226 protein-coding genes, 7 tRNA genes, 2 other RNA genes, 1 pseudogene and 1 riboswitch (1 of these 237 cut by a window edge) are annotated in these 230686 nt (G+C 53.5%); of the genes and pseudogenes, 140 read left to right on the top strand and 96 right to left on the bottom strand.

Features of this window, described 5'->3' with window-relative positions; all coding sequences use genetic code 11:
- Positions 1-343: the 3' portion of a pyroglutamyl-peptidase I gene (gene pcp / locus EDF78_RS05100; RefSeq protein ID WP_119826608.1), read on the top strand. The gene continues 308 nt to the left of window position 1, outside the view; the window shows 343 of its 651 coding nt (coding positions 309-651); the start codon falls outside the window, past its left edge; it ends in the stop codon at positions 341-343.
- Positions 343-1137, top strand: a complete 795-nt coding sequence (nei, locus tag EDF78_RS05095; RefSeq protein ID WP_133822683.1) for an endonuclease VIII — start codon at positions 343-345, stop codon at positions 1135-1137. Before pcp ends, nei begins: the two co-directional genes overlap by 1 nt.
- Before the next feature lie 49 nt (positions 1138-1186).
- On the opposite strand, the gene EDF78_RS05090 is transcribed toward nei, so the two are convergent.
- Both EDF78_RS05090 and EDF78_RS05085 read right to left on the bottom strand, forming a co-directional pair.
- Positions 1187-4045 carry an autotransporter outer membrane beta-barrel domain-containing protein gene (locus tag EDF78_RS05090; RefSeq protein ID WP_243839418.1) on the bottom strand — a complete coding sequence of 953 codons (2859 nt, stop codon included), beginning with the start codon at positions 4043-4045 and terminating at the stop codon, positions 1187-1189.
- A 586-nt stretch (positions 4046-4631) separates the two neighbouring features.
- Positions 4632-5915 (bottom strand): citrate synthase, encoded by a 1284-nt coding sequence (locus tag EDF78_RS05085; RefSeq protein WP_095921201.1) that lies wholly within the window; start codon positions 5913-5915, stop codon positions 4632-4634.
- Between the two features lie 875 nt (positions 5916-6790).
- Between EDF78_RS05085 and sdhC the strand changes: the two genes are divergently transcribed.
- The 26 genes from sdhC (at position 6791) to pnuC (ending at position 29285) form a co-directional block, all read left to right on the top strand.
- Positions 6791-7180: a succinate dehydrogenase cytochrome b556 subunit gene (gene sdhC / locus EDF78_RS05080; protein ID WP_015698116.1), complete on the top strand. Its 390-nt coding sequence runs from the start codon at positions 6791-6793 to the stop codon at positions 7178-7180.
- The gene (gene sdhD / locus EDF78_RS05075) at positions 7174-7521 is read left to right on the top strand and encodes a succinate dehydrogenase membrane anchor subunit (protein WP_095921202.1); all 348 of its coding nucleotides are present in this window, start codon (positions 7174-7176) and stop codon (positions 7519-7521) included. Before sdhC ends, sdhD begins: the two co-directional genes overlap by 7 nt.
- A 3-nt stretch (positions 7522-7524) precedes the next feature.
- The gene (sdhA, locus tag EDF78_RS05070; protein WP_131692630.1) at positions 7525-9291 is read left to right on the top strand and encodes a succinate dehydrogenase flavoprotein subunit; all 1767 of its coding nucleotides are present in this window, start codon (positions 7525-7527) and stop codon (positions 9289-9291) included.
- Positions 9292-9310: 19 nt separating this feature from the next.
- Positions 9311-10027, top strand: a complete 717-nt coding sequence (locus EDF78_RS05065; protein WP_013576440.1) for a succinate dehydrogenase iron-sulfur subunit — start codon at positions 9311-9313, stop codon at positions 10025-10027.
- 401 nt (positions 10028-10428) lie between these two features.
- The gene (gene sucA, locus EDF78_RS05060) at positions 10429-13236 is read left to right on the top strand and encodes a 2-oxoglutarate dehydrogenase E1 component (protein ID WP_095921204.1); all 2808 of its coding nucleotides are present in this window, start codon (positions 10429-10431) and stop codon (positions 13234-13236) included.
- Positions 13237-13281: 45 nt separating this feature from the next.
- Entirely contained in the window at positions 13282-14511 is a 1230-nt protein-coding gene (odhB, locus tag EDF78_RS05055) for a 2-oxoglutarate dehydrogenase complex dihydrolipoyllysine-residue succinyltransferase (protein WP_095921205.1), read from the top strand.
- A gap of 102 nt (positions 14512-14613) precedes the next feature.
- Positions 14614-15780 carry an ADP-forming succinate--CoA ligase subunit beta gene (sucC, locus tag EDF78_RS05050; protein WP_095921206.1) on the top strand — a complete coding sequence of 389 codons (1167 nt, stop codon included), beginning with the start codon at positions 14614-14616 and terminating at the stop codon, positions 15778-15780.
- Positions 15780-16652, top strand: a complete 873-nt coding sequence (gene sucD, locus EDF78_RS05045; RefSeq protein WP_095921207.1) for a succinate--CoA ligase subunit alpha — start codon at positions 15780-15782, stop codon at positions 16650-16652. Before sucC ends, sucD begins: the two co-directional genes overlap by 1 nt.
- Positions 16653-17374: 722 nt before the next feature.
- Positions 17375-18943, top strand: coding sequence for a cytochrome ubiquinol oxidase subunit I (gene cydA / locus EDF78_RS05040; RefSeq protein ID WP_119826602.1), 1569 nt, complete (start codon positions 17375-17377; stop codon positions 18941-18943).
- A gap of 14 nt (positions 18944-18957) precedes the next feature.
- Positions 18958-20097: a cytochrome d ubiquinol oxidase subunit II gene (gene cydB / locus EDF78_RS05035; RefSeq protein ID WP_095921209.1), complete on the top strand. Its 1140-nt coding sequence runs from the start codon at positions 18958-18960 to the stop codon at positions 20095-20097.
- A gap of 10 nt (positions 20098-20107) precedes the next feature.
- Positions 20108-20221 (top strand): cytochrome bd-I oxidase subunit CydX, encoded by a 114-nt coding sequence (gene cydX, locus EDF78_RS05030; protein WP_013576433.1) that lies wholly within the window; start codon positions 20108-20110, stop codon positions 20219-20221.
- Between the two features lie 2 nt (positions 20222-20223).
- Complete coding sequence (ybgE, locus tag EDF78_RS05025; protein ID WP_095921210.1) at positions 20224-20517, top strand: cyd operon protein YbgE; 294 nt, start codon at positions 20224-20226, stop codon at positions 20515-20517.
- A gap of 138 nt (positions 20518-20655) precedes the next feature.
- Positions 20656-21060, top strand: coding sequence for a tol-pal system-associated acyl-CoA thioesterase (gene ybgC, locus EDF78_RS05020; protein WP_095921211.1), 405 nt, complete (start codon positions 20656-20658; stop codon positions 21058-21060).
- Positions 21057-21746 (top strand): Tol-Pal system protein TolQ, encoded by a 690-nt coding sequence (tolQ, locus tag EDF78_RS05015; protein ID WP_013576430.1) that lies wholly within the window; start codon positions 21057-21059, stop codon positions 21744-21746. The genes ybgC and tolQ overlap by 4 nt, the downstream gene beginning before the upstream one ends.
- Before the next feature lie 11 nt (positions 21747-21757).
- Entirely contained in the window at positions 21758-22189 is a 432-nt protein-coding gene (gene tolR / locus EDF78_RS05010; protein WP_013576429.1) for a colicin uptake protein TolR, read from the top strand.
- A 114-nt stretch (positions 22190-22303) separates the two neighbouring features.
- The gene (tolA, locus tag EDF78_RS05005; protein ID WP_133822681.1) at positions 22304-23539 is read left to right on the top strand and encodes a cell envelope integrity protein TolA; all 1236 of its coding nucleotides are present in this window, start codon (positions 22304-22306) and stop codon (positions 23537-23539) included.
- Between the two features lie 129 nt (positions 23540-23668).
- Entirely contained in the window at positions 23669-24961 is a 1293-nt protein-coding gene (gene tolB / locus EDF78_RS05000) for a Tol-Pal system beta propeller repeat protein TolB (RefSeq protein WP_095921213.1), read from the top strand.
- Positions 24962-25009: 48 nt separating this feature from the next.
- Complete coding sequence (gene pal, locus EDF78_RS04995; RefSeq protein WP_095921214.1) at positions 25010-25519, top strand: peptidoglycan-associated lipoprotein Pal; 510 nt, start codon at positions 25010-25012, stop codon at positions 25517-25519.
- Positions 25520-25528: 9 nt separating this feature from the next.
- A complete protein-coding gene (cpoB, locus tag EDF78_RS04990; RefSeq protein WP_095921215.1) occupies positions 25529-26323 on the top strand; it encodes a cell division protein CpoB in 795 nt (264 codons plus the stop codon).
- Positions 26324-26520: 197 nt separating this feature from the next.
- A tRNA-Lys gene (locus EDF78_RS04985) sits at positions 26521-26596 on the top strand.
- Between the two features lie 72 nt (positions 26597-26668).
- Positions 26669-26744: transfer RNA gene (locus EDF78_RS04980), tRNA-Lys, on the top strand.
- A gap of 14 nt (positions 26745-26758) precedes the next feature.
- Positions 26759-26878: non-coding RNA, RtT sRNA (locus tag EDF78_RS04975), on the top strand.
- A 58-nt stretch (positions 26879-26936) separates the two neighbouring features.
- Positions 26937-27012: transfer RNA gene (locus tag EDF78_RS04970), tRNA-Lys, on the top strand.
- A gap of 14 nt (positions 27013-27026) precedes the next feature.
- A non-coding RNA gene (locus EDF78_RS04965) (RtT sRNA) lies at positions 27027-27146 on the top strand.
- A 294-nt stretch (positions 27147-27440) separates the two neighbouring features.
- Entirely contained in the window at positions 27441-28505 is a 1065-nt protein-coding gene (gene nadA, locus EDF78_RS04960) for a quinolinate synthase NadA (protein ID WP_131692626.1), read from the top strand.
- A gap of 57 nt (positions 28506-28562) precedes the next feature.
- Entirely contained in the window at positions 28563-29285 is a 723-nt protein-coding gene (gene pnuC / locus EDF78_RS04955; protein WP_133822779.1) for a nicotinamide riboside transporter PnuC, read from the top strand.
- 63 nt (positions 29286-29348) lie between these two features.
- Here the strand turns inward: pnuC and zitB are convergent, their stop codons facing one another.
- Both zitB and EDF78_RS04945 read right to left on the bottom strand, forming a co-directional pair.
- The gene (zitB, locus tag EDF78_RS04950; RefSeq protein WP_119826592.1) at positions 29349-30302 is read right to left on the bottom strand and encodes a CDF family zinc transporter ZitB; all 954 of its coding nucleotides are present in this window, start codon (positions 30300-30302) and stop codon (positions 29349-29351) included.
- 125 nt (positions 30303-30427) lie between these two features.
- Positions 30428-30757: a protein YbgS gene (locus tag EDF78_RS04945; protein ID WP_095921219.1), complete on the bottom strand. Its 330-nt coding sequence runs from the start codon at positions 30755-30757 to the stop codon at positions 30428-30430.
- Positions 30758-30958: 201 nt separating this feature from the next.
- Between EDF78_RS04945 and aroG the strand changes: the two genes are divergently transcribed.
- Positions 30959-32011, top strand: a complete 1053-nt coding sequence (gene aroG / locus EDF78_RS04940) for a 3-deoxy-7-phosphoheptulonate synthase AroG (RefSeq protein ID WP_133822680.1) — start codon at positions 30959-30961, stop codon at positions 32009-32011.
- 76 nt (positions 32012-32087) lie between these two features.
- On the opposite strand, the gene EDF78_RS04935 is transcribed toward aroG, so the two are convergent.
- From EDF78_RS04935 to modE, 10 genes are all read right to left on the bottom strand, one after another.
- Positions 32088-32561: a GNAT family N-acetyltransferase gene (locus tag EDF78_RS04935; protein ID WP_119826590.1), complete on the bottom strand. Its 474-nt coding sequence runs from the start codon at positions 32559-32561 to the stop codon at positions 32088-32090.
- 91 nt (positions 32562-32652) lie between these two features.
- Complete coding sequence (gpmA, locus tag EDF78_RS04930) at positions 32653-33405, bottom strand: 2,3-diphosphoglycerate-dependent phosphoglycerate mutase (protein ID WP_095921222.1); 753 nt, start codon at positions 33403-33405, stop codon at positions 32653-32655.
- Positions 33406-33610: 205 nt separating this feature from the next.
- On the bottom strand, positions 33611-33943 hold the full coding sequence (locus tag EDF78_RS04925) for a PsiF family protein (protein ID WP_095921223.1): 333 nt from the start codon (positions 33941-33943) through the stop codon (positions 33611-33613).
- 164 nt (positions 33944-34107) lie between these two features.
- Positions 34108-35154, bottom strand: a complete 1047-nt coding sequence (gene galM, locus EDF78_RS04920; protein ID WP_119826588.1) for a galactose-1-epimerase — start codon at positions 35152-35154, stop codon at positions 34108-34110.
- Positions 35148-36296 (bottom strand): galactokinase, encoded by a 1149-nt coding sequence (galK, locus tag EDF78_RS04915; RefSeq protein WP_133822679.1) that lies wholly within the window; start codon positions 36294-36296, stop codon positions 35148-35150. The genes galM and galK overlap by 7 nt, the downstream gene beginning before the upstream one ends.
- Positions 36296-37345 (bottom strand): galactose-1-phosphate uridylyltransferase, encoded by a 1050-nt coding sequence (gene galT / locus EDF78_RS04910; protein WP_095921226.1) that lies wholly within the window; start codon positions 37343-37345, stop codon positions 36296-36298. The genes galK and galT overlap by 1 nt, the downstream gene beginning before the upstream one ends.
- A gap of 19 nt (positions 37346-37364) precedes the next feature.
- Complete coding sequence (gene galE / locus EDF78_RS04905) at positions 37365-38381, bottom strand: UDP-glucose 4-epimerase GalE (protein ID WP_133822678.1); 1017 nt, start codon at positions 38379-38381, stop codon at positions 37365-37367.
- A 248-nt stretch (positions 38382-38629) separates the two neighbouring features.
- Positions 38630-38767 carry a hypothetical protein gene (locus EDF78_RS25555; RefSeq protein WP_166654441.1) on the bottom strand — a complete coding sequence of 46 codons (138 nt, stop codon included), beginning with the start codon at positions 38765-38767 and terminating at the stop codon, positions 38630-38632.
- Positions 38768-38824: 57 nt separating this feature from the next.
- Entirely contained in the window at positions 38825-40294 is a 1470-nt protein-coding gene (gene modF / locus EDF78_RS04900; protein ID WP_133822677.1) for a molybdate ABC transporter ATP-binding protein ModF, read from the bottom strand.
- 123 nt (positions 40295-40417) lie between these two features.
- Positions 40418-41200 (bottom strand): molybdenum-dependent transcriptional regulator, encoded by a 783-nt coding sequence (modE, locus tag EDF78_RS04895; protein ID WP_133822676.1) that lies wholly within the window; start codon positions 41198-41200, stop codon positions 40418-40420.
- Between the two features lie 189 nt (positions 41201-41389).
- On the opposite strand from modE, the gene EDF78_RS04890 reads away from it, so the two are divergent.
- The 4 genes from EDF78_RS04890 to modC all read left to right on the top strand — a co-directional run bounded on the left by EDF78_RS04890 (position 41390) and on the right by modC (position 44439).
- Positions 41390-41545, top strand: a complete 156-nt coding sequence (locus EDF78_RS04890) for an AcrZ family multidrug efflux pump-associated protein (protein WP_015698087.1) — start codon at positions 41390-41392, stop codon at positions 41543-41545.
- Between the two features lie 189 nt (positions 41546-41734).
- Positions 41735-42508: a molybdate ABC transporter substrate-binding protein gene (gene modA, locus EDF78_RS04885; RefSeq protein WP_119826584.1), complete on the top strand. Its 774-nt coding sequence runs from the start codon at positions 41735-41737 to the stop codon at positions 42506-42508.
- A 178-nt stretch (positions 42509-42686) separates the two neighbouring features.
- Positions 42687-43376, top strand: coding sequence for a molybdate ABC transporter permease subunit (gene modB / locus EDF78_RS04880; protein ID WP_095921231.1), 690 nt, complete (start codon positions 42687-42689; stop codon positions 43374-43376).
- A gap of 1 nt (position 43377) precedes the next feature.
- Positions 43378-44439 (top strand): molybdenum ABC transporter ATP-binding protein ModC, encoded by a 1062-nt coding sequence (gene modC / locus EDF78_RS04875; protein WP_133822675.1) that lies wholly within the window; start codon positions 43378-43380, stop codon positions 44437-44439.
- On the opposite strand, the gene EDF78_RS04870 is transcribed toward modC, so the two are convergent.
- Complete coding sequence (locus EDF78_RS04870; protein WP_095921233.1) at positions 44436-44699, bottom strand: helix-turn-helix transcriptional regulator; 264 nt, start codon at positions 44697-44699, stop codon at positions 44436-44438. The genes modC and EDF78_RS04870 overlap by 4 nt on opposite strands.
- 137 nt (positions 44700-44836) lie before the next feature.
- On the opposite strand from EDF78_RS04870, the gene EDF78_RS04865 reads away from it, so the two are divergent.
- On the top strand, positions 44837-45121 hold the full coding sequence (locus EDF78_RS04865; RefSeq protein WP_095921234.1) for a helix-turn-helix transcriptional regulator: 285 nt from the start codon (positions 44837-44839) through the stop codon (positions 45119-45121).
- A gap of 59 nt (positions 45122-45180) precedes the next feature.
- Here EDF78_RS04865 and EDF78_RS04860 read toward each other — a convergent pair whose 3' ends face one another.
- A complete protein-coding gene (locus EDF78_RS04860; RefSeq protein ID WP_095921235.1) occupies positions 45181-46002 on the bottom strand; it encodes a pyridoxal phosphatase in 822 nt (273 codons plus the stop codon).
- A 181-nt stretch (positions 46003-46183) separates the two neighbouring features.
- Between EDF78_RS04860 and pgl the strand changes: the two genes are divergently transcribed.
- Both pgl and EDF78_RS04850 read left to right on the top strand, forming a co-directional pair.
- Complete coding sequence (gene pgl, locus EDF78_RS04855; RefSeq protein ID WP_131692618.1) at positions 46184-47182, top strand: 6-phosphogluconolactonase; 999 nt, start codon at positions 46184-46186, stop codon at positions 47180-47182.
- Between the two features lie 254 nt (positions 47183-47436).
- A complete protein-coding gene (locus tag EDF78_RS04850; RefSeq protein ID WP_133822674.1) occupies positions 47437-48948 on the top strand; it encodes a methyl-accepting chemotaxis protein in 1512 nt (503 codons plus the stop codon).
- A 68-nt stretch (positions 48949-49016) separates the two neighbouring features.
- On the opposite strand, the gene EDF78_RS04845 is transcribed toward EDF78_RS04850, so the two are convergent.
- The 4 genes from EDF78_RS04845 to EDF78_RS04830 form a co-directional block, all read right to left on the bottom strand.
- On the bottom strand, positions 49017-50297 hold the full coding sequence (locus EDF78_RS04845; RefSeq protein WP_119826573.1) for a putative acyl-CoA thioester hydrolase: 1281 nt from the start codon (positions 50295-50297) through the stop codon (positions 49017-49019).
- A 123-nt stretch (positions 50298-50420) separates the two neighbouring features.
- A complete protein-coding gene (locus tag EDF78_RS04840; protein ID WP_095921239.1) occupies positions 50421-50903 on the bottom strand; it encodes a kinase inhibitor in 483 nt (160 codons plus the stop codon).
- Positions 50904-50940: 37 nt separating this feature from the next.
- Positions 50941-51636, bottom strand: coding sequence for a type 1 glutamine amidotransferase domain-containing protein (locus tag EDF78_RS04835; protein WP_119826571.1), 696 nt, complete (start codon positions 51634-51636; stop codon positions 50941-50943).
- Positions 51637-51675: 39 nt separating this feature from the next.
- Positions 51676-52713, bottom strand: a complete 1038-nt coding sequence (locus EDF78_RS04830; protein WP_095921241.1) for an NADP-dependent oxidoreductase — start codon at positions 52711-52713, stop codon at positions 51676-51678.
- Positions 52714-52984: 271 nt separating this feature from the next.
- On the opposite strand from EDF78_RS04830, the gene aphA reads away from it, so the two are divergent.
- Positions 52985-53698 carry an acid phosphatase AphA gene (aphA, locus tag EDF78_RS04825; protein WP_133822673.1) on the top strand — a complete coding sequence of 238 codons (714 nt, stop codon included), beginning with the start codon at positions 52985-52987 and terminating at the stop codon, positions 53696-53698.
- A gap of 100 nt (positions 53699-53798) precedes the next feature.
- Here aphA and EDF78_RS04820 read toward each other — a convergent pair whose 3' ends face one another.
- Both EDF78_RS04820 and EDF78_RS04815 read right to left on the bottom strand, forming a co-directional pair.
- Entirely contained in the window at positions 53799-54578 is a 780-nt protein-coding gene (locus EDF78_RS04820; protein WP_119826569.1) for an ABC transporter substrate-binding protein, read from the bottom strand.
- A gap of 39 nt (positions 54579-54617) precedes the next feature.
- Positions 54618-55772 (bottom strand): methionine aminotransferase, encoded by a 1155-nt coding sequence (locus EDF78_RS04815; protein WP_095921243.1) that lies wholly within the window; start codon positions 55770-55772, stop codon positions 54618-54620.
- A 144-nt stretch (positions 55773-55916) separates the two neighbouring features.
- Between EDF78_RS04815 and EDF78_RS04810 the strand changes: the two genes are divergently transcribed.
- The gene (locus tag EDF78_RS04810) at positions 55917-56879 is read left to right on the top strand and encodes a LysR substrate-binding domain-containing protein (RefSeq protein WP_095921244.1); all 963 of its coding nucleotides are present in this window, start codon (positions 55917-55919) and stop codon (positions 56877-56879) included.
- On the opposite strand, the gene bioA is transcribed toward EDF78_RS04810, so the two are convergent.
- Positions 56880-58157: an adenosylmethionine--8-amino-7-oxononanoate transaminase gene (bioA, locus tag EDF78_RS04805; RefSeq protein ID WP_133822672.1), complete on the bottom strand. Its 1278-nt coding sequence runs from the start codon at positions 58155-58157 to the stop codon at positions 56880-56882.
- A 129-nt stretch (positions 58158-58286) separates the two neighbouring features.
- Between bioA and bioB the strand changes: the two genes are divergently transcribed.
- The 4 genes from bioB to bioD all read left to right on the top strand — a co-directional run bounded on the left by bioB (position 58287) and on the right by bioD (position 62047).
- Positions 58287-59324 carry a biotin synthase BioB gene (gene bioB, locus EDF78_RS04800; protein ID WP_013576387.1) on the top strand — a complete coding sequence of 346 codons (1038 nt, stop codon included), beginning with the start codon at positions 58287-58289 and terminating at the stop codon, positions 59322-59324.
- Positions 59325-59327: 3 nt separating this feature from the next.
- Entirely contained in the window at positions 59328-60479 is a 1152-nt protein-coding gene (gene bioF, locus EDF78_RS04795) for an 8-amino-7-oxononanoate synthase (protein ID WP_133822671.1), read from the top strand.
- Positions 60463-61254 (top strand): malonyl-ACP O-methyltransferase BioC, encoded by a 792-nt coding sequence (gene bioC, locus EDF78_RS04790; protein WP_095921247.1) that lies wholly within the window; start codon positions 60463-60465, stop codon positions 61252-61254. Before bioF ends, bioC begins: the two co-directional genes overlap by 17 nt.
- A gap of 112 nt (positions 61255-61366) precedes the next feature.
- Positions 61367-62047, top strand: coding sequence for a dethiobiotin synthase (gene bioD, locus EDF78_RS04785; protein WP_133822670.1), 681 nt, complete (start codon positions 61367-61369; stop codon positions 62045-62047).
- Positions 62048-62051: 4 nt separating this feature from the next.
- Here the strand turns inward: bioD and EDF78_RS04780 are convergent, their stop codons facing one another.
- Positions 62052-62762, bottom strand: a complete 711-nt coding sequence (locus tag EDF78_RS04780; protein WP_095921249.1) for an ATP-binding cassette domain-containing protein — start codon at positions 62760-62762, stop codon at positions 62052-62054.
- A gap of 990 nt (positions 62763-63752) precedes the next feature.
- Here EDF78_RS04780 and uvrB point away from each other — a divergent pair.
- The 3 genes from uvrB (at position 63753) to EDF78_RS04765 (ending at position 66749) form a co-directional block, all read left to right on the top strand.
- Positions 63753-65759 carry an excinuclease ABC subunit UvrB gene (gene uvrB / locus EDF78_RS04775; RefSeq protein WP_095921250.1) on the top strand — a complete coding sequence of 669 codons (2007 nt, stop codon included), beginning with the start codon at positions 63753-63755 and terminating at the stop codon, positions 65757-65759.
- A 66-nt stretch (positions 65760-65825) separates the two neighbouring features.
- The gene (locus EDF78_RS04770; RefSeq protein ID WP_095921251.1) at positions 65826-66194 is read left to right on the top strand and encodes a VF530 family protein; all 369 of its coding nucleotides are present in this window, start codon (positions 65826-65828) and stop codon (positions 66192-66194) included.
- 30 nt (positions 66195-66224) lie between these two features.
- Positions 66225-66749 carry an isochorismatase family protein gene (locus EDF78_RS04765; protein WP_095921252.1) on the top strand — a complete coding sequence of 175 codons (525 nt, stop codon included), beginning with the start codon at positions 66225-66227 and terminating at the stop codon, positions 66747-66749.
- 65 nt (positions 66750-66814) lie between these two features.
- Here EDF78_RS04765 and yvcK read toward each other — a convergent pair whose 3' ends face one another.
- Positions 66815-67723 carry a uridine diphosphate-N-acetylglucosamine-binding protein YvcK gene (gene yvcK / locus EDF78_RS04760; protein WP_095921253.1) on the bottom strand — a complete coding sequence of 303 codons (909 nt, stop codon included), beginning with the start codon at positions 67721-67723 and terminating at the stop codon, positions 66815-66817.
- 256 nt (positions 67724-67979) lie between these two features.
- Positions 67980-68136, top strand: a riboswitch (molybdenum cofactor riboswitch).
- Between yvcK and moaA the strand changes: the two genes are divergently transcribed.
- The 6 genes from moaA (at position 68126) to EDF78_RS04730 (ending at position 71687) form a co-directional block, all read left to right on the top strand.
- Positions 68126-69112 carry a GTP 3',8-cyclase MoaA gene (gene moaA, locus EDF78_RS04755; RefSeq protein ID WP_133822669.1) on the top strand — a complete coding sequence of 329 codons (987 nt, stop codon included), beginning with the start codon at positions 68126-68128 and terminating at the stop codon, positions 69110-69112. Its footprint overlaps the riboswitch before it by 11 nt.
- Positions 69113-69143: 31 nt before the next feature.
- Positions 69144-69656, top strand: coding sequence for a molybdenum cofactor biosynthesis protein B (gene moaB / locus EDF78_RS04750; RefSeq protein WP_095921255.1), 513 nt, complete (start codon positions 69144-69146; stop codon positions 69654-69656).
- Between the two features lie 2 nt (positions 69657-69658).
- On the top strand, positions 69659-70162 hold the full coding sequence (moaC, locus tag EDF78_RS04745) for a cyclic pyranopterin monophosphate synthase MoaC (RefSeq protein ID WP_095921256.1): 504 nt from the start codon (positions 69659-69661) through the stop codon (positions 70160-70162).
- Positions 70159-70404 carry a molybdopterin synthase sulfur carrier subunit gene (gene moaD / locus EDF78_RS04740; RefSeq protein WP_095921257.1) on the top strand — a complete coding sequence of 82 codons (246 nt, stop codon included), beginning with the start codon at positions 70159-70161 and terminating at the stop codon, positions 70402-70404. The genes moaC and moaD overlap by 4 nt, the downstream gene beginning before the upstream one ends.
- Before the next feature lies 1 nt (position 70405).
- A complete protein-coding gene (gene moaE, locus EDF78_RS04735) occupies positions 70406-70858 on the top strand; it encodes a molybdopterin synthase catalytic subunit MoaE (protein WP_095921258.1) in 453 nt (150 codons plus the stop codon).
- A gap of 118 nt (positions 70859-70976) precedes the next feature.
- Positions 70977-71687, top strand: a complete 711-nt coding sequence (locus EDF78_RS04730; protein ID WP_013576373.1) for a Bax inhibitor-1/YccA family protein — start codon at positions 70977-70979, stop codon at positions 71685-71687.
- A gap of 700 nt (positions 71688-72387) precedes the next feature.
- Here EDF78_RS04730 and mdtG (EDF78_RS04725) read toward each other — a convergent pair.
- Positions 72388-73593 (bottom strand): multidrug efflux MFS transporter MdtG, encoded by a 1206-nt coding sequence (gene mdtG / locus EDF78_RS04725; RefSeq protein ID WP_133822668.1) that lies wholly within the window; start codon positions 73591-73593, stop codon positions 72388-72390.
- Positions 73594-73970: 377 nt separating this feature from the next.
- On the opposite strand from mdtG (EDF78_RS04725), the gene rhlE reads away from it, so the two are divergent.
- Positions 73971-75380, top strand: a complete 1410-nt coding sequence (gene rhlE / locus EDF78_RS04720; protein ID WP_095921260.1) for an ATP-dependent RNA helicase RhlE — start codon at positions 73971-73973, stop codon at positions 75378-75380.
- A 71-nt stretch (positions 75381-75451) separates the two neighbouring features.
- On the opposite strand, the gene EDF78_RS04715 is transcribed toward rhlE, so the two are convergent.
- Positions 75452-76099: a metalloregulator ArsR/SmtB family transcription factor gene (locus EDF78_RS04715; RefSeq protein WP_095921261.1), complete on the bottom strand. Its 648-nt coding sequence runs from the start codon at positions 76097-76099 to the stop codon at positions 75452-75454.
- 120 nt (positions 76100-76219) lie between these two features.
- Here EDF78_RS04715 and EDF78_RS04710 point away from each other — a divergent pair, with 120 nt between their 5' ends.
- The 3 genes from EDF78_RS04710 to pbpG all read left to right on the top strand — a co-directional run bounded on the left by EDF78_RS04710 (position 76220) and on the right by pbpG (position 79841).
- Positions 76220-77665, top strand: coding sequence for an MFS transporter (locus EDF78_RS04710; protein WP_131692608.1), 1446 nt, complete (start codon positions 76220-76222; stop codon positions 77663-77665).
- A gap of 58 nt (positions 77666-77723) precedes the next feature.
- Positions 77724-78653 (top strand): tRNA dihydrouridine(16) synthase DusC, encoded by a 930-nt coding sequence (gene dusC, locus EDF78_RS04705; protein ID WP_133822667.1) that lies wholly within the window; start codon positions 77724-77726, stop codon positions 78651-78653.
- A 249-nt stretch (positions 78654-78902) separates the two neighbouring features.
- Positions 78903-79841, top strand: a complete 939-nt coding sequence (pbpG, locus tag EDF78_RS04700; protein ID WP_162928669.1) for a D-alanyl-D-alanine endopeptidase — start codon at positions 78903-78905, stop codon at positions 79839-79841.
- Between the two features lie 382 nt (positions 79842-80223).
- Here pbpG and EDF78_RS04695 read toward each other — a convergent pair whose 3' ends face one another.
- On the bottom strand, positions 80224-80853 hold the full coding sequence (locus EDF78_RS04695; protein WP_095921268.1) for an aspartate/glutamate racemase family protein: 630 nt from the start codon (positions 80851-80853) through the stop codon (positions 80224-80226).
- A gap of 265 nt (positions 80854-81118) precedes the next feature.
- On the opposite strand from EDF78_RS04695, the gene EDF78_RS04690 reads away from it, so the two are divergent.
- The 5 genes from EDF78_RS04690 to EDF78_RS04670 all read left to right on the top strand — a co-directional run bounded on the left by EDF78_RS04690 (position 81119) and on the right by EDF78_RS04670 (position 86537).
- On the top strand, positions 81119-81838 hold the full coding sequence (locus EDF78_RS04690; protein WP_133822666.1) for a gluconate 2-dehydrogenase subunit 3 family protein: 720 nt from the start codon (positions 81119-81121) through the stop codon (positions 81836-81838).
- A 54-nt stretch (positions 81839-81892) separates the two neighbouring features.
- Positions 81893-83665 (top strand): GMC family oxidoreductase, encoded by a 1773-nt coding sequence (locus tag EDF78_RS04685; protein ID WP_133822665.1) that lies wholly within the window; start codon positions 81893-81895, stop codon positions 83663-83665.
- Between the two features lie 2 nt (positions 83666-83667).
- Entirely contained in the window at positions 83668-84969 is a 1302-nt protein-coding gene (locus EDF78_RS04680; protein ID WP_119826546.1) for a c-type cytochrome, read from the top strand.
- A 224-nt stretch (positions 84970-85193) separates the two neighbouring features.
- Positions 85194-85769 carry a hypothetical protein gene (locus EDF78_RS04675; RefSeq protein WP_119826544.1) on the top strand — a complete coding sequence of 192 codons (576 nt, stop codon included), beginning with the start codon at positions 85194-85196 and terminating at the stop codon, positions 85767-85769.
- Between the two features lie 177 nt (positions 85770-85946).
- Positions 85947-86537 carry a Yip1 family protein gene (locus EDF78_RS04670; protein WP_133822664.1) on the top strand — a complete coding sequence of 197 codons (591 nt, stop codon included), beginning with the start codon at positions 85947-85949 and terminating at the stop codon, positions 86535-86537.
- Between the two features lie 96 nt (positions 86538-86633).
- Here the strand turns inward: EDF78_RS04670 and dld are convergent, their stop codons facing one another.
- On the bottom strand, positions 86634-88325 hold the full coding sequence (gene dld / locus EDF78_RS04665; RefSeq protein WP_119826540.1) for a D-lactate dehydrogenase: 1692 nt from the start codon (positions 88323-88325) through the stop codon (positions 86634-86636).
- Positions 88326-88531: 206 nt separating this feature from the next.
- Here dld and phnC point away from each other — a divergent pair, with 206 nt between their 5' ends.
- The 4 genes from phnC to phnE (EDF78_RS04645) all read left to right on the top strand — a co-directional run bounded on the left by phnC (position 88532) and on the right by phnE (EDF78_RS04645) (position 92322).
- Positions 88532-89368 carry a phosphonate ABC transporter ATP-binding protein gene (gene phnC, locus EDF78_RS04660; protein WP_095921275.1) on the top strand — a complete coding sequence of 279 codons (837 nt, stop codon included), beginning with the start codon at positions 88532-88534 and terminating at the stop codon, positions 89366-89368.
- Positions 89369-89437: 69 nt separating this feature from the next.
- On the top strand, positions 89438-90370 hold the full coding sequence (gene phnD / locus EDF78_RS04655; RefSeq protein ID WP_095921276.1) for a phosphonate ABC transporter substrate-binding protein: 933 nt from the start codon (positions 89438-89440) through the stop codon (positions 90368-90370).
- 165 nt (positions 90371-90535) lie between these two features.
- On the top strand, positions 90536-91399 hold the full coding sequence (phnE, locus tag EDF78_RS04650) for a phosphonate ABC transporter, permease protein PhnE (RefSeq protein WP_119827428.1): 864 nt from the start codon (positions 90536-90538) through the stop codon (positions 91397-91399).
- On the top strand, positions 91399-92322 hold the full coding sequence (gene phnE, locus EDF78_RS04645; protein ID WP_119826537.1) for a phosphonate ABC transporter, permease protein PhnE: 924 nt from the start codon (positions 91399-91401) through the stop codon (positions 92320-92322). Before phnE (EDF78_RS04650) ends, phnE (EDF78_RS04645) begins: the two co-directional genes overlap by 1 nt.
- 64 nt (positions 92323-92386) lie before the next feature.
- Here the strand turns inward: phnE (EDF78_RS04645) and EDF78_RS04640 are convergent, their stop codons facing one another.
- From EDF78_RS04640 to rutA, 15 genes are all read right to left on the bottom strand, one after another.
- Entirely contained in the window at positions 92387-93508 is a 1122-nt protein-coding gene (locus tag EDF78_RS04640) for a cupin domain-containing protein (RefSeq protein ID WP_095921278.1), read from the bottom strand.
- 150 nt (positions 93509-93658) lie between these two features.
- Positions 93659-94504, bottom strand: a complete 846-nt coding sequence (locus EDF78_RS04635; RefSeq protein ID WP_133822663.1) for a VOC family protein — start codon at positions 94502-94504, stop codon at positions 93659-93661.
- Positions 94497-95606, bottom strand: coding sequence for an alkylhydroperoxidase domain protein (locus EDF78_RS04630; RefSeq protein WP_133822662.1), 1110 nt, complete (start codon positions 95604-95606; stop codon positions 94497-94499). Before EDF78_RS04630 ends, EDF78_RS04635 begins: the two co-directional genes overlap by 8 nt.
- Positions 95603-96664 carry a putative FMN-dependent luciferase-like monooxygenase gene (locus EDF78_RS04625; protein WP_133822661.1) on the bottom strand — a complete coding sequence of 354 codons (1062 nt, stop codon included), beginning with the start codon at positions 96662-96664 and terminating at the stop codon, positions 95603-95605. The genes EDF78_RS04630 and EDF78_RS04625 overlap by 4 nt, the downstream gene beginning before the upstream one ends.
- A gap of 27 nt (positions 96665-96691) precedes the next feature.
- Positions 96692-98293 carry an ABC transporter ATP-binding protein gene (locus EDF78_RS04620; protein WP_095921282.1) on the bottom strand — a complete coding sequence of 534 codons (1602 nt, stop codon included), beginning with the start codon at positions 98291-98293 and terminating at the stop codon, positions 96692-96694.
- Positions 98290-99153 (bottom strand): ABC transporter permease, encoded by an 864-nt coding sequence (locus tag EDF78_RS04615; RefSeq protein ID WP_131692595.1) that lies wholly within the window; start codon positions 99151-99153, stop codon positions 98290-98292. Before EDF78_RS04615 ends, EDF78_RS04620 begins: the two co-directional genes overlap by 4 nt.
- Complete coding sequence (locus tag EDF78_RS04610) at positions 99150-100109, bottom strand: ABC transporter permease (protein WP_095921284.1); 960 nt, start codon at positions 100107-100109, stop codon at positions 99150-99152. Before EDF78_RS04610 ends, EDF78_RS04615 begins: the two co-directional genes overlap by 4 nt.
- A 16-nt stretch (positions 100110-100125) precedes the next feature.
- Positions 100126-101766: a TIGR04028 family ABC transporter substrate-binding protein gene (locus tag EDF78_RS04605; protein WP_133822660.1), complete on the bottom strand. Its 1641-nt coding sequence runs from the start codon at positions 101764-101766 to the stop codon at positions 100126-100128.
- Positions 101767-102019: 253 nt separating this feature from the next.
- Positions 102020-103366 carry a pyrimidine utilization transport protein G gene (gene rutG / locus EDF78_RS04600; RefSeq protein ID WP_133822659.1) on the bottom strand — a complete coding sequence of 449 codons (1347 nt, stop codon included), beginning with the start codon at positions 103364-103366 and terminating at the stop codon, positions 102020-102022.
- Between the two features lie 31 nt (positions 103367-103397).
- The gene (rutF, locus tag EDF78_RS04595; RefSeq protein ID WP_133822778.1) at positions 103398-103913 is read right to left on the bottom strand and encodes an NADH-dependent FMN reductase RutF; all 516 of its coding nucleotides are present in this window, start codon (positions 103911-103913) and stop codon (positions 103398-103400) included.
- 70 nt (positions 103914-103983) lie between these two features.
- On the bottom strand, positions 103984-104574 hold the full coding sequence (locus tag EDF78_RS04590) for a malonic semialdehyde reductase (protein WP_095921287.1): 591 nt from the start codon (positions 104572-104574) through the stop codon (positions 103984-103986).
- Positions 104559-105398: a pyrimidine utilization protein D gene (rutD, locus tag EDF78_RS04585; RefSeq protein WP_133822658.1), complete on the bottom strand. Its 840-nt coding sequence runs from the start codon at positions 105396-105398 to the stop codon at positions 104559-104561. The genes EDF78_RS04590 and rutD overlap by 16 nt, the downstream gene beginning before the upstream one ends.
- Before the next feature lie 41 nt (positions 105399-105439).
- Positions 105440-105826: a pyrimidine utilization protein C gene (gene rutC, locus EDF78_RS04580; RefSeq protein ID WP_133822657.1), complete on the bottom strand. Its 387-nt coding sequence runs from the start codon at positions 105824-105826 to the stop codon at positions 105440-105442.
- Positions 105827-105852: 26 nt separating this feature from the next.
- Complete coding sequence (rutB, locus tag EDF78_RS04575) at positions 105853-106605, bottom strand: pyrimidine utilization protein B (RefSeq protein ID WP_181955514.1); 753 nt, start codon at positions 106603-106605, stop codon at positions 105853-105855.
- Complete coding sequence (rutA, locus tag EDF78_RS04570; protein WP_119826523.1) at positions 106602-107693, bottom strand: pyrimidine utilization protein A; 1092 nt, start codon at positions 107691-107693, stop codon at positions 106602-106604. The genes rutB and rutA overlap by 4 nt, the downstream gene beginning before the upstream one ends.
- A gap of 324 nt (positions 107694-108017) precedes the next feature.
- On the opposite strand from rutA, the gene rutR reads away from it, so the two are divergent.
- Together rutR and EDF78_RS04560 are read left to right on the top strand one after the other, a co-directional pair.
- Positions 108018-108707 (top strand): HTH-type transcriptional regulator RutR, encoded by a 690-nt coding sequence (gene rutR / locus EDF78_RS04565; RefSeq protein WP_095921290.1) that lies wholly within the window; start codon positions 108018-108020, stop codon positions 108705-108707.
- Between the two features lie 9 nt (positions 108708-108716).
- Positions 108717-109706, top strand: a complete 990-nt coding sequence (locus EDF78_RS04560; RefSeq protein ID WP_133822656.1) for a metal-dependent hydrolase — start codon at positions 108717-108719, stop codon at positions 109704-109706.
- Between the two features lie 57 nt (positions 109707-109763).
- On the opposite strand, the gene cycA is transcribed toward EDF78_RS04560, so the two are convergent.
- On the bottom strand, positions 109764-111164 hold the full coding sequence (cycA, locus tag EDF78_RS04555; RefSeq protein WP_133822655.1) for a D-serine/D-alanine/glycine transporter: 1401 nt from the start codon (positions 111162-111164) through the stop codon (positions 109764-109766).
- Positions 111165-111536: 372 nt separating this feature from the next.
- Between cycA and EDF78_RS04550 the strand changes: the two genes are divergently transcribed.
- A tRNA-Lys gene (locus tag EDF78_RS04550) sits at positions 111537-111612 on the top strand.
- Between the two features lie 265 nt (positions 111613-111877).
- Here the strand turns inward: EDF78_RS04550 and EDF78_RS04545 are convergent.
- Positions 111878-112126 (bottom strand): hypothetical protein, encoded by a 249-nt coding sequence (locus EDF78_RS04545; RefSeq protein ID WP_095921293.1) that lies wholly within the window; start codon positions 112124-112126, stop codon positions 111878-111880.
- Positions 112127-112353: 227 nt separating this feature from the next.
- Here EDF78_RS04545 and EDF78_RS04540 point away from each other — a divergent pair, with 227 nt between their 5' ends.
- Positions 112354-112770 (top strand): hypothetical protein, encoded by a 417-nt coding sequence (locus EDF78_RS04540; RefSeq protein WP_133822654.1) that lies wholly within the window; start codon positions 112354-112356, stop codon positions 112768-112770.
- Positions 112771-112830: 60 nt separating this feature from the next.
- Here EDF78_RS04540 and EDF78_RS04535 read toward each other — a convergent pair whose 3' ends face one another.
- Complete coding sequence (locus EDF78_RS04535; RefSeq protein WP_119826519.1) at positions 112831-114597, bottom strand: EAL domain-containing protein; 1767 nt, start codon at positions 114595-114597, stop codon at positions 112831-112833.
- Positions 114598-114790: 193 nt separating this feature from the next.
- On the opposite strand from EDF78_RS04535, the gene leuA reads away from it, so the two are divergent.
- Complete coding sequence (leuA, locus tag EDF78_RS04530) at positions 114791-116461, top strand: 2-isopropylmalate synthase (RefSeq protein ID WP_095921296.1); 1671 nt, start codon at positions 114791-114793, stop codon at positions 116459-116461.
- On the opposite strand, the gene EDF78_RS04525 is transcribed toward leuA, so the two are convergent.
- The 3 genes from EDF78_RS04525 to EDF78_RS04520 all read right to left on the bottom strand — a co-directional run bounded on the left by EDF78_RS04525 (position 116448) and on the right by EDF78_RS04520 (position 117712).
- The gene (locus EDF78_RS04525) at positions 116448-117206 is read right to left on the bottom strand and encodes a helix-turn-helix transcriptional regulator (protein ID WP_095921297.1); all 759 of its coding nucleotides are present in this window, start codon (positions 117204-117206) and stop codon (positions 116448-116450) included. The genes leuA and EDF78_RS04525 overlap by 14 nt on opposite strands.
- A gap of 3 nt (positions 117207-117209) precedes the next feature.
- Positions 117210-117383: a hypothetical protein gene (locus tag EDF78_RS25550; protein WP_162928667.1), complete on the bottom strand. Its 174-nt coding sequence runs from the start codon at positions 117381-117383 to the stop codon at positions 117210-117212.
- Between the two features lie 104 nt (positions 117384-117487).
- The gene (locus EDF78_RS04520; RefSeq protein WP_015697982.1) at positions 117488-117712 is read right to left on the bottom strand and encodes a DUF2594 family protein; all 225 of its coding nucleotides are present in this window, start codon (positions 117710-117712) and stop codon (positions 117488-117490) included.
- Between the two features lie 727 nt (positions 117713-118439).
- Here EDF78_RS04520 and uvrY point away from each other — a divergent pair.
- From uvrY to wzz(fepE), 7 genes are all read left to right on the top strand, one after another.
- Positions 118440-119096 carry a UvrY/SirA/GacA family response regulator transcription factor gene (uvrY, locus tag EDF78_RS04515; RefSeq protein WP_013576296.1) on the top strand — a complete coding sequence of 219 codons (657 nt, stop codon included), beginning with the start codon at positions 118440-118442 and terminating at the stop codon, positions 119094-119096.
- A complete protein-coding gene (gene uvrC / locus EDF78_RS04510) occupies positions 119089-120924 on the top strand; it encodes an excinuclease ABC subunit UvrC (protein ID WP_269812095.1) in 1836 nt (611 codons plus the stop codon). The genes uvrY and uvrC overlap by 8 nt, the downstream gene beginning before the upstream one ends.
- A gap of 56 nt (positions 120925-120980) precedes the next feature.
- A complete protein-coding gene (gene pgsA, locus EDF78_RS04505; protein WP_095921300.1) occupies positions 120981-121529 on the top strand; it encodes a CDP-diacylglycerol--glycerol-3-phosphate 3-phosphatidyltransferase in 549 nt (182 codons plus the stop codon).
- A 148-nt stretch (positions 121530-121677) separates the two neighbouring features.
- A tRNA-Gly gene (locus tag EDF78_RS04500) sits at positions 121678-121753 on the top strand.
- Positions 121754-121811: 58 nt separating this feature from the next.
- Positions 121812-121885, top strand: a tRNA-Cys gene (locus tag EDF78_RS04495).
- A gap of 11 nt (positions 121886-121896) precedes the next feature.
- A tRNA-Leu gene (locus EDF78_RS04490) sits at positions 121897-121982 on the top strand.
- Positions 121983-122424: 442 nt separating this feature from the next.
- Positions 122425-123543, top strand: coding sequence for an LPS O-antigen length regulator Wzz(fepE) (gene wzz(fepE) / locus EDF78_RS04485; RefSeq protein ID WP_119826516.1), 1119 nt, complete (start codon positions 122425-122427; stop codon positions 123541-123543).
- A 150-nt stretch (positions 123544-123693) separates the two neighbouring features.
- On the opposite strand, the gene EDF78_RS04480 is transcribed toward wzz(fepE), so the two are convergent.
- On the bottom strand, positions 123694-123960 hold the full coding sequence (locus EDF78_RS04480; RefSeq protein ID WP_015697978.1) for a hypothetical protein: 267 nt from the start codon (positions 123958-123960) through the stop codon (positions 123694-123696).
- A gap of 225 nt (positions 123961-124185) precedes the next feature.
- On the opposite strand from EDF78_RS04480, the pseudogene EDF78_RS04475 reads away from it, so the two are divergent.
- Together EDF78_RS04475 and deoR are read left to right on the top strand one after the other, a co-directional pair.
- Positions 124186-124845: pseudogene (locus EDF78_RS04475) on the top strand (metallophosphoesterase).
- A gap of 84 nt (positions 124846-124929) precedes the next feature.
- Positions 124930-125694: a DNA-binding transcriptional repressor DeoR gene (gene deoR / locus EDF78_RS04470; RefSeq protein ID WP_119826511.1), complete on the top strand. Its 765-nt coding sequence runs from the start codon at positions 124930-124932 to the stop codon at positions 125692-125694.
- Positions 125695-125699: 5 nt separating this feature from the next.
- Here the strand turns inward: deoR and EDF78_RS04465 are convergent, their stop codons facing one another.
- Positions 125700-126176: a GyrI-like domain-containing protein gene (locus EDF78_RS04465; RefSeq protein ID WP_095921303.1), complete on the bottom strand. Its 477-nt coding sequence runs from the start codon at positions 126174-126176 to the stop codon at positions 125700-125702.
- Positions 126177-126354: 178 nt separating this feature from the next.
- On the opposite strand from EDF78_RS04465, the gene EDF78_RS04460 reads away from it, so the two are divergent.
- From EDF78_RS04460 to EDF78_RS04450, 3 genes are all read left to right on the top strand, one after another.
- On the top strand, positions 126355-126873 hold the full coding sequence (locus tag EDF78_RS04460; protein ID WP_095921304.1) for a YlaC family protein: 519 nt from the start codon (positions 126355-126357) through the stop codon (positions 126871-126873).
- Positions 126874-126989: 116 nt separating this feature from the next.
- Complete coding sequence (locus tag EDF78_RS04455; protein ID WP_119826509.1) at positions 126990-127265, top strand: hypothetical protein; 276 nt, start codon at positions 126990-126992, stop codon at positions 127263-127265.
- Between the two features lie 51 nt (positions 127266-127316).
- On the top strand, positions 127317-127577 hold the full coding sequence (locus EDF78_RS04450) for a hypothetical protein (RefSeq protein ID WP_095925092.1): 261 nt from the start codon (positions 127317-127319) through the stop codon (positions 127575-127577).
- A gap of 61 nt (positions 127578-127638) precedes the next feature.
- On the opposite strand, the gene EDF78_RS04445 is transcribed toward EDF78_RS04450, so the two are convergent.
- Positions 127639-127851 carry a YccJ family protein gene (locus tag EDF78_RS04445; RefSeq protein ID WP_095921306.1) on the bottom strand — a complete coding sequence of 71 codons (213 nt, stop codon included), beginning with the start codon at positions 127849-127851 and terminating at the stop codon, positions 127639-127641.
- Positions 127852-128029: 178 nt separating this feature from the next.
- On the opposite strand from EDF78_RS04445, the gene EDF78_RS25930 reads away from it, so the two are divergent.
- From EDF78_RS25930 to EDF78_RS04435, 3 genes are all read left to right on the top strand, one after another.
- Entirely contained in the window at positions 128030-128161 is a 132-nt protein-coding gene (locus tag EDF78_RS25930; RefSeq protein ID WP_013576285.1) for a hypothetical protein, read from the top strand.
- A 251-nt stretch (positions 128162-128412) separates the two neighbouring features.
- Positions 128413-128751 (top strand): DUF2502 domain-containing protein, encoded by a 339-nt coding sequence (locus EDF78_RS04440; protein WP_095921307.1) that lies wholly within the window; start codon positions 128413-128415, stop codon positions 128749-128751.
- Positions 128752-129153: 402 nt separating this feature from the next.
- The gene (locus EDF78_RS04435; protein WP_095921308.1) at positions 129154-129414 is read left to right on the top strand and encodes a hypothetical protein; all 261 of its coding nucleotides are present in this window, start codon (positions 129154-129156) and stop codon (positions 129412-129414) included.
- Positions 129415-129476: 62 nt separating this feature from the next.
- On the opposite strand, the gene EDF78_RS04430 is transcribed toward EDF78_RS04435, so the two are convergent.
- Both EDF78_RS04430 and EDF78_RS04425 read right to left on the bottom strand, forming a co-directional pair.
- A complete protein-coding gene (locus EDF78_RS04430; RefSeq protein ID WP_095921309.1) occupies positions 129477-129923 on the bottom strand; it encodes a universal stress protein in 447 nt (148 codons plus the stop codon).
- A gap of 24 nt (positions 129924-129947) precedes the next feature.
- A complete protein-coding gene (locus EDF78_RS04425) occupies positions 129948-130727 on the bottom strand; it encodes an IclR family transcriptional regulator (protein WP_131692585.1) in 780 nt (259 codons plus the stop codon).
- Between the two features lie 245 nt (positions 130728-130972).
- Between EDF78_RS04425 and EDF78_RS04420 the strand changes: the two genes are divergently transcribed.
- Both EDF78_RS04420 and EDF78_RS04415 read left to right on the top strand, forming a co-directional pair.
- Positions 130973-132574: an MFS transporter gene (locus EDF78_RS04420; RefSeq protein ID WP_133822653.1), complete on the top strand. Its 1602-nt coding sequence runs from the start codon at positions 130973-130975 to the stop codon at positions 132572-132574.
- A gap of 58 nt (positions 132575-132632) precedes the next feature.
- Positions 132633-133667, top strand: a complete 1035-nt coding sequence (locus tag EDF78_RS04415; protein WP_133822652.1) for an HlyD family secretion protein — start codon at positions 132633-132635, stop codon at positions 133665-133667.
- Between the two features lie 72 nt (positions 133668-133739).
- On the opposite strand, the gene mdoC is transcribed toward EDF78_RS04415, so the two are convergent.
- Positions 133740-134924: a glucans biosynthesis protein MdoC gene (mdoC, locus tag EDF78_RS04410; RefSeq protein WP_095921313.1), complete on the bottom strand. Its 1185-nt coding sequence runs from the start codon at positions 134922-134924 to the stop codon at positions 133740-133742.
- A gap of 332 nt (positions 134925-135256) precedes the next feature.
- On the opposite strand from mdoC, the gene EDF78_RS04405 reads away from it, so the two are divergent.
- From EDF78_RS04405 to EDF78_RS04395, 3 genes are all read left to right on the top strand, one after another.
- A complete protein-coding gene (locus EDF78_RS04405; protein WP_119827424.1) occupies positions 135257-136792 on the top strand; it encodes a glucan biosynthesis protein G in 1536 nt (511 codons plus the stop codon).
- Complete coding sequence (gene mdoH / locus EDF78_RS04400) at positions 136785-139367, top strand: glucans biosynthesis glucosyltransferase MdoH (RefSeq protein WP_133822651.1); 2583 nt, start codon at positions 136785-136787, stop codon at positions 139365-139367. The genes EDF78_RS04405 and mdoH overlap by 8 nt, the downstream gene beginning before the upstream one ends.
- Positions 139368-139572: 205 nt before the next feature.
- A complete protein-coding gene (locus tag EDF78_RS04395; RefSeq protein ID WP_095921315.1) occupies positions 139573-139818 on the top strand; it encodes a YceK/YidQ family lipoprotein in 246 nt (81 codons plus the stop codon).
- A gap of 6 nt (positions 139819-139824) precedes the next feature.
- On the opposite strand, the gene EDF78_RS04390 is transcribed toward EDF78_RS04395, so the two are convergent.
- On the bottom strand, positions 139825-140232 hold the full coding sequence (locus tag EDF78_RS04390; RefSeq protein ID WP_095921316.1) for a MysB family protein: 408 nt from the start codon (positions 140230-140232) through the stop codon (positions 139825-139827).
- 212 nt (positions 140233-140444) lie between these two features.
- Between EDF78_RS04390 and EDF78_RS04385 the strand changes: the two genes are divergently transcribed.
- Entirely contained in the window at positions 140445-140843 is a 399-nt protein-coding gene (locus EDF78_RS04385) for a VOC family protein (RefSeq protein WP_133822650.1), read from the top strand.
- Between the two features lie 130 nt (positions 140844-140973).
- Positions 140974-141330 carry a hypothetical protein gene (locus tag EDF78_RS04380; protein WP_133822649.1) on the top strand — a complete coding sequence of 119 codons (357 nt, stop codon included), beginning with the start codon at positions 140974-140976 and terminating at the stop codon, positions 141328-141330.
- Positions 141331-141357: 27 nt separating this feature from the next.
- Here the strand turns inward: EDF78_RS04380 and mdtG (EDF78_RS04375) are convergent, their stop codons facing one another.
- The 4 genes from mdtG (EDF78_RS04375) to EDF78_RS04360 form a co-directional block, all read right to left on the bottom strand.
- Positions 141358-142596 carry a multidrug efflux MFS transporter MdtG gene (gene mdtG / locus EDF78_RS04375; RefSeq protein WP_095921319.1) on the bottom strand — a complete coding sequence of 413 codons (1239 nt, stop codon included), beginning with the start codon at positions 142594-142596 and terminating at the stop codon, positions 141358-141360.
- A 293-nt stretch (positions 142597-142889) separates the two neighbouring features.
- Positions 142890-143324 carry a DoxX family protein gene (locus EDF78_RS04370; protein WP_095921320.1) on the bottom strand — a complete coding sequence of 145 codons (435 nt, stop codon included), beginning with the start codon at positions 143322-143324 and terminating at the stop codon, positions 142890-142892.
- A 212-nt stretch (positions 143325-143536) separates the two neighbouring features.
- Positions 143537-144472, bottom strand: a complete 936-nt coding sequence (locus EDF78_RS04365; RefSeq protein ID WP_133822648.1) for a Kdo(2)-lipid IV(A) acyltransferase — start codon at positions 144470-144472, stop codon at positions 143537-143539.
- A gap of 333 nt (positions 144473-144805) precedes the next feature.
- Positions 144806-145903 (bottom strand): NADH:flavin oxidoreductase/NADH oxidase, encoded by a 1098-nt coding sequence (locus EDF78_RS04360; RefSeq protein ID WP_095921322.1) that lies wholly within the window; start codon positions 145901-145903, stop codon positions 144806-144808.
- Between the two features lie 230 nt (positions 145904-146133).
- On the opposite strand from EDF78_RS04360, the gene EDF78_RS04355 reads away from it, so the two are divergent.
- The gene (locus EDF78_RS04355; protein WP_095921323.1) at positions 146134-147189 is read left to right on the top strand and encodes a rhodanese-related sulfurtransferase; all 1056 of its coding nucleotides are present in this window, start codon (positions 146134-146136) and stop codon (positions 147187-147189) included.
- 69 nt (positions 147190-147258) lie between these two features.
- On the opposite strand, the gene EDF78_RS04350 is transcribed toward EDF78_RS04355, so the two are convergent.
- Positions 147259-147834: a YceI family protein gene (locus EDF78_RS04350; RefSeq protein WP_131692684.1), complete on the bottom strand. Its 576-nt coding sequence runs from the start codon at positions 147832-147834 to the stop codon at positions 147259-147261.
- Positions 147835-147887: 53 nt separating this feature from the next.
- The gene (locus tag EDF78_RS04345; RefSeq protein WP_095921325.1) at positions 147888-148433 is read right to left on the bottom strand and encodes a cytochrome b; all 546 of its coding nucleotides are present in this window, start codon (positions 148431-148433) and stop codon (positions 147888-147890) included.
- Positions 148434-148965: 532 nt separating this feature from the next.
- Here EDF78_RS04345 and EDF78_RS04340 point away from each other — a divergent pair.
- The 3 genes from EDF78_RS04340 to EDF78_RS04330 are packed head-to-tail and all read left to right on the top strand — an operon-like array spanning position 148966 to position 154276.
- The gene (locus tag EDF78_RS04340) at positions 148966-150108 is read left to right on the top strand and encodes an efflux RND transporter periplasmic adaptor subunit (RefSeq protein ID WP_133822647.1); all 1143 of its coding nucleotides are present in this window, start codon (positions 148966-148968) and stop codon (positions 150106-150108) included.
- A 9-nt stretch (positions 150109-150117) separates the two neighbouring features.
- Positions 150118-153213, top strand: a complete 3096-nt coding sequence (locus EDF78_RS04335) for a multidrug efflux RND transporter permease subunit (protein WP_133822646.1) — start codon at positions 150118-150120, stop codon at positions 153211-153213.
- Between the two features lie 25 nt (positions 153214-153238).
- Complete coding sequence (locus EDF78_RS04330; protein WP_095921328.1) at positions 153239-154276, top strand: AI-2E family transporter; 1038 nt, start codon at positions 153239-153241, stop codon at positions 154274-154276.
- On the opposite strand, the gene EDF78_RS04325 is transcribed toward EDF78_RS04330, so the two are convergent.
- The 6 genes from EDF78_RS04325 to pyrC form a co-directional block, all read right to left on the bottom strand.
- Positions 154273-154737 (bottom strand): MarR family transcriptional regulator, encoded by a 465-nt coding sequence (locus EDF78_RS04325; RefSeq protein WP_119826489.1) that lies wholly within the window; start codon positions 154735-154737, stop codon positions 154273-154275. The genes EDF78_RS04330 and EDF78_RS04325 overlap by 4 nt on opposite strands.
- A 117-nt stretch (positions 154738-154854) precedes the next feature.
- The gene (locus EDF78_RS04320) at positions 154855-155523 is read right to left on the bottom strand and encodes a LuxR C-terminal-related transcriptional regulator (protein WP_095921330.1); all 669 of its coding nucleotides are present in this window, start codon (positions 155521-155523) and stop codon (positions 154855-154857) included.
- A gap of 202 nt (positions 155524-155725) precedes the next feature.
- Positions 155726-156841 carry an N-methyl-L-tryptophan oxidase gene (gene solA, locus EDF78_RS04315; protein WP_133822645.1) on the bottom strand — a complete coding sequence of 372 codons (1116 nt, stop codon included), beginning with the start codon at positions 156839-156841 and terminating at the stop codon, positions 155726-155728.
- Between the two features lie 144 nt (positions 156842-156985).
- The gene (gene bssS / locus EDF78_RS04310; protein ID WP_013576258.1) at positions 156986-157240 is read right to left on the bottom strand and encodes a biofilm formation regulator BssS; all 255 of its coding nucleotides are present in this window, start codon (positions 157238-157240) and stop codon (positions 156986-156988) included.
- Positions 157241-157587: 347 nt separating this feature from the next.
- On the bottom strand, positions 157588-157842 hold the full coding sequence (dinI, locus tag EDF78_RS04305) for a DNA damage-inducible protein I (protein WP_013576257.1): 255 nt from the start codon (positions 157840-157842) through the stop codon (positions 157588-157590).
- An 82-nt stretch (positions 157843-157924) separates the two neighbouring features.
- Positions 157925-158974 carry a dihydroorotase gene (gene pyrC, locus EDF78_RS04300; RefSeq protein ID WP_095921332.1) on the bottom strand — a complete coding sequence of 350 codons (1050 nt, stop codon included), beginning with the start codon at positions 158972-158974 and terminating at the stop codon, positions 157925-157927.
- Between the two features lie 223 nt (positions 158975-159197).
- Here pyrC and EDF78_RS04295 point away from each other — a divergent pair, with 223 nt between their 5' ends.
- A complete protein-coding gene (locus EDF78_RS04295) occupies positions 159198-159485 on the top strand; it encodes a putative quinol monooxygenase (protein WP_095921333.1) in 288 nt (95 codons plus the stop codon).
- 73 nt (positions 159486-159558) lie between these two features.
- Here the strand turns inward: EDF78_RS04295 and rne are convergent, their stop codons facing one another.
- Positions 159559-162858 (bottom strand): ribonuclease E, encoded by a 3300-nt coding sequence (gene rne / locus EDF78_RS04290; protein ID WP_133822644.1) that lies wholly within the window; start codon positions 162856-162858, stop codon positions 159559-159561.
- A 600-nt stretch (positions 162859-163458) separates the two neighbouring features.
- Here rne and rluC point away from each other — a divergent pair.
- Positions 163459-164421, top strand: a complete 963-nt coding sequence (gene rluC, locus EDF78_RS04280) for a 23S rRNA pseudouridine(955/2504/2580) synthase RluC (protein ID WP_131692575.1) — start codon at positions 163459-163461, stop codon at positions 164419-164421.
- A 54-nt stretch (positions 164422-164475) separates the two neighbouring features.
- Here rluC and EDF78_RS04275 read toward each other — a convergent pair whose 3' ends face one another.
- Positions 164476-165078, bottom strand: a complete 603-nt coding sequence (locus tag EDF78_RS04275; protein WP_133822643.1) for a nucleoside triphosphate pyrophosphatase — start codon at positions 165076-165078, stop codon at positions 164476-164478.
- Positions 165079-165220: 142 nt separating this feature from the next.
- Between EDF78_RS04275 and yceD the strand changes: the two genes are divergently transcribed.
- The 22 genes from yceD (at position 165221) to EDF78_RS04165 (ending at position 184203) form a co-directional block, all read left to right on the top strand.
- Entirely contained in the window at positions 165221-165745 is a 525-nt protein-coding gene (gene yceD / locus EDF78_RS04270; protein ID WP_013576250.1) for a 23S rRNA accumulation protein YceD, read from the top strand.
- Between the two features lie 12 nt (positions 165746-165757).
- Positions 165758-165925: a 50S ribosomal protein L32 gene (gene rpmF / locus EDF78_RS04265; RefSeq protein ID WP_013576249.1), complete on the top strand. Its 168-nt coding sequence runs from the start codon at positions 165758-165760 to the stop codon at positions 165923-165925.
- Between the two features lie 48 nt (positions 165926-165973).
- A complete protein-coding gene (plsX, locus tag EDF78_RS04260; RefSeq protein ID WP_095921337.1) occupies positions 165974-167008 on the top strand; it encodes a phosphate acyltransferase PlsX in 1035 nt (344 codons plus the stop codon).
- Between the two features lie 6 nt (positions 167009-167014).
- Positions 167015-167968, top strand: coding sequence for a beta-ketoacyl-ACP synthase III (locus tag EDF78_RS04255; protein WP_095921338.1), 954 nt, complete (start codon positions 167015-167017; stop codon positions 167966-167968).
- 18 nt (positions 167969-167986) lie between these two features.
- The gene (gene fabD / locus EDF78_RS04250) at positions 167987-168916 is read left to right on the top strand and encodes an ACP S-malonyltransferase (RefSeq protein WP_133822642.1); all 930 of its coding nucleotides are present in this window, start codon (positions 167987-167989) and stop codon (positions 168914-168916) included.
- A 13-nt stretch (positions 168917-168929) separates the two neighbouring features.
- Positions 168930-169664, top strand: a complete 735-nt coding sequence (gene fabG / locus EDF78_RS04245) for a 3-oxoacyl-ACP reductase FabG (RefSeq protein WP_095921340.1) — start codon at positions 168930-168932, stop codon at positions 169662-169664.
- 153 nt (positions 169665-169817) lie between these two features.
- A complete protein-coding gene (acpP, locus tag EDF78_RS04240) occupies positions 169818-170054 on the top strand; it encodes an acyl carrier protein (protein WP_015690190.1) in 237 nt (78 codons plus the stop codon).
- Between the two features lie 101 nt (positions 170055-170155).
- Positions 170156-171397, top strand: coding sequence for a beta-ketoacyl-ACP synthase II (gene fabF, locus EDF78_RS04235; RefSeq protein ID WP_119826478.1), 1242 nt, complete (start codon positions 170156-170158; stop codon positions 171395-171397).
- A 150-nt stretch (positions 171398-171547) separates the two neighbouring features.
- Complete coding sequence (gene pabC, locus EDF78_RS04230) at positions 171548-172345, top strand: aminodeoxychorismate lyase (protein WP_133822641.1); 798 nt, start codon at positions 171548-171550, stop codon at positions 172343-172345.
- 14 nt (positions 172346-172359) lie between these two features.
- Positions 172360-173385: an endolytic transglycosylase MltG gene (gene mltG, locus EDF78_RS04225; protein WP_133822640.1), complete on the top strand. Its 1026-nt coding sequence runs from the start codon at positions 172360-172362 to the stop codon at positions 173383-173385.
- Complete coding sequence (gene tmk, locus EDF78_RS04220) at positions 173375-174016, top strand: dTMP kinase (RefSeq protein ID WP_095921344.1); 642 nt, start codon at positions 173375-173377, stop codon at positions 174014-174016. The genes mltG and tmk overlap by 11 nt, the downstream gene beginning before the upstream one ends.
- On the top strand, positions 174013-175032 hold the full coding sequence (gene holB / locus EDF78_RS04215; protein WP_095921345.1) for a DNA polymerase III subunit delta': 1020 nt from the start codon (positions 174013-174015) through the stop codon (positions 175030-175032). The genes tmk and holB overlap by 4 nt, the downstream gene beginning before the upstream one ends.
- Positions 175033-175072: 40 nt before the next feature.
- Positions 175073-175867: a metal-dependent hydrolase gene (locus EDF78_RS04210; RefSeq protein WP_131692568.1), complete on the top strand. Its 795-nt coding sequence runs from the start codon at positions 175073-175075 to the stop codon at positions 175865-175867.
- Between the two features lie 338 nt (positions 175868-176205).
- On the top strand, positions 176206-177639 hold the full coding sequence (ptsG, locus tag EDF78_RS04205; RefSeq protein WP_095921346.1) for a PTS glucose transporter subunit IIBC: 1434 nt from the start codon (positions 176206-176208) through the stop codon (positions 177637-177639).
- A 187-nt stretch (positions 177640-177826) separates the two neighbouring features.
- Entirely contained in the window at positions 177827-178180 is a 354-nt protein-coding gene (hinT, locus tag EDF78_RS04200; RefSeq protein WP_095921347.1) for a purine nucleoside phosphoramidase, read from the top strand.
- Between the two features lie 8 nt (positions 178181-178188).
- Positions 178189-178557, top strand: a complete 369-nt coding sequence (locus EDF78_RS04195; RefSeq protein WP_095921348.1) for a YcfL family protein — start codon at positions 178189-178191, stop codon at positions 178555-178557.
- A 21-nt stretch (positions 178558-178578) separates the two neighbouring features.
- Entirely contained in the window at positions 178579-179181 is a 603-nt protein-coding gene (lpoB, locus tag EDF78_RS04190) for a penicillin-binding protein activator LpoB (protein WP_095921349.1), read from the top strand.
- A gap of 19 nt (positions 179182-179200) precedes the next feature.
- On the top strand, positions 179201-180007 hold the full coding sequence (locus EDF78_RS04185; protein WP_208294463.1) for a phosphotransferase: 807 nt from the start codon (positions 179201-179203) through the stop codon (positions 180005-180007).
- A 47-nt stretch (positions 180008-180054) separates the two neighbouring features.
- Positions 180055-181083 (top strand): beta-N-acetylhexosaminidase, encoded by a 1029-nt coding sequence (gene nagZ, locus EDF78_RS04180; protein WP_133822777.1) that lies wholly within the window; start codon positions 180055-180057, stop codon positions 181081-181083.
- Positions 181084-181135: 52 nt separating this feature from the next.
- On the top strand, positions 181136-181678 hold the full coding sequence (ycfP, locus tag EDF78_RS04175) for an alpha/beta hydrolase YcfP (RefSeq protein WP_119826468.1): 543 nt from the start codon (positions 181136-181138) through the stop codon (positions 181676-181678).
- 323 nt (positions 181679-182001) lie between these two features.
- Positions 182002-183306 carry an NAD(P)/FAD-dependent oxidoreductase gene (locus tag EDF78_RS04170; RefSeq protein WP_095921352.1) on the top strand — a complete coding sequence of 435 codons (1305 nt, stop codon included), beginning with the start codon at positions 182002-182004 and terminating at the stop codon, positions 183304-183306.
- A gap of 360 nt (positions 183307-183666) precedes the next feature.
- Positions 183667-184203, top strand: coding sequence for a glycine zipper 2TM domain-containing protein (locus tag EDF78_RS04165; protein WP_095921353.1), 537 nt, complete (start codon positions 183667-183669; stop codon positions 184201-184203).
- Positions 184204-184245: 42 nt separating this feature from the next.
- Here EDF78_RS04165 and EDF78_RS04160 read toward each other — a convergent pair whose 3' ends face one another.
- Positions 184246-185217: an XdhC family protein gene (locus EDF78_RS04160; RefSeq protein ID WP_133822638.1), complete on the bottom strand. Its 972-nt coding sequence runs from the start codon at positions 185215-185217 to the stop codon at positions 184246-184248.
- 382 nt (positions 185218-185599) lie between these two features.
- Here EDF78_RS04160 and EDF78_RS04155 point away from each other — a divergent pair, with 382 nt between their 5' ends.
- The 3 genes from EDF78_RS04155 to EDF78_RS04145 are packed head-to-tail and all read left to right on the top strand — an operon-like array spanning position 185600 to position 190175.
- Positions 185600-188389: a molybdopterin cofactor-binding domain-containing protein gene (locus EDF78_RS04155; protein WP_133822637.1), complete on the top strand. Its 2790-nt coding sequence runs from the start codon at positions 185600-185602 to the stop codon at positions 188387-188389.
- Positions 188386-188934, top strand: a complete 549-nt coding sequence (locus EDF78_RS04150; protein WP_133822636.1) for a (2Fe-2S)-binding protein — start codon at positions 188386-188388, stop codon at positions 188932-188934. The genes EDF78_RS04155 and EDF78_RS04150 overlap by 4 nt, the downstream gene beginning before the upstream one ends.
- Positions 188934-190175, top strand: coding sequence for a cytochrome c (locus tag EDF78_RS04145; protein WP_119826459.1), 1242 nt, complete (start codon positions 188934-188936; stop codon positions 190173-190175). The genes EDF78_RS04150 and EDF78_RS04145 overlap by 1 nt, the downstream gene beginning before the upstream one ends.
- Positions 190176-190254: 79 nt before the next feature.
- Here the strand turns inward: EDF78_RS04145 and mfd are convergent, their stop codons facing one another.
- The gene (gene mfd / locus EDF78_RS04140) at positions 190255-193698 is read right to left on the bottom strand and encodes a transcription-repair coupling factor (RefSeq protein WP_133822635.1); all 3444 of its coding nucleotides are present in this window, start codon (positions 193696-193698) and stop codon (positions 190255-190257) included.
- A 238-nt stretch (positions 193699-193936) separates the two neighbouring features.
- Here mfd and lolC point away from each other — a divergent pair, with 238 nt between their 5' ends.
- From lolC to EDF78_RS04110, 6 genes are all read left to right on the top strand, one after another.
- Complete coding sequence (gene lolC, locus EDF78_RS04135) at positions 193937-195139, top strand: lipoprotein-releasing ABC transporter permease subunit LolC (RefSeq protein WP_119826455.1); 1203 nt, start codon at positions 193937-193939, stop codon at positions 195137-195139.
- Positions 195132-195836, top strand: a complete 705-nt coding sequence (lolD, locus tag EDF78_RS04130; RefSeq protein WP_112291103.1) for a lipoprotein-releasing ABC transporter ATP-binding protein LolD — start codon at positions 195132-195134, stop codon at positions 195834-195836. The genes lolC and lolD overlap by 8 nt, the downstream gene beginning before the upstream one ends.
- A complete protein-coding gene (gene lolE / locus EDF78_RS04125) occupies positions 195836-197086 on the top strand; it encodes a lipoprotein-releasing ABC transporter permease subunit LolE (RefSeq protein WP_037037364.1) in 1251 nt (416 codons plus the stop codon). The genes lolD and lolE overlap by 1 nt, the downstream gene beginning before the upstream one ends.
- A 50-nt stretch (positions 197087-197136) precedes the next feature.
- Positions 197137-197967 (top strand): Sir2 family NAD+-dependent deacetylase, encoded by an 831-nt coding sequence (gene cobB / locus EDF78_RS04120; protein WP_119826453.1) that lies wholly within the window; start codon positions 197137-197139, stop codon positions 197965-197967.
- A 154-nt stretch (positions 197968-198121) separates the two neighbouring features.
- Positions 198122-199351: a peptidase T gene (gene pepT, locus EDF78_RS04115; protein WP_133822634.1), complete on the top strand. Its 1230-nt coding sequence runs from the start codon at positions 198122-198124 to the stop codon at positions 199349-199351.
- A 208-nt stretch (positions 199352-199559) separates the two neighbouring features.
- On the top strand, positions 199560-200186 hold the full coding sequence (locus EDF78_RS04110) for a hypothetical protein (protein ID WP_133822633.1): 627 nt from the start codon (positions 199560-199562) through the stop codon (positions 200184-200186).
- A gap of 267 nt (positions 200187-200453) precedes the next feature.
- On the opposite strand, the gene EDF78_RS04105 is transcribed toward EDF78_RS04110, so the two are convergent.
- The 8 genes from EDF78_RS04105 to rluE form a co-directional block, all read right to left on the bottom strand.
- Positions 200454-201575 carry a cupin domain-containing protein gene (locus EDF78_RS04105; RefSeq protein ID WP_133822632.1) on the bottom strand — a complete coding sequence of 374 codons (1122 nt, stop codon included), beginning with the start codon at positions 201573-201575 and terminating at the stop codon, positions 200454-200456.
- Between the two features lie 159 nt (positions 201576-201734).
- Positions 201735-203192, bottom strand: coding sequence for a two-component system sensor histidine kinase PhoQ (gene phoQ, locus EDF78_RS04100; RefSeq protein ID WP_095921365.1), 1458 nt, complete (start codon positions 203190-203192; stop codon positions 201735-201737).
- 26 nt (positions 203193-203218) lie between these two features.
- Entirely contained in the window at positions 203219-203893 is a 675-nt protein-coding gene (phoP, locus tag EDF78_RS04095; RefSeq protein WP_095921366.1) for a two-component system response regulator PhoP, read from the bottom strand.
- Positions 203894-204100: 207 nt separating this feature from the next.
- Positions 204101-205471, bottom strand: coding sequence for an adenylosuccinate lyase (gene purB / locus EDF78_RS04090; protein WP_095921367.1), 1371 nt, complete (start codon positions 205469-205471; stop codon positions 204101-204103).
- A 23-nt stretch (positions 205472-205494) separates the two neighbouring features.
- Positions 205495-206121, bottom strand: a complete 627-nt coding sequence (hflD, locus tag EDF78_RS04085; RefSeq protein WP_095921368.1) for a high frequency lysogenization protein HflD — start codon at positions 206119-206121, stop codon at positions 205495-205497.
- Positions 206122-206311: 190 nt separating this feature from the next.
- Positions 206312-207421, bottom strand: coding sequence for a tRNA 2-thiouridine(34) synthase MnmA (gene mnmA / locus EDF78_RS04080; RefSeq protein ID WP_133822631.1), 1110 nt, complete (start codon positions 207419-207421; stop codon positions 206312-206314).
- A gap of 245 nt (positions 207422-207666) precedes the next feature.
- Positions 207667-208113: an NUDIX hydrolase gene (locus tag EDF78_RS04075; protein WP_095921369.1), complete on the bottom strand. Its 447-nt coding sequence runs from the start codon at positions 208111-208113 to the stop codon at positions 207667-207669.
- Positions 208106-208732, bottom strand: a complete 627-nt coding sequence (rluE, locus tag EDF78_RS04070; RefSeq protein ID WP_133822630.1) for a 23S rRNA pseudouridine(2457) synthase RluE — start codon at positions 208730-208732, stop codon at positions 208106-208108. The genes EDF78_RS04075 and rluE overlap by 8 nt, the downstream gene beginning before the upstream one ends.
- Before the next feature lie 132 nt (positions 208733-208864).
- Between rluE and icd the strand changes: the two genes are divergently transcribed.
- Positions 208865-210118, top strand: a complete 1254-nt coding sequence (icd, locus tag EDF78_RS04065) for an NADP-dependent isocitrate dehydrogenase (RefSeq protein WP_056778851.1) — start codon at positions 208865-208867, stop codon at positions 210116-210118.
- Positions 210119-210177: 59 nt separating this feature from the next.
- On the opposite strand, the gene EDF78_RS04060 is transcribed toward icd, so the two are convergent.
- Both EDF78_RS04060 and EDF78_RS04055 read right to left on the bottom strand, forming a co-directional pair.
- Positions 210178-210504: a DUF2623 family protein gene (locus tag EDF78_RS04060; protein ID WP_133822629.1), complete on the bottom strand. Its 327-nt coding sequence runs from the start codon at positions 210502-210504 to the stop codon at positions 210178-210180.
- 13 nt (positions 210505-210517) lie between these two features.
- Positions 210518-210790, bottom strand: coding sequence for a hypothetical protein (locus EDF78_RS04055; RefSeq protein WP_133822628.1), 273 nt, complete (start codon positions 210788-210790; stop codon positions 210518-210520).
- A 12-nt stretch (positions 210791-210802) separates the two neighbouring features.
- Here EDF78_RS04055 and EDF78_RS04050 point away from each other — a divergent pair, with 12 nt between their 5' ends.
- Positions 210803-212383 (top strand): sensor domain-containing diguanylate cyclase, encoded by a 1581-nt coding sequence (locus tag EDF78_RS04050; RefSeq protein WP_119826447.1) that lies wholly within the window; start codon positions 210803-210805, stop codon positions 212381-212383.
- A gap of 44 nt (positions 212384-212427) precedes the next feature.
- Here EDF78_RS04050 and EDF78_RS04045 read toward each other — a convergent pair whose 3' ends face one another.
- On the bottom strand, positions 212428-212622 hold the full coding sequence (locus tag EDF78_RS04045; protein WP_162928692.1) for a hypothetical protein: 195 nt from the start codon (positions 212620-212622) through the stop codon (positions 212428-212430).
- Between the two features lie 336 nt (positions 212623-212958).
- Here EDF78_RS04045 and EDF78_RS04040 point away from each other — a divergent pair, with 336 nt between their 5' ends.
- Complete coding sequence (locus tag EDF78_RS04040; RefSeq protein ID WP_013576208.1) at positions 212959-213246, top strand: hypothetical protein; 288 nt, start codon at positions 212959-212961, stop codon at positions 213244-213246.
- A gap of 68 nt (positions 213247-213314) precedes the next feature.
- Here EDF78_RS04040 and EDF78_RS04035 read toward each other — a convergent pair whose 3' ends face one another.
- The 3 genes from EDF78_RS04035 to EDF78_RS04025 form a co-directional block, all read right to left on the bottom strand.
- Complete coding sequence (locus EDF78_RS04035) at positions 213315-213530, bottom strand: hypothetical protein (protein WP_095921374.1); 216 nt, start codon at positions 213528-213530, stop codon at positions 213315-213317.
- Between the two features lie 146 nt (positions 213531-213676).
- The gene (locus tag EDF78_RS04030) at positions 213677-215317 is read right to left on the bottom strand and encodes an ABC transporter substrate-binding protein (protein ID WP_133822627.1); all 1641 of its coding nucleotides are present in this window, start codon (positions 215315-215317) and stop codon (positions 213677-213679) included.
- A 127-nt stretch (positions 215318-215444) separates the two neighbouring features.
- Positions 215445-215636 carry a YebW family protein gene (locus EDF78_RS04025; RefSeq protein ID WP_095921376.1) on the bottom strand — a complete coding sequence of 64 codons (192 nt, stop codon included), beginning with the start codon at positions 215634-215636 and terminating at the stop codon, positions 215445-215447.
- 201 nt (positions 215637-215837) lie between these two features.
- On the opposite strand from EDF78_RS04025, the gene EDF78_RS04020 reads away from it, so the two are divergent.
- Positions 215838-216083 (top strand): DUF2766 family protein, encoded by a 246-nt coding sequence (locus tag EDF78_RS04020; RefSeq protein ID WP_015697897.1) that lies wholly within the window; start codon positions 215838-215840, stop codon positions 216081-216083.
- Positions 216084-216144: 61 nt separating this feature from the next.
- Here the strand turns inward: EDF78_RS04020 and EDF78_RS04015 are convergent, their stop codons facing one another.
- Entirely contained in the window at positions 216145-216381 is a 237-nt protein-coding gene (locus EDF78_RS04015; RefSeq protein ID WP_131694517.1) for a YobH family protein, read from the bottom strand.
- Positions 216382-216565: 184 nt separating this feature from the next.
- Positions 216566-219259 carry an autotransporter outer membrane beta-barrel domain-containing protein gene (locus EDF78_RS04010; protein ID WP_133822626.1) on the bottom strand — a complete coding sequence of 898 codons (2694 nt, stop codon included), beginning with the start codon at positions 219257-219259 and terminating at the stop codon, positions 216566-216568.
- Positions 219260-219928: 669 nt separating this feature from the next.
- Between EDF78_RS04010 and EDF78_RS25925 the strand changes: the two genes are divergently transcribed.
- The 4 genes from EDF78_RS25925 (at position 219929) to EDF78_RS03990 (ending at position 221387) form a co-directional block, all read left to right on the top strand.
- Entirely contained in the window at positions 219929-220171 is a 243-nt protein-coding gene (locus EDF78_RS25925) for a PhoP/PhoQ regulator MgrB (protein WP_229920948.1), read from the top strand.
- Positions 220172-220302: 131 nt separating this feature from the next.
- Positions 220303-220575 (top strand): YebO family protein, encoded by a 273-nt coding sequence (locus EDF78_RS04000; RefSeq protein ID WP_095921380.1) that lies wholly within the window; start codon positions 220303-220305, stop codon positions 220573-220575.
- 137 nt (positions 220576-220712) lie between these two features.
- Positions 220713-221015 carry a phage protein NinX family protein gene (locus EDF78_RS03995; protein WP_095921381.1) on the top strand — a complete coding sequence of 101 codons (303 nt, stop codon included), beginning with the start codon at positions 220713-220715 and terminating at the stop codon, positions 221013-221015.
- 135 nt (positions 221016-221150) lie between these two features.
- Positions 221151-221387, top strand: a complete 237-nt coding sequence (locus EDF78_RS03990) for a DUF4060 family protein (RefSeq protein ID WP_013576199.1) — start codon at positions 221151-221153, stop codon at positions 221385-221387.
- Positions 221388-221446: 59 nt separating this feature from the next.
- Here EDF78_RS03990 and EDF78_RS03985 read toward each other — a convergent pair whose 3' ends face one another.
- Positions 221447-221731: a hypothetical protein gene (locus EDF78_RS03985; protein ID WP_095925098.1), complete on the bottom strand. Its 285-nt coding sequence runs from the start codon at positions 221729-221731 to the stop codon at positions 221447-221449.
- Between the two features lie 190 nt (positions 221732-221921).
- Between EDF78_RS03985 and EDF78_RS03980 the strand changes: the two genes are divergently transcribed.
- From EDF78_RS03980 to cspE, 3 genes are all read left to right on the top strand, one after another.
- Positions 221922-222911 (top strand): MBL fold metallo-hydrolase, encoded by a 990-nt coding sequence (locus EDF78_RS03980; RefSeq protein WP_133822625.1) that lies wholly within the window; start codon positions 221922-221924, stop codon positions 222909-222911.
- A gap of 1101 nt (positions 222912-224012) precedes the next feature.
- Positions 224013-224129 (top strand): DUF2627 domain-containing protein, encoded by a 117-nt coding sequence (locus EDF78_RS03975; protein ID WP_071823629.1) that lies wholly within the window; start codon positions 224013-224015, stop codon positions 224127-224129.
- 41 nt (positions 224130-224170) lie between these two features.
- On the top strand, positions 224171-224380 hold the full coding sequence (gene cspE, locus EDF78_RS03970; protein WP_002221949.1) for a transcription antiterminator/RNA stability regulator CspE: 210 nt from the start codon (positions 224171-224173) through the stop codon (positions 224378-224380).
- 59 nt (positions 224381-224439) lie between these two features.
- On the opposite strand, the gene pgeF is transcribed toward cspE, so the two are convergent.
- Positions 224440-225141: a peptidoglycan editing factor PgeF gene (gene pgeF, locus EDF78_RS03965; RefSeq protein ID WP_133822624.1), complete on the bottom strand. Its 702-nt coding sequence runs from the start codon at positions 225139-225141 to the stop codon at positions 224440-224442.
- A gap of 148 nt (positions 225142-225289) precedes the next feature.
- On the opposite strand from pgeF, the gene rlmA reads away from it, so the two are divergent.
- Positions 225290-226111, top strand: a complete 822-nt coding sequence (gene rlmA / locus EDF78_RS03960) for a 23S rRNA (guanine(745)-N(1))-methyltransferase (protein WP_119826441.1) — start codon at positions 225290-225292, stop codon at positions 226109-226111.
- Here the strand turns inward: rlmA and mntP are convergent.
- The 5 genes from mntP to manX all read right to left on the bottom strand — a co-directional run bounded on the left by mntP (position 226103) and on the right by manX (position 230156).
- Positions 226103-226675, bottom strand: coding sequence for a manganese efflux pump MntP (mntP, locus tag EDF78_RS03955; protein ID WP_119826439.1), 573 nt, complete (start codon positions 226673-226675; stop codon positions 226103-226105). The two genes, rlmA and mntP, sit on opposite strands and share 9 nt — an antisense overlap.
- Positions 226676-226887: 212 nt before the next feature.
- Positions 226888-227346, bottom strand: coding sequence for a DUF986 family protein (locus EDF78_RS03950; protein ID WP_119826437.1), 459 nt, complete (start codon positions 227344-227346; stop codon positions 226888-226890).
- A 105-nt stretch (positions 227347-227451) separates the two neighbouring features.
- Entirely contained in the window at positions 227452-228294 is an 843-nt protein-coding gene (locus tag EDF78_RS03945; RefSeq protein ID WP_095921387.1) for a PTS mannose transporter subunit IID, read from the bottom strand.
- Positions 228295-228305: 11 nt separating this feature from the next.
- Positions 228306-229103 carry a PTS mannose/fructose/sorbose transporter subunit IIC gene (locus EDF78_RS03940; RefSeq protein ID WP_095921388.1) on the bottom strand — a complete coding sequence of 266 codons (798 nt, stop codon included), beginning with the start codon at positions 229101-229103 and terminating at the stop codon, positions 228306-228308.
- 90 nt (positions 229104-229193) lie between these two features.
- Positions 229194-230156, bottom strand: a complete 963-nt coding sequence (gene manX / locus EDF78_RS03935) for a PTS mannose transporter subunit IIAB (RefSeq protein ID WP_095921389.1) — start codon at positions 230154-230156, stop codon at positions 229194-229196.
- Between the last annotated feature and the right edge of the window lie 530 nt (positions 230157-230686).

Genomic DNA, 230686 nt, shown 5'->3' with positions numbered 1-230686 from the left:
CATTGTCGCAGACGGTCCGGCGGCGTATTTTTCCACCCTGCCGCTCAAGACCATCGTCAGCGGATTGCGCGAGTCGGGTATTCCGGCTTCCGTGTCGCAGACCGCAGGCACCTACGTCTGTAATCATGTGATGTACGGCCTGATGCACCGTCTGGCGCAACCGGCCTGCAACGTGGTGAAGGGCGGTTTTATCCATATTCCTTATCTGCCGGAACAGGCTGCGCAACATCCCGGCGCGCCAAGTATGTCAGTACACACTGTCCTCAACGCCCTTGAGCTGACTATCGCCATCGCGCTGCACACGGAACAAGATTTGAAAATTGCAGAGGGTGCGACTCACTGATGCCAGAAGGTCCTGAAATCCGGCGCGCGGCTGATTTGCTGTCAGAAGCGGTGGTGAATAAGCCCCTGACGGAAGCCTGGTTTGCGTTTCCGTCGCTGCAACCCTATCAGTCTGCGTTGCGCGGAACCACCATCACCGCCATTGAAACACGCGGAAAAGCCCTGCTGACGCACTTCTCCAATGGCCTGACGTTGTACAGCCACAATCAGCTTTACGGTGTCTGGCGGGTACTGAATGCCGGTGAAGTGGCGAAAGAAACCAAACGGTCGCTGCGGGTGAAACTGCAAACCACCGACGCGGCGATCCTGCTTTACAGCGCGTCGGAGATTGGTATTTACGATACGGTGGATATCGAAAGGCATCCGTTCCTGCAACGCATCGGGCCGGATGTGCTGGATGAGCGTCTGACGGTCGCGCAGGTTCGTGAGCGGTTACTCTCGCCAAAATTCCGCAACCGTCAGTTAGGCGGAATGCTGCTGGATCAGGCGTTTCTGGCGGGTCTGGGTAATTATCTGCGGGCGGAAATTCTCTGGCTGGCGAAGCTGCTGCCGGAACATAAACCCAAAGAACTGAATGAAATGGAACTGGATTCGCTGGCGGATGCCTGTTTGTCGGTTGCGCGGTTATCCTATGCCACACGCGGCACGATGGATGAAAATGTGCATCACGGTGCGCTGTTTCGTTTTAAGGTGTTTGGCCGGACGGGCCTGCCGTGTGAACGTTGCGGTGATCCGATCATGAAAACCAGTGTGTCATCGCGACCGTTTTTCTGGTGCCCGGTGTGTCAGGTGTAGCGGATGAAAAGAAAAGGGCACCGAGTGCCCTTAAGAAAGGAGAGCAGGGTCAGAAATTGACTTTCACACCCAGATTGCTGCTGTAGCCTTCCATATCCGAATCGAAACCTTTCTGGTAGCGGATGTCGGTGTAAATCGTGGTGTTTTCACCAAGTTTACCCGCCAGACCTGCGCCACTCTGCCACCAGCTGTCGCTGAATTCGGCTTTCAGACGTCTGTCGGCGATTTGCACATCCGGTTCATTGCCGATCGTGGTGACGGCATCCAGCGTCAGGTAGGGCGTCCAGGTCGGATTATCCAGGAATAAACGCACACCGCCGCGCGCCTGCGCATTGCTGGTGGAGACGCCGGAAACATGGCTGATGCCATCGCTGAAATCGTCCAGATTCAGATACTGATAGATCACCTGCGCCTGCGGTTCAATTTTCAGATTTTCATGCAAGGTAAAAGGCTTGCCCGCTTCGACCGATAAAGCGATGCCATATCCGTCCTGATCCGCATCATGCGTGCTGTCATAGCTGTTTTTATACCAGCTGCCCATGCCCACCGCGTCAATGTAGCCGCCATCCTGCGCTTTCAGCGTGTAGTAACCGCCGAAGCTGTAGATGTCACTGTCTATACTGCCGGTTTGTACGGAATACAGCGGGTTGTTGCTGCGAAGGCTGTCTTGCGCGTCGGTATTCTGGCGTCCGAGTGTCACGAGAATACCGGCGCTGCGTTCGGTGTTTTCTGCGTCTTTATCCCACATCAGATCCATACCCAACTTCGCGAACCAGGTATCGGTGTCATAGCTGAAACGGCCTGCGTCATTTTCGGTGTGCGTGCCGACAATCCGGCCCCATGCGCCGTCTTTATGCAGCACATCGCCACCGGTACGCTGGTGATAAGTGCCGATGGCATCGAAGCCGTACTGCATGTTCAGCACCGGTGCGGCGATATACCCCGGCACTTCCTCGCGCCATGGCAGGTTGTCATCGGCTGGCGTCGGGGTTGGGTTCACATCCGGGTTGTCATCCGGAACATCGTCAGGGATATCGTCAGGGATATCGTCCGGAACATCGTCAGGGACATCGTCAGGATTATCGTCGGGATTGTCATCCGGTGTCGGGTCAGGGATAGGATCAGGATCGGGGATCGGTGTGGTGCAATCATAATTCGTGCAGGTGCTCAGGTACCAGTTTTCGCCCTCACCGGTGGTGATATCACCTTTACGCAGACCATAGTTGAAGGCGTTGGCTGAAACAGAATTACCCAGCGCGAAGGCATCCGTTCCCTGAATGTTGGTGCCTGCTACGGTGATCACTTCGATACCGTTGCCCAGCGTATAGTTACCGCTCCCGCCGGTGCTGGTGACATACAGGGTATTCTTTCCCGTCACGTCGCCCGTGACATGGATTTGGTCTGTCGGCGAGTTACTGTCATCCAGATAAGTATTGATGCGATAAACGCCGTCGCCGGTCATATCGCCGTTCACGGTGAGCTCAGAGTAATCATTACCGCTGTGAGTGAAGAGGGTAGTGCCGCCGGAGTTCATCTGCGAAATCGTAGAATCACCGGTCAGCGTCCACTGGCTGGTATCATCAATATTGACACTCTGGGTACTGCCCGTCACCCCTTCCCATTCCGAACCGCTGTTAAGATACACATCCACAACACTGCCGGTATCGGCAATGATTTCGCCTTCCATACGGGAACCACTGGCAGATAAATTCACCTGACTTTGCGTGGTGATGCCGGTGCTGGTACTGGTATAACTCCTGGCTTTCAGCAGCACGCCGTTTCCGCTTTGCACGGTTGATCCGTTATTCACATTTATCTGAGTATTTGCCCCCTCGGCGAGTATTCCCTCACTGGCCGCACTGCTGACAACGCTGTTATCCAGCGTCACGACGGCCTGATGGTCTGCATTAAAACCCTGCGCATAAATGCCATTTGCTAATGCACCGGTGGTCGATAACTCGCTGTTGCTGATGGTCATCTGGCTGTTGGCATAGGAACGGATAGCGGACGCACCTTCGCCGGTTGAATTCCCCTTAACCGCGTTGGCTTCAAGGGTAGAATCATTCATCGCAACCAGCAGATTACTGTTTCTTCCGCTGGTTGTAATCTCAGCACCATCAAGATCCATAATCCCTGTACGGGCAGCGACCACCGCGGCTGAACTGACGCCTGTTGTGATGATGTGCATATCTTTGCCGGTCAAGGTCACCGGTTGCGCATTGGGTGTATCTGATAATTCGCCAGAATCGACGTATAACGCATAGGAACTGTCGCCTGTTGTCGTGACGGTGACATGGTCTAACCCGGTATCTCCACGTGCATTTATTGCTTCGGAATTTGCGCCGTGTGTCGTCAGTTGCAGGTTACTTGCTGTTAACGTTGCGCTGGACGCCGCAATGTTAAATCCGCTGGTATTATTGCCATTTGCCTCATAAATGCCGCCGTCTAACCTGACCTTACTGTAGGCATTTGCATCGACGATGGAACTGTTGGTGCCTGTTAATTGAACGTTGCCATCAATGATGGTGACGTCAGCAATGACGGTATTTTTTCCCCCTAAGGCATAAATAGCACTTTGACTTTCGGGAGATCCCGCAGATTGCTGATTAATAGTGAGTCCGTTAATATAAGCAGATGCTTCTTCAACAGAGACTGCTCTTTTTCCGTCAACTAATAATTCAATATTTACATTGCTGATATTCGCACGAGCACCTGCGCGAATATCAATCCCTACCGCCTGAGTCGCGTCACTACTTATTCGAATATCATCACCGAGCAAGGTGGAATTGTTATCTGAAACATAAATAACGCTGCTGCCATTTTTCCCTGAACTAATATCTGCGTTATAAATTTCGGCGGAGCCGCCACTTTTTATGTTAAATGTCTTACTGGTATTTGTTGTGCTCACGTCAGCATAGTTAAGTATCAGCTTGCCCTGAGTAATAATATTGAAGGCATAGGCTTCGTTGCCGGTTGTAGATATGACTGTTTCATCAGTTAGGCCTTCTATTAAGAGTTCAGTTCCCTGACCAGTTATGGTGTATGCATGATCTCCCGCTTCGGAAGTCGAGTACTGAAAGTCACTGAAGGTTGACTGGCCACTTGAAAAAGTGATTGTTGCAAATGTTGCCGGGGCGGGCAATAAAAGACTTAATATAGCCGTAGATAATAATGTTTTTTTAAACGAATGCGAGCCGTTCCGATTTTCTTCCATGTCAGAATGTCCTGTGTTGAATAATGGCGTGTTTGTATTACCTGTTCCAGTTAATCGTTGTTTTTATCTAACGAGTTAATATGGAATCATAATAATGACTCATCGTTTTAATTACATGACAAATTTCTGGGGAGGATATATCACGAAATGTAAAGCGTCAATTAATGGCGTTAATATTTAGGATTATTAAGATGTCTAAATATACGATTAAGAATTCGCGGAGATAGTAAATAAAAAAAGGCCGATGAGTTATTCATCGGCCTTATATATTGCGGAGGACTTATTTTTTCAGCTGAGAATGGAAATCGCGTTTGTCGTAGCCGGTATACAGCTGACGAGGACGGGCGATTTTGATGCCTTCCTGATGCATTTCGCTCCAGTGTGCAATCCAGCCTACGGTACGGGCCATCGCGAAGATCACGGTGAACATGGAGGACGGAATGCCCATCGCTTTCAGGATGATGCCGGAGTAGAAATCGACGTTCGGGTACAGTTTCTTCTCGATGAAGTACGGGTCGTTGAGCGCAATGTGCTCAAGTTCCATCGCCACTTCCAGCAGGTTGTCTTTCAGATCCAGCTCTTTCAGCACTTCATGACAGGTTTCACGCATCACGGTGGCGCGCGGGTCATAGTTTTTATAAACACGGTGACCGAAGCCCATCAGGCGGAAGGAATCGTTTTTGTCTTTCGCGCGTTTCACGAATGCAGGGATGTGATCCACGCTGCTGATTTCTTCCAGCATTTTCAGCGCCGCTTCGTTGGCACCGCCGTGAGCCGGTCCCCACAGGGACGCAATGCCCGCAGCGATACAGGCGAACGGGTTCGCGCCGGAAGAACCGGCGGTACGCACGGTGGATGTTGACGCGTTTTGCTCGTGGTCAGCGTGCAGGATCAGGATACGATCCATGGCGCGTTCCAGAATCGGGTTCACTTTATATTCTTCACACGGCGTGGAGAACATCATGTGCAGGAAGTTACCGGCATAAGACAGGTCGTTGCGCGGATACACAAACGGCTGGCCGATAGAATATTTGTAACACATGGCGGCCACGGTCGGCATTTTGGACAGCAGACGGTAAGCGGCGATTTCACGGTGACGTTCATTTTCGACGTCGATGGAGTCGTGATAAAACGCGGCCAGTGCGCCGGTTACGCCACACAACACCGCCATCGGATGAGAGTCGCGACGGAAGCCGTGGAACAGACGGGTAATTTGCTCATGCACCATGGTATGGCGGGTGACATTGGTCTTGAATTCGTCAAACTGTTTCTGCGTCGGCACTTCGCCGTTCAGCAGCAGATAGCTCACTTCAAGGAACGTGGATTCTTGTGCCAGCTGGTCAATCGGGAAACCACGGTGCAACAGAATGCCTTCTTCACCGTCGATATAGGTGATTTTGGATTCGCAGGATGCAGTAGAGGTGAAACCGGGGTCATAGGTGAAAAGACCTTTAGAACCGAGGGTGCGGATATCCACTTCATCCTGGCCCAGCGTGCCGGACAGCACGTTTAGTTCAATCGGGTCGTGACCTTGTAGGGTAAGTGTCGCTTTCTTATCAGCCATTTACAGTCTCCTTAGCGCCTTATTTTTAAAAATCAGTAACAACAGAAATGCCTGGAAGCGACGCCTTGTAAGGTCATTATTATTGTCAGCCTTAGCTCTGCGATCGAATGGGAAGGGAACGTAGAGCTGAGTCGAAGTGCAGTCTCAGACTGCTCTGTGACAAACAAGCGGCGTTTCATCGTTGTTAACGATTCGGTAAATCATTACTGTTCTGTCGCTCAGTACCTGTGAAGAGTATGAGGATTTACACAATCACCACTTTTGCATAACTTGGGCCATCAGGGAAGACCCCGTATGTTGATTGTGTGATCCACTGATTCTTCAGAAACTTTCACCATTTTGGTGCGAGAGGGCATAGCCGGTATGTGCTCAGAATCACAGTCCTATAGGGATAGCTCATTTGTAATGGAAATGTTGATCAAATGTCAAACTCGATAATTTATTTTGTGTCTTTTATGGAAAGTGAGAGCTAACTCACTGTTTCGGAGAAATGTGAATAAAGCATTTGTAGGGCAATTGTAATAAGAATGTGATCAACCTATACTCCTACAAGGTCTCCGGGCAATCCGAAGTAGGAGCACCCAGCATCATTTTCTTCGCCCTTTACGTTACGGCTACGAAAATACGTTTATCGCGCCTTTTAAGCACACTGGATGTCGTCCTTTGAGCGCGAAAACTGATGAGCTTTTAGCTCAGCTTTCCAAAGTTATTGGTGTTGTGGGAAGACGGCAAGCAACCGAATCCCTATGAGCTGACATAGGTCAGTGATTAGGGTGAGCGCGCGCAGCCAACGCACCCACAGCGACAAGAACGAAGGAAAGGGTGCTGTCTGACATACTGCTCCGGGCCGGAGGAAGTAAAATAATAAGAGCTGTGTGGGCAAAACCGTGAAAAAACAAAGACCTGTCAATCTGGATCTGCAAACGATCCGGTTTCCTGTTACTGCGATAGCGTCCATCTTACACCGAGTCTCTGGCGTAATTACCTTCGTCGCCGTCGGTATCCTCCTCTGGCTGTTAGGCCTGTCTCTCTCTTCTCCTGAAGGGTTTGCACATGCTGCCGCCATCATGAATAGCTTCTTCGTCAAATTCATCTTTTGGGGAATACTCACTGCGCTGGCCTATCACGTTTGCGGTGGCATCCGCCATCTGCTGATGGATTTTGGCTATATCGAAGAGAGTTTGGCTGCCGGTACCCGTTCTGCCCAGGTGGCAATCGGTCTGACCGTCGTGCTGTCAATTCTGGCTGGAGTCCTCGTATGGTAAGCAACGTTTCTGCGTTAGGGCGCAATGGTGTGCACGACTGGCTGTTACTGCGTGCTTCCGCCATCATCCTCACCCTGTACATCCTCTATATTCTGGGCTTCGTGGTTCTGGCTCAGGAACTGACATTTGATGTCTGGCATGGCTTCTTCTCTTCCTCCATCACCAAAGTATTCACACTGCTGGCGCTGCTGTCGATTCTGATCCATGCGTGGATCGGCATGTGGCAGGTGTTAACGGACTATGTGAAACCGGTAGCTGTCCGGCTTGTGCTGCAACTGGCCATTGTCGTGACATTAGTGGTTTACCTACTTTACGGAACAATTGTTGTTTGGGGAGCGTAGTAAATGAATCTGCCAGTCAGAGAGTTTGATGCTGTCGTTATCGGTGCAGGTGGCGCCGGTATGCGTGCCGCATTACAAATTTCACAAATGGGGCTGTCTTGTGCCCTGATTTCTAAAGTCTTCCCGACCCGCTCCCATACGGTGTCAGCGCAGGGTGGTATCACCGTCGCGCTGGGTAACACCCATGAGGATGACTGGGAATGGCATATGTACGATACCGTAAAAGGTTCCGACTATATCGGTGACCAGGACGCCATTGAATATATGTGTAAAACCGGGCCGGAAGCGATTCTGGAACTCGAACACATGGGGCTGCCTTTCTCCCGTCTTGAAGACGGTCGTATCTATCAGCGTCCGTTTGGTGGCCAGTCGAAAAACTTCGGCGGCGAGCAGGCGGCACGAACTGCCGCAGCGGCTGACCGTACCGGTCACGCGTTACTGCACACGCTGTATCAGCAGAACCTGAAAAACGGCACCACGATTTTCTCCGAATGGTATTCACTGGATTTAGTGAAAAACCAGGACGGCGCGATCGTCGGTTGTACCGCTATCTGTATCGAAACCGGTGAAGTGGTGTACTTCAAAGCCAAAGCGACTGTGCTGGCGACCGGCGGTGCAGGGCGTATTTATCAGTCCACCACCAACGCCCACATTAATACCGGTGACGGTGTCGGCATGGCGCTGCGTGCAGGCGTGCCGGTGCAGGACATGGAAATGTGGCAGTTCCACCCGACCGGTATCGCCGGTGCAGGGGTACTGGTGACAGAAGGCTGCCGTGGTGAAGGCGGTTATCTGCTGAATAAAGACGGCGAACGTTTCATGGAACGTTATGCGCCGAATGCCAAAGACCTGGCGGGTCGTGACGTGGTGGCGCGTTCCATCATGATCGAAATCCGTGAAGGCCGTGGCTGCGAAGGTCCGTGGGGCCCGCACGCCAAACTCAAACTTGATCATCTGGGTAAAGACGTTCTGGAATCCCGCCTGCCGGGCATCCTTGAACTGTCGCGTACCTTCGCACACGTCGATCCGGTCAAAGAGCCAATCCCTGTTATCCCAACCTGCCACTACATGATGGGCGGTATTCCGACCAAAGTGACCGGTCAGGCGCTGCGTGTTAACGCACAGGGTCAGGATGAAGTGATCCCGGGTCTGTTCGCGGTCGGCGAAATCGCCTGCGTATCCGTTCATGGCGCTAACCGCCTTGGCGGTAACTCGCTGCTGGATCTGGTGGTGTTTGGCCGTGCAGCGGGTATGCATCTGCAGGAATCCATTACCGAGCAGGGCGAAAGCCGTGAAGCGTCTCAGGATGACATCGACGTGTCTCTGGAACGTCTGAACCGCTGGAACAACACCCGTTCAGGTGAAGATCCGGTGGCTATCCGTAAAGACCTGCAATCGTGCATGCAGAACAACTTCTCGGTCTTCCGTGAAGGTGATGCGATGGCGAAAGGTCTGGAAGAACTGAAAGTGATCCGCGAGCGTCTGAAATCTGCCCGTCTGGACGATACGTCATCAGAATTCAATACCCAGCGCGTTGAGTGTCTGGAGCTGGATAACCTGATGGAAACCGCGTTCTCTACCGCCGTCTCCGCAAACTACCGCACTGAAAGCCGTGGCGCACACAGCCGCTTCGACTTCCCTGAGCGTGATGATGCGAACTGGCTGTGCCACACGCTGTATCAGCCGGAAACAGAAAGCATGACCCGCCGTGAGGTGAACATGCAGCCTAAGCTTCGCGCGGCGTTCCCGCCGAAAGCGCGTACTTACTAGGGCGGAGCGGAGACAGATTATGAAAATTGAATTTTCGATTTATCGCTACAACCCGGACGTCGATGACGTGCCGTACATGAAAGATTATGTGCTGGAAGCCAAAGAAGGGCGCGACATGATGTTGCTCGACGCGCTGATTTTGCTGAAAGAACAGGATCCGACGCTGGCGTTCCGCCGCTCCTGCCGTGAAGGCGTTTGCGGGTCCGATGGCGTCAACATGAACGGTAAAAACGGTCTGGCCTGTATCACGCCAGTGTCGACACTGCGTAACGGCAGCAAGAAAATTGTTATCCGTCCGTTGCCCGGGTTACCGGTTGTCCGCGACCTTGTTGTGGACATGGGACAATTCTATAAGCAGTATGAGAAGATTAAGCCTTACCTGTTGAATGATGGGAAAAATCCTCCGGCGCGTGAACATTTACAGATGCCGGATGACCGTGAAAAGCTGGACGGATTGTACGAATGTATTCTCTGCGCCTGCTGCTCAACATCCTGTCCTTCGTTCTGGTGGAATCCGGACAAATTTGTCGGTCCGGCAGGCCTTCTGGCCGCTTACCGCTTCCTGATCGACAGCCGCGATACCGAAACACAATCGCGTCTTGACGATCTGAACGATGCTTTCAGCGTATTCCGCTGCCACAGCATCATGAACTGTGTGAGTGTATGTCCGAAGGGACTGAACCCGACCAAGGCTATCGGCCATATCAAATCGATGCTGCTACAACGCGGTGCCTGATTGATAAGCCACGCACAGCGGGAACTCAGGTTCCCGCTGTTATTTCGTTACCACCGGTTTTGCGCTTTCTTTAGTTACAAATGTGGTAACTGAGGCAGTGATAGCAAATAATTAAATTTTTAATAACAAAGTAGCAACAAGTGCAACAAAGTTGCGCCTGACTGGAGTAAGATAGCCGGGTCAAAATCAGGGAGATAAACACACCCCGGAAAGGCAGCAGAAACACGCAGGGTAACTTCAAAAATCAGTCACGCATCTGGCGGATTTCTGAAGGTTCCTTGAAGAGCCAACCGCTCAACCAACGAACTGTTTTAGTATGGAAAACCGTTTTACCGCGGTGTATCACGGTCAATATTATTAACCACGGCGAAAACTAAAGCTTCAAAGCTTAAGGGATCACGATGCAGAACGGCGCAATGAAGGCCTGGCTGGATTCCTCCTATCTGGCGGGTGCAAACCAGTCTTACATAGAGCAACTCTATGAAGACTACTTAACCGATCCTGGTTCCGTTGACGATAGCTGGCGTTCGATTTTTAAACAGCTACCAACAGTGGGTGTGAAACCAGAGCAACTCCATTCTCAAACACGAGACTACTTCCGCCGTCTGGCGAAAGACGCGTCACGTTATAATTCCTCCATCAGCGATCCGGAAACGGATGCCAAGCAAGTTAAGGTGTTGCAGTTAATCAACGCCTTCCGCTTCCGTGGTCATCAGAACGCGAACCTTGATCCCCTCGGCCTGTGGAAACTGGACGATGTGCCTGATCTGGATCCGGCGTTCCATCATCTGACCGAAGCTGATTTCCAGGAAACCTTCAATGTCGGTTCATTTGCCATTGGCAAGGAAACCATGCAGCTCGGCGAGCTGTATAAAGCCCTGAAGCAAACCTATTGCGGTTCCATTGGTGCGGAATACATGCACATCACCAACACCGAAGAGAAACGCTGGATCCAACAGCGTATCGAATCCGTGGCCGGTCGTGCGAACTTCACCAATGATGAGAAGAAAACGTTCCTGAAAGAACTGACCGCAGCCGAAGGTCTGGAGCGTTATCTGGGCGCGAAATTCCCGGGCGCCAAACGCTTCTCGCTGGAAGGTGGCGATGCGCTGGTGCCGATGCTGAAAGACATGATCCGTCATGCCGGCAAAAACGGTACGCGCGAAGTGGTGCTGGGTATGGCGCACCGTGGCCGTCTGAACGTGCTGATCAACGTGCTGGGCAAAAAGCCTCAGGATCTGTTCGACGAATTCTCCGGCAAGCATAAAGAACATCTCGGAACCGGTGACGTGAAATACCACATGGGCTATTCGTCTGATGTGGAAACCGAAGGCGGGATGGTTCACCTGGCGCTGGCGTTTAACCCGTCGCACCTGGAAATCGTCAGCCCGGTGGTGATCGGTTCTGTGCGTGCCCGTCGTGATCGTCTGGACGAAGCGCGCAGCAACATGGTTCTGCCTATCACCATTCACGGTGATGCGGCGATTACCGGTCAGGGTGTGGTGCAGGAAACCCTGAACATGTCGCTGGCACGCGGTTATGAAGTGGGCGGTACCGTGCGTATCGTCATCAATAACCAGGTAGGTTTTACTACCTCGAATCCGAAAGATGCGCGTTCCACCGATTACTGTACCGATATTGCGAAAATGGTGCAGGCACCGATTTTCCACGTCAATGCCGATGACCCTGAAGCGGTGGCTTTCGTGACCCGCCTGGCATTGGATTTCCGTAACACCTTTAAACGTGACGTCATGATCGATCTGGTTTGCTATCGTCGCCACGGCCATAACGAGGCCGACGAACCAAGCGCAACCCAGCCACTGATGTATACCAAGATCAAGAAACACCCGACGCCACGCAAAATCTACGCTGATGTCCTGACTGAGCAGAACGTTGCCAGCCTCGAAGATGCCACGGAAATGGTCAACCTGTACCGCGATGCGCTGGATGCCGGTGAATGCGTGGTGGAAGAGTGGCGTCAGAATGACATGCACACTTTCACCTGGTCACCGTATCTGAATCATGAGTGGGACGAGCCTTACCCGAACAAGGTCGAGCTGAAACGTCTGCAGGAACTGGCGCGTCGCGTCAGCCATGTGCCGGATGCGATCGAAATGCAGTCACGCGTTGCCAAGATTTATGGCGACCGTAACGAGATGGCCGAAGGGAACAAGAAATTCGACTGGGGCGGCGCAGAAAATCTGGCGTACGCCACGCTGGTAGACGAAGGGATTCCGATCCGTCTGTCCGGTGAAGATACCGGTCGCGGCACCTTCTTCCACCGCCATGCCGTGATCCACAACCAGAAAAACGGTTCCGTGTACGTGCCGCTGGCCAATATTCATAACAGTCAGGGCGAATTCAACGTCTGGGATTCCGTGCTTTCCGAAGAAGCGGTGCTGGCCTTTGAATACGGTTATGCCACGGCTGAACCGCGCACCCTGACCATCTGGGAAGCGCAGTTCGGTGACTTCGCCAACGGTGCGCAGGTGGTGATCGACCAGTTCATCAGTTCCGGCGAACAGAAATGGGGCCGCATGTGTGGTCTGGTGATGTTGCTGCCGCACGGCTACGAAGGGCAGGGGCCGGAGCACTCCTCCGCGCGTCTGGAACGTTATCTGCAACTTTGCGCTGAGCAAAACATGCAGGTGTGTATCCCGTCTACTCCGGCGCAGGTTTATCACATGATCCGTCGTCAGGCACTGCGCGGTATGCGCCGTCCGCTGATCGTGATGTCACCGAAGTCACTGTTGCGTCATCCTCTGGCGGTTTCTACGCTGGAAGAACTGGCCGACGGCAGCTTCCTGCCCGCGATTGGTGAAGTTGACGAGCTGGATCCGAAACAGGTTAAGCGCGTGGTGATGTGCTCCGGTAAGGTTTACTACGACCTGCTGGAACAACGTCGCAAAAACGAGCAAACCGATGTGGCGATTGTCCGCATCGAGCAGCTGTACCCGTTCCCGCACAAAGCGATTCAGGAAGTGCTTGAGAAATTCTCACACGTTCATGATTTCGTCTGGTGTCAGGAAGAGCCGCTGAACCAGGGCGCGTGGTATTGCAGCCAGCACAATTTCCGTGAAGTGATTCCTTTCGGGGCTTCTTTACGTTACGCAGGACGTCCGGCCTCTGCTTCCCCGGCAGTGGGTTACATGTCCGTTCACCAGAAGCAACAGCAAGATCTGGTTAACGATGCGCTGAACGTTAAATAACGCGTTGGCGTGAGTTAACACTATGGAACATAAGAAGGATTTATAATGAGTAGCGTAGATATTCTGGTCCCTGACCTTCCTGAATCCGTTGCGGATGCGACGGTTGCCACCTGGCACAAAAAACCGGGCGACAGTGTTGAGCGTGACGATGTACTGGTAGAAATTGAAACCGATAAAGTGGTTCTGGAAGTCCCGGCAAGTGAAGCCGGTATTCTGGACAGCATTATCGAAGACGAAGGTGCGACGGTCATTTCCCGTCAGATCCTGGCGCGTATCCGTCCGGGTAACAGCACCGGTAAGCCAAGCACTGAGAAAAGCTCCGATAAAGAAGCGACTCCTGCGGCACGCCACACAGCAGCACTGGAAGAAGAGAGCAATGACGCCCTCAGCCCGGCTATCCGCCGTCTGATTGCTGAACATTCTCTCGATGCCAGCGCGATCAAAGGCAGCGGTGTCGGCGGTCGTCTGACCCGTGAAGATATCGAACAGCACCTGGCGAAAGCCAAAGACGCGAAACCGGCCGCCGCGCCAGCCGCCGCTCCGGCCGCGACCAGCGCTGCACCGGCTCTGGGTTCACGCAGTGAAAAACGCGTACCGATGACCCGTCTGCGTAAACGTGTTGCTGAGCGTCTGCTTGAAGCGAAAAACAGCACTGCGATGCTGACCACCTTCAACGAAATCAACATGAAGCCCATCATGGATCTGCGTAAGCAGTACGGTGATGGTTTCGAAAAACGTCACGGCGTGCGTCTGGGCTTCATGTCTTTCTATCTGAAAGCCGTGGTTGAAGCGCTGAAACGCTACCCGGAAGTGAATGCTTCTATCGATGGCGATGATGTGGTTTACCACAACTACTTTGATGTCAGCATCGCGGTGTCTACGCCACGCGGTCTGGTGACCCCGGTTCTGCGTGATGTGGATACGCTGGGCATGGCGGATATCGAGAAGCAAATCAAAGAGCTGGCGATCAAAGGCCGTGACGGCAAACTGAAAGTGGAAGAACTGACCGGCGGTAACTTTACCGTGACCAACGGCGGCGTCTTCGGCTCCCTGATGTCCACCCCGATCATCAACCCACCACAGAGTGCGATCCTGGGCATGCATGCCATTAAAGATCGCCCGATGGCGGTGAATGGCCAGGTTGTGATCCTGCCAATGATGTATCTGGCGCTCTCTTACGATCACCGTCTGGTGGATGGCCGCGAGTCCGTCGGCTTCCTGGTGACCATTAAAGAGATGCTGGAAGATCCGGCTCGTCTGCTGCTGGACGTTTAGTCCCGGCACAGCGAAAGATGAGAGATCGAAAAATCTGCGGCACAGTTCTCGCTGTGCCCTGACAAGCCTTCCTACTTACCGAATAAGAATGGATAGAACATCATGAATTTACACGAGTATCAGGCGAAACAGCTTTTCCTGCGCTACGGCCTGCCAGCACCAACAGGCTTCGCCTGTTCCACCCCGCGTGAAGCGGAAGAGGCTGCATCGAAAATCGGTGCCGGTCCGTGGGTGGTGAAATGTCAGGTTCATGCCGGTGGCCGCGGTAAAGCGGGTGGCGTGAAAGTGGTGAAAAGCAAAGAAGAGATCCGCGCTTTTGCTGAGCACTGGCTGGGCAAACGTCTGGTGACTTACCAGACAGACGCCGGTGGCCAGCCGGTTAACCAGATCCTGGTTGAATCCGCGACTGACATTGATAAAGAACTGTATCTCGGCGCGGTCGTTGATCGCAGCTCCCGCCGCGTGGTGTTCATGGCATCTACAGAAGGCGGCGTGGAAATTGAGAAAGTGGCAGAAGAAACGCCACACCTGATCCACAAAGTGGCACTGGATCCGCTGGCAGGCCCGCAGCCGTATCAGGGTCGCGAACTGGCTTTCAAACTGGGTCTGACCGGTAAGCAGGTTCAGCAGTTCACTAAGATCTTCATGGGTCTGGCGAACATCTTCCTTGAGCGCGATCTGGCGCTGATCGAAATCAACCCGCTGGTAGTGACTACCGCTGGTGACCTGATCTGCCTCGACGGCAAACTGGGTGCGGACGGCAACGCCTTGTTCCGTCAGCCAGAATTGCGTGAAATGCGCGATTACAGCCAGGAAGATGCCCGTGAGTCTCAGGCAGCGCAGTGGGAACTGAACTACGTTGCCCTCGACGGTAACATCGGTTGCATGGTGAACGGTGCCGGTCTGGCAATGGGTACCATGGACATCGTGAAACTGCACGGTGGCGAACCGGCTAACTTCCTGGATGTTGGCGGTGGCGCAACCAAAGAACGTGTGACCGAAGCCTTCAAAATCATCCTGTCTGATGAAAAAGTGAAAGCCGTCTTCGTCAACATCTTCGGCGGTATCGTACGTTGCGATCTGATCGCCGACGGTATCATCGGTGCGGTGGAAGAAGTGGGCGTCAGCGTGCCGGTTGTGGTGCGTCTTGAAGGTAACAATGCTGAGCTGGGTGCCAAAAAACTGGCAGACAGCGGTTTGAACATCATTGCAGCGACCAGCCTGACGAATGCGGCTCAACAAGTTGTCGCGGCAGTGGAGGGGAAATAATGTCGATTTTAATCAACAAGAACACCAAAGTTATCTGCCAGGGTTTCACCGGTAGCCAGGGGACTTTCCACTCCGAACAAGCCATTGCTTACGGTACCAAAATGGTCGGCGGCGTCACGCCGGGCAAAGGCGGCACTGAACATCTGGGTCTGCCAGTGTTCAATACCGTACGTGAAGCGGTTGAAACCACCGGCGCTACCGCGTCTGTGATTTATGTTCCGGCTCCGTTCTGTAAAGATTCCATTCTGGAAGCGCTGGATGCAGGCATCAAACTGATCATCTGTATCACTGAAGGCATCCCGACGCTGGATATGCTGGTGGTTAAAGTGAAACTGGATCAAAGCGATGCGGTGATGATCGGGCCAAACTGTCCGGGCGTGATCACCCCGGGCGAATGCAAAATCGGCATCATGCCGGGTCACATTCATCTGCCGGGCAAAGTGGGTATCGTTTCCCGTTCCGGTACGCTGACCTATGAAGCCGTTAAGCAGACCACCGACTACGGCTACGGCCAGTCTACCTGCGTCGGTATCGGCGGCGACCCGATCCCGGGCTCTAACTTCATCGATATCCTGAAACTGTTCCAGGAAGATCCACAGACTGAAGTGATCGTGATGATCGGTGAAATCGGCGGTAACGCGGAAGAAGAAGCGGCGGCCTACATCAAAGCCCATGTGACCAAACCGGTTGTGGGTTATATCGCGGGTGTGACTGCGCCAAAAGGCAAACGTATGGGCCACGCAGGCGCCATCATTGCCGGTGGTAAAGGTACCGCTGACGATAAATTCGCTGCGCTGGAAGCGGCGGGTGTGAAAACCGTTCGCAGCCTGGCCGATATCGGCGAAGCCGTGAAATCATTGCTTCCGCAATAAGTTTTACCCTCCCGCACCGGCGAAATTCGGTGCGGGTGAAGACTGTTTATAAAAGAAAAAGATTCGACATGTTGGCCACCTTCGGGTGGCCTTTTTTATTTTAAGCTAAATATTTAACATTCGCTGAATTGAGCTATATTTATTAACACAGCACGATAGGTTCATTGGAAATAAAAGGTTAATAATTGGGTTTTAGAAGGTAGCAAATTGGATATTAGTGACAACTATAAAAACACAATTAATTAACAATAAGGCCACCATTAAAGCTCAGTGAAACCAACGGTTAACATCCTGAAATATTTTTTCAGAAATTGATGTGGATATTATAGAAATAAACAAGGAGATAGGCTTAAATTGCGGCAGATCAATTACAGGCTTTTTTGCTGTTTTGGTCTTAAATTGACCTGTACACGGAAATCCGCTTTGGGTCACTAAAAAACCTATTTAATGTGTGGGATTACTGGCGTAACATATTGGTCCTGTAACATCCGTTTTTTGTATGTTTACTTTTCCCCGTGATTTTGCCCGTTCATCAGCCTGTTACAGGCCCGCTGCTCGCGCTTTTTCCGGGCTCAGAATGTCTGGTCGACGGCTTTACGCAAACTGAACGCTGACATTTCTGTTCTACACACATTTGAATACTGGTAGTCATGAGGCGTTCCGGCAACCGGTTCGTCAAAGATCGCAATTTGGGGTCTTCCTCCGAGGAGCAAGGGGTCAAGATGTTTGATATCGTTGAACTGTCGCGTTTACAGTTTGCTTTAACAGCCATGTACCATTTCCTATTTGTCCCATTAACGCTGGGTATGGCGTTTTTACTGGCAATTATGGAAACGGTTTATGTGCTTTCCGGCAAACAAATCTATAAAGATATGACCAAATTCTGGGGCAAACTCTTCGCAATTAACTTTGCGCTGGGTGTTGCTACCGGTTTAACCATGGAATTCCAGTTCGGGACTAACTGGTCATATTTCTCACATTACGTGGGAGACATCTTCGGTGCGCCGCTGGCGATCGAAGGTTTGATGGCGTTCTTCCTGGAATCCACGTTAGTCGGTCTGTTCTTCTTTGGCTGGGACCGCCTGTCTAAAGTTCAGCACATGACGGTGACCTGGTTTGTGGCCCTTGGCTCAAACCTGTCAGCATTGTGGATCCTGGTGGCGAACGGCTGGATGCAAAACCCGATTGCATCGACCTTCAACTACGAAACCATGCGTATGGAAATGGTCAGCTTCTCCGAGCTGGTTCTGAACCCGGTTGCGCAGGTTAAATTCGTTCACACCGTAGCGTCCGGTTATGTGACTGGCGCGATGTTCATTCTGGCTATCAGCTCTTACTACCTGCTCAAAGGTCGTGACGTTGGCTTTGCCAAGCGTTCATTTGCTATCGCAGCAAGCTTTGGTCTGGCTGCGGTGCTCTCCGTTATCGTTCTGGGTGATGAATCCGGTTACGAAATGGGTGACGTGCAGAAAACCAAACTGGCTGCCATCGAAGCCGAGTGGGATACCCAACCGGCGCCTGCCAGCTTCACGCTGTTCGGCATGCCAAATCAGGACAAAATGGAAAATGAATACTCGATTCAAATTCCTTACCTGCTGGGTCTGATTGCGACCCGTTCTGTGGATACGCCGGTGACCGGTCTGAAAGACCTGATGGCGCAACACGAAGTCCGTATCCGTAACGGTATGAAAGCCTACACCCTGCTGGAAGAACTGCGTTCGGGCAACACTGACCCGAAAGTCCGCAGTGATTTCGAAAACAGCAAACAGGATCTGGGCTACGGTATGTTGCTTAAACGCTATACCGACAACCCGGCGGGTGCGACTGACGCACAGATTCAGAAAGCCACCAAAGATTCTATCCCGCGCGTTCTGCCGCTGTACTTCGCCTTCCGTATCATGGTGGCCTGCGGCATCCTGATGTTCGTTCTGATCGCGTTGTCCTTCTACACCGTGCTGCGCGGCAAGATTGGTCAGAAACGCTGGCTGCACCGTGCGGTATTCATCGGCCTGCCATTGCCGTGGATTGCTGTCGAAGCGGGCTGGTTCGTGGCCGAATATGGTCGTCAGCCCTGGGCGATTGGTGAAGTGTTACCGACTGCGGTTGCGCACTCTTCACTGACAGTGGGTGATGTACTGTCGTCGATGATCCTCATCTGCGGCCTGTATACCCTGTTCCTGGTCGCTGAAATGTTCCTGATGTTCAAATATGCGCGCCTGGGGCCAAGCAGCCTGAAAACGGGTCGTTATCATTATGAACAAACTTCAGCGCCACTTGAGCAAGCTCGGTAATAGGGAGTCCACTTATGTTTGATTATGAAGTTTTACGGTTCATCTGGTGGGTGCTGATTGGCGTGCTGTTTATCGGCTTCGCGGTCACCGATGGATTTGATATGGGCGTGGGCATTCTGGTGCGCATTATCGGGAAAACCGATACTGACCGCCGTGTGATGATCAACGCCATCGCCCCGCACTGGGACGGTAACCAGGTCTGGCTGATCACCGCCGGTGGCGCCTTGTTCGCTGCCTGGCCGATGGTTTACGCGGCGGCATTCTCTGGCTTCTATGCCGCGATGGTGCTGGTGCTGTGCGCCTTGTTCTTCCGTCCGTTGGGCTTTGACTACCGTTCTAAACTGGAAAGCGCGCGCTGGCGTGGCATGTGGGACTGGGGCATTTTCATCGGTAGCTTCGTACCGGCTCTGGTCTTCGGTGTGGCCTTCGGTAACCTGCTGCTGGGTGTACCGTTCCATATCGACGGTGACCTGCGTCTGTTCTACACCGGCAACCTGTTTGGCCTGCTGAACCCGTACGGCATTCTGGCCGGTCTGGTCAGCCTGACCATGCTGATTACTCAGGGCGCGACCTATCTGCAAATGCGTACTGTGGGTGAACTGCACCTGCGTACCCGCACCGCGTCGCAGATTTCTGCGCTGGTGATGATGGTGTGCTTCCTGCTGGCAGGTATCTGGTTAGTGAAAGGGATTGATGGTTTCACCGTGACCTCCGTGATGGATCACGCTGGCCCGTCTAACCCGCTGCGCAAAACGGTGTCTCATGAAGCCGGTGCATGGCTGGCTAACTACAATAAGATGCCGGGTCTGTGGGCAATCCCTGCACTGGGCGTGATCCTGCCGCTGCTGACCATTCTGTTCTCACGCATGAATAAAGCGGCACTGGCGTTTATCAGTAACTCACTGACTATCGCCTGTGTGATCCTGACGGCTGGTATCACAATGTTCCCGTTCGTGATGCCTTCCATCACTGAACCGAATGCCAGCCTCACCATGTGGGATGCGACATCCACACTGCTGACGCTGAGAGTGATGACCGTTGTAGCCTGCATCTTTGTGCCAATCATCCTGATTTACACCTCATGGGCGTATTACAAGATGTTCGGGCGCCTCGATAAACACTACATCGAGAACAACAAGCATTCGTTGTATTAAGGAGAACACCATGTGGTATTTTGCCTGGATCCTCGGCACCTTACTGGCTTGCTCATTCGGTATCATTACCGCGCTGGCGTTTGAACACAGCGAAGCCAATAAAGCGGCGAAAGAAGAGAAGTAATAATGAGTGTGATCGCGGATAAACTTTACGCCATCACAGACAAGGGCCCCTTGCGGGCCCTTTCCCTTGTGATGTCACTGGTCATGGCGGGCTGCGTGTTCTGGAAACCGGGCATGTTTGCTTCATCGACCAGTCAGCTGGAAGTCTGGCATGGGATCATTCTGATTTGGGCCGTCTGCAGCGGCGTGATCCACGGTCTCGGATTTCGCCCACAGCGCACAATCTGGAAGGCATTCTTTTCACCTTTGCTTGCAATGATTGCGCTGGCTGCGGGTCTTCTGTACTTTTTTAGCTGAATAAAGACACAGATTTACAGTAATTTTCTTATGGGCCGCTGCGGCCCATAATTATTTTCATTCCAGCAATGCTACCCATTCCCAACCCCAATTCTCTTGCGTATAGTAGTGCCGTCAAATTGCATTACGGGATGTACAGTGAGTAATTCGTTGTTCCGATGGCCGGTTCGTGTCTACTACGAAGACACAGACGCGGGAGGCGTGGTCTACCATGCCCGATACGTCGCCTTTTTTGAAAGGGCTCGCACAGAGATGTTGCGCCAACGCAATTTTCACCAGCAGCAGTTGCTGGGAGAACATGTCGCTTTTGCTGTCCGCCGCATGACGGTCGAATACTTTGCACCAGCTCGCTTAGATGACCTGCTGGATGTTCAGAGTGAGATTACGTCCATTCGCGGAGCTTCTCTTACTTTTGCACAACGAATTCTTGATTCGCATGGAAACCTTCTGAGTTCTGCAGAAGTGTTGATCGCATGCATTGATCCACACCAAATGAAGCCCCGAGCGCTTCCTAAGTCTATTGTCGCGGAGTTTAAGCAGTGACTGACATGAACATTCTTGATTTATTTTTGAAGGCCAGCATCCTGGTCAAGCTGATTATGCTTGTCCTGGTGTGCTTCTCTATCGCGTCCTGGGCGATCATCATTCAACGCACGAAGGTGCTGAATGCCGCCACCCGCGAGGCAGAAGCGTTCGAAGATAAATTCTGGTCCGGTATTGAGCTTTCCCGTCTGTATCAGGAAAGCCAGGGCCGCCGCGAAACCCTGAGCGGGGCAGAGCAAATTTTCCATTCCGGTTTTAAAGAGTTTGCCCGTCTTCATCGTGCTAACAGCCATGCGCCTGAAGCCGTGATTGAAGGGTCTTCGCGTGCGATGCGTATCTCTTTTAACCGTGAACTCGAATCACTGGAAACACACATTCCGTTCCTTGGCACTGTCGGCTCTATCAGCCCGTATATCGGTCTGTTCGGGACAGTCTGGGGGATCATGCACGCCTTTATCGGTTTAGGTTCTGTGAAACAGGCAACGCTGCAAATGGTTGCTCCGGGTATCGCAGAAGCACTGATCGCCACCGCGATCGGTCTGTTTGCCGCAATCCCTGCTGTTATGGCGTACAACCGCCTGAATCAGCGTGTGAACAAGCTTGAGCAAAACTACGATAACTTCATGGAAGAATTCACGGCTATCCTGCACCGTCAGGCTTTCTCTCGCGAAACCAGCAGTAACTAAAGGGGGAGAGTATGGCTCGTTCACGAGGTCGTCGTAACCGTCGCGAAGGTAAGTCTGAGATCAACATCGTTCCGCTGCTGGACGTATTGCTGGTTCTGTTACTGATTTTTATGGCAACAGCACCCATTATTACCCAGAGTGTGGAAGTCGATCTGCCTGACGCAACGGATTCTAAAACGGTATCCAGCGATGATAACCCGCCAGTGATTGTTGAAGTGTCTGGCGTCGGTCAATACACCATTGTGGTGGATCATCAGCGTATGGAACAGCTGCCTGAACAGCAGGTTATCGCAGAAGCGACCAGCCGTATTCAGGCCAATCCGAAGACGGTATTCCTGATCGGCGGCGCGAAAGATGTGCCTTATGATGAAATCATTAAGGCGCTGAACATGCTGCATCAGGCTGGCGTGAAGTCGGTCGGATTGATGACACAACCTATCTGAGGATAGGTAATTTGTAACACTTATTTGAAACCCGGCATTTTCTGGCTTGCTAAAAGAGTACTACAGGGCTGCAGGAAACCGGGTTTTTAGTAATCCTGTCTTGGGAAATCTATTTTGGTAAAGGCAACTGCAACTGAACAAAACGATAAGCTCAAACGCGCCGTTATTGTTTCGGTCGTTCTGCATATCATCATTATAGCCCTGTTGATTTGGGGATCGCTGGACGAAGATACCAGCATGAGTGGCGGCGGTGGCGGTAGCGATATCTCTGCCGTAATGGTTGATCCCAGTGCGGTGGTCGATCAGTACAACCGTCAGCAACAGCAACAGGCTGATTCCCAACGTGCTGCCGCAGCGCGTCAGAAAAAATCAGAGCAACAGGCTGAAGAGTTGCAACAGAAACAGGCCGCAGAACAGCAGCGCCTGAAAGAACTTGAGAAAGAGCGTCTGCAAGCGCAGGAAGATGCGAAGCAGCAGGCTCAGGAACAGGCCCAGCAGCAGAAACAAGCTGAACAGGCTGCCGAACAGGCGAAAGAACAGCAGAAACAGGCCGAAGCTGCCGCGGCGCAGGCCAGGGCGGAAGCGGCAAAAGCAGCGGCCCAGGCCAAGGCGGATGCGGCAAAAGAAGCTGCAAAAGCGCAGGCTGATGCACAGAAAAAAGCCGCTGCGGATGCTAAAAAACAAGCCGAGGCTGAAGCGGCTGCCGCTGCGGCCGCAGCGAAGAAACAAGCAGAAGCTGACGCTAAGAAAGAAGCGGCAGCAGAAGCTAAAAAGCAGGCTGCTGCTGACGCGAAGGCTCAGGCCGCCGCTGACGCGAAGGCCCAGGCTGATGCCGATGCGAAAGCCGCCGCTGATGCGAAAGCTGCCGCTGCTGCTGAGAAGAAAGCCGAAGCTGCTGCTGCCGCGAAGAAAGCCGCTGCCGATAAAAAGGCTGCCGCCGCTGCGGCTGCCAAGGAAGCGGCGGATGCGAACAATTTATTTGATGGCCTGGCCGACTCCAAAAATGCGCCGAAAGGCTCAACAGGTGGAGGCGCTTCTGCTCCGTCAGGGAAGGGGACTCAGAAAAAGGCGGGCGCATCCGGTGCTGATATTGCGAACTATGGTAGCCAGATTCAGGCTGCCATCGAGAGCAGATTCTATGACGCGTCATCTTATGCAGGTAAAACCTGTTCGTTGCGCATTAAAATGAACCCTGACGGCTCATTAATCAGTGCGTCGGCTGAAGGTGGGGATTCTGCACTTTGTCAGGCTGCGCTTGCCGCCGCCCGACAGGCGAAGTTCCCGAAACCGCCTTCTGAAGCAGTCTATGAAGTGTTTAAAAATGCTCCGATAGATTTCAAACCTCAATAAAAGATGAAAATGATAACTTTTCAGATTTTTACGATGGTTTGCAGGGTGTAATTCTAGTTTTGTGTGCGTTGGTTTGTTAAAATTCTGCTAAATTATCGCGGGCAGATACGTCCAGATAAGGGAGATACAATGAAGCAGGCATTTCGAGTAGCGTTCGGCCTTTTGATGATGTGGGCATCTGTAGTACATGCAGAAGTTCGCATTGAAATTACCCAAGGGGTAGACACAGCTCGCCCGATTGGCGTTGTGCCATTCAAATGGGCTGGCCCGGGTACACCACCTGAAGATGTAGGTGGTATCGTTGCTGCTGACTTACGTAACAGCGGTAAATTCAATCCTATTGATGCATCCCGTATGCCTCAGCAGCCAACCTCAGCCGCAGAAGTCACTCCTGCAGCCTGGACCGCGCTGGGTATCGATGCCGTTGTGATCGGCCAGGTTCAGCCTGCCGCCGATGGCAGTTATGTGGTCTCTTACCAACTGGTAGACACCTCTGGCGCGCCGGGCACCGTACTGGCACAAAACCAGTATAAAGTGACCAAACAATGGTTGCGTTATTCCGCCCATACCGCCAGTGACGAAGTCTTCGAAAAACTGACCGGTATTAAAGGCGCATTCCGCACCCGTATCGCGTATATCGTGCAGACCAACGGCGGCAAATTCCCGTATGAACTGCGCGTAGCGGATTACGACGGTTATAACCAGTTCGTGGTTCACCGTTCCCCTGAGCCGCTGATGTCTCCAGCCTGGTCTCCGGATGGCAGCAAACTGGCTTACGTCACCTTTGAAAGCGGTCGTTCAGCATTGGTTGTGCAGACGCTGGCAAACGGCGCAATCAAACAGATTGCCTCTTTCCCGCGTCACAACGGTGCCCCGGCATTCTCACCTGATGGCAGCAAACTGGCCTTCGCCTTGTCTAAAGACGGCAGCCTGAACCTGTACGTGATGAATCTGGCTTCCGGTCAGATCAGTCAGGTGACAAACGGACGCAGCAACAACACCGAACCAACCTGGTACCCGGACAGCCAGAATCTGGCCTTCACGTCGGATCAGGGCGGTCGTCCACAGGTTTATAAAGTCAATATTAATGGCGGTGCGCCTCAGCGTCTGACCTGGGAAGGCTCGCAAAATCAGGACTCTGACGTCAGCACTGACGGCAAGTTCCTGGTGATGGTGAGCAGCGCCAGCGGTACACAGCACATCGCTAAACAAGATCTGGCAACGGGAGCCGTTCAAACATTGACGGACACGTTCCTGGATGAAACGCCTAGCCTCGCACCAAATGGCACAATGGTAATTTACAGCTCCTCTCAGGGACTGGGTTCCGTGTTGCAGTTGGTATCGACTGATGGGCGCTTCAAAGCGCGTCTTCCGGCAACTGATGGACAGGTCAAATTTCCTGCCTGGTCGCCGTATCTGTAATGCATAGAAAAACTATGTATGGCAAAAAATTATAAAAGGATCGAATAGATGCAACTGAACAAAGTGCTGAAAGGGCTGATGCTGGCATTGCCTGTACTGGCAGTAGCTGCTTGTAGTTCTCACAAGAACGCAGACAACGACCAGTCTGGTATGGGTCTGAACTCTGGCGCAGGCACTGAAAACGCTAACATGTCTTCAGAAGAGCAAGCTCGCCTGCAGATGCAAGAACTGCAGAAAAACAACATCGTTTACTTTGGCCTGGACAAATACGATGTGTCTTCTGAATTCGCTCAGATGTTAGACGCGCACGCTGCATTCCTGCGTAGCAACCCGTCTTACAAAGTGACTGTAGAAGGTCATGCTGACGAACGTGGTACGCCAGAGTACAACATCGCCCTGGGCGAACGTCGTGCTACTGCTGTTAAAATGTACCTGCAAGGCAAAGGCGTTTCTGCTGACCAAATCTCTATCGTTTCTTACGGTAAAGAAAAACCAGCTGTACTGGGCCATGACGAAGCGGCTTACGCTAAAAACCGTCGTGCCGTACTGGTATACTAAGAGAATAGTATGAGCAGTAACTTCAGAACTCACCTGTTGAGTCTGTCGTTACTGGTTGGCGTAGCGGTCCCATGGGCCGCTACTGCCCAAGCGCCAATCAGTGATGTCGGCTCAGGCTCGATTGAAGATCGGGTCACCTCTCTGGAGCGTATTTCTAACGCTCACAGCCAGCTATTAACTCAACTTCAGCAGCAACTTTCTGATTCCCAACGTGATATGGATACGCTTCGTGGTCAAATCCAGGAGAACCAGTATCAGTTGGGTCAGCTTGCTGATCGTCAGAAGCAGATCTTTAACCAGATGGACAGCCTTAGCCAGGGTGCCGCCGGAGCCGCCAGTACGGGCGCTGCCGCAGCAACCGGTGATGCGTCTGGTGGTGATGCTGCGACAACGCCTGATGCGGGTGCTGCACAAGCCCCTGCGAGCACAGGCGATGTGAACAGCGACTACAACGCTGCTGTTTCACTGGCGCTGGAAAAGAAACAGTATGATGAAGCCATTGCGGCTTTTCAGAGTTTCGTTAAAAAATATCCAGATTCAACGTATCAGCCTAACGCCAACTACTGGTTAGGACAGTTGTATTACAACAAGGGTAAAAAAGACGACGCTGCGTATTATTTTGCAGTTGTGGTGAAAAATTATCCTAAGTCCCCAAAAAGTTCTGACGCGATGTACAAGGTTGGGGTGATCATGCAGGAGAAAGGTCAGGCTGATAAAGCCAAAGCCGTCTTCTCGCAGGTCGTAAAACAGTACCCAAATACCGATGCGGCAAAACAAGCTCAAAAACGTTTATCTGCAAAGTAGTTCTTCATTCAGGTCTGGAAAATGTACATATCGTGCATTTTCTGGGCTTGAGTGTGTGAAACGCCATCAGTTAGCACTCTTTCTGAAAATTAAAGTTGCACTGAAAAGTTAAATAAGTAATATATGCCGCCGTTGCCCAGACAACTCCAAACGGCTAACGCTGTCAGAGATTTAGGCAATATGCAGTAGGTTTAGAAGGGCCGTTAGCTCAGTTGGTAGAGCAGTTGACTTTTAATCAATTGGTCGCTGGTTCGAATCCAGCACGGCCCACCAAATCTAAATCATTTATTGCATGTGGCTTGCACACCAACTGCAAGACACGCAGGCAGAAGAAGTATTCAGGCGGGGCCGTTAGCTCAGTTGGTAGAGCAGTTGACTTTTAATCAATTGGTCGCTGGTTCGAATCCAGCACGGCCCACCACTTTTAAAGTGGAAAATGAAGTGAAGCAGTGCAGGATGAGAACCAGGGGTTCGAGCCGAGCGAAGCGAGACGACAACGCGCAAGCGTTGCCCGCAGGGCGAGGTGAAACCGAGTCAATCCAGCACGGCCCACCACTTTTAAAGTGATACGCCCTGAATAATTAGTGAAGCCAGAAGTACCCAGCATTTAGATGGGCCGTTAGCTCAGTTGGTAGAGCAGTTGACTTTTAATCAATTGGTCGCTGGTTCGAATCCAGCACGGCCCACCACTTTTAAAGTGGAAAATGTAGTGAAGCAGTGCAGGATGAGAACCAGGGGTTCGAGCCGAGCGAAGCGAGACGACAACGCGCAAGCGTTGCCCGCAGGGCGAGGTCAAACCGAGTTAATCCAGCACGCTCCGCACATTATTATGAAGCCATCTAAATTGCAGAATTCAGAGAAAAGCGCCTTTTGGCGCTTTTTTCGCATCTGAACCCCAAAATATCCCCGCAGCGATAAAATCCTTCCTCACAATCCGGCGCAATCTCATCTCTTTTAAGTGCAGTAAACATTTTAAGCCTTATGGCTAATATCTGGACGACTTTCCCAACATTTTGCGGTATTTTGTTTAGCATACAAAACCAACAGATTTCCGGATGGAATTTGTTGTGGCTTCTGGCCTTCCGGGCATGCTGCCTGACTGAATGAGATGACGAGTATGAGCGAAACATTGGATCTGAATGCGGCGGTTTATCCTTTCCCTCCGAAACCCGCCGTTCTGAATGCAGATGAAAAATCTTTCTATAAAGAGAAGATTAAAAAACTGCTGAAGGAACGTGATGCTGTGATGGTGGCGCATTACTACACCGATCCTGAGATTCAGGCGCTTGCCGAAGAAACCGGGGGCATTGTGGCGGATTCCCTCGAGATGGCGCGTTTTGGCAGTCAGCATCCTGCCTCGACCTTGCTGGTTGCGGGCGTGCGGTTCATGGGCGAAACAGCCAAAATTCTCAGCCCGGAAAAAACCGTGCTGATGCCGACCCTGAATGCGGAATGCTCACTGGATCTGGGCTGTCCTGAACAGGCGTTCTCAGATTTTTGTGATCAGCACCCCGACCGCACCGTTGTGGTCTACGCTAATACCTCCGCGGCCGTAAAAGCCAGAGCCGATTGGGTAGTGACATCCAGTATCGCGGTGCAGCTGATTGAACACCTTGATAGTCTGGGGGAAAAAATCATCTGGGCGCCGGACCGCCACCTTGGGAATTACGTCCGTAAGCAGACGGGGGCGGATGTATTGTGCTGGCAGGGCGCCTGTATCGTCCATGACGAGTTTAAAACGCAGGCCCTGACCCGAATGAAAGGTTTGTACCCGAACGCCGCTGTTCTGGTGCATCCTGAGTCTCCTCAGGCGATCGTGGATATGGCGGATGCCGTGGGTTCCACCAGTCAGCTGATTCAGGCGGCGAAAACCCTGCCGCACCAGCAACTGATTGTGGCGACTGACCGCGGCATTTTCTACAAAATGCAGCAGGCGTGCCCGGACAAAGAATTGTTCGAAGCGCCGACGGCAGGCGAGGGCGCAAGTTGCCGCACCTGTGCGCATTGTCCGTGGATGGCGATGAACGGCCTGAAAGCCATTGCGGAAGGACTGGAACATGGCGGAGCGGAACATGCGATTGAGGTGGATGAAGCGTTACGCGTGAAATCGCTGATCCCGCTGAACCGTATGCTGGATTTCGCGGCGCAGTTAACATTGCGTACGCAACCGAAGGCGCTGTAAGCCCCTCTTTTATGACCGGCAAGGTTTTGTGACTGACAAAAAGGAACGCATGTGATGATGGATTTTTTCAGTACCGGCAACATTCTGGTTCATATTCCGATTGGAAAAGGCGGATACGATCTGTCATGGATTGAAGCCGTCGGCACGATATTTGGCTTGCTGTGTATCTGGTTCGCCAGCAAAGAGAAACTGATCAACTATCCTTTCGGTCTGATCAACGTCACGCTGTTTGCGGTTATCTTTTTCCAGATCCAGCTTTACGCCAGTTTGCTGCTGCAGGTCTTTTTCTTTGCCGCCAATATTTATGGCTGGTACGCATGGAGCCGACAGACGGCCGATCAGCAGGCTGAGTTGCAAATCCGCTGGTTACCGCGCACGAAAGCGCTGATATGGGGCGTGGTGTGTATCGCGGGCATTCTGCTGATGACATTTAACATTGACCGCGTTTTTGCCGCGCTGACGCTGCTAGCAGTCAATCTGATGCAGGCGCTTGGCCTGTCTGTGCAGATGCCGGCACTTCAGCCTGATGCTTTCCCGTTCTGGGATTCCTCAATGATGGTGCTGTCGATTGTCGCCATGCTGCTGATGACCCGTAAATATGTCGAGAACTGGCTGTTGTGGGTCATCATCGATGTGATCAGTGTGGCGATCTTTGCCTATCAGGGCGTTTATGCAATGGCGCTGGAATATGTCCTGCTGACGCTGATTGCGCTGAACGGCTCCTGGCTGTGGATCAAAAGCGCGAAGCAAAATGGCTCGCGGCCGCTACAAACAGTGTGATGCTGCGCTGACAAAAACGCCTCCGTGACGGAGGCGTTTTGCATTCTGCCGCTGGCGGCGCGATCAGTGATGATGGTGCGCGTGGCTGTGACCGTGATGATCATGACCTGCGCTGACGACGGGCGTGTCATTGATGCCGCAATCCGGCGCTTCACACCTGCCATATTCCATCTGAATAGTCGCGTGCCCGATACGGCATTTCTCCAGCAGATGATGCCGGATGCGTTCCAGCAGCGCGTCGTGATCGTGAGGCGGTATCACCTGCACATGCAGGGTCATCAACCGTTGTTCGCCAATCTGCCAGACATGAACATGATGTACGTTGCGCACCTCCGGAATGCTCATGGATAAATCGCGGCGCAGTTTGTCGATATCAATTTCCTCCGGCGTGCCTTCCAGCAACTCGTGGAAGCTCTCCCGCAGCAACCGCCAGGCGTTGGTCAGGACGAGACAGGAAACCAGTACCGACAAAATCGGGTCGATGGGTGTCCAGCCGGTGTTCATGATAATCAGCGCGGCAGCGACGGCACCGATCGAACCCAGCAAATCGCCAAGCACATGTAAGGCGGCGGCGCGCACGTTGATATTGGCTTTTTCTTCACCCTGATGCAGCAGCCAGAACGCCAGAATATTGGCAAACAGACCGGCGATGGCGATCACCAGCATGGTGGTGCCCATGACGGGCTGCGGATTGACGAAACGGGCGATGGCTTCCCAGACAATCAGCACCACGATGACCAGCAATGCCGCGGCGTTAACAAATGCCGCCAGGGTGGTCAGACGCAGATAACCAAAGGTATGCCGAGAGTTGGGTTTACGTTTCGCGAAACGCACCGCCAGCAGCGCAACCAGCAACGCTGCGGCGTCGGTGAGCATATGCCCGGCATCGGCCAGCAGGGCGAGCGAGCCGGAGATCAGCCCGCCAATTACTTCCGCAATCATAAAAATGACCGTCACAAGGAAGGCCAGCAGCAGCCGGCGGCTGTTTTTATCCTGCGGTAACAGGGTAGAAGACATAGTTATATTCACAAGAATGATGAACAGAGAAGATCACAATAGCGTAATCAGGAGGGGTTGCAAGAAGGGGCGTAAACGTGAAGGAGGAACCGAAGTTCCTCCTGAATGAGCAGTTTATGACGGGCTTAGTTACCGGTGGCTTTAGACTCGGAAGTCCCCGGCGTCTGGTTTGGACAGCGTCCGTCTTTGCACATGGTTTTCTCATGTTCCTGCGTTTTGCTCATATGATGTTTGGTGGTATCCGTCTGGGTATTCACCTCATCGGCAGGTTTATTGGTGTTATTAATCTGGTCGTTATCCACGTTTTTAGGTGCAATTTTCTGAATTGAACCCGGGGAATTCGACTGATTCGCCTGGCCGTTGTTATCGGAGGCAGATGTTTCACCGGCAGCGAAAGCAGCACCGGTGGTCAGTGCCATGGTTGCGGTCAGTAACATGATTGCGAGCTTTTTCATAATGTCATCTCCATTGTTGCAGAAAGGTCCGTGGTCGTTTTTCATGTGTCTGATAAAAGCCTAGCTAAACAATTCATGTGCTAAATCAAATTGAGACTATTCGGAAGTGTAAAAGCAGGTTTACACCGTCATGCAATACGGCTAGATTGAACGCGGTCAGCGTTTCGCTTTGTCTCTTATGAACACCCGAATGGAACAGTTATGAATTATCAAAACGACGATTTGCGCATCAAAGAAATTAAAGAACTATTACCGCCGGTTGCCCTTCTGGAAAAATTCCCCGCCACTGACAAAGCGGCAAAAACAGTCTCTCAGGCGCGTAATGCTATCCATAAGATACTGAAAGGAAACGATGATCGTCTGCTGGTTATTATTGGCCCTTGTTCTATTAACGATCCGAAAGCCGCGAAAGAATACGCCGCCCGTCTGCTGAAAATGCGTGAAGAATTGCAGGGCGAGCTGGAAGTGGTTATGCGCGTTTACTTTGAAAAACCGCGTACCACGGTGGGCTGGAAGGGGCTGATCAATGACCCGCACATGAACAACAGCTACCAGATTAACGACGGTTTACGCATTGCCCGCAAACTGTTACTGGATATTAATGACACTGGTTTGCCTGCTGCAGGCGAGTTCCTGGACATGATCACACCACAATATCTGGCGGATTTAATGAGCTGGGGCGCAATCGGCGCGCGTACCACAGAATCTCAGGTCCACCGTGAGCTGTCTTCCGGTTTGTCCTGTCCGGTGGGTTTCAAAAACGGCACTGACGGCACCATTAAAGTGGCTATCGACGCCATCAACGCCGCAGGCGCACCGCACTGCTTCCTGTCTGTCACCAAATGGGGTCACTCCGCGATCGTGAACACCAGCGGGAACAACGACTGCCATATCATTCTGCGTGGCGGTAAAAAGCCAAACTACAGTGCTCAGGATGTGCAGGAAGTGAAAGAAGGCCTGAAGAAAGGCGGCCTGCCAGCCCGTATCATGATCGATTTCAGCCATGCCAACAGCAGCAAGCAATTCAAAAAGCAGATGGAAGTGTGTGAAGATGTCTGCGGTCAGGTTGCTGGCGGCGAACAATCCATCATGGGCGTGATGGTGGAAAGCCATCTGGTGGAAGGTAATCAGAGCCTCGACAGCGGCGAGCCGCTGGTTTACGGCCAGAGCGTGACCGATGCCTGCATCGGCTGGGAAGATACCGAAGTGCTGCTGCGCAGCCTGGCAGGTGCGGTAAAAGCACGCCGCGGTTAAATAGTTTCGCATTCCCCTGCGTACAGAAGCCCCGTTTATGCGGGGCTTTTTCTTTGGTGAAAAAGGGCAAAATGACTCACAGTTCGCAGCGCATATCCATACAACGCAAATCAGCATTCGCCATCTCAGAGCGATAAAGACTCTCTTTAACCAGACAGAATCCATTCTTCTTATAAAACTCAAAGGCATTCGGCGTAGACGCCAGAGTAAGTGCTGTGAATCCTCTCGACTTCGCTTCTGCTTTTATGGCAGCAAGAATTTGGGTGGCAAGACCTTTCCCTTCGTATTCTGGCAGCGTAAAAATCGCTTCCACACTGCCATTTTTCAGATCCAGAAATCCTGTTGCCACGGGTGTGTCCAGCCCATGCACCTGTGCGACAAAAAAAGGATTCTCCGCAATGGCTTTACGGTAACCGGCAGGCATCTTATTTGGTGTCCAGGCCATCACAATTTCAGCGCCATAGGTATTTTTACATCCGTGGCGGATAGCCTGATTTCTTATTTCCCAAAGTATTTCCGCTTCATCTGGCGACGCGAGTCTGACGGGCATCGGTTTCTCCTCTGGTCCAGAGACAAAAAAGGCACGCTTTCGCGTGCCTATTCAACTTCAACTCTTTCTGCTTCACGCAGAAAACGCGAAATTACTTCGCTTTACCCTGGTTTGCCACGGCCGCGGCTTTCGCTGCGATTTCGTCGGCATTACCCAGATAGTAACGTTTAAGGGGTTTGTAGTTTTCGTCGAATTCGTAAACCAGCGGAACACCGGTAGGGATGTTCAGTTCCAGAATTTCTTCTTCGCTCAGGTTATCAAGATATTTAACCAGTGCACGCAGGGAGTTACCGTGTGCCGCGATGATGACGCGCTCGCCGCTGGCGATGCGTGGTTTGATCACGTCAGTCCAGTAAGGGATAACGCGGTCAATGGTCAGCGCCAGGCTTTCTGTCGTTGGCAGTTCTGCAGCCGTCAGTTTAGCGTAACGCGGATCGTGGCCCGGGAAACGTTCGTCAGCGCGATCCAGTTCTGGTGGTGTCACAGCAAAACCACGACGCCATTGTTTAACTTGCTCGTCACCGTATTTCTGTGCGGTTTCAGCTTTATCCAGACCCTGTAACGCACCGTAGTGACGTTCATTCAGTTTCCAGGATTTCTCAACCGGCAGCCATGGCTGGTTCAGTTCGTCCAAAACGTTCCACAGAGTATGGATGGCGCGTTTCAGCACGGAGGTGTAAGCGAAATCAAATTGGAAGCCTTCGTCTTTCAGCAGCTGACCCGCAGCTTTTGCTTCAGTGCGGCCTTTCTCGGACAAGTCAACATCATGCCAACCGGTAAAACGGTTTTCTTTGTTCCACTCACTTTCACCGTGTCTTACCAGCACCAGCTTGGTTACAGCCATAGCTAAACTCCTCAGTTAACTGAATTTTCAATGATAACAGTTATCATTATAGGGTCTGGGCGTCCCACTCAGCAATCTGAAACTACGTCAGAAAGGCTTCGCGGGAGTCCGTTTGTATTAAACATAACGAATTTGCTGCGGCGATGTAAAACAAAACGCGCAGACCGTTCGCCGGACAGCGCGTTTTATCCACCAGACCGGGAGATCAGCTGGCTTTTTTCAGGCAGGTGCTCATGAAGGTTTTACGGGCATCGCCCTTCAGATCTTGTTTCGCCGCGTCTGCGTTACAGGTTTTCATCTTCTGCTGTTGCGGATTCAGTTTATCGTCCGTTTTTGCCTCTGCTTTCAGGCAGTTGCTCATGAATTTTTTTCGCTCATCGCCTTTCAGCGACTGCGTGGTGGCCTGCTGATTACAGTCGGTCATCTTTTGGCGTTGCTCAGTCTGAGCAGGGGAAGGGACTTTCACCGGGTCGGCCGCCAGCGCGGAACCCGCCGCGCACAATGTGGCCAGCAGGGATAACACAACAGGTAAACGCATAACGAACTCCTTATTAAACGTCCTTTTACGCAGGACACTCTCTAAGCGTAGATGCGGGAAATGCCTTTAGCTGAAAATGTGCCGGGTCAGATGCGCCGTGAGTCACAAATTCGCACAAGTCGGAACAGAGGAAGACAGGGCCGGGCGACCCTGTCCTGAGCAAATTACAGCGCGAAGAACTGATAGGTGGTGGCGGATTTATACGCCTGTCCCGGTTTTATCCAGCAGCTTGGCTGTGGCCAGGTCGCGTGGTTCGGGCTGTCTGGCAGGAATTCACTTTCCAGCGCCACGCCGCTGTAGCTGGCATATTCGCCGCCGCTGCGGTTCGGTGTGCCGCCGAGGAAATTGCCGCTATAGAGCTGTACGGCGGGCGCGGAGGTGAACATGGTCATTTTGACTTTGCCGTCAGCGGACCACAAATGCGCCGCCGGATTCGTGCCGGTATTGCAGGTGCGGTTCAGCAGGTAGGCGTGATCATAGCCTTTCACCCGCTGCTGATCGCGATCCTTGAGGAAATCCTTCGCCAGCGTTTTTGCCGCGTTGAAATTCATGCCGGTGTTTTCAACCGGGGTCGGATCCGCACAGGGAATGCCGTCACTGTCGACCGGCAGGAAGCGGTCAGCGAACAGTTGCAGCTTGTGCTGGCGCGCATCGGTGCCTTCGCCGTCGAGATTGAAATAGGCGTGATTGGTCAGATTGACCGGACACAGCTTATCCACGGTGGCTTCGTAACGGATTTCCAGACGGTTATCGTCCGTCAGCTGGTAATGCACCTTCGCGGTCATATTGCCCGGATAACCCTGATCGCCGTCGGCCGAAAACAGCTGGAACGTCAGCTTCTGCGCGGTCTGTTCCAGGATCGTCCAGCGGCGCGCATGGAAACCTTCCGGCCCGCCATGAAGCTGATGAACGCCCTGATTCGCGACCACCAGATGCGGTTTGCCGTCGATATCAAACTGCGCGCGGGCGATACGGTTGGCGTAACGTCCCACGGTCGCGCCGAGATACGCGCTCTGGTTCATGTATTCCTGCGGGGACTGACACCCGAGCAGCAACTCGCGCGTCGTGCCATCCGCCAGCGGCAGGGTGAAGGATAACCAGGTCGCGCCCCAGTCCATGAATGTGGCGGTGGCACCCGCCGCATTCTGTAGCGTCACCTGTTCAAACGGCTGGCCATCGGGCGCCAGCTGTGTGTTTTCAGGTTTTAACATATGCCTGCTCCTTGTGAAGCGGTGCAAACGTAGAAGGTTTCTTTCAGGCCGCTGTGCGCCTGATATTGCTGTTCCACCGCATGACGGACTTTATCCACCATGTCTTCCGGTACCAGCGCCACGATGCAACCGCCGAAGCCGCCGCCGGTCATGCGCACGCCGCCTTTATCGCCAATCACTTCTTTGACGATTTCAACCAGCTTGTCGATTTGCGGCACGGTGATTTCAAAATCATCACGCATTGACGCGTGAGATTCCGCCATCAGTTCGCCCATGCGTTTCAGGTCACCGCTGGCCAGGGAATCTGCTGCTGCCAGCGTACGGTCGTTTTCAGTGATCACGTGACGCGCACGGCGGGCAACCACCGGATCCAGTTCATCCTGAATGGAGAAGAACAGGGCAGGATCGACGTCACGCAGCGCTTTCACGCCGAAGAAACGGGCCGCCACTTCGCACTGTTCGCGACGGGCGTTGTATTCGCTGTCCACCAGACCGCGTTTCACGTTGGAGTTGATGATCACCACCGCCGCGTTTGTCGGCATAGAGACCGCGCGGGTTTCCAGTGAACGGCAGTCGATCAGCAGGGAGTGATTTTCCTTACCGAGCGCGGAAATCAGCTGATCCATGATGCCGCAGTTACAGCCGACAAACTGGTTCTCTGCTTCCTGACCGTTCAGCGCCAGCGCCACGCCATCCAGCGGCAGATCGTATAAGGATTTCAATGCCTGACCGACGGCCACTTCCAGCGAGGCAGAAGAGCTCAGACCCGCGCCCTGCGGCACGTTGCCGCTGATCAACATATCAGCGCCGGAGAAATCTTTGTTGCGCAGCATCAGATGCTTTACCACGCCGCGCACATAGTTGGCCCACGGGTGCGCATCGCTGTGCAGGATCGGTTCGTCGAGCGAGAAGCTGTCTTCGTCGTTGTCGTAATCGGCGGCGATCACGCGGATCGTGCGGTCATTACGCTGGGCGCAGGCGATCACCGTTTCATAATCGATGGCGCAGGGCAGCACAAAACCGTCGTTATAATCGGTATGTTCGCCAATCAGGTTCACGCGACCCGGCGCTTTGATGGTAATGGTCGCAGGGTAGCCGAATTTATCGGCGAAGATTTCCAGGGTTTTGGTTTTCAGTTTCATTATTTTTCTCCGGCCTCACGATAATGGACATCACTTACCGCCCGCAGACGTTCAGCGGCTTGTTCCGCCGTCAGGTCGCGTTGCGTCTCAGCCAGCATTTCGTAGCCGACCATGAATTTGCGTACCGTGGCTGAACGCAGCAACGGGGGATAGAAATGGGCATGCAACTGCCAGTGTTCGTTGTCGCCTTCAGTAAATGGCGCGCCGTGCCAGCCCATGGAATACGGGAAGGAGCACTGGAACAGATTGTCGTAGCGGCTGGTCAGTTTTTTCAGCGCCAGCGCCAGATCACCGCGCTGTTCATCAGAAAGCTCAGTGATGCGTTTAACATGCACTTTCGGCAGCAGCAGGGTTTCGAACGGCCATGCCGCCCAGTAAGGGACCACGGCCAGCCAGTGTTCGGTTTCCACCACCGTACGGCTGCCGTCAGCCAGTTCGCGCTGCACATAGTCAACCAGCATCGGCGAACCCTGTTGTTGCAGATACGCGCGTTGCAGACGGTCTTCCCGTTCGGCTTCGTTTGGCAGGAAACTGTTGGCCCAGATCTGCCCGTGCGGATGCGGGTTAGAGCATCCCATCGCCGCGCCTTTATTCTCGAAAACCTGTACCCACGGATAAGTTTTTGCCAGATCCGCGCTTTGCTCCTGCCAGGTTCTGACAATTTCCGTCAGCGCCTCAACCGACAGTTGCGGCAGGGTTTTGCTGTGATCCGGCGAGAAGCAGATCACGCGGCTGGTGCCACGTGCGCTCTGCACACGCATCAGCGGATCGTCGCTTTCCGGCGCAAACGGCGTATCCGGCATCAGTGCCGCATAATCATTGGTAAACACGAAGGTGCCGGTGTATTTCGGGTTCACATCGCCGGTCACGCGCGTATTGCCCGGACACAGGAAACAGTCCGGGTCATGCGCAGGCAGGATTTCCTGAGAAACCGCTTCCTGCTGGCCCTGCCACGGGCGTTTGGCCCGGTGCGGGCTGACTAAAATCCACTGATCGGTCAGCGGATTGTAACGGCGATGTGGGTGATCAATCGGGTTAAACGTGGTCATAAACTTTCCTTAGTGCGCCTTAGTCCGGGTAGCCTTGCGGGTTTTTCGACTGCCACAGCCAGGTGTCATTGGCCATGTCTTCCAGCGTGCGGGTGACTTTCCAGTTCAGCTCTTTCGCCGCTTTGGTCGGATCCGCCCAGTACGCCGGTAAATCGCCGTCGCGGCGTGGCGCAAATTTGTAATTCACCGGTTTACCGCAGGCTTTGCTGAAGGCATTCACCACTTCCAGCACGCTGTGACCGAAGCCCGCGCCCAGGTTGTAGATATGCACGCCCGCTTTATTGTGCAGGGTTTTCATCGCGGCCAGATGGCCGTCAGCGAGGTCAACCACATGGATATAGTCGCGCACACCGGTACCGTCCGGCGTCGGGTAGTCATTGCCAAAAATAGCCAGAGACTCACGGCGGCCTACCGCGACCTGCGCGATAAACGGCATCAGGTTATTCGGCACGCCCTGCGGGTCTTCACCCATCAGGCCAGACGGATGGGCACCGACCGGGTTGAAGTAACGCAGTAAGGTGATGCTCCACTCAGGCTCAGCGCGCTGAACATCTTCCAGAATTTGTTCGACCATCAGTTTGCTGCGGCCGTACGGGCTGGAAGGGTTGCCGGTCGGGAAATCTTCGACGTAAGGGGTTTTGGGCTGATCGCCATATACCGTGGCGGAGGAGCTGAAAATCAGGTTTTTCACGCCCGCCGCGCGCATCGCTTCGATCAGCACCAGCGTGCCGGTGACATTGTTGTCGTAATAAGCCAGCGGTTTCGCCACGGATTCGCCGACCGCTTTCCAGCCTGCGAAATGAATAACGGAATGAATGTGGTGTTCGCTGAAAATTTTATCGAGAAGCACACGGTCGCGGATGTCGCCTTCATAGAACAGCGGCGTTTTGCCGGTCAGGGTATTGATGCGTTCCAGCACGCTGACTTTACTGTTGTGAAGATTATCCAGAATGATGGGTGTATAGCCTGCATCAATCAATTGCACGCAAGTATGACTGCCGATGTAACCGCTACCACCTGTGACTAAGACGTACATAATAGCTCCCCGATGATTATCTTGATGCAACGATATCACGCTGCAAGGCTGAAAAAGGTGATCCATCCCCAATAAAATGGAATCGCTTACACAAACAGTTTATCACCTTTCAACCCGACCAGACAGAGGGCACGCGCGGTTCAGAAAGCCAGCGGCAACGGCGGTGAAGCCGGAATGACCGGCTTGTGTAATCGCTTACACGGAAGGCGATGCGTTATACGGTTCCGGATTTTCGGTAATTTTTCAGACTACAACCCGGTGTCGGGCGACAGATCGCTGAGCAGCCAGCGGCGCAGGGTCACGATATCTGGCCGGTCTTTTTTCTCCGGCGTGGTCACCAGAGAGTCATTTGCACCGGGAAGATGATGGGGAAAGGGCGTGGTCACCGCGCTGATGGCGCAGGAATGAAGCCGGCCTTGCGCAGACGGAAGGCCGGAAAGGGATTACAGCGCGTCGATCTGATAACGGTAGATTTCCCCGTCAGGAATAAAGCTCAGACGATGGGTAATGCACTGCGGCGCATCTTCTGCGTGGTGTGAGACGAACAGCAACTGCGTGTCACCTTCGCCAATCAGGATATCGACAAAACGGCGCACCAGCTGGCGGTTGATCGGATCCAGCCCCTGCAAGGGTTCATCAAGAATCAACAGCGCCGGATGTTTGACCAGCGCGCGGGCAATCAGCGCCAGACGCTGTTGCCCCCAGGACAGGCTGTGGAACGGCGATTCCCCGGCATCGCCGCCCAGACCGAGCAGTGTCAGCCACTGCGAAGTCAGCAACCTCTGGCGATCAGACACCGCCTGATAAATGCCGATGGAATCGAAGAAGCCGGAAGTGATGACATTGCGCACGCTGGTGCTGACGCGGTAATCAAGATGCAGGCTGCTGCTGACGTAGCCGATATGGCGTTTGATATCCCAGATGGTTTCCCCGCTGCCGCGACGGCGGCCAAACAGCGTCAGATCATTACTGTAACCCTGTGCATGATCGCCGGTGATCAGGCTCAGCAGGGTGGATTTCCCCGCGCCGTTCTGACCGGTGATCTGCCAGTGCTGGCCCTGATCAACCTGCCAGCTGAGATGATGCAGGATCGGTTTATCGTTATATTGCACCACACCGTCACGCAGTACGATCAGCGGGCTGCCGGAGGGCGGGCTGACGCGCGCAGTGGGATCTTCCGCTTCCGGCACCGCCATGCCATTCAGGCTTTCGCTGTGCGCCAGTTGCGCGACCAGTGCGTCGGCCATCACCTGTTCCCGCGGGCCGACCGACGCCAGCGTGCAATCGGCCAGCACGCCGACATTCTTCACAAACGCAGGAATGTCGTCGAAGCGGTTGAGCACCAGCACCATCGTCTGGCCTTCGCCGGAGAGTGTTTCCAGCAGTTGCGCCAGTTGCGCACGGGCATTGACGTCCAGCCCGTCAAACGGCTCATCCAGCACCAGCAAATCAGGTTTTTGCATCAGCACCTGACACAGCAAGGTTTTGCGGGTTTCGCCGGTGGATAAATATTTGAAGCGGCGGTCGAGCAATTTCTCAATACCAAACTGCGCCGCAAGGGCGGCACAGCGCGCCGGATCCCGCACGTCATCCTGAATGATTTCAGCGGTGGTGCGGCCGGTATCGTCTTCGCCTTCGCTCAGCAAATCGGTGTTGTTGCGCTGCCATTCATCGGCGACCAGCTTCTGCAACTGTTCGAATGAGAGGCGCACGATATGAGAGAAACTGTTCTCGCGGCGGCCTTTCAGTAACGTCAGATCGCCTGCCAGCGCGCGAGCCAGCGCGGATTTCCCGCTGCCATTCGAGCCGACAAACGCCCAGCTGTCGGCCTGTTCAATGTTCAGATCAGAAAGTGTGAGGGTTCGGGTATCGCTGAGGCGGAAAACACCTTGCGTAATATGCAACGACGACATTTTTTATCTCTCATTTTGAAATGATTATAAAATAAGGGATATGCGCTGCACCTCTGCAAGTCAATTGACAAATCTGCAAAATGAAAACGCTGATTTTGCAAGATCCTGATTCTGAATATTTTTTTAGCACAACGTGGCGATGATCACTTTGTCATCATCAAACTGGGCAAAAACGGTCTGACCGCTTTTCAGTGCCAGCTTGTCGATGTTGTTGTTCGCCACGGTCGCACACAATGTTTCGCTGCTCGGCAGCTTGATCAACACTTCGCTGCTGTTTTCACCGCGCTGGATGCTGGTCACATTGCCCTGCAAGGCGTTATGCGGATTTTCGGCGGTAAAGCCGAGGGTGATCCACGGCGCTTTGATCAGTACCAGCACCTCTTTGCCCGGCGTCAGGGCCAGACGGTCGGCGCTTTGCTCAGTAATCGCCGCACGGATTTGCGTTTTGCCGTCGGCCAGCAGGATATCGATATGCTGCTGCACAATGCCGTGACCGCGTTCCACCACGGTGCCGAAAAACTGATTACGGGCGCTGGTTTGCAGGGAGAAGCGGGAAATGGCCGCCAGCAGACTGTCGAGGGGCAGGGAATCTTCTTTCAGCACATCAAAGGCTTTTTGCTGGATCTGCGCCAGTAACTCATACAGCTGGATCAGGCGTTCGCCGTAAGGGGTCAGTACCGCGCCGCCGCCGCCTTTGCCCCCGGTACTGCGTTCCACCAGCGTCTGATCGGCGAGCTGGTTCATTTCATTGATGGCATCCCAGGCGCTTTTATAGCTGATGTTGGCGAGCTTTGCGCCCTGACTGATCGAACCGGTATGGCGCACCTGCCGCAGCAATTCGATACGGCGCGGATCGGCAAACAAACGTTGCTGAAGTTTAAGGGTTAACAGAATTTCGGCTTGCATTGTAGCTTCCTTATTAGAATCATGCCTTATTGTCGCCGCTAAACCTGCAGGCAGGCAAGTTGGCTAAATGCTAAAGTAATTACAGTCCCGTGCTGTTATTATCCGCAACAGTTTGATTTTTCGTTTTGACTTCATACAGGAAGTCCTACATCGCCCTTCGGGCGATTCAGCCAGTCGAGTGAGGCTATCATGTTAGAACTATTAGAAAGTTTGATTTTCGCTGCCATCATGGTACCGGTATTCATCGCGGTGATCCTGGGCCTGATCTGGGGACTGGGCGAAGTGTTCAACCTTATCTCCCACGTGGGGCACTCAAAAGAATCCCGCGAGAAACCTCATTACTAAATGAGTCGTTTCCACTGAAAACGCAAATTCACAGAACCCGGCCTTTGTGCCGGGTTTTCTTTTTTTAGTTCAGATCAACAAACTGCACATTCTCCCGCCCTGATACATAAAAACGGATGACATCATTTTCTGCCACGCTATATTAATGCTTACATAACGTAACATCTCTTCATAAGGCGAAGGAAACCGATGACAGTTCAATGGGGCAAAGTATTCACCGCGACCGTTCTGGTGGCAGGGCTGGGTGTACAGGCGCAGGCGGCAGACAAAATCACCGTATTTGCAGCGGCGTCACTGACCAATGCGTTGCAGGATATCGCGACACAGTATCAGAAAGAAAAGGGCGTGCAGGTCGTGTCTTCCTTCGCCTCTTCCTCCACGCTGGCGCGCCAGATTGAGCAGGGCGCACCGGCAGATATGTTTATTTCTGCCGATCAGCAATGGATGGATTACGCCATCAGCAAACAGCAGATGGTGGATAACACCCGCTACACCTTGCTGGGCAACGAGCTGGTGCTGATTTCTGCGGCTGGCAGCAAAATCGACAAAGTGGATATCTCAGAGAAAACCGAGTGGACCCAACTGATTGGCGACAGCCGTCTGGCGGTGGGCGACCCTGACCACGTTCCGGCCGGGATTTATGCCAAAGAAGCGCTGCAAAAACTCGGTGCCTGGACCACGCTGGAACCTAAACTGGCGCGCGCCAGTGACGTGCGTGCCGCCATGGCACTGGTTGAGCGTGAAGAAGCGCCGGTCGGGATTGTGTACGGTTCTGACGCGGTCGCCAGCAAAAAAGTGAAAGTGGTCGGTATCTTCCCGGCGTCCAGCCACAAGCCGGTGGAATACCCGATGGCGATTGTCAAAGGCCATCAAAACGCCATAGTCAGCGGTTTCTATGAGTACCTGAAAACCCCTGCTGCGGCGGAAATCTTCAAAAAATACGGTTTCACGCCACGCGGTTAATTCATCGCTTTTGCTGAAAACAGCTCAGGTCTTGCGGGTTACCCGGACCTGAGCTGCGCCATCTCTGTGTTTCTTTCCCCCTCTGTGATTCTCTATACTGCGACGGGAACTAAAGCCTTCGAAATTTTTGCCGATATTTTATCTCTGCGACACATAAATTCAGGATTAAGAAACCGACATGATGTTGAGTGAATATGAGTGGCAGGCGGTACTTCTCAGTCTGAAAGTATCGAGCCTGGCCGTTGTTTGCAGTCTGCCGCTTGGTATTCTGATGGCGTGGATCCTGGTCCGCTGCCGCTTTCCCGGCAAATCCCTGCTCGACAGCATTATCCATCTGCCGCTGGTGTTACCGCCGGTGGTGATTGGCTATTTGCTGCTGGTGGTGATGGGGCGTCGCGGGTTTATCGGCGAGCGGCTCTACGACTGGTTTGGCTTCAGTTTCAGTTTTAGCTGGCACGGTGCCGTGCTGGCCTCGGCGGTGGTGGCGTTTCCGCTGATGGTCCGGGCTATCCGCCAGTCGCTCGAGGCCGTCGACCCGAAACTGGAACTCGCGGCGCGTACGCTGGGCGCATCGCCGTGGCGGGTGTTTTTCACCATCACGTTGCCGCTTTCCGTGCCGGGAGTGATTGTCGGCGTGGTGCTGGCGTTTGCCCGTTCGCTCGGTGAGTTTGGCGCGACCATTACCTTTGTGTCGAATATTCCGGGCGAAACCCGCACCATTCCGCTGGCGATGTACACCCTGATTGAAACGCCGGGCGCGGAAGGAGCCGCCGCGCGGCTTTGCGTGCTGGCGATCCTGCTGTCACTGGCGGCGTTACTGGTTTCTGACTGGCTGGCAAAACGCAGCCGTATCCGGCTGGGAGGCTGACATGCTTGAACTCGATTTCAGCCAGACGCTGGGCAGCCTGGAATTACAGGTCACGCAGACCTTACCGGCGCAGGGGATCACCGCCATTTTTGGTCTTTCCGGTGCGGGCAAAACCTCGCTGATCAATGCCATCGGCGGGCTGACCATGCCGGACACCGGCCATATCACGCTCAATGGCCGCATTTTATCGGATGTGCAAAACGGCATTTTCCTGCCGCCTGAAAAACGTCGTGTCGGCTATGTTTTTCAGGATGCGCGCCTGTTTCCGCATTACCGGGTGAAGGGCAATCTGCAATACGGCATGGCGCCGTCGATGCGCGGTCAGTTCGACAGCATTGTGCGTTTGCTGGGGATCGGCGCGCTGCTGGATCGCTTTCCGCTCACCCTGTCCGGCGGCGAAAAACAGCGTGTGGCGATTGGCCGTGCGCTGCTGACCGCGCCGGAAATCCTGCTGATGGATGAACCCCTGGCCGCGCTGGATATCCCGCGTAAACGCGAGCTGATGCCGTATCTGGAGCGGCTGGCGCAGGAAGTCAGCATCCCCATTTTGTATGTCACGCACAGTCTGGATGAGATTTTGCGGCTGGCGGAAAAGGTGCTGGTTCTGGATGCTGGCAAAGTGCTGGCGATGGGCCCGCTGGAAGAGGTCTGGGCGAGCAATGTCATGCGTCCTTGGCTGCCGAAAGAAGAGCAAAGCAGTGTGCTCAACGTCAGCGTGCTCGAACATCATCCGCGCTATGAGATGACGGCGCTGGCGGTGGGGGATCAGCGGTTGTGGATAAGCAAAGTAGAGGAAGAACCCGGCACACCACTGCGTATTCGTGTGAACTCCACGGACGTTTCACTGGTGTTGCAACCGACGGCCAACAACAGCAGTATCCGTAATATCCTGCCCGCTAAGGTGCTGGAATGTCTGGATATCGGCAATCAGGTGGAAGTGAAACTGGCGATGGCGGATCACATTATCTGGGCGCGTATCACGCCGTGGGCGCGGGATGAGCTGATGATCCGCGCAGGCCAGTGGCTGTATGCGCAGATCAAAAGTGTCTCGGTAAATCGTTAGCTCTTCGCGGCTTTAAAAGCCTCGTAAAGCACCACAACGTCTTCGGCAAACGCATCGTCAATGATATAAAAATAGCATTCCGGCACATTCAGTACGCGGGCGAAATGACACATGGTGTCAAAGTTCGGGCTGTATGTGCCGCTTTCATATTGCGACACCCGCGAACGCGCAGTGCTCTCATCAATTCCCGCTAAAACCCCTAATTTTTCCTGCGTCAGTTTGGCTTTCTTGCGGGCTGATTTAAGTCGGTGTGGGATCATCATCAATAACCATAGAAACTGTATTGACGTTATGTTTAGCATCACTTAACATAATTGTTGTTTAGAGTTACTGGACATCGTTATCGGAAAGTGTAGTCGAGCTTTCTGTTGGCTGCAGGCACAACAAAGGAAGAGTGATGGAAAAGGGAACATTAAAAGACTGGCATCAGGCGGATATCATCGCCGGGCTGCGCAAAAAAAGAACCACGCTGGCAGAAGTTTCACGCAGAGCGGGTTTAGGATCCTCGACACTGGCCAATGCGCTGGCACGTCCGTGGCCGAAAGGGGAAATGCTGATCGCCCGCGCCCTGGGCGTTCATCCGTGGGTGATCTGGCCGAGCCGGTATTTTGACGAAGAGTGCAGGTTAATACGCCGGAATATCATTGCGCCGAGAAAAAAAGCCGCAGTGAAAACGGAGTGATATCCACAAAGACGTGTCGCCTTCCCCGTTTAACAGGGGAAGGCGGATAAAGAGGGGGGTTAGCTGAGGACTTTGCTGCGGATCACGTCGGCAATCCCCGGCGTTTCGTGGTCGCCGATGACCAGCGCGGCGCGTTCTTTGATCGCATCGGCGGCATTGCCCATCGCCACGCCCAGACCGACATTTTCTAACATGCTCAGGTCGTTATAGTTATCACCAAACGCCACCACGTCCTGCATGCTCATGCCCTGAGATTCAACCCATTCCTGCAAACGACGGCCTTTGCTGTTGCCGCCTTTCGCGACATCCACCTGATCGTGCCATGACCATTCGCAGGCCAGACCCAGCTCGTTTTCCACCTGTGCCGCAAAGGTATGCAGCGCGTCAAGATCCTGATGCGAGGTGGCAAATTTCCAAATGGACTGCGCGGCGTCTGCAGCGTCCCGCAGGCTGTTAACCTGAGTAATCGTCGGACGCTGATGTTCCGGCAGGGTTTGTCCCCAGGCGATAGAACGGCTCACATGACCGCTTGGCTGCTGAAACAGCATCGCGTCATCCACATACAGCAGACCGTGAATACCGTGATACTCCAGCAAATCCACGACTTTCTTCGCCTTAACCGGATCCAGCGGATCGGAGGTTAAGACCTTACGCGCCTGATAATCATACAAATACGTCCCGTTACAGCAGATAGCAGGTGTATCGAGTTGCAATGCCTGATAAAACGGATGGATCGCCACATGATGGCGTCCGGTCACGACGACCACTTTGATACCCTGCGCGCGGGCATCGGCCAGTGCGGCGAGGGATTCTGGAAGGATACGTTTCTGGCGGTCAAGCAGCGTCCCGTCGAGATCGAGCGCAATAATGCGATAAGTCATGAGCAGTCCATCGTAAGTGTAGGTGGATCGGGGAAATTATCGCCATGTTACCTTTTTTAGCCTGCTAATTAAACCGCGTATCCGGCACTAAAGGTGCCGCCGGTGAGCTGGGTTATCGTGCTAACCTGAGCTACGCTTTTACAAAACATAACTGTCCATTGAGATTTAATAAGGAGATGTGATGAAGCAAATCGTCTATGTTGCCAGCCCTGAGAGCCAGCAAATCCATGCTTTTCGTCTGGCAGATAATGGTGAACTGAGCCTGCTGCAAACCGTTGAGGTTCCGGGACAGGTTCAGCCGATGGTGATTCATCCTGATGGCCACCGTTTGTATGTCGGCGTGCGTCCGGAATTCGGCGTGCTGACTTACCGCATCGACCACGAAGGTCAGCTGGAAGAAGCTGCGATGGCTCCGCTGCCGGGCAGCCCGACTCATCTGGGTATCGATCTTCAGGGGCGTTTTGTGTTCTCCGCGTCCTACAGTTTTAACAACGTCAGCATTCATCCGCTGGATGAAAAAGGTCTCGCGCTGGCGCCGACTCAGGTACTGGAAAACATCCAGGCGCCGCACTCTGCCAATATTGACCCGACGAATCAGGTGCTGATGATCCCGGCACTGAAAGAAGACCGCATCCGTCAGTTCGACTTCAGTGTGAACGGCGAAGCGACGCCGCATGACGCGCCGGAGCTGAAAACCGTCGCCGGTGCCGGTCCGCGCCATATGGCATTCCACCCGAATCATCATTTTGCCTACTGTGTAAATGAGCTGAACAGCAGCGTGGACGTGTACCAGAAAGACGTGACAAGCGGCGAATACCGTCAGGTGCAGACCCTCGGCATTATGCCTGCGGATTTCACCGGCACCTGCTGGGCGGCGGATTTACACATCACGCCGGACGGCAAATTCCTGTATGCCTCCGATCGTACCGCCAGCCTGATTTCCGTGCTGAGCGTTTCAGCAGACGGCAGCGAGCTGGAGCTGGTCGGCCATCATGCCACCCAGACGCAGCCACGCGGTTTCAATATCGATCATACCGGCCAGTATGTGATCACTGCCGGTCAGAAATCCGATGCCATCGAAGTGGCGAAGATTGATCCGCAAAACGGTCAGCTGACCACCCTGAAAACGTACGCCGTGGGTAAAGGTCCGATGTGGGTAAGCATTCTGGAAATTCATTAATCACACAGGGTTACTGATGAGTTTAGTTAATGTTTTATTTTTAACTGACCAATAATACCGCTGTGAAATAATGATCAAGCCCCTGTAATAAGGGGCTTTTTTATTGCCTGTGCCGGACGTGCTATTGATAAGAAATATTTTAACGTCCCTCTAAATGTTGAACATCACTGGTCGATAACTCTCCCGTTATTCACTCATTCTTCGGTGGCGTTGCCACTTCAGAGTCAGTCCTTTTGTTTATCAGGGAGAAGAAAATGAATGTACTTTCAGGGATCGCTGGCCGGGTTCGCCATGCCACAATCGCTAACAAACTCGGCGCAGGATTTGCGCTGGTGTTGCTGCTGGGATCCTTTGTCGCTGTGTCCGGTATCACCCATCTGACCAGCATCAACCAACGCGCAGAAAAAGCCACCTTGCTCAAAACCGTCAACGATTTACTGAGCGATGCGAAATTCACCCGGCTGTCATACATGGCCAGCAAAGACCCCAAATTTGTTGAAGAAAACCGACAGGCACTGGATAAGCTGGAAACCCGGCAGACCGAGGTGGCAGCCTATTCATGGGATCCGCGGGATCAGCCGCTGGTGGATGCCATGCCGGAAAATATCCGTCATTACCGTGAAAACTGGCAGCAAACGCTGAATCCTCCGGCGGGCAGCGATGCCAAGGACATTACCGCAAAACTGGCTGCCGCCGGGCTGGCGCTGACCTCAGCGTCGAACACACTGCTCGATCACGAGATGAATAACCTGCACAACGAAGTGACACGCACCATTCAGGAAATGCTGGTGATCATCGTGGCGACCGTGATTGCCGGTGTGCTGATTTCGTGGCGGATGACCCGTCAGCTGACGCTGCCGTTGCGCCGTACGCTGCAAACCGCAGAACGCATCGCCGCCGGGGATCTTTCCACGCATTCAGCCAGTCACAGTTTTGACGAAGTGGGGCAACTGAGCCGGGCGATCGAAACCATGAACCAGAACCTGCACGGCATCATCGGCGATATCCGTCAGGGCGTGACGCAGGTGACGCGCGCCTCGGGTGAGATTGCGGCGGGCAACATCGATCTGTCGGCCCGTACTGAAGAGCAGGCGGCGGCGCTCGGGCAAACGGCGGCGAGTATGGAGCAGCTGACCTCGACGGTGAAACAGAACGCCGACAATGCCAGTCAGGCCAGTCAGCTGGCCTCGGATGCGGCGGATACGGCGGCGCGTGGCGGTAAACTGGTGGCCGATGTGGTGGGCGTGATGAAAGAAATCACCGTCAGCTCGAAGCAGATTTCAGAAATCACCACGGTGATCAACAGCATCGCTTTTCAGACCAATATTCTGGCGCTGAACGCGGCGGTGGAAGCGGCACGTGCAGGCGAGCAGGGGCGTGGTTTTGCGGTGGTCGCCAGCGAAGTGCGCAATCTTGCGCAGCGCAGCGGGCAGGCAGCGAAAGAGATCGAAGGGCTGATCGACAAATCGGTGATTAACGTCAACAACGGTTCGGTGCTGGTCGGGAAAGCCGGTGACACTATGGAAGAGATTGTCGGCTCGGTCCGTCATGTGACACAAATTATTCATGAGATTGCCTCAGCGTCGGACGAGCAAAGTCGTGGCATCAGCCAGATTGCGCTGGCGGTGGCGGAAATGGATACCGTGACGCAGCAAAACTCGGCGCTGGTTCAGCAGTCTGCCATCGCGGCGGCGTCGCTCGATGAACAGGCGGTCAATCTGGAACGTACCGTGTCGGTGTTCCGCCTCGGTAACGAAGCGCGATAACATTTCCTTGTGATGAAAAAAAACCGCCGGAGGCAACCCCGGCGGTTTTTTCACAACATCAGACTGAATTACTTCGCAGGCTGAGTCAGCACGTTGTTGTACTGCCACAGGCGGTTGAAGCTGGTGTCATTCACGTTGCGCTGTTGTTTATCATCTTTCGGCACATTGCCGACAAACGGCTGGCCGGAGAAGACGGAAGCGCCCCACGGGTTCATCTGGTCATAGCTGTTGTCGAAGCTGCTGTCGCGGATCACCAGCTGGCTGTTGGCATCACTGGCATCCCACGCACGGCCCATTTTCGCTTTCGCTGCCTGCTCGAAGCCACGGTCACCGGTCAGGTTACTGTCGATCACCAGGAAACCATAAGGCGCGATAGCCGGGGTGTTCGGTGCAAAGATGGATGCCTGTTTCACGCCACGGCTGCTGACGGTGTGGAATTCCACATGGTCGAATACCGCGCTTGCACGGCCAATCACGTAATCCACATCACCCACGATCAGGCTGTTATGCACGTAAGCACGGCTGTAACGGCTGTTGTTGATCTGGTTGTGGATATTGGCGGTGTTAACCATCAGGGTGTTCTGGCGGCCAATCAGGCGCACGTTATCCAGAATCACATTGTCGCCGTCGGTACGCAATGCCACGGCGGAGTGATCGCCCGCATCCACGGTATCGAGCAGGGAGTTGCCGATGGTCAGGTTCTGCACCTGAAGACCGTTGCTTTGTGACCAGACAGTCGCGCTGCAACCGGTACCGATGGTGTCGGTGGTCTGAGTAGCGCAATTCTGGAACATATAGAATGCGCGATCGCCCGGCAGGAACTGACCGTTAGGGCTGACAGTAGAACGGTAAGTTGCTGGCGCTACTGAGGCTTCCAGACCCTGTGCGAGGGTCACATCCGCAGAGCTGTTGCCTGCACCGAATAAGGTCACTGGCGGTGCGCCAGCCGGAATGTAAACTGCGCCGTTGTAGGTACCCGGCAGGATTTTAATGAAGATACGCTCGCCGTGGTTACGTACCGCCAGCGCGGCGTTTACCGCCATCTGAACGCTGGAATATTCTGCGCCGTCGGTGCCTAACTGCGGGCCGACCACGAAGTTGGTTTTCACGCCGTCAGTGCTTGCCAGTTTAGGGAACCAGCCCTGCTGCTGAACCTGCAAAGAAGGGCCGCCAAAGGCCAGATAATTTTTCGTTGTAAAATTGGCCGCTTCGTCCGCTGATAACACGGGCAGTGACGCGGTGCCCGGCGCAACCTGGCTGGATAAGCCTTCATGGCTGCTGCTACATGCCGCCAGGATCAGGCTGGCCGACAAGATAGCGCACGCGCGCGACAGGGTGGAAATTTTCACTTGGACTGACTCCTTGATGAAGAAGGTTATTCTTTTTTTTCAATGTCGCGGCCAGAGCCGCAATAAAAAAACGGTGGCCAGTAAAAACTGACCACCTTTTCTGCGTCTTTTATACCACAGGAATCAGCTGTATATCACTGTCAGTGATGCTTTGCCGAGAGTATGGAAGTGAACGTTGAAGCCGAGATACGCGCCGCTGGCGTTCTCATCGACTTCCAGCGTTTCAGTATCGATGGCGTAGACGGTGAAGTGATAGTGATGGTGTTCGCCTTGCGGAGGCGCTGCGCCGCCATAACCGGCTTTACCAAAGTCGGTACGGGTCTGAACCGCGCCAGCGGGTAAACCGCCTTTGCCGGAGCCTGCGCCTTGCGGCAGTTCGGTGACGTCAGCCGGAATATTGGCCACACCCCAGTGCCACCAGCCGGAGCCGGTCGGTGCATCCGGATCGTACACCGTTATCACAAAACTTTTGGTGCCTTCAGGCGCACCGGACCAGGCCAGATGCGGCGACAGGTTGTCACCGTTGTAGCCCATGCCGTTAAAAACCTGCGTTTCCGGCATTTTTTCGCCGTCGCGCAAATCATTACTGGTCAGTGTAAAAGCCATAAAACCCTCTTCAGATGGTGAAATGTTAACGGTCAGATTACTTGCCGATCTCGCCGCCGCCCAGCATTTTCAGCAACGCCTGCGCGACGGCTCTGGAAGAGGCCGGATTCTGGCCGGTGATCAGCTTGCCGTCGGTGACCGCATAAGGCCGCCAGTCCGCTGCTTTACTGTAATCGCCGCCATGTTTTTTCAGCTCGTCTTCGACCAGGAAAGGCACGATATCCGTCAGCCCGACCGCGTCTTCTTCGCTGTTACTGAAGCCTGTCACGCGCTTGTCTTTCACCAGCGGCGTGCCGTCTTCCACCAGAACCCCGCGCAGCACGCCCGGTGCGTGACATACCGCAGAAACCGGCTTGCCCGCTGCCCAGAAAGCCTGGATCAGCGCAACGGAATGCGGGTCTTCGGCCAGATCCCACAACGGCCCGTGACCGCCCGGATAGAAAATCGCATCGAAATCCTCCGCGCTGACTTCACTGAGTTTGACCGTCGAGGCCAGGGCGTGCTGTGCGTCTGTATCCTTGCGGAAACGCTCCGTGGTTTCGGTCTGCGCGTCCGGCTCATCGCTTTTCGGATCGAGCGGCGGCTGTCCGCCTTTCGGCGAGGCCAGTGTCAGTTCAGCGCCTGCATCGAGAAATTCGTAGTAGGGCGCGGTGAATTCTTCCAGCCAGAAACCGGTTTTCTTGCCGGTTTCGCCAAGCTTATCGTGTGATGTCAATACAATCAGTAATTTCATGTTACCTCCTGTGGACGCCGTCAGCTGACGTGAAACAGATCAGTCCTGACCGACACGAACGACCAGTTTGCCAAAGTTTTTACCCTCAAGCAGACCAAAGAACGCCTGCGGTGCGTTCTCTAATCCTTCCACGACATCTTCGCGGAATTTCACTTTCCCGGCTTCAAACCATTCGCTCATCTGTTTTGCAAATTCAGGGTAGCGGTGGCCGTAATCATCAAAAATAATAAAGCCCTGCATACGCATCCGTTTTTTCAGGATGGTGCCGGTCAGCAGCGACAGACGATCTTGTCCCTCTTTCAGGCCGGTCGCGTTGTATTGCGACACCAGCCCGCAAAGCGGAATACGCGCTTTGGTATTGAGCAGCGGCAGCACCGCGTCGAATACCGCGCCGCCGACGTTTTCGAAATAGACATCAATGCCGTCCGGGCAGGCCGCTTTCAGGCGTGTATCCAGATCCGGCGCACGGTGATCGAGACACTCATCAAAGCCGAAATGCTCAACCGCATAGCGGCATTTCTCTTCGCCGCCCGCGATGCCCACCACGCGGCAGCCTTTGATTTTCCCAATCTGCCCGACCAGCGAACCCACCGGTCCGGTCGCTGCGGCAACGACCAGCGTTTCCCCTGCTTTCGGCTCGCCGATATCCAGCAGCCCCATAAACGCGGTGAAGCCCGGCATGCCCAATACACCGAGCGCCAGGGAAGGCTGTTTCAGCGCGGCACCTTCCAGTTTTTTCACGGTATTGGCATCGGCCACGGCATAATCCTGCCAGCCGGTGCTGCCGACCACTAGATCACCGGTTTTGAAATCCGGGCTTTTCGATTCCACTACGCGGGACACCGCACCGCCGGTCATCACTTCCCCGATTTGCACCGGCGCGGCGTAAGAAGGCGCGTCGCTCATGCGGCCACGCATGTACGGGTCGAGTGAGAGCCAGACGGTGCGCAGCAACAACTGGCCGTCTTTCGCTTGCGGCAACGGGGATTTTTCCAGACGGAAATTTTCATCGACAGGTTTACCGTGCGGACGTGACGCCAGCACGATGCGGCGGTTTTCAGACTGTAACTGAGGCATGGTCATTCCTTTTCGTTTTCTTATAAGAAAGATAAAAGCCAATGTATTTGGAAATAAGTATAGGACGCTAAACAGTTTTGGAACGAAGCGGTTTATGCCATGTTTGAATAATTCAGACGGTTTTACATGGAAATGTGACCATCATCTTTTCCTATGATATCCACCGGAAAATTCCTTTAAATCTGGAAGTTGCGCAGGTATGGTCGTTAAGATTTTTGACCAGTTGCTCCACTTTACCTGCAAGATAAATAAGCATAAAAAAGGGATCCTGATGCGTAAAACTCCTCTGGCACTGAGTGCCATCTTCCTGCTGCTTAGCCTGAATCAGTCTGCTATGGCTAAAGACGCCACGCCTGCACCGCTTTATCCCGGTGTGAATGTCGCGCAACTCGCGCAGCAAGCTCCGGTTCACTGGGTGTCGGTCGCTCAGATTGAAAACAGCCTCAATGGCCGCCCGCCGATGGCGGTAGGTTTTGATATTGATGACACGGTGCTGTTCTCCTCGCCGGGCTTTTACCGCGGTCAGGTGGAGTTTTCTCCGGGGAAACAGGATTATCTGAAGAACCCGCAGTTTTGGGAGAAAATGAACAACGGCTGGGATAATTTCAGCATGCCAAAAGAGGTGGCGAAGAGCCTGATTGCTATGCACCTTAAGCGTGGCGACAGCGTTTACTTCGTGACGGGACGCAGTGAAACCAAAACTGAGACCGTGACTAAAACCTTGCAGAACGATTTCCAGATCCCGCAGGACAAAGTGAATCCGGTGATTTTTGCCGGTGACAAAGCCGGGCAAAACACTAAAGTCCAGTGGCTGAAAGATAAGCAGATTAAAATGTTTTACGGCGATTCGGATAACGACATCACTGCCGCTCAGGCCGTCAGCGCGAGGGGGATTCGCGTTCTGCGCGCCTCAAACTCCAGCTATAAACCATTGCCGCAGGCCGGTGTGTTTGGCGAAGAAGTGATTGTGAATTCTGAGTATTGAGCACACCGTTCTGCTCCCTCCCCTGCGAGGGGAGGGTTGGGGGGGGGGGTATTAATCGCGAATCAGGGGGAGGAGCAAAGCCGGGCAGCCACAAGCTTCTTTACTTCACGCTCACATCAATATCACCGAAGTATTTCTTCGACAGCGATTTGACCACGCCTTCTTTTTGCACTTTCGCGATCGCCGCGTCCAGCTTCTCTTTCAGCTGGGTATCGCCTTTACGCAGACCAAACGCGATGCCGCTGCCGAGGATTTTGTCATCGCGCACGGCGTCGCCGACGAAGCCATAGTCTTTACCGTCGGGACGTGACAGGAAACCGCTCTGACCGGCCGGGGCCAGCACTAAGGTGCCATCAAGGCGACCGGATGACAGGTCCAGATACACCTGGTTCTGATCCTGATAAGAGACGATATCCACGCCTTTTGGTGCCCAGTGTGCCTGCGCGTAGCTTTCCTGAATCGAACCCTGCAACACGCCGATATGCTTGCCTTTCAGCGACTCAGTGGTCGGCAGCAGGCCGGAATCTTTCCTGGCAATCAGTTTGGTCGGGACACGGTAAATCACGTTGGTGAAATCAATCGCCTGACGACGTTTCTCCGTGACGTTCATCGCCGAGTTAATCGCATCAAATTTACGCGCCTGCAGGGCCGCAATCAGGCCGTCAAACGAGGTGTCGTACCAGTCGCATTTCACGCTGGCGGCGGCGCACACGGCGTTGCCCAGATCGATATCAAAACCCTGCAATTCGCCGGTCGCGCTTTTCGATTCGAACGGCGGATATTGTGCTTCCAGACCAAATTTCAGCGTGGAACCGTCAGCCAGCGCGGAGAAAGACGCGGCGGCACAACCTAACAGCAATGCGATTTTCAATTTTTTCATTATTCACAATTCCCAGCGTTATTCAGGCAGATAAAAGGCTCAGACGCGACACAGGCGGCGCGCGCCTTCGTACAGCGTGTCGTTATCTTTGGCGAAACTCAGGCGGATAAGCCCGGTAGGTTTGTTATTGCTGTAAAACGCCGACAGCGGAATGCTCGCGACCTGATGTTCACGGATCAGGTTCAGCACAAAGTCGTCGTCGGAGAGCGGGCTGAAATGACTAAAACGCGCCAGCATAAAGAAACTGCCACGGCTCGGCAGTAATTCAAAGCGGGATTCGCTGAGGGCTTCGGCCAGCAGATCGCGCTTCTGCTGATAAAAATCCGCCAGACCGAGATAGCTTTGCGGATCGGCTAACGCTTCGGTGAACGCGACCTGCATCGGCGTATCGGCGGAGAACACCATGAACTGATGCACTTTGCGGATTTCTTCCATCAGTTCCGCCGGTGCCAGACAGTAGCCCACCCGCCAGCCGGTGACGTGATAGGTTTTGCCGAAAGAGGAGACAATCACGCTGCGCTCAGCCAGTTGCGGATGGCAGGCCATGCTCTCGTGGCGCTCACCGTCGAACACCACATGTTCGTACACTTCATCGGACAGGATCACGATATCGGTGTCTTTGGTCAGCGCGGTCAGGCGCTCGATATCGAAATCCGTGAAAATCGCACCGGTCGGATTATGCGGGCTGTTAATGATGATCATCCGCGTGCGGCTGTTGATGGCGCTGGCTACCTGATCCCAGTCGATGCTGAAATCATCCATCGACAGGCTGATGGCAACCGGCGTCGCACCCTGTAAACGGACAATCGGCGAATAACTGTCAAATGACGGCTCGAAATAAATCACTTCATCGCCCGGATGCACCAGGGCGCTGATGGCGGAATACAGCCCTTCGCTGGCGCTGGCAATCACCGTCACTTCGCTGTCAGCGTCATATTTGCAGCCATAAAGTGCTTCGACTTTGGCAGTAAGGGCATGACGCAAGGCGGTCACACCGCTCATTGGCGCGTACTGGTTATGACCGTCGCGCATGGCTTTGGCCACGCTGTCGATCAGGGCAGGCTGACATGAGAAATTCGGTGCCCCCTGAGATAAATTCAGGGCGTTGTGCTCGGCGCTGAGCTGGCCGATGACGGTGAAAATATTGGTGCCGACATCAGGTAATTTTGACTGCGGTGACAGGGCGCTTTTCATGGTGTGTGTGGCTCCGGAGACAAGGCGCTGATTATTTAGCTGTTGAATGATTAAGCAACAGTTCCCCTGTGCCGACAATAGAAAATTTGTCATACTCACTATGATCTCCGATCATGGCTGAGTAATCATTTTTCTGAGGTAACTGTGACCCTTTCCCCTGAACTGTCGTACCTGAATGCGCTGAATCTGCCCTCGCTCAATGTGCTGAAAACCTTTGCGGTGGTGGCGCAGACCCTGAATCTGACGCATGCCGCCACCCTGCTGCACATCACGCAGGGCGCGGTCAGCCGGCAGATCACCGGGCTGGAAGTGTCGCTCGGTTATCCGTTGTTTTTACGTCAGGCTCGCGGGCTGACGCTGACCCCGCGCGGTGCGCAGTTACTGCCGCCGGTGGAACAGGCGCTGGCGCTGATGGGCGAAGCCCTGAAACGGGTCGGTTCGCATCCGGATACCCTGCGCATTAAATGCCCGACGTGTTCGATGCGCTGGCTGCTGCCGCGTGTGATCCAGCTGCAAAACGACCGGCCGGATATGCAGATTGAACTGACGGCGTCCATCGCGCACGGGGTGGATTTCAGCAACGAACATTTTGATGCCGCCGTGGTGTTTGGCCGTCCGCCGGAATCGCAGCGCCGCGCGCATCATCTGTTTGATGAAGTGCTGACGCCGGTCTGCACGCCGGATTTCCTGCCGCGCCGTAAGGGAAAAACGGAAGTGGCCGATCTGGCCGATAAAACCTTACTGCATCCGACACGCGACCGTCGCGACTGGTTGCTGTGGCTGCGGGAAGAAGGGGTGCAGGGATTGCCGTCGGCAAAATCTCAGCATTTCGATACGCTGGATCTGGCGATCAATTCGGCCTTACAGGGTTACGGTGTGGCGATTGGCGATCTGACGTTAATTGAAGACGATTTGCAGGCGGGCAGGGTGATTGCGCCGTTCCCGTTATGCGTGGCGAGTGGCGCATCTTACACGCTGTTATATCCGGAAAATCCGACGCCTGCGCTGAAAGTGGCGATTGATTTTCTTAATGAGGAAGCGCGGCTCAGCCGGGAAAAACTGAGCGCGCTGTTATCCACGTCGCACCGGTTAGTCAGTGCCAACTGATCAGTAAAGTGCCGCCAGTGCGCTGGCAATCGCGCCGGTCAGTTTCGCCAGTTCCTGCGGGGAAATGATGTACGGCGGCATCAGGTAAATCAGTTTGCCGAACGGGCGGATCCACACGCCCTGCGCAACAAAATGTTTCTGCAACTGCGCCATGTCTACCGGCTGGCGCATCTCCACCACGCCGATTGCGCCCAGCACGCGCACATCCGCCACCGCAGGGCGCTCCGCCAGTGGCTGTAACTGCGCTTTCAGTTGATGCTCAATACTGAACACCTGCGCCTGCCAGCGGTTTTCCGCCAGTAAACGCAGGCTGGCATTGGCGACCGCACAGGCCAGCGGATTGCCCATAAACGTCGGGCCATGCATGAAACATCCGGCTTCGCTGTTGCTGATCACTTCCGCGACATGGCGCGTGGTCAGCGTGGCGGAAAGGGTCATATAGCCGCCGGTCAGCGCCTTGCCGAGACACAAAATATCCGGCGAAATCCCGGCGTGATCGCAGGCAAACAGCTTGCCGGTGCGGCCAAAACCGGTGGCGATTTCATCGGCAATCAGCAGCACGCCGTATTCGTCGCATAACCTGCGCACGCCTTTAAGATACAGCGGGTGATAAATCCGCATCCCGCCCGCGCCCTGTACCACCGGCTCTAAAATCACGGCCGCGATTTTGTGGTGATTCTCGTCGAGCAGGCGCGCAAACGGCGCGATATCCGCCTCATTCCATTCACCGTCGAAACGGCTCTGCGGCGCGTCCGCAAACAGATGCTCCGGCAGATATCCCTGATACAAACTGTGCATCGAGTTTTGCGGGTCGCAAACCGACATCGCGCCAAAGGTGTCGCCGTGATAGCCGTGGCGCAGGGTCAGCAGCGTCTGGCGCTTTTCGCCGCGCGCCTGCCAGTATTGCATTGCCATTTTCAGCGCCACTTCCACCGCCACCGAGCCGGAATCCGCCAGAAACACGCATTCCAGACCGGCGGGTGTCATGTCAACCAGACGGCGTGACAGCGCAATGGCGGAAGGATGGGTGATCCCGCCAAACATCACATGGGACATTTTGCCGATTTGTTCGACTGCCGCCTGATTCAGTTGCGGGTGATTGTAACCGTGGATCGCCGCCCACCACGACGACATGCCGTCAACCAGCTGGCGTCCGTCAGCCAGTTGCAGCATCACGCCGGAGGCCGACTCCACCGGATACGCGGGCAGCGGTTTGGTCATGGAAGTGTACGGATGCCAGATGTGGCGCTGATCGAATTCAATGTCGGCGGGTGTCATAGAAAGTCCTGCGGGGGCAAAGTTGTAAACCAAAAAATAATTTTAACGTTGACGGTAAACCAAAACAAATTAAAAATGGTTTACGGATTATGAAAAAAATATAACTGAACACTTTTTAAAGGAGTCGCAATGACTGCCCGCACCCACTGGACGCTGGAAAAAACTCAGGCCCTGTTCGATAAGCCTTTTTTAGAGCTGATGTTCGAAGCACAACAAATTCACCGTCAGCATTTCGACCCGCGTCAGGTTCAGGTCAGCACCCTGCTGTCGATCAAAACCGGTGCCTGTCCGGAAGACTGTAAATATTGCCCGCAGAGTTCCCGCTACAAAACCGGGCTGGAATCAGAACGTCTGATGCAGGTTGAGCAGGTGCTGGAATCCGCCCGTCAGGCGAAAGCCGCCGGTTCGACCCGTTTCTGTATGGGGGCGGCGTGGAAAAACCCGCACGACCGTGACATGCCGTATCTGGAGCAGATGGTGCAGGGCGTGAAGGAAATGGGCATGGAAACCTGCATGACGCTCGGCACGCTGAACACCACCCAGGCGCAGCGTCTGGCGCACGCCGGGCTGGATTTCTACAACCATAACCTCGACACCTCGCCGGAATTTTACGGCAGCATCATCACCACCCGCAGCTATCAGGAACGTCTGGATACGCTGGCGGAAGTGCGCGGCGCGGGCATTAAAGTCTGTTCCGGCGGCATTGTCGGGTTGGGTGAAACCGTCAAAGACCGCGCCGGTTTGCTGATGCAGCTGGCGAACCTGCCGGTTCCGCCGGAAAGTGTGCCGATCAACATGCTGGTGAAAGTCAAAGGCACGCCGCTGGCCGATAACGACGATGTCGATCCGTTCGATTTTATCCGTACCATTGCCGTGGCGCGCATCATGATGCCGCAATCTTACGTGCGCCTTTCCGCGGGTCGCGAACAGATGAGCGAACAGACGCAGGCGATGTGCTTTATGGCCGGTGCCAACTCGATTTTCTACGGCTGCAAACTGCTGACCACGCCGAACCCGGCGGAAGACAAAGACTTAATTCTGTTCGGCAAACTGGGGCTGAACCCGCAGTCATTTGAAACCGAAATGGGCGATAACCAGCAGCAGGCGGCGCTGGCCGAACAGCTGGTTCACGCCGATACCGACCAGTTCTACAACGCCGCCGTATAACGGATGAGCTGGCAAACGCGGATTAACGACGCGGTCGCGGCGCGTAAACAGGCGGCGGCCTTTCGTGTGCGTCAGCCAAACCGTGGCGGCAGCGCGCGGTTTCTGACGCAGGACGACCGGCGTTATCTGAACTTTTCCGGTAACGATTATCTCGGTCTGAGTCAGGACCGCGATGTGATCGCCGCGTGGCAGCAGGGCGCAGAAAAATACGGCGTCGGCAGCGGCGGCTCCGGGCATGTCACCGGCTACAGCGAAGCACATGCGCAGTTTGAACAGCAACTGGCGGACTGGCAGGGCTATCCGCGAGCTTTGCTGTTTATCTCCGGTTTTGCCGCCAATCAGGCCATTCTCGCGGCGCTGATGCAGGCGCAAGACCGCGTGCTGGCGGACAAACTCAGCCATGCCTCTTTACTGGAAGCTGCAGCCCATGCGCCTTCGCAACTGCGGCGTTTTCACCACAATCAGCCGGATTCCCTGCAACGTCTGCTGGAAAAACCGGTCAGCGGCGAAACGCTGGTGGTCACCGAAGGCGTGTTCAGTATGGATGGCGATACCGCGCCGCTGGCTGACCTGCATAAACTGACGGCAGCCCACGGCGGCTGGCTGATGGTGGATGACGCGCACGGTGTGGGCGTCACCGGTGAAGAAGGGCGCGGCAGTTGCTGGCAACAGGGCATCCGGCCGGAGCTGCTGGTGGTCACATTCGGTAAAGCTTTCGGTTGCAGCGGCGCGGCGGTGTTGTGTGATGATGCGACCGCCGGTTACCTGTTGCAGTTCGCCCGCCACCTGATTTACAGCACGGCGATGCCCGCCGCGCAGGTGTGTGCCTTGCAGGCTGCGCTGGCACGAATCCGGCAGGATGACGGCTTGCGTGATAAACTGGCGGCCAATATTGCCCGTTTTCGCGCGGGTGCCGCCGGTTTGCCTTATCCGCTGACCGGTTCGCAAACGGCGATCCAGCCGCTGATTGTCGGTGAAAATCAGCCTGCGCTGGATCTGGCCTCCGCCTTGCGCGGACGCGGATTATGGGTCAGCGCCATCCGTCCACCGACGGTGCCTCCGGGCAGTGCGCGGCTGCGTATTACCCTGACGGCGGCGCATGAGCCGGAAGATATCGATTTTTTGCTGGAGTCCCTTGATGGGTGCAGTCACTGAATTAGTGAACAAACAAGCGGTGGCCGACGCGTTCAGTCGCGCCGCCATCAGTTATGAAAACGCCGCACAATTGCAGCGTGACGTGGGTGAGGAATTGCTGGCACTGGCCGCGCCGTATCTGCAAGACGCGGGCAAAATCGTGGTCGATGCGGGTTGCGGCACCGGGTATTTTAGCCGTCACTGGCGGGCGCAGGGCAAAAATGTCATCGCCTTAGATCTCTCGGAAGGCATGTTAAACCGTGCCCGCGAGCTGGATTCCGCTGATGAGTACGTGCCGGGCGACATCGAACGTTTGCCGTTCGCCGACAATTCTGTCGACATTTGTTTCAGCAATCTGGCCGTGCAGTGGTGCAACGCACTGCCGCGCGCGCTGGAAGAGATGCACCGCGTCACCCGCAACGGCGGGCTGGTGCTGTTTTCCACGCTGGCCGAGGGTTCGCTTAATGAACTGGCGGCTGCATGGATGAAAGTCGATGGCCGTCGTCATGTGAATCAGTTCCTGACGCCGGACAAAATCGCCGAAGCCTGCGCGCCGTATCGCCATGAAGTGACGTTCAGCGATCACGTCGCTGAATTCCCCGATGTGATGTCCCTGATGCGCTCCCTGAAAGGCATCGGCGCGACGCACATTAAAAATGGCCGCCTCGGCGGTCTGGGGGGCAGGGAGCGTCTGCAATTGCTGGAAAAACACTACGTCCGCCGCGACGGCATCCTGCCGCTCAACTACCGGCTGGTCTACGGCATTTTGCAGGTCGAAGAACTGATCCCAAGATAAATTACTCCTCCCCGGTTTGAAACCGGCGCGGTCTGCTCCCTCCCCCTTCGCAGGGGGAGGAGCAAAAACCGATTTCAATGCGGGGAGGGAGCCAACCAACACCAGGCTTTTCATGAAACAAAAATACTTTATTACCGGCACCGATACCGAAGTCGGGAAAACTGTGGCGACTACCGCATTTTTGCAGGCCGCCGCCCGTGCCGGACACAAAACAGCAGGCTATAAACCGGTGGCTTCCGGCAGTGAAATGACCGGCGAAGGGCCGCGCAACAGCGATGCGCTGGCCTTGCAGGCCTACAGCACGGTGGGACTGCGTTATGACGAAGTGAACCCGTGCACCTTTATCGAACCCACCTCGCCGCATATCGTCAGCGAACTGGAAAAACGGCCCATCGACCCGCAGGTGTTATCCGCCGGATTACGCCATCTGGAACCGCTGGCGGACTGGGTGGTGGTGGAAGGCGCCGGGGGCTGGTATACGCCGCTGACGGCAGATTACACCTTTGCCGACTGGGTTATCGCCGAGCAGTTACCGGTGGTGCTGGTGGTCGGGATGCGCCTCGGTTGTATCAACCACGCGGTGCTGACGGCGCAGGCCATCGCAAATAGCGGGCTGACGTTAGCAGGCTGGATCGCCAACGACGTGCAGGAAACGGGGAAGCATCATCAGGCATACATGGCGACGCTCACGCGCATGCTGCCCGCGCCGCTGCTGGGCGAGATCCCGTACCTGAACGCCGGAACGGACGTTAATCTCGGTCAGTATCTGGATCTCGAACGTCTCACCGCGTGAGACGTCAGACGGTCAGATAATTTTTGACTAACGTGTCGTCGAGCTGTGCCAGCGTGCCCTGCGCGATGTTGCGTCCGCCATCGACCAGACAAAACCGGTCGGCGACGCTGCGGATAAACGGCAATTTATGACCCACCAGCAATAAGGTCAGGCCGAGATCCCGGTTCAGGCGGTGAATGATATTGCCCATGTTCGCCGCCATCGACGCGCTGGTGTGCTCGGTCGGTTCATCCAGAATCAGCAGTTCCGGCTCCTGAACCAGCGCCCGGCTGATCGCCAGTTGCTGCTGCTGGCTTTCATCCAGTTCCCCCGCTTTACGCGCCCCCATCTCCTTTAATGTCGGAAACAGGTCATACACCTCTTCCGGCACGCGACGGGTTTTATTCCGGCTGGCCATCATGGCGATTTGCAGGTTTTCATCCACACTCATCTGCGAAAAAATCTGCCGCCCCTGTGGCACATAGCCAATGCCAATTTGCGCACGACTTTCCACCGGCAGGTTCAGCAGGCTTTGCGGCTCTTCATCCCGTGACTGCCAGGAGATCGCGCCGCTTTTCACCGGCAGATGCCCCATGATGCAGTTAACCAGCGTGGTTTTTCCCACGCCGTTACGGCCGATCAGGCACGTACACTGACCGCGATACAGTTCGAGATTGATATCCCACAGAATATGTTTTTGCCCATAGTACTGATTAACGGATTTTACACTTAACATCAGGCATACCTCCCTCATGGAGCTTTTCACCGGACAACATTTTGACGGCCACTGTCATGTTTCTGACATTTATGTTCCGCTGTACGCGCGATCTACAGGGGAATCCTTCACCAAATCTCTTCAAAGAGTGAATTTGCAACTCTCAGGCCAAGTTTTACCAGACGGTGATAAAAAACGAGGTTACAGAGCTGTTAACAGGCGGCGCAGGGATGATTTAGGATTATTCATGAGTATTGTCAGGATTTTGTGATTCACGGAAATCCAGGTAAAAACAAAACTGCACTTCGGCAGTGCCGGACTCGCTGATTTTGGTGCAAGGTTTGGGCATTCAGGAAGCTGAAAAATCCTGCTGAGATGCACTTTTGGGTTTTGCAAGAAACATCAGCCCGGAAATCTAGGCAAAATAGGCATAAATAAGGAGATAAAAAAGATAAAAAATAACTAAAAAAGCCCTCTCAGCCCCGGAAGAAGCAAAATGCGCTTTTTTACCAACTCCCGCAGCGCGGGGCGTGCTGAGACTTATCCACTATTCCTGTGGATAACCTTGTGCATGAGAGTAAGAAAAGTTGCTACAGACGAGTCAGCATGCGGGTTGCGCTCAGTTTGCCCGTATTCGCAGCTTTTTGATGATGTTGTTTTTAATCAATGAGTTAGTTAAAAGCAATACAGGGGTAATTCGTTCGTCATCGTTGTGTCAAACTTCGTCAAGCTGTGGTCAGAAAGTGAGTGAAAGGAAAAATCCGGGCAAAAATGGGCGCTGATGGTGAGAATGCGTATTCTTATTCACACTAAAAAAGTGCAGTTGCAGCAACCGGTTAAATGCGCCGCCGTTTTTATTCATTGGAAGCTGGTTTTATATACAGTATTATAGTCGGCGTTAAATCAAGGCTGGCAAAAATCGCGAAGTCTTTCATACTGTTTTTCCGCAAACTGTTCACACATTCAGCGCGCACGGCCTTATACGTTCCCACTTCAGTCAGGTAGCCCGTCATGAGTAAAGAGTTCAAACTGCATTCCGAATTTAAACCATCAGGTGATCAGCCTGAGGCGATACGCCGTCTGGAAGAAGGGCTGGAGAACGGACTGGCGCACCAGACACTGCTGGGGGTAACCGGGTCAGGCAAGACCTTTACGGTGGCGAATGTCATTGCAGACCTCAACCGTCCGACGATGGTTCTTGCGCCAAATAAAACGCTGGCGGCACAGCTATACGGCGAGATGAAAGAGTTCTTCCCGGAAAACGCCGTCGAGTATTTTGTCTCTTACTACGATTATTATCAGCCCGAGGCATATGTCCCGAGCTCAGATACCTTTATCGAAAAAGATGCGTCTGTGAACGAACATATCGAACAGATGCGTCTTTCTGCCACTAAAGCCCTGCTGGAACGCCGCGATGTCATCGTGGTGGCGTCGGTTTCTGCCATCTACGGTCTGGGCGATCCGGACCTGTATCTGAAAATGATGCTGCACCTGACCAAAGGGATGATTATTGATCAGCGTTCCATCCTGCGCCGTCTGGCAGAGCTGCAATATGCCCGTAACGATCAGGCGTTTCAGCGCAGTACCTTCCGCGTGCGTGGCGAAGTCATTGACGTCTTCCCGGCCGAATCCGACGATCTGGCGCTGCGCATCGAGTTATTCGATCAGGAAGTCGAACGCCTGTCACTGTTTGATCCGCTGACCGGTCAGGTACAGCATGAAGTGCCGCGTTTCACCATCTACCCGAAAACGCACTACGTCACGCCACGCGAACGTATCGTGCAGGCGATGGAAGAGATCAAAGTTGAACTGGCCGACCGCCGCAAGGTGCTGCTGGCGAATAATAAACTGCTGGAAGAGCAGCGCATCAGCCAGCGTACGCAGTTTGATCTCGAGATGATGAACGAGCTGGGGTATTGCTCCGGTATCGAAAACTACTCGCGCTATCTGTCCGGCCGTGGGCCGGGCGAGCCGCCACCGACCCTGTTTGATTATCTGCCTGCCGACGGCCTGCTGATTGTCGACGAATCGCACGTGACCATTCCCCAAATCGGCGGCATGTACAAAGGCGACCGCTCGCGTAAAGAAACACTGGTGGAATATGGATTCCGTCTGCCTTCGGCGCTGGATAACCGTCCGATGCGCTTTGAGGAATTCGAAGCGCTGGCACCGCAAAGTATTTACGTCTCGGCCACGCCGGGGAAATACGAGCTGGAGAAATCCGGTGACGATGTGGTTGATCAGGTGGTGCGTCCGACCGGTCTGCTGGATCCGCTGATCGAAGTCCGGCCGGTGAGTACACAGGTCGATGATCTGCTGTCTGAAATCCGCAAACGCGTGGCAATTAACGAGCGTGTGCTGGTCACCACGCTGACCAAACGCATGGCCGAGGATTTGACCGAGTATCTGGAAGAACACGGCGAGAAGGTGCGTTACCTGCACTCTGACATCGATACCGTCGAGCGTGTGGAGATCATCCGCGATTTGCGTCTCGGCGAATTCGACGTGCTGGTCGGCATCAACTTGCTGCGTGAAGGGCTGGATATGCCGGAAGTGTCGCTGGTGGCGATCCTCGATGCCGACAAAGAGGGCTTCCTGCGTTCAGAACGGTCGCTGATCCAGACCATTGGCCGTGCGGCGCGTAACCTCAACGGTAAAGCGATTCTGTACGGCGATAAAATTACCAATTCGATGGCCCGCGCCATCGAAGAAACCGAGCGTCGTCGCGCCAAACAGGAAGCCTATAACCTCGAAAACGGCATCACGCCGATGGGGCTGAACAAGAAGATTTCCGACATCCTGCAACTTGGTCAGCCGAAGACCAAAAAGAACAAAGACAAACGCGATGCCGAAGCGGCGCAGACCTTCAAATCGCTTACGCCGAAAGCACTGGAGCAGCGCATCAAAGAGCTGGAAAGCAAGATGTATGCGCACGCGCAGAATCTGGAGTTCGAAGAAGCGGCCAACACCCGCGACGAGTTGCATGCCTTGCGCGAGCAGTTTATTGCGATTTCATAACGGGAAGGGTGGTAGACTGCGCGGCTTAAAAATCATGACCCAGACATTTTAACGAAGAGCGAGCCAATGACAGATACACCACAACATCCTGGCGCAGCGAAAGACCCGCTGCACGGCGTCACGCTGGAAAAACTGCTGACAACGCTGGTGGATAACTTTGGCTGGCCCGCGCTGGCGTCGCAGGTCAATATCAACTGCTTTAAAAGCGACCCGAGCGTGAAATCCAGCCTGAAATTCCTGCGTCGTACGCCGTGGGCGCGCAAGGAAGTCGAAACGCTGTATCTGGATTTCATCGAAGGCCATCTGCGCCCGGATATGACCCGCAGCAAGCGCCGCACGCCGTTGTCGGCGCAGGCACCGCAAAAGCCAAAAGTCAGCACGGCCAAACCGGCGGCTGACAGCCCGTGGAATAACCATCCGCTGGTGAAGAAGTAATTCAGATTGTTTTCTTAAAGGGGAAGGATCGTGGCAGAGCAACAGGTTCTTATTGTGGTGGATATGCAAAACGGGGTGTTGGCTGCCCCGCGTTATGACCGCAGCGGGCGGAGTGAGCGCATTAACCAGCTGATCGACCGGGCAGGGCGCGTGATTTTCATTCAGCATGCTGAAGGGGAGATGACCGAAGGCAGTGAATTCTGGCAGGTGATACCTGAGTTACATCAGCCGGAAGGGGCCATTTCTGTCACCAAAACCGCCTGTGATGCTTTCTATCGCACCACGCTTGAAACTGTCTTGCAGGAACTCAACGCCAGCCGTTTTACGATTTGTGGCTGTGCAACGGATTATTGTGTCGATACCACCATCAAAGTGGCTGCGAGCAAAGGCTATGCCGTGACGGTCGCGTCAGACGCGCATACCACCGGCGACCGCACACACGCCACGGCGCAGCAACTGATCGGGCAACATAACGAAGTGTGGCGTGAGCTGTCGGTGCCGGGCAATCCGGTGACGGTGAAAACCACCGCTGACATTCTGGCAGACTGGCAATAATCCCCGTTTCGTCTGCGTAAAAAAGGCCGCATTGCGCGGCCTTTCGTGTTTCTGTTCGTCAGACATCAGTGCATTTTTTGCAGCGCTTCTTCCACCGCCATCCGCAACATATCGCGGTCATGACGGTAGGGAATGTCGCTGGCTTCCAGCGGGCTTTGAATAATCAAATGCTCACCGGCACTTTTACCGATTTTCACTTTCGGCCCGACAATCGCGGCATCGGCACGGCGGCCAATACGTTTCTCGATCATATCCAGCTTATCGTCCAGCGTCAGCGAGGCGGCGGCGACGCTCAGTTCTTTCCCCAGATTTCCGATATACACGATGTGCGCGCGGCTGCGGCGCAGGGCGCTGGTCAGATCGCTCATCAGCAGCAATGGCATCAGGCTGGTAAAGAAACTTCCCGGACCAATCAGGATCAGATTGGCCTCGGCGATCGCCTGTAGCGCCTCGCGGGTGGCGGGCACCTGAGGTTCCAGCAGCAGTTCGCGCGGGATTTGCGTCAGCTTGTCGACATTCACCTCGCCGTGAACGCGCTCACCATGCGCATCAATCGCCGCCAGATCGACCGGTTGTTCTGACATCGGGATCAGCTCGGCATCCACTTTCAGCAGGCTGCGTACCAGATTGATCGCCTCGAGCGGGCGCACGGTCAGATGATCCAGCGCGCGCAGCATCAGGTTGCCGAGATTATGGCCGTCCAGTTCGCCCTGACCGCTGAAACGGTATTCAAACATGGCGGACGCCAGACTTGGCTCGGTAATCAGCTGATTGAGGCAGTTACGCATGTCGCCCCAGGCGATGCCGCCGACCGAGCGGCGGATGCGGCCGGTGGATCCGCCATTATCGGTGGTGGTCACAATGCCGGTCAGACGCGGACCCAGTGCGGAAAGGGAGGACATCACACGGCCCAGCCCGTGGCCTCCGCCTAATGCCACCACCCGGTCGAGATCTGCCAATGTTCGGTTACGCATAATTACCTTCTGAATCGGGGGAGGGGACGGGTTTCTTGCGGCGGATTTTACCTAATTTTGCAACAAGATGTTATCACTTCGCAGCATTCTCAGCGCATTCAAAAACAAGCGGTTTTCGCATTGAAAATGCAGCCTTTTGTCGCGAAAAATCGTTATATATCAAAATGCATAACGAAAAACCATCTTGGCGATCCGGACTTTGCGGCGTTAGAATACAGGCCGTTACCCCCGTATTCATCATCGCTCCGCTATGGACGGGATGAATCAACTCCTAGCCCTGGTTCCTAAGTTGCCTTTCTGACGATGTTCCCACAGAAACAATATGGAGCCCTGGCCGTGACGAAAGTCACCAGGGTGCACGGCAGAAATGCCCGCATCTCCCGTATTTGGAAAGGTGTTAAGGTGCTTCAACTAACTGATGCTTTTGCCCGCAAGTTTTATTACTTGCGGCTGTCGATCACTGATGTGTGCAATTTTCGTTGCACCTATTGTCTGCCGGATGGCTATAAGCCGCACGGACACAGCAATAAAAGTTTTCTCTCGCTCGATGAAATCCGTCGGGTCAGCCGCGCGTTCGCTAACTTAGGGACGGAAAAAGTGCGCCTGACCGGTGGCGAACCGTCGCTGCGTCGCGACTTCTGCGAAATCATTGCCGCCGTGCGCGAAAATCCTTCCATCAAAACCCTGGCCGTGACCACCAACGGCTACCGTATGGCGCGTGATATTGCGCAATGGCGCGATGCCGGGCTGACCAACATCAACGTCAGCGTGGACAGTCTGGATGCCCGCCAGTTTCATGCCATCACCGGGCAGAATAAATTCCATGAGGTCATGGCCGGTATCGACGCCGCTTTTGACGCCGGTTTCAGCAAGGTGAAAGTCAACACCGTGCTGATGCGCGATGTGAATCACGCCAGCCTGAACACCTTCCTTGACTGGATCAAAACCCGTCCGATCCAGCTGCGTTTCATCGAACTGATGGAAACCGGCGACGGCGGCGACCTGTTCCGTAAACACCATGTATCCGGCGAAGTGCTGCGCGAGCAACTGGTGCGTCAGGGCTGGCAGTTGCAGATTCGCGCCCGCAGCGATGGCCCGGCGCAGGTCTTCAGCCATCCGGATTACCTCGGGGAAATCGGTCTGATCATGCCGTACGAAAAAGACTTCTGCGCCAGCTGTAACCGTCTGCGCGTGTCTGCCATCGGCAATCTGCATTTGTGTCTTTTCGGCGAGCAGGGCATTCCTCTGCGCGATTTATTAGCCGACGACATGCAGCAGGAAGACCTGATGGACCGCATTCAGGGCGGCCTCAGCCGTAAAAAACAAACTCACTTCCTGCATGAAGGCAATACCGGTATCACTCAGAACCTGTCGTTTATCGGCGGCTGAGTCCGGGATCAATCGTTTAAGGAGCAAACTGATGAGCAAAGCCAGTAAAGAGTTTTTGCCTTTATCTGTCGCGATCATGACGGTTTCCGACCGCCGCACCGACGCGGAAGACACCTCCGGGCATTACCTGAAAGAGGCGGTGACGGACGGCGGTCATCACGTTGTCGCGCAGCAAATCGTTAAAGAGAACATTTACAGCATCCGCGCCGTGGTTTCCGCGTGGATTGCCGATGAAAAAATTCAGGCGATTTTGATCAACGGCGGTACCGGTTTTAATGCCGGTAACAATACGCCGGAGGCACTGAAGCCCCTGTTTGACCGCGAAATCGAAGGCTTCGGCGAGTTGTTCCGCATGGTGTCGTTCGAAGATATCGGCACCTCGACTATCCAGTCGCGTGCCATCGGCGGTATTGCCAACCAGACGGTGATTTTCGCCATGCCCGGTTCCACCCGTGCCTGCCAGACCGCCTGGGAAAACATCATTGAAGCGCAGCTCGACGCCCGTCAGGGGCCGTGCAATTTCACTCCACATTTGAAGAAATAAGTATGTCTGAACTGACCCACATTAATGCGTCCGGTGACGCCCACATGGTGGATGTTTCCGGCAAAGCGGAAACCGTCCGCGAAGCCCGTGCCGAAGCCTTTGTTGAAATGGCCGCTGACACGCTGGCGATGATCATCAACGGCAATCACCATAAAGGTGATGTGTTCGCCACGGCGCGTATCGCCGGTATTCAGGCGGCGAAAAAGACCTGGGATCTGATCCCGCTGTGTCATCCGTTGCTGCTGACAAAAGTAGAAGTGAAACTTGAAGCCCAGCCGGAGCATAACCGCGTGCGCATCGAATCACGTTGTCGCCTGAGCGGTAAAACCGGCGTGGAAATGGAAGCCCTGACCGCGGCTTCCGTCGCGGCGCTGACCATCTATGACATGTGCAAAGCGGTACAGAAAGACATGGTGATCGGCCCGATCCGTCTGCTGGAAAAAACCGGCGGTAAATCCGGAGACTTTAACGCAGAAGCCAAAGCCGAAAGTAAGGTGAAAGTATGATCGACATTTTATTCTTCGCTCAGGTGCGTGAACTGACCGGCACCGCCAGCCTGCAACTGCCGTCTGAATTCCCGACGGTGGAAGCATTACGCAACTCGCTGATCACACGCGGCGACCGCTGGGCGCTGGCGCTGGAATCCGGCAAATTGCTGGTGGCGGTTAACCAGACGCTGACCACAATGGCGCATCCGCTGACGGCGGGTGATGAAGTGGCGTTCTTCCCGCCGGTTACCGGAGGCTGAGATGGATCAGACGAAAATTATTGTCGATGCCGCGCCGTTCAGCGTCGGTGACGAGTACAACTGGCTGGCGCAATCTGACGCCGACGGCGCGGTGGTGACTTTTACCGGTAAAGTGCGCAATCACAATCTGGGCAGTCACGTCAGCGCGTTAACGCTGGAACATTATCCGGGCATGACCGAAAAAGCGCTGGCAGAAATTGTTGCCGAAGCGCGCGCCCGCTGGCCGCTGCAACGTGTCTCGGTGTATCACCGCGTCGGGCCGATGTATCCGGGGGATGAAATCGTGTTTGTCGGCGTGACCAGTGCGCACCGTGGCATGGCATTCGACGCCAATGAATTCATTATGGATCATCTGAAAACCCGTGCACCGTTCTGGAAACGGGAAGCCACGGAAGAGGGCGACCGCTGGGTTGATGCCCGCGACAGCGACAAACAGGCCGCTGCGCGCTGGTAAATAGCGGCTCAACCGCACGCAGACCTCCCATGCTTTTCTCTCTATCTGTGATACGCTTTAAAAATCGGGAGGCCATTCCGGCCTCATTTTTCATCCTCCATGCAAAAGGGTAATCATCATGGATCGATATCCACGCAGTAACGGTTCAATTGTTGAACGCGCGAACACCGGCATTCAGGCGTACATGGCGCAAGTGTATGGCTGGATGTTCTGTGGTCTGCTGCTGACCGCATTTGTGGCCTGGTACGCTTCCGGCTCTGAAAAAATCATGAGCTTTGTTTTCTCCAGCCAGATTACTTTCTTCGGTTTGATCATCGCGCAACTGGCGCTGGTGTTCGTGATTTCCGGCATGGTGAACCGTCTGAGCGGCACCGTCGCTACCGGTCTGTTTATGCTGTATTCCGCACTGACCGGCCTGACGCTTTCCAGTATTTTCCTGGTCTACACCGGTGATTCCATCTTCGGGACTTTCATCGTTGCCGCCGGGATGTTCGGTGCGATGAGTGTTTACGGTTACGTGACCAAACGGGATCTAACCGGTATCGGCAGCATGCTGTTCATGGCGCTGATCGGCCTGGTGCTGGCGTCACTGGTGAACATGTGGCTGAAAAGCTCCGGCCTTGCGAACATCATTTCCTATGCCGGTGTGCTGATCTTCGTCGGCCTGACCGCGTACGACACGCAGAAGCTGAAAAATATGGGTGCGCAGTTGTCCGCAGATGATCGCGATAACTTCCGTAAATACTCCATTGTCGGCGCACTGACGTTGTATCTCGATTTCATCAACCTGTTCCTGATGTTGCTGCGGATTTTCGGCAACCGCCGTTAAGGGTTTTTGATTGCAAATATGAGAGAGGGGCACTGAGAAGTGCCCCTTTTTTTATGCCGGTGCCGCGGCAAAGGGCGGCTTTTAAAAAAGGATTGAGAAAGTTTCGGTTTTTCACGTGCGATGATCGCATAACTCACTGTGCCGAAACCGACCAAAGAGGGCTATGACGAGCCCTCTTTGGAATCTCCACGTCTTGAACTGCCCGCTACCGCTCGCTGGCTATGTTTCAGTTGCCGCAGAGACAGGCTGGAAATCTTGCCGCTGCGCGGTCCCTTCTCTCGGTCTTCGAGCCAAAGGTCTCGAAGCCGCTCTGTTCAGCAAGATTTCTGAATCGCCCGCACGATCTTAAATTCGAAGGCAGACTGTTTATCATCTTTAGAAAAGTGGATTGGCGTGATCAAAAATGGCACCGAATGAATGGTTCGAGACGTAGGGCTCGAAGCCTGAAATGAGGGAATCGCGCAGCGATGACATTTTGCGCCACCCGGTGATGCGACAGGATATGTCCATCGAGCCTGCGATAGCGCGCAGTAAAAAAGCGAGGGGAGTTCAGAGGGGAAAAGCCTTTCCCCTCTGGTCGGTTTCGGCGCAGCAAGTTAAATGAACGACGTCATTGAGAAACCGAAATTTTCTCGATCAATTTTTAAGTCAAAAAGTTTCCGCCATTTCCAAATGGCCATGACAGCCCGGCTACTGCGGCTTACGGTATCCGCACTCTCCCCGTCGGCACCCGCCGGAAACTCCACCACACCTGTACGGTGTTAAATAACACCAGCACCGCCGTGACGATAAATACCCATCTGAAGCCGAGCAGGGCGGAGGCACTGGAGCCAATCAGCGGCCCGACCACATTCCCGAGATACATAAATGACTGGTTGTACCCGAATATCCGGCCGGTGACCTGATCGCTGCTGTATTTCACCAGTAACGCCTGAACCGCAGGCATCAGCGCCCCATCGCCGAAACCGAGCATGAAACGCAGGATACCCAGCTGGGTCGGCGTATTAATCAGCGCCATCAGACAGAACAGAATGAAGCAAAACACCAGCGCGGCGATAAGAATACGGTGCGCGCCAATGCGGTCGCCGAGTTTGCCGAGTTTGGGCGCAGCCATCAGCGCGGAAACCCCCGGCACGGCGGCGATCACCCCGCTGATAAAGGCGATATTGCTGGTGTCCGATGACAGTTCACGGATAAAAAGTGTCAGGATCGGGCTGATAGAACCATTCGCCAGCTGAATCATCATGGTGGTGACGAACAGACTGACAATCAGCCACGGATAAGGCAGCGTGGTGAATACCGCTTTACCGCTCAGCCGGTTGGCTTTGGTCACCGGCACCACGCGCTCTTTGATCAGAAATAAGGTGATCAGGAAGCTGATAAACAACATGCCGCTGGTGACGAAAAACACCGTGCGCAGGCCGAGGTGGTCAGCCATAAAACCGCCGAGCAGCGGGCCGATAATCACGCCCGACACCTGACCGGTAGACAGCGTACCGAGCGCCCAGCCGCTTTTATCACGCGGCACCTGCGAGGCGACCAGCGCCATGGCATTCGGAATGTAACCGGAGGTCAGCCCCATCAGCGTACGCAGGATAAAAAGCTGCCAGACGTTGGTGGCGAATCCCTGCAACATCATGACAATGGCCATGCCCAGTGCGGCACGCAGCAACATCAGTTTACGACCCTTACGGTCCGCAAGACTCCCCCACAGCGGCGCAACAATAGCGGAAACCAGAAACGTGCCGCTGAACACCAGCCCTGACCACAAACTCAGGGATTCATGCGACGTCACACCAAGCTGTTCGATGTAGAGCGGTAGAAAAGGCAGGATCTGACTCATCGCCATGCCGGTAAAAAAACAGCCCAGCCAGACGGAGATTAAATTTACTTTCCAGGTTTCCATGTTGCAGCGAGGTAGCCTTATGGACAGAGGAGTGTGAGAACCGAAGCATAGCAATCAAATCTGTGAAGTGGGACGCAAAAAGTGGGAACCCATTCATCAGGTTTATAATTGATTATCCTGTATCAAAGTTTCGGATTATGACGGCAGATTATGCCGCCCGAAATCGCAAGCAGAGATTACCGTTGTCACCTTCAGTTACAGGCGAAAGGCAGATAACTTCACGCGGGGCGGCGTTCTGTGCTAGTATCCCCACAACTGGCGCACTGCAGTTTGTGCCGAATCCTCGTGGTAATGCCTCATTTGCCTCGTCTGATCATCCACTCTTGAAACTGCACCGAACCCCGTTCGGGTTAGAGTGGACTGGAGCTTTTCCTTATATGTCATTTGATTCCCTCGGCTTAAGTGCCGAAATTTTGCGTGCTGTTGAAGAACAGGGCTATCGCGAACCTACGCCTATTCAGCGTCAGGCTATTCCTGTCGTGCTGGAAGGTCGTGACCTGATGGCGAGTGCGCAGACCGGTACCGGTAAAACCGCTGGTTTTACCCTGCCGCTGCTCAATATGCTCAGCCATACCAACGCGCAATTCAAAGGACGTCGCCCGGTTCGTGCGCTGATCCTGACCCCAACCCGTGAGCTGGCGGCGCAGATTGGTGAAAACGTACAGGCTTACAGCAAATACCTGACCCTGCGTTCGCTGGTGGTATTTGGTGGTGTGAGCATCAACCCGCAGATGATGAAACTGCGCGGTGGTGTGGATGTGCTGATCGCAACGCCTGGCCGTTTGCTGGATCTGGAACATCAGCGTGCTGTTGATTTATCTCAGGTTGAAATTCTGGTGCTGGATGAAGCCGACCGCATGCTGGACATGGGCTTCATTCATGACATCCGTCGCGTGCTGGCGAAACTGCCTGCCAAACGTCAGAACCTGCTGTTCTCCGCGACCTTCTCTGATGAGATTAAAGGTCTGGCGAGCAAGTTGCTGACCAACCCGGCTTCCGTGGAAGTCGCGCGTCGCAACACCGCGTCAGCGCAAATTGAACAAAGCGTTCACTTTGTTGATAAGAAGCGTAAGAGAGAACTGCTGTCTCAGATGATCGGCGAAGGCGACTGGAAACAGGTGCTGGTGTTCAACCGTACCAAGCATGGCGCAAACCATCTGGCTGAACAGCTGAATAAAGACGGCATCACTGCCGCTGCTATTCACGGCAACAAAAGTCAGGGCGCACGTACCCGCGCACTGGCTGATTTCAAAGCCGGTTCGATCCGTGTTCTGGTAGCGACCGACATCGCTGCGCGTGGTCTGGATATCGACCAGTTGCCGCACGTGGTGAACTATGAACTGCCAAACGTGCCGGAAGATTACGTTCACCGTATCGGCCGTACCGGTCGTGCGGAAGCCACCGGTGAAGCGATTTCTCTGGTGTGTGTCGATGAACACAAACTGCTGCGTGATATCGAACGTCTGCTGAAACGTGAAATTCCGCGCATCGCGCTGGAAGGCTACGAGCCAGACCCGAGCATCAAAGCTGAGCCGATCATTAATGGTCGTCAGGGCAGCGGCGGCGGCGGTCGTGGCGCGCCACGTCAGGGCCAGCGTCCGGGCGCACCGCGCTCCGGTGCTCCACGTTCAGGCGCTCCGCGTCAGGGCGGGAATGGTCAGCGCAGCGGTACCTCTGAAAACCGTGGTTCAGAAAACCGCGGTTCAGCTGAGAACCGTCCGGCACGTTCGCGTCCTGCACACGCAGGCCAACGTCGCACCGGCAATGCGGGCAGCGGCAACAAATAAGTTCCAGCTGACTTGCTATCAAACCGCCTTCACCGGCGGTTTTTTTTCGCCTGCGTTCTGCCTGATCTGATTTACCTGATCACATAGGCACAACGGCGTGCGCCCTGCAAAATATGCTCGGTGCGCTCGACGCTGGCTTCCAGCACCTCGCTGAACACATCCCGCTCGGCCCGGCAAAACCCCTGACAGGTTGTGGCGGCAGCGCAAATCGGGCAGTGATTTTCGACAAACAGATAGCTGCCGTCTTCCTGCATTTTCCAGTCCGCCATATAACCTTCCCGCGTGCGGATGGCTGTCAGTCTTTGCAGCTTTTCTTCCAGTGATTGCGCCCCCGACATCGCCTGCCGGTAATTCTCCAGCGTCTGACTTTCCCGCGAGGTGATCAGCTGATCCAGGGCGGAATCGCCCAGCGAGGTACGGATCAGCTGCAAAAGTTGTACGGTAAGATCGGCGTGAGCATCGGGGAAACGCGCATGGCCTGCGGCGGTCAGTTGCCAGAACTGCGCCGGGCGGCCGACACCCTGCGAGACGGCTTTGGCCTCCACCAGACCTTCTTTTGCCAGCTTCACAAACTGCTGGCGTGCCGCCTCGCCGGTGGTGCCCAAAAGGTGACCGGCATCACTGGCCTGTAATTCCCCACGGGTTTTCAGCAACGTCAGCAGGCGTTCTGCCACACTTTGTCTGACGTCATTTTTATTTTCCAGGTCACTGCTTGACATATTGCCTCGCCGGGTTCTAGATTACCCAAAACATATTCCAAGTTATTTCTTGTTTTAATAATACCACAACCACTACGCGCTTCAATGTGTGGAAAGCATAAACCAAAGGGATGCACAGAAATGTCGGCAAGTCAGAACGGATGGGCGGATTTATTCAGCGCAGAAAACCGGGGCAGCGCCATCACCCTGAGTGCGGGCGTCGCGCTTTACGCCACCAACAGCTACATCGTGATCACGATTTTACCTTCCGTGGTGCAGGATATCGGCGGGCTGGCCTGGTATGCGTGGAACACCACGCTGTATGTCGTCTGCTCCATTCTCGGCTCGGCGCTGTCAGCACGGCTGATGCGCAGCGCCGGTCCACGCGGCAGTTATCTGATGGCAACCGGTATTTTTATTGCCGGTGCCGCGATTTGTACTGCCGCGCCGAACATGCCGGTGTTGCTGCTCGGCAGGGCATTGCAGGGGCTGGGCGGGGGATTCCTGTTTGCGCTGTCCTACGCGATGATCAATCTGCTGTTCAGAGAATCGCTCTGGCCGCGGGCGATGGCGCTGATTTCCGCCATGTGGGGTATCGCGACGCTGGTCGGCCCTGCGGTGGGCGGTATTTTCGCGGAACTGCACGCCTGGCGCTGGGCATTCGGTTTGCTGCTGCCGGTCACCTCGTTGTTCGGGCTGTGGGTGTGGCGGATCCTGCCGAAATCACAGCGCGACACACAACCGGCAGAACCGCTGCCGCTGTTGCAGCTGGCCTTGCTGACCGGCGCGGTGCTGGTGGTGTCGGCGGGCAGTCTGTCTTCCTCCGGGCTGATTAACCTGCTCGGATTTGTGATCGCGGTGGTGATGATTTTGATTCTGCGTCACCGCGAATTTACCGCCGATGTCCGGCTGCTGCCGCGCAACGCATTACGCCGTTCCTCACCGCTTTACGGTTTGTATCTGGTGATGACGCTGCTGATTATCGGACTTGGCTGCGAGCTGTTTGTGCCGTATCTGCTGCAACATTTACACGGTCAGACGCCGCTGGCGGCCGGATATATCACGGCTGCCGCTGCCGCGGGCTGGACATTAAGTGAAGTGGCGAGTTCCGGCTGGACCGGCCGCCGTGCCGATGGCGCGATTATTTTCGGACCACTGATCCTGGCCGCCGGTCTGCTTTTATTGCTGTTCACCGTGCCGGTGGCGTTTGGTCTGGCGTGGCTGAACATCAGCGGCGTGGTACTGGGGCTGACGCTGGCCGGTTTCGGTATTGGTCTCGGCTGGCCGCATCTGCTGACCCGCGTGCTGCAACAGGCACCGGAAGACGATCGCGAAAAAGCCGGTGCGTCGATCACCGTCGTGCAGTCTTTTGCGGCGGCACTCGGCGCGGCATTAGCCGGTACGGTGGCTAACTTTGCCGGTGTGGATCAGGGCGACAGCGGCGCAGCCCGCGCGGCATTCTGGATGTTCCTGCTGTTTGCCCTCCCTGCGTTACTGGCTGTGTGGATTGCCTGGCGCTCCGTGCGGGTCAGGCGTCTGCACGGCGGGGCGAAAACATCATTAAACGGCGATTTGTCTCAGGGATAATTGCCCGGCGGCGGGCCTTGCGGTAATCTTGCGCGTCATTTTTAAAGGTTGAAACCCGATGCGCGTATTACTGGCTCCGATGGAAGGTGTGCTTGATCCTCTGGTTCGTGAACTTCTCACTGAAGTGAACGACTACGATTTGTGCATCACTGAGTTTTTGCGCGTGGTCGATCAGCTCCTGCCCGCGAAATCCTTTTATCGCCTGTGCCCGGAATTACATCACGCCAGCCGCACGCCGTCCGGCACTCTGGTGCGCGTGCAGTTGCTCGGTCAGTATCCGCAGTGGCTGGCTGAAAATGCCGCCCGCGCCGTGGAACTGGGATCTTACGGTGTCGATCTCAATTGCGGTTGTCCGTCAAAGCTGGTGAACGGCAGTGGCGGCGGGGCGACACTGCTTAAAGATCCGGAACTGATTTATCAGGGCGCGAAGGCCATGCGCGCCGCCGTTCCCGCGCACTTGCCGGTGACGGTCAAAGTGCGTCTCGGCTGGGATTCCCTTGCGCGCAGTATTGAAATTGCCGATGCGGTACAACAGGCCGGTGCCACCGAACTGACGGTTCACGGACGTACCAAAGAAGACGGTTATAAACCCGAGCGCATTAACTGGCAGGCGATTGCTGAAATCCGCCAGCGGCTGACCATTCCGGTGATCGCCAACGGCGAAATCTGGGATTACGCCAGCGGACAAGCCTGTATGCAAACCACCGGTTGCGACGCAGTGATGCTCGGACGCGGTGCGCTGAATATCCCGAATCTCAGCCGCGTGGTGAAATATAACGAACCGCGTATGCCGTGGCCGGACGTGATGACGTTATTACAGAAATACACCCGTCTGGAAAAGCAGGGCGATACCGGTTTGTATCACGTGGCGCGTATTAAACAGTGGCTGAGCTATTTGCGTAAAGAGTATGAAGAGGCGACTGAGTTATTTACTGAAGTGCGTGTGCTGAAGACGTCGAAGGAAATTGCCGGACGCATCAACCGGTGATGCCATGATGTCTTTCCACGGGCAGAGAGATGACAGAATTTGGAGGGACGCTTTTAAGCGTCCCTTTTTCATTTCAGGCTAATCTTACGCAAGTGTTCACTTACTCGCCATTCCACGGACTGCGGGTGGTGATGACAGACTTTGTGACAAATAGAAGTGAAAATTGCGGGTGCTAAGACTATTCGCCTCACTTATAATTCAGCCCGCTGTTTCGACATAACTTTATGACAACTTTCTAAATACAGAGCAATGCATGTGAAAATCCGTCTTCTGGTTCTGAGCTTATTAGCCTTAAATACAGGCATGTTGTCTGCACCTGCTGCGATCGCTGCAAAGCACGAGCAGGCCGTCGCCCCGATTGTTCAAATTGCTTCCGGCAGCGCCATGGTGGTGGATCTGAAAAGCCACGAAGTGATTTATTCCCGTAACCCGGATGAGGTGAGGCCGATTGCCTCCCTGACCAAACTGATGACCGCGATGGTGACGCTGGATGCGAATCTGCCGCTTGATGAAGTCATCAACGTCGATATCAGCAATACCCCTGAGATGCGCGGTGTGTTCTCCCGTGTGAAACTCAACAGTGAAATCACCCGCCGCCAGATGATCCAGCTCGCGCTGATGTCCTCGGAAAACCGTGCGGCAGCCAGCCTCGCCGCGCATTATCCGGGCGGTTATGCCGCATTCATCAACGCGATGAATGCGAAAGCCAAATCGCTGGGCATGACTCACACGCATTACGTTGAACCGACCGGTTTATCGCCACGCAACGTCTCCACCGCGCGCGATTTAACGCGGCTGCTGCTGGCTTCACAGCGTTATCCGCTGATCGGCCAGCTGAGCACCACCGCAGAGAAAACGGCCGTCTTCAGCCATCCGGCGTATGCGCTGCCATTCCGCAATACCAATCATCTGATCATGAATCCGTCCTGGAATATCCAGCTGACGAAAACCGGCTATACCGACGAAGCCGGTCATTGCCTGGCCATGCGCACCACCATTAATGGCAAACCGGTGACGCTGGTCGTCATGGATGCCTTCGGGAAATTCACGGCTTTCGCGGACGCCAACCGTCTGCGCACCTGGATGGAAACCGGCAAAACCGTGCCTGTCCCGCAGATTGCTAAGAACTACCGCAAACAGAAAGAGCAGCAGAAGACGCAGCCTTCCGTCGAAGAAGCCGACGACTAAAATACCCGTCATACTTCAAGCCGCAGATGCGTTGGCTGCGCTCAGGCGCCCGAATCACTGACTTGATGTCAGCTCATCGGGACTTCTTTACTTGCCGCCTTTCTGCGACTCGAATTATTTAGGCTATTAATGAAAATGAAAAAGTCCGGCCATGTGCCGGACTTTTTGTTTGCAGGGAATGAACGGATGATCAGAAAATCAGTTTAAATACCCCTGTGAGGGTCAGTAAGCCGACGATAAAGATGATGGCGATGATCCACAGAATAATTTTCATGTTATCTCCTTAACACACTCTTCAGTCGTCATCGGCGATCCGGCTAAGCCAATGATATTCCTTATCAGTATAGTCTCTGCCTGCCTTTTTGCTTGCTGACTGCCGTACTCAGGCCAGCGCCGCGCGTAAACCGCAGGCCGGACTGGTGAGCGGCGTGCCCGTTTGGGTCAGCTGCGCCGCACCGGTCATTGATGCCTGCGCCAGCACCACGCAGGCCGCTCCTTTCCTGTATTCCGCGTCGGCCGCCGCCGCGATGGTCTGCAAATACCCCGCCAGATCCCCCTGCTTAAACTTTTCCCATGCGCCGGGCACAAGCCGCATTTCAAGCTGTGCCAGCGGGTGGTTTTCCACCAGCATAAATAACTGACGTGTTGGCTCCAGCGTGGTTTCCACCGCACAGAGCGCCACCACCTGACCGGGTGTTTTCATGGCCTGTTCTGCCAGCGCCTGATCGACCCGTAAAACCGGCACAGCGGTACTTTCGCTGGCAAGCGTGGCCGCAGGCCCCAGTGTCGAGCAGGTGAGTAACACGCGGTCAGCATTTTCACTCAGGGCCAGCAAGACATCCGCCGTTTGCTGACGGATTTCATCGGTCAGGCCGCCTGCCTGTTCGGCAGCGGCCAGCAAGTCAGGGCGGGAAATGTGCAGAAACTGATGCTGACCCAGCCCGAGAGCCTGCGCGGTGGTTTCAAATACCGCAATATTGCTGTCCGCCGTATGTAAACACGTAATGCGCATGAATCTCTCCTGCAGAATGTTTGCCTCAAAATTGACGGTTTTTTAACCGCCGGGAGGGCGTTTTCGCCTGTAAAAATGTGTTAGTTAGTGTACTCACTCAATTCAAAATAAATAACCTGTTGATTTAAAATAACTAAAGTATGAACCACTTGGTTCAAAATATCTTACTTTCACCTAACATCTTCGTATAATCTCCGTCACAAAATGAAAGCCCATTGCTGTTGTGGGTACATTCCTTTCAGGGCGCGTGAGCAGGAGAAAATACGTGAAACGCAGACATTTTCTGACCTCGATGGCGGTGTTGTTATTCAGCACCGCGCTGAAGGTTAAAGCCAAAATTTTCTCGGGCGGTATGCCGTGGATTATCCATTCGGTTCGTCCGCCGGAGCCAGTGGTAGCGGGCGAGTGGACATTTTTCACTCCCGAAGAAGTCAGTCTGGTCGAAACACTGGCCGACCGCATTATTCCGCCAGACGAACTGAGCATCGGCGGTAAAGAAGCAGGCTGCGCGGTGTTTCTGGATCGCCAGCTGAGCGGCGATTACGGCAAGGCCGTGACCACTTACCGCCTCGGGCCGGTGATTCAGGATGGCTTACCGCAGGCAGGGCCGCAATACAAAGATACGCCCGCCGAACGTTACAGGCTGGGGCTGGCCGCGCTGAATACGGTGGCGAAAGCCCGCAATGGCGGGAAAAACTTCACTGAACTCACCGGCGAACAGCAGGACGATTTACTGCGCCGCGTGGAATCCGGCGAAATCCCGCTGGCAGGTGTCAACGGCCCGCTTTTCTTCAACATGCTGGTGCAGAACATGCGCGAAGGGTTCTTCTCCGATCCGCTCTACGGCGGCAACAAAGATATGGCGAGCTGGAAAATGCTCGGGTTCCCCGGCGCGCGTTATGACTTCCGTGATGTCATCGACCGCCGTGGGGAAGACTTACATATCGAACCCGTCAGCATGCTGACCCGATACGAAAAATCATAAAACCGCCCACGAACGGTCATTGATTGAATTGATTTTTGCAGGAGTACATGTCGTATGAGTAATCAACGTGAGAAGGTCGATGCGGTCATCGTCGGCCTCGGATGGGCCGGTTCGCTGATGGCGAATGAACTGACGCTGGCCGGACTGAATGTGGTGGCGATTGAGCGCGGTTCATGGCGCGATACCAGTAATGATTTCCCGACCACCATCGATACCGACGAACTGCGTTTCGTCAGCCGCCGCGCCATCATGCAGCCGACGGCGGTGGAAACCCTGACATTCCGTAACAACCCGATCCAGCAGGCGTTGCCGCTGCGTGAATTTAACACCTATCAGTTTGGCATGAATGTCGGCGGGGCGGGCACCCACTGGAATGGCATGACCTGGCGCTTCCTGCCGTACGATTTTCAGAGTTACAGCCAGACGGTTGAGCGTTACGGTAAGAATAAATTCCTCGACGGTATGCAGGTTCAGGACTGGGGCGTTACCTTTGCTGACGTCGAACCTTTCTACGATAAATTCGAACGCTACGCCGGGACTTCCGGGAAAGCGGGCAACATCAAAGGCGAAAAAATCGAAGGCGGAAACGTCTTCGAAGGGCCGCGCAGCCGCGATTATCCATTGCCACCACTCAAGCGCACCCAGTTGTCGATGATTTTCGATAAAGCCACCCGCGAAATGGGCTATCACCCGTTTGCCGTACCCGCTGGCAACACGTCAGACGCCTATACCAATCCGCTCGGCATCAATATGGCGCCTTGCACTTACTGCGGATATTGCGAATTCTTTGGCTGCGGCAACTGGTCAAAAAGCAGTCCGAATGCCTGTATCCTGCCTGCGGTAATGCAGCGCCCGAATTTCACGGTGATCACCGAATCGGAAGTCTTGCGTGTGAATAAAGCCGCCGACGGCAAAACCGCCACCGGCGTGACTTTTATCGGCAGCGACGGTGTGGTGTGGGAGCAACCGGCAGATATCGTGGTGATTTCTGCCTACCAGATGGATAACGTGCGTCTGATGCTGCTTTCCGGAATCGGCAAACCGTACGATCATAAAACCGGCGAAGGTGTGGTGGGCCGTAACTATGCTTATCAGACCGTGTCCGGTGCAGGCTTCTTCTTTGAAGATGAAATGATGAATCCGTTTATCGGCGCCGGTGCGCTGTCGCAGGCCATTGACGATTTCAACGGCGACAACTTCGATCATACCGATCACGATTTCATCGGCGGCGGTGTGGCGCTGGTGCACTCCACCAATGGCCGTCCGATTGGCTATTCCAATAACGTTCCGCCGGGTACGCCGCGCTGGGGCGCAGACTGGAAAAAAGCGGTCAAACACAGCTATCAGAACTACAACAACATCTACTGCATGGGTAACAGCTACCCGCACCGCGATGTGTTCCTCGATCTCGATCCTGAATATAAAGACCGCCACGGCCAGCCGCTGCTGCGTGTCACGTTCGACTGGATCGAAAACGATAAACGGTCAGCGAAATTTATGGCCGACCGCTCGGTTGAAATCGCGCACGCTATGGGGGCAAAAACCGTTGTGCGGCAGGAACCGACCACCAAACCGTTCTCACCGATGGATAACCTTTCCTCGCACACCACCGGCGGCGCCTGTATGGGTGACGATCCGAAAACCAGTGCGGTAAACCGTTATCTGCAAAGCTGGGATGTCCATAACGTCTTTGTGTGCGGAGCTTCTGCTTTTGCCAACAACGGCGGATATAACCCGACCGGGACCGTGGGTGCGCTGACCTTATGGGCAGCCGAAGCCATCAGAACCCAATATCTTAAAGCGCCTGGTCCGCTGGTGAGGGCCTGAGCATGAGCGTGAAAAAGACATTAGCAATTATCGCGGGCGTAGTGGTCATTGGCGGCCTGGGCTTTGTTGGTTTTAAAACCTGGCACAACGCCAGCCAGTCGGGCGAGTTTCAGGCACCGCCTTCAGCAGCGATGACCGGCAAAACCGCCATCGAGCGCGGCAAATATCTGGCGCTGGCGGGAGACTGCGTAGCCTGTCACACGGCGCCGGGCGGCGGTAAACCTTTTGCCGGTGGCTACGGGCTGAACACACCGTTCGGCACGATCTACGCCACTAACATTACGCCGGATAAACAAACCGGTATCGGTGGCTGGACCGATCAGCAGTTCATTAATGCGGTGCGTAACGGCAAAGGGATCAACGGCGAGAATCTGTATCCGGCGATGCCTTATAACGTCTACGCCAAGGTCAGCGATCAGGATCTGAAAGACATTAAAGCCTACCTGAATACCGTGCCTGCCGTGCATTACGACGGCCCGAAAACTGACCTGCCGTTCCCGTATAACATCCGTCTGATGATGTTTGGCTGGAATTTGTTGTTCCTGGATACGGCACCGTTTAAAGCGGATCCGTCGCAGTCAGCTGAATGGAACCGCGGGGCTTATCTGGTGGAAGGTCTGGGGCACTGTACCTCCTGCCATACGGCGAAAAACCCGCTGGGCGGCGATAACTTTGGCGTGCATTTGCAGGGTGGAGAGTTGCAGGGCTGGTACGCTCCGGAAATCACCGGGAACCGCCGTCAGGGCATCGGCGACTGGCGTAATGACGAGGTAGTTCAGTACCTGAAAACCGGAGCGAATTCACGTACCGTGGCCGCAGGTCCGATGGCGGAAGCCGTCACCAACTCGCTGCAACACCTGTCAGATGCTGACCTGCACGCCATTGCGGTGTACCTGAAAAGTTTGCCGGGCAGTAAAGACGGTTCCGCGCCTTTAGCGGCTACGTCCGCCATGGCGAACGGCAAGGCACTGTATGCCGATAACTGCGCGGCCTGTCATCAGAATTCAGGGGAAGGGGTGCGCAACATGGTGCCTGCGCTGAAAGGTAATAACGGTGTTCAGGCTACTCAGCCGACCAACATTCTGCATGTGCTGATGAACGGTGCGCAGGGGGCGGCAACGGCCAGCAATCCGACCAGCGCCGATATGCCGGAATTTGGCTGGAAGCTGACCGATCAGCAGATGGCCGATGTGAGTACCTACATCCGTAACGCCTGGGGAAATCAGGCACCGGCTGTCAGCAAACAGGAAGTCGCGAAAGCACGTCAAGGACAGGGGGGGGCAGCTGCGTTGCACAATCCCTGACACTACCGTCAGACACTAAAGTTAAACCGTTAAAGAGCCTCGTAAGAGGCTCTTTTCATTGGTATTTATTCATCCAAACAATGCAACGATGGCATGTATAGATACATAAATGATCGCGTGTTTATCGAGAAGGAAATTGATTTGAGGTGGTTATTTATCCAGTGCAGAATGCCTGCGAATTAAGGATTTCTAAACAGGGAAAGCTCACGTGAGGGACAACAACCATGTTTCAGCTCCGCACACTGGATATCTCACCCGTCAATCCGATGCTCTATTTTCCGGGCGCGTCAGTCTGGCCGGAAGAATACAAAGGAAAATCGCAAATGGAAAAACACATGCAAAATCAGATCAACAATATTGAAAAACAGGGGATCAAAAACGGCGAGGAAATTGCCGGGCTGAATCTGCGGGTCGGGAAGGTGGAGCAGCAGATCACTCACCTGACAGAAGTGGCCACGGAGACCAATCTCCGTGTCGGCAAACTGGAACATCAGATGGTAACACTCACTGATGCGGTGACCGATATCGGAGTGCGGGTCAGCAAAACCGAACAGAACATCTCCCGCATTGACGGGCATCTGCTCAGGATTGACGATCGACTGACGCATATTGATAAACGGTTCGAACAAATCGATAAACGGTTTGAACAAGTGGATGCACGCTTTGTGAAGATTGAAGCCTCACTAAGCGCCATGCAGGCGATGTTTTATAACCTCATGATCCAGCAGACCCGCTGGATTATCAGCATGATGCTGGTCTTGGTAGGCGTGACGTTTACGGCGGCCCGCTTTATCCACTAAGGGCGTCCTGTTGCGGGCTGTCGCTGATTTCGATGAGCGGCCCGCAACAGCAAAATAATCAAAAACGACTATAATATAAACAGGTCGCCACCTTCCTTGTGCCCTGATCTGACGGGCATCCCCGAAGGTTTATCACTGCACGCCGCTGGCGGCTTTCGGCGTACAAGGGGGTGTATCATGGCAAATCATGTTTGGGGACTGATATCCCATCCGGATTCCGAACTGCTGCAAATCCAGCGTGAACGGGAAACCGTTTCACATATGTATTCCCACCATGTTCTTTTAATGGCGCTTATTCCGGTTGTCTGTTCCTTTATCGGTACGACACAACTTGGCTGGAATTTCGGTGACGACGAGAAGCTAATGGTTTCCATGTTCACCGCATCCTATATCGCTGTTATTTTCTATGTTCTGATGCTCGCCGCCGTGGCACTGATGGGGCGGATTATCTACTCGATGGCACGTCGTTATGACAGCCGTCCGACACTCAACAGCTGTATTGTGTTTGCCGGTTATGTTGCCACACCGATGTTCCTCAGCGGGATCGTTGCGCTTTATCCGATGGTCTGGTTATGCCTGTTCGTCGGGCTGATCGGTCTGTGTTACAGCGGATATCTGTTGTATCTCGGCATTCCGAATTTCCTCAATATCGACCGTCGCGAAGGGTTCCTGTTTTCCAGTTCCACACTGGCAATGGGCGTTCTGGTCTTAGAGCTACTTCTGGCTCTGACGGTGATCATGTGGGGTTACGGAACACAGTTATTTTAATGACTTGTGAGATGAGGTTGTTTCGCTCCCTCCCCTGCGAAGGGGAGGGTTGGGGTGGGGTATTAAACCCCTTCGCAGTGGACGAGATGAGCTATTTCAATCCTGCCAGTTTTTCAACTTACTGGTTTTCCCGATCCCCGGATTGAAGCTGTTGGTCGGGTCAGCCTGCCGGTAGAATTCTTTCAGATGCGGTTTTGCCAGATACAAATGCCCGACGTTATGCTCGGCCGGGTATTCCGCCCCTTTGGCATCGAGAAGTTCTAACATCCGGTGTTTAAGTGCCTTGCTGTTTGCCCCTTTTTTGACAATGTAATCCTGATGGAAAACGTGGCACATGAAATGGCCGTAATACAGTTTTGCCACCAGCTGATTGTCGATATCTTCCGGTAAAGTTTCAAACCAGTCCCGGTCATTGCGACGCAATGCGATGTCCAGCGCCAGAATATCTTCCACTTCTTTCTCATGTACCGCGTGATACCGCACGGCGGCACCTGCTGCGGCGAAACGGTGCAGGAAGGCTTTCTTACCTTCGTCGGCGGAACAGATAAAGAAATCGCCCTGACCGTCGCTGAAAAATCGCGTCAAAAAGGTGCGGGCCTCATCAATGCCGGGGCCGGACATTTTCAGCAGTAAATGGTGTTCGAATTTGTCACGATACTGTTTCATCCGTGGCGGAAGATGATTAGGCAGCGCTTTGCTCAGACACTGCATCACACGGTCGCTGAAGTTTTTCGGCAGGAACGGGACTTTACTGGCGTGCGCATCGAACTTGCCTTTGGCGGTAAACATATCCGGCATTTTGTCGGTGCCAAGTTTGTCGATCATCAGGAACGTGTCTTTGCCGTAGACTTCGGTGATATCGAAAATATCGCGATGCATATATTCACCGGCCACCGGCAGGTTAGCGAAATCACGCAGGATCTGACGGCGCAATTCGGTCAGCACGGCGGTATCGTTGGTGCCGATATAGAAAACCTGCTGCTGGGTTTCTGCCGGAAAAGTATCCAGACGCACAGCGAAAACCGCCAGCTTGCCCGCGCAGCCCGAGGCTTCAAATAAGCGTCGTTCATCGGCATTAAAACGTGAAGGCGTATCAGCATCCACTTCACGAACGCGAGAGGCATAATCATGATCCGACGCCAGACGCTGGTCATGCTGGATATCGGTTTCCAGATAATCGCCTTTTTCCAGACGCGTCAGGATTTCTTCCGGCGTTTCACCAAGATTTATCCCCAGATGGTTAATCAGCCGTAGTTCGCCCTGCGCATCAATTTGTGCATACAGCGCCATTTCGGTATATGCCGGACCGCGCTTCACCAGCGAGCCGCCGGAGTTGTTGCAAATCCCGCCGACCACCGACGCGCCAATGCACGACGAGCCAATCACTGAGTGGGGTTCGCGGTTATAAGGCTTGAGGATTTTTTCCAGCTTATAGAGCGTGCTGCCGGGGAAACCGATCACCTGATGGCCGCCGTCGAGCAGTTGGATTTTGTCCAGCTTCAGCGTACTGAAAATGACAATGTCGCGATCATAGTCGTCACCGCTGGGCGTTGAGCCTTCCGTCAGGCCGGTATTGGCCGCCTGCATAATGACAATCTTGTCGGCGGCGATGCAGACTTTGAGCAACTGCCATTGCTGCAACAAGGTCTGCGGAAAGACCACGGCCAGCGCCTTGCCGCCACCGGAGCGGAATCCTTTACGGTAGCGTTCGGTGTTGCTGTCGCCGGTTAATACGTGACGGCTGCCGGCGATCTCTTTCAGCGTGGTGATGAGTGACTGATTATCCATTTCATCTTCCTTTTTTGATGTGATGCCTTCTGATCATAGACTTAAATGACAGGTATTAAGTTAAACGCCATTCGGGATATCCGTTAGGTAATTTCACTTAATCTGTTGCATTTTTGTCATGCGCTGTCCATTAAATCGTCATTGATGTGTCATAAAACTCGCGCTTAATGAACGCCAGATAATGAAAGCAACCGAGAGACAGCATCATGGCGCAAGCTCAACTTAAGCTGGCACAGGCTGAATATCCTCAGACCGGGCCACAACATCTGAACAAAGTGCTGGACGTGAAAGGCCTGGTGAAATCCTATAAATCGGGTCAGCGGGTTCTGGATGACATCAACTTCGACCTCCACGCTGGCGAGTTCGTGGCGGTGATTGGTCGTTCCGGTGCCGGTAAATCGACGCTGCTGCATGTGCTTAATGGCACCATTCCGTTAACGGATGGCAGCGTGGTGTGTCATTACGAAAACGGTGAACAGCAGCAACTGGCTGGCCTGACGGGCAAAGCGCTGCGTCGCTGGCGTTCCGGTTGTGGCATGATTTTTCAGGATTTTTGTCTGGTGCCGCGTCTGGATGTGCTGACTAATGTGCTGCTCGGCCGCCTCAGCCATACTTCCACGTTCAAATCTTTCTTTAACCAGTTCGACGATGAAGACCGCGCCCGTGCCATCTCTCTGCTCGAATGGTTACATATGTTGCCGCATGCCTTGCAGCGTGCTGAAAACCTGTCCGGCGGACAGATGCAACGCGTGGCGATTTGTCGCGCACTGATGCAAAACCCGAAAATTTTGCTGGCTGATGAGCCGGTTGCGTCGCTGGATCCGAAAAATACCCTGCGCATCATGAATGCACTGAAAAAAGTCAGTGAAGAGAATATCGCCGTGATGGTCAACCTGCACTCGGTGGAACTGGTAAAAGATTACTGCACGAGGGTGATCGGCATTGCCAAAGGGCAGATTATTTTTGACGGTCATCCGGAGCAGTTAACCGAGGGCATTTTGCATCAGTTATATGGCGAAGAACACGAAGCAATAAACAGTTAAACAATAACGTTAATTATTTTTGCAGTGCTTATTTCTACTTTCTCTCAATCTACACAAGGTCATCATTACATGAAGAAGTTATTACGTCTGGCAGTTTTCGTAGCAGGTTCTTTTACCGCGATGCACAGCATGGCAGAAGATGCCCCTAAAGAATTAAATTTAGGTATTCTGGGCGGACAGAATGCCACTCAGCAAATCGGTGATAATCAGTGTGTAAAAGATTTCTTCGATAAAGAATTAAATGTCGATACTAAACTGCGTAATTCATCTGATTATTCAGGGGTTATTCAGGGTTTATTAGGCAAGAAAGTCGATATGGTATTGAGCATGTCACCGTCATCTTTCGCCTCAGTCTATATTAATAATCCGAAAGCCGTGGATCTGGTGGGTATTGTGATTGACGATACCGACAAATCCCGTGGCTATCATTCGGTGGTAGTGGTAAAAGCCGACAGCCCGTACCAGAAATTGTCAGACCTGAAAGGGAAGTCATTCGGTTTCGCCGACCCGGATTCCACCTCCGGCTACCTGATCCCGAACCAGACCTTCAAAAAAGAGTTTGGCGGTACCACGGATAACAAATACAACAACTTCTTCTCCAGCGTCACCTTCTCCGGCGGTCACGAGCAGGATATTTTGGGTGTGCTGAACGGCCAGTTCGAAGGCGCAGTGACCTGGGCCTCGATGATCGGCGACCGCGAAACCGGTTATACCTCCGGCGCATTCAACCGTATGATCCGCATGGACCATCCGGATCTGATGAAGAAAATTCGTATCATCTGGGAATCTCCGTTAATCCCTAACGGCCCGATTTTAGTGCGCAGCGATTTGCCACCGGCATTTAAAGCCAAGCTGGTTTCGGCCATTAAGAAACTGGATAAAGATGACCACGCCTGCTTCGTAAAAGCCGTTGGCGGCAAACAACATATCGGCGAAACATCACTGGCTGAATATCAGCAGATTATTGATATGAAGCGTGAGCTGACCAAAGGCAGTCGCTAACCCGTAGCTCCCTCCCCTGCGAAGGGGAGGGTTGGGGTGGGGTATTAATGGCAACTCAGAAAGCGAAAGCGTTTACCGTTATTGTTGTTTTTAATACCCCCTCCTGGCCTCCCCCTTCGCAGGGGGAGGAATAATGATTATCTCTTGCAAATCGGAAATATTATTTTGAACAAAGACTTCAATCGTTATTACCAGCAGATACGCGGTAAACAAAAGCGGGAGGCGCTGATCTGGTCAGGGCTGATGCTGTTGTTATATCTGTGGTCAGGCAATGTTTCCGAGCTTAATTTAAAAACGATTTTTGTTTCCGCACCGAGTTTTTTTGATTATATTGGCCAGACGGTGCCGGTATTACACTGGTCATTGTTATTTTCTGACGGTCATACAGAAGGTTCACTGGCGTATTGGGGATATCGTCTTAATATTCAGTTGCCACTGATCTGGGAAACTATTCAGCTGGCGTTATCCTCGACGATATTATCGACCGCGCTGGCGGTTATTCTGGCGTTTCTCGCCGCGGGTAATACGGATTCGCCAAAATGGGTGAAATTCAGTATCCGCACTTTTGTGGCTTTCCTGCGTACCATGCCGGAACTGGCCTGGGCGGTGATGTGTGTGATGGCTTTTGGCGTCGGCGCTATCCCCGGCTTTATCGCACTGACCTTACACACTGTCGGCAGCCTGACAAAACTGTTCTATGAATCCATCGAAACCGCATCGGATAAACCGGTGCGCGGTCTGCGGGCCTGCGGCGCCGGGCGTCTGCAACGTATGCGCTTCGCCATGTGGCCTCAGGTCAAACCGATCTTCTTGTCCTACAGCTTTATGCGTCTGGAAATCAACTTCCGCCAGTCAACCATTCTCGGACTGGTCGGCGCGGGCGGTATCGGGCAGGAGCTGATGACCTCGATCAAACTGGATCGCTATGACCAGGTCAGCATGACCTTACTGCTGATTATTCTGGTGGTCTCGGCGATGGATTATCTTTCCGGCAAATTGCGTAAACGCGTCGTGGAGGGCGCTTTCTGATGTTAACTGATGCGCTCGAACCTCATGTGGTCAGCGGCCTGAAGCAGCAGCACGGGCATTTGTTTGCCGCGCAACGCCGCTATCTGCGCTATCTCGCGATACTGGCTGTGGCGATTACGCTGTATTACGTCTATTTCTTCAGTTATTTCGGCATTCCGTGGAGTGAAGTGGTACGCGGTACCCGGGAAGTCGGCCGTTATTTCCTGCGGATGTTTGTCTGGCACAACGTTTCCGAATGGCCGTTCACGTATTACTTCTCGCAAATTGCCATCACGCTGGCAATTGTGTTCGCCGGTACCATCACCGCGTCTTTTCTCGCGTTACCGCTTTCTTTTCTGGCGGCGCGAAATGTGATGTCGACGCCAGTGCTCAGGCCGGTCTCAATGGTTATCCGCCGCCTTCTTGACGTGCTGCGCGGGCTGGATATGGCAATCTGGGGGCTGATTTTCGTGCGTGCTGTCGGCATGGGACCGCTGGCCGGTGTGCTGGCGATTGTCATGCAGGATCTGGGGCTGCTCGGCAAACTTTATGCTGAAGGGCATGAAGCGGTGGAACGCTCACCAAGCCGCGGTTTGCGGGCGCTCGGCGCTTCCCCGTTACAGACGCACCGTTTCGGGATTTTCACTCAATCCTTCCCGACATTTCTGGCACTTTCGTTGTATCAGATTGAATCCAATACCCGTTCCGCCGCCGTGCTTGGCTTTGTTGGCGCGGGGGGCATCGGTCTGGTGTACGCGGAAAACATGCGTCTGTGGAACTGGGATGTGGTGATGTTTATCACGCTGATTCTGGTGGCTATCGTGATGACCATGGATAAAATCTCATCGATGCTGCGCGCCAAATATATTCTGGGTGAAGAGATTGATTTGTTCGTGCCGGAAGAGCGGAAAATGAAGCCGCCGGTCGAACTGTACCGTCCGTAAATAAGATAAATAAAAAGGCGGCCTCCGCAGGGAAGCCGCCTTTTGTCATTTGATTTTCGAAGGATTACTCGTCGAAATACCAGTAACCCTGGTTCACTAAATCCGTTAACACGGCGACAAATTCAGGATCCTGCAACGCGGCACCCAGCTCTTTCTTGCTGATGCTTATGTAACGGCAAAGTGCATCGGCGGCGGCATGTTGGGTGGTTTCCAGTGCTTCGCTGTTCACGAAGAAACGGTCACCGACGTTCAGCACACGCAGACCGCTCAGACGGATCAGGGTATCGCCCTGCATCAGGGCATCGACAATTTCATGTGCTTCATAGGCCGGTTCAACGGGCGCGATATCCAGTTCATGGCGCGGCGTGGTGGCGAAACGACCGAACCACTGTTTGAAATCTTCCGGCTGGCTGATCATCTCAACCATCATCTGGCGCACACGTTCCAGTTCATACTCTTCCACTTTGCCGACGTGGTCGCGAAGGGTTAAATCCGGGTCGCTGTAATGATTGCCGCCCAGATCGTTTTCCAGCGCATAGTCCGCAAAACTGCTGATGAAATCACGGCTGTTAGGGCCACGGAAACCGACGGAATAGTTGAGGGCGGTTTCATGGGTAAAGCCGTCATGCGGGAAGCCCGGTGGAATATACAGAATGTCACCCGGCTCAAGATCTTCATCAATGATTGGCGTGAAGGGATCGACATGCAGTAAAGCCGGATGCGGACAGAACTGACGCATCGGCAAGGCATCGCCCACACGCCAGCGGCGGCTGCCCATCCCCTGAATGATAAACACGTCGTACTGATCAATATGCGGGCCGACACCGCCGCCCGGCACGGAATAGGAAATCATCAGGTCATCTAAACGCCAGTCCGGCAATACGCGGAAAGGTTTCACCAGTTCAGCGGCGGGCAGATGCCAGTGATTCACGGCCTGCGCCAGTAATGACCAGCCGGTTTCACCCAGCCCGTCAAAATGTTCAAAAGGCCCGTTGCTCGCCTGCCATTCCCCGTTTTTGTGGCTCACCAGGCGGCTGTCCACTTCAGGTTCCATCGCAAGGCCCGCTAATTCATCAGGCGAAATAGGATCGACAAAATTGGAAAATGCTTTTTTGATAACAACAGGTTGTTTTTGCCAGTATTTCTCTAAAAATTCCGGCCAGTCCAGATTGAGTTCATACGCCATGTGATTTACCAGTGGGAAGACAAACGGGTCTGATTATAGAGAGGGGAACGGGTACGGCGCTTTGTTGTGCATCAAGGCTTGGTAAATGAGAAAGGAGTGACAGAGCTAAATCAATAACTCCTCCCCTGCGAAGGGGAGGTGCAACACTGATCACTCTTCCCGGAATTTAATCGCCACGCCTGAGGCATCCGCTGCGCGCACGGTGATCTGCGAGGCGTTATCTTCAAATGCGATTTCACCCACCCGCAGGCTATTGCGCACCGCATCCAGCGATCGTGTGGCAAATTCCAGACCGATCATCCGGGCGCTGCCGTTTTCGCCTTCAGGCACAATGCCGAACTCCGGGGCGGCCTGTGCCGGTGTGATAAAACGAATGGTGGCGCGGCCTGCGCGCAGGGTCACTTCCTGTGATTGCGTCTGCAAGACATGCGCGCCAAACAATTCGCCGTACACTTTTGCGGCCTCCTGCGGATGTGCCGCAGAAATCACAAATCCGGTGATATCGGCCACGCCGTTCGGGTGGTTTTGCCATTCATTGCGCCATACCAGTTCCGGCGTCAGATGCTGGCAAAAGAAACTGCGGCCATTTGGCACGCGGCTGGCGGCCAGCGGTACGGTGCGAAAACGCGCATTCGGCGAGGTGCCATCGTTCAGTTCCACCGGGCGAAAGAACTCCGCCGGTGCGGAACCGGCAATGTTTTGCTGTTGCAGATGGTCATACACCGCTGACGCATCCTGCGTTTTCCACACCAGACCGGACAGACCCAGCGGTGCCTGCCACAGGTCGGTACGGGTGTGGGCGTTGCCCGGCTCATAGCCGAGCAGTTCGAGATAGTTTTCGCCGAAAATCGCCAGATGGTTACTGGATCCCAGCGAGTGATGGCCGCGCGGCGTGAGATGAAATCCCAGACGGCGGAACTGCTGCCCGGCCAGATTCAGCTGTTCGGCGACGTTGATGACCGCATGATCGAGTTGCGGTCGGATGATGTCAGTCATTAAACGGTTCTCCCAGCGTTAACATCAGACGGTTTGCCCAGGCGAAGAACGCCGCAGACTGCGCCAGATCGACAATCTCCAGTTCGTCCAGACCCTGTTCGCGCAGTGCCGCAATGTGCTGCTCCGTCGCGACCGGAGGCGTGGCGGAAAGCGCGGCGGCGAAATCAATTTCGGCCTGCCAGCGGGGAGATTGTTCTTTGCTGAGAATGCCGCCCGGCGGGGTGTCGATCAGGCGCTGGACGTCTTGCGTCTGTTTGGAAAGCTGGCTGGCTTTGCGCGAATGCACCGAGGCGCAATAAATACAGCCGTTGATTTTGCTGGCGACCGTGGCGGCCAGTTCGCGCTCTTTGCGCGGCAGCCCGCCGGAAGTGTAGAAAATCCCTTTGTCGGTCAGCGTGCGTTGTTCGAGCACCGGCAGATTGCGGCCTAACAGGCGGAAGTAGTCGGAATCCGTATGGCCGAATTTCGCCAGAATCGCCTGCTGCGCATCATCAAACTCTTCAAGTTTTTTCGCCGGGATCCACGGTTCCCAGCCGAGTTCTTCCTGGGTAAACGCCTGCGGTGCGTCGCGTCCGCTGTGGGTATTGGGTTCAGTCCGCCAGAACGCTGCGCCGGCCGGTTTATTGCTGCCGTTTTCCACCGGTTTGCCGCCGATCAGCCGGTAGCTGCGCAGCACGCGGCTCTGGAAGCTGACGAACGCGATCAGTTGCGACAACGTGACAATCGCATCCGCCGACCAGCCGGCTTTTTTCAGTGCCTGCAAATGCGCGGGCGTGGCGCTGGCCGGTTTGAAACTCAGGCGTTCACCGTGCGTCAGCGCGGCATCGAGGCGGGCAGTTTCGTCGATATCCGGCAAATCCTGTAAACGCTCGGAATAGTGCTGAGTCAGCTGCGAATCGCCATGCCAGCGCGCGACGTTTTGCGCTAAACGCAGGCGTTCAGCCAGCGAAAAATCCACGCCATCCTGTTCAGTAAACAGCGCGTCGTAGCTGCCCTGCGCGTGACGGGTGGCGGCGTCTCGGGTGTCGCGTGCCTGTTTGAGGGCTGAGCCGGGGGCGATGTCAGCCAGTTTTTCCAGCAGGTCGGTCTGATAAGTCGTCATAGGGTTTCTCTTGATAATGAGGGATCGGCGGAAGAGGTGGAAACACGGCGCTGCGGCGTGCGGCGAACCCAGCCGAGCGCGGGCGCAACGTGACGGGCAATCAGTTCGATGGAACGTAAAATGTACGGATGCGGCGGGTCGATGGAATGCACCTGAAACGCCAGATCGGTGACGCGGGCCAGCGCGCTGTCGGCCTGCAAACTGGCCGTCACCTGCGCGGGCGTGCCGAGATGCACGTCGAAGGCGCGGATGTAATCGTCCAGCGTGTCGCCCTGCACAATCTGCCCGCTGGCGCGGTGATTGTCGGCCTGACGGCGTAAACCTTTTTGCGCCAGTTCCCGCGCTTCATCGCCGTTTTCGGTGACGAACGCGGTACGCGATCCCATGATGCGCGGCGCTACGCCTTCCGGCAGTGCATCCAGATAGGCATCAATGATCGGATTTTGCAGCTCGTCGAGACGTAAATCCGGTGCATCATGCGGACGCGGCTGGGTGCGCGAAAGCATCAGCCCGTCGCCGGATTTACCGGCACGCGCGCCGCCGTCCACCGAGAACGTCGCCTGCCACACGCGGTTCGCCAGTTGCGGTGCCGCCGGATATAAGCGGTTATCGGTGCCCGCCAGCGGTTCGCCGCGCCAGGCGGTGAGCAGGGTTTGCAGGTTGTTGCCAAACGCCGTGCCGCGCTCACTGCTTTCCAGCCCGAACGGCGGGAATGATGTCGGCGTGCCGCCCGAGCCTAAACCGATTTCAAGCCGTCCGCCGGAGAGTAAATCCAGCACGGCAGTGTCTTCGGCGACGCGCAACGCATTCTCCATCGGCAGGGTGATCACGCCGGTGCCGAGACGGATAAAGCGGGTATGCGCCGCCACCTGCGCGAGGAAAACCAGCGGCGCAGGCAGGCCGCCTTCGGCCTCGTGAAAATGGTGCTGCGCGACCCACGCGGAATCAAATCCCAATTGTTCGGCGTGAATGATCTGCTCGGTCGCCAGCCGGTAACGCTCCTGCGCGCTGGTGTTGTCCAGAAGACGGGTAAAAAATCCAAGACGTTTACTGCTCATAATGTCCCTCTTTATGTCGTGTGCGGTTCAGGCGGCGCGATGGCGGCCGGGTATGGCGTCAATCAGCTGGCGGGTGTAATCGCTGGAAGGCAGGGCGAAAACGTCTTCCACATTGCCGGAATCCACCTGCTGCCCGCGGTTCAGCACCGAGACGCTGTGGGAGATTTGCCGGACGGTCGCCAGATCGTGCGAGATAAACAAATAGGTCAGGCCGAGTGAATCCTGTAACTGTTGCAGCAACGTCAGGATTTGCGCCTGCACGGTGACATCCAGCGCCGACGTCGCTTCATCGAGGATCAGCACTTTCGGCTCTAAAATTAACGCGCGCGCAATCGCCACCCGCTGGCGCTGTCCGCCGGACAGTTCACGCGGTTTGCGGCTGAGTAATTCTTCCGGCAGCGCCACGCGGCGGGCGATATCCAGCACCCGTTCACGGCGAACGGCGGCGGGGATTTTTTCGAAATTCAGCAGCGGTTCTTCGATCACGCTGAACAGCGTTTGCGACGGATCCAGCGAGGCGAACGGATTCTGATACACCAGCTGGATTTTTCTGCGCAACTGACGCAGGGCTTCGCCTTTCAGGCGCGTGATGTCTTCGCCGTCAATCAGCACGCGCCCGCTGTCCGGTTTCTGAAAACCGAGCAGAATGCGCGCCAGCGTGGTTTTACCGGAGCCGGATTCACCGACCAGCGAATGCGTGGTGCCGCGCGGAATGCTGAAAGAGACGTGATCCACGGCGCGGAATGCCGCCTGATTTTTGCCGCCGAGGGTGAAATCGTGGGTGATGTTTTCCACCACCAGCACCGGATCTTCCGCCGTGCGCAGGTGTGCGCGGTGGCGGCCGGAAAGGGCAGGGACATCGGCGAAAAGCTGGCGGGTGTAATCGCTTTTCGGGGCGCTCAGCACCTCTGCGGTCACGCCCTGTTCCTGCACTTTGCCGTGACGGAACACCAGCAAGCGGTCGGCACGTTCGGCGGCTATCGCCAGATCATGCGTAACCAGCAACACGGCGGTGCCGGACTCGCGGCGCAGTTCGTCGATCAAATCCAGAATGCGTTTTTGCACCGTGACGTCCAGCGCGCTGGTCGGCTCATCGGCGATGATCAGCGCCGGTTGCAGCGCAATCGCAATGGCGATCAGTACGCGCTGCTTCATGCCACCGGAAAGTTCGTGCGGATACTGTTTCGCCCGCTGTTCAGGGTGCGACAGCCCGACGCGGGAAAGCAGTTCCACCACGCGGGCGTCGCGCTGCTGACGTGGCAGGCGCTGATGGATATCGAGAATTTCCGCCACCTGCGAGCCGATGGTTTTTACCGGATCCAGCGAACTGGTGGGATCCTGCGGTATCAGGCTGATGCGTGCGCCGCGCAGGGCATCAAGGCGGCGCTGCGACCACTGGCTGATGTCGGTGCCGTTAAGGCGAATTTCACCCTGTTCGATATGGCCGTTCTCCGCCAGCAGACCGATGATCGCCTGTGCGGTAGTGGTTTTGCCGGAGCCGGATTCGCCGACCAGCGCCAGCACTTCACCGGCGTTAATCGTAAACGACACGTTATGCACCACCGGTTTGCCGTCGTAGGCGATGGAAAGATTGTCCAGTTCGAGTACCGGATGCGTTTGTGCGTTCATCGCGTTCTCCTGCGTAATGACTGGCTGATGCGGTTGGCGGAAAGCACCACTAACACCACGACCACGCCGGGGAAGGTGGTCAGCCACCAGGCAGTCGAGATGTAGTTACGGCCTTCGGCGATCAGTAAACCCCATTCCGGCGTCGGTGGCGGAGTGCCGTAACCGAGAAAACTCAGGGTGGAAATCGCCAGGATCGCGCTGCCGAACTGCAGGGCCGAGAAGGCGATCACCGAGGTCAGTGAGTTGGGCAAAATGTGCCGCCACAGAACCGACAGGAAGGAACCGCCGCTGCCATACGCCGCTTCGACGTAATCGCTGTGACGCACCAGCACCACTTCGGCGCGCGCCAGACGGGCGAAGTTGGCAACCGACGTGACACCGACAGCAATCGCCGCGTGAACCGTGCCGAAACCGAGCAAAATAATCACACTCAGCGACAGCAACAGACCAGGAATGGACAGCAACACGTCGTTGATGCGCATGACGATGGCATCCACCAGACCGCCGCTGGCACCGGCCGCCAGCCCGAGCGCGGTGCCGAACACCAGCCCGAGTGCCACGGCGACCAGCGCCCCGGAAAGCGAATGTGATGCGCCGTAGACAATGCGCGCATAGACATCGCGGCCAAGCTGATCCGTGCCCAGCCAGTGTCCGGCCTGCGGGGCCAGACGCTGCGCACCGGCAATCCCTTCGGTGCCGCTGTAACCGGTAAATAAGCCGGGGGCAATCGCCCACAAAATAACGGTCGCCATCACCAGCCACGCGAGGATTAAGCCCGGTTGCAGGCGGGCGGGTTTCCAGCGGCGGCGCTGGGTGAGCGGTAATGAAAGCGTGTTTTTGCCAAGCGGTAAGCTGCTCATGCGGTGGCTCCCCGTGAGTTTTTAGACGCAGAGGCCTTGAGGCGCGGATCGAGCAACGGATACAGCAAATCGACCAGCAAATTGATGCCGACAAAGGCGGCAGCGGAAATCACCACAATCGCCTGCAATACCGCGACATCCTGATTATTCACCGCCTGCTGCGTGAGTTGTCCGAGTCCGTTAAGGCCGAAGACGGTTTCGGTGATCAGGGCGCCGGCGATCAGTTCGCCAAACAGCAAACCGGCAATGGTCAGCGCCGGAAGCAGGGCGTTGCGCGCCACATGACGCCACAACACGCCGCTGCGGCTGGCGCCTTTGGCGCGGGCGACGGCAACGAACGGCTGGGTTTGCACCTGATCAATGCTGCGGATGAGGATCTGCGCCAGCGGCGCGGAAATCGGCACCGCCAGCGTGATAATCGGCAAAATCAGCCCGACCCATTCACCCGGATTGATCACCGGTATCCAGCGCAGATGGAATGAGAAAAACTGAATCAGCGCGATACCCAGCCAGAAGGTTGGGATGGAAATAAACAGCGACGGCACGGCCTGTAAGGCATTTTTCAGCCAGCCGAAATGCAGCAGGCTGGAGAGAAACGCCAGTGCAAAGGCCACCACGGCGGCCAGTGCGAAGCCAGTCAGCGCCAGACGCAACGTCGGCGGGAAGTTGCTGCTGAGTAATTCAGTCACCGGGACGCCAGCCTGAATCGAATAGCCCAGATCCCCGCGCAGGAAATTGCCCAGCGTATGCAGATATTGTTGCCAGACCGGCACATCCGCGCCGTAGGCGGCACGCATATCGGCGATTTGCGCCGGGCTTAATCCCATGTCCGGGTTCTGGAATTTAATCAGGATCGCGTCGCCGGGCAGCACCTGCAACAGGATGAAGGAGACGGTAAACGCCGCCCACAACACCAGTAATGCCTGCCCGAATCGACCGCTCACGTATCGGCTCATGATTTACCCCCGTCTGTTAATGCTTTTCCAGCCATGCGCCGTAGAAGCTCGGACGCCCGACCGCTTCAAAGCTGACGCCTTTGAAATACGGCGCACCGGCAAACACCTGCGGCTCTTCGAAAATCGGAATGACATACGCCTGATCCAGCAGGTAGTTCTGCACGTCGCCGGTCAGTGCCAGACGTTTTTTCGGATCGACTTCGGCTGAAATGGCGGTCAGCAGGTCGTTAAGTTTGTCGTCGCGGAAGCTTTTCACCTTGCTGCTCAGGCCGCCTTTTTGCAGCAGCGCATCGCGGTTGGTCGGGTAGAAGGAGCTTTTGATCACGTCCGGATCGGCGCGTCCGACTTCCACCACGTTGGCCGGGGTTTTCTGCGGATCAAGGTTATCCGCCACGCGGCTGCCCGCATCGCCCGCCAGAATATTCAGCTTCGCGCCGACCTGACTCCATTGCTGGGACACCAGCTGCAACACCTCTTTGTTCTGCGGCTGTGGCAGGGATTCATAAATGGTCAGCGACAGCGTTTTGCCGTCTTTCTGGCGGATGCCGTTCGGACCCGGTTTCCAGCCCGCTTCATCCAGCAGCTTTTTGGACAGCGTCGGGTCGTAGGTCAGCTTGTTGCTCAGATCGACATAACCGGCCGCTGTTTTGGCAATCACAGAGGTGGCCTGCGGATAGTTCGGCGAGAACAGCGTATCGACCACCTGTTTGCTGTTGGTGGCGTGCAGCAGCGCCTGACGCACTTTCAGATCGGATACCAGCGCGTTGTCCGGCCGGAACGAAATGCTGTCGTTGACACCTTTGGTCGGCGCGGCATAAATCGGGAAGTTCTGGTCTTTGGCCTGTTTCTCGTCATACGCCTGAACCTGACGGATGAAATCTGCCTGACCCGCCAGCAGCGCGCCGATACGCACGCTGTCTTCGCCGGTGACGATCACTTTGATGCCGTCAAGATTGGCGCGACCTTGCTGTTTGAGGTTTTTCGGCCCCCAGTGGTAATCCTTACGCGCGGTCAGATCGACTTCGCGACCCAGCGTTTCTTTGCTGACCACGAACGGGCCGGAACCGATGATGTGCGTGGCGTCGCCCAGCGCATCAAAGTTGCGATCCAGCGTGCTCAGCGATACCAGACCGGAGCCAATGGTCGCGGTGCCCTGCAGGAAGCCCGGCGAGGATTTTTTGAAATAGAACTTCACGGTCAGCGGATCGACCACTTCGCTGTGGTCATAATTGTTGATGACTTCGGAGACCGGCAGGTGATGCGCTTTATTGCCCAGACCGTAAGTATCAAAGTTTTTGGCCACCGCGCTGGCATCCAGCGGCGTGCCGTCAGAGAAGGTCACGCCCGGCCGCAGTTTGAAGGTGTACTCGGTTTTGTCGGCATTGAACGACCAGGATTCGGCGATCCAGGGTTCTATTTCCAGCGTCTTCGGATTCTGATAGGTCAGTTTGTCGGTGATCTGATTCAGGATGCCGCCGTTCGGGTAGAAGCCGCCAGCGGGCGGATACAGGTTGGTGTGCGCCTGTTGTTCCAGATAAATCAGGGTGCCGCCCTGTACCGGTGTGCCGTCAGCGGCGAGAACAGAAAACGTGCTGGTGAGAAGTGCCCCTAAAGCCAGTGCGCGGGTCACCGCGTTAATCCGGCGAATGTTCTTCATCGTTAAACCCTTTTTCTTATTGGTCATGGTGGCAGGTGATGACTCTGGCTTCTTAGAACCAAAGTGCTGAACCCATAACAAACCAATTTAAAGGGCAGGTGAACGAAGGAATTTTGCAATCGTTAGCTGGAAACGGCATTAGGGAAAACGGGCGGGAGGCAGAAAGAAAAAAACCAGCGGCTAATCCGGACGGGTGGACCGGCTAACCGCTGGCGATCATCAAAAATGATGAGCTAAGGAGAAACTGAGGTCGTCAGTGATCTTTTAATGCAGCTTCTGTGCCAGTTTTTATTTCAGGCTGCGTTTTAAGCTGTTTGCTGCGGCTGAGGAAGGCATTCAGCAAAATCGCGCCAAAGGTTGCCGTGCCGATGCCGCCCATGCTGAAGCCGCCCAGACTCAGGGTAAAGTTGCCTGCGCCCAGTACCAGCGTGACCGCCACCATGATCAGATTTCCGTTAAGTCCCAGATCCACCTGATTTTGTACCCAGATGCGGGCACCGGCCACGGCAATCAATCCGAACACCACAATCGATGCGCCACCGAGTACCGGCCCCGGAATGGTGTGGATCAGTGCACCAAATTTGGGCGAGAAGCCCAACACGATGGCAACGAGGGCGGCGGCGACAAAAATCAGCGTGGAGTAGATTTTAGTCACGGCCATCACGCCGATGTTTTCTGCGTAGGTGGTGACGCCGGTACCGCCCGCCGAGGCGGAAAGTAAGGTCGCCAGACCGTCACCGACAAACGCACGACCCATGTACGGATCCAGGTTTTTGCCGGTCATGCCAGCCACCGCTTTAATGTGGCCGAGGTTTTCCGCCACCAGAATCACCGCTACCGGTGCAATCATCAGCATGGCGTGAGAGCTGAATACCGGCGTGGTGATGGCCGGCACGCCAAACCATGGCGCTTGGGCTACGGCGCTGAAATCTACCGGAGTACCGAGCCCGAGTCCGTTAGTGATCACCATGTAAATCAGATATGCCGCCACCAGCCCGAGCAGCAGCAAAAGACGCTGCACCAGACCGCGGGTGAACACCGCCACTGAGCCGATACACAGCACGGTCATCACCGCCATCCAGCTGTCGAATGAAGAAGCCGATACGCTATTAATGGCAATCGGCGCGAGGTTCAGGCCGATCGCCATCACCACCGCACCGGTGACGACCGGCGGCATCAGGCGTTCAATCCAGCGCGTGCCGACCGCCATCACCACAAAACCGATCAGCGTATAGACCACGCCGCAGGCAATAATACCGCCCAGCGCCACGCCGATATTCGGGTTGGCGCCGTGGCCGCTGTAGCCGGTCACCGCGATCACCAGCCCGACAAACGCGGCGCTGGATCCGAGATAACTGGGCACACGTCCGCCCACCACCAGGAAGAACAGCAGGGTGCCGATGCCCGACATCAGGATCGCCATGTTGGCGTCAAAACCCATCAGCAAAGGCATTAACACCGTGGCACCAAACATCGCCACCGTGTGTTGCAGCCCCATGATCACCGTCGATCCGAACGGCAGTCGCTCATCCGGCGCGATCACCGCGCCATCCAGATTGCCTTCTCTTTTACGCCATTGTGGAAACCAGGTATTCGCCATGCACGACCCTTACTAAGTTGAGAGGATTGAGTTAACAGGCTATCTGACGCATCAGCGGGTGATAGCGCCGGTCGAAATACACCAGTCCGTGGCTGTCGTCGTTGCGTCGTAATGCAACGGCTTCACAAAATAAAATGTCGTGGGTGCCGACGCGGGTGATTTGCGTGACCTTGCAGTCAAACGACACCAGCGCGTCGGTGAGGATCGGCGAACCGGTGGCAAGACGCGCCCACTCGGCGGCGTCGAAGCGTTGCTCCATCGGCGTTTTGCCGCCAAATAAATTGGACAGCGACTCATGGCAATCGGCCAGCGTGTTCACGCACAGCACCTGATTTTGCGTAAACGCCGGATGCACCGAGGCGGAACGGTTCAGGCAGACCAGCAATGTCGGCGGCGTATCGGTGACGCTGCACACGGCTGACGCGGTGAAACCTGCCCGCCCGCCGGGGCCGTCGGTGGTAATGATGTTGACGGCAGAACCGAGACGCGCCATCGCATCGCGGTACTCCTGTTTTTCAACGGCGGCTTGTTTTTCAACGGCAGGCATATCGGTAGCGGGCAATGTGGCGTTCAGGGTGGATGGCATGGTCGTGTCCTCAGAGTTTAATCAGTGATGCTTACAGCACGCGGCATGCGCGGTCGAAATCAAGGCGGGGCGCGCGCGGATACACTTTGCTGCTGTCGCCGTAACCGATGTTGATCAGGAAATTGGATTTCCAGCCTTCCTGCGCCAGAAAGGTGTCATCGACCTTCGCGTTATCAAAACCTGACATCGCGCCGGTGTCCAGACCCAGCGAGCGGCAGGCCATGATCAGATACGCGGCCTGCAAACTGCTGTTGCGGAACGCCGTATCCTGCGCCAGTTGCGGGCTGGAGGTGAACCACGAACGGGCATCGCCGGACGGATACAGCTCGGGCAGCAGTTCGTAGAATTCCGGATCCCAGGCAATGATCGCCGTGACCGGTGCGGTCATGGTTTTCTTCAGATTGCCGCCGGAAAGCGCCGGAGCCAGTTTTTCTTTTGCTTCCTGACTCTGAATAAACACGATACGCAGCGGGCTGCAGTTGGCCGAGGTCGGCCCCATGCGAGCCAGATCGTAAATCGTTTTCAGCTGTGCGCCGGTCACCGGCTTATCCAGCCAGCCGTTGTGGGTGCGGGCGTCGGTGAATAAGGTTGCCAGCGCGCTGGCGGTTAATGCTTCGGCCATGATGTCTCCGTGGGCAGACGACCGGCAGGTGCGGCAGAAGCTTGCGATGAATGCCGCAGCAGCCAGTCCAGTAAAATCGGGTTAAAGGTTTCCGGGGCGGTCACGCTCATGGCATGACCGCCGTACAGCATTTGGGTGTGTTCGCCGTGGGGCAGGCGGGATGCGAGATCCACCGAACGCGACCACGGCACCAGCAGATCATCTTTACAGCTGAACGCCAGCGTCGGCGTAATCACCTGACCGAGGCTTTCCGTCAGGTCTGAATCCATTAGCGCCTGTAAACGGTGCAGCAGGTTTTCCATCCCCTGAAAATGTGCCACCTGATGCTGGCGCTCTTCCTGCAATAACGCCTCATGTTCAGAAAGCCAGTCCCCCGGATACAGAAACAGCGGCTGCGCCTGCACATAGGCATCCACGCCGCTGTTGAGCAGCAGATTTTGCCGCACTTCAAAACAGCGCCGCGTCTGGCTGTCGAGCTTCGTCCAGCCGTTAATCACCACCAGACTTTGCAACAGCGCCGGATAACGCAGGGCAAGGTGCAGGCCGATGATGCCGCCGAGTGCGTGGCCGACCAGATGGCAGCGGCTGATATCCAGCCCGTTGAGCATCCCCGCCAGTTCGTCGGCCATGTCTTCCATGCGGTAACCCGCAGGCACCGTGCCCTGACTGACACCGGTGCCGTGCTGGTCATAGACCACGACGCGAAAATGCTCCGCGAGCATCGCCAGTTGGGGTTGCCAGAAGCCGCCCGAACCGCCCAGTCCCGAAGAGAGTACGACGGTTTCTGCATCCGCATTTTTCTTACCCAATACCTTGTAATACATGTTGTTTCCTCAAGGTGCTCAGGACAGGGTTTAAAAACGATTTACTTGCCGATATGGGCAACTGACGCGATTTCAATCAGCGCATCCGGTTTCACCAGCCCGCACTGAATGCAGAAGCGTGCCGGTTTTTCACCGGGGAAGTATTCGGCGTACACCTGATTCACTGCGCCGTAGTTCGCCCAGTCGGTGATAAAAATCGAGTTCATGGTGACGTCGTCCATCGTGCCGCCTGCGGTTTCGATCACGCTTTTGATGATCTCCAGCACATGACGGGTTTGCGCGGCGGCGTCGCCGACATGCACCACGTTGTTGTCTTTATCAAACGGCAGGGTGCCGGAAACGTACAACACGCCATCGGCGAGGGTGCCCGGAACAAACGGAGCCAGCGGAACGCCGCTGCCCGCCGGAATAATGGCGCTTTTAGGCATGGTTATTCGTCCTTTTGAGAAAGCGGTCAGGCCGCGTTTTGTTCAGTTTTGTAACCCACGGCGTCGCAGAAATTGCGCACGCTGGAGACCCAGCCAAAGAAGGTTTCGATGTTATAAATCGCCGCTTTTTGCGCGAATTCCGGTCCGGCCTGATGGGTGGCGTCTTCCAGCACTACGCCGAAATATTCCAGAAAGAACCCGTCGCGCAGCGTGGATTCGACGCACACGTTGGTGGCGATGCCGGTGAAGACCAGATGATGAATACCGTAACTGCGCAGCAGGCTGTCGAGCTGGGTATTGAAGAAGCCGCTGTAACGCGGTTTTGGCAACACAATGTCGCCCGGCTGCGGCTGAAGTTCATCGACCAGGTCATAATCCCAGTCGCCTTTTGCCAGCAGTTTACCCATCAGTTCCGGGCGCTTGCGCATGGTTTTCAGCGCATTGGATTTGTGGAAGTTCGGCGAACCGGCACCTCCGGCTTCGACATACTGATTGTCCCAGCCGTTCTGGAAGAAAATCACTTTAATCCCGGCGGCGCGGGCGGCGGCAATCGCCACTTTGATATTGGCAATCACCGGCGCGGTGGCTGAAACGTCAAAACCCGCCAGATCCAGATAACCGCCTTGTGAGGCGTAGGCGTTTTGCATATCCACCACGATCAGCGCCGTTTGTTGCGGCGTAAAGGCAATGGCTTCAGGACGTGCTGTGAGGATCGTTTCCTCGCCGGTATTTTGGGGTTCGCGGCGGACCACAGTTTGATTCTCAACAACGTTCATCATGCGACCTCTTTCTGCTCAGTGCCGATGTGCTGGCGGGTTTTCATTAATGGCTGGATGTAACGACCGAAGTTTTCGATGCCTTGTACGAAATCGTCAAAGGTCAGCAGTACGCCGCCTGCGCCGGGCACGGTGTCGATTTCATCGAGCATTCTGGCGACGCTGGCGTAAGAACCGACCAGCGTGCCCATGTTGATATTGACGGCGGAGGTCGGGTCAGCCATCTGGCGGACGTTGGTGTCGGCTCCGGATTTGGTGTCTTTGCTGCTCTGGTCGGTCAGCCAGGCGAGTGCTTCGGCGTCAGCACCGGCTTTATACAGATCCCATTTGGCGCGGGCGGCGGCATCGGTTTCGTCGGCAATCACCATAAACAGCACGTAAGAAGAGACGTCGCGTCCTTCGGCTTCGGCCGCAGTTTTCATGCGTGCGGCGGTCGGCGCAAACGCGGTCGGGGTGTTCACGCCTTTGCCGAAGCAGAAGTTGAAGTCGGCGTGTTTAGCGGAGAACGCCATGCCGGCATCACTTTGTCCGGCGCAGATGACTTTCATCTCGCTTTGCGGACGCGGACTGACGCGGCAGTCGTCCATTTTGAAGAATTCGCCGTCCAGCGTGCAGTGGCCGGTGCCCCACAGGTCACGCAGCACGCTAACGTACTCGGTCAGATAGTCGTAGCGGCGGGTGAAATAATCATCGCCCGGCCACATGCCCATCTGTTCGTATTCCGGTTTCTGCCAGCCGGTGACGACGTTGACGCCGAAACGGCCATTGGAGATGGAATCAATGGTGGCGGCCATGCGTGCCACAATCGCCGGAGGCATAACCAGCGTGGCGGCCGTGGCGTAAAGCTGGATGCGGGAGGTCACGGCAGCGAGGCCCGCCATCAGCGTGAACGACTCCATGTTGTGTTCCCAGAATTCGGTTTTGCCGCCGAAGCCGCGCAGTTTGATCATCGAGAGCGCGAAATCAAAATGGTAATGCTCCGCTTTCTGCACAATGGTTTTGTTCAGTTCGAAGGTCGGTTTGTACTGCGGCGCAGTTTCTGAAATTAACCAGCCGTTGTTGCCGATAGGAATAAAGACACCGATTTTCATAGCTCACCTCATGATGCAACGCGAATGAAGGAATTCAGGATCGCTATTGCAAGCCGGATGCCAGTTTTTTAATCTCTTTGGTTATCAGTGTGTTGAAAATATGTTTTCATTTTTGGTGGAGCAAACGGTCTGTTTCAGACCATTTGGTCAAAAATAACTGCACATAAATCAGGCAGGGTTGAACGTAAATGGTGCAATTTTGTTAAATAACACAATTATTGTGGTTATTATTTTGTTGCTTTCATTTATGCGGCGGTTAGCGATAGTCGCTTTTATTCCCATTTGTTATGCTTTGAGCCTTGCTGTTTGTCTCAGGGAGACGTTGTGAAGCCATTGGTTGAACCTCCGCAGTCTGCCGCCGGGGAAACAAAACCCCGCAAAGCGGCGGCGAAAGCACCGACGCGACGTTCGCGGGCGGTCGCGGCCAAACGCGGCACCATCATGGCCGCAGCACTGGAATTTTTCTCGTTGTACGGTCTCCACGGCACCAGCCTGGATCAGGTGGCGGAACGCGCCGACGTGTCGAAAACCAACCTGCTGTATTACTTCCCGTCGAAAGAAGATTTGTATATCGCCGTGCTGAAAGGGCTGCTGGATATCTGGCTGGCGCCGCTGAAAGCCTTGCAGCCGGATCAGCATCCGCTGGAAGCGATCCGCGAATATATCCGCCTGAAACTCTGTGTCTCCCGCGATCACCCGCAGGCGTCGCGGTTGTTTTGTCTGGAGATGGTGCAGGGCGCGCCGCTGCTGAAACAGGAACTGGGCGGCAGCCTGAAAACGCTGGTGGAAGATAAATCGGATGTGATCCGCGGCTGGATTAAAGAGGAGCTGATCGCCCCGGTTGACCCGATGCAGCTGATTTTTATGCTGTGGGCCACCACGCAACATTACGCCGATTTTGGTGTACAGGTCGAAGCCATCACCGGCAAAACGCTCAGCGATCCTGACTACTTTGAGCAAACGGTGAGCAACGTGCAGCGCATTATCACCGAAGGCATCCAGCGTCGGGATTAAGGGGTCAGAATGGATTCGGTTTCGCAGTTAGTGTTAGGGGCGGCCATCGGTATTGCGGTGATGGGCAAACGCACGCCGGTGTGGAAATCCGCACTGGCCGGGGCGGTGTGCGGCACGCTGCCCGATCTGGACGTGTTTTACGATCACGGTGACGCCATCAGCAATATGACGATGCACCGTACCGAAAGCCATGCGTTGTTTTATCTGACGCTGATTTCACCGCTGCTGGCCTGGCTGATGGCAAAACTGTTCAGCGGCGGACAACATTTCCGCCACTGGTGGGGCGCGGTCTGGCTGGCGCTGATCACCCATCCGCTGCTGGATTTAATGACCGTTTACGGCACGCAACTCGGATTGCCATTCACAAATTATCCGTTTGCGGTCGGCAGCGTTTTTATTATCGATCCGCTTTATACCTTACCGCTGATCATCGGCGTCGGGCTGGCGCTGTATCGCGAACAACAGCGCGGCATCATGTGGAACAACGTGCTGCTGGGCATCAGTTGCCTGTATCTGGTGTGTACCGTAGTTGAACAGCATCAGGTGACGCGGCACGTCGGCGAAGAACTGCAACGCCAGAACATCGAAAGCACGCAGGTGCTGGTCACGCCGACACCGCTCAATTCGCTGGTGTGGCGGGTGGTGGTGATGCGCCATGACAGCTACGGTGAAGGGTTTACCTCGCTGCTGCACCCGGATTCCCCGATCCGTTTCCGCTTCTATCCGCGTGGCGAAGCCTTATATGCAGCGCATAAAGACAATGCGTTTCTGGCGCGCGTCGCCTGGTTCAGCCATGGTTTTTACAGCGTGAAAGAACAGGGCGGCCATATTCTGGTCAGCGATATACGTATGGGGCAGGAACCGGATTACACCTTTGTGTTTGATCTCGGTGAAATGAAACCCGGCGCGCCACCGGAACTGCCGGTGAAAGTGGCCTCCGTCAGACCCACAGCGGCGAAAATGTGGGCACAGTTCAGGCAGGCGCTGGAGGTGGAGTGATCCGCCAAAACGTAAAAAGGAGCCAGATGGCTCCTCTTCTTCTCATGAGTTTATCACTCAGGCTTTACGGCTGCGCCTGCGTAACCCATACCCAATCCCAAGGATCACAAACCACAGCGGCGTGATCATCAGCGCCTGTCGGGTGTCATCCTGCAAGGTCAGCAGAACCAGAACGAAGGCGAAGAACGCCATACACACCCAGCACATCAGTTTGCCGAGAGGCATTTTGTAGATGGATGCTTCATGCAACTGCGGGCGCTGACGACGATAGACCAGATACGAGCAAAGGATGATGGTCCAGACGAACATAAACAGGATCGCAGAAACGGTGGTGACCAGCGTGAAGACCGTCACTACGTTCGGGATCAGGTAAATCAGCACCACACCGCCAAGCAGGCAGATGCAGGAGAAGGTCAGGCCGTTTGACGGGACCGCGCGGGAGGAGAGCTTACCGAAGGCTTTCGGTGCGTTGCCTTCCTGAGCCAGACCAAACAACATGCGGCTGGTGGAGAACACCCCGCTGTTGGCGGAGGATGCCGCAGACGTCAGCACCACGAAGTTAATGATGCTCGCCGCCGCCGGAAGACCGGCCAGAACGAACAACTCAACAAACGGGCTTTTATCCGCCACCACGTGGCTCCACGGTGTCACGGACATAATCATGATCAGCGAGAAGACGTAGAACATGATGATACGCAGCGGAATGGCGTTGATGGCGCGCGGCAGGGATTTCTGCGGATCTTTGGTTTCGGCGGCGGTCGTGCCGACCAGTTCGATACCGACGAACGCGAACACCGCGATCTGGAAACCAGCAAAGAAGCCGCTGACGCCTTTCGGGAAGAATCCGCCGTCATTCCACAGGTTGCTGAATGAGGCAACGGTGCCGGTCGGCGTCTGGAAGTGCGTCAGTACCATCACCAGCCCGGCGATAATCAGCCCGACAATAGCAACGATTTTAATCATCGCAAACCAGAACTCCATCTCACCGAACATTTTCACGGTGGCGAGATTGAGGCTCAGCAGCACCAGCACGCAGAGCAGGGATGCGACCCATTGCGACAGTCCGGGGAACCAGAACTGTGCGTAGGCCGTGATGGCGACGACATCAGCAATGCCGGTGACCACCCAGCAGAACCAGTAGGTCCAGCCGGTGAAATATCCGGCCCACGGCCCCAGCAGGTCTGCGGCAAAGTCGCTGAAGGATTTGTATTCGAGATTGGACAGTAACAGTTCGCCCATCGCACGCATGACGAAAAACAGCATAAAGCCGATGATCATGTAGACGAAAATAATGGACGGACCGGCGAGGCTGATGGTTTTACCGGAGCCCATAAACAGGCCGGTACCGATAGCGCCACCGATGGCAATAAGCTGGATATGGCGGTTGGAGAGATTTCGCCGCAAACCTTCAGCGTTCTCTTCCTCCGGCTGGACGAGGATTTTTGACTCTTCTTGCATGTTGTATTGATTCCTGTTTTTTGCTTTTTGCGTATGAACTCCGCCATATCGCATTCATTTACGTCAGTCTTTTGAGCTCTGAACGGCTCTTTTATCACCACAACTGGAACGACAGTTGCTGCGGATGGTGTAATAGTAATGTTAAGTGCGCATTTATTATAACTGGCATGAAAAATGCCGAAGAAAAAAATGTATCGTATTTTTTACATCGCGGATAATTGAGTGTTAATTAATCAAATGTCAGTGACGAAGGCGGGAATAATACCTTTTTTGCCCGTGATGAGCTTCACAAATATCTCTGAGAATAACGGCAAATAAAGTGGGGATAAGCGTTTGACATCCTCAGACGACAGGAGAATAATCCTGTGCGTTGGGTCGTTAGCTCAGTCGGTAGAGCAGTTGACTCTTAATCAATTGGTCGGCGGTTCGAACCCGCCACGACCCACCAACATCCTTTCAGATCAGCCTGTTACATCCCGTCGTTTTAAATCCTGCTTTTGTGATGACTCACTCAGTGGCCTGTCATGGTCATCAACATCCCTCTTAAATTAATATTTCCCCTACGCAGGAAATAAGCACAGGCGTGTCGTATTTAAATTAACCAACGGGCAGGGAGTCTTTTTACAACACAGAAAAGGCGGAAGGGAGGGAAGGGCATTGAAATAAGTCAGGCCCCTGATTGAGGCCGGAACAGGTAGCTGCGGGGTAATGCATCAATACATAATCGTGGTATTCGGTGCATTGCCATTTTTAAGTTGTTTCTGTACCCGCATGCACAGGCTGAAAATCAGCAGATGTACGTGCGTGATAAAGGTTCTTTCTTCGCTGAACTGGCTGCTGCGTAAGACGACCGTTTCTGAACGGTTCTGTTTGGCAACCAGTAGCTCAATCCCTATCTGACGGAATTCGTCTTCGTAATGCTGAACGATCCCTGCGGGTGCGATGAGTGTGTAGCTGTACATAATAATTCCTGACGCTGAGTTGAACGGCTGATCGGATAAATCTTAATAAGAGTATCAAATACCAGCACGAAGCGGTTAGCAATTCGGGTGGTCGATTTTTGTACGAATGTCACAGATTTAGCGGACTTTTTGCGGTTATGGCCGGTTGGCGGACGGAGGCTACCGGTTTTTTGTTGCCCGCAGCGCGCACACTGCTATCATTCGTTCATAAACTCAGGGAGATAACGATGAAAAAAACACTGGTGGCTTTGGCTGCTTTATTTTTAGCCGGATGCGCGGGTAACCCTTACGAACCGACGCTTCAGGTCAAGTCATCTTTCGCAAATGCCAGCGCGACACCGCCGGAAGGACAGACCCATATCCGCCTGCATCGTCTGGAACAGTGGTCGCTGGTGCCGTTCGAAAAAACCTGTCCGCTGATGGTCTTTTTAGACGGGCAGACTGTCGCTTCCCTGCACTTTAATCAGTACGTGGATCTGAACGTGCCAAACGGGATGCGCACCATTGATGTCCGGATTGCCTGTGCGCTGACGAAAACGACGGGTTCCATCACCGTTGATGCCAGTGGCAAGAGTATCAGCCTGGAAACAGATCGCAGCTTCTTCGGTACTTACAACATCCGCCCCGAAGGCAGCAGCAACTAGTTAAAATGAAAAACCCGCTGAAAGCGGGTTTTTTTACGTCTGCTGAAGATGAACCGGGGATCAGATATAGGGCTTCGACCATTCAAGGATCTGGTCGTGTTGCAGCGGACGCGAAAAATAGAAACCCTGCACAGAATCACAGTGAAGTTCCTCCAGACACAGCAAGGTGTCGTTATCTTCCACGCCTTCTGCCACCACCTGATAGCTCAGCGCGTGCGCCATCTCAATCATCGATTTCACAATCACTTTGCTCTTACTGTCATTACTGATGCCCTGAATCAGCGATTGATCCAGTTTCAGTGTGTCCGCCGGAATTTTTTGCAGGTAATTCAGGTTGCTGTAGCCGGCACCAAAATCATCCAGCGCAATGCTGATCCCCATCTGACGCAAGGCGTCCAGCGACGCCACGGCATGCGGATTGTTGGCCAGCGTCTGCGTCTCCAGACACTCGATTTCCAGCATCGACGGTGATACCTGATGCAGGATCAGGGCGGTATGAATGCGCTGAACCAGATCCTGTTCCACCAGATTATTAGCGGTCAGGTTAATGGAGACCTGAATCTGCGCGCCGCGCTTTTGCCATTCTGCAATTTGCATCACGGCCTGCGTGATCACCCAGTTGGTGAGCGGGGTAATCAGCGGCGTTTTTTCCGCCAGCGGGATAAATTCAGACGGCGAGATGATGCCCAGCGTCGGGTGTTGCCAGCGGATCAGCGCCTCAACGCCCTGAAATTTTTTGTCGGCCAGACGGATTTTCGGCTGATAAACCAGATGAAAATCTTCGCAGGACGCCACGGTAGCCATCAGATCATTGAGCAGGTTAAACGCGCGACGCTGGATAACGTCCGACTCCTGCTGATAAGGCATGATGAGCTGGTTATTGCTGATGGCTTCGTGCAGGGAGGACATCCCCTGGCGCATGATGTTTTCAGCGCAAGGCGAGGTGGACGAGAACACGGTATAGCCCGCGTGCAACCGTACATTGATCGGGATGTCACTGGTAATGCTTTGCTGGATTTTGGCTGCGGCGATTTCCAGCTGATTAAAAATTTCTTCCTGTTCGTCCAGACGCTTAATCAGCGCAAAGCGGCCCAGCATCAGGCTGTACACTTTGTCATTCTCATTCAGTTCGCTACGCAGGAAGGAACCGATATCTTTAAGAATGTTTTCGACTTTCGGAATGCCGATGGCGCGTCCGATGTCGTAGGCGTAGAGGGTGTCGAGGGTATCGATCAGGATCAGTAAACAGGGGGTATTGTCCGGTGCTTTGATCAGATGCGAGATATCTTCCATCAGACGCTGGCGGTTGGGTAACCGCGTCACAATATCCACAAAACTCATGGTACTGCGCGATTCGATGATATCGATGACAATCGCCGCCAGGTCCGACAGCATGTCGATTTCCTGCGCCGAAAAATCGCGAGGATGTTTATCCGCCAGACATAGGCTGCCGACCGCGAACCCGTCACGGGTGATCAGCGGCGCGCCGGCGTAGAAACGCATGCCTTCTTCGGCGGTGACCAGCGGGTTTTCGCAAAAACGCGCATCCAGCAGGGCGTCATTAACCACCATCACTGACGAGGAACGGATAGTGTAATCGCAAAACGCGATATCCCGCGCCGTATAACGCAACGCCGTGTTGGTTTTGGATTTAAACCACTGTCGATGCTGGTCAACCAGAGTAATGATGCAAATAGGAATATCAAAAATTTGCTGGGTAAGACGGGTAATCAGATCAAGAACTTCATCCGGATTGCCGTCTGCAATCTTTAATTTTTGCAGCGCCGCAAGCCGTTTCTTTTCATTTGAATTCAGAACCCTTTTCATTCTGTACGACCTCTGATCGCCGGACTGGACGCGTTTAGTTATGCACTATAGCGTGAGTCTGATTCATTTATCATTTTCTTTTTGTCCGTTTTGCGAGGGTTGCTGTCAGTTAGTCAGGCGCACGAAGTTATCGTTTGCGTACTATGGGTTTAACAGAGCTTTACCGCTGAACCGACATCATAAGGAAAACCGCATGTTAAACGACCCGTCGCAAAAGTACCGTCCCTTTCCGCAGGTGAATTTACCCGACCGTCAGTGGCCGGGAAATGTGCTCGATAAAGCGCCGCAGTGGTGCTCCAGTGATCTGCGTGACGGTAATCAGGCGCTGGCCGAACCCATGGACAATGCCCGCAAACGTCAGTTTTTTGATTTGCTGGTGCGCTGTGGTTTTAAACACATTGAGGTGGCGTTCCCCTCCGCGTCTCAGACTGATTTTGATTTCGTGCGCGGCCTGATTGAAGACAAGGTGATCCCGGACGATGTGGTGATCCAGGTGCTGACGCCTTCACGGCCGGATCTGATTGCCCGCACGTTTGAGGCGTTGAAAGATGTGCCGCGCGCCATCGTGCATTTATATAACGCCACCGCGCCGGTATTCCGTGAAGTGGTGTTCAATCAGGATCAGGCGGCAACCCGCGATCTGGCTGTGCGCGGCGCTCAGCAAATCCGTCAGTTATGCGAACAATATTCACAGACTGAATGGACATTTGAGTATTCGCCGGAAACCTTCTGTTTTACCGAACTGGAGTTTGCGCTGGAAGTGTGTGAGGCCGTCGCCAATGTCTGGGAGCCGGGCAATACGCGTCCGATGATCATCAATTTACCGGCGACCGTGGAAGTCAGCACACCGAATATTTATGCCGATCAGATTGAATGGTTCTGCCGCCATTTCAGCCGCCGTCAGCAGGTTTCCATCAGCGTGCATCCGCATAATGATCGCGGAACCGGCGTAGCCTGCGCCGAACTGGCGATGCTGGCCGGTGCCGACCGTGTGGAAGGCTGTCTGTTCGGTAACGGCGAGCGTACCGGGAATGTTGATCTCGTGACGCTGGCGCTGAATCTTTATACTCAGGGCGTTGCGCCGCAACTGGATTTCAGTAATTTGCAGGCAATAGTCGAAGCGGTGGAAGAATGTAACCAGTTGCCGGTGCATCCGCGCCATCCGTATGCCGGTGAACTGGTGTTTACCGCGTTTTCCGGCTCGCATCAGGATGCGATCAAAAAAGGGTTCGCGGTGCAGAACGTGTCAGACAATCCTGTCTGGCGCGTGCCTTATCTGCCGTTAGATCCGGCGGACGTCGGATGCAGTTATGAAGCGGTGATCCGCGTCAACAGTCAGTCGGGGAAAAGCGGGGCGGCCTGGCTGCTGGAGCAAAATCACGGGCTGAAATTGCCGCGTGGTTTGCAAATCGATTTCAGTAAAGCAGTGCAGCGCGAAACGGATACCCACGGCAAGGAGATGAGCACCAGCGATATCTGGCGGCTGTTCCGTCAGCGTTACGGGTTAACCGATCAGCCGGTGTTGAAATTGCTGAGTTACGATATCCGCAGTGATGAACAGAACGTATGCCATTTCAGTGCGCGGATCCGTTATCGCAATGAAGAACAGCATATTACCGGCAGCGGCAACGGTTTGTTGTCCGGGGCGGCAGATGCGCTGCGCCGCAGTTACGACGTGCAGCTGGAAATCGGCGATTATCATGAGCATACGCTGGGACATCAGAGCCACAGCCGCGCGGTGGCCTATCTGAGTTGTCAGGGGCGGTTGGGGGAAAACTGCTATGGCGTGGGCATCGACAGTGATGTCTCCGGCGCCTCGTTGCAGGCGCTGTTCAATGCCGCCAGTGCGGTTATGGCTGACTAAAATATTCACTGGGTGATACGCCCAGTGAACGGCGGAACATCGCGCTAAAGGCACTCGGGCTTTCATAACCGAGTGCCAGTGCCACATCTATGACCGACACACCGGCCGCCAGCTGGTTCAGGGCTTCGAGCAATTTGGCCTGACGAACCCAGTCACTGAAACGCAATCCGGTTTCACGCTGAAAGCGGCGCGATAGCGTCCGGCTGCTGATCTCCAGTCGCTGGGCGACATCTTCCAGTTCCCATGAAGCACACAAATCTGCGCGGATCTGCTGGCACAGGCTGAGCAGTTCCGGCTCTTTCGGTTCCGGCAGATGCAGCGGCAGCGTCGGCAGGAGGCGGAGTTCATCCAGCAATAATTCCATAATGCGCTCATCACGCCCGCCGGAGAGATAATCTGCCGGAATGGTTAGCGATGACAGGATCAGTTCGCGCAGCAGGGGAGAAATCTGTACCACCTGGCATTGGGCGGGCAAATCAGCCCGTGCCAGCGGATCGACAAACAGCGTCCGGGCTTTTACGCCGCCGATAAACCGCAGACTGTGCACGACATTTGCCGGCAGCCAGACACCGCGCCCGGGCGGCACCATCCAGGTGCCAAGCGAGGTATGCACTTCAACAATGCCGGACAAAGTATGAATAAGCTGCGAGCAACTGTGGCTGTGAGCGGGTTCGCTGTCGCCATGTTGGTAATCAATGGCCAGAGGCGCAATGGCCTGATGAGGGGCAAGGAAATGGCGATGCATGGATCAATGATGGTTCTGTTTTTTGGCATCTTCGACGGCTTGTTTCGCCTCTTCGGCCGCTCTTTCGATTTCTTCTTCGGTCAGTTGTTCTGAAACCTGGATCAGCTCACCCAGCCCGTCACTGATATGAACATCGTCAGCTTTGCTTTTGTTTTCTTTATTGTTTCCGTCACTCATGCGGTTGTCCTCAGGGAAGGGGGTCAGGGTATGATTGTAGCAGAAGTTCAGGGGAGGGGCTGAGGGGAAACAGAGTCTGTCTGGCGACAGACTCCGGAAGGCATTTACTGACGGTAAGCGAATTTGATCTGTTGCAGGGAGTTTTTGAACACTTCTGCCTGTTGCTCATCTTCCATCTGAGCGACAAAACGCTCCATGTTCAGCATCACTTTGCCGGCATCAGCCTGGCCGATCGCTTTGAGGATCAGGGTCAGGGTGGCTTTCAGGCAGGCGACTTCCGTTGCCAGTGTTTCAACGTTTGCTTCAGTCGTAAAATCGCAATTACTCATTATGTTTATCTCCTCAGGCAGGCTGCGGGGGCCGTGCTCCGAATTCCGGACAGTAGAAAAGTGGCCGCATTTTAGCATAGTTGGCACGTTTTAGTGCAGCATCGCCGGCAGGCTGAAAATCGTGCAACAAGAGAGTCATATAAGCCCGACAGAACGCGCGGTAAAGAATACTAAACATAATGGCTCAATGAGCCTTTCTCATGTTTATGTGCAAACTTATTCATATAAGCCATCGGCAATTCGTGCGATCATAAATAATAATCGGTTATATCATAGATATATGCAGGGTACGCGTTGGCGGTTAAATAGCCAGTGCCGCATTGTGGTTGTTTTAGTGCAGTAAAAAAGCCTGTGCTTATTTTTTTACTGCCTGAAAGAAAACGTAGCGGATGGGGCTTGTTGATTGATTCGGCTGGGTTTTTTTATAATTTATTAATACAGCTGATGGCACTTCTCATTTACATTCAGCAAACTAGTTTTTTGCAGACATTCCTTGGTCAGGAAGGCGGGATAGAGTAAAATACGCGGGCTATAATAAATAACTGTGTCTTCCTGATTTAAAAACACTGCCGATGTGCGGCAGTGGGGCAAGTTTGTTGATGCTGGCCTCTTATTGCCACCTTCTCTTCATTTTATAAGCTGTCTGAGAACACCTATTTTGTTCAGAACGTAAGACAGGCTTGAAGAACCTGACGGTGTGTCGCCCTTATTTTTTGGAGAATTCTCTTTGATTAGCGTTCTTCTTGTTGATGACCATGAACTGGTGCGCGCAGGGATCCGACGCATTCTTGAAGATATCAAAGGCATCAAAGTGGTTGGTGAGGCGCAATGCGGTGAAGATGCCGTCAAATGGTGCCGGACTAATGACGTTGATATTGTCCTGATGGATATGAACATGCCGGGTATCGGCGGGCTTGAAGCGACCAAGAAAATCGTCCGTTTCTCCCCAGATATCAAGATCATCATGTTAACGATTTATACTGAAAACCCGTTGCCCGCTAAGGTCATGCAAGCGGGGGCTTCCGGTTATCTGAGTAAAGGGGCAGCACCACAGGAAGTGGTGAATGCTATCCGTCTGGTGGATTCGGGTCAGCGCTACATTGCGTCTGACATTGCGCAGCAAATGGCGCTGAGCCAGATCGAACCTCAGTCAGAAACGCCTTTTGACTCCTTATCCGAGCGTGAACTTCAGATCATGCTGATGATTACCAAGGGGCAGAAGGTGAATGAAATTTCAGAACAACTGAACTTGAGCCCGAAGACGGTTAACAGTTATCGTTACCGGATGTTTAGTAAATTAAATATTAGCGGCGATGTTGAGTTAACCCATCTGGCTATCCGACATGGTTTGTTCAATACGGAGACTTTATCAGGCAGTGAGTGATGAGCGTTTCGACCCTAAAGCCTTTCTGAAAACGGTCACCAGCCAGCCGGGCGTCTACAGGATGTACGACGCCAGTGGCACCGTAATCTATGTAGGTAAAGCCAAAGACCTTAAAAAACGTCTTTCGAGCTATTTTCGTGTTCAGGTTTCCAGCCGCAAGACGGAAACACTGGTCAAAAATATTGCGCAAATCGATGTCACTGTCACGCACACCGAAACCGAAGCGCTGCTGCTCGAACATAACTACATCAAGCTGTATCAGCCACGCTATAACGTTTTGCTGCGCGATGATAAATCGTACCCGCTGATTTTTCTCAGTGCGGATAACCATCCGCGAATTTCGGTACACCGTGGGGCAAAACACGCCAAAGGCGAGTATTTCGGGCCTTTCCCTAACTCCTATGCCGTGCGTGAGACGTTAGCGTTATTGCAAAAACTTTTCCCGATCCGTCAGTGTGAAAACAGCGTTTACAGCAACCGTTCGCGCCCTTGTCTGCAATATCAGATTGGCCGCTGCCTCGGGCCGTGCGTCAAAGGACTGGTCAGCGACGAAGATTATAAAGATCAGGTGGATTACGTCCGTCTGTTTCTGTCAGGCAAAGATCAGCAGGTGGTCACCCAGCTGGTGAACCGCATGGAAGAGGCCAGTCAGGCGCTGCGTTTCGAAGACGCAGGCCGGATCCGCGATCAGATTCAGGCCGTGCGTCGCGTGACGGAGCGGCAGTTCGTTTCCGGCAACAGCGAAGATCTGGACGTCATCGGCGTGGCCTTTGAGTCAGGCATGGCCTGTCTGCATGTTCTGTTTATCCGTCAGGGCAAAGTGCTGGGCAGCCGCAGTTACTATCCGAAAGTGCCGGGCGGTACCGATCTTGGTGAAGTGGTGCAAACTTTCGTCGGACAATTCTATTTGCAGGGCAGTCAGCAACGCACCCTTCCCGGCGAAATTCTGCTGGATTTCAATCTGGCGGAAAAAGATCTGCTGGCGGACTCGCTGAGCGAAATAGCCGGGCGCAAGGTGCAAATCCAAAGTAAGCCGCGTGGCGACCGTGCCCGTTATCTGAAACTGGCGCGGACCAATGCATCTGCCGCGCTGACGACCAAACTGGCGCAGCAGTCCACCATCCATCAGCGGCTGGCGGAACTGGCAAAAACCCTGCATCTTGCGGAAATTAACCGCATGGAATGCTTCGACATCAGCCATACTATGGGCGAGCAGACGGTGGCCTCCTGCGTGGTATTTGATGGTAATGGCCCGGTGCGCTCCGAATACCGGCGTTACAATATTACCGGCATCACGCCAGGCGATGATTATGCTGCGATGGCGCAGGTGTTGCAGCGTCGTTATGGCAAGGCGCTGGAAGAGAACAAAATCCCTGATGTCATCTTTATTGATGGCGGTAAAGGGCAGCTCGGCATGGCGCTGGATGTGTTCCATTCGCTGAATGTTGAATGGGATAAATCCAAACCGCTGCTGATCGGTATTGCCAAAGGCGCCGATCGTAAAGCCGGGCTGGAAACACTGTTCTTCGTTCCTGAAGGGGAGGGGATTGCCTTACCGGCGGATTCCCCGGCATTGCATGTCATCCAGCATATTCGTGATGATTCGCATAACCACGCCATTACCGGGCATCGTCAGAAGCGCGCTAAAGTGCGTACCACCAGTGCACTGGAAGAGATTGAAGGCGTCGGGCCAAAACGGCGTCAGGTTTTACTGAAATACATGGGAGGCATTCAACCTTTACTGAATGCCAGCGTAGAGGAAATTGCACAGGTACCGGGTATTTCAATCGCATTGGCAGAAAAGATTCATAATGCGTTGAAACACTAAAGGCAATGTAGCAACATACTCATAATATCCACACCGGACAAACAGTTACCTTCGCTATGCAATTTAATATACCTACGTGCCTTACCCTGTTCCGCGTTGTACTGATACCGTTCTTCGTGCTGGCCTTCTACCTGCATTATCCGTGGGCACCGCTGGCCTGTGCGCTGATTTTCGTTTTCGCTGCGGTCACTGACTGGTTTGATGGCTATCTCGCCCGTCGCTGGAAGCAAACAACGCGTTTCGGGGCATTCCTTGATCCAGTGGCCGATAAAGTCATGGTGGCCGTTGCGCTGGTATTAGTGGCTGAGCATTTCCACTCCTGGTGGATTACGTTGCCTGCCGCGACCATGATCGCCCGCGAAATTATCATTTCAGCCTTGCGTGAGTGGATGGCCGAAATTGGTAAACGCAGCAGTGTGGCGGTATCCTGGATCGGCAAAGTGAAAACGACTGCACAGATGCTGTCGCTGGTCGCGCTGTTATGGCGTCCTGATGACATCGTGATCGGCGTGGGTATCGTTGCACTTTATATTGCGGCGGTGCTGACTTTCTGGTCAATGTTCCAATATCTGAACGCTGCGCGCCACGATTTGCTGGAACCCTGATCAAACTGACGTAAAAACCGTCAAACGATCGCATGAAGCTGATAATTTTATTGACTCAAACCGTCAGGTCAGTAGAATGCAACGCATCGGAAGGCAGACAGTGTTATGCCAGAAGATTAGCTAAAAAAATCAGTAGTTTCTGATTAAAGCGGGAATAGCTCAGTTGGTAGAGCACGACCTTGCCAAGGTCGGGGTCGCGAGTTCGAGTCTCGTTTCCCGCTCCAAATTTTCTTAAACTGATTCAATAATTGGTTTAAGTGCAAGACAAGTAGTAAGATTTAAGGCGCGTTAACAAAGCGGTTATGTAGCGGATTGCAAATCCGCCTAGTCCGGTTCGACTCCGGAACGCGCCTCCAATTTTCCCGGAGCCCGGGTGGTGGAATCGGTAGACACAAGGGATTTAAAATCCCTCGGCTTATGGCTGTACGAGTTCAAGTCTCGTCCCGGGTACCATGGGAAAATTTACAGAATAATCAAAAGCAATAAAGTAGTAATGTCGTTATAGCCACCTTCGGGTGGTTTTTTTATGCCTGAAATTCGCCCCTTCTTCGGTGTTAACTCAATTTTCTTTGTTTCTCTCTTTTTCTGTCGCTAAAGCAATTAATTTCGTCCATTTATTATTATATTAGCTTGCTTATTAATTTGAGGCATAAAGTGCCTATTATTCAAAAAAAGTTTGTATATAACTGTAAGCAGTGAGGAATTTACGTTAGGATGTTCTAAGAATAATCTCAAAGCGCTTTTGTTAGTGACGATATTTTCGCGACATTACCCCGTCTGTTCGTGTGCATTTTTGCATAGGTTTTTATGCAGGCCTGACACTATGACGGGGAGTGCCAGATATATTATTGGGTCATAATTACGTCAGTACGTAGTTGAATAATGGAACATTCAAATGAGCAGTCATAATACGTTACCGCAAGACCAAGTTACGCCTCTCCCTGTTCTGAACAGTCCTTTTGTAAAGCATGATGAAATTGACCTGTTTGAAATTTTCTCGGTAATAGTTAAAGCCAGGAAGTTTATTGTTTTAGTCACGGTTGCTTTTGTTATCGCCGGACTGGTGGTGGGCGCAATCTTGCCGCAAAAATGGACCAGCAGCTCTGTGATCATTGCCCCTGCCTCTGATGAATTCATGGGACTTGATGATTTAATTGATGAATTAAAAGTGGCCGGTGTTGATACCGGAATTGATTCAAATTATCTCCTCTCGACGTATATGCGTTATTTTGATTCACGGATCCTTCGTGACAACTATTTACAGCACTCTGAATACTTCAAAGCACTGATGCAGGAAAACCCGGAAGATCAGTTGCAGAAGCGCCGTTTGCTGGACGCGATCAACACCAATAATATTACGACGTTCAGCAGTGCTGATGATAAAGGGGCAAAGAAAGCCTATACCTATTATCGCCTGAACTTTTCTGCGAAAACCCCTGAGGCGGCAAAAAATCTGTTGCAGGGTTATATTGATTACGTCGAACAAGCGGTCCGGGCTGATATTATTTTCAAAATTAAACGCGCCACAACCTTAAAACTGCAAACAGAACAGCAATTGTTCGATTTAGAAATGCAGAAGGTGCAAAATGCCCGTGATGTGCGGATTAAAAAATTAAAATATGCACTCTCTATTGCAGATGCTGCCGGACTGAAGAAACCGGTATATTCCAACGGTGCGGTTATCGTTGACGATCCGGATTATGCTATCTCGCTGGGCGCAGATGCCCTGAGTCAAAAATTGAAAGTGGAAGAGTCTATTACCGACCCACTTACCATGAGCGTTGATCTGCGTAACAGCAAAATGAGAATCGACCTTCTGAAGAATGTGAAGATTGATAATGTTGAGTTCAAGCCGTTCAAGTATCTGCAGAAACCAGAAGTGCCTTCGAAAAAAGATGAACCGAAGAGAATGATCATCCTGGTGATTTTCACGGTCCTTGGGTTGATGGGCGCGATTGCCATGGCATTACTGCATCATCTGTCTGTGAAACGTCGGGAACGCGTGACGCTCTGAATGGCAATATGAATGTTCAGTTGATAAAAAAGGCCACTCACGAGTGGCCTTCATTCTTTTGCAGCAATAGCATCCGTCAGAAGAAACATCTCTGCGGGGAGAAGGATTGCGAAAGAGGAATTAAAACAGCCCCGAGGGGCGTTTTTAGGGTCAGAATTCACCCGATGAATCTGTATTGCTCAGCGCCCTGATGGATAAAGGCAGGTGGTAGTTTGGCTGGCTGGTGAAGAACGCCTGCAGAGCAACACGTTTCTTCCTGTCGATTGAGATCTCTTCCATGGTTTTGCGGAAGATACTGTAACGGCCACAAGAAGTGCAGGTCACAGTAACAATTTTCGCCGACATATTGACCGACGTCTTATTCGTGCTTTGACATAACGGACACTCATCTTGAGCGCTTAATACTGTGGAACTCATAAAACCTCCGGTTTTACTTAGAGCGGGCAGTAGTCTAGCACAAAAAGGCGTCAGTTGCTTAACGGTAATTTAATTATCAGTGGATTTCAGCGTCAACTCAGTGTAGAGGGCGTAAAAACCGCTGATGCGCCGCACAAAGTCTTCTGCTGTTTTCCCCGGACTTTCCTCCGCACATTCTTGCGTTACACTTAAAGAATTCATTCTTGTCATGGATTCTGATTCTGTATGTCTTCTGCTTTGTACCAGCGTATTGATGGCTCCGTTTACCGACAGATTTACATCGTTGGCGATCTGCACGGTTGCCTGAGCCTGCTTGAAGAGCAACTGGCGAAAATTGCTTTCGACCCCAGCCGCGATTTATTGCTTTCGGTGGGGGATCTCGCCGATCGCGGCCCGGACAGCGTCGGGTGTCTGCAACTGCTGAATGAGCCGTGGTTTGTCTGCGTCAGAGGGAATCACGAGCAGATGGCCATTGATGCGGTGAATGAAGAAAATATTCCCCGCTAGCTGCGCAATGGCGGCGACTGGTTCTACGCGCTGGACGAAGAGGCGCAGGAGCAGGCAAAAGCGTTGATTTTACAGGCCGACGCCTTGCCGCATATCCTTGAGCTGACCACGCGTAAAGGAGAGCGTATCGTGGTGGCCCATGCCGATTATCTTTCAGATGAATATATTTTCAATAAACCAATGGAAGGGTATGAGGTGATCTGGAATCGCGATCGGGTGAATGCGGCTCTCGCGGGACGTTATCTGCCGATCACCGGTGCGGATGCCTTTTATTTCGGCCACACCCCGGTGGAACACGCGATGCAATTTGCCAATCAGTTTTACATTGATACCGGTGCCGTCTTTGGGGGATATCTGACGCTGAAACAGCTGCAATGACCTCCGGTCTTTTGCGTGTTTGCGGTGACTGACGGGCAACGGTATAGTGAGCGGCTGCGAACCGGGAAGGCATGAGATAACATCATGGAAAATAAGCGTGAAGACAGGATCCAGCGTCTGCTGCTGGCCTTAAAAAAGACAGATAAAATTCACCTGAAAGAAGCGTCTTTACTGCTTAATGTTTCTGAAATGACGATCCGCCGTGACCTCAGTTCTGCACCCGCGCCGGTGATCCTGCTGGGCGGTTATATTGTGATGGATCCCGGCAATACCCCGGCAACGCATTATTTTGTCAGTGAACAGAAAACCCGTCAGGTCGCCGAGAAAAAACGCCTTGCTTCCCATGCTGCGAGCCTGATTCAGAATAACGATACGGTATTTTTTGATTGCGGCACCACCATGCCGTATGTGATTGAAAAAATACCAGAAGACCGGGTGTTTACCGCCATCTGTTATTCGCTGAATACCTTTCTGGCGCTGCAGGAAAAACCGCACTGCGATGTCATCTTATGTGGCGGCGCCTTTAAAGCCAGCAACAGCATTTTTACCCCCATCGGACGCAGCAGCGAACTGGACTTTATCCGTCCGGCGAAAGCTTTTATTTCAGCGGCGGGCGTCAGTCTTGAACACGGAGTGACCTGTTTTAATTTTGATGAACTGCTGATGAAACACCAGGCGATGGCGCGCTCTGCGCAAAGTATTCTGGTGGTGGACAGCAGTAAGTTTGATCAGGTTCGTCCGGCGGCGATTGCTCCGCTGGCGCGTTTTAATGTGGTGGTCAGCGACGCTGAACCACCACAGGAATATCGGGATTTTTGCGGTCAGTATGACATCACGCTGCGGGTTTAAGGCCCTCAGCGTATGGCCGGGATCTTTTCGACTGACTGATAAAAGACCACTTCCCAAATGCCATTTTTTGAGCCATCACTGAGATAATGCTCAAAGCAGGTTTTCCCGTCAGGGCGATAGCTGCTGCTGGCCAGCAACTGGGCGTAAAATTCACGCCAGGCTTTCTCAAAATTACCATCAGTAATGGTGGTGTGATACGCCGCATAGGTGCCTCCCGGCAATGTTTGCAACGTCAGCCCCTCCGCATCATCAAGAATAAAGTTGTCCGCCACACACACCGACGGATCGGCGCGCAACTCCTCTGCGGGCGTGGTATCAGGATTGTCATGAAACCACGTCAGCCATTCATTTTGTGGCTGATGATGTCGGGCAGCCCATTTCATCAATTGCTGAAAGCCGCTGTGGATGGACTCCTGATAAGGGCCGGTCACCCGATAACTCACCACTTTTTTCGCTGGTCTTTCTACGATTAATAATGCCACGATGATCTCCTTTTATCTGACATGCATTGAGTGGGTTCCCTGTTGAGCGTTAAGCAAATGCCAAACTATAACAGTTAGCCGCTTTACTCACGGTAACTGCTCTACGCGCTATAACAGTTGTCATGATAAAATTATGTAATCAGATTGCATTATAGTCGCGACGCAATGAGGTTATGAGATGGACGTAATCAAAAACGTATTAAACAGTGAAATTGATCGCATCAACCGTCAGGAAGGGCGCGATGGTAAGGCGCGGATCAACGCTGAGTTCTTCGTTAACCACCCGTGGCTGTGTCTGGCGATGCTGGTCGGGTACATCGCAGTGGGTATCGTGATGTACGTTTCTCCTTATATGGGCATCGGCTGGTTTATCGGCTTTACCGCTTTCCTGATCTTTATGTCCGCCATGTTGTTGCTGGAAATTAAACCGGTTTACCGTTATGAAGATATCGGCGTACTGGATTTGCGGGTGTGTTACAACGGGGAATGGTATTTCAGCCGTGAACTGCCCGCTGATGCCGTACAGACCATCCTTGCTGCCCCCGGTGTCAGTGCGCAGGTGAAAAATCGCATTGAATCGATTGTCCGCCATAAAGGTTTTGTCGACTTCTATGATGTGTATGATCTGGCGCGTCTGGAACGTCAGCAGCCGGATAATGCAGGAACCGCACAGTTAGCTCACTCATACCGCCCGTAAACATGGCAACAGGCCATGACGTTACCCTGCGTGCTCTGATAAAATAACGGTTGAACATCATTTTTGTGAATGGATCCCCAACACGAAAAGGGTGTGATGCCGTTACAGGAGCGACAGTGGAACGAATCAAACTGACTATTCATCATCTGCACAAAATCACTTCCGGTGAAAAACAAGATGCGCAGGCCACCGCACGCATTTATGCTGGCGATACGCTGCTGCTTACTGAAACCATGACCGGACAGGCCGTGCATTTTGATCGGTTCATTCGCGCTGAAAATGACAATGGCCAACCGTTGAGAGTGGAATGGGACAGCGATGGCTGCGCGGAAATGTCCGTGTCACGCGCTGAAGTGTGCCCTTGCTGCGGCGGTGATGCCTTACACGGTTGAATTAATCCGGTCCGGACCGCATGTAGAGTAAAAGCCGAACAGAGGTGAATGATGAAATTTATCAACAACGAATTTGAATACCGTCAGTGGATAATGGATGAAATATTCCAGGCGAGCGCGGTAGGCGAAACCTCTGAGTTTGCCGATCAGGAAGTGGATGATTTTATCTTTGATGCCCGCCCGGTTGCCTATCCTTGTGTGGCCGTGATGATCCAGACACCGGGCGAGCCGGGGGTGTGCGAGCCACGTTTCTTCTACAAAGAGCAGATCTTTGAGTGGGCACATAAAATGGGGTTTGGCTTCGACAGCTAACCGTCATGCAGGAACCCTGAGCGTGACTCAGGGTTCGGCCCCGCAGGCTCACATCCCGTCGTCAGACGTTCTTGCGATCGATTTTCTCTTCGCCCCAGAATAAATAATCGTCTTTAGTTTTTGCGAAAGCGATAGGCAGGACTTCATCGTTGCCTTCTTCCCAGATTTTCTGTGCCAGTTTCTCGTCGTTCTTCGCCAGCTCGAAAATAGCTTCTGCGATTTCGTGAGAGGTTTCACGGGTATTGGCCCAGGCTTTGATGTTTGACGTCGTCATCCGGTTCTCCTCGTATTGTGTTCGGAAGGTGTCTCCGTGACACCAACGTATTCACTATAACTATGGTTTCCCGACGGCGTTTATGCAAATCCGGCGCTGGCAGGGCACAAAAAAACCGGCACCGGACACGGCCTGTCGTTTATACTGAACGCGATTTTGAACAATTAAGGTGATGAGAATGAGCGACGATATTTTTGATTTTGACATTGATGCTGCACTGGAAACCGCTGAAGTCAAAGCGGCGGAAAAAGCAGCAGAAGTGCCTGAAGCCGTTCAGGATGAAAGTGACTGCGAAGGCTGTAAAATCTGATTTTGCACAACAAAGCAGCAAACAGAAAACCGCTTCGGCGGTTTTTTTGTATCTGTTATTTATTCTTCAGAACCGGTATTTCACTGAATTTCCTTTGCCGCCATAGCGTTGCAATGGCCTGTGCAGAACGCCGTTCTGTCGCAAATGTAAGGATACCGTCAGGGCATTTTTTTTGGGATAAATTCCTATAGAACAGGAAGATAGCTGGCGGTACTTTGTCACCACCTGATAAGCAGGTCGTGAGGTTCACAATGAAAAAACTGATTCTTGTTCTCGCCGTTTTGCTAACTTTGCCAGCTATCGCACAGGCAGACGTCGAGCTTGGCGTTAATATGCCGGGGCTGTCACTGCATATCGGTGACCGTGATGACCGCGGGTATTACTGGGATGGTGGTGACTGGCGTCCGCCAGGCTGGTGGGATCATCATTATCGTGATGAAGGACGGGGTCACTGGGTGTATTACGAACCGGCTCCGCCACCACCGCCGCACTGGCATCATGAGCACTGGCACGAAGGCCCGCCGCCGGGTTACTGGCATGACGGCCCTCCGGGACACTGGCGTGAAGGTCCGCCGCCGGGTCGCTGGTAGCAGAACCTGAATTATTGCAGTACAGGCATAAAAACAGATTTTGGGAACAGGGTTGGCAGTGGCGATGCAAAAGCATCCCCAATGTCAGTTCTGTTCCTTTTACGTTCCCCCCCCCGTTATTGATAATCCTTCTCTTTTAATAATCACCCCCTGAATATTAAATAATTAATTCATTCACATTAAATATATTTAATGTCCTGTTTTTTAATTAATAAAAGGGAAAATGCGAAGCAGGGCTTTTTAAGACAAATTGCTGCTTGCTTATATGCCTTAGTATGTTAATTTCTTGTTATCGGAACGGCAACGGATGGCTCGAACGCGATGCGTACTTGCTGAGACAGGCAGTCATTCAGGGATAGTGTCAGTCAGGTATGCACCCTGTCATTTACCGAGAATATCCCTATGCAATTGATTAAAAACGATTTCGAATACCGCACCTGGATGCTGGATACTTATTTCTATCAGGATAAAATTGAAGGCGATAAGTTGCTGACTGATGAGGAAATGGACGATTTCCTTTTTGAGTTCCGGCCACGTGAATACCCGTGTTTAGGTAATGTGACGCCATCGAAAGAATGCTCGCTCGAATTAGATATTACTTTCTTTTACCGAAATCATATTAGCGAATGGGCCGCGTCGATGGGCCTGATAAATACTAAATAACCGTTATTGCCTCAATTAAAAAAAGCGCCTCAGGGCGCTTTTTTACATGAAAATCAACGTGATTAATTACCGCGAACTTCAACCAATACCGGGCAGGGCGAACCGGCGATCACTTCCGCACTCACCGATCCTTTCATCATACGGCCAAAGGCTGAAAGCTGTCGGTGACCGATGACAATGACGGAAGCCTTTCTTTTCGCCGCCTCGGCCACCAGGGCTTCTCCCGCCGCACCGACAATCAGATTCCCTCTGGCGCTGATACCGGCCTGAGCCAGCGTGTCCAGTGCACGGCCCACCACCGCGCGCGCAGTATGTTGTTCCTGTTCCGCCGGGGGATAATCGACGATTTCGCCGGGGATATCGCCGTTGTTTTCCAGCGCATAAGATTCATCAATACAGCAGGTGACAAACACGGTCGATGCGCGATCTTTTGCCAACTGGCAGGCGAGATCAACCACAAAAGGGGACTGCTTCGAACCGTCTACGGCGAGCAAAATGACATCAAACACGGCAACTCCTTTATTTACGGCCCATTATTTGTTTTCACCCAACTTGCCGATTTCGCCAATCAGGGCAGTTTTGCATTCCAGTAACGCTTCGCGGATTTGCGCTTCCTGCGCGGCGCGGCGGGCGGTAGGGAACAGCACCGACACAGAATAACGTCCCAGAATGGTATCTATCGCCACCGCCAATGTGGTGACGCCACTGACGGTTTCGCCTTCTTCCAGCGCGATACCGCTTGCCCGCACCATCGCCACTTTTTCCAGCAGGGAATCAAGGGTGCGGACGGTATTCTCGGTGGCGGGTTCCAGCACATCACCGACAATAATGCGGATCTCTTCATCTGTTTTCAGCGACAGCAATGCGCGGCCACCGGATGTACTGTAAATCGGCAAATTCAGGCCGACGCGGGGCACCACGCGCAGTTCTCTTTCTGCCACAATGCTGTGGATATTGGCAATCTGCCGTCCGCTCGCGCGCCCGAGGGACACCGTTTCGCAGGTGATATCGCAAAGTTGACGCAGGAAAGGCGAGGCGATGGCGATCACATCGGTATGCACGGTAGACACCAGTTTCAGCAGCGTCGGGCCAAGTCGTACACCGCCGCTGCCTTCGGAGCGCACCAGACCTTCTTCAGCCAGCGCCGCCACGATCCGCTGCACGGTTGACCGCGGCAAATCCACGTCATTGGCAATTGCCCCGAGACTCATGCCTTGCGGGTGTTTCCCCAGCGCATTGAGGATGGTTGCTGCCCGCGAGATCACCTGGATCCCACCGCTGCGTTCTTCGTCTGCCGGAATGTCCTGAGCCATCATTTCTCCTTTATTCGCGTCGCGTGATCCATACCAAGACCCTGAAGGGTCAATGTAATGGCTCAACCGGGGAAAAACAATTTTTAATCACATTGCAATACAGTGCACCGTATTATAGTATTTTGCCGTGTATCGCAATGTGGTGCAATGCATCGAAATTTACGTGATGTCGATCGTCTTTGCTATCCCATGACACCAAACCTGCCTTCTCACTATCGCCGCATCCATAAGCGGTGGAGTTAACTATGAATCAGTCAATCACGACGGCGCCTGCCGCTGCGATGCCTGTGCCACCGCCTTTTAACCTCAGGCTGGTGATCGGGCTGTTGGGCGTGTTGTTCGCCTCGTTGTGTTCAGGCCTAAATGACCGCGTCACCGACATCGCTCTGGCGGATGTGCGTGGCGCGCTGAGTATCAGTACCGATCAGGGATCCTGGCTGATTGGTGTGTATCAGGCAGCGGAAGTGTCGGCAATGATGCTGGCACCCTGGTTCGCCATGACATTTTCACTGCGCCGTTTCACCATTTTTATCACGCTGGGATTTGTCCTGCTGGCGGCGGTGTTGCCCTACGCCCCGAATCTGCCGCTGTTCATCGCCCTGCGCGCGGTACAGGGTATTTTCGGCGGTGCACTGCCGCCTTTGCTGATGACCGCCGCCCTGCGTTTTATGCCGCCGCAATACAAATTATACGGACTGAGTGCGTATGCCCTGACCGCCACATTCGGGCCTAATATGGCGACCTCGCTGGCGGCGATGTGGACCGATTACGTCGGCTGGGAGTGGGTGTTCTGGCAGGTGATCCCGCCGTGCCTGCTGGCAACCGCCATGATCACATATGGTCTGCCGCAGGACCCGTTGCGTTTTGAACGTTTTAAACAGATGGATGTGGTGGGTATGGTCGCCGGGCCGGGCGGCATTTCCCTGCTGGTGCTGGCCCTGCAACAGGGTGAACGTCTGGACTGGTTTCATTCGCCCCTGATCACGATGATGTTTTTTGCCGCCCTCGGGTTACTGACCATTTTTCTGGTTAATGAATGGCATCACCCGTTGCCTCTTTTCAAACTGCAAATGCTCAGACGGCATAATCTGGCGCATGGCTTAATTACGCTGTTTGCGCTGATGTTCCTGTTTTTATCCGGCTCAGCGTTACCTTCAAGCTATATGGAGCAGGTGGGCGGATTCCGCGCCGTGCAGGTCGGGCCGCTGGCGCTGACCATTGGCTTACCGCAATTATTGCTGGCGCCGTTAGTCGCTTTTGTACTGACCCTGCGCCGGGTTGACAGCCGTTGGGTGCTGGCCTGCGGGCTGGGTCTGGTGGGGCTTTCCTGCTACTGGGGGACGCATCTGACCGGCGTCTGGGCGCGCGATAACTTCTATGTGATCCAGATAATGCAGGCTTTCGGCCAGCCGATGGCGGTGCTCCCCATCCTGATGAGTGCGACCAGCGTGGTGCAGCCGCAGGAAGGACCTTTTGCTTCAGCAATGTTCAATACCACCCGCGGGCTGGGCAGCGTGATGGGCGCGTCGTTGCTGGCGGTGTTTGTCAGCCATCGGGAGCAGTTCCATTCCAATATTTTGCTCAATCATGCGGGCAGCGTGAGCTATCTGCTCTCCCAGCCTTATGCCGGCGACAGCAGTTTCCTCGCGCCTCTCAACGGCAGCGGCGCGGCCATTTCGACCGAAATCCTGTCCCGGTTTTCTCAGGGCGTGAAACAGCAGGCGCTGGTGCTGGGGCTGGCGGATACCTACAGGGTCATCATCGGGCTGGCGTTGTTCCTGATCCTGCTGGCCGCTGTTTTGCCCAAACGCACCTATCCGCCTCAGTCTCTGGTGCAACGCCCGTGAGTGACGCATCGCCTGAAAAATGTATTCCACTAATAAAAAAGCACGAGAGAAAAGAATCATGATAAAAACCTCACCTGTCCGCCTGAGCTGGCTGTTCGCCATCGTGGTGGTGATTTTTCTGGTTGTGATGGCCTTTTGGATACTCAGCGGGGATAGCAGACCGGTGACCGACGATGCCTTTGTTTCGGCGGATTCCACGCTTGTCGCGCCACGCATTTCCGGCACCCTTGCCGATGTTTATGTGCAGGATAACCAGACGGTAAAAGCGGGGGAGGTGCTGGCACGCATTGACGACCGTGATTACCGCAATGCGGTGCTGACGGCGCAAGCCAGTCTTGAAACGGCGAATGCGCAGATGCTCAGCCTGACCGCGCAGCTGGCGAAACAACAGCAAACGATTTTGCAGGCGCAGGCTTTGGTCAGCGCGGATGCGGCCAGCATTGCTTACGCGCGTCAGAGCGCCGACCGTTACAAACGTCTGCTGCAAAACGGCTCGGGCACGGCAGATGCGCGTGATGAGTCTGATGCCAATTTGCGTTCGAAGCTGGCATCACAGCAAAGCGACATCGCTGCGGCGCTGGGAGCAGAAAAACAGGTGGACGTGCTGAAGGCTGAACAGGCGCAAGCGAAAGCGGCTATCGATTCCGCCACAACGGCGCTGGCACAGGCCAGACTGAATCTTTCCTACACCGAAATCACGGCGCCGGTGGATGGCGTCGTCGGCCAGCGTTCGCTGCGTATTGGCGGATATGTGGCCGCCGGCACGCGCGTTCTGGCTGTCGTGCCGTTGAAAAGTGCTTACATCGTGGCGAATTATTTGGAAACCCAGCTGGGCGATGTGCAGCCGCAGCAGCCGGTGGATATCAAAGTCGATGCCTTGCCGGGAGTGGTACTGAAAGGCAAGGTGGACAGCATTTCTCCGGCGACCGGCGTGACGTTTTCGCCGATCTCTCCTGACAATGCCACCGGGAATTACACCAAAGTGGTGCAGCGTCTGGCGGTTAAAATCGTGCTCGATGGCGAACAGCCTGAGGCGAAACGTCTGAAAGTCGGCATGTCAGTGATCCCTACAATCCACACAACGACACGCTGACCGACGCATTTTGCAACAAAAAGGCGACCCTGTTGATGCCGGGTCGCCTTTTTTATGCGTGCTTAATCAGGTTCAGGATGTCTGATTTTGTGGCGGATTGGCATCTGAAGGCGCTTTTTTCGCCGGATGCTGGGGCTTGCCTGAGAACAGGAAGCGCAGGATCGGGATGCGCTTATGGACTTCGTAAAGCAGGAAGGCAATCCCGAAGACAAACACCAGTCCCAGCCAGAATCCCAGCCAGTCGCTGTGAATTTTTGGCGTAATGAACGCGCCATAAATCAGCGTTAAAGGGTGGTGGATCAGATAGATAAACAGCGACGAATTCACCAGATAGGTGATCCACGGCGCCTGGAAATTTAGCAGGTAATGGCTGAAGGAGAACACGACATTTACCATCAGGATCCCCAGCAGGGTAGTGATGATGGCGTCGATTTCCATCGAATACAGCTGCGGGGTATTCACATGTTGATTGAACATGTAAGCCGCGAACAGGAAGATGCTCGCCACGCCCGCTGTCGCCGACGGTTTCAGAAACAGTTCTTTCAACCAGGAGAATTTATAAGCAAACGCGCCGATGACAAAAAATGGCAGATAAAACAATGTCTGCATCACGATGAAATTAAACGCACCGTTCGAAAGCAAACCTGGCGCAAAAAGATACAAGCCCCGGTTGAACGTCGCGTAAATTAAACCGATAAATAAAAACAGAATTGAGAGTTTTCCTAAACTGTTTGTATGCCGTTTTATTAATTCAATGCGACTGCTCTTAATTTCTTTAATAAATTTGAACAGGTAAAAACAAATACTGGTCAGAATAACTAATGTTAAAAGGAACCATAAATGGGAGACCAGTTCCCAGACGGTGACATTAATTTTCTGATAGAAATCCATCGCATCCCAGTCTGAGAATTTGCTGGTGTACTTCATCAGGAAATAGAGTTGCGGAAGCGTGATGAGCGGGAAGGCCGCCGCCAGCGGGATGGCGACCCGCTCCAGACGCACCTTCAGCCACTGCTGCGGGTTGTAGCGCTCATACAGCATATAAGAGAAGTAACCGGAAATAACAAAAAACACCTGCATCCGGAAGGCGTGGATCACGTCATTGAATATCGTCAGGCCGTGCGAAGGTATTGCACTGTTTACTGCCCAGATATGGCTGGAGTAAATCAATGATATATGGAAAGGAATACCCAGCAGCATCAAATATGCGCGGATGGAGTCTAAGAAAAACTCACGTTGTGGTTTCTGTGGTTTCATTACGTATCCGTTGTATGTAGCTCATCCTAATTTTAGAGCGTAATTTGTCTTTAGGGGTAATTTGCGACGTAAGCAAAAATGACCATCGTTGACATTAGTTTAGTTTCTAACCTTAAAACATGCCTTGTTATAGGACAAGTTTCCATAGCCGGAGTTTCAACGAATTGATATCCTTGTACCCTGTTGCGCTTAAACGGTTCATCAATGGCTGAACCATCGACTGCTCAAGTTGTCGGAAACCTGACACTTCCCTTAAAATAGTTACAGTGAATGAGTTAAGCGCACGTAAAGGAGACAAGGTGTCGGATAAAAATTTTTCCATAGGGTCACGTATGATCAAAGTCCGTTTGCTAAGTGCCGCAGTGTTGATGACCATGTTCACCTCATCTGCCTGGGCTTTTTCTATAGATGATGTTGCCAAACAAGCGAAGGCATTAGCCGATAAAGGTTACGAAGCGCCGAAAAGCAATCTTCCGTCTCAGTTCCGCGATCTCAAATTCGCAGACTACCAACAGATTCAATTCAATCATGACAAAGCGTACTGGAAAAACCTGAATACGCCTTTCAAGCTTGAGTTCTACCATCAGGGCATGTACTTCGACACGCCGGTGAAAATCAACGAAGTGACGGCTAACTCTGTCAAAGAAATCAAATACAGCCCGGATTATTTCAACTTTGGCAACGTTAAGCATGACGCTGACTCAGTGAAAAACCTTGGCTTTGCCGGTTTCAAAGTGCTTTATCCGATTAATAAAGCCGACAAAGATGACGAAATTATGAGTGTGCTGGGTGCCAGCTACTTCCGCGTCATCGGTAAAGGCCAGGTTTATGGCTTGTCTGCCCGTGGTCTGGCGATCGACACCGCGCTGGCTTCCGGCGAAGAATTCCCGCGTTTTCGTGAATTCTGGATCGAACGTCCAAACCCGGATGAAAAACATTTAGTCATTTATGCATTGCTGGACTCACCGCGTGCGACCGGCGCTTACCGTCTGGATGTGTATCCGGGTAAAGAAGCCACGGTTGACGTGCAGTCTCAGGTTTATCTGCGTGACAAAGTGGGCAAACTGGGTGTGGCACCGTTGACCAGTATGTTCCTGTTTGGCGCAAACCAGCCTTCGCCTGTGCTGAACTACCGTCCGGCGCTGCATGATTCCAACGGTCTGTCTATCCACGCCGGTAACGGTGAATGGATCTGGCGTCCGCTGAATAATCCAAAACACCTTGCTGTCAGCCAGTTCTCCATGGAGAACCCGAAAGGCTTCGGTCTGCTGCAACGTGGCCGTAGCTTCTCTAACTTTGAAGATCTGGATGACCGTTACGACCTGCGCCCAAGTGGCTGGGTTGAGACGCAGGGCGATTGGGGTAAAGGTAAAGTCGAGCTGGTGGAAATTCCTACTGCCGACGAAACCAACGATAACATCGTGGCCTTCTGGACACCGGATCAGCTGCCTGATGCAGGCAAACCGCTGAGTCTGAACTATCGTTTACACTTCACCCGTGAAGAAGAGAAATTGCACTCTCCGGATCTGGCGTGGGTTGAACGTACCATGCGTTCTACCGGCGATGTGAAACAGTCGAACCTGATCCGTGAGCCTGACGGTAGCGTGGCTTTCCTGGTCGATTTTGTCGGTCCAAATCTGAAAGCCCTGAAGAGCGACACTCCGGTGGCGTCTCAGGTCAGCGTAGGTGACAACGGCGATCTGGTTGAAAACTCCGTCCGCTATAATCCGGTAACCAAGGGCTGGCGTCTGACGCTGCGCCTGAAAGTGAAAGATCCGAAGAAAGCGATTGAAATGCGCGCTTCTCTGGCCAATGGCGACAAAACTCTGAGTGAAACCTGGAGCTATCAGCTGCCTGCAAATGAATAAGTCAACGCACTCTACTCATGATTATGTAGAAGCTTTGCCGCTTACTGATGAACAGAAAGCGGTGCTCACTCAGCAGCTTCCCGCTGCGGAAGAGCAGGCTTTTGCTACCGTACATCACCGCTTAGGCGGTGATGTGACTGCCTCTGTTAACGCGGCCGATCCTGATGCGCCTCTGGTATCAGTGAAAGCCCGTGTTGGCGCAAGCTGGCCGGATGCCCTGGAAAAGGGCACGCTGGATGAAGTCGATAACGAAGGGCGTACCATTGCCAGTGCGATGCCGCCGGTGAAACGTTCCAGCATGTTCCCTGATGTCTGGCGCACCAACCCGGTGGGCCGTTTCTGGGATAACCTGATGGGGCGCAGTGCGGCTTCCCGCCACACCACTTCACATATGCCAGAGTCGGAAAAACGCTGGCGTCATGCCGGTTCCGTGCGCCGTTACATCCTGCTGGTGCTGATGCTGGTTCAGACGGCCATCGCCACCTGGTACATGAAAACCATTCTGCCTTATCAGGGCTGGGCGCTGATCGACCCGAGCGATATGCTGAATCAGGACTGGCAACAGTCGGTTCTGCAACTGCTGCCTTACGTGTTGCAGACCGGGATTCTGGTGTTGTTCGCCATTCTGTTCTGCTGGGTATCGGCCGGTTTCTGGACCGCACTGATGGGCTTTTTGCAATTGCTTATCGGCCGCGACAAATACAGCATTACCGCGTCGACCAAAGGCAATGAACCGCTTAATCCGAACAACCGTACTGCGCTGATCATGCCGATTTGTAACGAAGACGTGGAGCGCGTTTTCGCGGGTCTTCGCGCAACGTATGAATCAGTGAAAGCCACGGGCGATCTGGATCAGTTTGATATCTACGTACTGAGTGACAGTTACGATCCCGATATCTGCGTAGCGGAACAAAAAGCCTGGATGGAAGTGTGTCGTGACGTCGAAGGTCATGGTCGCATTTTCTATCGCCGTCGCCGCCGCCGTGTGAAACGTAAAAGTGGCAACATTGATGACTGGTGCCGTCGCTGGGGCGGGGAATATGCCTATATGGTGATCCTCGATGCCGACAGCGTCATGAGCGGTGAATGTCTGACCGGTCTTGCGCGCCTGATGGATGCCAACCCGAACGCCGGTATTATCCAGTCTGCGCCAAAAGCGTCAGGCATGGATACGCTGTATGCGCGTTGCCAGCAGTTTGCGACCCGTGTGTACGGCCCGCTGTTTACCGCCGGTCTGCATTTCTGGCAATTGGGTGAATCCCACTACTGGGGCCACAACGCGATTATCCGCGTGAAGCCGTTCATCGAGCACTGTGCGCTGGCGCCATTGCCGGGTGAAGGTTCATTTGCCGGTTCCATCATGTCTCATGACTTTGTGGAAGCTGCGCTGATGCGCCGTGCAGGCTGGGGCGTGTGGATTGCTTATGATCTGCCGGGCAGTTACGAAGAGTTGCCACCGAACCTGCTTGACGAGCTGAAACGCGACCGTCGCTGGTGTCACGGTAACCTGATGAACTTCCGTCTGTTCCTGGTCAAAGGGATGCACCCGGTTCACCGTGCGGTATTCCTGACCGGTGTCATGTCTTATCTGTCGGCACCGCTGTGGTTTACCTTCCTGGCGCTGTCTACCGCGTTGCAGGTGGTGCATACGCTGATGGAACCGCAGTACTTCCTGCAACCGCGTCAGTTGTTCCCGGTGTGGCCGCAATGGCGTCCTGAGCTGGCAATCGCCTTGTTCTCGACCACCATGGTGTTGCTGTTCCTGCCAAAACTGCTGAGTATCGTGCTGATCTGGGCGAAGGGCGCGAAACAATTCGGTGGCGCATTCCGCCTGCTGGTTTCGATGTTCCTGGAAATGCTGTTCTCAGTATTGCTGGCGCCGGTGCGTATGTTGTTCCACACCGTGTTCGTGGTCAGCGCGTTCCTGGGCTGGGAAGTGGTCTGGAATTCACCGCAGCGTGACGATGACGACACCCCGTGGGGCGAAGCCTTTAAGCGTCACGGATCTCAGCTGTTGCTGGGTGCGGTCTGGGCTGCCGGTATGGCGTGGCTGGACTTGCGTTTCCTGTGGTGGCTGGCACCCATCGTCTTCTCTCTGATCCTGTCACCTATCGTCTCTGTTCTGTCGAGCCGTGCGACACTGGGGATCAAGAGTAAGAAAGCCAAACTGTTCCTGATTCCGGAAGAGTACGATCCGCCGCGTGAACTGGTGGCTACCGAAGAATACCTGACGCTGAACCGTTCGCGTAAGCTGCAAAATGGCTTTATGCACGCGGTCTTTGATCCGGGCTTCAACGCACTGGCGACGGCGATGGCAACCTCCCGTCACCTGTTGCGTGAGACGGTAGAAAACGGCCGTCGTGCTCATCTGGAGCATGCGCTGAAAACCGGTCCTAAGGATCTGGGCAAAGCAGATCGTCTGATCCTGCTGAGCGATCCGGTGCTGATGGCGCGTTTACACTCGGCGGTGTGGACGCAACCTGATCAGCAGGCGTGGAGTGCTCACTACGCGCAACTGCCGCGCAATGTTCAGGCATTCCCTGTCACCCAGACGCTGGAAGTGAAACCGGCCTGAATGACATTGAGTGAATAAAAACGGGCAGCATGTGCAAACATGCTGCCCGTTTTCTTTGTGGTGAAAGACAGGTTACTCTTTAGCGGGTGGCGCAGGAATATTTACCTCCTCTTAACAAAAGCGGGACGGTATGCGTGCTAAGCTGGCCGCGCTATTCAGCGCTCCATAAAGCATTTCTTTTGAATTGAATCGACAGGTTGGGTGAGTGATTAAACGGGTTATTTTTCGGGGATGTATAGTGGCATTTGCTGTGGCAACGCTGACCGGATGCGGCAGTATTATCAGCCGTACTGTGCCGGGGCAGGGACATGGCAACCAGTATTATCCCGGCGTACAGTGGGATTTACGGGACAGCCCGTGGCGTTACGTCACTGTCATCGATGTCCCGCTGTCGATGATTGTCGACACCTTCATGCTGCCGGTTGACGCCCGCCACGGGCCTTACGAATAAACCGGTTTAGTCGATATCACGTCCCGGATAATCGTCTTCGTCGTCCCATTCTTCTGCGGCCGCTTCGCCTTCCTCGGTATCCAGCGGCGGCTCATGCTGAAACTCACCTTCATCCCATTCAAACAGCGTGGCTTCTTCCTGCCATTCCTCTTCCAGTTCTATCTGGTCATAATCTTCGTCAAAGATCGCCTGCGCCGCGGCACCGCTGCGGAAGGTCAGCGCCTCGATGGAATCCCCTTCACCACTGAGGAATTCCGCCTGCCACATCACATCGCCATCCTGCATGATGTATTTTTGCAGATTGAACTGATCCGGCACCGGCTCTTCATCGCCGTGAATTCTGTCCTGTGCGGCTTCGAGAAATTCTTCGCGGGCGGCATCAATAGCTTCTTCAAGCGTTGCGTACATGCTCATTGTTGTCTCCTGAGGTGAAAGGAACAGATGTGCAGCAAATAGCGTTATTAATGAACAAGTAACGGCCATCTGACAGTGAAAAACCTGATTAAATGAGTGTTGTCGATAACTGGCAGGATGCAAGTTTTCAGATGAAAAACAGACCATTTTTTTCTGCTATCCTCAGTTTCTTGCTTGCGATGTTGCGGCGGTTTTAAAAAAGGGAAGTGGAGATGGTTTCACGACAAGCAGTATTACGGGTCGCGCGCCCGACGGATAATCTTGAAAAGATAGCCCGCATGTATTCGCAGGGGTTGGGTTTTGAAATAATCGGCAGTTTTAACGATCATCAGGGGTTTGATGGCGTGCTGGTCGGGCATCCGCAACATCATTATCACCTTGAGTTTACCCATCATCACGGTTCCCAGGTGGGGCGTGCGCCCACCGAAGACAACCTTCTGGTGTTCTACATCCCGGATAATCAGGCGTGGCAGACGCACTGTGAACAGATGCTGCAGGCGGGTTTTATCATGGTGCCTTCGTTTAATCCCTACTGGGATCAGTGCGGGAAAACCTTTGAGGATATTGACGGCTATCGCGTGGTGCTTGCGTTAAGAGACTGGGCGGCATAACCACAAATGTCAGCAGAATTTCAGCTTTGCAAAGGCTGTGGGAGGAGAGGGTAAAAGTTTAGCAAACCGGCTACACGGGAAGAGTTTGAGGCATAAAGTGACCCTGAATTCTCAAGATAAGGTTAATGCTATGACAACACTTTCCCGCGCTTTACTCATGCCGCTGTGCGGCCTTGGCGTGTTATTCAGCGTAGCAAGCACTGCCGCTGAAAATGTGCATCCTCAGCCGCCGGTGGAACAGCCGCACGGTATGCCGCCTTTCCATGGCGAGGGGATGCTTCCTCCGCCACCGATGATGATGGGCTTTTGCCATCCGGGGCAGTTATTCTGTGCCAGTGTTGCCAGCGAAAACCCGACGGAAACCATTCAGAAACTGACATCAGTGTTGCCTGCGACCACCGCAGGCAAACATTACGAAGTGCGCCTGGCCGTGGTCGAAGTACCTGATCATATGGCAATGCCACCGCAGCCTGAAAAAGCTAAGTAAACCTCTCCCTGTGACGCCGGTCGGGATTTAATCGACCATCGCCTGACGCGGCCGGCGTTGCAGACACCAGTACGAATACACTGCATTGAACAACACCACCAGCGCCGTCACGCAAAACACGGTACGGAATCCGTAACTGGCCGAAACCGCCGCACCCAGCAGCGGGCCGGTGACGTTGCCCACATCACGAAACGACTGGTTATAACTGAATACGCGCCCGGCCACCTGATTGGTGCAGTTATAAATCAGCAGGGTCTGTACGGCGGGGAGCAGTGCGCCATCGCAGGCACCCAGCATAAATCGCAAAATTCCCAGTTGCAGCGGCGTTTGCACAAAGGCCATCGGGATCAGCAGCAGCACCGATATCGCCAGCATGGCCACCAGAATGCGTTCCGGCCCGATCCGGTCGCCGAGTTTGCCCAAACGGGGCGCACTCATCAGGGCGGCGACGCCGGGCACGGACGCAATCATCCCGCTGATAAATGCCAGATTCTGGGTATCACCCGCCAGTTCCCGGACGTATAACGTCAAGATCGGGGCGATCGACCCCGTCGCCACCTGAATAATCAGCGTGGTCACGAACAGACACAGCACCAGCTTGGGATTTTTCAGTGAGGCAAACACTTGCCTGCGGTTCAGCATGTCTTTTTTGTTCACCGGCACAAACTGCTCGCGAATGAAATACAGCGTCATCAGGAAACACAGGAAAAGCACCAGCGCCGTGATGAAGAATACCGGACGTAAACCGTAGCTGTCGGCCAGCAGACCACCGACCAGCGGGCCGATCAGTGCGCCGCTCACCGCACCGGTTGACAGTGTGCCCAGCGCCCAGCCGCTTTTGTTTCGCGGGATCTGGGTGGCGATCAGGGCATTGGCATTGGGCACAAATCCGCCGAGTAAACCGAGCAATGCGCGCAGGATCAGGAACTGCCAGATGTTTTGCGCCACGCCCATCAGCGCCATGACGATGGCCATGCCGAGTGCGGAACGCAGCAGCATGATTTTACGGCCTTTACGGTCGGCGAGTCCGCCCCAGAAAGGTGATGCGATGGCTGAAAACAGGAAGGTGATACTGAACACCAGTCCCGACCACATATTCAGGGATTCATGGCCGGTGACGCCGAGGGTTTCTACATAAAGGGGCAGGAAAGGCATGATCAAACTGAATGCGGCACCGGTCAGGAAGCAGCCAATCCAGGCGACATACAGATTACGTTTCCAGTTTATGGGTTCTGGAGCAGTTTCAGGTTCAGAGGCCGAAGTCATAAAATACCGAAAAAAGAGGTCAGATTCGCTCTGGAATGACAGACAGAAACAAGGCAGAGCACAAGTAACAATCAATTGGCATGATAATTATGCGCCTAATTATCATTCACTTCAATGATGTTAACGAAGTGTAACAGGTTAAATAAGATACAGGTTAACGCGTGCGGGCGGGATGAAGAAGATCAACAGAGCGGGCGAAAACGCAAAAAAAAACGGCCAGCGATAAGGCTGGCCGCGACAGACACAGAATTAAAAAACAACCAAAGAGTCAGACTCAACAGATAAAACGGGTATCAGCGCAGGGCTTCATTTTTCATTACAGAGTAACGGCCGCTGCCCAGGAACATGATCACCAGACCGCCGAAGAAGTACAGGGCTTCGCCTTCCAGTCCCCATGCACCGACTTCGGTGACGGTGAAGAATTTACCGCCGACCACCAGGAAAACTGCCACTAAAATGTTGAATGCCAGAACCAGCGCCGCAGGGCGGGTAAAGATGCCCAGAATAATCAGTACCGGCGCAATAACTTCACCGATGTACGCACCGTAGGCAATAAAGCCCGGCAAGCCGTCCGCCTGTAACATTTGGGCTATCCAGCCCACGCCATTTTCCATTTTTGCCACGCCATGAAATAACACCAGAATACCGAAAGTCAGGCGTAACAGAAGCTTACCGAAGTTCTGATGATCAACTGCACGGGTAAAAGCGGAATTCAGTTTAGCCAACATAATACGTTCCTTTTAAAGGTAACATGCCTTCGCAGAGGCGAGGGGTCACGCGGCTCCAAATTCAGCGGAGTAATCACGTGGAGAAATTATGCAGAGAGTATTGGCCTAAACGGGGCGGGATAAAATCTGATAAGTTTGAAGAAGTCTGTGAAAAAAATTGATGAAGCAAATCAAAAAACCGGACCCGTCGGGAAAGGACCGGTTTTCGGGGATTAATCGCTGAGGGCTTTATAGAGTGAAGGTTCACCCTGCGGACGCGTTTTGAACCGGCGGTGCAGCCACATGTACTGTTCCGGTGCCTGACGAATTTCATCCTCAACCACTTTGTTCATGTAGGCGGCAGCGACCACTTCATCATCCAGCGGGAAGTCAGCCACCTGAGGGTGAATGATCATCTCGTAGCCTTTGCCATTGGCGAGGCGACGCGGAGTGAAAGGGATGATGGCGGGTTTGCCCATCCGCGCCAGCAGATAAGTCCCGGTGGTGGTTGCCGCTTTGTCGACGGCAAAGAACGGCACGAAGACGCTGGCGCGCGGACCGTAGTCATGATCCGGCGCATACCAGATAATGTCGCCTTGTTTGAGGCTGCGGATCATCCCTTTGAGATCTTTACGATCCAGCATGCCTTTATTCGAACGCATGCGGCCTTTGGTCTGGATCCAGTCCATCAGCTTATTATCGTGCGGACGATACACCCCGACGCCAGGATTATGGATGCCGAAAATGCGTGCGCCCAGTTCCAGCGTCAGGAAGTGGACACCAATCAGCAGCACGCCCTGTTTGTTGTCGCGTGCGCGCTGAATATGCTCCAGACCGCTGACTTTAAACCAACGCTCGATGCGCCAGTCAGGCCAGAACCACGCCATGCCGGTCTCAAATAATCCCATCCCCACGGACTCGAAGTTTTTCACCACCATGTCTTCCCGCTGTTCCGGGTGCATGTCGGGGAAACACAATTCGATATTGCGTTGAGCGATTTTGTAACGGCGTTTCAGGAAGCGCATGGAGAAGCGACCCAGTCCGGTACCGATGCGATAAATCACCGGATAAGGCAGTAATACCATTGCGTACAGCAGCCCCAGACCCATCCAGGTGAGCCAGTAGCGTGGGTGCAGTAACGAACAGTTAAAGGTAGGTACCTGAGTCATAGATTCTCTGCGTCAATGTATCGAAGTAGAAAGTTTATAAGCTCTGTCTAGTGCAGCAGCCTGCCACAGAAATACGGCCACATTTCAATACGAAATGCGCATTGTCCGATATCTTTTGCAGCAAAGTGACACATTGTGGCACTTTTTTTGAATGAGGTGAAAATTCACGGCACTAATACCTCATTTTACTTATGGATTGTCTGAATGGAAAACAATGTGGTTTCTTTATGAGCAGGCATTCATTTTTCTACGGCTCACCGCTCAAATATCAGCAGAGAAGCCCTGTTTGTCAATGAAAGGGCAGCCCTGAAGGCAGCCCTTGTGATGCGGGGATTATTTCGGCAGGAACAGGCCTTTCACACTGTGCGGTTCGCTGCGCCAGTATTGTTTCGGTGCCGCGACTTTCGCACCCAGTTTCGCCGCCGCATGCCACGGCCAGCGCGGGTTATACAAAATGCCGCGTGCCAGTGCGATCATGTCCGCCTGTCCGGTACCGATAATCGCTTCCGCCTGCTCCGGTTCAGTGATCAGACCAACGGCAATCACCGGCATCCTGACATAGCGTTTAATGCCGTCCGCAAACGGCACCTGATAATTCGGGCCGACGGTAATTTTCTGATGCGGACTGAGGCCACCGCTGGACACGTGAATATAGCTGCAACCCAGCTCATCCAGGGCTTTGGCGAGTTCAATGGATTGTTCCAGATCCCAGCCACCGTCGACCCAGTCGGTGGCGGAAATACGCACACCGATGGGTTTTTCTGCCGGAAATACCGCGCGGATTTCCTGGAAAATTTCCAGCAGCAGGCGCATGCGGTTTTCCAGTGACCCGCCGTACTGGTCGGTACGCTGGTTAGAGAGAGGAGACAGGAACTGATGCAGCAGATAACCATGCGCGCCGTGCAACTCCAGCAGATCAAAGCCCAGACGGTCGGCGCGACGTGCGGTGTCCACATAGGCTTTTTTCAGTTCAGCGATACGCTCCGCTGACATCGCCTGCGGGGCTTCAGTGCCTTCCGCGAAGGCCAGTGCTGAGGGTGCAACCGCCTGCCAGCCGCCAGCGGATGACGGGATTTGCGCGCCGCCGTTCCACGGTGCCGCGCAGGAGGCTTTACGCCCGGCATGTCCGAGTTGCAGGCCGAGGGGCATATCGCTGTTTTCGCGCAGGCCGGTCACTAACTCGTTCATCGCGGCTTCGGTGACATCATCCCATAAGCCTAAATCCTCAGCAGAAATACGCCCGACGGCTTCTACCGCGGTCGCTTCGAGGATCAGTAAACCGGCACCGGAAAAGGAGAGTTGCCCGAGGTGTGCGTGATGCCAGGACGTGGCTTTCCCTTCGTCGGAGGAATACTGGCACATTGGCGCAATCACAATGCGGTTAGCGAGCGTCAGTTCCCCTAACGTAATAGGTTCAAAAAGCTTACTCATGTTTCATGCCCCTTAAAATTCAGCGTGGTGAATGGATTGCAAAAATGGATAACACCTAAGAATAGGTTATCGCATTTCAAAAAAGGACAATGATCAGCAGGTGTTTTTCTTCAGACGAATTTGCAACGGGAGATGTCCTCATTGTTGCTTTAATGTATAATCTTGCCGCTTCAAAAGTAGCTATTCGGTACCCAATAGTTAAATTCCCCTGAAAGACAGGAACGTACACCATGCCAGTGTTACATAACCGTATTTCTAATGAGGAACTCCGTGCGCGCATGTTGGCTGAAACTGAGCCGCGCACCACGGTTTCTTTTTATAAGTATTTCCAGATCGAAGATCCGAAAGCCTTCCGTGATGCCCTGTACATCAGCCTGACACGCCTTAACGTGTTTGGTCGTATTTATGTGGCAAAAGAAGGCATTAACGCGCAAATCAGCGTACCGCAAAGTCAGTTTGAGGCGTTTAAAGCTGAGCTGTTTTCCAGCCATCCGGCGCTGGACAATATCCGTCTGAACGTCGCGCTGGAAGATGACGGCAAATCCTTCTGGGTGCTGCGTCTTAAAGTGCGTGACCGCATTGTGGCGGACGGGATTGAGGATGCATCATTTGATCCGTCGAACATCGGTGAGTACCTCAAAGCCGAGCAGGTTAACGCCATGATCGACGACCCGGACACGTTGTTTGTTGATATGCGTAACCACTATGAATACGAAGTGGGCCATTTTGACAACGCGATAGAAGTGCCGTCTGACACCTTCCGCGATCAGCTGCCGATGGCCGTTGATATGCTCAAAGAAGACAAAGACAAGAAAATCGTGATGTACTGCACCGGCGGGATCCGCTGTGAAAAAGCCAGCGCCTACATGCTGCATAACGGTTTTAAAAACGTGTATCACGTGGAAGGCGGCATCATCGAATATGCGCGCCGTGCCAAAGAGCAGGGCTTGCCGGTCAAATTCAAAGGGAAAAATTTTGTCTTTGATGAACGTATGGGCGAGCGTATCTCGGATGATGTGATCTCACATTGCCATCAGTGCGGCGCGGCCTGCGATAGCCATACCAACTGCAAAAACGACGGTTGTCATCTGCTGTTTATTCAGTGTCCGACCTGTGCAGCAAAATTTGACGGTTGTTGCAGCGAAATCTGTATGACCGAGCTGAAGCTGCCGGTTGAAGAGCAACGAGCCTTGCGCGCCGGTCGTGAAAACGGGATTAAGATTTTCAATAAATCCAAAGGCCTGCTGCAAACCACCATGCATATTCCGGCACCGGAAAACGACTGACCAGCACCGGCATAACAAAAAGCCCTGAACAGCAATGGCCGTTCAGGGCTTTTTTGTGGGCGCAGTGAATTACTTCTCCTGTACGCCTTCGACAGAAATGATCAGCTCAACATTCTGCGATGCCGGACCGAGATCGGTCGTGATGCCGTAATCCTTCAGTGCGAGGGTGCCTGACGCTTCAAAACCTGCACGGTATCCGCCCCACGGATCCTTGCCCTGACCGAGCAATTTCGCCTGAAGTGTCAGTGGCTTAGTCACACCGTTCAGCGTAAAGTCGCCGGTCACGGCCAGATTTTCACCTTCCTTTGTCACCGATGTTGATTTGAACGTGGCTTGCGGATGTTTGCCAACATTCAGGAAATCCGCGCTGCGCAGATGCTTGTCACGCTCGGCATGGTTGGTAAAGACGCTGGTGGTGTTGATGGTCACATTCACTTTATCCGCCGTGGGATCTTTCTCATCAAAGGTGAATCCGCCATCGAAATCGTTAAAGCTGCCGTAAAGCCAGCTATAACCTAAGTGTTTGATACGAAATTCAATAAAGGCGTGCTGACCTTCTTTGTCAATCTTGTAGTTCGCTGCTGACGCGGTACCGGCGGCCAGTAACAGCGACGCCAGTGTTAAACCCAGAGTGGTCTTTTTCAACATGGTTATTCTCCGTTTATCCATAATGTGAACTGCAAAAGTAAAGAGCCGGTTCAGCGCCCCAGCATGCGCGTCAGGGTGCTGTCGCGATCGATGAAATGGTGTTTAAGGGCGGCAAGGGCATGGAAACCTGAAACAATCACAATGCCCCACGCCATCCATAAATGCAGCGTGCCGGCGATATCAGCCTGTTGGTCGAGGCCGGACAGGGTGGCGGGGATTTCAAACCAGCCGAAAACACTGACCGCCTGGCCTTCCGCAGTGGAGATCAGATAGCCGCTGATCAGGATGCCAAACAGGCCAACAAACAACAGCACATGCGCCAGCCAGGCGCCGATGCGGGTTTTCGCGCTGTAACTGTCCAGTGATTTCGGTGGCGGGGAAATAAACCGCCAGGCAAGACGAAATACCATCGCCGCAAAAATCAGGATGCCGATACTTTTATGTAATTCCGGCGCCCGGTGGTACCAGGTATCGTAATAACCCAGTCCGACCATCCATAAACCCAGCGCAAATAAGCCATACACGGCCAACGCCACCATCCAGTGGATGATGATGGAAATAGAACCAAACCGGGCCGGGGTATTTTTCCACAGCATAGGGTGACATTCTCTTCAGAATTAATATTTCTGGAAAGTAAACATTTGGAAACATCCTTGCAAACATTTATTTTCAATTTGAGCAATTAAGTTAACTCTTTCATTATTTTTGATGCTAATTGCGTTGTTTTATTCAATGGTTTCGTTTTTGTTTAAGGATAAGGCAGGGAATTATCTGATGCTCAGGCAGAATGCGGGTTTGTAAGGTTTTGTCACTGTCGGTAAAGTTATTCTTAGAACTAAAAATTTGAGTAAAAATAACAATCACAGGCGTGATTAATAATATTGGGTGTTTTGGGATGTGCTGAAAATATTACGCGTTGAATATCAATATTTATTAAATAAAGCGTAAAGAAATGACAGGTTAGTCATTCATCTGATCGAGATCAGTTTATGACGGCCAGTGCTATTTATAATCCTTTTAAAATCGTATTAGGATTTTCTTTATAGATTAATATTTGATGTTTGCCGGTGCATGCGTTTTTAATGAAATCAGAAGCGCGGCATCCGACATCACATGGAGAGTGACATTATGTTTCCTGCAATTCATCGCTTTATCGCTATACCAGCACTGATGGCATTATTTCTTTCCCCTCTGGCCGTGGTGGCTGCACAGCCTTTGCCCACGGTTGCGACCACGACCATTCAGACCCAACCGGACGGCGTCAGCCGGACATATCTCGGCCGCCTCGAGGCCGTTCAGGCGGTGAATATCACCAGTCGTACCGAAGGCTTTATCGCCCGCCGTGCCTTTGAAGAAGGGCAGTTTGTGAATGCCGGGGATGTGCTGTATGAAATCGAACCCGCGCTGCATCAGGCTGCCGTCGCACAGGCCAAAGCACAACTGGACAGCGCCAATGCTACCGCGCGGCACGCGCAGACCCATCTGAACCGCATACAGCGTCTGGGCGATGCGCGTACCGTCAGCCAGTCTGACGTCGATACCGCGCTGGCCGCCCGTGATACCGCCCGCGCCGCCGTCGCACAGGCGCAGGCCGCGCTGAAAACCCAGGAATTACAGCTGAGCTATACCCGCATTACCGCCCCGATTTCCGGCCGTATCGGCGTGAGCCATTTTCACACCGGCAGTCTGGTGAATCCGGCCAGCGGCGCACTCACGGAAATCGTCCAGCTTGATCCGGTGCGCGTGGTGATTTCGGTGAATGAGCGCGATGTGCTGAGTGCCAGCCACAGCAGCGGCACGCTGGAAGACGCTTTTTCTGCCAGCAATATGACGCTCTCTTTGCGCTTATCCGACGGTTCGCCGTACATGAATGCGCCGGTACTGGAATCTTTAGGCAACCGTATCGATGCCCAGACGGGCACATTGCCGGTCAGGCTGACGGTGGCCAATCCTGACCACCGTCTGTTGCCGGGAGGCACGGTGAATGTGGCGGCAGAACCCAATTCCGCGCATAAGCTGCCGGTGCTACCGGCGCAGGCGCTGCAGCAAAACGCGCAGGGGCATTTTGTCCTGCTGGTGGATGCTGAACAGCGCGTGGAGGCAAGACCGGTGCGCCTCGGTGCGCAGACCGGTCAGGGGTATTTCGTGACGGACGGTTTGCAGGGGGGTGAAAGGGTGGTGACCGACGGCCTGCAATGGATCCAGCCCGGCATGAAGGTCAATGTACGGGGCGAAACAGACGCCTCAAACGCCACGGCGCAGAAACGTTAAGGAATAACAATGCTTCAGCAATTTATTAAAAGGCCCCGCTTCGCGGTGGTGATTGCGGTGGTGACCGCGCTGATCGGGGCGGTTGCGCTCAAGGTTATTCCGGTGGAGCAATACCCTGATATCACGCCACCGGTGGTGTCTGTCAGTGCGGTTTATCCCGGCGCCAGTGCGCGGGACGTGGCGGAATCTGTCGCCGCGCCCATTGAAGCGCAGGTCAATGGCGTCAGCAACATGTTGTATATGTCGTCCAACAGCGGCAATAACGGCAGTTACTCGCTGACCATTACGTTTGCCAGCGGCACCGATCCGGACACTGCCGCCGTTGAAGTGCAGAACCGTATTTCGCAGGTCAGCTCGCGGCTTCCGCCGGAAGTGCTGAGCACCGGCGTCTCGGTGCGTAAACAGGCATCGAATATCCTGATGGGGATCAGCCTGCTTTCTCCTGAAAATACACATGACATGTTGTTTATCAGCAACTTTGCCAGTATTCAGCTGCGTGATGCGCTGGCGCGTGTGGACGGTGTCGGCGATGTGCGGGTGTTCGGTTCGCGTGACTACAGCATGCGCATCTGGCTGGATCCGCGCAAAATGGAAGCGCTGGATGTCAGCAGCATGGAAATCAGCGCAGCCATCCGGGACCAGAACGTACAGGCCGCCGCCGGGCAGATTGGTGCATCGCCAAGCCCTTTGATGCAGCAGCAAACCCTGACCATCAGCGGCGCAGGGCGTCTGAGTTCGCCGGAAGAGTTTGGCAATATTATTGTGCGGAAAAATGCCCACGGCGGGTCAGTTCGCTTACGCGATGTCGCCCGCATTGAACTGGGCGCGCAGGATTATCAGGTCAATGCGACGCTGAATCAGACGCCGTCGGCTTTCCTGTCGGTCTATCCCGCGCCGGGCGCCAATGCGCTGAATGTAGCTGAGGCCGTACGCGAAGAGATGTCGCGTCAGGCGCGTAATTTCCCGGACGATCTGACCTATGAAATCAAATTCGACTCGACGCAGTTCGTCAGCGCCACACTGGATGAGATTGCGGTGTCGCTGGTGCTCACTTTTATCGTCGTGCTGTCGATTGTTTATCTGTTCCTGCAAAGCGCCCGGGCAACCTTTATTGTCGCATTGACCATTCCGGTCTCTTTACTGGGCACCTTTGCCGTGCTCTACGCCTTTGGCTATTCCGCCAATACACTGAGTTTGTTCGCCATTATTCTGGCGCTGACGGTGGTGGTCGATGATGCCATCGTGGTGGTCGAAAACGTCGAGCGCCTGATGATGGAAGATCCGTCGCTCGGGCGCGTGGCGGCCACCCGTAAGGCGCTGAAACAGATTGCCGGGCCGGTTATCGCGACGACGGTCGTTTTGCTGGCGGTGTTTGTGCCCATCGCGGTGCTGCCGGGCATTACCGGCGCGCTGTATCGACAGTTTGCGGTCACACTGTCGGCGGCTGTTGTCCTCTCAAGTATCAACGCGCTGACGCTGACGCCTGCGTTATGTGCAACTCTTCTCCAGCCGCGTCCTGAAAAACCGGCGCGGGTGTTCCGTCTTTTCAATCAGGGACTGGACAGGGCGCGTAATGTCTATGTGCAGGCCACGCGACATATCAGCAAGCATGTGCTGACCAGCGTGGTTGCGGTGCTGGTGATTGCCGGCGCTTGCGTATGGGGTTACAGCAGCCTGCCAAAATCTTTCCTGCCCGATGAAGATCAGGGCTACTTCTTTGTGAATGTGCAGTTGCCTGATGGTGCGTCGCTGAACCGCACCGACGCCGTGCTTGGCGACATGCAGCAAATTCTGCAAAAAGATCCGGCGGTGGAGGATGTGATTGCCATCAGCGGCTTCAGCCTGCTGAGCGGCGGCAGTTCGCCAAATGCCGCTTTTGGCATTGTGTTGCTGAAACCCTGGGGCGAGCGCAGCAGCGTGGATCAGGTGATCGGACGTCTGCAACCGGCAATGGCGGGCATTCCGTCGGCGATGATCATGGCGATCAATCCGCCCGCCATTTCCGGGCTGGGGACTGCCTCCGGACTGGATTTACGCCTGCAGGCATTGCAGGGACAATCGCCGCAGGAACTGGCCGCAACCGGACAGGCGCTGATTCAGGCCGCTAATCAGGATCCGCAACTGAGCCGTGTGTTTACCACCTTCAGTGCGTCCGTGCCTGAAATTGCATTAAGCGTGGATCGCGACCGCGCCGCGTTGTTGCAGGTGCCGGTCAGCCGGATTTTCGGCACATTGCAGACATCACTTGGCGGCGTCAACGTCAGCGATTTCATTATCAATAACCGTCTGTTCAATGTGCAGATGCAAAATGAAATGGAAGATCGTCAGCGCGCCGACCAGATTGCCACGCTGACGGTACGCAGTGATAACGGCTCGCTGGTCAGTATGGGGAAAATGGTCGAACTGACGCCATCTCTTGGTGCGCCATTTATTACCCAATACAACCAGTTTCCGTCACTGGCGATCAGCGGTTCAGCGGCGCCTGGCGTGAGTTCCGGTGAAGCCATGGCGCAGATGGAGGCCATTCTCAGCGAGAAACTTCCGGCGGGCTACGGCTACGAGTGGACCGGCATGTCGTTGCAGGAAATTCAGGCAGGCGGTCAGGCGATCCTGATTTATGCCGCCGCCTTGCTGTTTGCCTATCTGTTCCTGGTGGCGCAATACGAAAGCTGGAGTATCCCTCTGGTGGTCATGATTTCAGTGATTTTTGCGGTGTTTGGCGCAATCGGCGGTCTGCACATGGCAGGGCTGAGCAACGACGTATATGCTCAGATTGGTATGGTGCTCCTTATCGGGCTGGCAGCGAAAAATGCCATTCTGATCGTCGAGTTCTCAAAAGCCAGAAGGGAAGAAGGGGCGTCGGTTCGCGAAGCGGCACAGGATGGCGCAAAACAGCGTTTCCGCGCGGTAATGATGACCGCGATCTCCTTCATTCTCGGGGTGTTACCGCTGGTGATGGCGACAGGCGCGGGGGCGATGAGCCGTCATATTATTGGTGTCACTGTATTCAGCGGCATGTTGCTGTCCACGACAGCAGGGATCCTGTTTATCCCGGCGTTGTATGTGCATATCCAGCGTTTACGTGAATGGGTGAAATCCCGCTGAGGATCCGCAACATCAGGAGAAAGGTTTGCGCAAAACGATCGTAACGACTCAGGGCCTGAAAATGGTGGTCATGATGGCCATGCTGGTGGTGATTTTCGCGGGCATCAAATCGGCAGCTGACATCATCGTGCCCTTTATTCTTGCGCTGTTTCTGGCCTTTGTGCTCAATCCGCTGATTGTTCTGCTGGAAAAATGGCGGGTGCCCCGTGCGCTCGCTGTTTTACTGGTGGCGACGCTGGTGATCTGCATGATGGTCTTCCTGACCAGCAAGTTGCTGGTAACGCTCAATGAATTTGCCCGTACCTTGCCGCAATACCGCGGGCTGATTGTTGAGAAACTGAGTGACATTGAAGCCTGGTTTCCGCAAGGCGAGCTGACGTTATCGCCAGAACAACTCGCCAGCCATATTGATCCGGCCGCAACTTTGAATCTGGTGAGTAAGCTGATCAGCTATTTGTCGAATGCGATGGCGGGGTTGTTCTTACTGCTGATGACCGTCGCATTTATGCTGCTTGAAGTGCCGCAACTGCCCTATAAAGTGGAACAGATGTCGGATGATCCGGGGAAGGGGATGGCGAATATTCAGCGGGCGCTGGACAGCGTGACGCGTTATCTGGTGATCAAAACGCTGATCAGCGTGGTGACCGGGTTGGCGGTGTGGGCACTGCTCGCCGTGATGGGGATCCGCTTTGCGTTCCTGTGGGGGATGCTGGCGTTTGCGCTGAATTACATCCCCAACATTGGTTCTTTTCTGGCCGCTATCCCGCCGATTATCCAGGCATTTTTGTTCAACGGTGTCAGCGAGGGGTTGATTCTGACGGGGGGGTATATCCTGATTAATCTGGTGTTTGGCAGCATCATTGATCCCCGCATTCTCGGACGTGGTCTCGGGTTGTCGACGCTGGTGGTGTTTATGTCGTTGATTTTCTGGGGATGGCTGATGGGGCCGGTAGGGATGCTGCTTTCGGTCCCGCTGACCATCGTGCTTAAAATCGCCCTTGAACCGACCGCTGCCGGACACAAAATTGCGGTGCTGCTGGGGGACGGCCCCCCGAAACGCTAGCGTGACGGTTGATCTTCAATACGCTGGGCCAGCGATTCGATACTTTGCAAGGCGGTCATCAGTTGCTGACGCGCCGGTAAATCCAGACCATCAAACAGGCGGTCAATGGCTTCCTGTTTCGGTTTCCTCACCTGCTGCAAAGCCTGTTTCCCGGCATCGGTCAGTTCCAGCAGTTGTGAACGCCGATCCGTCGGATGGCGCTTGCGCAGCAACAGCCCGTCTCTGTCCATCGCATCAATGGCATCGGTAATGGTTCGCGGCGATTGTTGCAGCGCGATAGCCAGTTCCGCCGGGCGGCAGGTGCCTTCGTGGGCAATGGCCGTCAGCAGCTTTTCGCGCGCCAGCGACAGCCCTTGCGCCGACATAGCGGCATCGACTTGTTTTCTCATTAAGCGGATCACGGAAAGCAATGTTTCGGTGATTTCTGCGGGGGTGGCATGTGCTGATGTAGGTGTCGTCATTTTATGAGGTTGCTCAAGATAAGTCTGCTAAGCTCAACGCTATTGTAGGCCTCTGAGATCATAGTGCAACCCGCGCTGAAAAAATGCCCCGCTAAGCAGGGCATATTCAGTGAAGTATCAGCTAAAGGATTTGTATATCTGCTGTAAATCGTCTTTGATCTGACGGCTGATCGGCGTGGCAGAAATATCATCAATCGGCCAGAACATGTACTTGATCAGGTTGTAAATAAAACAGAATTCCAGACGATTACGGACTTTGATTTTTTGCGCCAGATGACGCTTATGTACATACACCGTACGGCTGCTGATATTCAATTTTCGGGCGATGCGGTAGTTCGGCATTTCCGACATCCAGTAACACATCACCAGAATTTCCTGATCACTGAATACCGTTTTCGGGATGGAAAAGTTATTTATCGGTGTAAACGATTCGGGGTCTAATGCTATCTCTTGCAATAATGCCGTCAGTGATTGTTTGTTAAGAATAAAAACTTCGCGGGTGACAGAAATCGGTGTATCGCAATCAGGATAATTAGCATCAATATAACAATATATCCGCGCATTATGGCGGAACTCAAAGAATGCTTTTAACTCTTCAGATAATTCCGCATTATGACAATGCGTTGTCATATTCACTAGAATGATATCTGGTTGGAACTCAGGAATAATATTCAGTGATTGAGAAATATTCACAGTATCAATCAGATCAATGCTATTATTCTCAACAAGATAAGAGAACATTCCGAGACGGGTAAAACCACAGGGTTCGATTATACAAAGTTTCATATCACGTCCTTGTCATGCGTATCATTACGCGATGGAAACCACTCCTGTGATTTCTGCGTCTAGCATATTTTTTTTCTATAATGCTGTCAATTCGGAAAAACCAGTCTATTGATCTTGTTCAAAGTGAAATTAGAAAATTGCCCTCTCTGAAATATAATGACAACCCTCGTTAAATATTCACGAGGGCTGAAACATTCTTACATTAACTGAAGCGGGAAAGAGCGAAAGGTTTAAGATCGAAGGGAATAGGATGATTGTTACCGAAGTGAGTAACGATTTCACCTAATACGCTGGCAAATTTAAAACCATGCCCGCTTAATCCTGAAATGACCAGCGTATTTTCCCGCTGCGGCAGGGTATCAATAATGAAATCCTCGTCGGATGTCATATCATAAGTGCATGATGCACCGCGTAAACTCACCCCCACGCCCGGCAGGAAATGACGGAAGAAATTAAAGGACTCGGTGCCATCCTGAGCGACACTGGCAAAAGGTTTACGCTGTTCGGGTTCCGTTATCCATTGGCCGCCATTATGTTTTCCGAGCTTTAATTCATCCTTCACTGAGGGGAAACCGTAGTACTGATCGCCCTGCTGAGTTTCCAGTGTAAAAGCGGGAAAGTGGTTTTCTTCACTGTAGCGGCCATCGGCATGGAACCAGGCAAAGACTTTACGTAACGGTCTGACCGGCAACTCAGGCAGGAGTTTGGTTACCCAGGTGCCAGCGGTGACAACCAGCTTAGCTGCACGGTAAACGCCGTCGAGGGTTGATACTTCAACGCCGCCCTCCGGCCAGCTGATGCTTTCAACCGGGCAATTAAACAATTGCGCACAACCCGCTTCGCGTGCCAGACGGATATAGGCAGTGATCGCTATTTCACTTTGCAGATAGCCTGATTCCGGCTCGTAAACCCCACAGTAACCGTCCGGCACCGTAAACAGCGGCCATTTTTCTCGGATTTCCGCCGCGCTGAGCGATTGCGTATTCAGCTGGTAAGTTTCTGCACTGTGTTTCACATTGCCAATGAATTCAGAATGTTCAGGGCCGATATTGAGCACGCCGCTGCGATGAAATATCTTATCGCCACTTAATTCTGCCAGCTCATTCCAGAGGGTTTGCGCCCTTAACAGCATCGGCACATAGCGCGCACCTTCGCCGTAGGCGTGGCGGATAAGACGGGTTTCACCATGATGGCTGCCTGACTGATGCGGTGGCATTGCGCTGTCTATCATCAATACTTTTAATCCGGCGCGGGTGGCGTAGTAGCCTGCCGCTGACCCGACCGAACCGCTGCCTACGATAATGAGATCGTAATCCATAATTCAAACGTTCCTGTGGTGAGATTTTTAACAAACTGGCTACGGGCATGATAGAGAGTTTCAGGCGGGGAAGGCAAGCAGGGCAGAAGCAAAGAAAAAGGCACCAGGATGAGATCGCTGGTGCCTCAGGCAGGGAGGTAAAGATTAGTGTTTTCGGTGATCACTGTATTCGTACTCATTCGATTCGATCTTTTCGATGCCGGCCTCAAGAATGTTAATCAGTTGCCGCGCAACGTCGGTAGTTAACCATAAGGTTCTGTCTACCTGAGCATCCTCGGGTGTCTGGTCTTTTGAAGACAGGTAATGAAGACGTATCATCATGGCGTCATAAGAGTCGACGGTACTGATATCCCAACCAACAAGCGGGTGTGTCTGAATAACTTCATCATTTCTGTCCATATAGACCCCTTATATTGTAGTGACTGTCGTGAGTGACTATCTGAGGATCAATGCGGCTCATTATCAGGTGAGCTTTTTCAGTATAAACAGTTAAATCATTTTAGGGAGGGGTTTGAGGGTATTTAATTGTAAATAATTTGTAGCGGTTATTTATCCGCCAGAATAATCCTAAGATTAAGCGAAATTTTATTTTTATGATGGCTGTTTTTTATGCAGTAATGAGGAATAAAAAACCGGACTGCGACGCCCGGTGAAATACAGAAATAGCCTTGCGGCGTGGTTTTAATAAACCTGATTATTATAAATAGGGTGAAGTAAATGAATAGCTTTTCAGAAATTTCATAGAGTTATTCATCATTCTGATTCGAAAACCAGTCATCTGCGCTTTCCCAGGTTTCCTGGAGAATTTCTTCAATAAGGTCGCGATCCGTTTTTGCACCGCCCAGTACCGACAAGCTATTTGCCCCGGCATAGCGGACCTGAATTTTATTTTCACGGTCGGAAAACTGTTTGTTAATTCTTTTACTCAATTCACCCGATAACGCGTCGAGTGCGCCGGCAGGCAGAGGCTTGGTTTTATCGATTGTGACTTCAACACGCATAGGACCTCCTGAATAGATTTGACTGTATATTTATACAGTCAAATCATGTCGGGCGCAATAAGCAGATGAAGAGAAATCGAATTTACATCGATGTCACTTTCCAGTTCAGCGTCTGACCGGCGAGGAAGGGCACCACTGACTCGTCGCCAAGGGCAATTTCTTCAGGCTGTGTCACTGGTGTGCGGGTCAGTTCAATGAAATCCTCGTTCAGCGGCAATCCATAGAAACGCGGGCCATTCAGGGAACAGAAGGCTTCGAAATGCTGCAGGGCATTCATCTCTTCAAATACCGTCGCATAGGCCGACAGCGCCAGGGGCGCATTAAAACAACCCGCACAGCCACAGCTGGATTCCTTACGGCCTTTGGTATGCGGGGCGGAATCGGTACCGAGGAAGAAACGATCTGCGCCGCTGGCGATAACATCACGCAACGCTTCCTGATGTATGTTTCTTTTCAGGATCGGCAGGCAGAACAGATGCGGACGCACACCGCCCACCAGCATGTGGTTGCGGTTGAACATCAGGTGCTGGGGTGTGATGGTTGCGCCGAGATATTGATTGCCGGAAAGCACATACTGCGCGGCTTCTTTCGTGGTGATGTGTTCGAAGACCACTTTGAGTTCCGGGAACTGGCGACGGACCGGATCCATCACTTCATCAATGAAACGGGCTTCACGATCAAAAATATCAACATGGCTGTGTGTGACTTCACCGTGGATCAGCAAAGGCATACCGATTTTCTGCATGCGCTCAAGCACCGGATAAATCGTTTTGACATCGGAAACGCCATGCTGCGAGTTAGTGGTCGCATTCGCCGGATACAGCTTTGCTGCCGTAAATACGCCCTGTTCAAAGCCACGGGCAATTTCATCCGGATCCAGAGAATCCGTCAGATAACAGGTCAGCAACGGTGTGAAGTTATGCCCGGCAGGCAGCGCGGCCATAATGCGTTCGCGGTAGGCGAGGGCTGCTGCGACCGTGGTCACAGGTGGCGTCAGGTTCGGCATGACAATCGCGCGACCGAAGACTTCACTGGTGAAAGGTAACACCGTACTGAGCATGTCATCGTCACGAAGGTGAATATGCCAGTCATCTGGGCGGCGGATTTTCAAAACTTGCGGTGTGGCGGTCATCAGGCAAAACTCCGGCATTGAGAGACAAGATAGAGAGATCAGGTGCGGTAATGGGAGCATTAACGGCGGGGAACAAGAATAAGCGTAAAAGCGTTGTGTTGCATCTGTTAAATAAAGTCTGTATTGAAATCAATGTGTCGAAAGGTTCATAGTGGGAACAGATTTTAGTCGAAGTGCTTCCCGGTACGCCCCGAAGCAAGACCAAAAAAACAGGAGAACCATTATGGAAATCAGAGTTGTTGCCACTATTGTTGCCAAAGCAGACTTTAAGACAAAAGTGACAGAAGCGTTGCTCGAGGTCATTGAACCCAGCCGACAGGAAGTAGGCTGCCTGCAATATGAGCTGCATCAGGATCTCGATAACGACCGTACTTTTGTATTCTATGAGCGCTGGGCTTCAGAAGATGCACTGAATCAGCATAACAAGACCACGCACTTCCAGACCTTTGCGAAGAGCCTTGAAGGTAAGCTTGAAGAACTGACCATTCGTCGCTTAAAGACCCTGGCCTGAACCCTGCGTCTGGTGAGATAACATGTATAAAAAAACCCGCCGAAGCGGGTTTTTTAGTGCTGTGAGTCAGCAATTATTCTGCTGGCATCTCAGGTTTGGTCGCCGGTGCTGTCGCAGTGGTAACGGCTGCATGGCCGCCTGCTGAACCTTTACCATCAAAGTTGAAGTCTGGACGGATCCAGTCACTTTGACGCGCAGGTTCCTGCACATAAGCTGGCGCTGGCGCTTTGGTCATCGGCGCGGTTGCGTGATGTTTGAAGCGAGGCGCAACCACTGCAGTTTCAGTCACAACTGCCGGAGCGTCGACAACAGGTGCCGCTTCCACGACCGGCGCAGTTTCTGCCGCTTTCACTTCAGCGACAGGTTCAGCTGGCTGTTCAACGTTCACTTCAGGCGCGACAACTGGCGCAGGTTCCTGAACTTCTGGTTCAGCGATAACCGGGGTTGGTTCCACCACTGCAGGCTCGTGCGCTTTTGGCGCAACGTGAACCACAGGAGTTTCTTCAACAGGCTCAGCGGTTTCAGGCTCAACCAGAACCGGTTCATCGGCTACAGGCTGCTCTGCATCAACCGGTGCGGTTTCTGCTGGCGTCTCTTGTGGCGCGGCTTCAACGACGTTCGCAGGTTCTGCGGCGGGTTGTTGTGCCACTTCTGAAATTTCTGCCATTACCGGCGTATTTGCCTGAGCAATATCAACCTGCTCAGTCAGCACTTCAGCCGTCTCAGTTTCAGCAACCTGCTGTTCAGAAGACTGAGCAACCGGATAGGTGATCCAGACTTTGCCTGATGCCATTTCCGGAGAAACAAACGCACCGGCCAGAGGCATCGGAGACTGTGTCGGGTAACGCTCATCACGATAACGGCGACGACGCTGACCGCTCACACGCAGATGGCGCGGCGAACGGCGTGAACGACGTGGCATCCCATTTTCACGGGCGTTGTCATTCTGGTTTTCATCGCTATCGGCAATGTTTGCCGCTTCTGCATCAGACGGTTCCTGCTCTGCGATGGCAACTGCCACAGCTGCAGGGCGGGTGCCGGTGATTAGCAACTGCGCAGCCGCTTCTGCTTCGTGATCGACTTCTTCTGACTCGAAGCGGATTTTCTGCGATAACTGACGGCGCTGACGGCGTTGAGCCGGCTGGCGATCTTCCTGTTCCGTTTCATCGGTAACTGGCGCTGCCACTTGTTCAACGACGGCCACGTCCTGAATCTTCTCTTCAGTCTGTGGTTTACGTTTGTCTTCAGAACGGCGACGTGAACGTTCACGACGAGGTTGTTGCTGCTGCTCTTCACGAGAGGCAGTTTCAACTTCTTCGCTACGGGTTTCAGTCACAACAGGTTCCTGATTGCGACGGTTACGACGCTGATCATCACGCTGTTCGCGATTATTTTCGCGGTTATCACGGCTTTCACCACGATTATCACGATTATTCTCACGACCTTCGCCACGGTTGCCGCGATCGTTGCGTTCGCCACGTTCACCGTTGCGATCACGACGTCCGCCCTGACGGCGTTGGTTACGGCGTTCGTTATTACGACGGTTATCCGTTTCTGTCGCTTCCTGAGTCTCTTTCGGCGCTTCAACAGGTTTCACTTCCTGCTGTGGCTCCGGTGCGAACAAGCTTTTCAGGCCACTCAGCAGACGGCTGACGAAACCTGATTTCTCTGCCACAGGGGCTGCCGGAGCATTGACTGTGGTGGTGCGTGTTTTCACTGGCTCGTCGGTAACGGCAGGTTCTTCAAAGCTTGACGGTGGGGCTTCGCTTTGCAGAGCAAACGCAGCCAGAGCCGGTTGCTCAGGACGACGACGCTCAGCCGGCAATTCTTCAGAAGGTTGCAGCATCTCAGCTTCATGGATCTGCGGAAGCAGATAGCTGAGTGCAGAGATTTCTTCGCCTTTACGCACACGCAGAACGTGGTAGTGCGGAGTTTGCATCTGATCATTAGGCACGATCACTGCACGTACACCGCCCTGACGTTTTTCGATGGCATTCACCGATTCACGTTTTTCGTTCAGCAGGTAAGAAGCGATAGGCACCGGAACGATGGCATGCACTTCTTTGGTGTTTTCTTTCAGCGCTTCTTCTTCAATCAGACGCAGAATCGACAGTGACAGAGATTCGTTGTCACGGACGGTACCTGTACCTGCACAACGCGGGCAGATATGGTGCGTAGATTCACCCAGTGACGGGCTGAGGCGCTGACGGGACATTTCCAGTAAACCGAAACGGGAAATGCGACCGATTTGAATACGGGCACGGTCCTGGCGAACGGCATCACGCAGACGATTTTCCACTTCGCGCTGGTGGCGAACGGGGGTCATGTCGATGAAGTCGATAACAATCAGGCCACCGAGGTCACGCAGGCGTAACTGACGGGCAATTTCGTCTGCGGCTTCAAGGTTGGTGTTGAACGCGGTTTCTTCGATATCGCCGCCGCGGGTGGCGCGTGCGGAGTTGATGTCGATAGCGGTCAGTGCTTCGGTGCTGTCGATAACAATCGAGCCACCAGACGGCAGGCGGACTTCACGCTGGAAAGCGGATTCAATCTGCGATTCGATCTGGTAATGGCTGAACAGCGGAATTTCGCCGACGTAGGGCTTAATTTTGCTGCTGAAGTCAGGACGGCCCAACGCGGCGATATGTTCTTTTGCCAGGTCGAGGATTTTCGGGTTATCGATCAGGATTTCGCCGATGTCCGGACGCAGATAGTCACGGAAGGCGCGAACGATAACGTTACTTTCCTGGTGGATCAGGAACGGAGCAGGGCGGCCTTCAGCGGCTTTTTTGATCGCATCCCAATGTTTGAGGCGGAAAGTCAGGTCCCACTGCAGGGCTTCGGCAGATTTGCCGACACCGGCAGTACGCACAATCAGACCCATGCCGTCAGGCAGTTGCAGGGAAGACAATGCTTCTTTCAGTTCAGTGCGGTCGTCGCCTTCAATACGGCGGGAAATTCCCCCAGCGCGTGGATTGTTTGGCATCAGAACCAGATAACTACCGGCCAGACTGATAAACGTCGTCAGTGCTGCGCCTTTATTTCCACGCTCTTCTTTATCTACCTGAACAATGACTTCCTGACCTTCGCGCAAGACATCTTTGATGTTCGGGCGGCCATGAGAAGAATAATTGGCAGGGAAATATTCGCGGGAAATTTCTTTCAGAGGGAGGAAACCATGTCGTTCCGCGCCGTAATCTACGAATGCCGCTTCCAGACTGGGTTCAATGCGGGTGATTTTACCTTTGTAAATGTTCGCTTTTTTCTGCTCATGGCCCGGACTTTCAATATCCAAATCATACAGCCGCTGTCCATCTACAAGGGCAACGCGCAACTCTTCTTGCTGAGTCGCGTTAATCAACATTCTTTTCATCTTAACTTACTCATTATTATTCCATTATTGACAGAGCTGCGGGCAAAATGACCTCATGACCGGGTAAACCGTTGGCCCCGAGTCTTCTCGCAAATCGTCAACCTCACGGCTGTCGCTTGCATAGGGGCGCATTATTTCGGTAAGTCTGCTTTTGCTGTATTAAAGGCACCAGCGTTGTGAAAGCAGCACTTTTATTAGGGGAATAGCTTCTGAATTTACGTTAACAGATCTCATTCCGTATGCCGGCCAAGCTGCAACCCGCAGCCCGCTAATTGCTTGATTTCACATTACGTCTTACGCCATTGCTGCGTTTTTGTGCGATCAGGCAAATCTATAATTCCTGCGTTTTCCCTAACTTAAGAGAAACAACGCCGAAAGTGACTTCATTATTCCATTGCAGGCACTGTGATAGCAAGGTGACTTTTCCCAAGCAGGTAAGATATTTACCTCAATGAGAGATGTGCCGCATTGTCTGAACCTGAGCTTTCTTAAAAAACAGGGGGTGTGGGAAGGTTTTCCTCGGCTGTTACTGGTAAAGTAAGAGTTAAGCACATAAAAATCAGTGGCGCGAACCGTGCCGGATATTTAGAATCGCGAGCCATGAAAACTGAGAATCCAACTGTACAATTAATCCCCATTTCTGAAGATGAAGCCGGTCAGCGTATCGACAACTTCTTATTAAAAATCCTAAAGGGCGTGCCGAAGAGCATGATCTATCGCATCGTGCGTAAGGGTGAAGTGCGGGTCAATAAGAAAAGAATTAAACCGGAATACAAATTACTGGCCGGTGATGAAGTGCGTGTGCCGCCTGTTCGCGTGGCTGAGCGTGATGAAGCACCGGTATCTGCCAAACTGGATAAAGTCGCTGCGCTGGCTGATTGCATCTTATATGAAGACGATCATTTGCTGATCCTCAACAAACCGTCCGGCACCGCTGTGCATGGCGGCAGCGGATTAAGTTTCGGTGTCATTGAAGGGCTGCGGGCGCTTCGTCCGGAAGCACGCTTCCTGGAACTGGTACACCGTCTGGACCGTGATACTTCCGGTGTTTTACTGGTCGCTAAAAAGCGTTCAGCACTGCGCTCCCTGCATGAGCAATTGCGGATAAAGAGCATGCAGAAGGATTATCTGGCGCTGGTCCGTGGTGAATGGCCGTCGCACTGCAAAGTGATTCAGGCGCCTTTGCTGAAGAATATTTTGCAAAGCGGCGAGCGGGTCGTTCGGGTTAATGCGGAAGGTAAACCTTCTGAAACGCGCTTTAAAATTGAAGAACGCTATGAGTTTGCCACGCTGGTGAAAGCCAGCCCGGTGACCGGCAGAACGCATCAGATCCGCGTACATGCGTTGCACGCTGGCCATCCGATTGCGTTTGATGACCGTTATGGTGAGCGTGATTTCGATGCAAAACTGTCCGGAACCGGGCTGAATCGACTTTTCCTGCATGCAGCTGCGCTGCGTTTTGAACATCCGGCTAGCGGTGAAACCATGCGCATTGAGGCTCCTATGGATGCCAAACTTCGTAACTGCCTGAAAATTTTACGCGGCAAAGCAACTGCTCGTTAAAAAGATCAGCTTATAAAGAGGCGCACTGGTTGCGCCTTTTTTTATGCCTCGCACTTAACGACTTTCAAGCAACGGATTGATGCCGTGTTCGCGCAGTAAGGAGAGCAGGGCAATCAGCGGCAACCCGATGAGCGTATTCGGGTCGCGTCCTGTCAGGCGGTCGAAAAGTGTGATCCCCAGTCCTTCGCATTTAAAACTTCCTGCGCAGTCATAAGGCTGCTCACGATGCAGATATCCCGTTATTTCATCATCAGATAACGGGCGGAATGATACGTCGAACGTTTCGCATAATGTCTGTGCGGTTTGTGTCTCGCTGTTATACAGGCTCAGGCCGGTATAAAACGTCACGGTTTTGCCGCTGGCAGCACGAAGCTGGCGAAAGGCGTTATCAAATGTGTGCGGCTTACCGGTTATTTTTCCGTTAATAACACAGACCTGATCAGAACCTATAATCAGATGTTCAGGGCAGGCCACCGCCAGCACGCTGGCTTTGGCAAAAGCCAGGCGTTTTACCAGCGCATCAGGTTGTTCATCAGGCTGCGGTGACTCATCAATGTCGGGAGCCGCGCAGGAAAATACCAGACCCGTTTTATCAAGCAGGGCCTTGCGGTAGCGCGATGTTGACGCCAGAAGAAGTTTTTTAGGGTGTGCTGACATAATTTTTTTTCACAAAGCGTAGCGTTATTGAATCGCACATTTTAAACTGTTGGCCGCTGCGGAAGCGAATATTGGTGAAAGGTGCGGTTTTGAGGCCTTTTTCTTTGACTCTCTGTCGTTACAAAGTTAATATGCGCGCCCTATGCAAAAAGTAAAATTACCCCTGACCCTTGATGCGGTTCGCACAGCCCAGAAGCGTTTAGACTATACAGGTGTCTATACTGCCGATCAGGTTACGCGTGTTGCCCAATCAGTGGTCAGTGTGGATTCTGATATACAAACCTCTTTGTCGTTTAATATCGACAATCAGCGCCTGGCTGTGATTACCGGCCACTCCGATGTTGCTGTGACTCTGGAATGCCAGAGATGCGGTAAGACGTTTGAACATCAGGTTCACACAACGTATTGTTTTAGCCCTGTCCAGAATGATGAACAGGCTGAGGCATTACCGGAAGCGTACGAGCCGATCGAAGTCGATGATTTTGGCGAAGTCGATTTGCTGGCAATGATTGAAGACGAAATTATTCTTTCACTGCCTGTCGTTCCGGTACATGAATCTGAACACTGTGAAGTGTCCGAAGCGGACATGGTATTCGGCAAACTGCCTGAAGAGGCGGAGAAACCAAATCCATTTGCCGTATTAGCGAGTTTAAAGAAAAGTACTTAAGGAGTAAGGTCCATGGCCGTACAACAGAATAAACCAACCCGTTCTAAACGTGGCATGCGTCGTTCACATGACGCTCTGACCACTTCCACTCTGTCTGTGGACAAGACTTCTGGTGAAACTCACCTGCGTCACCACATCACTGCCGACGGTTTCTACCGCGGTCGCAAGGTTATCGGCTGATATTTGCCTGCTACTTATTCACGTGATAAGTGCTGGCAAGGCGATACCTTGACTCGTCTAACCATCGCGTTAGATGTAATGGGCGGGGATTTCGGTCCTTCCGTCACAGTGCCTGCTTCATTGCAGGCACTGATCTCTAATTCTGAATTAGACCTCCTTCTGGTCGGCGATCCCGACGCAATCACACCTTTCTTAGCCAAAGCCGATCCTTCTTTAACAGAACGAATTCGGATAATTCCTGCTGAATCTGTTATAGCCAGCGACATGCGCGCGTCGCAAGCTATAAGAGCCAGTAAAGGAAGCTCGATGCGTGTGGCGTTGGAACTGATCAAAAGTGGTGACGCACAGGCGTGTGTCAGCGCAGGAAATACCGGCGCGTTAATGGGATTAGCCAAACTGGTCGTCAGGCCTCTTGAAGGCATAGAACGGCCAGCGTTGATGAGCGTATTACCCAACCAGCAACGCAGTAAAACAGTGGTGCTGGATCTGGGTGCCAATGTTGAGTGTGACAGCAGGATGCTGGTCCAGTTTGCTGTGATGGGCGCTGTCATGGCCGAACAGGTGGTGGGGATATCGACCCCCCGTGTGGCCTTGCTCAACATCGGTGAAGAGGAAAGTAAAGGGCTGGATAATATCCGCGAAGCCGCCGCGATTTTAAAAAATACCGCATTAATCAACTATATCGGCTATCTTGAAGGCAATGACCTTCTGACCGGTAAAACGGATGTGATGGTATGTGACGGTTTTGTAGGAAACGTGACGCTCAAGACCATGGAAGGCGTAATAAGGATGTTTTTGTCACTGTTAAAATCCTCAGGAGAGGGTGGCAAGAAGGCCTGGTGGCTGAAATGGTTAGGTCGGATTTTACAGAAGAAATTGCTAAAGCGTTTTAGCCATCTCAACCCCGACCAGTATAATGGCGCATGTTTGTTAGGATTACGGGGCATCGTTATTAAAAGCCACGGCGGAGCAAACCAGCGTGCGTTTGCTGTTGCTATCGAACAGGCTGTGCAGGCGGTGCAGCGGCAGGTCCCTCAGCGGATTGCCGCGCGCCTTGAAGCTGTATTACCCAAGAGTGACTGATCGTACATGTATACAAAGATTCTCGGTACGGGGAGCTATTTGCCCGTGCAAGTTCGGACTAATGCCGACTTAGAAAAAATGGTGGATACCTCCGACGAGTGGATTGTCACGCGTACAGGTATTCGTGAGCGTCGTATCGCTGCACCGGATGAGACTGTGGCCACAATGGGCCTGCACGCTGCAGAAAAAGCACTGGAAATGGCCGGCGTCAGCGCAAGCGACGTGGGTTTGATCATTGTTGCAACAACCTCATCTTCACATGCATTCCCGAGTTCAGCCTGCCAGGTGCAGAATATGCTGGGCATCAAGGATTCCGCAGCGTTCGATCTGGCGGCCGCATGTGCAGGTTTTACCTATGCACTGAGCGTTGCCGATCAATACATTAAAAACGGTGCCGTGAAATACGCACTGGTGATCGGTTCTGATGTGCTGTCCCGTAAACTCGATCCTGAAGATCGCGGTACGGTGATCCTCTTTGGTGATGGTGCGGGTGCGGTACTGCTCGGCGCGTCTGAAGAGCAAGGTATCATCTCCACACATATGCATGCCGATGGTCATTATGGCAACCTGCTGACACTGGCCTATCCAAGCCAGTCAGAGCCGGAAAAACCTGCCTATGTCACCATGGCTGGGAATGAAGTCTTCAAAGTCGCTGTGACTGAACTGGCGCACATTGTTGATGAAACCCTGACAGCAAACAATCTCGACCGTTCCGAACTGGACTGGCTGGTTCCGCATCAGGCGAACCTGCGCATCATCAGTGCGACAGCGAAAAAGCTGGGCATGGGGATGGAGAAAGTCGTGGTCACCCTCGATCGTCATGGCAACACCTCTGCGGCTTCTGTGCCTGCAGCATTTGACGAAGCGGTACGTGATGGCAGAATTCAGCGCGGGCAATTAGTGTTGCTCGAAGCATTTGGCGGTGGCTTTACCTGGGGCTCGGCGCTGGTACGTTTTTGATTTAACAGGATGATAAAAATGACAAAAATTGCAGTTGTTTTCCCTGGTCAGGGTTCTCAGACACTCGGTATGCTGGCTGATTTAGCCGTTGCGCATCCGGTGGTTGAAGAAACATTTGCCGAGGCTTCTTCGGCGCTGGGGTACGATTTATGGCAGCTGGTGCAACAGGGACCTGCTGAAGAACTGAATAAAACCTGGCAGACGCAGCCTGCATTGCTGGCCGCTTCCGTTGCTATCTGGCGCGTATGGCAGCAACAGAACGGCACTCAGCCTGTTCTGATGGCAGGCCACAGCCTGGGTGAGTATTCTGCTCTGGTGTGTGCGGGTGTACTGGATTTCAAACAGGCAATTTCCCTGGTTGAACTGCGCGGTAAACTGATGCAGGAAGCCGTTCCGGCGGGCACTGGCGCAATGTATGCGATCATCGGTCTGGATAATGATGCGATTGCCAAAGCCTGTGAAGAATCTGCACAAGGTCAGGTGGTTTCTCCGGTGAACTTCAACTCGCCAGGTCAGGTTGTGATCGCGGGTAATAAAGAAGCCGTAGAGCGTGCGGGCGCTGCCTGTAAAGAAGCGGGCGCAAAACGTGCACTGCCTCTGCCGGTCAGTGTGCCGTCACACTGCGCACTGATGAAACCTGCCGCTGAAAAAATGGCAGTGGCACTCGAAAATGTCACCTTCAGCGCACCACAGTATTCTGTTGTGAATAACGTTGACGTGAAAATCGAAACGTCTCCTGAAGCTATCCGCAGTGCGCTGGTTCGTCAGCTGTACAGCCCGGTTCGCTGGACTGAGTCTGTCGAATTCATGGCAGCACAAGGCGTTGAGCACCTGTTAGAAGTGGGGCCGGGCAAAGTTCTGACCGGTCTGACTAAACGTATTGTTGACACCCTGACGGCTGCCGCTGTGAACGACACGGCAAGTCTGGCAGCGGCGCTTGAGCAGTAATAAGAGGATGAGTATGAGCTTCGAAGGCAAAATTGCACTGGTTACCGGTGCCAGCCGTGGTATTGGCCGCGCAATCGCAGAGAAACTGGTTGCTGGCGGCGCGAAAGTGATCGGCACCGCGACCAGCGAGAAAGGTGCTGAAGCGATCGGCGAATATTTAGGCGATAATGGCAAAGGTATCATGCTCAATGTGGTTGATTCTGCATCTATTGAGCAAGTATTGGCGACGATTCGAGCTGAATTTGGCGAAATTGATATTTTAGTTAATAATGCCGGCATTACCCGTGATAACCTTCTCATGCGAATGAAGGATGATGAGTGGCAGGATATCCTGGACACGAACCTGACTTCAGTGTTTCGGCTGTCAAAAGCTGTCATGCGGGCTATGATGAAGAAACGGTGTGGACGGATTATTACAATTGGTTCCGTTGTTGGCACCATGGGTAACGCAGGGCAGGCGAACTACGCGGCGGCTAAAGCTGGCTTGATTGGTTTTAGTAAGTCTTTGGCACGTGAAGTCGCTTCACGTGGCATTACTGTCAACGTCGTCGCTCCCGGCTTTATTGAGACGGATATGACAAGGGCGTTGACAGATGATCAACGCGCAGGCATTTTGTCATCAGTTCCAGCCAACCGGTTGGGCGATGCCAAAGAAATTGCCAGCGCCGTTGCTTTTTTAGCCTCTGACGAGGCCAGCTACATCACGGGTGAAACATTACATGTCAATGGCGGCATGTACATGATTTAAAAATTACGAAATTATTTGCGTTTTTTGCGGTAAAAACCGCAAAATAGAGCAAATTCGTGGTTTGACCAGCCTGGATTTAGTTGCATCTTTTTCAACATTTTATACACTACGAAAACCATCGCGAAAGCGAGTTTTGATAGGAAATTTAAGAGTATGAGCACTATCGAAGAACGCGTTAAGAAAATCATCGTTGAACAGCTGGGTGTTAAACAGGAAGAAGTAGTGAATGCTGCCTCTTTCGTAGACGACCTTGGCGCTGATTCTCTCGACACCGTTGAGCTGGTTATGGCTCTGGAAGAAGAGTTTGATACCGAGATCCCTGACGAAGAAGCTGAAAAAATCACTACTGTTCAGGCAGCTATTGATTTTATCAACGCTAGCCAACAGTAAGCGTACATGCTTTAAGTTTAGATAGTTAGGCGGTCATTTGACCGCCTAAGTTTTTTTTATCCCACGGTATTACTACTTTTTTCCCTCCCTGGAGGACACACGTGTCTAAGCGTCGAGTTGTAGTGACTGGACTGGGCATGCTGTCTCCTGTCGGCAATACTGTAGAGTCCACTTGGAACGCTCTCCTTGCCGGTCAGAGTGGCATCAGCCTGATCGACCATTTTGATACTAGTGCCTACGCAACGCGTTTTGCTGGCTTAGTAAAAGATTTTAACTGTGAAGACTTCATCCCGCGCAAAGATGCCCGCAAGATGGATGCCTTTATTCAGTATGGTATTACTGCCGGTATTCAGGCGATGCAAGACTCCGGGCTTGAAGTGACTGCTGAGAACGCGACACGCATTGGTGCGGCGATCGGTTCCGGTATCGGCGGACTTGGTCTGATTGAAGAAAACCATACCTCATTGGTTAACGGCGGACCACGCAAAATAAGTCCTTTCTTCGTTCCCTCAACTATCGTCAACATGATTGCAGGTCATCTGAGTATCATGTTCGGGTTGCGTGGGCCGAGTATTTCTATTGCTACAGCCTGTACTTCTGGTGTGCACAATATTGGTCATGCAGCACGCATCATCGCGTATAACGATGCCGACGTGATGCTGGCAGGCGGCGCAGAAAAAGCCAGTACCCCGCTGGGTGTGGGTGGATTTGGTGCCGCGCGCGCGCTTTCGACGCGTAATGACAATCCTCAGGCGGCAAGCCGTCCGTGGGATAAAGATCGTGATGGTTTCGTACTGGGTGACGGCGCAGGCATTATGGTGCTGGAAGAGTACGAACATGCCCGTAAACGCGGTGCAAAAATTTATGCTGAAATCGTCGGTTTTGGTATGAGCAGTGATGCCTTCCATATGACCTCACCGCCGGAAGATGGCGCGGGTGCGGCACTGGCGATGGAAAATGCGTTGCGTGACGCCGGTGTTTCGGCGGCGCAGATTGGTTACATCAACGCACATGGCACCTCGACGTCAGCAGGCGACAAAGCAGAAACGCAGGCGGTTAAGTCTGTCTTTGGGGCTGATGCGCAGAAAGTCATGGTCAGTTCGACCAAGTCGATGACCGGCCATCTGTTAGGCGCGGCGGGTGCAGTAGAGTCTATCTTTACCCTGCTGGCATTACGCGATCAGTCGGTACCGCCGACCATCAATCTGGACAATCCGGATGAAGGTTGTGATCTGGATTTCGTGCCTCACGAAGCACGCCAGGTGAAAGACATGCAGTATTCGCTGTGTAACTCCTTCGGTTTCGGCGGCACCAATGGTTCGCTGGTATTCCGTAAGATTTGATTCAGCAAAGTCTTTGTATGTGAAGGCCCGTTAATCGGGCCTTTTTGCTGTCTGAACCTAAAGTAAGAATGCTCTACTTGATGCAACAGTCGCGCTCACGCAGGCTCTGCTGTCTGAAGATCTTAACCATGCAGCCCGGAGGAAGTAACCATGTGGATTAACGGTGTGGCAGCGGAAATATTGCCCGCAAGCGACCGTTCGGTGCAATTTGGCGACGGTTGCTTTACGACAGCCTGCGTGCAAGACGGTGAGATCGCTTTCCTGCCACAACATGTTGAGCGGCTGCAACGCGCGGCCGCGGTGCTGCGGATCGACAATGTGGACTGGGCTGCACTGGAACAGGAAATGGTTCTGGCTGCCGGACAGCAGCATGAGGCCGTCGTGAAAGCGGTGGTGACCCGCGGACAGGGCGGACGAGGCTACAGCGCAGCAGGTTGCTCCGCGCCGACCCGAATTGTGTCGACGTCGGCTTATCCGGCGCATTATCACGGGTGGCGTCAACAGGGCGTGAAACTCACTCTCAGCCCGGTGAGACTCAGTCAAAACCCGCTGCTGGCGGGGATAAAGCATCTGAACCGTCTGGAACAGGTGATGATCCGCCTGCATCTTGACCAGACAGAAGCCAATGAGGCGCTGGTGGTTGACACCTCGGGTTGCCTGGTGGAATGCTGTGCGGCTAATTTATTCTGGCGTAAGGGAAATCAGGTGTTTACCCCGGATGTATCGCAGTCCGGTGTGGACGGCATTATGCGCCAGCATATCCTGCGCGTACTGGAAGCCACCTCTCCCTGGGTTGTCCACATCGTCAGTGAAACGCCGGATACGCTATCCGATGCGGATGAAATTCTGCTATGCAACGCCCTGATGCCCGTTCTGCCGGTCAGTCAGGTTGATGATCACCATTACGCTTCGCGGCGTTTGTACGATTTCCTGCTCCAGAGCTGTTAAAAAGTGAATAAACAATGACAAACAAAAAGACCAAAATCTTCGCCCTGATTGTCCTGATCCTTTTAGGACTGGCGACGTTTGCCTACCAGAAAGTGAAGCACTTCGCTGATCGTCCGATCAATGTCAGCAGTGAAACCATTTTTACCCTGCCAGCAGGGACCGGCCGCGTGGTGCTGGAAACGCTGCTGATCGATAAAAAACTGATGAAGCCGAATCCGTGGTTCCCATGGTTGCTGCGTCTGGAACCTGAACTGAGCGAGTTTAAAGCCGGCACCTATCGCCTTGAGAAAGGCATGACGGTGCGCCAGATGCTCGAACTGCTGAAAAGCGGCAAAGAGGCACAATTCAGCATTCGGTTTGTCGAGGGTTTTAAGCTCAGCGACTGGATGAAAGTGTTGGAAAAATCAGAGTATCTGAAGCATGAACTCAGCGGCAAAAGTGACGAAGAGATTGCCGTCGCGCTGGGAGCCACCGACAGCAAAAATGTCGAAGGCTGGCTGTATCCGGATACCTATCATTACACCGCCGGTATGACGGATCTGTCTCTGCTGAAACGCGCGCATGTGCGGATGGAGAAAACCGTCGCGGATATCTGGAAAGGTCGTGCTGAAGCCCTGCCATATAAAACGCCTGCTGATATGGTCACCATGGCGTCGATCATCGAAAAAGAAACGGCCGTAAAAGATGAGCGCCCGGAAGTGGCATCAGTGTTTATCAACCGTCTGCGCATCGGTATGCGCCTGCAAACCGATCCGACCGTGATTTATGGTATGGGCGAGAAATACACCGGCAACATCACGAAAAAAGATTTAGAAACGCCAACGCCGTACAATACCTACGTGATCACCGGTCTGCCGCCGTCCCCTATTGCGATGCCGAGTGAGGCGTCACTCCAGGCGGCTGCGCATCCGGCGAAGACGCCGTATCTATACTTTGTCGCCGACGGTAAAGGCGGGCATACTTTCAGCACTAACCTTGAGAACCATAACAAGGCGGTTCGTGTGTACATAGAGGCGCTTAAGAACAAGAATGAAAAGTAACTTCATTGTTATTGAAGGCCTCGAAGGGGCAGGGAAAACCACCGCACATGACGTGGTCGTTAACGCGCTGCGCGAGCATGGCGTGGAAGACATTGTCTTCACCCGTGAACCGGGCGGCACGCCGCTGGCCGAGAAATTACGCGATCTCTTCAAACGTGGCGTCGACGGCGAAAAACCGACTGTAAAAGCAGAAGTGCTGATGCTTTACGCGGCGCGTGTGCAGCTGGTTGAGACAGTGATTTTGCCTGCACTGGCGCGTGGCGCATGGGTTGTCGGCGACCGGCACGACCTTTCTTCGCAAGCCTATCAGGGCGGTGGCCGCGGGATTGATGCCAGTCTGATGAGTTCGTTGCGTGATACCGTGCTCGGCGATTTCCGGCCGGATCTGACGCTGTATCTTGATCTGCCACCGGCTATTGGCCTGCAACGCGCCCGTGCCCGTGGTGAACTGGATCGTATCGAACAGGAAGCGTTGCCTTTCTTTGAACGCACGCGGGCGCGCTATCTTGAACTGGCGGCCGAAGACCCGCGCATCAAGACTATCGATGCGTCACAATCTATCGAACAGGTCACTGCGTCCATCGAGCTGACGCTGAAAAACTGGTTCGACGAGCAAGGCAACGCATCATGAACTGGTATCCGTGGCTCACCGGCCCGTACAGACAACTGACCGGGCAATACCAGACGGGGCGGGGTCATCACGCGGTGCTGATGCATGCGGCGGCGGGCATCGGCGATGAGGCACTGGTGTACGGTCTGAGTCGCTGGTTGCTTTGCCAGCACAAAGACGGCGAAAAAAGTTGCGGCACCTGTCATAGCTGCCAGCTGATGATCGCCGGAAACCATCCCGACTGGCATATCCTGCAACCTGAAAAAGGCAAAAACTCACTGGGTATCGATCCGGTGCGTCAGCTGATTGAAACGTTGTACAACTATTCGCAGCAGGGTGGCGCAAAAGTCGTGTGGATCCCGCAGACTGAATTGCTGACCGAAGCCGCAGCCAATGCTTTACTGAAAACGCTGGAAGAGCCTCCGGCGGGTACCTATTTCCTGCTCGGTTGCCGTGAACCTTCGTCTTTGCTGGCGACTATCCGCAGCCGTTGTTTCTACTGGCACCTGCCGGTACCCGATGAGGCGCTGGCGATCCAATGGGTCAACCGGCAGCTGAGCGCCGATCCCATCGCGATTAAAACCGCACTGCGCCTGACCAACGGTGCGCCGTTGTCTGCGATGGAACTGTTACAGCCTGAGCGGTGGAAGCAACGCGTGGCGCTTTGCCAGCAGCTTTACGTTCAGTGCCAGCAACACGATATGCTTTCCCTGTTACCGCAACTGAATCACGACGATGCTGCAGAACGCCTGTACTGGCTGGCGACGCTCCTGCTGGATGCCATCAAATGGCAGCAACATGCAGGGCAGTTCATCATCAATCACGATCAGCAGCCGCTGATTGCGATGCTGGCCGGTGCGCAATCTAATGCGTCGCTGCAACAGTCCGTCACCGCCTGGATGCATTGCCGTCAGCAACTGCTTTCCATCGTGGGCGTAAACCGCGAGCTGCTGTTGACCGAACAGTTGCTGGAATGGGAACAGATCCTGCAGGGCAAGACACCCTCTTCATTTTTCAGTGCTGCTCTGACGCGCTGAATACCGATTTATCTAAACAGACCGTAACGAGTTAATGACCATGTTTTTAGTTGATTCCCACTGCCATCTCGACAGCCTTGATTACGACGAACTGCATTCCGGCGTAGATAACGTGCTGGAAAAAGCGCGCGAGCGTGATGTGAAATTCATGCTGGCGGTTGCAACGACATTGCCGGGATATCAGGCGATGACGCAACTGATCGGCGATCGCCCTGATGTGGCTTTTTCCTGCGGTGTCCATCCGCTGAATATCGACGAAGGGTATGATTTCGGCGAACTGCGTCAGCTTGCGGCCAGCCCGAAGGTGGTGGCGATGGGCGAAACCGGTCTTGATTATTTTTACCAGAAAGAAGCGCATCAGCTGAAACTGCAACAGGACTCTTTCCGCGAACACATCCGCATTGGCCGTGAACTGAACAAGCCGGTCATCGTGCATACCCGCGATGCACGCCAGGACACGCTGGATATTTTGACCGAAGAAAAGGCAGGGGAGTGTGGCGGCGTTCTGCACTGTTTCACCGAAGACTTACCGACGGCGAAATATCTGCTGGATCTGGGGTTCTGCATCTCGTTTTCCGGCATTGTGACCTTCCGCAACGCGGAAGCATTGCGTGAAGTGGCGCGTTATGTGCCGCTGGACCGGCTGCTGGTGGAAACTGATTCGCCTTATCTGGCGCCGGTACCGCACCGTGGCAAAGAAAACCAGCCTGCTTATGTACGTGACGTGGCCGATTATATGGCGGTGCTCAAAGGGGTGAGCGTGGAGCAACTCGCCGAAGCCACAACAGCAAACTTTTCACGATTATTTCACATCGACAGCGCCCGTCTGATCTAGCCTTAGGCTGGGTCATATTCACTGTATTTATTTTTCACCTCGTAATTAATCCTCTGAATGAGGTATCTTGGCACCGTTTTTGGCGGTGTCAGGCTGCCTTTCTTCGGATTTTGTGTTGATAAATGGCGGTTATTAAGACGTACTTACTGCATTTTTCAGAAAAACGTGACTGCCATCAAACATTAACAAAGGGAATTATTTTACCCTTCGTAAAAATTAAAAGGGGTGCTCAGACACCCGACAGCAAAAGGTTCATCACCCTTTTGCAAAGCGGTCAGTTAACACACTGCACCGCATGAAGTATCAAAAAGCATCATTACTCAGGAGCACACTCAATTATGTTTAAGAACGCGTTTGCAAACCTTCAAAAGGTCGGTAAATCGCTAATGCTGCCAGTATCCGTACTGCCAATCGCAGGTATCCTGCTTGGCGTCGGTTCTGCAAACTTTAGCTGGCTGCCAATGATCGTTTCCCATGTTATGGCCGAAGCCGGTGGTTCAGTCTTCGCTAACATGCCTCTGATTTTTGCTATCGGTGTGGCTTTAGGCTTCACCAACAACGACGGTGTTTCTGCACTGGCGTCCGTTGTAGCCTACGGCATCATGGTGAAAACCATGGCGGTGGTTGCCCCTCTGGTTCTGCATTTGCCGGCTGAAGAAATTGCAGCCAAGCATCTGGCGGATACCGGCGTACTCGGCGGTATTATCTCCGGTGCGATTGCGGCCTACATGTTCAACCGTTTCTACCGCATCAAGCTGCCAGAATATCTGGGCTTCTTCGCCGGTAAACGTTTTGTTCCGATCATCTCTGGTCTGGCTGCGATTATCCTGGGTGTGGTGCTGTCCTTCATCTGGCCACCTATCGGCACAGGTATTCAGACCTTCTCACAATGGGCGGCTTATCAGAACCCGGTTGTGGCATTTGGTATTTACGGCGTGGTAGAACGTGCGCTGGTGCCGTTTGGTCTGCACCATATCTGGAACGTTCCGTTCCAGATGCAAATCGGTGAGTACGTGAACTCTGCAGGTCAGGTGTTCCACGGCGATATCCCACGTTATATGGCGGGTGACCCGACTGCGGGTAAACTGTCCGGCGGCTTCCTGTTCAAAATGTACGGTCTGCCTGCTGCGGCGGTGGCCATCTGGCACTCAGCGAAACCTGAAAACCGTGCAAAAGTCGGCGGTATCATGATTTCCGCTGCACTGACTGCATTCCTGACCGGTATCACCGAGCCAATCGAATTCTCCTTCATGTTCGTTGCGCCGATCCTGTATGTGATCCACGCAATCCTGGCCGGTCTGGCCTTCCCGATCTGTATCCTGTTGGGTATGCGTGACGGTACCAGCTTCTCGCACGGTCTGATCGACTTCATCGTCCTGAGCGGTAACAGCAGCAAAATCTGGTTGTTCCCAATCGTGGGTGCGGTGTATGCGGTCATTTACTACAGCATCTTCCGTTTCCTGATTGCGAAACTGGATCTGAAAACCCCTGGCCGTGAAGACGCGACCAGCGAAACCTCAGCACAGGGTGGCTCAGAAATGTCTGCTTCTCTGGTTCAGGCGTTCGGCGGTAAAGAAAACATCACTAACCTCGATGCCTGTATTACCCGTCTGCGCGTCAGCGTGGCGGATGTGTCCAAAGTTGATCAGGCTGGCCTGAAAAAACTGGGTGCAGCAGGTGTGGTGGTTGCGGGTTCTGGTGTTCAGGCGATTTTCGGTACCAAGTCTGACAACCTGAAAACCGATATGGACGAGTACATGCGTAACCATTAATGGTGCGTATTGACCCGTTCTGAAAGAGGAGGCTTCGGCCTCCTTTTTTTATGCCTGCGATTTGGCAGGGCGCTGGCTGGCGCTTTCTGCGTCAATTAAGCATCAAAAAGCGTAATCAGGTTGAAAGGAATGGAAATTCTAACCCATACTGCGTACAACGCTTTTTACTTTGTTAAGGACAGTTAAGATGGCCGAAGAGACAATTTTCAGCAAAATTATTCGCGGTGAAATCCCCGCCGATATCGTTTTTCAGGACGAACTGGTCACCGCGTTTCGTGACATTTCTCCTCAGGCACCGAGCCACATCCTGATTATCCCCAATATCCTGATCCCGACCATGAACGACGTGAATGCCACGCATGAAGCGGCATTGGGCAGAATGATGACCGTGGCCGCGAAAATTGCCGAGCAGGAAGGGATAGCAGAAAGCGGCTATCGTCTGATCGTCAACTGCAACCGTGACGCCGGGCAAGAGGTTTATCACATCCATATGCATCTGGTCGGTGGCCGTGCACTGGGTCCATTGCTGTCTCGTCAGTAAGGGTAAACATGCGTTTTCTGATGGCGTTACTGCCGGTAATGTTGTTGATAGGCTGTAGCAGCAAGCCCACTATTGCGCTCAATAATCAACAAAGAGTGGTCATGGAATCTCCCGTTCTGACGGCGGGCATTATCCCGGGCTCGCCAACGGTGTCTGACTCCGGCGGGCAGAAAAAAGCCACCAGCACACTCAATAACAACCAGCCACACCCTGTCACCCTGCATTACCGTTTCTATTGGTATGATAAACAGGGGCTGGATTTATTCCCGGTCGCCGAAGCCAGAACCGTGACCGTTCCTGCCAACAGCAGCGTGGACGTCAGCTCCCAGAACGGCAATCTTGATGCGTACAGTGTGCGTATTTACCTTTATCTCTAATTTTCTGTACGGAGAAGGTTGATGAAAAAGTATTTTCTCATTGTGGCGATGGCCGCACTGATCCTCGGGGGTTGTACATTGCCTAACCAGCAACAAAACCAGCCACAGCAGCCTGAACAACCGCAGCAGCCGCAACAACCGTTACCGCCGGTGAACCCGCCTGTTCCGGAACAGCCGCAGGTTCAGCCCGTTCCGCAGCCACCAAAATTTGCCAACATTGACTGGACGTCTACCGTTGAGCCGATGCTGGCAAAAATGCTGAAAGCAGACGGCGTCCAGCCGGGCAGCGTTCTGCTGGTGGATAGCGTGAAAAACAGCACCAACGGTTCGCTGCAAATGGCGAAAGCCACCGATGCCTTGCGTAATGCGCTGGCGAACAACACCACATTCCAGGTGGTACCTGCTGAGCAACTGGCGTCGGCCAAACAGTCACTGGGATTATCACCGGATGACAGCCTGGCGTCAGTCAGCAAAGCTATCGGTCTGGCGAATATCGTGAAAGCGCAGTATGTGCTTTACAGCACCGTGAGCGGCGACGTGAAAGCGCCGACTATGTCGATGCGTCTGATTACCGCGCCGAGCGGGGAAATCGTCTGGTCAGGTCGCGGTGCCGTCCGCAATTAAGGCTGAACTCCGGCACCTGATTGAGCAGCATTATCCGGCGGTGAAAACCGCCGGTTTTCGTTTAACGCCGGTTGCCGGGCTGACGGGGGAAAGCTGGAAAATCAGTTCATCCGCCGGCACCCTGCTGGCGCGCCATCAGTCTGTGCAGCGGCAGGTTTCAGGCGCTGACCGGCGTCGTGAAGCGGCAATTTTGCGGCATATCGCGCGGCATCCGTTAGGTCCTTGTGTCAGACTTTACTCTCCGCCCTGGTTACTGGTGGACTGGCTCGACGGCACGCCGCTGACCCCTGCGGCGTTTGCAGACGCTGCGGCTCAGCAGGCATTAAGCCAGCGGCTGGTCGCACTGCACCGGTTGCCGCTGTCCGGCTACCGGCTGGATTTACCGCAGCAGTTTGCCCGTTACTGGCAGCATATTGACCGTCGCAGGCTGACGCCACGCTGGTTGCGCTTGCACCGTAACATGATGTCGCAGACGCCGCCTGCGCCGCTGAAACTGGCGCTGGTGCATATGGATATCCACGCCGGAAATGTACTGGATACGCCGGACGGCTTGCGGCTGATTGACTGGGAATACGCGGCGAATGCGGATGTTGCGCTGGAACTGGCGGCGCTGATCCGGGGCAATGGCTGGGATGTGCAGCAGCAAAACGTCTTCATTCAGCAGTATGTGGACGCGGGAGGGTATCAGGATATCTTGCGTTTACAGCAGCAGATAAGGCGCTGGATCCCCTGGATCGATTACCTGATGCTGATGTGGTTTGAAGTGCGCTGGCAGCAGACCGGCGATCATAAATACCGTGAATGGGCGCACCCGTTGCGACCGTGATAATCGTCTGAAAATAAAAAGGAGTGTCCATTTTGTTGGGACCTGTAATGCTGGATGTCGCTGGCTACGCGCTGGATGCCGAAGAACGTGAAATTTTGCAGCACCCGCTGGTGGGCGGGCTGATTTTATTCACCCGTAATTATCATGATGTTGATCAGTTACATGAACTGATCCGCCAGATCCGCGCCGCGTCACACGACAGGCTGGTGCTGGCGGTGGATCAGGAAGGCGGGCGCGTACAGCGTTTCCGCGAAGGTTTTACCCGTTTGCCTGCGGCACAATCTTTTGCCGCCCTCAATGCGCCCCATGAGGCCGCACGGCTGGCGCAGGAAAGTGGCTGGCTGATGGCTTCAGAAATGATTGCGATGGATATCGACATCAGCTTTGCGCCGGTACTGGATATCGGGCATATCAGTGCCGCTATCGGTGAACGCTCGTTCCATGCTGAGCCCGCGAAAGCGCTGGACATGGCAGAGCAATATATTCTCGGTATGCATTCCGCTGGCATGAAAACCACCGGTAAACATTTCCCGGGACACGGCGCGGTCAGCGCGGACTCGCATAAAGAAACCCCGCGTGACGACCGCCCGCTTGCGGAGATCCGTGAGCACGACATGGCCATCTTCCGCCAGCTTAACGCGCGTAAATTGCTGGATGCCGTGATGCCCGCGCACGTGATTTATACGCAGGCCGATCCGCGTCCGGCCAGTGGTTCGCCATACTGGTTGCAGGACATTCTGCGCAAGGAACTGAAGTTTGACGGCGTGATTTTCTCTGACGATATCTCGATGGAAGGTGCGGCCATCATGGGCACTTATCCTGAGCGCGCGCAGGCGTCGCTTGATGCCGGTTGTGACATGATCCTGGCCTGTAATAACCGTAAAGGTGCGGTAAGCGTGCTGGATAACCTGTCCCCGGTCAACGCTGAACGTGTTGCACAGTTGTATCATCGCGGATTGTACAGCGGGAAACAGGCCCGTCAGGATCTGCGAAATTCGGATCGCTGGAAGCAGGCAAACTGCGATCTCACCGCTCTCGACGCCCGCTGGCAGGAACACAAACAGGCTGCCCTGTAACGTTTTTCCGACCGCGTGAAGGGTTCAACGCACATTCAGGATGAGGTAAACGATGATTATCTATTTGCATGGCTTCGATTCAACCAGTCCCGGTAACCACGAGAAAGTGTTGCAGCTCCAGTTCATTGATCCGGACGTGCGCTTCATCAGTTACAGCACGCTGCATCCGCGTCATGACATGCAACATTTGCTGAAAGAAGTCGATAAAGTACTGCACGAAACGACCGATAAAAATGCGCTGATTTGCGGCGTCGGGCTGGGCGGTTTCTGGGCTGAACGCATTGGTTTTCTGTGCGGGATCCGTCAGGTGATGTTCAACCCGAACCTGTCGCCGCAGGATAATATGGCGGGCAAAATCGACCGTCCGGAAGAATATGAAGATATCGCCACCAAGTGCATCAGTGATTTCCGCGAGAAAAACCGCGACCGCTGTCTGGTGATTTTATCCCGTGAAGATGGCGTGCTCGACAGCAGTCAAACCGCTGAGAAGTTGCATCACTACTATCCGGTTGAATGGGACGAGCATCAGACCCATAAATTCAGGGATATCTCGACGCATCTGCAACGCATTAAGGCGTTCAAAAACATCGCCTGATTTAACAAGTCGTTTCTGAATTACTGAAAACCACTGTCTCCGGGCAGTGGTTTTTTTAACGATGTCATTCCCATCTTCGAAATCGTTTTTCCGTCAGATGTGCCTCTAACCCGCTGATTTAAAAATGTCAAAATGCGTGCCATTTCCGTAACTCAAATTATCCAATTGAATTTAAATTGACCTATATCAATTTTGGTATGACCAAATCACCACGCGTGATATCCTCCGTCTCAGATACCGATTTAACTTAAGCAACCCTATGTAATATAAGGATAATATTTTTACTCTTATATAACAATTGGTTCACATTTGAGGGGGTCATTTTGACATCACCAATGAAGAAAATTGTGATTATCGGCGGTGGCGCCGGCGGTCTGGAACTGGCGACCAGCCTGGGCCATAAACTCGGCCGTAAGAAAAAAGCGGAGATCATTCTGGTCGACCGTAACCACAGCCATCTCTGGAAACCGCTGTTACACGAAGTGGCCACCGGCAGCCTGGATGACGGCGTGGATGCGCTGAGCTATCTGGCTCATGCCCGCAACCACGGATTTACCTTCCAGATCGGTTCACTGACCGACATCGACCGCGACAGCCAGACCATTAAACTCGCGGAAATTTGCGATGAAAACGGTGAATTGCTGGTGCCGGTGCGTGATATCGCGTACGACACACTGGTGATGGCGCTGGGCAGTACCTCTAACGATTTCGGTACGCCGGGCGTGAAAGATCACTGCATCTTCCTGGATAACCCGCATCAGGCGCACCGTTTCCATAACGAAATGCTGAACCTGTTCCTGAAATTCTCTGCAAGTGAAGACAAGCAGAAGAAAGTGAACATCGCCATTGTCGGCGGCGGGGCGACCGGGGTTGAACTGTCTGCCGAGCTGCACAATGCGGTGAAACAGTTGCACAGCTACGGCTTTGAAGGGCTGGACAGCGAAGCGCTGAACGTCACGCTGGTGGAAGCCGGTGAGCGCATTCTGCCTGCCTTGCCTCCGCGAATTTCTGCGGCGGCGCACAATGAACTGACCAAACTGGGCGTGCGGGTTCTGACGCAGACCATGGTGACCAGCGCCGATAAAAATGGCCTGAACACCAAATCCGGTGAATTCATTGATGCAGACCTGATGGTCTGGGCGGCGGGGATTAAAGCCCCTGACTTCATGAAAGAGATCGCCGGTCTGGAAACCAACCGTATCAATCAGCTGGTGGTTGAACCGACGCTGCAAACCACGCGCGACCCGAACATCTACGCCATCGGTGACTGTGCGTCCTGTCCGCAACCGGCCGGTGGTTTTGTGCCGCCACGCGCCCAGTCTGCGCACCAGATGGCGTCCCGTTGCTTCGCCAATATCATGGCGCAACGCAAAGGCCAGAGCCTGAAACCTTACGTGTATAAAGACCACGGCTCGCTGGTTTCCCTGTCGCGCTTCAGTACGGTCGGCAGCCTGATGGGCAACCTGATGCGCGGTTCCATGATGGTGGAAGGGCGTCTGGCGCGACTGGTTTACATCTCGCTGTACCGTATGCACCAGATTGCATTGCACGGTTACATCAAAACCGGTCTGATGATGCTGGTCGGCGGCATCAACCGCGTGATCCGTCCGCGTCTGAAACTGCACTGATCCCTGTTCACTGGCGTTTTTTTTCAACGCCAGCTGAATCGTTTCATACCTAAGAGCCTGTTTATGACAGGCTTTTTCCTTTTTAGCCCCGGTAACCCTGCAAACAGCATAACATTCCGCCATTGTGTCATTGTCAGCTAAGAATCCTCCGAAACACCCAGCAGCACCGTCATTTCTCCCACTTACAGAGTTCGTCTTATTGTTTGCTTACGTTTTGCTGTGCACACTTAACATTACGTTTACAAGAACAGATTGTCACAGACGGCGATTCACGCACGCCGGATCTCAGATGTGAAGTTGTCCGCTGAGAGGCTGCCGGTAACGGAGCCATTGCGTGGTAACATTTTCGGAGGAAGTCCTGTGAACAAGTCAATGTTAGCTGGGGTCGGTATCGGAGTGGCTGCGGCGTTGGGCATTGCTGGCGTTGCAAGCATGAATGTCTTTTCATCTGGCCCGCAGTACGCGCAGGTTGTCAGCGCGACGCCAATCAAAGAAACCACCAAAACCCCGCGTCAGGAATGTCGCAACGTGACCGTCACTCACCGACGCCCTGTACAGGATGAGCATCAGATTGCCGGTTCGGTACTGGGTGCTGTCGCCGGGGGGGTACTGGGTCACCAGTTTGGTGGCGGCCGCGGACGTGATGTCGCGACGGTAGCCGGTGCGCTCGGGGGCGGTTATGCAGGTAACCGCGTGCAAAGCAGCATGCAGGAAAACGACACGTACACCACGCAGCAGCAACGCTGTAAAACCGTGTACGACAAGGATGAAAAAACGCTGGGTTATGATGTGACCTATAAAATAGGCGATCAGCAAGGGAAAGTGCGCATGGACCACGATCCGGGTACCCAGATCCCGCTGGATAAAAGCGGACAGCTGCAACTTACCCGGACCTGATGTCAGGGTAACGCAGACTGCAACGAGCCTGAGGCGCAAACCTCAGGCTTTTTTTATGCCGTTTTTATGCTTCACGATGTCAGCCATGACAGCCAGGGCAATCTCCGCGGGGGTTTTACTGCCGATGGCTAAGCCAACCGGTGCGTGCACACGGGCAACATCCTCATGGGAGAAATCCGCAATACTTTGCAGCCGCTCACGGCGGCGGGCGCTGTTGCGCTGAGACCCCATCGCGCCGATATAAAACGCCGGAGTATTCACGGCTTCCATCAGCGTCAGGTCATCCATTCGCGGATCGTGGGTCAGTGCCACAATCGCGGTATTGGCATGACAGCCCTGCTGCTCGAGATACTTTGCCGGGAACTGCTTTTCCAGCCGGATATCCGTTTTCAGTGCGGGGAGAAAATTCTCCAGCACGTCATCGCGACACTCGCACACCACCACCTCAAACCCCAGTGCGCTGGCAAACTCCGCGCAATACAGCGCGACGGCGGATAACCCGGCAATCAGCAGACGCGGTGCGGCCGCCAGATGCAGCGTCACCGTGTTGCCGTCGTGTATCACCTGCGTGCCGTGCTGATAATCCGTCAGGGCCAGATGATCACAGGCGGCAGGCAGCGTCAGTGTTTTACTGAGCGCGTAATGTCCCGCCAGCGCCATGCCCATCTTTTGCAGATAATCCACACTGCTCGTGGTCGCGGGCAGGTATTCGATCAGAACATCCAGAGCGCCGCCGCAGGGCAGGGCAATATTCGGCGTCAGCCCGCCTTCGCCGTAGCGCACCACCTGACTGGCCTGCAGATAATCGCCAGCCGCAAGGCGCTGTAAAAAATCCTCTTCGACACAGCCACCTGAAAGCGAGCCACAAAAGTGCCCGTCACGGGTCGCCGCCATCAGTGCGCCCGGCGCACGCGGGGAAGAACCGTAGGTCGCCAGCACGGTACACAACCATACCGGCTGATGGGCCAGCCATCCGGCGGCCTGAGAAATAACCTGATTATCAAGATGCTGCATGCAGATTTCCGTACGAAATAAGCGGGAGAGTGGGGAACCAGCGGGTGCGCGGTGATGACAGGATTTTATGCTGTTTCCTGCGACGGCGGATTCAGATGCCTGCCCCGGTTTTTTCCGCCCGGGTATCGCTTTTATACCCCGTCAGTGGCAATGAAATCTGTCTCATCTGGCGTTAATCCCTTTTGTTCATTGTTTGCGCAACAGAAATAATTATCGCATTAATTTGCGCAAAATTGTGAATGAAATATTAAAAATGTGTGATTCATCATGACTTGCAGAAAGCCGTACACCTATAATCCACCGCGTTAAACGGTATTTTCAGGATTTTAACGGTCATGAAATTACCGAATTATAAGAAAGATAATAAGAAGCAAAGGAATTTATGAGCAATTTCAACCCGTCCAGGCGGCGCTTTGTGAAAGGCGCTGTGATCGCTGGTGTCTCCGTTTATCTCGCGCCGTTGCACAGCCGTGCTTATGCCGCGCTGTTCGAAGAAAAAATTCTGCAATCTCCGCAATGGGATGCGCAAAACAAACGCGTCCGTTTCCGTATTGATGGCAAAGCGAAAGTCATGGGGCAAAAAGTGTTTGCCCGTGATATCCGCGCTCAGGACATGCCGCACTGGCCGCAAAAACAGGCGCACGCCTTTATCATCCGCGTGACCGAAGCCGATAAAATGTATACCGGGTTAGACCTCTCCCTGCTCGGTGAGGATTTACAGCCCGATCAGCTGGTCACCGCCGATGTGCTGGCCCGCGACGGACTGGCGTTTCCCGCCTTTTATGGCGAAGACATGCTGCTGCCGGAAGGCAAAACCCCGGCCTATCTGGGGCAGGCGGTGGCGATTCTGGTGTATCAGGATTTCGCCCGGTTCCGTTTCGCCAAAAATGCTCTCAAATTCAAAGACAACGTGGTGCGCTACGGTGAGAAAACCGGACCGCTGGAACGGGATCCTTGGGGCACGTTCCGTTTTGTGCGTGTCGGCGGCGAAACCGCTTTTGAAGACGATACGTTCTCCAGCCTGAAAGACATGCCGGTATTCCCGGTCGGGATGCGCAAGCACCTGCCGGTGTGGCCGGAAGGGCGCGAAGGCGGCAAGCTGGATGAGCAGGGCATGTTCTACGCCGGTGAAATGGCGGAGGAACTGAAATCGCCGCCGCAGGACTGGCTGGTGATGTCGCGTAAATTCACCACGCAGTCGGTAGATACCTCGGCCCTCGAACCTGATAACGCGAACGGCTGGTACGATGCGGCGACGCAAACCCTGCATATGGTGGTGCCGACCCAGTCGCCGCAGGAAGTGGCGGACGAGATGCCGCGTATGATGGCGAAATCGCACCGCACGGTAAAAACGCTGATCATGCATCCGTGTTACACCGTCGGTTATGGCTCTAAAGATCACTACAACTTCCCGTATTACGGTGCGGTTGCGGCGATGTACGGCGACGGTTTGCCGGTGCGTCTGGCCAATGACCGCTTCGAACAGTTCCAGTCTTCCCTTAAACGCCACGCGTTTGACATGAATTACGACATCGCCGTTAACCGTAAAACCGGTATGTTGCAGTCCTTCCATGCGGCGATGACCGCAGATGGCGGCGGGCGCAGCAACTTTACACCGTCGGTGGTGATGGTGGGCGCAACCGCTGCGCAGTCGATTTACTACTTCCCCAAAAGTGATTTATCCGCCGTCGGGCTGGCCTCGCGCGCGCTGGATGCCGGGTCTGCCCGTGGCTACGGCACGCTGCAAAGTATGGCCGCCACTGAAATGATGATGGATGAGCTGGCCGCCGAACTGAAGCTGGATCCGATCGCGTTTCGTTTACGCAACGTGCTGAAATCCGGCATGAAAAATACGCAGGGTGCCATTCCGGCGGGGGCAATCCGTGCCGATGAAGTGCTGGAAAAATCCGCGGTTCATCCGTTATGGACCGAGCGCGAGACGCGTAAGGCAGAGTACGAAAGCCAGCATCCCGGCAAGCGTTATGGCGTCGGTTTTGGTTGCGTGCAGAAAGATTTCGGTACCGGTGCGGAAACGTCATTTGCCCGCGTTGAAATCAGTGAAAAAGGCGAAATCAGCCTGTGGCACAGCGGCGCAGAAATGGGGACGGGCATGTCCACCTCGCAGTCCGTATTGTGCGCTGAATGGCTGGGAAAACCGGCGGAACAGGCCCATTTCTCGGTGACCGACTGGTCGGTACTGCCGGTGGAAACCAGCGGCGACCCGTACATTATGTCGCAGGAAGAGCAGGATAAATTGCAAACCAATCCGCGCTGGTCGCCGTCTTACTGTTCGCCGTCCAGCGCCAGTAACTCGGCTTATTACTTCTCGCACAGTACCCGCGAGGCGGCACGCCTGATCTTCGACAACGGCATCTGGCCGGCGGCGATGGCTATCTGGCAAACCGGCATCGGCGGCGGACAGGCTGCGCCTTATGTCGTGCGCAAGGAAGATGCGCGCTGGGTGGAAGGGGGTCTGACGGCTAACGGCATGCAAATTCTCAGCCTCGAAACGCTGGCGAAAAAAGCCTACGAGATGAACGGCATAACCGGTGCGGCGGTGCATGTTTTCAACCGCTGGCAATGGGCGGAAGCGGATTTCACCCTGAATAATGTGCGTCAGCGTATTCCGGTGGATGGCATGGCGGTGCGCAACGGCGCGGGCGAATTCCGCACGCTGGCGCGCGACGCGGTGTATTACCCGCCGACGCAGCGCAACAACGCGTCTGTGACCTATTACAGCGCGGTGGGCACACTGGCCGAAATCGCGGTGGAGATCGCCACCGGCAAGGTCGAACTGCTGACCCATCATTCGGTGATGGAGTGCGGCAATCTGATTGTGCCGGAGCTGGTTTCCGGCCAGTTGCAGGGCGGGCTGGCGATGGGTATCGGCCACGCATTACACGAGTATTTGCCGCTGTACGAAGACGGACCGGGCAACGGAACGTGGAATTTTAACCGTTACCATTTGCCGCGTGCCAGCGATGTGGCGGTCTGGAAACAGACCAGCGATATCCTGCCCGCGCTGTCGGAAACCGATCCGCCGAAAGGCATGGCCGAGGTGGTGATGATCCCGGTGGTCGCCGCGCTGGTTAACGCCATCGCCCATGCCACCGGCCATCGTTTCCGTGATTTGCCTGTCCGTGCTGAAAATATTCGTGAGGTTTTACAATGAGCATCAAAACGCAGCCTTTAACGCTGACCATTAACCATCAACAATACGGCCCGCTGGAGGTTCCTGAAGGCCTGATGATGATCGACTTCCTGCACGAATATGTTGCGCTGACCGGTTGCCGTCTCGGCTGCGGGCAGGGCATCTGCCACGCCTGTGTCGCCATTGTCGACCATGACAGCGGCACCAGCGAAGAAGTCCGCACCTGCATCACCGGCGCACATTACTTCAACGGCAAAAAAGTGCGTACCGTCGAAGGCCACGCGAAAACCGATGACAAAGGGGAAGTCACGCTGTCGCCGGTTCAGCAGGCTTTCATGGAGCATTACAGTTTTCAGTGCGGTTACTGCACGCCGGGCTTTGTGAACGCCGCGACCCTGTTGCTGGAACGTCTGGCAAAACATCCGGTGGCGCTGTCAGAACTGGAAGGCGCGATTAACGGCGCGCTGGAAAATCACATCTGCCGCTGTACCGGTTATGTGCGCTATTACGAAGCGGTGCGTGACGTGGTGCTGAAAACCCCTGGCCTGATCCGGGAGCCTGTGTGATGAAAAAACGTCTTTTCCTCGCGCTGCTGGCGGTGATTATCATCGTGATTGCCGTGCTGTGGTGGCGGGAAAACCGCACGCCGGATGGCCCGCTGCAAAAAGTCACGGCGGATAGCGCACAGATTGAACGTGGCCGCTATCTGGTACAGGCGTCTGACTGCGCGGCGTGCCATACCGCGTCCGGCGGCGCACCGCTGGCAGGCGGTTATCCGCTGGAGACGCCGTTCGGCAAAATCTTTGGCAGCAACCTGACGCCGTCGGCGGAGCAGGGGATTGGCCGCTGGACGTCAGATGATTTCTATCTGGCGCTGACGCAGGGTGTGGCGCCGGGCGGACGTCATCTGTATCCGGCAATGCCTTACACCTCGTACAAAGGCGTGAGCCGTCAGGATTCAGACGACATGTATGCGTTTCTGATGACCCGTCCGGCGGTGGATCAGCCGGTGCCGGAGAACGAAATGCCTTTCCCGTTCAATCAGCGTATGGCGATGATCGGCTGGAATTTGCTGTTCCGCACATCCGATCCGATGCCGGCCAGCTCGCCGGGTAATTCGGCTGACTGGCAGCGCGGGAAATATCTGACGGACGTGCTCGGCCACTGTGGCGAATGCCATACGCCGCGCGGCAAACTGGGTCAGATGGATACGGATAACAATCTGCAGGGCGGCACCCTCGGGCGCATCACCGCGCCGGATATCACGCCGCAGGCGCTGGCGCAACGTGGCTGGAACCCGGCGGATCTGAGCCGTTTCCTCGCCACCGGTTTTGCGCCGCAAGGTTCGGCTTTTGATGAAATGCACAAGGTTATCGATCTCAGTACCCGTCATCTGACCGACGCCGATCATCGTGCGATAGTCACCTATCTGCTGGGCGATAAACCGCCAGCGGCAGTGGCGGTGGAAACCCGACAGGGCGGGAATGACGCCGGACGGATCACCTATCTCGATCAGTGTTCCGGTTGCCATATGGCGGACGGCGCGGGTAAACCGCATGTGGCGGTGGCGATGCAAAACAACGCCACATTGCGCCAGCCGGATGGTCGTAACCTGATTGTTTCGGTGCTCGATGGCTTACCGGCGCAGGAATTCCCCAACGGTGAAAGTATGCAGCCGATGCCGGGTTTTGCTGACCGTCTGAACGATGCGCAAATCGCGGACATGGTGAATTATCTGCGCGTGACCTTTGGCGGTCTGCCGGGGAATATCACCCCCGATCAGGTGAAAGCCTTGCGAAAACCTTAGCGGATAGCGGAATGAACCTGTAAAAAAGCCCGGTGAATGAGGCATTCACCGGGCTTTTTCTTTTCTTCCGTCGTCAGTCTCAGATCAGATGCTCAGTAAACTCACTCAGCATGTCACCGACAAATTTCAGGCGTTTTGGGCGGTCAGTCAGATCCAACATAAACTTCAGCTTGGTCGGACCGTCGAGACGATACACCTGCGGCTGTTTTTGCAGCAGACCGATCAGGAAGCCCGGATCGACACGGTTCTTATCACCGAATTCGATAAAGCCACCGCGCTCGTTGCCTTCGATACGCCGGATGCCCAGCTCTTTAGCCTTCAGGCGCAGCACGGCAATCTGCAACAGATTGCGCGCGGCGTCCGGCAGCGTGCCGAAGCGGTCGATCAGCTCCACGCGCAACTCGTCCAGTTCACCTTCGGTCTTCGCGCTGGCAATGCGTTTGTACAATGACAGGCGGGTATTGACGTCAGGAATGAAATCTTCCGGCAGCAGCGCAGGCATGCGCATTTCGACTTCCGTCTGGCTGGTGGTTAAATCCTCCAGCGACGGCTCGCGGCCTTCCTTCAGCGCTTCGACGGCGTTTTCCAGCAATTCCATATACAGCGAGAAACCGATGCTGGTCATCTGACCGCTCTGGCCTTCACCGAGCAGCTCACCTGCACCACGAATTTCCAGGTCATGCGTCGCCAGCGCGAAACCGGCACCCAGGTCTTCCAGCGAGGCGATGGCTTCCAGACGTTTATGCGCATCAACAGACATGGCTTTCGGCGGCGGCGTCAGCAGATAGGCATAGGCCTGATGATGTGAACGCCCGACGCGGCCACGCAACTGGTGTAACTGCGCCAGACCAAAGTGATCGGCGCGTTCGATAATGATGGTATTCGCCGTCGGAATATCGATACCCGTTTCGATGATGGTGGTACACACCAGCACGTTAAAACGCTGATGGTGGAAATCATTCATCACGCGCTCAAGATCGCGTTCACGCATCTGCCCGTGACCGATAGCAATACGCGCTTCCGGCACCAGTTCGGCCAGACGCTGCGAGGCTTTTTCGATATTCTCAACGTCGTTGTAAAGATAATAAACCTGCCCGCCGCGCAGAATTTCACGCAGTATCGCCTCGCGCACCACCAGGCTGTCGTACTCGCGCACAAAGGTTTTGACCGCCATACGACGCGCGGGCGGTGTGGCAATAATCGACAGATCGCGCATACCGCTCATCGCCATATTCAGCGTACGCGGGATAGGCGTTGCGGTCAGGGTCAGAATGTCGACATCCGCGCGCATCGCCTTAATACGTTCTTTGTGACGCACGCCGAAACGGTGTTCCTCATCGACAATCAGCAAGCCGAGATCTTTCCAGCGCAGGTCGCTTTGCAGCAGTTTGTGCGTACCGATAATAATATCGACTTTGCCTTCCACCGCGTCTTCCAGCACGGCGTTTTGCTCTTTGGCACTGCGGAAACGCGACATCATTTCGATGCGCACCGGCCAGCTGGCGAAGCGGTCACGGAAGTTATCAAAGTGCTGTTGCGCCAGTAAGGTGGTCGGGACCAGCACGGCAACCTGCTTGTTGTTGGACACTGCGAGGAAAGCCGCGCGCATCGCCACTTCGGTTTTCCCGAAACCGACGTCGCCACACACCAGACGGTCCATCGCCAGCGGTTGCGTCATGTCGGTCAGCACGGCATTAATGGCCTGTGACTGATCCGGCGTGGTTTCAAACGGGAAAGCCTGACAGAACAGCTGATACTGTTCTTTATCGTGTTTGAAGGCGAAACCGCTTTTGGCTTCGCGCTGGGCGTAAATATCCAGCAGTTCGGCGGCCACATCACGGACTTTCTCGGCGGCTTTCTGCCGCGCTTTCGACCAGGCTTCACCGCCGAGTTTATGCAGCGGCGCGCTTTCGTCTGCGCCACCGGCATAGCGGCTGATCAGATGCAGCGACGAGACCGGCACGTACAGTTTGTCTTCACCGGCGTAAGTCAGGATCAAATATTCAGCGGTGATGCCGCCGGTTTCCAGCGTGGTCAGCCCGAGATAACGGCCGACGCCGTGTTCGACATGCACCACCGGCTGGCCGGGACGCAGTTCCGCCAGATTGCGGATCAGCGTATCGGTATTAATCGAGCGGCGGCTGTCCTGACGGCGGCGCGCCACGCGCTCACCCAGCAGATCGCTTTCGCAGATCAGCGCCAGTTGTTTATCCGCATCGAGAAAACCGCGTTCGCACGCGCCAATCATGATGTAACGACCGGCGGTGTCGGCTTCTTCAATGCGGGTAATCAGCGTCGGCATCAGCTTGATGCGGGCCAGCAAATCCTGAAGTGTTTCGCGTCGGCCTTCACTTTCTACCGAGAACACCAGACTGCCTGTAAAAGCTTCATTGAAGCGGCGCAGGTTATCCATCGGCGTTTTGTTCTGCGGCTGAACGGAGAGGTCCGGCAGCTTTTCGTAGCTCAGATTGGTGTTCGCGGCTTTCTTCGGCAGCGAATCGGTGCGCAGTTGCACGCGCGGCCAGGCTTTCAGCTCGCTGTACAGTGAATCGACCCGCAGCCACAGGTTTTCCGGCTCAAGCAGCGGACGCATCGGATCGACGCGGCGGCTTTCATAACGCTGGCAGGCATCCTGCCAGAAACGCTCGGCGGCGGCTTCCAGATCGCCGGTGTTCAGCACCAGCGTATTCTCCGGCAGATAACTGAACAGCGTGGTCAGCGGCTGACTGAAAAACAGCGGTTGCCAGTATTCGATACCGGCCGGGAAGGTGCCTTTGCTGACCTGCTGATAAACGTGTTCGGCGTCGCGGCGCACTTCAAACTTTTCGCGCCACTGGCTGCGAAACAGCTCAATGGCATTTTTGTCGGTCGGGAATTCATGGGCGGGCAGCAGATTGATGTGATCCACTTCGGTCAGCGTGCGCTGGGTATCCACATCAAAAATGCGCAGGCTGTCGATTTCATCATCAAAGAAATCAATGCGGTAAGGTTCTTCGCTGCCCATCGGGTACAAATCGAGCAGGGCGCCACGGGTGGCAAACTCACCGTGCTCCATCACCTGATCGACGCTGCGGTAACCGGCCTGTTCCAGCTGTGCACGCAGTTTATCGCGCGACAGTTGCTGGCCTTTTTTCATTACCAGCGCGTGGCCGTGCAGGAACTCATGCGGGCAGACGCGCTGCATCAGCGTATTCACCGGCAGAATGATAATGCCGCGTTCCATCGTAGGAAGCTGATACAAACTGGACAGACGGGATGAAATGATTTCCTGATGCGGCGAAAAACTGTCGTACGGCAGCGTTTCCCAGTCCGAAATACTCAGGACTTTGTTGTCAGTAAACTGTTGAATTTCATCGCGCAGGCGCAGGGCATTTTGCATATCAGGCGCAACCAGCAGAACCGGACCGGTATGGCGTTCACTGATTTGAGCACATTCCAGCGCGCAGGCGGAGCCGGTGAGCTGGCCTAACAGGCGGGTGTCACCCGGACGTTCAGGCAACGAATAACGATAATCTTGAGACATAGGCTGTTTTGAGTTCTCGTTTTGGCGGCTGTCGGAGGCCAATTAGCAGACCGTATCTTGCTTTGCAGGGGTAATCGGGGTCAACCCGTTGTCTGTATAAAAGGGTCAGCGGCGTCACAAAGTTAAACCGATTACTTTGGGTTAATGGTTCCATAAAGCGGTGCTAGCCTTTATTATCCTTGATCACTTTAGTCTGCGCCACGCACTTATTTGCGGCCAAGCACTTAAAACGGATGTTATGTATCAACCTGTCGCGTTATTTATCGGTCTGCGCTACATGCGCGGACGTGCTTCGGACCGCTTCGGGCGGTTTGTTTCCTGGTTATCCACCATTGGTATCACTCTCGGGGTGATGGCGCTGGTCACCGTGTTATCCGTGATGAACGGGTTTGAGAAAGATCTGGAAGGTAACATTCTCGGTCTGATGCCTCAGGCGTTAATCACCACACCGGGCGGATCGCTTGATCCACAGAAAATCACGCATGATCAGGTGTCTGCGCTGAAAAGTGTCAACCGCGCGGTGCCGCTGACCACCGGCGATGTCGTGCTGCAAAGCCCCGGCAGCGTCGCGGTGGGCGTGATGCTCGGGGTTGATCCACAACAGAAAGATCCGCTGGCGAAATACTTAATTGGGGTTGCCCAGCAGGAACTTCAACCCGGTAAATACAACATCATTCTGGGCGATCAGCTGGCGCAGCAGTTAAAAGTGCGCCGTGGTGATCAGTTGCGTCTGATGGTCACCAGCGTCAGCCAGTTCACGCCGGTCGGGCGCGTCCCGAGCCAGCGCCTGTTCAACGTGATCGGCACCTTCTCCGCCAACAGCGAAGTGGATGGTTACCAGATGCTGGTGAACATTCAGGACGCCTCACGCCTGATGCTTTATCCGAAAGGTAACGTGACCGGCTGGCGTTTGTTCCTCGACAAACCGCTGGACGTCGACAGCCTGAGTGCGCAAAAACTGCCGGACGGTACCAGCTGGAAAGACTGGCGCGAGCGTCGCGGCGAGCTGTTCCAGGCCGTGCGCATGGAGAAAAACATGATGGGGCTGTTGCTGAGCCTGATCGTCGCCGTTGCCGCGTTTAACATCATTACGTCACTGGGATTACTGGTGATGGAGAAACAAGCTGAAGTCGCGATCCTGCAAACGCAGGGCCTGAGCCGCCGCCAGATTATGGCGCTGTTTATGGTGCAGGGCGCCAGTGCCGGTGTGATTGGCGCATTGCTAGGTGCCGTACTGGGCGTGGTGCTGGCCACTCAGCTGAATACCATTATGCCGGCTATCGGGCTGATGCTCGATGGCGCGTCGCTGCCGGTCGATATCGAACCGGTTCAGGTCGTTGTCATTGCGCTGGTCGCCATGGCAATCGCCTTATTATCTACGCTTTATCCTTCCTGGCGCGCTGCTGCCACCCATCCCGCAGAGGCTTTACGTTATGAGTAATTCTTTATTATTGCAGTGTGAAAACCTCTGTAAGACTTATCAGGAAGGCAAGATGCACACCGACGTACTGCGTGACGTGAGCTTCGCCATGCAGCCGGGTGAGATGATGGCGATCGTCGGGACGTCCGGTTCCGGTAAAAGTACCTTGCTGCATCTGCTGGGCGGACTGGATTCACCGACGTCCGGCGAAGTGATTTTCAAAGGTCAGTCGCTGAACAGCATGTCATCTTCTGCCAAATCTGAACTGCGAAACCGCGAACTGGGCTTTATTTATCAGTTCCACCATTTGTTGCCTGATTTCACCGCGCTGGAAAACGTGGCGATGCCGCTGCTGATCGGCAAAAAGAAATCTGCCGAAGTGCAGGAGCGCGCGCTGGCGATGCTTGAGGCGGTTGGGCTGCAACACCGCAGCAATCACCGTCCTTCCGAGCTTTCCGGCGGTGAACGTCAGCGTGTGGCGATTGCCCGTGCGCTGGTGAATAACCCTTCGCTGGTGCTGGCCGATGAACCGACCGGTAACCTCGACCAGCGCAACGCAGACAGCATTTTTGAACTGCTCGGCGAACTGAATGTGCGTCAGGGCACCGCGTTTCTGGTGGTGACTCATGACCTGCAACTGGCCAACCGTCTGACGCGTCAGCTGGAAATGCGTGACGGCAAGCTGCAGCAGGAATCGATGTTGCTGGGAGCGAAGTAATGTCTGGCATTCCTTTTTCATTATTGATTGGCCTGCGCTTTAGTCGCGGGCGCCGCCGCAGCGGTATGGTGTCGCTGATTTCGGTGATTTCAACGTTAGGCATCGCGCTGGGCGTGGCGGTGCTGATCGTCGGCCTGAGCGCCATGAACGGGTTCGAGCGTGAACTGAAAGAGCGCGTACTGGCGGTGGTGCCGCACGGCGAAATCCGTCCGGTGAACCAGCCGTTTAACAACTGGCAGGGTGTGCTGGATCGGGTGGAAAAAGTGCCGGGCATTGTCGCGGCAGCGCCTTACATCCAGTTCAATGGCCTGATCGAGCACGGTGCCAAACTGCGTGCCATTCAGCTGAAAGGCGTGGATCCGCAGAGCGAACCGCGTGTCAGTGCCGCGCCGAAATTTGTGCAGAACAACGCATGGCAGAATTTCAAAGCCGGTCAGCAGCAGCTGATCCTCGGCAAAGGCGTGGCCGATGCCGTAGGCGTGAAGCAGGGCGACTGGGTGACGGTGATGATCCCCAACAGCGATCCGGAAATGAAGCTGTTGCAACCGAAACGTATCCGTTTGCAGGTTGCCGGGATTTTGCAGCTCAGCGGTCAGCTTGATCACAGCCTTGGCATGGTGCCGCTGGCCGATGCCCAGCAATATCAGGACATGGGCAGCAGCGTGACCGGCATTGATATCAAAGTGAACGATGTCTTCGCCGCACAAAAACTGGTGCACGACGCCGGTGAAGTGACGCAGGCTTACGTTTATATCAGCAGCTGGATCGGGACTTACGGATATATGTACCGTGATATCCAGATGGTCCGCGCTATCATGTATATGGCGATGGTGCTGGTGATCGGCGTGGCCTGTTTCAACATCGTCTCGACGCTGGTGATGGCGGTAAAAGATAAAAGCAGTGATATTGCGATTTTGCGCACACTGGGCGCAAAAGACGGGCTTATCCGCGCGGTCTTCATCTGGTACGGTTTACTGGCGGGGCTGGTCGGCAGCGTGGCCGGTGTGGTGATCGGCGTGATTGCCGCTTTCCAGCTGACAAATATCGTCAACGCCTTGCAAAAACTCACCGGACATCAGTTCCTGTCCGGCGATATTTATTTTATCGACTTCCTGCCCTCTGAAGTGCACTGGCTGGATGTCGCGGGTGTGCTGGTCACCGCCCTGGTGCTGAGTTTGCTGGCAAGCTGGTATCCGGCACGCCGTGCAAGCCGTATCGATCCTGCCCGCGTGCTCAGTGGCGGCCAGTGATCCTTTTTTAAGAACCGTATTATTCAGACACAGAGAGTAAGGAGCACGTTATGCGCACACGTCATCGTCTGTGTCGGTTTCGCAAAAATAAACGCATTCGCCATCAGCGGTTCCGGTCGAATATTTTCCACCGTGATTCGATGGCGGCTGCGTCGCTGAAGAAACCGTTTGTTGTGGTGCTGACCGGCGCAGGGATTTCCGCCGAGTCAGGCATCCGTACTTTCCGCGCTGCCGATGGCCTGTGGGAAGAACACCATGTTGAGGATGTGGCGACGCCGGAAGGCTACCGCCGTGATCCTGAACTGGTGCAGCGTTTTTATAACGAACGCCGCCGCCAGTTGCAGGCTGAAGATCTCAAACCTAACGCCGCGCATTATGCGCTGGCTACGCTGGAAGAGGCGCTCGGCGACAACTTCCTGCTGGTCACGCAGAATATCGATAATCTGCACGAGCGGGCGGGCAGCTCCCGTGTGATCCATATGCACGGCGAATTGCTGAAAGTGCGCTGTACACAATCGGGTCAGGTGCTGGACTGGCCGGGCGACCTGAGTGTGGATGACCGCTGTCACTGCTGCCAGTTCCCGGCACCGCTGCGTCCGCACATTGTCTGGTTTGGTGAAATGCCGTTTGGCATGGATGAGATTTACGATGCGCTGGCAAAAGCCGATTTCTTTGTCGCCATCGGCACGTCCGGGCATGTCTATCCGGCGGCCGGTTTTGTTCACGAGGCGCGTATCGGCGGTGCCTGTGCCGTGGAACTGAATCTTGAGCCAAGCCAGGTAGAAAGCGAATTTGATATGAAGCACTACGGACTGGCGAGCCAGGTGGTGCCGGAATTCGTGCATAAATTCCTGACGAAGAAAGATGAAGCCTGGTCGTAGACCGGGCTTTTTTTCCTGTTCATCCGCTGTAAAGCCAAAAAATTGCGCCTGCCCCATAACGTTATCCCGTTAAACTTGGTGAAAAATGACCTGACGCAATATTCACGGTTTTCATGCTGCGCATAATAAAACCCAGCTGCCAGAGGATACCCAAATGAATAAGTTGCTTGATCGTTTTCTTCATTATGTTTCTTTCGATACCCAATCTAAGCCCAATGTTAAACATACGCCCAGCACCGACGGGCAACTCAAGCTGGCGCAGGCACTGCGTAATGAACTGACTGAACTGGGTTTTTCACAGGTAACGCTCAGCGATAAAGGCTGCGTGATGGCAACCTTGCCGGGAAACGTGGCCTGGAAGGTACCGGTGATTGGTTTTATTTCCCATCTGGATACCGCGCCTGATTTCACGGCCAAACACGTTAATCCGCAAATTGTGGAAAATTATCGCGGCGGCGATATTGCACTGGGAAATGGCGACGAAATTTTATCACCGGTAATGTTCCCCGTGTTACATCAGCTTCTCGGCCACACGATCATTACCACCGACGGCAAAACCTTGCTGGGGTCAGACGATAAATCCGGCATTGCCGAAATCATTACCGCGATGGTGCGGCTGAAGGACAGTAATATTCCGCACGGGCCGGTGCGTATCGCGTTCACGCCAGATGAAGAAATCGGTAAGGGTGCGCAGAGTTTTGATGTACCGGCCTTTGGCGCAGAATGGGCTTATACCGTGGATGGCGGCGGGGTGGGGGAACTGGAGTTTGAGAACTTTAACGCGGCCTCTGCGACGATCAAAATTGTCGGTAACAACGTGCATCCGGGCAGTGCCAAAGGGGTGATGGTCAATGCCCTGTCGCTGGCGACGCGTTTCCACAACGAATTGCCTGTGGAAGAAACACCAGAACATACTGAGGGTTACGAAGGGTTCTATCACCTGACGACCATCAAGGGCAACGTTGAGCGCGCGGAAATGCATTACATCATCCGTGACTTCGACAAAACCCAGTTCGAAGCCCGTAAGCAAAAAATTATTGATGTCGCCCATGTGGTCGGCAAGGGGTTGCATCGCGATTGCTACATCGAAGTGACGCTCGACGACCACTATTACAACATGCGCGATAAAGTGGCCAAACATCCGCATATTATCGCGCTGGCGCAGCAGGCGATGAAAGACTGTGACATTGAGCCGATCATGAAGCCTATCCGCGGCGGTACGGACGGCGCGCAGCTTTCCTTCCGGGGTTTACCGTGCCCGAACATTTTTACCGGCGGTTATAACTTCCACGGCAAACATGAATTCGTCACGCTCGAAGGGATGGAAAAAGCGGTGTCAGTGATTATGCGTATTGCTGAGCTGACAGCAAATAAAGCGAAATAACGGATTGTCGCGGCTTTATATCATTAGAATCCCGATGATATAAAGCCTTTTTTATTCTTTATTATCAATGTATTATCTCTGATGTTATTATTAATTTAATAATCAATAATAACTTATAATATATCGAGGATTTATATCCATATTTTGTATTTTTCCTCATTTATTCCCTCATGTAAAATACCTCTTTTATTTCTACGGATTATAGTTAATGGAATTAAAAGATGTTTTATCGTTGCGTAATGTGGTCAGGTCCCGCATCCCGAATGAGAACAGAGGAACTCACTATAATGCCTGGGTTTTAATCTGGTATCCTGACGGAGGGAATGTAGGGCATGCGTCAATGTTTATTGGCGATATTCAGGAGACCAGTCCTTATGTCAGCTGGTGGCCACAAACCGAAGATAAAAAAATCATGTTTGGTAAATATCCTTCAAGAATTAGTTGTCAGGGAAATACAAGTACAACAACGTATCGCTCTGACGCCCATACAGAAGGTAATGCTCCCGATGTGATTTACGGGTTAATAAACCTGGATGAAAGTGCGATGAAAATAGCCTGGCATGACATTTGTCATAAAGCAGGGGGATCATCATTTCGTACCGTTGGGAAGAATTGCGCTGATATTGTCAGTCGTGTCATCAACGCGGGGCTTGTCGGTTCACCGTTTCGCGCTAAAGCCTTTGGTTGTATGCACGGTGGTTTTTTACCCTGCACCCCTAAACGTGTTGGGATAGCCTGTAATTATCTCAGAGATAAAGATGTCGCACTGAAAATAAGTTTACATGCCAAATCACTGAACCTTAATCCCGTTAAACGCCTGCTAAAACTTCGGTAAATTTGCCGGGTGATAAAACCCGGCAATAAAGATGTTTCCTGTCTGGTTTGTTTTTTTGACAGTGGTGAAAAAATGCAGGTCTGTCAAATAATAGAGTGTGGGGAGTTAATTATCGTGTGATGATAAAATTGGAAAAACCTGAATGACTCATGCTGTTACTTTATTATTTCTGGCCAGAATATTAGTCAATAAAATAGAAGGGTTATTAATAAATACAGGGCGCCGAAGCACCCTGTATGAAATAAGAAAAGTAAATATCGCTTACTCTCAGTCGTTAAAGTACCAGTAACCGCTGTTGACCAGCGCAGAGATCAACGCGAGGAAGGATGGGTCATCCAGCGCATCGCCCAGCATTTCTTTGGTCACAGTTTTGTGACGGGCAATGGCGTCCACCGCAGCGATGTATTCCGTGGTCATGGCTTCGCCGTTGACGTAGCAGGTATCCCCGACGCGCAGCACGCGCAGGCCACCCAGCCGCTCCAGCGTTTCACCGGAGTCCAGCAACTCATAAATTTCACCGGCCTGATAAGGCGGCTCCGGCGGCGCCAGATCCAGTTCGTGGCGGGACTGGGAAATAAATTCACCGAACCAGCTGTTGAAGTGCGTCGGGTTACCAATCAGATCCAGCATCATGGAACGCAGTTTATTCAGTTCCGCAGGCTGGACTTCAGCCGGATGCTCACGTTCAACCAGTTCCGGATCGCTGTAACGATGGCTGCCCAGTTCGCGGGAAAGCACGTAATCGGCAAAACCGCTGACCATTTCACGGGCGTTTGGTGCACGGAAACCGACAGAATAGTTGAGGGAGTTTTCCAGCGAATAACCGTCATGCGGGAAACCCGGCGGAATGTAGACGATATCGCCGGGTTCCAGCTCTTCGTCAATAATGGCGTCGAACGGCTCGACCTGGAGCAAATCAGGGTGCGGGCAATGCTGTTTCATGGCGACTTTCTCGCCCACACGCCAGCGGCGACGGCCGGTGCCCTGAATGATAAAGACATCGTACTGATCAAGGTGCGGGCCTACGCCACCGCCGGGCACCGAGAAGGAAATCATTAAATCGTCCATGCGCCAGTCCGGGATATGGCGGAACGGCGTCATCAGATGGGAAGAGGGTTCGTGCCAGTGATCGACCGCCTGAACCAGTACCGACCAGCCGGTTTCGCCCAGATGATCATAACTCTCAAAAGGCCCGTGGCTGACATTCCATTTACCGTCGTGATTGCTGACCAGACGGCTGTCCACTTCATTTTCCATCGCCAGACCGGCCAGTTCGTCCGGAGAGATCGGATCGACGAAATTTTTAAAGCCGCGCTTTAATACGACAGGGCGCTTTTGCCAGTAACGCTGCAGGAAATCATTCCAGTCTAGGTCGAGTTGGTAATCCATAGTATTTCCCTTGCATTAAATGGAGGGTGATAAAGAAGAGGCGTGTCTGTAAAGGATTATAACGGAAGGTGTTGCGGCTGAGTTGGGCAATTGCCAGCAAATTTCGCACTATGGCTAAGATTGCGCCGAAATATGCTGGCAAAATGGGCAGATAAAACGCTACTCCAGATCGATACCCTGTTGCAGGCCAAAACAGACGCGCATGCTGGCACCGCCGAGCGGGCTGTCGCCGATGATAATTTTGCCGTCGTACTGTTCGATGATGTCGTTAGCCAGCGAAAGCCCGAGTCCTTGCCCCGGACGCAACGTATCGGCACGTTGTCCGCGCTGGAAAATCACTTCACGTTTACTTTCCGGAATGCCCGGACCGTCGTCTTCAATCAAAATCACAAGCTGGTTTTCAGTGTGTACGGCGCTGATTTCGACGAACTCCAGACAATATTTGCAGGCGTTATCGATGACGTTACCCATCACTTCCATAAAGTCATTTTTCTCACCGACAAAGGTGATTTCCGGCGAAATGTCCACGGTGATCACCACGCCTTTGCGCTGGTACACCTTGTTCAACGCCGAGCACAATCCGTCCAGAATTGCCGGTACGGAATGCACTTCACGGATCAACAGGTTTTGTTCAGAACGTAGCGTCGCACGATGCAGGTAATAACCAATCTGCTGAGAGATGCGGCTGATTTGCTCGAGCATCACCGGTTCCGCTTCTTCTATCGTGGTCTGTTTGCCATTGCGCAGGGCGCGCAGGGTGGACTGTAATACCGCCAGCGGCGTTTTCAGGCTGTGCGTCAGATCCGCCAGTGTGGTGCGATAACGATCGTAACGGCCACGCTCGCCATGCAACAAGATATTCAGGTTACGCACCAGTCCGCGCAGTTCGCGGGGCGGGTTTTCATCCAGCGATTCACGTTCGTGCGTTTCCAGTTCGGCGACCTGATGGATAAGCTCTTTGATCGGCCGCAGGCTCCAGTATGCCGCCAGCCAGAGCAGCGGCACGACCAGCAGCAGGTTTGCCAGCAGCACATAGCTGAACCATTCCCAGACCAGATCCGAACGCTGCAATTCCTGCGGAATGGTATCGACCACCACAATGTTCAGCGCGGGCAGGCGCGAGGTAGCATTGTAGGTATTCACCGCAATGGAGTGGGTCATCGCATTGGCGTCGGTGTCGTCATAATCCTTCAGCTTGTCCTGCGCCTGCGGGTTATTGCCCAGCACTTCGCTGCTGATTTGCGTGTCGGTATCCAGTTCGTAGAAGCCCGGTTTGTTCATCCAAGCTTTGTCGATATGCGCTTCCAGCTCAGGAATGCGCCGCTCGGCCCACAGCAGTTTGCCTTTGCCGTCATAGATAAACACCAGTGTCGGCGTATTCAGATCGAGATCCGGCGGGACATTGATGGAAAGTTTTCCATCACGCCATTGGGCGAGGCTGAAGAAGAGGTTACTTTCGCCACGCAGCAAACGGTAGGCCGTTTTGTCGAAACTCACCATATAGCCGACCACCGCCACCAGCCCGTAGGCCAGCGACAGGGCAAGCACCACCGCAGCGGTCGCCATCATAAAGCGGACGCGAAGGGAGAACGGTTTCCGGGTACGACGTCCTTTCATGAAGCGTCCTTTGAACATGCCGGTGATTACGGACGAATGTCGAAGCGGTAACCCTGACCGCGTACGGTCGTGATCACGTCAACCGGATGTTCTGCCTGTAATTTTTTACGCAGACGGCCCATCAGTACATCGACGGTATGGCTTTCACGCAGCTCAGCATCAGGATAAAGCTGAAGCATCAGTGAGTCTTTGCTGACCACTTTACCGGCATTGCGGATCAGCGTTTCGATAATGGTGTATTCGAACGCGGTCAGTTTGATTGGCTGCTCATTAACCGTCAGTTCACGGCGTGACAGATCAATCTGGAAAGGTTGCAGCGTGATCACCTGGGAGGCAAGGCCGCTGTTACGGCGCATCAGCGCCTGCATACGCGCCAGCACTTCTTCCAGATGGAAAGGTTTGGTGACGTAATCGTCAGCACCGGCTTCCAGCACCGCGACCTTATCCTGCCAGCTTTCACGGGCGGTGAGCACCAGAATCGGCAAATTGGTCTGATGGCTGCGCCAGCGGCGGATCAGACTCAGACCATCTTCACCCGGCAAACCGAGATCGACAATGGCGATATCCGGCGCGTGTTCATGCAAAAAATAGTCTGCTTCTTTCGCGTCTTCTGCTGCATCGACCTGATGGCCCATTTCCCGCAGTTGAACCGAAAGGTGATGACGGAGCAGAGCGTTATCTTCAATAACTAAAATTCGCATGGTGATTCCTTATCCTGACAGCGCGGAAAATGGTTTAAATATTCTGAGGGCAATGGTAAATGATTCAGAAACATTTTAATCAACCTGAGGTCAACGCGGGCGCGTCAAACCTCAACAGAACCTAAACGAATTATAAACGGCTTCCGTCAGAGACGGCATAAAAAAGGCGACCCTGAGGCCGCCACCTGAATATAACAGGGTAAAAACTTACTTCAGCTCGTCAACCATGGTGGTGGCGCGACCAATGTAGTTACCCGGTGTCATGGCTTTCAGACGTACTTTTTCGTCTTCCGGTAATTCCAGAGAATCGATAAAGGCCTGCATCCCGGCCGCATCAACACGTTTGCCGCGGGTCAGTTCTTTCAGCTTCTCATAAGGCTTTTCGATGCCGTAACGACGCATCACGGTCTGGATTGGCTCCGCCAGCACTTCCCAGTTGTGATCCAGTTCATTCGCCAGATTGGCTTCGTTCACTTCCAGCTTGCTGACGCCTTTCATGGTGGCCTGATATGCAATCAGCGCGTAGCCCAGACCCACGCCGAGGTTACGCAGCACGGTGGAATCCGTCAGGTCGCGCTGCCAGCGGGAAACCGGCAGTTTGCTGGCCAGATGCTGCAATACCGCATTGGACAGACCGAGATTACCTTCGGAGTTTTCGAAGTCGATCGGGTTCACTTTGTGCGGCATGGTAGACGAACCGATTTCGCCCGCGATGGTGCGCTGCTTGAAGTGGTTCAGGGCAATGTAACCCCAGATGTCGCGGTCGAAGTCGATCAGGATGGTGTTGAAACGCGCCACGCAGTCAAACAGTTCGGCGATGTAGTCATGCGGCTCGATCTGGGTGGTGTACGGGTTCCAGGTAATGCCCAACGACGTGACAAACTCTTCGCTGAACTGATGCCAGTTCACTTCCGGATACGCCACGATGTGCGCATTGTAGTTGCCCACGGCACCGTTGATTTTGCCGAGGATGTCGACGTTCTGCAGTTGCTTAAACTGGCGATCCATACGGTACGCGACGTTAGCCAGCTCTTTCCCGATCGTGGATGGCGTTGCAGGCTGGCCGTGGGTACGGGACAGCAGCGGAATGTCGCGGTATTTGTGCGCCAGATCTTTCACGGCATCAATAATCTGCTTCCAGTACGGCAGCACAACGTCCTGACGTGCGGTTTGCAGCATCAGCGCGTGGGACAGGTTATTGATATCTTCAGAGGTACAGGCGAAGTGAATGAATTCAGACACCGCGTGCAGGGCAGGGATGGCGGCCACTTTTTCTTTCAGGAAGTACTCAACCGCTTTGACGTCATGGTTGGTGGTTTTTTCGATATCTTTAATGCGCTGTGCGTCATTAACATCAAAATTCGCCACGATCTGGTCGAGGAAAGCGTTTGCGTCGGCATCAAAAGCAGGAACTTCCTTGATTTCTGCACAGGCTGCCAGTTTTTGCAGCCAACGTACTTCAACCTGCACACGGAATTTCAGCAGGCCAAATTCGCTGAAAATAGTACGCAGCGCGCTGACTTTATCACCGTAGCGTCCATCAACGGGGGAAACGGCGGTCAGTGAGGATAATTCCATCGGTAGCAACTCCTGGGATCTTATTAACAATGAGCGAGAATATTTTTCGCCTGTTCAAACAAGCGATTACGGGAAAACATCAGTTGCAGACGGCCACCGCCGACCTGGTGCCACAGTACCGCAGAACGGATACCGGCCAGCAGAATGGCGCGAACCTTCGCCTGCACCTGAGCATTTTGCAAAATAGTCGGCGAACCGGTGACCTGAATGCGCGGACCCGCCGGGCTGACCACATCGACATAAATCGAGGCCAGGGAACTGATCATCGTTTCTGATTCCAGTTCGAAATGTGCCAGCTGACGATCAAGCTGATCGATGCGTTCACCGAGCTGATTCATGGCGGCTTTATTGGCGTACAGTTTGCGCTCCAGCACCATCAGGCTTAATGCGTAACGCGTTAACTCAGCGCCCGGCCCCTGACGGTTGGCGTTCAGGACGCCCAGCAGCGTCTCCAGTCCCATCTTCAGATTAGCTTCATTATTACCGTACACCGCCAGCGTGGAGGCCGGATTCATTTCCAGCAAACTGCGCAGTGATACTGACATTTCTTCCTGCGAGCACTGGCCTTCGTGTGCCAGTTGCTGAACCAGGCGCGCTGCCTGACAGATCCCCGCCAAAGCCAGCGTAATGTCATAATAATTTTTAGCCACGTTTACTCCTGTAAGCGTTTTGAAACGATGAGACGCGGTGACAAAGAAACAGCCCAAATTCATGGCGACAGATCATGCCATAAAACGGCTCCTAAACACAGTTCGGAATCAGTGCAGAGTGTCATCGCCGGACAGAAATAAAGCGGGACGCCCGAAAGCGTCCCGTATTCAACCACATATTTGAGCCGTATCAGCCTTGCAGCGGCAGGCGTTGTTCAATGATGCCCCCGCCGAGACAGATTTCGCCGAGGTAAAACACGGCGGACTGACCCGGTGTGACGGCAGCAACCGGTGCATCGAAACGCACCTCGATGCGGTCTTCACCCAGTGGCGTCACCACGCACGGAATATCTTCCTGACGGTAACGGGTTTTCACGGTACAGGTCAGCGGCGCGGTCAGCGTCTGGCGATCGACCCAGTGCAGCTGTTGGGCAATCAGACCGACGTTCATCAGGCGCGGATGTTCGTGTCCTTGTGCGACGTAGAGAATGTTGTTCTCCACATCCTTTTCCACCGTGTACCACGGCTCTTCGCTGCCGTCTTTCTGCCCGCCGATGCCCAGACCTTTACGCTGGCCGAGTGTGTGATACATCAGCCCCTGATGTTGTCCCATCACCTGACCGTCCACGCTTTTAATCACGCCCGGTTGTGCCGGTAAATAGCGGCCAAGGAAGTCACGGAATTTACGCTCACCGATAAAGCAAATGCCGGTAGAGTCTTTTTTCTTCGCAGTGATCAAATCCAGTTCTTCGGCGATACGACGAACTTCAGGTTTTTCCAGCTCACCGACCGGGAACAGGCTTTGTGCGACCTGCTCGTGACCGAGCGTGTAGAGGAAATAGCTCTGATCTTTGTTGCCATCAACGCCGCGCAGTAAATGGCTGACACCGTCGATATCCTGGCGGCGGACATAGTGACCGGTCGCGATATAATCCGCGCCCAGATCTTCAGCTGCAAATTCCAGGAAGGCTTTGAATTTGATTTCTTTATTGCACAGGATATCCGGGTTTGGCGTGCGTCCGGCTTTATATTCCTCAAGGAATAATTCGAACACGTTGTCCCAGTATTCCGCCGCGAAATTCACGGTGTGCAGTTCAATACCGAGCTTGTCACAAACGGCTTGTGCATCCGCAAGGTCAGTGGCGGCTGTGCAATATTCTTCGTCGTCATCCTCTTCCCAATTTTTCATGAAGAGGCCCTCAACCTGATAACCCTGCTGTTGCAGAAGGTACGCAGAGACAGAGGAATCGACACCGCCGGACATCCCGACGATCACTTTTTTCTGGCTGTTGTCAGACATAATAGTCCCGAAACACATGAATTAATTGCCCGGTACTGACGGTGTTTATTCTGATGCTTGACTCACGAGGATGAAGGCCGCGCGCATCCAAAACATCACAAAAAACCGAACACCACAGAAACCGAACAGAGAGGTACTGCTACTAAGATTTCACGCGAGGTAAATCGTGAAGCGCAAAATTTTATCACGTCAGGCCGGTTGCTGCATCGCTGATTAACTGCGTGGCAACAACCGGAGAAGGGCCGTTATTCCGGCAGATTGAAATTGTGCAGGATTTCCAGAGGATAACGCGGCGATTGCTGATAGCAGCGGATGCTTTCGGCCACCAGCGGCGAACGCAGTTGCGCAGACCCGAGAATGTCCTCAGCGGTGACCCAGCGGCACTGGTCGATATCATCGTCCTGCGGCGCGGTGTCTTGCATTTCAGGCAGATCAATCACGAAGGCGAAACGCAGGAAAGGCGTGCCGTCCGGCGCCTGCCACTGATGTAAACCGAGGAATGACTGCGGCTCGGCGTGGATGCCGGTTTCTTCGTACAGCTCGCGTTTTGCGGCGCTGATTAAGGTTTCATCGGCTTCGAGATGGCCGGCAGGCTGGTTCCAGGTGACGTTGCCGTGAATGGTTTCTTCAACAACCAGAAACTTTCCCTGTGCCTGCACCACGCAGGCGACAGTGACGTGCGGTTTAAACATGTGGGATTTCCTTCCATTGGCCGGGTTGCAAGTCGCCGAGGGTGTAGTTGCCCATGCTGTAACGGATGAGGCGCAGCGTGGGTAATCCCACATGCGCGGTCATGCGTCGCACCTGACGGTTTCTTCCCTCGTACAAGGTGATTTTTAACCACGCGGTCGGGATCGTCTTGCGTTCACGAATGGGCGGATTGCGCGCCCAGAGCCATTCCGGCTCCGGCACAATCTCGGCGCCAGCGGGCAGGGTAGGCCCGTCTTTTAGCGTGACGCCTTCGCGCAACGCCTTCACCGCCGCTTCATCCGGTTCGCCCTCGACCTGAACAAAGTAAATCTTACCGGTGCGTTTCCCCGGCTGGGTCAGCGCAGCCTGCAGTTTGCCATCGTTGGTCAGCACCAGTAAACCTTCGCTGTCCCGGTCAAGACGCCCTGCGGCATAAACATCTGTTAATGAAATGTAATCTTTAAGTGTCGCCCGACCCGCTTCATCAGTGAATTGTGGCAGTACATCGAACGGTTTATTGAAAAGAATCACCTTAAGCGGCCCTTTTGGGGCAGATTGTGCTCTGGCGGGCCTTTTGCTGAAACGTTTAACGTTGTGATTTTTAAAAGATAGCGGGTTCATAGGCATTGAAGTTAGAGAGAATTAGCGCATTATACTTGAAAAATGTTTCGGATTGGCTAGCGAGAAATATTCGAGTAATATCGACCGGCATCTTACAAATTTTTAACAAAAATGCGCTCGAAGGAGAGGTTAATGGAAAGCAAAGTAGTTGTTCCGGCTGAAGGTAAAAAGATTACAGTAGACGCTCAGGGTAAACTGGTCATTCCTAATAATCCTGTTATCCCATTTATCGAAGGTGATGGCATCGGTGTTGACGTGACGCCTGCCATGATCAAAGTCGTTGATGCGGCTGTTCAGAAAGCCTACAAAGGTGAGCGTAAAATCTCCTGGATGGAAATCTACACCGGCGAGAAATCCGTAGAGCTGTACGGTAAAGACGTCTGGCTGCCAGAAGAAACCCTCGATCTGATCCGTGATTACCGTGTTGCTATCAAAGGCCCACTGACGACGCCAGTTGGCGGCGGCATTCGCTCCCTGAACGTGGCACTTCGCCAGCAACTCGACCTGTACATCTGTCTGCGTCCGGTACGTTATTACACCGGCACACCAAGCCCGGTGAAACGCCCGGAAGACACCGACATGGTGATTTTCCGTGAAAACTCCGAAGACATCTATGCCGGTATCGAATGGAAAGCGGGTTCTGCTGAAGCCGATAAAGTGATCAAGTTCCTGCAAGACGAAATGGGCGTGAAGAAAATCCGTTTCCCACAAGAGTGCGGTATCGGTATCAAACCTTGCTCTGAAGAAGGCACCAAACGTCTGGTTCGCGCGGCGATTGAATACACCATCACCAATGATCGTGATTCACTGACGCTGGTTCATAAAGGCAACATCATGAAGTTCACCGAAGGTGCCTTCAAGGATTGGGGCTACCAGCTGGCGCGTGAAGAGTTCGGCGGTGAGCTGATCGACGGCGGCCCTTGGGTGAAAATCAAAAACCCAAACAACGGCAAAGACATCATCATTAAAGACGTGATTGCCGATGCATTCCTGCAACAGATCCTGCTGCGTCCTGCTGAATACGACGTGATCGCCTGTATGAACCTGAACGGTGACTACATTTCTGACGCCCTGGCGGCGCAGGTTGGCGGCATCGGTATCGCACCGGGCGCAAACATCGGTTCTGATTGCGCGCTGTTTGAAGCCACTCACGGTACTGCACCGAAATATGCCGGTCAGGACAAAGTGAACCCGGGTTCAATCATCCTGTCTGCAGAAATGATGCTGCGTCATATGGAATGGTTCGAAGCCGCAGACCTGATCGTAAAAGGCATGGAAGGCGCAATCGCGGCTAAAACCGTGACTTACGATTTCGAACGTCTGATGGAAGGCGCCAAGCTGCGTAAATGTAGCGAGTTTGCCGACGACATGATCGCAAATATGTAATTGCGGGATAGTTGAAAGATCAGCGGAGGCTTAATGCCTCCGTTTTTTATGCGTAAAATTCAGCTGAGGCGGTTTGGCGCGGGGGGTTCTTCAACGTTTTTCGCAATACCTTCGTAGCCCACCAGAAAAAAGGCTCTGGAGGGATGTCTGGCACTGGCGGAGAAGAATTCGGCCACCAGATCTTTATCCAGACAGTAGTTGCGTGACAACACCCCGGCTTCAAAAGCCGCGTTATTATCATCTCCGGTCAGTTGAGCTTGCTGATGTGCATAGCCCAAAACAAAGCCGCGCAAATACTCTTTGCAGTAACCTGACACCTGCGATGCAGGCCATGCGCTTTCGGCAGACAGACCCGCTTTTAGCCCTTTCCCAAAATGGTTTTGCATTCCACATTCCTCATCAATCAAGCGCTGTATAATAAATCATATAGCGATTATTCAGGCAATGACCTTCCGCAAAAGAAAGCGCTTTTTGAGGGCATAAACAGACGAAGAGGGGCAAACCCGATGGGGTGGAATTTGACTTAATGCTAAAAATATCAGGAATTTGATTTAAGGTAACGCCGCAGCAAGCACCTATTTTTACTGCGGATTCAGTCAGATAATAGTTTATTTTTTCGGCCTTATTGTGCATCCCCGGCTGCGGTGTTACATATGAGCGACTTTTTGCCACAGGAATGACTTTTTGTTGCGCTCACTCCTCTCCCACTCTCTGTTCCGTATTGATCTGCGACGCCTGATTCTGATTTTAGCTGTGATGAGTGCCTTCGTGACGTTGGCCAACAGCTTTTATGCCAGTTATCGTGTTCAGCGCCAGTTACTGATCGACAATACGCTTGAAGAGAATCGCGTGTACGCGACGAAACTGGCGGCCAGTACGGAACAGTTTCTGAAAAGTATGCAAAAGCAGCTTGCCTACAGCAGTGTGATCGCGGCGAGCCATTTCGACGATCCTGATGTTCTTCAGTCGGAAACCGCGCGGCTCAAATACCAGACGGACAGTTTTAATTCTGTCGTGCTGACCAATGCGCAAGGCAAAATTCTGGCGACGTCCCCTGACAGCCTGCAACTGGTTGGCCATATTCTGAAAACGCCCGGCGCGCTCGAAGCGCTGAAAGAACGCCGGCCGCTGATCAGCAAGCCGTATATCTCGGTCGCTCAGAATCTGGTGATCGTGATTTCCACGCCGATTTTCACCACAGACGGCAAATATTTAGGCTATATCGCCGGTACTATCTATCTGCGTCAGAAAAGCATTCTCAATGAATTACTGGGTGAACATTATTACCGCGACGGCTCGTATATTGCGGTGCTGGATAACGAGCGCCGTATCCTCTATCACCCGGATGCGTTTCGTATCGGCGAAGTTGTGAAGCCGCGTCCGGTGACGGAAGTGGTCAAACAGCACACCAATGGCAGCCTGATGGTCACCAATCTGGCAGGGGAGGCGATGCTGGCCGGTTATGCCGTGGTGCCGTCCTCCGGCTGGGAAATAATCACCCAGCGACCTACCGGGGCGACGCTGAAACCGCTGGAAGGGCTGATGGTCAAGGTGTTGAAACACCTGACTCCGCTGGCGCTGCTGACGTTACTCTGCGTCTGGCTGTTCTCGCGAATGATTGCGCATCCGCTCTGGCTGCTGGCGCGAAGTGCCAATGAAATGGATAAGCCGGATATCTCCACCAATATCCGCGAAATCCCGTCGTGGTATTTTGAATCGACCCAGCTTAAACGCGCCCTGCTGATCGGCATTAATCTGCTGCAAAAGAAAATCGGCAAGCTCAAGTTTGAAACGCAAACGGATCCGATGACCGGTCTGTTTAACCGACGCGGACTGGCGATGACGCTGGAATCTGTGGTTCAGCTGCGGCAGCAATTTTCTGTTATCGCGCTGGATATCGATCACTTTAAGTCGATCAATGATTCGTACGGACATGATATCGGTGATGAAGTGATTAAATCGCTGGCAGAACAAATCCGCCATAATGCCCGTGAAAGTGACATTCTCTGCCGTGTCGGCGGGGAAGAGTTTCTGGTCTTACTGCCGGGGACGGCATCAGGAGAAGCACAAGCGATTGCCGAACGGTTGCGACTGAATGTGGAAACATTGGTGTTGCCAGGGATCCGCCCGATCACGATTTCATTAGGTGTGGCGCACTGGGATCTGCAACAGGGTGAACCTGAAACCGCGCTGAAAAAAGCCGATGAAGCGCTGTACAAAGCCAAGCAGGATGGCCGCAACCGCGTCGTGGCCGCGCAGCAATAATGAGTCACTCAGTCCATCAGGGCATCTTACTGCCCTGATGGCGGTTATTTGGCGGCGGCCTGCTGTTTTTTGGCCTGCGCTGCCAGATGATGTCCGATAGCACATCCGGCGACAGCGCCGAGTACCGCATGATGTTTCAGATGACCGACCACCCCTCCTGCGACCGCGCCTTTAAGACAGCCTTCCGCCTGCGCAAATGCGCTTATGAACAGCATGCTGAACAGGGCGGTACCCAACATCGTTTTTTTCAACTTCACTCTCCTAAAATGAACATGTCGTGCTGTGGCTGAAAATGTCATAACCCGCCACGCTTTGTCATTTTGCGATCTGTAAGCAGGTACTGCGGTTGTTACCTGTCTGAGGCGTGAACCCGCATGCGGCAAGTGACAAGAGAAAAAGAGGACAGTTACAACTGCTGAAGCGGTTAACGACTCATTGAACAAGGGTTTACTTTGCGCGCAGGCGGGGAAGTAATGCACTTTTTTAAGTCTGCTAAACTTAATGTCAGTAACCGGCGGAGAACTTCTTTCTCCGCTGTCTCCGGTTATTTTCCACCCGTGAAGAAGGATGCCGCTATGACGCATCAAGAACAATTGCAGGCCCTGATGGTTCGCATTGACGCGCTGGAACAACGTGAAAGACAACTGACGTATGCCTCAAATGCCTATCAGGCGATTTTGACGACGTTGCTCGGGATACTCGATAAGCCCACCCGGGATCGGGTGATCAGCATGGTCGATCAGGCTCATGATGTGGCCTATGCCAGGGCGAATCTGGAGCAGAAAGGAAATATTCTGGGTGCCGACGACATTACCCAGCGCATTTTTTTATTTGCACAGGGGCGGGCAGCGCAATCTAAGTGACGTCAGAAAGAAAATGAAAGGACGACTTGTTGCCCGAAAAGGCGACGAGGTTTTGTCGCGTCGCGCGCTCAGGAACGGCGGTCTGTTTTTAGCATATTGATGGCCGCGCCCAGCAGGATACGTCGCTGAACACCGGTAGCACAGGCCAGTTGTTGATCGAGATAACCAATCAGCGCATCGGCACTCAGAGGTTCCCCTCTGTGGCGCATCTGAATAACACCGTCTCCGATAATACGCGCCACTTCATCCCAAAGCGGTTGGATCTCACTTTCCGAGAATTTCATATTCGCTCCCGTTTCGTGTGATTTACGTACAATCTACCATCTGAGCAGCGCGTGGCAAGTGTTGGCGGAGATCGCGAAAGGGCAGGGAAAGCGCGGGGAGGATTTTCCTTCCGGCGGGTGTCACCGGAAGGAAAAACGGATTGCTGTTAGTGCTTAATTACATACAAGTCTTTGGTATAAATGTAATTGAGCAGGCTGTCGTTGAAGCCGCCGACATAAGGTTTAACCAGACGTGAACTGACATAGTGATACAGCGGGATCACCGGCGACTGCTCGGTTAATACTTCTTCTGCCCGCTGATAGGCTTTGCCCACATCCGCTTTGTCTGTGGCTTTCAGCGCATCATTAAGCGCCTGGTCATAAGCTGCATTGCTGAATTTAGGCGTGTTCTCACTGTTGCCTGTACGCAAGGTATTCAGGAACGTGGAGGGTTCGTTGTAGTCAGCAATCCAGGCATAACGCACCACTTCATATGTCCCCTGATGCATGGTGTCCAGCATGGTTTTCCATTCCTGATTTTGCAGAACAGCGTCTACACCCAGATTCTTTTTCCACATCGACGCGGCGGCAATCGCAATGCGCTGATGTGCTTCCGAGGTGTTATACAACAGGTTGAATTTCAGCGGATGGTTGGGGCCAAAACCGGCTTCGGTGAGCAGTTTTTTCGCTTCTTCGTTGCGCTGTTCCTGCGTCAGGCTGGCTTCTTTAGGTTTGGCGAAGGTAAAACCACCGGTGTTATCCGGCGAGAGATGCCAGGCTGGCGTTTGTCCCTGACCCATCACTTTATCGGCGATGATCGATTTATCAATCGCCAGATTCAGCGCCTTACGCACGCGGACATCGTTAAACGGCGGCTTCTGGGTGTTCATCGCATAGTAATACACCGCCAGATATGGGCTGACATGAACCTGCGAACCCAGTTCTTTTTTCAGCGAGGCAAATAGCGGCGTGGGGATGGTATTGGTAATGTCGATTTCCCCGGCTTTGTAACGGTTAACGTCGGCCGTGCCGGAGGCTATCGGTAAATAGGTCACTTTATTGATGACGGTATGGGCGTTATCCCAATAATTCGGGTTGCGTACCGCCGTAATGCGTTCGTTAACCGTCCAGGTGTCGAGTTTGAAAGGACCGCTGCTGATCAGGTTGCCCGGTTGTGTCCACTTGTCGCCGTATTTTTCAACATCCGCCTGACTGACAGGGGAAAGCGAGGGATGCGCCAGCATACCGAGGAAATAGGAAAGCGGCTGATCGAGGGTAATTTCCAGCGTCTGTTTATCCAGCGCTTTGATGCCCAACTGGTCCGCCGGCTTTTTGCCATCAATGATTTCAGCCGCATTCAGCATATGCATACTGCCCAGGTAGCTTTCATAAGGTGATGCCGTTTTAGGATCGATTAAACGGCGCCAGCTGAACACCACATCCTGCGCGGTAATAGGGGAACCATCAGACCAGACGATGCCGGGACGCAAATGGAAAACCCAGGTTTTATTGTCTTTGGTTTCCCAGCTGGCTGCGAGTGATGGCTGGGCATTTCCCTGGTTGTCGATGGAGATCAGGCCTGCGAACAGATCGCTGAGGATATTGAATTCCACATCACTTTCAACTTTATGCGGGTCAAGTGAGGCGGGTTCACTGCCATTGTTACGGACAATTTCCTGTTTGGCTGCCAGCTCAACGCCTGCGGGAACGGTCGCGGCGTGTGTGGCGAAAGAAGTCATGAACGTCGCGGAGAGAAGGAGTGCCAGTGGTAGTTTTTTGAAGCACCCATAAGTTTTACGTATCGTCATTGCCATTTCCTGCCCTGTCAATATGGTTAAATATCAATGAGTAACAGGGTATTCATACCTTTGTTCGGACAGTTTAGCAATCTTTATAAGGCTTTTAGACCCACTCTGTGAAAGGTGGCACACAGGATTAAAAATCGGCATTCTCATGCGCCGGGATCCAGTAGCCATCGATAAAATCTTCAATAGGGTAACAGCCAGCCTGGCGTAAGCCTTGCTGATGCATCGCGACCGTGCATTGTTTCTGAGTATTAAAGGCATCCACGACTAAATCTTCACATCCGCCGCCCAGATAACAAATAGTCAAAACAAGTGCGAACATAGCGCGTCTCCTCCTTTGTCATCAGATTAAGCATAGATCCAATGCAGCATTAACAACATGCGAGGCTGTGCGTTTGCTGTTTATTTGTCCGCTCTGACGGGGTGAAAAAGCCTGCGAAGGCAGAAAAGAGAATTTCAATAAAGGGCGTGATATCCTCGCGACCATAATTTTTATGAATGACCGTAATGAAAGGAGTAACGCATGTCCGAGTCTTTAAACAGAGAACAGGAAATCGAATCCGATCTGGTGGCGTGCCAGCTGGTGATCAAACAAATTCTGGATGTGATTGAAATTATTGCGCCTGCTGAAGTGCGCGAAAAGATGTCTCATCAGCTGAAAAGTATTGATTTCAGCAAGCATCCTGCCGGAGCCGATCCGGTGACCAAGCGTGCTATCGAGAAAGCCATTTCGCTGATCGAGTTGAAATTCACTAAGCACGACAGCTGATAAACAGTGTCATGCCTGCATCAGCGGGCATGACAATGAAAGCCTGCAATAAAAATGAGCTTTATTTGTTGTCGACGACTTCACCGACCTGCTTGAAAATCGGACAGTTTGAGACACCAATGACTCCGCTGTCAGAATGGATATACTGCGAACTGACGATCCCTCTGGCGGTTAAGTACTGACATTTCAGTCCCAGTCCTGCCGCATTCTCGCTGCTGCCGACGGTCACGCCGTAACCCGAAAAAAGAAAAATCGCATAAATCACCGCCAGCACAATAATGGTCTTAACGATACCCATTCTGAAACTCCCTTAATGGCTCTCCTGAACAATTCAGGATATTGATAAGTCTAGTAGAAGTTATTTTTCCGGGAATGTCATTCCGTTTGATTCTGATTTGAGTACTGTCAGGATTGTGGCCATAAAAAATTGGCTCCTGAAAAGGAGCCAATGAGTTTTGAGACACGTTACTCAGGTCAGTACATTACCAGCGGTATTTCATACCCAGGTTTGCTGCCCAAGGCTGGTCAACATCGCTGCCGCCAAGGTAGTTCGCACCCGCATAAACGGTGAAGTTTTTGCTCATATCGAACTGACCACCTAAGCCAACGCGAACGGCTGAACCATCAACGCCGTTGTCGATACGGTCACCATTGATGTCTGCATCGTTGTTAGCATCTTCATACACATACGCCAGAGTGGCATACGGGCTGATAGCCTGATCGGCACCCAGGTCGAAGGTATAACCGACGTTGCCGCCCAGCTCATAACGCATGCTGTCATAAGCCTGATCGGTGACACGCATGTTGTTGCTCATGGTGTAATCATCATCACCGATGAACACGCCAGTGACGCTTGCATATGGTGTCAGGTAAGCTTGCGGTGCGAATTTCCAGTCATAACCGACTTTCAGACCAAAGCCCCAGGCATCCGTCGTGCTGTCACCGGATACTTGCTGACCGTTGCTCATGGTGCTGCCAGTAGAGTTGCTGAAGTGGCTGTAGCTCAGGGAAGAATCGAAGAATGCGCCGTTGTTGAAGTCCAGGCTTGAGTAAACGCGTGCTGACTGGCTGTCAGTATCGGCATCTGCATCATCCATAGACAGGCTGGATTTCGCGAAGCTTGCAGCCATACCGACCAGCCACTGACGTTCGCCGCCACCTTCGGTGACTTTATCCAGACCGACCATGATGCCGTTGACGTCCTGATCGTAATCAATCACGCCATTGTCACCGTTTTGCTGACCGCCGAAGTAGTTAACCCACACACCGCCTTTATCATTACCCTGGGTGTGACGGGAACTGTTCATGCGGTTTTCTAAGGTGTCTTGCTCCATATGCCAGGTAGCAGCATTTGAAGAAGGCAGGCTCAGTGCTGCATTTGCGGTTGAAGTAATGCCTTGTTTTGCCAGCACAACGGTATCGCCAGCCTGTTCTGCCTGATACTTGTAAGCACCCAGATCAGCGGTGTTAGCATGAGTAAAGGTCGCGTTACCGCCATAGATGCGGATCAGCTCTTTATTCTGATAATCAGCAACCTGACCTTCGCCGGTTGCGTTATCGATACGCACCTGATAGTTACCGTTAGCCACGCCATTTACGGCCAGATGACCGTCGGAGTTAATACCGATGGTTCCCTGATCATAAGCGTAATCAGCGGCAGTTTTGTCACGGGCATTGTTCATATCAGCGTTAAGGACATACTCACGGCTGCCGATATCAAACGTACCGTTATCAGTCAGTACCATGTTATGCGTATCAACCTGGCCCAGACCTAAGTTCAGTTCAGAACCGTTGCCCACAGTGATGGTGTTGGCGTAGAGGGCGGCAGTTTCTTCGGTCAGAGAAGCCTGGCTGCCTGAGTTCAGGTTCAGTTCATCCGTGTAAACGCCACCGTGTGCAGCGATTTTCAGGGTTGAGGCATTGGTCAGGGAAATGTGGTCTGCCAGCAGGTCAGATTCAGCAACGTTTACCTGAGAACGGTTGTTGACGGTCAGATCGTCAATGTTAGACGCTTTGGTGGTATCCCACTCAGAACCGTTGTTCAGCGCCACATCGAACAGGCCACTTTGATAAACCTGATCACCGGTCAGATAACCGTTTGTGCTGCTGAAGACAGAGCCCGGCCAGATGCTGTTGGTGCTGCGATTATAGAGTGATGAATCCATCTGAACATTTGAGATGGCTGCGCCAACCCATTTGCTGCCGTTGTCGAGCGTCAGGTTCAGCTCGTCAGTGTCATCCCAGCCATTGGTATCCAGCGTGCCATCAGCGTTGCTGTCATGACCGCCAACGTAGTAGTTTTCATCGAAAGTACTTTCGAAGTAAACATCACCGGTAAGGGTTGAGTTATTGAATACTGCATTGGTTTTCATTGCGTTATCAGCATTGGCACTCGCCACAACGGATAATGCGATGTCGTCAGCCTGAGTACCGGCTGCACTGATATTGCCGTAATCGCTTGGCTTATCGGACTGGCCATAGAAACCGGTGGTCTGCAATTCTGTATAAGAACCAGAAGTCAGCACGGAATCATTAACCGTCAGGGTATTATCAAATGTGTTGCCGTTATTAACGTCAGTATCTTCCCACTCGTAACCTTGCGACAACGCAATGCCTGCTACGTGAGAATTATTTTTGATAACGATGTCACTTTCCTGATCCAACGTCACCGCCACACCCAGACCATATGTATCCAGCGTTTCGTGGTCACGGACTTTATTGGCATCAGTCACGTCATAATCGAAATGTTCGTAGGTGTCATTGATGGTGGAATTATCAATGGTCAGTTGCAGACGGGACTGGTCGTAATCATTACGCGCATCGCCGCAGTCAGTGGTCATGCACTCTGAAGTGATCATGCCATTGACGGTCGTGTTGGTGATATTCAGCGTATTGCTGGTGTTGTTATCAAAACCCAGATAGTAAGTGGAGATAACGCCGTTCACTACTGAGTCATTGATGGAGGAGTAAATATCTCCACCGGCATAACCGTTATCGGTGCCGTCGTTATCGGCGTAGCCACGGTAGCCAATGTGACCCGCTAAAGTTGAATCGTGGTAGAAAGTGTCATAAACGGTACCCGAGATATCCGCTGACATCGCCGCAGGTGCCGCGGCCGCAACAGCGCAGGCCAGCGCTATTTTAGACAAGAAGAACTTTTTATTCCATGCATGCATTTATTAATCCCTCAACAAAAAATAGTCAGCATGAACCAGCTGAAAATTATTTCAGCCACTATGCTTTCATTTATATAACAGAAGAGACAGATGAACTGTTCGACGGCGGGATGATATTTTAATGCATAGTGTAATTCAATAAATAAGTTCCGGTGAAATTACGATAAAACTGAATTATTTTATCTTTCTCCTTGCGCTGTATTTAATTAATCAGACGGTTTTAAACTTATTATTTTCTATATAACTTCCAAATAAAGTTCGTTTTTAAACAGATGTGGCAGGCCACATTCCGCGGTATGTCTCAGGGAGGCGGCAGACCGCCATCATTCCTACGCCGGTCAGCGTGACTCTCCGCCGCAACAATCAATATTATCATGATGAATGAGAAGTTGATTTACTTATCAGAAAGCTTTCTTTGTTTTCTTTAAATCTTGATATGTGATTTCTAATGGGCGGTGTATTATTTGGAAGCAAGCTGCTGGGATGTATTGACGGCCGTACTGAAAGATAAGCTAACTTATTTGATGCAGATCAACCTCATTCCTCTGCGCATATATAGATAAAACATATACATTTTTATGTATGATTTACGTATGTGATTATTGCACAGTGTTATGCGTCTGAAAGCCTGCTCTTCGTTATATTGTTGTTTAAGATTTTCGTCGTACTATGTCCTTCTGTTCTGTCATATGTTGGACATCGCCATTGAGCTCTGATAGACGTTGTGTAAACCCAAAGAGACCTGCCATCAAATTGAAAAAGCCTGTTTTCAATGCCAGGAGGATCGTTACGTTCGTTCTGTTCCTGCTTATCTGTATTGGTCTGTATTTGCTCGCACTCAACAGCTACTGCGATCAGGGCGGAAACTTTGATCTGGGCGTCTGTGCGGTCACTTCTTTTATTCCTTTCTGACATTGACTGTCAGACCGCCGGCTCCGGCGGTTCAGTACCGTTAAGAAAACCCTGTTTTTTCGTGAATGGCTTCCCTGGCCTGCCGGGGGTGGTAAGATGAACGCTCTGAACATTCAGGGGTAGGGTAGTCAATGTTTGATTTCGCAATGGGCCAAAACAGCCTGGCTTCATTGGTGCTGTGTGCACTCTCAGCGCTGTTATTTCTTCTGGTGTGGTTTTTCGTCAGCCGCGCCAGTGTCAGGGCAAATGAGCAAATTGCACTTTTACACGAGATTGCTGAGCAGCAACGCCAGCAAACCGAGTTGCTCAAGGTGCTGGCTGCACAGGCAAGGGGCAACGTGCCGCCCGTTGAGGCAGACGATGATTCTGCGCTCAGCCTGCGCGGTTTTATTCCTGAAAGATAATGTGTGTCGTTAACCCGCCTTCTGGCGGGTTTTTCATTCCGTGCTTCCTTTCCTCCTTTTCCTTCTGCTTTTATTCATAAAACTGTCTTATTCCTCCGGTAGTCTCCACGCATGTGCCTTGCAGGATGGAATAACCGATGATCAAATGGTCTGAAGAAAATGACAGCGAAGTGAACCACAACATTGCCTTACTGACCGGAGAGGAACCAGAGAAGTGGTATCCCTATGGCGGCATGAAAGGCAAAGATTACTGCAACAACCCCTCCGACGCCTGGCCGATCATCTGCGCCAACAAAATCAGCATTAATTTTAAAGAGTTGCACAGTGATCCGCTGTGGCTGGCGGAGATCAGCAGTCCTCAGGGACAGTGGCAGGCGCAAAGTAAAAGGCCGCTTCGTGCAGCAATGGTATGTTTCCTGCTTAGTAAGACTTGCGTATAAACAAAAGCGCGGAGATACTCAGATTGTGACAAAGTTTTGCAAAGAAGTGATTCGAATAAGCGTCGCATAAAGCGATGCGTATCAAGTGATTAATGTTTCCTCATTTTGACAGTTGTGTCTAAGGCGGAGTCCATTATGAAGCGCATCATTAAAGGTGATAAAACTCTCTCCCATCTGGTGGTTGCTCATGCAGCTATCGACAGTCATGAAAAAGCCTACGGTAAACGTCGCCAGGGCTGGCCCTCAACCTATCTCATAAAATATAAAGATGCGCGTGTTGCGGTCGAAGTCGTGACCCGCAGACAATCCTATGTTGCCACCCTCATGATCGGTGCCAGAAATCTGACCAAACTTTGTGGTATGCCTGCCTGATAATCGGGAATGCCTCTCTGAAACTCAAACCGTGCCGGTCATGCCGACACGGTTTTGCGTTATACAGACTTTCTGATCAGCGGGCGAAAACTGCCGCGACGAAAAGGGCGTCTGAGGAGTCCCGAGACGAGCGCCACCGCGTCGAGAATCAACAGCAGAGTGCCGGTGAGTGCCAGGGCCAGAAGTCCCAGCGAAGCGAGAAGCACAATCTTCAGTGAAGCCGGAATGTACATCCGGCGAAAGCGTGAACGTAGCCACAGTCGTCCGTACTGTGTCTGAATCTGCATGATATGTGTCAGTCGCGAAGCAAATGCCTTGCGGCTTTTCTGTGTATTCCGGGTCATGAGTATCCTCCTTTTCAACATCCCCAGTAGAACACGCAGTTATTAAGGTTTCCTTAACCTCTGCGCGCGACAAAACGTGCACATAATCTTTCACTTTCATCCTGTCGTGTGCTCAGTAAGTATGCTAATTAATTCTCATTATGGTTTTGCACTGCCGTCTAAAACGAAAATCGTTATCCCGTGGAGTCCTATGTCAGGTAAAAATCCGTATTACGATCCCTCAAAAGCGCATCACACACCTGAAGGTTTTACCAATACTGAACCGCATAACCGGCAGGAGGGCGATCTCAGGCGCTGGCGCAAAGAACGTAAAGCACAACAGCTGCCCGCACCACCGGAAAAGGGTTATGACCATTTCATCCGCCAGTGGTGGCAGGAAGCCGATTTTAGCGGAACGGATGATCGTTTGTGGTTTTTAGGCCATGCGTGTTTGCTGCTGCGAGTGGCAGGGCGCTATGTTCTGATGGATCCCGCTCTGTCCGATCGCGCGTCACCTTTTAGTTTTTACGGGCCGAAACGGAAAACCCCGGTGGCTGCCACGGTAGAAAAGCTGCCGCCGATTGATGTCGTGCTGTTTTCACACAATCACTATGATCATCTGGACAGCGCGACGGTGCGCAAATTATTGCGACGTTTTCCCGATGTGCAGTTTATGGTGCCGTTAGGCATGAAACCCTGGCTTGAGCGTCGCGGAGCCCGTTATATAGAAGAGCTCGACTGGTGGGAGGAGCATCAGTTTGGCGATCTCACCCTATCGGCGGTGCCTGCGCGTCACTGGAGTATGCGCACATTGTGGGATCGCAACCAGTCGCTGTGGTGCGGATGGGTAGTGAGGAATGCTTCGTTACGCTTCTTCTTTTCCGGCGACAGTGGTTACAGCAACCAGTTTGAACTCATCGGCAAACGTCTGGGGCCTTTTGATTTTGCGGCTATTCCTGTCGGCGCCTATGCACCAAGATGGTTCATGAGCGCGCAGCATATGGACCCGCAGCAGGCGGTGACCGTTTTTTCTGAACTGCGCTGTCAAAAAGCCGTCCCTATTCACTGGGGTGTTTTTGAATTAGCAGATGATTCACTGGATCAACCTCTGCGAGAATTAGAGGAAGCGATAAGTCAAAGTGCGTCGCCAGAAATGGAATTCAAACCTTTAAAAATCGGGTCAAGTATTTCTAAAGATTGAATTAGATTTTGTCCTCAATCCGGTGATAAATGCCCGGACATTAATCATTAAATGAGAAGTATTATCACTTAAATAAAATCTTCCCTAACACTTACACTCCGTAGGTGTTATGGGAATGTTAATCAACACCATTTCGCTCGCTATTATTTTCTACACCCGTATCGCCCTGAGCAGAATAATTCTTTAAATCCGCTCTTTTGGCGCTTTCCCGGCGGGGAGACTTGGCATTTTATCAGGATAAACAGCGGATTATGCTGAGGGGTGATCCTGCCGGAGGGTTGTCTGCATGGCACCACGAGTGAACCGATAAAAGAGGAAACCTGCGAGCCGCTTTCCGGATATTGACCGCTAATATGCGATTCAGATCACGGTAATTAATATTATTTTTTTATAACGATATTTATTATCTGAATAAGACTAAGGAAGGTGTTTGCAAACTGTTATGGCGATTTAACCAAGTGGCAAACTTTAATTCATTATATTGTCAAAAACACCGGGATAAAAAATCGACGTGATACGGAATGACCGTTTGGAATTCTCTGCCTCTGCGGAAAGAAAAGTTTTGCTATTATCCGGCACTCAGCCCAGGCGCACAGTTTAGGTGCATTTATTTCGCTTCTCCCTTTGTTTTGCACCATTTTATCCATCTATGGCGTAATTGATTATTGCATAACCAGTCATATTGCCAGGGAATGACGTCAAGCCGTTGCCCGTTCTGTTGCACAAGTGTCCACCATGCCCGCCAGACGGGCTGTGTCCCCTGCGATTACCCTCTGGCAAGCGCTGGGGAAGGCAGGCAGAGAGAGCCGGTTCAGGCAGACTCTGACAATAAAAATTCAAATAAAGCTGATTTTTACGCTTACGGTTCTGCATTAAATGATCAATAATCAAAACAGGTCGTTATTGTTTTGTTTGATATGCAGGTAAAACTGCAAAGCAGAAAAAAGCATGTCTATCAACATATTTCAGCATAACTGAACACGAAGTGCCTTTAACCGGCTCAAATATGTGCGACATGTCCATCACTGATTAAAAATGGCTTGCCATCGAATTCAGAGTATGTGATAACGCATCTGGGTAAAACGAGGTACAGTTCTGTATATGTGTGGCATTTTCAGTATAGAAGTTCTGAGTAAAGACGTTCACGTTGAATACCGCTTCTCTGCCGATTCTAATCTTAGTGCCTCAAGCAGTAACGACTCTAGTTTGTCTATGTAACGCCGCAGGGCGGTTTAAACAATCCAAAGGAAATACTCAAGATGGCAAAGATCAAAGGTCAAGTTAAGTGGTTCAACGAGTCTAAAGGTTTCGGTTTCATTACTCCTGCTGACGGCAGCAAAGACGTGTTCGTACACTTCTCTGCAATCCAGGGTAACGGCTTCAAAACTCTGGCTGAAGGCCAGAACGTAGAGTTCGAAATCCAGGACGGCCAGAAAGGCCCGTCAGCAGTTAACGTAACTGCAATCTAAGCAGCGTCAGCTGTAAAAAAACCCGCCAAGGCGGGTTTTTTTGTCTCTGCGATACAGTCTCAGAGAATGATGATCCCCGATTGCTGATTACGACCGCTGATGCCCGGATGTGACGGGTCTTTCGCCCGCTGATGGCTGTTGCGCCGAAAGCTGGTGTATCTGAAGCCGCTGCCCGCCGCATCAGGGGAGCAAATAGTGCAGCCACCTGTAAGGTCGATATCGGCAAAGCCCAGCGCCCGAAGTTTCGCTTCCGCAATGGCGGCCAAATTAAGATGCCGGTGGCGGGGGGAAATGAGTGAAGGCGGCAAATCAAGACGCTGCATAAAGGTATCGATCAGCTCCTGACTGACTTCATAACAGCAGGCCGCCGCCGCCGGGCCGATCGCCACAGACCACGATGCGGTATCACTTGTCTGATTAATCCGCTGTGCCATTTGTTCCAGAATCCCGTCGATCAAACCCCGCCAGCCTGCATGCACCGCCGCCACTTCTTTGCCATCCTTGCGGCTGAAAATCAGCGGCAGGCAGTCAGCGGTAAACACAGCCAGAAGGATGCCCGGCTTCGAGGTGATGAATCCATCGGCTTCACCGCATTCCTGACCCGCCTCCGTGACATCCACAATGCGGGTGCCATGAACCTGTTTTTTTTCCGGGCGGGAGGCTTCATAGGCCTGCAGATGCGCAGGGAGCAAAGCCTGTTTGTCGCCGAAGCCATGCAAAATACCGGGTATATGACTGAGTAAAACGGAGTGGTCACTCATCTCGTGTCTCGGTGAGTAAAATGTGATGGCATCAGTGTAGCCACCTTTTGACGGGTTTTTCCAGCAGTTGCAACACTCAGATACCTTCTTTAGACTTAGCACTATTGCGAATTTTCGCTCCCTCAGACTTTCCTTGCAGGTTTTCCGCATGACTTATCAGTGTCCACTTTGTTTCCAGCCGCTTGAGCTGGCAGGTCAGCAATGGCGTTGCCCGGCTAATCATCAGTTTGATAACGCGAAAGAGGGATATGTCAATCTGATGCCCGTGCAGCACAAACGCTCGAAGCAGCCCGGAGACAGTACTGAAATGATGGTGGCGCGTCGGGCTTTTCTGGATGCCGGACACTATCAGCCTCTGCGTGACCGTCTGACGGATATCTTGGATGAGGTGATACCCCAGACGGCGGACACGCTGCTGGATATCGGCTGCGGGGAAGGGTATTACACCGCCGCCTTTGCCGGACGGCTGATGCAACGCCGGGCGCTGAAGGTCTTCGGGCTGGACGTGGCGAAAGTGGCTATCCGTTACGCGTCTAAACGCTACCACGATGTGTCTTTTTGTGTGGCCTCCAGCCACCGGCTGCCCTTTGCCGACGGCTCGCTGGATGCCGTCATCCGTATCTATGCCCCTTGTAAGGCGCAGGAGTTGCACCGGGCGATAAAACCGGGGGGGTTGGTGATCACGGTGGCACCGGGGCCGCGACATTTATACCAGTTGAAAGGGCTGATTTATCAGGATGTGCAACTGCACGCTGATCTGGATGAACAACTCGAAGGTTTTGAACGGATAAGCACCGAGACTCTGGCCTATAACATGACCCTTGCAGGCGCAGAAGCGTTTGATTTGTTGCAGATGACGCCTTTTGCTTGGCGGGCAACGGAGGAGGTGATGGCCAGTTTAAAGGCTCAGACAGCCTTTGAGTGCGAAACTGATTTCCTGATCAGGATACATCAGCGCGTATCAGTGTAAAAATCCCGGATGTTCCAGCAGGATACTCACGCCTATTCCGATCATTACCACGCCTCCCAACACTTCGGCCCATTTGCCTAACAGCGGGCCGATAAAACGTCCTATCATCATCCCAAGCGTAGACATCACCATGGTCGCCATGCCGATAAATAAGGCGGTATGAATGATGTTCACTTCGAGCAGAGCTAACCCGACCCCGATAGCCAGTGCATCGAGACTGGTGCCCGTGGCGGTGGCGGCGAGGATCCAGAAGCCATGCCGGCTGGCCAGGGTCAGGTTCTCATCCGGCTTATCCTTTAAGCCTTCGAATATCATCCTCGCGCCGAGTAGAAATAACAGGGTAAACGCGACCCAGTGACTCCATGCCATGATGTACTGGCTGGCGACCAGGCCAAGGCCCCAGCCAATCAGCGGTGTGATGGCTTCGATGACACCGAAAATCAGGCCGGTGCGAAGGGCTTCGCGAAAACAAGGGCGAGTGAGGACGGCACCTTTACCAATGGATACCGCAAAGGCGTCCAAAGACATACCAAAAGCCAGAATAAGCGTAGCGGATAAGTTCACGAGAATAGCCCTCAAATGAAGGCGTCACCTTATCACAGCATTTTTATTCAGGACAACACCAAATAAAACAGGGTTTTTAAATAACACCCTCTTGCGTTGAAATAACACCTCTGCTGACAGGGTATTTAACATCATTGCTATTTACAGGGTTAAACGGAATTATCGTGAATATGCGCTGTGCTATAACTGATAACCTGTGCTTTATATTCAATCTATTGATTATCAACCATAATTTTGTAGATCCTTTCCAAATCGTCCAGTTCGTTGACGCGGATTAATAATTTTTTTTGTTCTAATTCAAATACCAGAATGCCGTCTTCTGAAAGATTCATACTGCGGATGCGGTCATAGGTGATGAAGGTATTGGCGAAATAAAAACCCTGCGGTTTGAAGAGCATTTTTGGCCAGCGAATAAAAGAAAGATAGAAAGCAATCAGCGCCAGACCGATCAGCAAATAATTGGTAATAACGGTGCCATTCGCATGGATATTGTTATAAAGCAGAATCGCCAGAAGGCCGATGAAGATAATCGAATCGAGCCGGTTGCGGCGGCGCAGGTTTACCCGCAGACGCGTTTTGCCATTTCGGGTGCCCATGATGAACTCATCGTAGATGGCGTAGGCAAGCAACAGGAGAGTGAAAAGGGCGAGGACGATATCAGTAACAGACATGAAAACTCCAGCTAACAGCCATCAGGCAAAGCAAGGTAAAAATCAGCAAAAGACAAACGACAGAAACAAAAAAGCCGGGGAAAATTTCCCCGGCTTCAGAGGTTATCAGAGACCCAGCAGGCCAATCCAGTAACCGAAGATACCGATGGCGAAGAAGCCAACGATGATCCACAACGCATTCACTTTCTTACGCAACAGCCACATACAACCGAAGGTCAGCAGCAACGGTACCAGACCCGGCATCAGCTGATCCAGAATGGTCTGGACGGTAGTGACGGTGGTATGGCCGGTCTGATCGGTGATTTTCGACACCACCAGCGGAATGTTAACGTGCGTCCATTTATTAACCAGTGCCCCCATGACAAAGAGGCCGAGAATTGACGCCCCCTCGGTCAGTTTTTGCAGGAAGCCGCCGCCCATATCGTTAACGATATCGACACCTTTTTTGTAGCCATAAGACACGCCGTAGTAGCGGGTCAGCAAGCGTACAAGGTTAAACAGAACGAAGAACAGCAACGGACCCAGCAGGCTGCCGGTCATCGCGATACCCGCACCCAGTGCAGCAAACACCGGACGTACAGTACCCCAGAAGATCGGGTCACCCACACCGGCCAGAGGCCCCATCAGACCGACTTTCAGGCCGTTGATGGCCGCGTCGTCGATAGGTGCGCCGTTGGCACGCTGTTCTTCCATCGCCAGCGTTACACCCAGTACCGGGGCTGCAACGTAAGGATGGGTGTTAAAGAATTCCAGGTGGCGTTTGATGGCCGCTTTGCGATCGTCGTTATTTTCAGGGTAGAGACGACGAATGGCAGGCACCATACAGTAGCAGAAGCCAAGCGCCTGCATACGTTCGAAGTTCCATGACCCCTGGAAAAGGTTGGAGCGCATAAACACACCGCGAATATCGCTGGCCGTGAGTTTTTTAACTGCAGTTTGATCAACCATGTCCTTCACCCTTAATCCAATTCGTTGTCGAGATCGTTAACACCCGGTGCAGCCGCTGCTTGCGCAGACTTGTTGTATTTCGGGCTCAACTGGATGTAGAGAACTGCCATCACCACACCAATCACACCCAGGGCAACCAGGTTGAAGTTGGTGAATGCAGCGGTCACGAAACCGAGGTAGAAGAACGGCATCAGGTAGCCAGCACGCATCATGTTAATGACCATGGCGTAACCAACCACGACGATCATACCACCGGCGATGTTCAGACCGTTGGTGACCACTTCAGGGATAGAGGCCAGCAGATCATGAACGATGGCAGTACCGACAGAAACGGCAACAATCACGGCAGGGATAGCAATACGCATTGCCTGCAGAACCAGCGCCGAAACGTGGATCCAGCTGATCGCGCTCAGATTACCTTTTTCAGCGGCCTTATCGGCTGCGTGCTGGAAGGCAACGGTAATGGTACGAACGATGATGGTTAACACCTGGCCTGCGGCTGCCAGAGGAATAGCCAGTGCGATACCGGCACCGACAGACTGTCCGCCTGCGATAACCAGAATGGTGGAGATGATAGAGGCGAGGGCGGCATCCGGGGCAACAGCGGCACCGATGTTCATCCAGCCAAGCGCGATCATTTCCAGAGTACCCCCGATGATGATCCCGGTTTTCACATCACCAAGAACAAAACCGATCAAAGTACAGGCAACTAACGGACGGTGAAACTGAAATTCATCCAGGATCGAACCCATCCCGGCAATACATGCAACAATAAATATCAGCACAATTTGTAGTGTGGTGATCTCCATTGCACTTCTCCTATGACCAAAGGACGCTGAGTATAAACAGGCACATCAGACAGATAACGTTGAGGGAATCTGCAAAACGCGATGCACTTATTAATTCATCTTATTAATGAGATCCATCATCTTGAGGCGTGAGTCAGTAGAGACTTTACGCACTTCAAGTTCGATACCTTTTTCGTTCAGTTTACGGAACGCTTCGATATCTTTTTCGTCGACCGACACGGCGTTATTGACCTGTGTTTTGCCCTGACGGAATGCCATACCACCGATATTGACGGAGGTAATGTTCACGCCACCCTCAACCAGACGCAGAACGTCAGTCGGGTTAGTGAACAGGAACATGACGCGGTCGCCAGCGTATTTAGGGTTATCCCAGACACGGATAGCTTTCGCGACGTCGACGACGTGTGCGGTAACACCAGGAGGAGCAACCTGAGTCAGCAACGTTTTACGCACGGTATCGGCAGCCACTTCGTCGCTGACAACAATAATGCGGGTCACGTTGGTTTCTTTGGTCCAGCGGGTCGCGACCTGGCCATGAATCAAACGGTCATCGATACGGGCGAGGCCGATTTTCATATGGTCGTTCGGACCGGCAGGTTTAGCCGGGGCGGCTGCTTTTGGCGCAGGGGCGGCAACAGGGGCCTGGGCAGCAGGTTCAGGGGCTTTCAGCGCCTTCACGCCAATGCGACCTGTTTCTACAGCAATGCCAACCAGTTCCGCGAAGGAAGGATTGTCATCACGTGCCATGAAAGTCTCTGCCAGCATCGGGATGTTTACACCGGTGACAACTTCGTAATTTTCCTTATCGACAACAATACGGCTGGCGGCATTAAACGGGCTGCCACCCCAGGTGTCGACCAGGAAAAGGACGCCGCTGCTGGTGTCTAAACCACCCAACTTTGCCGTGTACTTTTCGATCAGGGTTTCGGCGTTCTCGCCGGGAACGAAATCAATAAAGGCGACATTATCCTGTTCACCTAAAATCATTTCCGCTGTTTTCAGCAACTGCTCAGCTGCTGACCCGTGCGTGCCGATGATAATAGCAATACTCACTCGCTACCTCCTCTGTTAACTCTTGGAAAGAGTTATGCACATAAGTAATGGTGCTGATGATATCCGCCCGTTTTTATTCCTGAGGCGGACAGGGCACTCCCTGCGTACTAGCATTCCTTAATTTCTGATAAGACTGCGAAACAGTAAAGTGGCAGAACCTCAACAGGTTGTACGACGTGATTTATTTTAGTGTGCGAAAAAATAATTTTTGTGACGACTGTCCGTTATTGAACGACGTATTGTGAATACGCTTTCACACCGCACAATAAAACAGCATAGATGTTTCAAAATGATGCTGAAGGTAAAAAAACACACTTTCTTCAAATAATCATTCCTGATAGAGTGATTTTCCGAATCATTGAACAGGAGTACCGGGCCTCAGCCCTCCCTATGGACTGTCACCGACGTCACTATTCTTCGCTTTTCACCTTCACGATCCCCGGCAAATCTGCCCCAATGGGCCTGATTTCTGCCGCACTGAAACCGCTTTCATCCGCTGAATTTGCAGCTCATACCCCCGGACGGTCATC

Source organism: Rahnella sp. BIGb0236, from assembly GCF_004364755.1.
Taxonomy (GTDB): domain Bacteria; phylum Pseudomonadota; class Gammaproteobacteria; order Enterobacterales; family Enterobacteriaceae; genus Rahnella; species Rahnella victoriana.
Note: the sequence above shows the minus strand (reverse complement) of the source record. Positions and strands in the feature narration are given on the sequence as shown.

What these genes read in the sequence shown, in the direction of transcription:
- EDF78_RS04640 (WP_095921278.1), bottom strand. Translation starts at nt 93,508, where the DNA reads ATGGCGTATGAACTCAATCTGGACTGGCCGGAATTTTTAGAGAAATAC.
- galE (WP_133822678.1), bottom strand. Translation starts at nt 38,381, where the DNA reads ATGTACGTCTTAGTCACAGGTGGTAGCGGTTACATCGGCAGTCATACT.
- EDF78_RS04450 (WP_095925092.1), top strand. Translation starts at nt 127,317, where the DNA reads ATGAAATTTATCAACAACGAATTTGAATACCGTCAGTGGATAATGGAT.
- lolE (WP_037037364.1), top strand. Translation starts at nt 195,836, where the DNA reads ATGTCTGGCATTCCTTTTTCATTATTGATTGGCCTGCGCTTTAGTCGC.
- cydB (WP_095921209.1), top strand. Translation starts at nt 18,958, where the DNA reads ATGTTTGATTATGAAGTTTTACGGTTCATCTGGTGGGTGCTGATTGGC.
- lolD (WP_112291103.1), top strand. Translation starts at nt 195,132, where the DNA reads ATGAGTAATTCTTTATTATTGCAGTGTGAAAACCTCTGTAAGACTTAT.
- rutF (WP_133822778.1), bottom strand. Translation starts at nt 103,913, where the DNA reads ATGCCTGCCGTTGAAAAACAAGCCGCCGTTGAAAAACAGGAGTACCGC.
- pgl (WP_131692618.1), top strand. Translation starts at nt 46,184, where the DNA reads ATGAAGCAAATCGTCTATGTTGCCAGCCCTGAGAGCCAGCAAATCCAT.
- solA (WP_133822645.1), bottom strand. Translation starts at nt 156,841, where the DNA reads ATGGATTACGATCTCATTATCGTAGGCAGCGGTTCGGTCGGGTCAGCG.
- EDF78_RS04710 (WP_131692608.1), top strand. Translation starts at nt 76,220, where the DNA reads ATGTCGGCAAGTCAGAACGGATGGGCGGATTTATTCAGCGCAGAAAAC.
- zitB (WP_119826592.1), bottom strand. Translation starts at nt 30,302, where the DNA reads ATGTCTTCTACCCTGTTACCGCAGGATAAAAACAGCCGCCGGCTGCTG.
- pnuC (WP_133822779.1), top strand. Translation starts at nt 28,563, where the DNA reads ATGGATTTTTTCAGTACCGGCAACATTCTGGTTCATATTCCGATTGGA.
- EDF78_RS04780 (WP_095921249.1), bottom strand. Translation starts at nt 62,762, where the DNA reads ATGTTAAGTGTAAAATCCGTTAATCAGTACTATGGGCAAAAACATATT.
- lpoB (WP_095921349.1), top strand. Translation starts at nt 178,579, where the DNA reads ATGAAAAAGTATTTTCTCATTGTGGCGATGGCCGCACTGATCCTCGGG.
- EDF78_RS25925 (WP_229920948.1), top strand. Translation starts at nt 219,929, where the DNA reads ATGTCCTTCTGTTCTGTCATATGTTGGACATCGCCATTGAGCTCTGAT.
- EDF78_RS04045 (WP_162928692.1), bottom strand. Translation starts at nt 212,622, where the DNA reads ATGTTGGGTACCGCCCTGTTCAGCATGCTGTTCATAAGCGCATTTGCG.
- modE (WP_133822676.1), bottom strand. Translation starts at nt 41,200, where the DNA reads ATGCAAGCCGAAATTCTGTTAACCCTTAAACTTCAGCAACGTTTGTTT.
- cobB (WP_119826453.1), top strand. Translation starts at nt 197,137, where the DNA reads ATGCGCACACGTCATCGTCTGTGTCGGTTTCGCAAAAATAAACGCATT.
- nadA (WP_131692626.1), top strand. Translation starts at nt 27,441, where the DNA reads ATGAGCGAAACATTGGATCTGAATGCGGCGGTTTATCCTTTCCCTCCG.
- rutB (WP_181955514.1), bottom strand. Translation starts at nt 106,605, where the DNA reads ATGATGAACGTTGTTGAGAATCAAACTGTGGTCCGCCGCGAACCCCAA.
- EDF78_RS04145 (WP_119826459.1), top strand. Translation starts at nt 188,934, where the DNA reads ATGAAAAAACGTCTTTTCCTCGCGCTGCTGGCGGTGATTATCATCGTG.
- EDF78_RS04590 (WP_095921287.1), bottom strand. Translation starts at nt 104,574, where the DNA reads ATGGCCGAAGCATTAACCGCCAGCGCGCTGGCAACCTTATTCACCGAC.
- EDF78_RS04935 (WP_119826590.1), bottom strand. Translation starts at nt 32,561, where the DNA reads ATGCCCGTCAGACTCGCGTCGCCAGATGAAGCGGAAATACTTTGGGAA.
- yvcK (WP_095921253.1), bottom strand. Translation starts at nt 67,723, where the DNA reads ATGCGTAACCGAACATTGGCAGATCTCGACCGGGTGGTGGCATTAGGC.
- EDF78_RS04370 (WP_095921320.1), bottom strand. Translation starts at nt 143,324, where the DNA reads ATGTTGGCTAAACTGAATTCCGCTTTTACCCGTGCAGTTGATCATCAG.
- nagZ (WP_133822777.1), top strand. Translation starts at nt 180,055, where the DNA reads ATGCTGGATGTCGCTGGCTACGCGCTGGATGCCGAAGAACGTGAAATT.
- phnD (WP_095921276.1), top strand. Translation starts at nt 89,438, where the DNA reads ATGAAGAAGTTATTACGTCTGGCAGTTTTCGTAGCAGGTTCTTTTACC.
- EDF78_RS04385 (WP_133822650.1), top strand. Translation starts at nt 140,445, where the DNA reads ATGGTTTCACGACAAGCAGTATTACGGGTCGCGCGCCCGACGGATAAT.
- uvrB (WP_095921250.1), top strand. Translation starts at nt 63,753, where the DNA reads ATGAGTAAAGAGTTCAAACTGCATTCCGAATTTAAACCATCAGGTGAT.
- moaE (WP_095921258.1), top strand. Translation starts at nt 70,406, where the DNA reads ATGGATCAGACGAAAATTATTGTCGATGCCGCGCCGTTCAGCGTCGGT.
- EDF78_RS04460 (WP_095921304.1), top strand. Translation starts at nt 126,355, where the DNA reads ATGGACGTAATCAAAAACGTATTAAACAGTGAAATTGATCGCATCAAC.
- EDF78_RS04835 (WP_119826571.1), bottom strand. Translation starts at nt 51,636, where the DNA reads ATGAAATTACTGATTGTATTGACATCACACGATAAGCTTGGCGAAACC.
- cspE (WP_002221949.1), top strand. Translation starts at nt 224,171, where the DNA reads ATGGCAAAGATCAAAGGTCAAGTTAAGTGGTTCAACGAGTCTAAAGGT.
- galK (WP_133822679.1), bottom strand. Translation starts at nt 36,296, where the DNA reads ATGAAACTGAAAACCAAAACCCTGGAAATCTTCGCCGATAAATTCGGC.
- mdoC (WP_095921313.1), bottom strand. Translation starts at nt 134,924, where the DNA reads ATGAAACCACAGAAACCACAACGTGAGTTTTTCTTAGACTCCATCCGC.
- EDF78_RS04680 (WP_119826546.1), top strand. Translation starts at nt 83,668, where the DNA reads ATGAGCGTGAAAAAGACATTAGCAATTATCGCGGGCGTAGTGGTCATT.
- EDF78_RS04525 (WP_095921297.1), bottom strand. Translation starts at nt 117,206, where the DNA reads ATGCATCGCCATTTCCTTGCCCCTCATCAGGCCATTGCGCCTCTGGCC.
- EDF78_RS04275 (WP_133822643.1), bottom strand. Translation starts at nt 165,078, where the DNA reads ATGTCAGCACACCCTAAAAAACTTCTTCTGGCGTCAACATCGCGCTAC.
- EDF78_RS05085 (WP_095921201.1), bottom strand. Translation starts at nt 5,915, where the DNA reads ATGGCTGATAAGAAAGCGACACTTACCCTACAAGGTCACGACCCGATT.
- EDF78_RS04025 (WP_095921376.1), bottom strand. Translation starts at nt 215,636, where the DNA reads ATGTTCGCACTTGTTTTGACTATTTGTTATCTGGGCGGCGGATGTGAA.
- EDF78_RS04110 (WP_133822633.1), top strand. Translation starts at nt 199,560, where the DNA reads ATGGAATTAAAAGATGTTTTATCGTTGCGTAATGTGGTCAGGTCCCGC.
- pal (WP_095921214.1), top strand. Translation starts at nt 25,010, where the DNA reads ATGCAACTGAACAAAGTGCTGAAAGGGCTGATGCTGGCATTGCCTGTA.
- EDF78_RS03995 (WP_095921381.1), top strand. Translation starts at nt 220,713, where the DNA reads ATGATCAAATGGTCTGAAGAAAATGACAGCGAAGTGAACCACAACATT.
- EDF78_RS04925 (WP_095921223.1), bottom strand. Translation starts at nt 33,943, where the DNA reads ATGCGTTTACCTGTTGTGTTATCCCTGCTGGCCACATTGTGCGCGGCG.
- ptsG (WP_095921346.1), top strand. Translation starts at nt 176,206, where the DNA reads ATGTTTAAGAACGCGTTTGCAAACCTTCAAAAGGTCGGTAAATCGCTA.
- bioC (WP_095921247.1), top strand. Translation starts at nt 60,463, where the DNA reads ATGGGTGCAGTCACTGAATTAGTGAACAAACAAGCGGTGGCCGACGCG.
- EDF78_RS04860 (WP_095921235.1), bottom strand. Translation starts at nt 46,002, where the DNA reads ATGACTTATCGCATTATTGCGCTCGATCTCGACGGGACGCTGCTTGAC.
- EDF78_RS04380 (WP_133822649.1), top strand. Translation starts at nt 140,974, where the DNA reads ATGACAACACTTTCCCGCGCTTTACTCATGCCGCTGTGCGGCCTTGGC.
- lolC (WP_119826455.1), top strand. Translation starts at nt 193,937, where the DNA reads ATGTATCAACCTGTCGCGTTATTTATCGGTCTGCGCTACATGCGCGGA.
- cpoB (WP_095921215.1), top strand. Translation starts at nt 25,529, where the DNA reads ATGAGCAGTAACTTCAGAACTCACCTGTTGAGTCTGTCGTTACTGGTT.
- EDF78_RS04295 (WP_095921333.1), top strand. Translation starts at nt 159,198, where the DNA reads ATGGAAATCAGAGTTGTTGCCACTATTGTTGCCAAAGCAGACTTTAAG.
- rutD (WP_133822658.1), bottom strand. Translation starts at nt 105,398, where the DNA reads ATGTATTACAAGGTATTGGGTAAGAAAAATGCGGATGCAGAAACCGTC.
- aphA (WP_133822673.1), top strand. Translation starts at nt 52,985, where the DNA reads ATGCGTAAAACTCCTCTGGCACTGAGTGCCATCTTCCTGCTGCTTAGC.
- fabG (WP_095921340.1), top strand. Translation starts at nt 168,930, where the DNA reads ATGAGCTTCGAAGGCAAAATTGCACTGGTTACCGGTGCCAGCCGTGGT.
- bioD (WP_133822670.1), top strand. Translation starts at nt 61,367, where the DNA reads ATGAAACAAAAATACTTTATTACCGGCACCGATACCGAAGTCGGGAAA.
- mdtG (WP_133822668.1), bottom strand. Translation starts at nt 73,593, where the DNA reads ATGGAAACCTGGAAAGTAAATTTAATCTCCGTCTGGCTGGGCTGTTTT.
- pepT (WP_133822634.1), top strand. Translation starts at nt 198,122, where the DNA reads ATGAATAAGTTGCTTGATCGTTTTCTTCATTATGTTTCTTTCGATACC.
- EDF78_RS04425 (WP_131692585.1), bottom strand. Translation starts at nt 130,727, where the DNA reads ATGGCTCAGGACATTCCGGCAGACGAAGAACGCAGCGGTGGGATCCAG.
- purB (WP_095921367.1), bottom strand. Translation starts at nt 205,471, where the DNA reads ATGGAATTATCCTCACTGACCGCCGTTTCCCCCGTTGATGGACGCTAC.
- rutA (WP_119826523.1), bottom strand. Translation starts at nt 107,693, where the DNA reads ATGAAAATCGGTGTCTTTATTCCTATCGGCAACAACGGCTGGTTAATT.
- pgeF (WP_133822624.1), bottom strand. Translation starts at nt 225,141, where the DNA reads ATGAGTGACCACTCCGTTTTACTCAGTCATATACCCGGTATTTTGCAT.
- tmk (WP_095921344.1), top strand. Translation starts at nt 173,375, where the DNA reads ATGAAAAGTAACTTCATTGTTATTGAAGGCCTCGAAGGGGCAGGGAAA.
- EDF78_RS04355 (WP_095921323.1), top strand. Translation starts at nt 146,134, where the DNA reads ATGCCAGTGTTACATAACCGTATTTCTAATGAGGAACTCCGTGCGCGC.
- modA (WP_119826584.1), top strand. Translation starts at nt 41,735, where the DNA reads ATGACAGTTCAATGGGGCAAAGTATTCACCGCGACCGTTCTGGTGGCA.
- EDF78_RS04535 (WP_119826519.1), bottom strand. Translation starts at nt 114,597, where the DNA reads ATGAAAAGGGTTCTGAATTCAAATGAAAAGAAACGGCTTGCGGCGCTG.
- EDF78_RS03950 (WP_119826437.1), bottom strand. Translation starts at nt 227,346, where the DNA reads ATGTCTGTTACTGATATCGTCCTCGCCCTTTTCACTCTCCTGTTGCTT.
- EDF78_RS04075 (WP_095921369.1), bottom strand. Translation starts at nt 208,113, where the DNA reads ATGTTTAAACCGCACGTCACTGTCGCCTGCGTGGTGCAGGCACAGGGA.
- modB (WP_095921231.1), top strand. Translation starts at nt 42,687, where the DNA reads ATGATGTTGAGTGAATATGAGTGGCAGGCGGTACTTCTCAGTCTGAAA.
- dinI (WP_013576257.1), bottom strand. Translation starts at nt 157,842, where the DNA reads ATGCGTGTTGAAGTCACAATCGATAAAACCAAGCCTCTGCCTGCCGGC.
- gpmA (WP_095921222.1), bottom strand. Translation starts at nt 33,405, where the DNA reads ATGGCTGTAACCAAGCTGGTGCTGGTAAGACACGGTGAAAGTGAGTGG.
- sdhA (WP_131692630.1), top strand. Translation starts at nt 7,525, where the DNA reads ATGAATCTGCCAGTCAGAGAGTTTGATGCTGTCGTTATCGGTGCAGGT.
- EDF78_RS03980 (WP_133822625.1), top strand. Translation starts at nt 221,922, where the DNA reads ATGTCAGGTAAAAATCCGTATTACGATCCCTCAAAAGCGCATCACACA.
- EDF78_RS04035 (WP_095921374.1), bottom strand. Translation starts at nt 213,530, where the DNA reads ATGAAATTCTCGGAAAGTGAGATCCAACCGCTTTGGGATGAAGTGGCG.
- EDF78_RS04030 (WP_133822627.1), bottom strand. Translation starts at nt 215,317, where the DNA reads ATGACGATACGTAAAACTTATGGGTGCTTCAAAAAACTACCACTGGCA.
- EDF78_RS04685 (WP_133822665.1), top strand. Translation starts at nt 81,893, where the DNA reads ATGAGTAATCAACGTGAGAAGGTCGATGCGGTCATCGTCGGCCTCGGA.
- EDF78_RS04675 (WP_119826544.1), top strand. Translation starts at nt 85,194, where the DNA reads ATGTTTCAGCTCCGCACACTGGATATCTCACCCGTCAATCCGATGCTC.
- EDF78_RS04000 (WP_095921380.1), top strand. Translation starts at nt 220,303, where the DNA reads ATGTTTGATTTCGCAATGGGCCAAAACAGCCTGGCTTCATTGGTGCTG.
- EDF78_RS04015 (WP_131694517.1), bottom strand. Translation starts at nt 216,381, where the DNA reads ATGGGTATCGTTAAGACCATTATTGTGCTGGCGGTGATTTATGCGATT.
- fabD (WP_133822642.1), top strand. Translation starts at nt 167,987, where the DNA reads ATGACAAAAATTGCAGTTGTTTTCCCTGGTCAGGGTTCTCAGACACTC.
- EDF78_RS04420 (WP_133822653.1), top strand. Translation starts at nt 130,973, where the DNA reads ATGAATCAGTCAATCACGACGGCGCCTGCCGCTGCGATGCCTGTGCCA.
- EDF78_RS04560 (WP_133822656.1), top strand. Translation starts at nt 108,717, where the DNA reads ATGGATTCGGTTTCGCAGTTAGTGTTAGGGGCGGCCATCGGTATTGCG.
- phoP (WP_095921366.1), bottom strand. Translation starts at nt 203,893, where the DNA reads ATGCGAATTTTAGTTATTGAAGATAACGCTCTGCTCCGTCATCACCTT.
- EDF78_RS04195 (WP_095921348.1), top strand. Translation starts at nt 178,189, where the DNA reads ATGCGTTTTCTGATGGCGTTACTGCCGGTAATGTTGTTGATAGGCTGT.
- EDF78_RS04105 (WP_133822632.1), bottom strand. Translation starts at nt 201,575, where the DNA reads ATGGATTACCAACTCGACCTAGACTGGAATGATTTCCTGCAGCGTTAC.
- EDF78_RS04480 (WP_015697978.1), bottom strand. Translation starts at nt 123,960, where the DNA reads ATGAGTTCCACAGTATTAAGCGCTCAAGATGAGTGTCCGTTATGTCAA.
- EDF78_RS04865 (WP_095921234.1), top strand. Translation starts at nt 44,837, where the DNA reads ATGGAAAAGGGAACATTAAAAGACTGGCATCAGGCGGATATCATCGCC.
- dld (WP_119826540.1), bottom strand. Translation starts at nt 88,325, where the DNA reads ATGGATAATCAGTCACTCATCACCACGCTGAAAGAGATCGCCGGCAGC.
- EDF78_RS04620 (WP_095921282.1), bottom strand. Translation starts at nt 98,293, where the DNA reads ATGAACGCACAAACGCATCCGGTACTCGAACTGGACAATCTTTCCATC.
- leuA (WP_095921296.1), top strand. Translation starts at nt 114,791, where the DNA reads ATGTTAAACGACCCGTCGCAAAAGTACCGTCCCTTTCCGCAGGTGAAT.
- tolR (WP_013576429.1), top strand. Translation starts at nt 21,758, where the DNA reads ATGGCTCGTTCACGAGGTCGTCGTAACCGTCGCGAAGGTAAGTCTGAG.
- rutG (WP_133822659.1), bottom strand. Translation starts at nt 103,366, where the DNA reads ATGGCGAATACCTGGTTTCCACAATGGCGTAAAAGAGAAGGCAATCTG.
- EDF78_RS04160 (WP_133822638.1), bottom strand. Translation starts at nt 185,217, where the DNA reads ATGCAGCATCTTGATAATCAGGTTATTTCTCAGGCCGCCGGATGGCTG.
- rlmA (WP_119826441.1), top strand. Translation starts at nt 225,290, where the DNA reads ATGACTTATCAGTGTCCACTTTGTTTCCAGCCGCTTGAGCTGGCAGGT.
- modC (WP_133822675.1), top strand. Translation starts at nt 43,378, where the DNA reads ATGCTTGAACTCGATTTCAGCCAGACGCTGGGCAGCCTGGAATTACAG.
- pbpG (WP_162928669.1), top strand. Translation starts at nt 78,903, where the DNA reads ATGCATGTGAAAATCCGTCTTCTGGTTCTGAGCTTATTAGCCTTAAAT.
- nei (WP_133822683.1), top strand. Translation starts at nt 343, where the DNA reads ATGCCAGAAGGTCCTGAAATCCGGCGCGCGGCTGATTTGCTGTCAGAA.
- EDF78_RS04820 (WP_119826569.1), bottom strand. Translation starts at nt 54,578, where the DNA reads ATGAAAAAATTGAAAATCGCATTGCTGTTAGGTTGTGCCGCCGCGTCT.
- bssS (WP_013576258.1), bottom strand. Translation starts at nt 157,240, where the DNA reads ATGGACAGAAATGATGAAGTTATTCAGACACACCCGCTTGTTGGTTGG.
- EDF78_RS04320 (WP_095921330.1), bottom strand. Translation starts at nt 155,523, where the DNA reads ATGAAACTTTGTATAATCGAACCCTGTGGTTTTACCCGTCTCGGAATG.
- EDF78_RS04360 (WP_095921322.1), bottom strand. Translation starts at nt 145,903, where the DNA reads ATGAGTAAGCTTTTTGAACCTATTACGTTAGGGGAACTGACGCTCGCT.
- EDF78_RS03990 (WP_013576199.1), top strand. Translation starts at nt 221,151, where the DNA reads ATGAAGCGCATCATTAAAGGTGATAAAACTCTCTCCCATCTGGTGGTT.
- EDF78_RS03940 (WP_095921388.1), bottom strand. Translation starts at nt 229,103, where the DNA reads ATGGAGATCACCACACTACAAATTGTGCTGATATTTATTGTTGCATGT.
- dusC (WP_133822667.1), top strand. Translation starts at nt 77,724, where the DNA reads ATGCGCGTATTACTGGCTCCGATGGAAGGTGTGCTTGATCCTCTGGTT.
- EDF78_RS03985 (WP_095925098.1), bottom strand. Translation starts at nt 221,731, where the DNA reads ATGACCCGGAATACACAGAAAAGCCGCAAGGCATTTGCTTCGCGACTG.
- EDF78_RS04840 (WP_095921239.1), bottom strand. Translation starts at nt 50,903, where the DNA reads ATGGCTTTTACACTGACCAGTAATGATTTGCGCGACGGCGAAAAAATG.
- rluC (WP_131692575.1), top strand. Translation starts at nt 163,459, where the DNA reads ATGAAAACTGAGAATCCAACTGTACAATTAATCCCCATTTCTGAAGAT.
- EDF78_RS04850 (WP_133822674.1), top strand. Translation starts at nt 47,437, where the DNA reads ATGAATGTACTTTCAGGGATCGCTGGCCGGGTTCGCCATGCCACAATC.
- EDF78_RS04540 (WP_133822654.1), top strand. Translation starts at nt 112,354, where the DNA reads ATGAAAAAAACACTGGTGGCTTTGGCTGCTTTATTTTTAGCCGGATGC.
- galT (WP_095921226.1), bottom strand. Translation starts at nt 37,345, where the DNA reads ATGACCACGTTTAACCCGATTGATCACCCACATCGCCGTTACAATCCG.
- EDF78_RS04615 (WP_131692595.1), bottom strand. Translation starts at nt 99,153, where the DNA reads ATGAGCAGCTTACCGCTTGGCAAAAACACGCTTTCATTACCGCTCACC.
- mltG (WP_133822640.1), top strand. Translation starts at nt 172,360, where the DNA reads ATGACAAACAAAAAGACCAAAATCTTCGCCCTGATTGTCCTGATCCTT.
- moaD (WP_095921257.1), top strand. Translation starts at nt 70,159, where the DNA reads ATGATCGACATTTTATTCTTCGCTCAGGTGCGTGAACTGACCGGCACC.
- pgsA (WP_095921300.1), top strand. Translation starts at nt 120,981, where the DNA reads ATGCAATTTAATATACCTACGTGCCTTACCCTGTTCCGCGTTGTACTG.
- cycA (WP_133822655.1), bottom strand. Translation starts at nt 111,164, where the DNA reads ATGCAAGAAGAGTCAAAAATCCTCGTCCAGCCGGAGGAAGAGAACGCT.
- holB (WP_095921345.1), top strand. Translation starts at nt 174,013, where the DNA reads ATGAACTGGTATCCGTGGCTCACCGGCCCGTACAGACAACTGACCGGG.
- EDF78_RS04445 (WP_095921306.1), bottom strand. Translation starts at nt 127,851, where the DNA reads ATGACGACGTCAAACATCAAAGCCTGGGCCAATACCCGTGAAACCTCT.
- mnmA (WP_133822631.1), bottom strand. Translation starts at nt 207,421, where the DNA reads ATGTCTGACAACAGCCAGAAAAAAGTGATCGTCGGGATGTCCGGCGGT.
- EDF78_RS04945 (WP_095921219.1), bottom strand. Translation starts at nt 30,757, where the DNA reads ATGAAAAAGCTCGCAATCATGTTACTGACCGCAACCATGGCACTGACC.
- sdhD (WP_095921202.1), top strand. Translation starts at nt 7,174, where the DNA reads ATGGTAAGCAACGTTTCTGCGTTAGGGCGCAATGGTGTGCACGACTGG.
- mdoH (WP_133822651.1), top strand. Translation starts at nt 136,785, where the DNA reads ATGAATAAGTCAACGCACTCTACTCATGATTATGTAGAAGCTTTGCCG.
- EDF78_RS04625 (WP_133822661.1), bottom strand. Translation starts at nt 96,664, where the DNA reads ATGAGCAGTAAACGTCTTGGATTTTTTACCCGTCTTCTGGACAACACC.
- EDF78_RS04545 (WP_095921293.1), bottom strand. Translation starts at nt 112,126, where the DNA reads ATGTACAGCTACACACTCATCGCACCCGCAGGGATCGTTCAGCATTAC.
- EDF78_RS25930 (WP_013576285.1), top strand. Translation starts at nt 128,030, where the DNA reads ATGAGCGACGATATTTTTGATTTTGACATTGATGCTGCACTGGAAACC.
- cydX (WP_013576433.1), top strand. Translation starts at nt 20,108, where the DNA reads ATGTGGTATTTTGCCTGGATCCTCGGCACCTTACTGGCTTGCTCATTC.
- phnE (WP_119826537.1), top strand. Translation starts at nt 91,399, where the DNA reads ATGTTAACTGATGCGCTCGAACCTCATGTGGTCAGCGGCCTGAAGCAG.
- modF (WP_133822677.1), bottom strand. Translation starts at nt 40,294, where the DNA reads ATGTCGTCGTTGCATATTACGCAAGGTGTTTTCCGCCTCAGCGATACC.
- EDF78_RS04605 (WP_133822660.1), bottom strand. Translation starts at nt 101,766, where the DNA reads ATGAAGAACATTCGCCGGATTAACGCGGTGACCCGCGCACTGGCTTTA.
- EDF78_RS04730 (WP_013576373.1), top strand. Translation starts at nt 70,977, where the DNA reads ATGGATCGATATCCACGCAGTAACGGTTCAATTGTTGAACGCGCGAAC.
- EDF78_RS04340 (WP_133822647.1), top strand. Translation starts at nt 148,966, where the DNA reads ATGTTTCCTGCAATTCATCGCTTTATCGCTATACCAGCACTGATGGCA.
- pabC (WP_133822641.1), top strand. Translation starts at nt 171,548, where the DNA reads ATGTGGATTAACGGTGTGGCAGCGGAAATATTGCCCGCAAGCGACCGT.
- EDF78_RS03945 (WP_095921387.1), bottom strand. Translation starts at nt 228,294, where the DNA reads ATGGTTGATCAAACTGCAGTTAAAAAACTCACGGCCAGCGATATTCGC.
- mdtG (WP_095921319.1), bottom strand. Translation starts at nt 142,596, where the DNA reads ATGACTTCGGCCTCTGAACCTGAAACTGCTCCAGAACCCATAAACTGG.
- EDF78_RS04415 (WP_133822652.1), top strand. Translation starts at nt 132,633, where the DNA reads ATGATAAAAACCTCACCTGTCCGCCTGAGCTGGCTGTTCGCCATCGTG.
- deoR (WP_119826511.1), top strand. Translation starts at nt 124,930, where the DNA reads ATGGAAAATAAGCGTGAAGACAGGATCCAGCGTCTGCTGCTGGCCTTA.
- EDF78_RS04155 (WP_133822637.1), top strand. Translation starts at nt 185,600, where the DNA reads ATGAGCAATTTCAACCCGTCCAGGCGGCGCTTTGTGAAAGGCGCTGTG.
- hinT (WP_095921347.1), top strand. Translation starts at nt 177,827, where the DNA reads ATGGCCGAAGAGACAATTTTCAGCAAAATTATTCGCGGTGAAATCCCC.
- EDF78_RS04210 (WP_131692568.1), top strand. Translation starts at nt 175,073, where the DNA reads ATGTTTTTAGTTGATTCCCACTGCCATCTCGACAGCCTTGATTACGAC.
- icd (WP_056778851.1), top strand. Translation starts at nt 208,865, where the DNA reads ATGGAAAGCAAAGTAGTTGTTCCGGCTGAAGGTAAAAAGATTACAGTA.
- EDF78_RS04325 (WP_119826489.1), bottom strand. Translation starts at nt 154,737, where the DNA reads ATGACGACACCTACATCAGCACATGCCACCCCCGCAGAAATCACCGAA.
- EDF78_RS04610 (WP_095921284.1), bottom strand. Translation starts at nt 100,109, where the DNA reads ATGAGCCGATACGTGAGCGGTCGATTCGGGCAGGCATTACTGGTGTTG.
- EDF78_RS04440 (WP_095921307.1), top strand. Translation starts at nt 128,413, where the DNA reads ATGAAAAAACTGATTCTTGTTCTCGCCGTTTTGCTAACTTTGCCAGCT.
- sucD (WP_095921207.1), top strand. Translation starts at nt 15,780, where the DNA reads ATGTCGATTTTAATCAACAAGAACACCAAAGTTATCTGCCAGGGTTTC.
- EDF78_RS04010 (WP_133822626.1), bottom strand. Translation starts at nt 219,259, where the DNA reads ATGCATGCATGGAATAAAAAGTTCTTCTTGTCTAAAATAGCGCTGGCC.
- EDF78_RS04890 (WP_015698087.1), top strand. Translation starts at nt 41,390, where the DNA reads ATGTTAGAACTATTAGAAAGTTTGATTTTCGCTGCCATCATGGTACCG.
- EDF78_RS04670 (WP_133822664.1), top strand. Translation starts at nt 85,947, where the DNA reads ATGGCAAATCATGTTTGGGGACTGATATCCCATCCGGATTCCGAACTG.
- EDF78_RS04715 (WP_095921261.1), bottom strand. Translation starts at nt 76,099, where the DNA reads ATGTCAAGCAGTGACCTGGAAAATAAAAATGACGTCAGACAAAGTGTG.
- ybgE (WP_095921210.1), top strand. Translation starts at nt 20,224, where the DNA reads ATGAGTGTGATCGCGGATAAACTTTACGCCATCACAGACAAGGGCCCC.
- moaC (WP_095921256.1), top strand. Translation starts at nt 69,659, where the DNA reads ATGTCTGAACTGACCCACATTAATGCGTCCGGTGACGCCCACATGGTG.
- acpP (WP_015690190.1), top strand. Translation starts at nt 169,818, where the DNA reads ATGAGCACTATCGAAGAACGCGTTAAGAAAATCATCGTTGAACAGCTG.
- phoQ (WP_095921365.1), bottom strand. Translation starts at nt 203,192, where the DNA reads ATGAAAGGACGTCGTACCCGGAAACCGTTCTCCCTTCGCGTCCGCTTT.
- EDF78_RS04695 (WP_095921268.1), bottom strand. Translation starts at nt 80,853, where the DNA reads ATGCGCATTACGTGTTTACATACGGCGGACAGCAATATTGCGGTATTT.
- moaB (WP_095921255.1), top strand. Translation starts at nt 69,144, where the DNA reads ATGAGCAAAGCCAGTAAAGAGTTTTTGCCTTTATCTGTCGCGATCATG.
- rutC (WP_133822657.1), bottom strand. Translation starts at nt 105,826, where the DNA reads ATGCCTAAAAGCGCCATTATTCCGGCGGGCAGCGGCGTTCCGCTGGCT.
- EDF78_RS04335 (WP_133822646.1), top strand. Translation starts at nt 150,118, where the DNA reads ATGCTTCAGCAATTTATTAAAAGGCCCCGCTTCGCGGTGGTGATTGCG.
- EDF78_RS04255 (WP_095921338.1), top strand. Translation starts at nt 167,015, where the DNA reads ATGTATACAAAGATTCTCGGTACGGGGAGCTATTTGCCCGTGCAAGTT.
- cydA (WP_119826602.1), top strand. Translation starts at nt 17,375, where the DNA reads ATGTTTGATATCGTTGAACTGTCGCGTTTACAGTTTGCTTTAACAGCC.
- EDF78_RS04630 (WP_133822662.1), bottom strand. Translation starts at nt 95,606, where the DNA reads ATGACGACTTATCAGACCGACCTGCTGGAAAAACTGGCTGACATCGCC.
- sucA (WP_095921204.1), top strand. Translation starts at nt 10,429, where the DNA reads ATGCAGAACGGCGCAATGAAGGCCTGGCTGGATTCCTCCTATCTGGCG.
- galM (WP_119826588.1), bottom strand. Translation starts at nt 35,154, where the DNA reads ATGTTAAAACCTGAAAACACACAGCTGGCGCCCGATGGCCAGCCGTTT.
- sucC (WP_095921206.1), top strand. Translation starts at nt 14,614, where the DNA reads ATGAATTTACACGAGTATCAGGCGAAACAGCTTTTCCTGCGCTACGGC.
- ycfP (WP_119826468.1), top strand. Translation starts at nt 181,136, where the DNA reads ATGATTATCTATTTGCATGGCTTCGATTCAACCAGTCCCGGTAACCAC.
- EDF78_RS04150 (WP_133822636.1), top strand. Translation starts at nt 188,386, where the DNA reads ATGAGCATCAAAACGCAGCCTTTAACGCTGACCATTAACCATCAACAA.
- EDF78_RS04405 (WP_119827424.1), top strand. Translation starts at nt 135,257, where the DNA reads ATGATCAAAGTCCGTTTGCTAAGTGCCGCAGTGTTGATGACCATGTTC.
- yceD (WP_013576250.1), top strand. Translation starts at nt 165,221, where the DNA reads ATGCAAAAAGTAAAATTACCCCTGACCCTTGATGCGGTTCGCACAGCC.
- EDF78_RS04390 (WP_095921316.1), bottom strand. Translation starts at nt 140,232, where the DNA reads ATGAGCATGTACGCAACGCTTGAAGAAGCTATTGATGCCGCCCGCGAA.
- EDF78_RS03975 (WP_071823629.1), top strand. Translation starts at nt 224,013, where the DNA reads ATGTGTGGCATTTTCAGTATAGAAGTTCTGAGTAAAGACGTTCACGTT.
- mfd (WP_133822635.1), bottom strand. Translation starts at nt 193,698, where the DNA reads ATGTCTCAAGATTATCGTTATTCGTTGCCTGAACGTCCGGGTGACACC.
- bioB (WP_013576387.1), top strand. Translation starts at nt 58,287, where the DNA reads ATGACTGCCCGCACCCACTGGACGCTGGAAAAAACTCAGGCCCTGTTC.
- odhB (WP_095921205.1), top strand. Translation starts at nt 13,282, where the DNA reads ATGAGTAGCGTAGATATTCTGGTCCCTGACCTTCCTGAATCCGTTGCG.
- aroG (WP_133822680.1), top strand. Translation starts at nt 30,959, where the DNA reads ATGAATTATCAAAACGACGATTTGCGCATCAAAGAAATTAAAGAACTA.
- rpmF (WP_013576249.1), top strand. Translation starts at nt 165,758, where the DNA reads ATGGCCGTACAACAGAATAAACCAACCCGTTCTAAACGTGGCATGCGT.
- EDF78_RS04830 (WP_095921241.1), bottom strand. Translation starts at nt 52,713, where the DNA reads ATGCCTCAGTTACAGTCTGAAAACCGCCGCATCGTGCTGGCGTCACGT.
- EDF78_RS04870 (WP_095921233.1), bottom strand. Translation starts at nt 44,699, where the DNA reads ATGATCCCACACCGACTTAAATCAGCCCGCAAGAAAGCCAAACTGACG.
- rluE (WP_133822630.1), bottom strand. Translation starts at nt 208,732, where the DNA reads ATGAACCCGCTATCTTTTAAAAATCACAACGTTAAACGTTTCAGCAAA.
- EDF78_RS04435 (WP_095921308.1), top strand. Translation starts at nt 129,154, where the DNA reads ATGCAATTGATTAAAAACGATTTCGAATACCGCACCTGGATGCTGGAT.
- EDF78_RS04365 (WP_133822648.1), bottom strand. Translation starts at nt 144,472, where the DNA reads ATGACTCAGGTACCTACCTTTAACTGTTCGTTACTGCACCCACGCTAC.
- EDF78_RS04770 (WP_095921251.1), top strand. Translation starts at nt 65,826, where the DNA reads ATGACAGATACACCACAACATCCTGGCGCAGCGAAAGACCCGCTGCAC.
- EDF78_RS04345 (WP_095921325.1), bottom strand. Translation starts at nt 148,433, where the DNA reads ATGCTGTGGAAAAATACCCCGGCCCGGTTTGGTTCTATTTCCATCATC.
- EDF78_RS04020 (WP_015697897.1), top strand. Translation starts at nt 215,838, where the DNA reads ATGTCCGAGTCTTTAAACAGAGAACAGGAAATCGAATCCGATCTGGTG.
- EDF78_RS04520 (WP_015697982.1), bottom strand. Translation starts at nt 117,712, where the DNA reads ATGAGTAATTGCGATTTTACGACTGAAGCAAACGTTGAAACACTGGCA.
- phnC (WP_095921275.1), top strand. Translation starts at nt 88,532, where the DNA reads ATGGCGCAAGCTCAACTTAAGCTGGCACAGGCTGAATATCCTCAGACC.
- bioF (WP_133822671.1), top strand. Translation starts at nt 59,328, where the DNA reads ATGAGCTGGCAAACGCGGATTAACGACGCGGTCGCGGCGCGTAAACAG.
- EDF78_RS05065 (WP_013576440.1), top strand. Translation starts at nt 9,311, where the DNA reads ATGAAAATTGAATTTTCGATTTATCGCTACAACCCGGACGTCGATGAC.
- EDF78_RS04060 (WP_133822629.1), bottom strand. Translation starts at nt 210,504, where the DNA reads ATGCAAAACCATTTTGGGAAAGGGCTAAAAGCGGGTCTGTCTGCCGAA.
- rhlE (WP_095921260.1), top strand. Translation starts at nt 73,971, where the DNA reads ATGTCATTTGATTCCCTCGGCTTAAGTGCCGAAATTTTGCGTGCTGTT.
- rne (WP_133822644.1), bottom strand. Translation starts at nt 162,858, where the DNA reads ATGAAAAGAATGTTGATTAACGCGACTCAGCAAGAAGAGTTGCGCGTT.
- EDF78_RS25550 (WP_162928667.1), bottom strand. Translation starts at nt 117,383, where the DNA reads ATGAGTGACGGAAACAATAAAGAAAACAAAAGCAAAGCTGACGATGTT.
- EDF78_RS04635 (WP_133822663.1), bottom strand. Translation starts at nt 94,504, where the DNA reads ATGACTGACATCATCCGACCGCAACTCGATCATGCGGTCATCAACGTC.
- bioA (WP_133822672.1), bottom strand. Translation starts at nt 58,157, where the DNA reads ATGACACCCGCCGACATTGAATTCGATCAGCGCCACATCTGGCATCCG.
- EDF78_RS04040 (WP_013576208.1), top strand. Translation starts at nt 212,959, where the DNA reads ATGACGCATCAAGAACAATTGCAGGCCCTGATGGTTCGCATTGACGCG.
- EDF78_RS04815 (WP_095921243.1), bottom strand. Translation starts at nt 55,772, where the DNA reads ATGAAAAGCGCCCTGTCACCGCAGTCAAAATTACCTGATGTCGGCACC.
- pyrC (WP_095921332.1), bottom strand. Translation starts at nt 158,974, where the DNA reads ATGACCGCCACACCGCAAGTTTTGAAAATCCGCCGCCCAGATGACTGG.
- tolB (WP_095921213.1), top strand. Translation starts at nt 23,669, where the DNA reads ATGAAGCAGGCATTTCGAGTAGCGTTCGGCCTTTTGATGATGTGGGCA.